The 222576-nt window shown below is 69.5% G+C and carries 234 protein-coding genes, 4 tRNA genes and 5 pseudogenes (1 of these 243 cut by a window edge); 171 read left to right on the top strand and 72 right to left on the bottom strand.

Annotation, left to right across the window (positions count from 1 at the left end):
- Nucleotides 1–121: 121 nt before the first annotated feature.
- Nucleotides 122–988, bottom strand: coding sequence for a spermidine synthase (locus tag AC1VNH_RS08600; RefSeq protein ID WP_344229135.1), 867 nt, complete (start codon nt 986–988; stop codon nt 122–124).
- A 33-nt stretch (nt 989–1021) separates the two neighbouring features.
- Between AC1VNH_RS08600 and pxpA the strand changes: the two genes are divergently transcribed.
- The 6 genes from pxpA to AC1VNH_RS08570 all read left to right on the top strand — a co-directional run bounded on the left by pxpA (nt 1022) and on the right by AC1VNH_RS08570 (nt 12625).
- Nucleotides 1022–1777: a 5-oxoprolinase subunit PxpA gene (gene pxpA / locus AC1VNH_RS08595; protein WP_483110873.1), complete on the top strand. Its 756-nt coding sequence runs from the start codon at nt 1022–1024 to the stop codon at nt 1775–1777.
- Nucleotides 1771–3387, top strand: coding sequence for a 5-oxoprolinase subunit B/C family protein (locus AC1VNH_RS08590; RefSeq protein WP_483110871.1), 1617 nt, complete (start codon nt 1771–1773; stop codon nt 3385–3387). The genes pxpA and AC1VNH_RS08590 overlap by 7 nt, the downstream gene beginning before the upstream one ends.
- A 167-nt stretch (nt 3388–3554) precedes the next feature.
- Nucleotides 3555–7058: a DNA-directed RNA polymerase subunit beta gene (rpoB, locus tag AC1VNH_RS08585; RefSeq protein WP_344229129.1), complete on the top strand. Its 3504-nt coding sequence runs from the start codon at nt 3555–3557 to the stop codon at nt 7056–7058.
- A gap of 44 nt (nt 7059–7102) precedes the next feature.
- Complete coding sequence (gene rpoC, locus AC1VNH_RS08580; protein WP_243233149.1) at nt 7103–10978, top strand: DNA-directed RNA polymerase subunit beta'; 3876 nt, start codon at nt 7103–7105, stop codon at nt 10976–10978.
- A gap of 238 nt (nt 10979–11216) precedes the next feature.
- Complete coding sequence (locus AC1VNH_RS08575; RefSeq protein WP_483110870.1) at nt 11217–11951, top strand: alpha/beta fold hydrolase; 735 nt, start codon at nt 11217–11219, stop codon at nt 11949–11951.
- A gap of 62 nt (nt 11952–12013) precedes the next feature.
- Nucleotides 12014–12625 (top strand): hypothetical protein, encoded by a 612-nt coding sequence (locus tag AC1VNH_RS08570; RefSeq protein WP_483110869.1) that lies wholly within the window; start codon nt 12014–12016, stop codon nt 12623–12625.
- Between the two features lie 6 nt (nt 12626–12631).
- Here AC1VNH_RS08570 and AC1VNH_RS08565 read toward each other — a convergent pair whose 3' ends face one another.
- Nucleotides 12632–13222 (bottom strand): hypothetical protein, encoded by a 591-nt coding sequence (locus tag AC1VNH_RS08565; RefSeq protein WP_483110868.1) that lies wholly within the window; start codon nt 13220–13222, stop codon nt 12632–12634.
- 106 nt (nt 13223–13328) lie between these two features.
- Here AC1VNH_RS08565 and AC1VNH_RS08560 point away from each other — a divergent pair, with 106 nt between their 5' ends.
- The 40 genes and pseudogenes from AC1VNH_RS08560 to rplQ all read left to right on the top strand — a co-directional run bounded on the left by AC1VNH_RS08560 (nt 13329) and on the right by rplQ (nt 39342).
- On the top strand, nt 13329–13907 hold the full coding sequence (locus AC1VNH_RS08560; protein WP_483110867.1) for a hypothetical protein: 579 nt from the start codon (nt 13329–13331) through the stop codon (nt 13905–13907).
- Nucleotides 13814–14290: a hypothetical protein gene (locus AC1VNH_RS08555; protein ID WP_483110866.1), complete on the top strand. Its 477-nt coding sequence runs from the start codon at nt 13814–13816 to the stop codon at nt 14288–14290. The genes AC1VNH_RS08560 and AC1VNH_RS08555 overlap by 94 nt, the downstream gene beginning before the upstream one ends.
- Before the next feature lie 32 nt (nt 14291–14322).
- Nucleotides 14323–14775, top strand: a complete 453-nt coding sequence (locus AC1VNH_RS08550) for a hypothetical protein (protein ID WP_483110865.1) — start codon at nt 14323–14325, stop codon at nt 14773–14775.
- A 69-nt stretch (nt 14776–14844) separates the two neighbouring features.
- On the top strand, nt 14845–15507 hold the full coding sequence (locus tag AC1VNH_RS08545; protein ID WP_483110863.1) for a spermidine/putrescine ABC transporter substrate-binding protein: 663 nt from the start codon (nt 14845–14847) through the stop codon (nt 15505–15507).
- 12 nt (nt 15508–15519) lie between these two features.
- Complete coding sequence (locus tag AC1VNH_RS08540) at nt 15520–17076, top strand: DUF5684 domain-containing protein (RefSeq protein WP_483110862.1); 1557 nt, start codon at nt 15520–15522, stop codon at nt 17074–17076.
- Nucleotides 17077–17365: 289 nt separating this feature from the next.
- Nucleotides 17366–17734, top strand: a complete 369-nt coding sequence (gene rpsL, locus AC1VNH_RS08535; protein ID WP_036318318.1) for a 30S ribosomal protein S12 — start codon at nt 17366–17368, stop codon at nt 17732–17734.
- Nucleotides 17735–17739: 5 nt separating this feature from the next.
- The gene (rpsG, locus tag AC1VNH_RS08530) at nt 17740–18210 is read left to right on the top strand and encodes a 30S ribosomal protein S7 (RefSeq protein ID WP_137418066.1); all 471 of its coding nucleotides are present in this window, start codon (nt 17740–17742) and stop codon (nt 18208–18210) included.
- Between the two features lie 69 nt (nt 18211–18279).
- Nucleotides 18280–20394 (top strand): elongation factor G, encoded by a 2115-nt coding sequence (gene fusA / locus AC1VNH_RS08525; RefSeq protein WP_243233171.1) that lies wholly within the window; start codon nt 18280–18282, stop codon nt 20392–20394.
- A 164-nt stretch (nt 20395–20558) separates the two neighbouring features.
- Nucleotides 20559–21752 carry an elongation factor Tu gene (gene tuf, locus AC1VNH_RS08520; RefSeq protein WP_137418064.1) on the top strand — a complete coding sequence of 398 codons (1194 nt, stop codon included), beginning with the start codon at nt 20559–20561 and terminating at the stop codon, nt 21750–21752.
- A gap of 254 nt (nt 21753–22006) precedes the next feature.
- Entirely contained in the window at nt 22007–22567 is a 561-nt protein-coding gene (locus tag AC1VNH_RS08515; RefSeq protein ID WP_483110861.1) for an LPXTG cell wall anchor domain-containing protein, read from the top strand.
- Nucleotides 22568–22980: 413 nt separating this feature from the next.
- Nucleotides 22981–23289, top strand: coding sequence for a 30S ribosomal protein S10 (rpsJ, locus tag AC1VNH_RS08510; RefSeq protein WP_045246810.1), 309 nt, complete (start codon nt 22981–22983; stop codon nt 23287–23289).
- A gap of 8 nt (nt 23290–23297) precedes the next feature.
- Nucleotides 23298–23957, top strand: coding sequence for a 50S ribosomal protein L3 (gene rplC / locus AC1VNH_RS08505; RefSeq protein WP_137418052.1), 660 nt, complete (start codon nt 23298–23300; stop codon nt 23955–23957).
- Nucleotides 23958–23961: 4 nt separating this feature from the next.
- Nucleotides 23962–24621: a 50S ribosomal protein L4 gene (rplD, locus tag AC1VNH_RS08500; RefSeq protein ID WP_234074508.1), complete on the top strand. Its 660-nt coding sequence runs from the start codon at nt 23962–23964 to the stop codon at nt 24619–24621.
- Nucleotides 24618–24917 (top strand): 50S ribosomal protein L23, encoded by a 300-nt coding sequence (gene rplW, locus AC1VNH_RS08495; RefSeq protein ID WP_137418050.1) that lies wholly within the window; start codon nt 24618–24620, stop codon nt 24915–24917. The genes rplD and rplW overlap by 4 nt, the downstream gene beginning before the upstream one ends.
- A 24-nt stretch (nt 24918–24941) precedes the next feature.
- On the top strand, nt 24942–25781 hold the full coding sequence (gene rplB, locus AC1VNH_RS08490; RefSeq protein WP_137418049.1) for a 50S ribosomal protein L2: 840 nt from the start codon (nt 24942–24944) through the stop codon (nt 25779–25781).
- 11 nt (nt 25782–25792) lie between these two features.
- A complete protein-coding gene (gene rpsS, locus AC1VNH_RS08485; RefSeq protein WP_053546372.1) occupies nt 25793–26074 on the top strand; it encodes a 30S ribosomal protein S19 in 282 nt (93 codons plus the stop codon).
- Between the two features lie 23 nt (nt 26075–26097).
- Nucleotides 26098–26493, top strand: a complete 396-nt coding sequence (gene rplV, locus AC1VNH_RS08480; RefSeq protein WP_137418048.1) for a 50S ribosomal protein L22 — start codon at nt 26098–26100, stop codon at nt 26491–26493.
- Nucleotides 26493–27251, top strand: coding sequence for a 30S ribosomal protein S3 (rpsC, locus tag AC1VNH_RS08475; protein ID WP_137418047.1), 759 nt, complete (start codon nt 26493–26495; stop codon nt 27249–27251). The genes rplV and rpsC overlap by 1 nt, the downstream gene beginning before the upstream one ends.
- On the top strand, nt 27251–27670 hold the full coding sequence (gene rplP / locus AC1VNH_RS08470; protein ID WP_137418046.1) for a 50S ribosomal protein L16: 420 nt from the start codon (nt 27251–27253) through the stop codon (nt 27668–27670). The genes rpsC and rplP overlap by 1 nt, the downstream gene beginning before the upstream one ends.
- Nucleotides 27670–27982, top strand: a pseudogene (rpmC, locus tag AC1VNH_RS08465) (50S ribosomal protein L29). The gene rplP and the pseudogene rpmC overlap by 1 nt, the downstream one beginning before the upstream one ends.
- Nucleotides 27982–28314, top strand: coding sequence for a 30S ribosomal protein S17 (rpsQ, locus tag AC1VNH_RS08460; protein WP_137418044.1), 333 nt, complete (start codon nt 27982–27984; stop codon nt 28312–28314). Before rpmC ends, rpsQ begins: the two are co-directional and overlap by 1 nt.
- 34 nt (nt 28315–28348) lie before the next feature.
- The gene (gene rplN / locus AC1VNH_RS08455) at nt 28349–28717 is read left to right on the top strand and encodes a 50S ribosomal protein L14 (protein WP_045246799.1); all 369 of its coding nucleotides are present in this window, start codon (nt 28349–28351) and stop codon (nt 28715–28717) included.
- Nucleotides 28718–28722: 5 nt separating this feature from the next.
- Nucleotides 28723–29082, top strand: coding sequence for a 50S ribosomal protein L24 (gene rplX, locus AC1VNH_RS08450; RefSeq protein ID WP_137418043.1), 360 nt, complete (start codon nt 28723–28725; stop codon nt 29080–29082).
- Nucleotides 29082–29672: a 50S ribosomal protein L5 gene (rplE, locus tag AC1VNH_RS08445; protein WP_483110858.1), complete on the top strand. Its 591-nt coding sequence runs from the start codon at nt 29082–29084 to the stop codon at nt 29670–29672. Before rplX ends, rplE begins: the two co-directional genes overlap by 1 nt.
- 87 nt (nt 29673–29759) lie before the next feature.
- Complete coding sequence (rpsH, locus tag AC1VNH_RS08440) at nt 29760–30158, top strand: 30S ribosomal protein S8 (protein WP_137418041.1); 399 nt, start codon at nt 29760–29762, stop codon at nt 30156–30158.
- Between the two features lie 6 nt (nt 30159–30164).
- A complete protein-coding gene (gene rplF / locus AC1VNH_RS08435; RefSeq protein ID WP_137418040.1) occupies nt 30165–30701 on the top strand; it encodes a 50S ribosomal protein L6 in 537 nt (178 codons plus the stop codon).
- 2 nt (nt 30702–30703) lie between these two features.
- Nucleotides 30704–31063 (top strand): 50S ribosomal protein L18, encoded by a 360-nt coding sequence (gene rplR, locus AC1VNH_RS08430; protein WP_137418039.1) that lies wholly within the window; start codon nt 30704–30706, stop codon nt 31061–31063.
- Nucleotides 31060–31752 (top strand): 30S ribosomal protein S5, encoded by a 693-nt coding sequence (rpsE, locus tag AC1VNH_RS08425; RefSeq protein ID WP_137418038.1) that lies wholly within the window; start codon nt 31060–31062, stop codon nt 31750–31752. The genes rplR and rpsE overlap by 4 nt, the downstream gene beginning before the upstream one ends.
- Nucleotides 31752–31937, top strand: a complete 186-nt coding sequence (gene rpmD, locus AC1VNH_RS08420) for a 50S ribosomal protein L30 (RefSeq protein ID WP_137418037.1) — start codon at nt 31752–31754, stop codon at nt 31935–31937. The genes rpsE and rpmD overlap by 1 nt, the downstream gene beginning before the upstream one ends.
- Entirely contained in the window at nt 31937–32497 is a 561-nt protein-coding gene (gene rplO / locus AC1VNH_RS08415; RefSeq protein WP_243233178.1) for a 50S ribosomal protein L15, read from the top strand. The genes rpmD and rplO overlap by 1 nt, the downstream gene beginning before the upstream one ends.
- A gap of 138 nt (nt 32498–32635) precedes the next feature.
- Entirely contained in the window at nt 32636–33961 is a 1326-nt protein-coding gene (gene secY, locus AC1VNH_RS08410) for a preprotein translocase subunit SecY (RefSeq protein WP_137418035.1), read from the top strand.
- Entirely contained in the window at nt 33958–34548 is a 591-nt protein-coding gene (locus tag AC1VNH_RS08405) for an adenylate kinase (protein ID WP_243233180.1), read from the top strand. The genes secY and AC1VNH_RS08405 overlap by 4 nt, the downstream gene beginning before the upstream one ends.
- 3 nt (nt 34549–34551) lie before the next feature.
- A complete protein-coding gene (gene map / locus AC1VNH_RS08400; protein ID WP_483110857.1) occupies nt 34552–35379 on the top strand; it encodes a type I methionyl aminopeptidase in 828 nt (275 codons plus the stop codon).
- Between the two features lie 11 nt (nt 35380–35390).
- Complete coding sequence (locus AC1VNH_RS08395; RefSeq protein WP_483110855.1) at nt 35391–36062, top strand: DsbA family protein; 672 nt, start codon at nt 35391–35393, stop codon at nt 36060–36062.
- A gap of 167 nt (nt 36063–36229) precedes the next feature.
- The gene (gene infA, locus AC1VNH_RS08390) at nt 36230–36451 is read left to right on the top strand and encodes a translation initiation factor IF-1 (RefSeq protein ID WP_017201569.1); all 222 of its coding nucleotides are present in this window, start codon (nt 36230–36232) and stop codon (nt 36449–36451) included.
- A 58-nt stretch (nt 36452–36509) separates the two neighbouring features.
- The gene (gene rpmJ / locus AC1VNH_RS08385) at nt 36510–36626 is read left to right on the top strand and encodes a 50S ribosomal protein L36 (protein WP_005050492.1); all 117 of its coding nucleotides are present in this window, start codon (nt 36510–36512) and stop codon (nt 36624–36626) included.
- Between the two features lie 207 nt (nt 36627–36833).
- Nucleotides 36834–37208 (top strand): 30S ribosomal protein S13, encoded by a 375-nt coding sequence (rpsM, locus tag AC1VNH_RS08380; protein WP_137418031.1) that lies wholly within the window; start codon nt 36834–36836, stop codon nt 37206–37208.
- Between the two features lie 33 nt (nt 37209–37241).
- The gene (gene rpsK, locus AC1VNH_RS08375; RefSeq protein WP_039395885.1) at nt 37242–37640 is read left to right on the top strand and encodes a 30S ribosomal protein S11; all 399 of its coding nucleotides are present in this window, start codon (nt 37242–37244) and stop codon (nt 37638–37640) included.
- A 125-nt stretch (nt 37641–37765) separates the two neighbouring features.
- Nucleotides 37766–38755 (top strand): DNA-directed RNA polymerase subunit alpha, encoded by a 990-nt coding sequence (locus tag AC1VNH_RS08370; protein ID WP_137418030.1) that lies wholly within the window; start codon nt 37766–37768, stop codon nt 38753–38755.
- Between the two features lie 35 nt (nt 38756–38790).
- Complete coding sequence (gene rplQ / locus AC1VNH_RS08365) at nt 38791–39342, top strand: 50S ribosomal protein L17 (RefSeq protein ID WP_483112711.1); 552 nt, start codon at nt 38791–38793, stop codon at nt 39340–39342.
- A 972-nt stretch (nt 39343–40314) separates the two neighbouring features.
- Here rplQ and AC1VNH_RS08360 read toward each other — a convergent pair.
- Nucleotides 40315–41394, bottom strand: a pseudogene (locus tag AC1VNH_RS08360) (acyltransferase family protein); the annotation flags it as partial.
- Between the two features lie 84 nt (nt 41395–41478).
- Between AC1VNH_RS08360 and truA the strand changes: the two are divergent.
- Entirely contained in the window at nt 41479–42318 is an 840-nt protein-coding gene (truA, locus tag AC1VNH_RS08355; RefSeq protein ID WP_483110854.1) for a tRNA pseudouridine(38-40) synthase TruA, read from the top strand.
- A gap of 64 nt (nt 42319–42382) precedes the next feature.
- Complete coding sequence (locus AC1VNH_RS08350; protein WP_344229078.1) at nt 42383–43078, top strand: endonuclease/exonuclease/phosphatase family protein; 696 nt, start codon at nt 42383–42385, stop codon at nt 43076–43078.
- 6 nt (nt 43079–43084) lie between these two features.
- Here the strand turns inward: AC1VNH_RS08350 and AC1VNH_RS08345 are convergent, their stop codons facing one another.
- Both AC1VNH_RS08345 and AC1VNH_RS08340 read right to left on the bottom strand, forming a co-directional pair.
- The gene (locus AC1VNH_RS08345; RefSeq protein ID WP_483110852.1) at nt 43085–44560 is read right to left on the bottom strand and encodes a DUF4012 domain-containing protein; all 1476 of its coding nucleotides are present in this window, start codon (nt 44558–44560) and stop codon (nt 43085–43087) included.
- The gene (locus AC1VNH_RS08340; protein WP_483110850.1) at nt 44488–44847 is read right to left on the bottom strand and encodes a hypothetical protein; all 360 of its coding nucleotides are present in this window, start codon (nt 44845–44847) and stop codon (nt 44488–44490) included. The genes AC1VNH_RS08345 and AC1VNH_RS08340 overlap by 73 nt, the downstream gene beginning before the upstream one ends.
- Before the next feature lie 66 nt (nt 44848–44913).
- Here AC1VNH_RS08340 and AC1VNH_RS08335 point away from each other — a divergent pair, with 66 nt between their 5' ends.
- The 3 genes from AC1VNH_RS08335 to AC1VNH_RS08325 all read left to right on the top strand — a co-directional run bounded on the left by AC1VNH_RS08335 (nt 44914) and on the right by AC1VNH_RS08325 (nt 48024).
- Complete coding sequence (locus tag AC1VNH_RS08335) at nt 44914–45531, top strand: hypothetical protein (RefSeq protein WP_344229074.1); 618 nt, start codon at nt 44914–44916, stop codon at nt 45529–45531.
- A gap of 135 nt (nt 45532–45666) precedes the next feature.
- Nucleotides 45667–46380, top strand: a complete 714-nt coding sequence (locus tag AC1VNH_RS08330) for a fructose 1,6-bisphosphatase (protein ID WP_483110849.1) — start codon at nt 45667–45669, stop codon at nt 46378–46380.
- Between the two features lie 225 nt (nt 46381–46605).
- Nucleotides 46606–48024 carry a glycosyltransferase family 2 protein gene (locus AC1VNH_RS08325; RefSeq protein WP_483112710.1) on the top strand — a complete coding sequence of 473 codons (1419 nt, stop codon included), beginning with the start codon at nt 46606–46608 and terminating at the stop codon, nt 48022–48024.
- Between the two features lie 67 nt (nt 48025–48091).
- On the opposite strand, the gene AC1VNH_RS08320 is transcribed toward AC1VNH_RS08325, so the two are convergent.
- Both AC1VNH_RS08320 and AC1VNH_RS08315 read right to left on the bottom strand, forming a co-directional pair.
- The gene (locus AC1VNH_RS08320; RefSeq protein WP_483110848.1) at nt 48092–49093 is read right to left on the bottom strand and encodes a response regulator transcription factor; all 1002 of its coding nucleotides are present in this window, start codon (nt 49091–49093) and stop codon (nt 48092–48094) included.
- Between the two features lie 118 nt (nt 49094–49211).
- Entirely contained in the window at nt 49212–50246 is a 1035-nt protein-coding gene (locus tag AC1VNH_RS08315) for a glycoside hydrolase family 6 protein (RefSeq protein WP_483110846.1), read from the bottom strand.
- Nucleotides 50247–50304: 58 nt separating this feature from the next.
- On the opposite strand from AC1VNH_RS08315, the gene AC1VNH_RS08310 reads away from it, so the two are divergent.
- The 7 genes from AC1VNH_RS08310 (at nt 50305) to AC1VNH_RS08280 (ending at nt 56785) form a co-directional block, all read left to right on the top strand.
- Entirely contained in the window at nt 50305–51135 is an 831-nt protein-coding gene (locus AC1VNH_RS08310; protein WP_483110845.1) for a universal stress protein, read from the top strand.
- Nucleotides 51136–51226: 91 nt separating this feature from the next.
- Nucleotides 51227–51433: a hypothetical protein gene (locus AC1VNH_RS08305; protein ID WP_243233204.1), complete on the top strand. Its 207-nt coding sequence runs from the start codon at nt 51227–51229 to the stop codon at nt 51431–51433.
- 256 nt (nt 51434–51689) lie between these two features.
- A complete protein-coding gene (locus AC1VNH_RS08300; RefSeq protein WP_243233206.1) occupies nt 51690–51827 on the top strand; it encodes a hypothetical protein in 138 nt (45 codons plus the stop codon).
- Nucleotides 51828–52014: 187 nt separating this feature from the next.
- A complete protein-coding gene (locus tag AC1VNH_RS08295; protein WP_483110844.1) occupies nt 52015–52737 on the top strand; it encodes an L-ribulose-5-phosphate 4-epimerase in 723 nt (240 codons plus the stop codon).
- Nucleotides 52734–54308, top strand: a complete 1575-nt coding sequence (locus tag AC1VNH_RS08290; protein ID WP_483110843.1) for a xylulokinase — start codon at nt 52734–52736, stop codon at nt 54306–54308. Before AC1VNH_RS08295 ends, AC1VNH_RS08290 begins: the two co-directional genes overlap by 4 nt.
- Nucleotides 54309–54329: 21 nt before the next feature.
- Entirely contained in the window at nt 54330–55841 is a 1512-nt protein-coding gene (gene araA, locus AC1VNH_RS08285; protein ID WP_483110842.1) for an L-arabinose isomerase, read from the top strand.
- Entirely contained in the window at nt 55841–56785 is a 945-nt protein-coding gene (locus tag AC1VNH_RS08280) for an aldose 1-epimerase family protein (RefSeq protein WP_483110840.1), read from the top strand. Before araA ends, AC1VNH_RS08280 begins: the two co-directional genes overlap by 1 nt.
- A 167-nt stretch (nt 56786–56952) precedes the next feature.
- Here AC1VNH_RS08280 and AC1VNH_RS08275 read toward each other — a convergent pair whose 3' ends face one another.
- Nucleotides 56953–57150 (bottom strand): hypothetical protein, encoded by a 198-nt coding sequence (locus tag AC1VNH_RS08275; protein ID WP_483110839.1) that lies wholly within the window; start codon nt 57148–57150, stop codon nt 56953–56955.
- A 116-nt stretch (nt 57151–57266) separates the two neighbouring features.
- Here AC1VNH_RS08275 and AC1VNH_RS08270 point away from each other — a divergent pair, with 116 nt between their 5' ends.
- The 4 genes from AC1VNH_RS08270 (at nt 57267) to AC1VNH_RS08255 (ending at nt 59688) form a co-directional block, all read left to right on the top strand.
- Nucleotides 57267–57695: a YdeI/OmpD-associated family protein gene (locus AC1VNH_RS08270; RefSeq protein WP_483110838.1), complete on the top strand. Its 429-nt coding sequence runs from the start codon at nt 57267–57269 to the stop codon at nt 57693–57695.
- Nucleotides 57696–57821: 126 nt separating this feature from the next.
- Nucleotides 57822–58463, top strand: coding sequence for an asparagine synthase (locus AC1VNH_RS08265; protein ID WP_483110837.1), 642 nt, complete (start codon nt 57822–57824; stop codon nt 58461–58463).
- Between the two features lie 78 nt (nt 58464–58541).
- Nucleotides 58542–58614 (top strand) — tRNA-Arg (locus tag AC1VNH_RS08260).
- A 246-nt stretch (nt 58615–58860) separates the two neighbouring features.
- Nucleotides 58861–59688: a hypothetical protein gene (locus AC1VNH_RS08255; protein ID WP_483110835.1), complete on the top strand. Its 828-nt coding sequence runs from the start codon at nt 58861–58863 to the stop codon at nt 59686–59688.
- A 171-nt stretch (nt 59689–59859) separates the two neighbouring features.
- Here the strand turns inward: AC1VNH_RS08255 and AC1VNH_RS08250 are convergent, their stop codons facing one another.
- Complete coding sequence (locus AC1VNH_RS08250; RefSeq protein ID WP_483110834.1) at nt 59860–60213, bottom strand: DUF2185 domain-containing protein; 354 nt, start codon at nt 60211–60213, stop codon at nt 59860–59862.
- 60 nt (nt 60214–60273) lie between these two features.
- Here AC1VNH_RS08250 and AC1VNH_RS08245 point away from each other — a divergent pair, with 60 nt between their 5' ends.
- Genes AC1VNH_RS08245 through AC1VNH_RS08230 form a run of 4 tightly spaced genes read left to right on the top strand, consistent with a single transcriptional unit; the run spans nt 60274 to nt 65626 of the window.
- Complete coding sequence (locus tag AC1VNH_RS08245; RefSeq protein ID WP_483110832.1) at nt 60274–60852, top strand: hypothetical protein; 579 nt, start codon at nt 60274–60276, stop codon at nt 60850–60852.
- 49 nt (nt 60853–60901) lie between these two features.
- Nucleotides 60902–63319: an FdhF/YdeP family oxidoreductase gene (locus AC1VNH_RS08240; protein ID WP_483110831.1), complete on the top strand. Its 2418-nt coding sequence runs from the start codon at nt 60902–60904 to the stop codon at nt 63317–63319.
- A gap of 7 nt (nt 63320–63326) precedes the next feature.
- Nucleotides 63327–64190 carry a formate dehydrogenase accessory sulfurtransferase FdhD gene (fdhD, locus tag AC1VNH_RS08235; protein WP_483110830.1) on the top strand — a complete coding sequence of 288 codons (864 nt, stop codon included), beginning with the start codon at nt 63327–63329 and terminating at the stop codon, nt 64188–64190.
- Nucleotides 64191–64228: 38 nt separating this feature from the next.
- Nucleotides 64229–65626: an L-serine ammonia-lyase gene (locus AC1VNH_RS08230; protein ID WP_483110828.1), complete on the top strand. Its 1398-nt coding sequence runs from the start codon at nt 64229–64231 to the stop codon at nt 65624–65626.
- A gap of 8 nt (nt 65627–65634) precedes the next feature.
- Here the strand turns inward: AC1VNH_RS08230 and AC1VNH_RS08225 are convergent, their stop codons facing one another.
- Nucleotides 65635–66069 (bottom strand): MarR family winged helix-turn-helix transcriptional regulator, encoded by a 435-nt coding sequence (locus tag AC1VNH_RS08225; protein WP_483110827.1) that lies wholly within the window; start codon nt 66067–66069, stop codon nt 65635–65637.
- A 39-nt stretch (nt 66070–66108) separates the two neighbouring features.
- On the opposite strand from AC1VNH_RS08225, the gene AC1VNH_RS08220 reads away from it, so the two are divergent.
- Together AC1VNH_RS08220 and AC1VNH_RS08215 are read left to right on the top strand one after the other, a co-directional pair.
- Complete coding sequence (locus tag AC1VNH_RS08220; RefSeq protein WP_483110825.1) at nt 66109–67929, top strand: DUF2207 family protein; 1821 nt, start codon at nt 66109–66111, stop codon at nt 67927–67929.
- 71 nt (nt 67930–68000) lie between these two features.
- Nucleotides 68001–69287, top strand: coding sequence for an MFS transporter (locus AC1VNH_RS08215; protein ID WP_483110824.1), 1287 nt, complete (start codon nt 68001–68003; stop codon nt 69285–69287).
- On the opposite strand, the gene AC1VNH_RS08210 is transcribed toward AC1VNH_RS08215, so the two are convergent.
- Nucleotides 69284–70321: an alpha/beta hydrolase gene (locus AC1VNH_RS08210; RefSeq protein ID WP_483110823.1), complete on the bottom strand. Its 1038-nt coding sequence runs from the start codon at nt 70319–70321 to the stop codon at nt 69284–69286. The genes AC1VNH_RS08215 and AC1VNH_RS08210 overlap by 4 nt on opposite strands.
- Before the next feature lie 169 nt (nt 70322–70490).
- On the opposite strand from AC1VNH_RS08210, the gene AC1VNH_RS08205 reads away from it, so the two are divergent.
- Nucleotides 70491–71552, top strand: a complete 1062-nt coding sequence (locus AC1VNH_RS08205) for an AraC family transcriptional regulator (RefSeq protein WP_483110822.1) — start codon at nt 70491–70493, stop codon at nt 71550–71552.
- Here AC1VNH_RS08205 and AC1VNH_RS08200 read toward each other — a convergent pair.
- Nucleotides 71436–72050: a GNAT family N-acetyltransferase gene (locus AC1VNH_RS08200; RefSeq protein ID WP_483110821.1), complete on the bottom strand. Its 615-nt coding sequence runs from the start codon at nt 72048–72050 to the stop codon at nt 71436–71438. The two genes, AC1VNH_RS08205 and AC1VNH_RS08200, sit on opposite strands and share 117 nt — an antisense overlap.
- A gap of 72 nt (nt 72051–72122) precedes the next feature.
- On the opposite strand from AC1VNH_RS08200, the gene AC1VNH_RS08195 reads away from it, so the two are divergent.
- From AC1VNH_RS08195 to AC1VNH_RS08185, 3 genes are all read left to right on the top strand, one after another.
- Nucleotides 72123–72737, top strand: coding sequence for a TetR/AcrR family transcriptional regulator (locus AC1VNH_RS08195; RefSeq protein WP_483110819.1), 615 nt, complete (start codon nt 72123–72125; stop codon nt 72735–72737).
- A gap of 403 nt (nt 72738–73140) precedes the next feature.
- On the top strand, nt 73141–73290 hold the full coding sequence (locus AC1VNH_RS08190) for a hypothetical protein (RefSeq protein WP_243233698.1): 150 nt from the start codon (nt 73141–73143) through the stop codon (nt 73288–73290).
- A 64-nt stretch (nt 73291–73354) separates the two neighbouring features.
- Entirely contained in the window at nt 73355–73987 is a 633-nt protein-coding gene (locus AC1VNH_RS08185) for a LysE family translocator (RefSeq protein ID WP_483110818.1), read from the top strand.
- Between the two features lie 7 nt (nt 73988–73994).
- Here the strand turns inward: AC1VNH_RS08185 and AC1VNH_RS08180 are convergent, their stop codons facing one another.
- Genes AC1VNH_RS08180 through AC1VNH_RS08170 form a run of 3 tightly spaced genes read right to left on the bottom strand, consistent with a single transcriptional unit; the run spans nt 73995 to nt 75859 of the window.
- Complete coding sequence (locus AC1VNH_RS08180; RefSeq protein ID WP_483110816.1) at nt 73995–74645, bottom strand: cation efflux transmembrane domain-containing protein; 651 nt, start codon at nt 74643–74645, stop codon at nt 73995–73997.
- A complete protein-coding gene (locus tag AC1VNH_RS08175) occupies nt 74642–74986 on the bottom strand; it encodes an ArsR/SmtB family transcription factor (RefSeq protein WP_483110814.1) in 345 nt (114 codons plus the stop codon). Before AC1VNH_RS08175 ends, AC1VNH_RS08180 begins: the two co-directional genes overlap by 4 nt.
- A 54-nt stretch (nt 74987–75040) precedes the next feature.
- Nucleotides 75041–75859 carry an alpha/beta fold hydrolase gene (locus AC1VNH_RS08170; protein WP_483110812.1) on the bottom strand — a complete coding sequence of 273 codons (819 nt, stop codon included), beginning with the start codon at nt 75857–75859 and terminating at the stop codon, nt 75041–75043.
- 273 nt (nt 75860–76132) lie between these two features.
- Between AC1VNH_RS08170 and pgl the strand changes: the two genes are divergently transcribed.
- Both pgl and AC1VNH_RS08160 read left to right on the top strand, forming a co-directional pair.
- Nucleotides 76133–76720, top strand: coding sequence for a 6-phosphogluconolactonase (pgl, locus tag AC1VNH_RS08165; protein WP_483110811.1), 588 nt, complete (start codon nt 76133–76135; stop codon nt 76718–76720).
- Nucleotides 76721–76751: 31 nt separating this feature from the next.
- Nucleotides 76752–78464 carry a long-chain-fatty-acid--CoA ligase gene (locus tag AC1VNH_RS08160; RefSeq protein WP_483110810.1) on the top strand — a complete coding sequence of 571 codons (1713 nt, stop codon included), beginning with the start codon at nt 76752–76754 and terminating at the stop codon, nt 78462–78464.
- A gap of 41 nt (nt 78465–78505) precedes the next feature.
- Here the strand turns inward: AC1VNH_RS08160 and AC1VNH_RS08155 are convergent, their stop codons facing one another.
- The 3 genes from AC1VNH_RS08155 to AC1VNH_RS08145 form a co-directional block, all read right to left on the bottom strand.
- Nucleotides 78506–79366: an alpha/beta fold hydrolase gene (locus AC1VNH_RS08155; RefSeq protein ID WP_483110809.1), complete on the bottom strand. Its 861-nt coding sequence runs from the start codon at nt 79364–79366 to the stop codon at nt 78506–78508.
- Nucleotides 79359–79718 (bottom strand): hypothetical protein, encoded by a 360-nt coding sequence (locus AC1VNH_RS08150; RefSeq protein ID WP_483110808.1) that lies wholly within the window; start codon nt 79716–79718, stop codon nt 79359–79361. The genes AC1VNH_RS08155 and AC1VNH_RS08150 overlap by 8 nt, the downstream gene beginning before the upstream one ends.
- Nucleotides 79719–79824: 106 nt before the next feature.
- Nucleotides 79825–80799, bottom strand: a complete 975-nt coding sequence (locus AC1VNH_RS08145) for a hypothetical protein (RefSeq protein ID WP_483110807.1) — start codon at nt 80797–80799, stop codon at nt 79825–79827.
- Between the two features lie 159 nt (nt 80800–80958).
- Here AC1VNH_RS08145 and AC1VNH_RS08140 point away from each other — a divergent pair, with 159 nt between their 5' ends.
- Nucleotides 80959–81396, top strand: coding sequence for an Hsp20/alpha crystallin family protein (locus AC1VNH_RS08140; protein ID WP_243233709.1), 438 nt, complete (start codon nt 80959–80961; stop codon nt 81394–81396).
- Nucleotides 81397–81615: 219 nt separating this feature from the next.
- Here AC1VNH_RS08140 and AC1VNH_RS08135 read toward each other — a convergent pair whose 3' ends face one another.
- Nucleotides 81616–81924, bottom strand: coding sequence for a hypothetical protein (locus AC1VNH_RS08135; protein WP_243233563.1), 309 nt, complete (start codon nt 81922–81924; stop codon nt 81616–81618).
- Between the two features lie 22 nt (nt 81925–81946).
- Nucleotides 81947–82807 carry a helix-turn-helix transcriptional regulator gene (locus tag AC1VNH_RS08130; RefSeq protein WP_483110804.1) on the bottom strand — a complete coding sequence of 287 codons (861 nt, stop codon included), beginning with the start codon at nt 82805–82807 and terminating at the stop codon, nt 81947–81949.
- Here AC1VNH_RS08130 and AC1VNH_RS08125 point away from each other — a divergent pair.
- From AC1VNH_RS08125 to AC1VNH_RS08115, 3 genes are read left to right on the top strand one after another with little or no spacing between them, the layout of a single operon-like run.
- On the top strand, nt 82806–83600 hold the full coding sequence (locus AC1VNH_RS08125; RefSeq protein ID WP_483110802.1) for a class I SAM-dependent methyltransferase: 795 nt from the start codon (nt 82806–82808) through the stop codon (nt 83598–83600). The genes AC1VNH_RS08130 and AC1VNH_RS08125 overlap by 2 nt on opposite strands.
- A gap of 55 nt (nt 83601–83655) precedes the next feature.
- Nucleotides 83656–83970 carry a hypothetical protein gene (locus AC1VNH_RS08120; protein WP_483110801.1) on the top strand — a complete coding sequence of 105 codons (315 nt, stop codon included), beginning with the start codon at nt 83656–83658 and terminating at the stop codon, nt 83968–83970.
- A 43-nt stretch (nt 83971–84013) separates the two neighbouring features.
- Complete coding sequence (locus tag AC1VNH_RS08115) at nt 84014–84841, top strand: SDR family NAD(P)-dependent oxidoreductase (protein ID WP_483110800.1); 828 nt, start codon at nt 84014–84016, stop codon at nt 84839–84841.
- Between the two features lie 14 nt (nt 84842–84855).
- Here AC1VNH_RS08115 and AC1VNH_RS08110 read toward each other — a convergent pair whose 3' ends face one another.
- The 5 genes from AC1VNH_RS08110 to AC1VNH_RS08090 all read right to left on the bottom strand — a co-directional run bounded on the left by AC1VNH_RS08110 (nt 84856) and on the right by AC1VNH_RS08090 (nt 89091).
- Nucleotides 84856–85599 carry a phosphotransferase gene (locus tag AC1VNH_RS08110; protein ID WP_483110799.1) on the bottom strand — a complete coding sequence of 248 codons (744 nt, stop codon included), beginning with the start codon at nt 85597–85599 and terminating at the stop codon, nt 84856–84858.
- Between the two features lie 9 nt (nt 85600–85608).
- Nucleotides 85609–86211: a pyridoxine/pyridoxamine 5'-phosphate oxidase gene (locus AC1VNH_RS08105; protein WP_483110798.1), complete on the bottom strand. Its 603-nt coding sequence runs from the start codon at nt 86209–86211 to the stop codon at nt 85609–85611.
- A gap of 96 nt (nt 86212–86307) precedes the next feature.
- Nucleotides 86308–87018 carry a DUF4097 family beta strand repeat-containing protein gene (locus tag AC1VNH_RS08100; RefSeq protein WP_483110797.1) on the bottom strand — a complete coding sequence of 237 codons (711 nt, stop codon included), beginning with the start codon at nt 87016–87018 and terminating at the stop codon, nt 86308–86310.
- 133 nt (nt 87019–87151) lie between these two features.
- Entirely contained in the window at nt 87152–87844 is a 693-nt protein-coding gene (locus tag AC1VNH_RS08095; RefSeq protein WP_483110796.1) for a response regulator transcription factor, read from the bottom strand.
- Nucleotides 87832–89091, bottom strand: a complete 1260-nt coding sequence (locus AC1VNH_RS08090) for a sensor histidine kinase (protein WP_483110795.1) — start codon at nt 89089–89091, stop codon at nt 87832–87834. Before AC1VNH_RS08090 ends, AC1VNH_RS08095 begins: the two co-directional genes overlap by 13 nt.
- A 136-nt stretch (nt 89092–89227) precedes the next feature.
- Here AC1VNH_RS08090 and AC1VNH_RS08085 point away from each other — a divergent pair, with 136 nt between their 5' ends.
- Together AC1VNH_RS08085 and AC1VNH_RS08080 are read left to right on the top strand one after the other, a co-directional pair.
- Nucleotides 89228–90604 (top strand): MFS transporter, encoded by a 1377-nt coding sequence (locus AC1VNH_RS08085; protein ID WP_483112709.1) that lies wholly within the window; start codon nt 89228–89230, stop codon nt 90602–90604.
- A 36-nt stretch (nt 90605–90640) separates the two neighbouring features.
- Nucleotides 90641–91447, top strand: a complete 807-nt coding sequence (locus AC1VNH_RS08080; RefSeq protein WP_483110794.1) for a Cof-type HAD-IIB family hydrolase — start codon at nt 90641–90643, stop codon at nt 91445–91447.
- 61 nt (nt 91448–91508) lie between these two features.
- On the opposite strand, the gene AC1VNH_RS08075 is transcribed toward AC1VNH_RS08080, so the two are convergent.
- The 3 genes from AC1VNH_RS08075 to AC1VNH_RS08065 are packed head-to-tail and all read right to left on the bottom strand — an operon-like array spanning nt 91509 to nt 94710.
- Nucleotides 91509–93107 carry a hypothetical protein gene (locus AC1VNH_RS08075; RefSeq protein WP_483110792.1) on the bottom strand — a complete coding sequence of 533 codons (1599 nt, stop codon included), beginning with the start codon at nt 93105–93107 and terminating at the stop codon, nt 91509–91511.
- A complete protein-coding gene (locus AC1VNH_RS08070) occupies nt 93089–93901 on the bottom strand; it encodes an ABC transporter ATP-binding protein (protein WP_137417963.1) in 813 nt (270 codons plus the stop codon). The genes AC1VNH_RS08075 and AC1VNH_RS08070 overlap by 19 nt, the downstream gene beginning before the upstream one ends.
- A gap of 56 nt (nt 93902–93957) precedes the next feature.
- The gene (locus AC1VNH_RS08065) at nt 93958–94710 is read right to left on the bottom strand and encodes an SDR family oxidoreductase (protein ID WP_483110791.1); all 753 of its coding nucleotides are present in this window, start codon (nt 94708–94710) and stop codon (nt 93958–93960) included.
- On the opposite strand from AC1VNH_RS08065, the pseudogene AC1VNH_RS08060 reads away from it, so the two are divergent.
- Nucleotides 94604–95236 (top strand): annotated as a pseudogene (locus tag AC1VNH_RS08060) (sigma factor); the annotation flags it as partial. The gene AC1VNH_RS08065 and the pseudogene AC1VNH_RS08060 sit on opposite strands and share 107 nt — an antisense overlap.
- Before the next feature lie 130 nt (nt 95237–95366).
- Nucleotides 95367–95708, top strand: a complete 342-nt coding sequence (locus AC1VNH_RS08055) for a hypothetical protein (RefSeq protein ID WP_483110790.1) — start codon at nt 95367–95369, stop codon at nt 95706–95708.
- Between the two features lie 3 nt (nt 95709–95711).
- Here AC1VNH_RS08055 and AC1VNH_RS08050 read toward each other — a convergent pair whose 3' ends face one another.
- From AC1VNH_RS08050 to AC1VNH_RS08040, 3 genes are read right to left on the bottom strand one after another with little or no spacing between them, the layout of a single operon-like run.
- Nucleotides 95712–95936, bottom strand: a complete 225-nt coding sequence (locus AC1VNH_RS08050) for a hypothetical protein (protein ID WP_483110789.1) — start codon at nt 95934–95936, stop codon at nt 95712–95714.
- 25 nt (nt 95937–95961) lie between these two features.
- Nucleotides 95962–96936, bottom strand: coding sequence for a DNA-3-methyladenine glycosylase family protein (locus AC1VNH_RS08045; RefSeq protein WP_483110788.1), 975 nt, complete (start codon nt 96934–96936; stop codon nt 95962–95964).
- Nucleotides 96937–96978: 42 nt separating this feature from the next.
- Nucleotides 96979–97695 carry a winged helix-turn-helix domain-containing protein gene (locus tag AC1VNH_RS08040; protein ID WP_483110786.1) on the bottom strand — a complete coding sequence of 239 codons (717 nt, stop codon included), beginning with the start codon at nt 97693–97695 and terminating at the stop codon, nt 96979–96981.
- A 423-nt stretch (nt 97696–98118) separates the two neighbouring features.
- Here AC1VNH_RS08040 and AC1VNH_RS08035 point away from each other — a divergent pair, with 423 nt between their 5' ends.
- From AC1VNH_RS08035 to AC1VNH_RS07995, 9 genes are all read left to right on the top strand, one after another.
- The gene (locus tag AC1VNH_RS08035) at nt 98119–99132 is read left to right on the top strand and encodes a LacI family DNA-binding transcriptional regulator (protein ID WP_483110784.1); all 1014 of its coding nucleotides are present in this window, start codon (nt 98119–98121) and stop codon (nt 99130–99132) included.
- Between the two features lie 110 nt (nt 99133–99242).
- Nucleotides 99243–100556, top strand: a complete 1314-nt coding sequence (locus tag AC1VNH_RS08030; protein WP_483110782.1) for an ABC transporter substrate-binding protein — start codon at nt 99243–99245, stop codon at nt 100554–100556.
- 68 nt (nt 100557–100624) lie between these two features.
- Nucleotides 100625–101605 carry a carbohydrate ABC transporter permease gene (locus tag AC1VNH_RS08025; protein ID WP_274286252.1) on the top strand — a complete coding sequence of 327 codons (981 nt, stop codon included), beginning with the start codon at nt 100625–100627 and terminating at the stop codon, nt 101603–101605.
- Nucleotides 101605–102513 carry a carbohydrate ABC transporter permease gene (locus tag AC1VNH_RS08020; RefSeq protein WP_483110781.1) on the top strand — a complete coding sequence of 303 codons (909 nt, stop codon included), beginning with the start codon at nt 101605–101607 and terminating at the stop codon, nt 102511–102513. Before AC1VNH_RS08025 ends, AC1VNH_RS08020 begins: the two co-directional genes overlap by 1 nt.
- Nucleotides 102513–104738, top strand: coding sequence for an alpha-xylosidase (gene yicI / locus AC1VNH_RS08015; RefSeq protein WP_483110780.1), 2226 nt, complete (start codon nt 102513–102515; stop codon nt 104736–104738). Before AC1VNH_RS08020 ends, yicI begins: the two co-directional genes overlap by 1 nt.
- Nucleotides 104735–106180, top strand: coding sequence for a glycoside hydrolase family 1 protein (locus AC1VNH_RS08010; protein WP_483110779.1), 1446 nt, complete (start codon nt 104735–104737; stop codon nt 106178–106180). The genes yicI and AC1VNH_RS08010 overlap by 4 nt, the downstream gene beginning before the upstream one ends.
- Nucleotides 106181–106220: 40 nt before the next feature.
- On the top strand, nt 106221–106514 hold the full coding sequence (locus AC1VNH_RS08005; protein WP_243233616.1) for a GNAT family N-acetyltransferase: 294 nt from the start codon (nt 106221–106223) through the stop codon (nt 106512–106514).
- 91 nt (nt 106515–106605) lie between these two features.
- Nucleotides 106606–106788, top strand: coding sequence for a hypothetical protein (locus tag AC1VNH_RS08000; RefSeq protein ID WP_243233617.1), 183 nt, complete (start codon nt 106606–106608; stop codon nt 106786–106788).
- Entirely contained in the window at nt 106785–107012 is a 228-nt protein-coding gene (locus AC1VNH_RS07995) for a hypothetical protein (RefSeq protein WP_483110778.1), read from the top strand. Before AC1VNH_RS08000 ends, AC1VNH_RS07995 begins: the two co-directional genes overlap by 4 nt.
- 3 nt (nt 107013–107015) lie before the next feature.
- On the opposite strand, the gene AC1VNH_RS07990 is transcribed toward AC1VNH_RS07995, so the two are convergent.
- Entirely contained in the window at nt 107016–107642 is a 627-nt protein-coding gene (locus tag AC1VNH_RS07990) for a TetR/AcrR family transcriptional regulator (protein WP_483110776.1), read from the bottom strand.
- A 27-nt stretch (nt 107643–107669) separates the two neighbouring features.
- On the bottom strand, nt 107670–108653 hold the full coding sequence (locus tag AC1VNH_RS07985) for a DNA-directed RNA polymerase subunit alpha (RefSeq protein ID WP_483110774.1): 984 nt from the start codon (nt 108651–108653) through the stop codon (nt 107670–107672).
- 112 nt (nt 108654–108765) lie between these two features.
- Here AC1VNH_RS07985 and AC1VNH_RS07980 point away from each other — a divergent pair, with 112 nt between their 5' ends.
- Entirely contained in the window at nt 108766–109599 is an 834-nt protein-coding gene (locus AC1VNH_RS07980; protein WP_483110773.1) for an oxidoreductase, read from the top strand.
- A gap of 18 nt (nt 109600–109617) precedes the next feature.
- Here AC1VNH_RS07980 and AC1VNH_RS07975 read toward each other — a convergent pair whose 3' ends face one another.
- Nucleotides 109618–110106: an 8-oxo-dGTP diphosphatase gene (locus AC1VNH_RS07975; RefSeq protein ID WP_483110772.1), complete on the bottom strand. Its 489-nt coding sequence runs from the start codon at nt 110104–110106 to the stop codon at nt 109618–109620.
- An 82-nt stretch (nt 110107–110188) separates the two neighbouring features.
- Here AC1VNH_RS07975 and AC1VNH_RS07970 point away from each other — a divergent pair, with 82 nt between their 5' ends.
- The 4 genes and pseudogenes from AC1VNH_RS07970 (at nt 110189) to AC1VNH_RS07955 (ending at nt 116062) form a co-directional block, all read left to right on the top strand.
- Nucleotides 110189–111349 (top strand): exonuclease SbcCD subunit D, encoded by a 1161-nt coding sequence (locus tag AC1VNH_RS07970; protein WP_483110771.1) that lies wholly within the window; start codon nt 110189–110191, stop codon nt 111347–111349.
- Nucleotides 111346–114303, top strand: a complete 2958-nt coding sequence (locus AC1VNH_RS07965) for an AAA family ATPase (RefSeq protein WP_483110770.1) — start codon at nt 111346–111348, stop codon at nt 114301–114303. Before AC1VNH_RS07970 ends, AC1VNH_RS07965 begins: the two co-directional genes overlap by 4 nt.
- Nucleotides 114304–114376: 73 nt before the next feature.
- Nucleotides 114377–114556: a hypothetical protein gene (locus tag AC1VNH_RS07960; protein ID WP_243233624.1), complete on the top strand. Its 180-nt coding sequence runs from the start codon at nt 114377–114379 to the stop codon at nt 114554–114556.
- Nucleotides 114557–114558: 2 nt separating this feature from the next.
- Nucleotides 114559–116062 (top strand): annotated as a pseudogene (locus tag AC1VNH_RS07955) (MFS transporter).
- A 7-nt stretch (nt 116063–116069) separates the two neighbouring features.
- Here AC1VNH_RS07955 and AC1VNH_RS07950 read toward each other — a convergent pair.
- From AC1VNH_RS07950 to AC1VNH_RS07940, 3 genes are read right to left on the bottom strand one after another with little or no spacing between them, the layout of a single operon-like run.
- Nucleotides 116070–116627, bottom strand: a complete 558-nt coding sequence (locus AC1VNH_RS07950) for a phosphorylase family protein (protein ID WP_483110769.1) — start codon at nt 116625–116627, stop codon at nt 116070–116072.
- Nucleotides 116627–116770 (bottom strand): hypothetical protein, encoded by a 144-nt coding sequence (locus AC1VNH_RS07945; protein ID WP_161594077.1) that lies wholly within the window; start codon nt 116768–116770, stop codon nt 116627–116629. The genes AC1VNH_RS07950 and AC1VNH_RS07945 overlap by 1 nt, the downstream gene beginning before the upstream one ends.
- 58 nt (nt 116771–116828) lie before the next feature.
- The gene (locus AC1VNH_RS07940) at nt 116829–117779 is read right to left on the bottom strand and encodes an aldo/keto reductase (RefSeq protein WP_483110768.1); all 951 of its coding nucleotides are present in this window, start codon (nt 117777–117779) and stop codon (nt 116829–116831) included.
- A gap of 177 nt (nt 117780–117956) precedes the next feature.
- Here AC1VNH_RS07940 and AC1VNH_RS07935 point away from each other — a divergent pair, with 177 nt between their 5' ends.
- Nucleotides 117957–118535 carry a hypothetical protein gene (locus tag AC1VNH_RS07935; RefSeq protein ID WP_243233630.1) on the top strand — a complete coding sequence of 193 codons (579 nt, stop codon included), beginning with the start codon at nt 117957–117959 and terminating at the stop codon, nt 118533–118535.
- A 6-nt stretch (nt 118536–118541) separates the two neighbouring features.
- Here AC1VNH_RS07935 and AC1VNH_RS07930 read toward each other — a convergent pair whose 3' ends face one another.
- On the bottom strand, nt 118542–120599 hold the full coding sequence (locus AC1VNH_RS07930) for an NAD(+) synthase (protein WP_483110766.1): 2058 nt from the start codon (nt 120597–120599) through the stop codon (nt 118542–118544).
- A 100-nt stretch (nt 120600–120699) separates the two neighbouring features.
- Here AC1VNH_RS07930 and AC1VNH_RS07925 point away from each other — a divergent pair, with 100 nt between their 5' ends.
- Together AC1VNH_RS07925 and AC1VNH_RS07920 are read left to right on the top strand one after the other, a co-directional pair.
- Entirely contained in the window at nt 120700–124254 is a 3555-nt protein-coding gene (locus AC1VNH_RS07925; protein ID WP_483110765.1) for a TM0106 family RecB-like putative nuclease, read from the top strand.
- A gap of 238 nt (nt 124255–124492) precedes the next feature.
- On the top strand, nt 124493–125494 hold the full coding sequence (locus AC1VNH_RS07920; protein WP_137417941.1) for a magnesium and cobalt transport protein CorA: 1002 nt from the start codon (nt 124493–124495) through the stop codon (nt 125492–125494).
- 7 nt (nt 125495–125501) lie between these two features.
- Here the strand turns inward: AC1VNH_RS07920 and upp are convergent, their stop codons facing one another.
- Entirely contained in the window at nt 125502–126134 is a 633-nt protein-coding gene (gene upp / locus AC1VNH_RS07915; protein WP_137417940.1) for a uracil phosphoribosyltransferase, read from the bottom strand.
- A 50-nt stretch (nt 126135–126184) separates the two neighbouring features.
- Here upp and tadA point away from each other — a divergent pair, with 50 nt between their 5' ends.
- On the top strand, nt 126185–126652 hold the full coding sequence (gene tadA, locus AC1VNH_RS07910; RefSeq protein WP_483110763.1) for a tRNA adenosine(34) deaminase TadA: 468 nt from the start codon (nt 126185–126187) through the stop codon (nt 126650–126652).
- 167 nt (nt 126653–126819) lie between these two features.
- Complete coding sequence (locus AC1VNH_RS07905; RefSeq protein ID WP_483110762.1) at nt 126820–127836, top strand: CE1 family esterase; 1017 nt, start codon at nt 126820–126822, stop codon at nt 127834–127836.
- A gap of 37 nt (nt 127837–127873) precedes the next feature.
- Here AC1VNH_RS07905 and AC1VNH_RS07900 read toward each other — a convergent pair whose 3' ends face one another.
- Nucleotides 127874–128794, bottom strand: coding sequence for an LLM class F420-dependent oxidoreductase (locus AC1VNH_RS07900; RefSeq protein WP_483110761.1), 921 nt, complete (start codon nt 128792–128794; stop codon nt 127874–127876).
- A gap of 26 nt (nt 128795–128820) precedes the next feature.
- Nucleotides 128821–129951, bottom strand: a complete 1131-nt coding sequence (locus AC1VNH_RS07895) for an alpha/beta hydrolase (protein ID WP_483110759.1) — start codon at nt 129949–129951, stop codon at nt 128821–128823.
- A gap of 82 nt (nt 129952–130033) precedes the next feature.
- Between AC1VNH_RS07895 and proC the strand changes: the two genes are divergently transcribed.
- Entirely contained in the window at nt 130034–130867 is an 834-nt protein-coding gene (gene proC / locus AC1VNH_RS07890; protein WP_483110757.1) for a pyrroline-5-carboxylate reductase, read from the top strand.
- Nucleotides 130868–130870: 3 nt separating this feature from the next.
- On the opposite strand, the gene AC1VNH_RS07885 is transcribed toward proC, so the two are convergent.
- The 3 genes from AC1VNH_RS07885 to AC1VNH_RS07875 all read right to left on the bottom strand — a co-directional run bounded on the left by AC1VNH_RS07885 (nt 130871) and on the right by AC1VNH_RS07875 (nt 133937).
- Complete coding sequence (locus tag AC1VNH_RS07885) at nt 130871–131542, bottom strand: potassium channel family protein (protein WP_137417935.1); 672 nt, start codon at nt 131540–131542, stop codon at nt 130871–130873.
- Nucleotides 131543–131592: 50 nt separating this feature from the next.
- Entirely contained in the window at nt 131593–132396 is an 804-nt protein-coding gene (locus AC1VNH_RS07880) for a helix-turn-helix transcriptional regulator (RefSeq protein WP_483110755.1), read from the bottom strand.
- Nucleotides 132397–132494: 98 nt separating this feature from the next.
- Nucleotides 132495–133937 (bottom strand): TrkH family potassium uptake protein, encoded by a 1443-nt coding sequence (locus tag AC1VNH_RS07875; protein ID WP_344228925.1) that lies wholly within the window; start codon nt 133935–133937, stop codon nt 132495–132497.
- Nucleotides 133938–134024: 87 nt separating this feature from the next.
- Between AC1VNH_RS07875 and AC1VNH_RS07870 the strand changes: the two genes are divergently transcribed.
- The 6 genes from AC1VNH_RS07870 to AC1VNH_RS07845 all read left to right on the top strand — a co-directional run bounded on the left by AC1VNH_RS07870 (nt 134025) and on the right by AC1VNH_RS07845 (nt 135857).
- Nucleotides 134025–134429: an ArsR/SmtB family transcription factor gene (locus AC1VNH_RS07870; protein WP_243233648.1), complete on the top strand. Its 405-nt coding sequence runs from the start codon at nt 134025–134027 to the stop codon at nt 134427–134429.
- Nucleotides 134430–134519: 90 nt separating this feature from the next.
- Nucleotides 134520–134711, top strand: coding sequence for a helix-turn-helix domain-containing protein (locus AC1VNH_RS07865; protein ID WP_137417931.1), 192 nt, complete (start codon nt 134520–134522; stop codon nt 134709–134711).
- 82 nt (nt 134712–134793) lie between these two features.
- Complete coding sequence (locus tag AC1VNH_RS07860; protein ID WP_003792170.1) at nt 134794–134892, top strand: 30S ribosomal protein bS22; 99 nt, start codon at nt 134794–134796, stop codon at nt 134890–134892.
- A 65-nt stretch (nt 134893–134957) separates the two neighbouring features.
- Complete coding sequence (locus AC1VNH_RS07855; RefSeq protein WP_243233133.1) at nt 134958–135251, top strand: rhodanese-like domain-containing protein; 294 nt, start codon at nt 134958–134960, stop codon at nt 135249–135251.
- A 28-nt stretch (nt 135252–135279) separates the two neighbouring features.
- Nucleotides 135280–135561, top strand: a complete 282-nt coding sequence (locus AC1VNH_RS07850) for a glutaredoxin family protein (protein ID WP_344228916.1) — start codon at nt 135280–135282, stop codon at nt 135559–135561.
- The gene (locus tag AC1VNH_RS07845; RefSeq protein WP_344228914.1) at nt 135558–135857 is read left to right on the top strand and encodes a Dabb family protein; all 300 of its coding nucleotides are present in this window, start codon (nt 135558–135560) and stop codon (nt 135855–135857) included. The genes AC1VNH_RS07850 and AC1VNH_RS07845 overlap by 4 nt, the downstream gene beginning before the upstream one ends.
- On the opposite strand, the gene AC1VNH_RS07840 is transcribed toward AC1VNH_RS07845, so the two are convergent.
- The 6 genes and pseudogenes from AC1VNH_RS07840 to aspS form a co-directional block, all read right to left on the bottom strand.
- Complete coding sequence (locus tag AC1VNH_RS07840) at nt 135806–137020, bottom strand: mechanosensitive ion channel family protein (RefSeq protein ID WP_483110753.1); 1215 nt, start codon at nt 137018–137020, stop codon at nt 135806–135808. The genes AC1VNH_RS07845 and AC1VNH_RS07840 overlap by 52 nt on opposite strands.
- Nucleotides 137021–137353: 333 nt before the next feature.
- A complete protein-coding gene (locus tag AC1VNH_RS07835; protein ID WP_483110752.1) occupies nt 137354–138460 on the bottom strand; it encodes an ABC transporter ATP-binding protein in 1107 nt (368 codons plus the stop codon).
- On the bottom strand, nt 138457–139260 hold the full coding sequence (locus AC1VNH_RS07830) for an ABC transporter permease (RefSeq protein ID WP_344228908.1): 804 nt from the start codon (nt 139258–139260) through the stop codon (nt 138457–138459). Before AC1VNH_RS07830 ends, AC1VNH_RS07835 begins: the two co-directional genes overlap by 4 nt.
- On the bottom strand, nt 139257–140189 hold the full coding sequence (locus AC1VNH_RS07825) for an ABC transporter permease (protein WP_483110751.1): 933 nt from the start codon (nt 140187–140189) through the stop codon (nt 139257–139259). Before AC1VNH_RS07825 ends, AC1VNH_RS07830 begins: the two co-directional genes overlap by 4 nt.
- On the bottom strand, nt 140186–141322 hold the full coding sequence (locus AC1VNH_RS07820) for an ABC transporter substrate-binding protein (protein ID WP_483110749.1): 1137 nt from the start codon (nt 141320–141322) through the stop codon (nt 140186–140188). The genes AC1VNH_RS07825 and AC1VNH_RS07820 overlap by 4 nt, the downstream gene beginning before the upstream one ends.
- A 304-nt stretch (nt 141323–141626) precedes the next feature.
- A pseudogene (gene aspS / locus AC1VNH_RS07815) lies at nt 141627–142969 on the bottom strand (aspartate--tRNA(Asn) ligase).
- 46 nt (nt 142970–143015) lie between these two features.
- On the opposite strand from aspS, the gene AC1VNH_RS07810 reads away from it, so the two are divergent.
- From AC1VNH_RS07810 to ccsB, 7 genes are all read left to right on the top strand, one after another.
- A complete protein-coding gene (locus AC1VNH_RS07810; RefSeq protein ID WP_483110747.1) occupies nt 143016–143510 on the top strand; it encodes a DUF6264 family protein in 495 nt (164 codons plus the stop codon).
- A gap of 112 nt (nt 143511–143622) precedes the next feature.
- Nucleotides 143623–144303, top strand: a complete 681-nt coding sequence (locus tag AC1VNH_RS07805) for a DedA family protein (RefSeq protein WP_483110745.1) — start codon at nt 143623–143625, stop codon at nt 144301–144303.
- Nucleotides 144304–144359: 56 nt separating this feature from the next.
- Complete coding sequence (locus AC1VNH_RS07800; protein WP_483110744.1) at nt 144360–144989, top strand: histidine phosphatase family protein; 630 nt, start codon at nt 144360–144362, stop codon at nt 144987–144989.
- Complete coding sequence (locus AC1VNH_RS07795; protein WP_483110742.1) at nt 144986–145594, top strand: TlpA family protein disulfide reductase; 609 nt, start codon at nt 144986–144988, stop codon at nt 145592–145594. The genes AC1VNH_RS07800 and AC1VNH_RS07795 overlap by 4 nt, the downstream gene beginning before the upstream one ends.
- On the top strand, nt 145591–146325 hold the full coding sequence (locus tag AC1VNH_RS07790) for a cytochrome c biogenesis CcdA family protein (RefSeq protein ID WP_243233108.1): 735 nt from the start codon (nt 145591–145593) through the stop codon (nt 146323–146325). Before AC1VNH_RS07795 ends, AC1VNH_RS07790 begins: the two co-directional genes overlap by 4 nt.
- On the top strand, nt 146306–148105 hold the full coding sequence (resB, locus tag AC1VNH_RS07785; protein WP_483110741.1) for a cytochrome c biogenesis protein ResB: 1800 nt from the start codon (nt 146306–146308) through the stop codon (nt 148103–148105). The genes AC1VNH_RS07790 and resB overlap by 20 nt, the downstream gene beginning before the upstream one ends.
- Nucleotides 148106–148109: 4 nt before the next feature.
- Nucleotides 148110–149120: a c-type cytochrome biogenesis protein CcsB gene (gene ccsB, locus AC1VNH_RS07780; protein ID WP_483110739.1), complete on the top strand. Its 1011-nt coding sequence runs from the start codon at nt 148110–148112 to the stop codon at nt 149118–149120.
- Nucleotides 149121–149359: 239 nt separating this feature from the next.
- On the opposite strand, the gene AC1VNH_RS07775 is transcribed toward ccsB, so the two are convergent.
- Entirely contained in the window at nt 149360–151324 is a 1965-nt protein-coding gene (locus AC1VNH_RS07775; protein ID WP_483110737.1) for a YhgE/Pip domain-containing protein, read from the bottom strand.
- Nucleotides 151321–154089, bottom strand: coding sequence for an MMPL family transporter (locus tag AC1VNH_RS07770; RefSeq protein WP_483110736.1), 2769 nt, complete (start codon nt 154087–154089; stop codon nt 151321–151323). The genes AC1VNH_RS07775 and AC1VNH_RS07770 overlap by 4 nt, the downstream gene beginning before the upstream one ends.
- Nucleotides 154090–154229: 140 nt before the next feature.
- On the opposite strand from AC1VNH_RS07770, the gene AC1VNH_RS07765 reads away from it, so the two are divergent.
- Nucleotides 154230–154853, top strand: coding sequence for a TetR/AcrR family transcriptional regulator (locus tag AC1VNH_RS07765; RefSeq protein ID WP_483110735.1), 624 nt, complete (start codon nt 154230–154232; stop codon nt 154851–154853).
- Here the strand turns inward: AC1VNH_RS07765 and AC1VNH_RS07760 are convergent.
- Nucleotides 154837–155838 (bottom strand): o-succinylbenzoate synthase, encoded by a 1002-nt coding sequence (locus AC1VNH_RS07760; protein WP_483110733.1) that lies wholly within the window; start codon nt 155836–155838, stop codon nt 154837–154839. The genes AC1VNH_RS07765 and AC1VNH_RS07760 overlap by 17 nt on opposite strands.
- A 34-nt stretch (nt 155839–155872) precedes the next feature.
- On the opposite strand from AC1VNH_RS07760, the gene AC1VNH_RS07755 reads away from it, so the two are divergent.
- From AC1VNH_RS07755 to AC1VNH_RS07735, 5 genes are read left to right on the top strand one after another with little or no spacing between them, the layout of a single operon-like run.
- The gene (locus AC1VNH_RS07755; RefSeq protein WP_483110731.1) at nt 155873–156670 is read left to right on the top strand and encodes an LLM class F420-dependent oxidoreductase; all 798 of its coding nucleotides are present in this window, start codon (nt 155873–155875) and stop codon (nt 156668–156670) included.
- Between the two features lie 2 nt (nt 156671–156672).
- Nucleotides 156673–157575, top strand: a complete 903-nt coding sequence (locus AC1VNH_RS07750; RefSeq protein ID WP_483110730.1) for a 1,4-dihydroxy-2-naphthoyl-CoA synthase — start codon at nt 156673–156675, stop codon at nt 157573–157575.
- A complete protein-coding gene (locus AC1VNH_RS07745; protein WP_483112708.1) occupies nt 157572–158702 on the top strand; it encodes an AMP-binding protein in 1131 nt (376 codons plus the stop codon). The genes AC1VNH_RS07750 and AC1VNH_RS07745 overlap by 4 nt, the downstream gene beginning before the upstream one ends.
- A 25-nt stretch (nt 158703–158727) precedes the next feature.
- Nucleotides 158728–159687, top strand: coding sequence for a 1,4-dihydroxy-2-naphthoate polyprenyltransferase (locus AC1VNH_RS07740; protein WP_483110728.1), 960 nt, complete (start codon nt 158728–158730; stop codon nt 159685–159687).
- A 13-nt stretch (nt 159688–159700) separates the two neighbouring features.
- The gene (locus AC1VNH_RS07735; protein WP_483110726.1) at nt 159701–160126 is read left to right on the top strand and encodes a GNAT family N-acetyltransferase; all 426 of its coding nucleotides are present in this window, start codon (nt 159701–159703) and stop codon (nt 160124–160126) included.
- 4 nt (nt 160127–160130) lie between these two features.
- Here AC1VNH_RS07735 and AC1VNH_RS07730 read toward each other — a convergent pair whose 3' ends face one another.
- A complete protein-coding gene (locus AC1VNH_RS07730; RefSeq protein ID WP_344228877.1) occupies nt 160131–160397 on the bottom strand; it encodes a DUF4229 domain-containing protein in 267 nt (88 codons plus the stop codon).
- Nucleotides 160398–160467: 70 nt separating this feature from the next.
- Here AC1VNH_RS07730 and AC1VNH_RS07725 point away from each other — a divergent pair, with 70 nt between their 5' ends.
- Both AC1VNH_RS07725 and menD read left to right on the top strand, forming a co-directional pair.
- Complete coding sequence (locus AC1VNH_RS07725) at nt 160468–160848, top strand: PLD nuclease N-terminal domain-containing protein (protein ID WP_483110724.1); 381 nt, start codon at nt 160468–160470, stop codon at nt 160846–160848.
- The gene (gene menD, locus AC1VNH_RS07720; RefSeq protein ID WP_483110722.1) at nt 160845–162623 is read left to right on the top strand and encodes a 2-succinyl-5-enolpyruvyl-6-hydroxy-3-cyclohexene-1-carboxylic-acid synthase; all 1779 of its coding nucleotides are present in this window, start codon (nt 160845–160847) and stop codon (nt 162621–162623) included. Before AC1VNH_RS07725 ends, menD begins: the two co-directional genes overlap by 4 nt.
- A 4-nt stretch (nt 162624–162627) precedes the next feature.
- Here menD and AC1VNH_RS07715 read toward each other — a convergent pair whose 3' ends face one another.
- A complete protein-coding gene (locus AC1VNH_RS07715) occupies nt 162628–163869 on the bottom strand; it encodes an isochorismate synthase (RefSeq protein ID WP_483112707.1) in 1242 nt (413 codons plus the stop codon).
- Between the two features lie 141 nt (nt 163870–164010).
- Here AC1VNH_RS07715 and AC1VNH_RS07710 point away from each other — a divergent pair, with 141 nt between their 5' ends.
- From AC1VNH_RS07710 to AC1VNH_RS07685, 6 genes are all read left to right on the top strand, one after another.
- Nucleotides 164011–164688, top strand: a complete 678-nt coding sequence (locus AC1VNH_RS07710) for a class I SAM-dependent methyltransferase (protein WP_243233141.1) — start codon at nt 164011–164013, stop codon at nt 164686–164688.
- Between the two features lie 48 nt (nt 164689–164736).
- Complete coding sequence (locus AC1VNH_RS07705; protein ID WP_483110720.1) at nt 164737–165798, top strand: polyprenyl synthetase family protein; 1062 nt, start codon at nt 164737–164739, stop codon at nt 165796–165798.
- Between the two features lie 71 nt (nt 165799–165869).
- Nucleotides 165870–167243: an FAD-dependent oxidoreductase gene (locus AC1VNH_RS07700; RefSeq protein ID WP_483110718.1), complete on the top strand. Its 1374-nt coding sequence runs from the start codon at nt 165870–165872 to the stop codon at nt 167241–167243.
- A gap of 50 nt (nt 167244–167293) precedes the next feature.
- Nucleotides 167294–168265 (top strand): alpha/beta hydrolase, encoded by a 972-nt coding sequence (locus AC1VNH_RS07695; RefSeq protein WP_483110716.1) that lies wholly within the window; start codon nt 167294–167296, stop codon nt 168263–168265.
- 121 nt (nt 168266–168386) lie between these two features.
- Nucleotides 168387–168953 carry a manganese efflux pump MntP gene (locus AC1VNH_RS07690; RefSeq protein ID WP_274286198.1) on the top strand — a complete coding sequence of 189 codons (567 nt, stop codon included), beginning with the start codon at nt 168387–168389 and terminating at the stop codon, nt 168951–168953.
- Nucleotides 168954–168993: 40 nt separating this feature from the next.
- Nucleotides 168994–169611, top strand: a complete 618-nt coding sequence (locus AC1VNH_RS07685) for a CueP family metal-binding protein (protein WP_483110714.1) — start codon at nt 168994–168996, stop codon at nt 169609–169611.
- Between the two features lie 216 nt (nt 169612–169827).
- Here the strand turns inward: AC1VNH_RS07685 and AC1VNH_RS07680 are convergent, their stop codons facing one another.
- From AC1VNH_RS07680 to AC1VNH_RS07670, 3 genes are all read right to left on the bottom strand, one after another.
- Complete coding sequence (locus AC1VNH_RS07680) at nt 169828–170364, bottom strand: RNA polymerase sigma factor (protein ID WP_483110712.1); 537 nt, start codon at nt 170362–170364, stop codon at nt 169828–169830.
- A 94-nt stretch (nt 170365–170458) separates the two neighbouring features.
- The gene (locus AC1VNH_RS07675; RefSeq protein ID WP_483110710.1) at nt 170459–170839 is read right to left on the bottom strand and encodes a YybH family protein; all 381 of its coding nucleotides are present in this window, start codon (nt 170837–170839) and stop codon (nt 170459–170461) included.
- Nucleotides 170840–170929: 90 nt separating this feature from the next.
- A complete protein-coding gene (locus tag AC1VNH_RS07670) occupies nt 170930–171418 on the bottom strand; it encodes a YajQ family cyclic di-GMP-binding protein (RefSeq protein WP_243233078.1) in 489 nt (162 codons plus the stop codon).
- A 137-nt stretch (nt 171419–171555) separates the two neighbouring features.
- On the opposite strand from AC1VNH_RS07670, the gene AC1VNH_RS07665 reads away from it, so the two are divergent.
- The 8 genes from AC1VNH_RS07665 (at nt 171556) to AC1VNH_RS07630 (ending at nt 177525) form a co-directional block, all read left to right on the top strand.
- Nucleotides 171556–171951 carry a DUF2510 domain-containing protein gene (locus AC1VNH_RS07665; RefSeq protein ID WP_483110708.1) on the top strand — a complete coding sequence of 132 codons (396 nt, stop codon included), beginning with the start codon at nt 171556–171558 and terminating at the stop codon, nt 171949–171951.
- Nucleotides 171948–172703, top strand: coding sequence for a hypothetical protein (locus AC1VNH_RS07660; protein WP_483110706.1), 756 nt, complete (start codon nt 171948–171950; stop codon nt 172701–172703). Before AC1VNH_RS07665 ends, AC1VNH_RS07660 begins: the two co-directional genes overlap by 4 nt.
- The gene (locus AC1VNH_RS07655; protein WP_483110704.1) at nt 172700–174118 is read left to right on the top strand and encodes a hypothetical protein; all 1419 of its coding nucleotides are present in this window, start codon (nt 172700–172702) and stop codon (nt 174116–174118) included. Before AC1VNH_RS07660 ends, AC1VNH_RS07655 begins: the two co-directional genes overlap by 4 nt.
- A gap of 40 nt (nt 174119–174158) precedes the next feature.
- Entirely contained in the window at nt 174159–174650 is a 492-nt protein-coding gene (locus tag AC1VNH_RS07650) for an FBP domain-containing protein (RefSeq protein WP_483110702.1), read from the top strand.
- Complete coding sequence (locus tag AC1VNH_RS07645) at nt 174647–175561, top strand: PfkB family carbohydrate kinase (RefSeq protein WP_483110700.1); 915 nt, start codon at nt 174647–174649, stop codon at nt 175559–175561. Before AC1VNH_RS07650 ends, AC1VNH_RS07645 begins: the two co-directional genes overlap by 4 nt.
- Before the next feature lie 105 nt (nt 175562–175666).
- A tRNA-Tyr gene (locus AC1VNH_RS07640) sits at nt 175667–175751 on the top strand.
- Between the two features lie 87 nt (nt 175752–175838).
- Nucleotides 175839–176429: a class I SAM-dependent methyltransferase gene (locus tag AC1VNH_RS07635; RefSeq protein WP_483110698.1), complete on the top strand. Its 591-nt coding sequence runs from the start codon at nt 175839–175841 to the stop codon at nt 176427–176429.
- Nucleotides 176430–176556: 127 nt separating this feature from the next.
- The gene (locus AC1VNH_RS07630) at nt 176557–177525 is read left to right on the top strand and encodes a hypothetical protein (protein WP_483110696.1); all 969 of its coding nucleotides are present in this window, start codon (nt 176557–176559) and stop codon (nt 177523–177525) included.
- A gap of 27 nt (nt 177526–177552) precedes the next feature.
- Here AC1VNH_RS07630 and AC1VNH_RS07625 read toward each other — a convergent pair whose 3' ends face one another.
- Nucleotides 177553–179142 (bottom strand): phytoene desaturase family protein, encoded by a 1590-nt coding sequence (locus tag AC1VNH_RS07625; protein ID WP_483110694.1) that lies wholly within the window; start codon nt 179140–179142, stop codon nt 177553–177555.
- A gap of 51 nt (nt 179143–179193) precedes the next feature.
- Here AC1VNH_RS07625 and AC1VNH_RS07620 point away from each other — a divergent pair, with 51 nt between their 5' ends.
- The 4 genes from AC1VNH_RS07620 (at nt 179194) to AC1VNH_RS07605 (ending at nt 181847) form a co-directional block, all read left to right on the top strand.
- Entirely contained in the window at nt 179194–180000 is an 807-nt protein-coding gene (locus AC1VNH_RS07620; protein WP_483110692.1) for an inositol monophosphatase family protein, read from the top strand.
- 137 nt (nt 180001–180137) lie between these two features.
- Nucleotides 180138–181598: a M23 family metallopeptidase gene (locus AC1VNH_RS07615; protein WP_483110690.1), complete on the top strand. Its 1461-nt coding sequence runs from the start codon at nt 180138–180140 to the stop codon at nt 181596–181598.
- A gap of 69 nt (nt 181599–181667) precedes the next feature.
- Nucleotides 181668–181739 (top strand) — tRNA-Thr (locus AC1VNH_RS07610).
- Nucleotides 181740–181773: 34 nt separating this feature from the next.
- Nucleotides 181774–181847: transfer RNA gene (locus tag AC1VNH_RS07605), tRNA-Met, on the top strand.
- Between the two features lie 56 nt (nt 181848–181903).
- Here the strand turns inward: AC1VNH_RS07605 and AC1VNH_RS07600 are convergent.
- Together AC1VNH_RS07600 and AC1VNH_RS07595 are read right to left on the bottom strand one after the other, a co-directional pair.
- Entirely contained in the window at nt 181904–182836 is a 933-nt protein-coding gene (locus AC1VNH_RS07600) for an alpha/beta hydrolase family protein (RefSeq protein WP_483110688.1), read from the bottom strand.
- A 140-nt stretch (nt 182837–182976) separates the two neighbouring features.
- Nucleotides 182977–183918, bottom strand: coding sequence for a LysR family transcriptional regulator (locus tag AC1VNH_RS07595; RefSeq protein WP_483110686.1), 942 nt, complete (start codon nt 183916–183918; stop codon nt 182977–182979).
- Nucleotides 183919–184034: 116 nt separating this feature from the next.
- Here AC1VNH_RS07595 and AC1VNH_RS07590 point away from each other — a divergent pair, with 116 nt between their 5' ends.
- The gene (locus tag AC1VNH_RS07590) at nt 184035–185027 is read left to right on the top strand and encodes a putative oxygenase MesX (protein ID WP_483110684.1); all 993 of its coding nucleotides are present in this window, start codon (nt 184035–184037) and stop codon (nt 185025–185027) included.
- Nucleotides 185024–186064, top strand: a complete 1041-nt coding sequence (locus tag AC1VNH_RS07585; protein ID WP_483110682.1) for a methionine synthase — start codon at nt 185024–185026, stop codon at nt 186062–186064. The genes AC1VNH_RS07590 and AC1VNH_RS07585 overlap by 4 nt, the downstream gene beginning before the upstream one ends.
- An 8-nt stretch (nt 186065–186072) precedes the next feature.
- Here AC1VNH_RS07585 and AC1VNH_RS07580 read toward each other — a convergent pair whose 3' ends face one another.
- A complete protein-coding gene (locus AC1VNH_RS07580; RefSeq protein WP_483110680.1) occupies nt 186073–187623 on the bottom strand; it encodes a PucR family transcriptional regulator in 1551 nt (516 codons plus the stop codon).
- A gap of 124 nt (nt 187624–187747) precedes the next feature.
- Between AC1VNH_RS07580 and AC1VNH_RS07575 the strand changes: the two genes are divergently transcribed.
- The 3 genes from AC1VNH_RS07575 to AC1VNH_RS07565 are packed head-to-tail and all read left to right on the top strand — an operon-like array spanning nt 187748 to nt 191219.
- A complete protein-coding gene (locus AC1VNH_RS07575; RefSeq protein ID WP_483110678.1) occupies nt 187748–189211 on the top strand; it encodes a purine-cytosine permease family protein in 1464 nt (487 codons plus the stop codon).
- Between the two features lie 44 nt (nt 189212–189255).
- The gene (locus AC1VNH_RS07570) at nt 189256–190776 is read left to right on the top strand and encodes an amidohydrolase family protein (protein ID WP_483110676.1); all 1521 of its coding nucleotides are present in this window, start codon (nt 189256–189258) and stop codon (nt 190774–190776) included.
- A gap of 38 nt (nt 190777–190814) precedes the next feature.
- A complete protein-coding gene (locus AC1VNH_RS07565; RefSeq protein WP_137417889.1) occupies nt 190815–191219 on the top strand; it encodes a VOC family protein in 405 nt (134 codons plus the stop codon).
- On the opposite strand, the gene AC1VNH_RS07560 is transcribed toward AC1VNH_RS07565, so the two are convergent.
- Nucleotides 191216–192247, bottom strand: a complete 1032-nt coding sequence (locus tag AC1VNH_RS07560; RefSeq protein ID WP_483110674.1) for a LacI family DNA-binding transcriptional regulator — start codon at nt 192245–192247, stop codon at nt 191216–191218. The genes AC1VNH_RS07565 and AC1VNH_RS07560 overlap by 4 nt on opposite strands.
- Nucleotides 192248–192421: 174 nt before the next feature.
- Between AC1VNH_RS07560 and AC1VNH_RS07555 the strand changes: the two genes are divergently transcribed.
- Genes AC1VNH_RS07555 through AC1VNH_RS07535 form a run of 5 tightly spaced genes read left to right on the top strand, consistent with a single transcriptional unit; the run spans nt 192422 to nt 197713 of the window.
- A complete protein-coding gene (locus AC1VNH_RS07555; protein WP_483110673.1) occupies nt 192422–193780 on the top strand; it encodes an ABC transporter substrate-binding protein in 1359 nt (452 codons plus the stop codon).
- On the top strand, nt 193777–194745 hold the full coding sequence (locus tag AC1VNH_RS07550; protein WP_483110672.1) for a carbohydrate ABC transporter permease: 969 nt from the start codon (nt 193777–193779) through the stop codon (nt 194743–194745). The genes AC1VNH_RS07555 and AC1VNH_RS07550 overlap by 4 nt, the downstream gene beginning before the upstream one ends.
- Complete coding sequence (locus AC1VNH_RS07545; RefSeq protein ID WP_137417886.1) at nt 194742–195566, top strand: carbohydrate ABC transporter permease; 825 nt, start codon at nt 194742–194744, stop codon at nt 195564–195566. The genes AC1VNH_RS07550 and AC1VNH_RS07545 overlap by 4 nt, the downstream gene beginning before the upstream one ends.
- 31 nt (nt 195567–195597) lie before the next feature.
- The gene (locus AC1VNH_RS07540; protein WP_483110671.1) at nt 195598–196554 is read left to right on the top strand and encodes a glycosyl hydrolase family 32; all 957 of its coding nucleotides are present in this window, start codon (nt 195598–195600) and stop codon (nt 196552–196554) included.
- Complete coding sequence (locus tag AC1VNH_RS07535; protein WP_483112706.1) at nt 196496–197713, top strand: serine hydrolase domain-containing protein; 1218 nt, start codon at nt 196496–196498, stop codon at nt 197711–197713. The genes AC1VNH_RS07540 and AC1VNH_RS07535 overlap by 59 nt, the downstream gene beginning before the upstream one ends.
- Here the strand turns inward: AC1VNH_RS07535 and AC1VNH_RS07530 are convergent.
- Together AC1VNH_RS07530 and AC1VNH_RS07525 are read right to left on the bottom strand one after the other, a co-directional pair.
- Nucleotides 197710–199059 carry a D-alanyl-D-alanine carboxypeptidase family protein gene (locus AC1VNH_RS07530; RefSeq protein ID WP_483110670.1) on the bottom strand — a complete coding sequence of 450 codons (1350 nt, stop codon included), beginning with the start codon at nt 199057–199059 and terminating at the stop codon, nt 197710–197712. The genes AC1VNH_RS07535 and AC1VNH_RS07530 overlap by 4 nt on opposite strands.
- Nucleotides 199060–199127: 68 nt before the next feature.
- A complete protein-coding gene (locus tag AC1VNH_RS07525) occupies nt 199128–200060 on the bottom strand; it encodes a DUF5996 family protein (protein WP_483110668.1) in 933 nt (310 codons plus the stop codon).
- Between the two features lie 182 nt (nt 200061–200242).
- On the opposite strand from AC1VNH_RS07525, the gene AC1VNH_RS07520 reads away from it, so the two are divergent.
- On the top strand, nt 200243–200761 hold the full coding sequence (locus tag AC1VNH_RS07520) for an NAD(P)-binding protein (protein WP_483110667.1): 519 nt from the start codon (nt 200243–200245) through the stop codon (nt 200759–200761).
- Nucleotides 200755–201312 carry an FAD binding domain-containing protein gene (locus AC1VNH_RS07515; protein WP_483110666.1) on the top strand — a complete coding sequence of 186 codons (558 nt, stop codon included), beginning with the start codon at nt 200755–200757 and terminating at the stop codon, nt 201310–201312. The genes AC1VNH_RS07520 and AC1VNH_RS07515 overlap by 7 nt, the downstream gene beginning before the upstream one ends.
- A gap of 29 nt (nt 201313–201341) precedes the next feature.
- Here the strand turns inward: AC1VNH_RS07515 and AC1VNH_RS07510 are convergent, their stop codons facing one another.
- Entirely contained in the window at nt 201342–202679 is a 1338-nt protein-coding gene (locus AC1VNH_RS07510) for an HNH endonuclease signature motif containing protein (protein ID WP_483110665.1), read from the bottom strand.
- A gap of 67 nt (nt 202680–202746) precedes the next feature.
- A complete protein-coding gene (locus AC1VNH_RS07505) occupies nt 202747–203325 on the bottom strand; it encodes an NUDIX hydrolase (protein ID WP_483110664.1) in 579 nt (192 codons plus the stop codon).
- Between the two features lie 40 nt (nt 203326–203365).
- Here AC1VNH_RS07505 and AC1VNH_RS07500 point away from each other — a divergent pair, with 40 nt between their 5' ends.
- Entirely contained in the window at nt 203366–203845 is a 480-nt protein-coding gene (locus AC1VNH_RS07500) for a GNAT family N-acetyltransferase (protein ID WP_483110663.1), read from the top strand.
- A gap of 3 nt (nt 203846–203848) precedes the next feature.
- Here the strand turns inward: AC1VNH_RS07500 and AC1VNH_RS07495 are convergent, their stop codons facing one another.
- Complete coding sequence (locus tag AC1VNH_RS07495) at nt 203849–204694, bottom strand: NAD-dependent epimerase/dehydratase family protein (RefSeq protein ID WP_483110662.1); 846 nt, start codon at nt 204692–204694, stop codon at nt 203849–203851.
- A gap of 123 nt (nt 204695–204817) precedes the next feature.
- On the opposite strand from AC1VNH_RS07495, the gene AC1VNH_RS07490 reads away from it, so the two are divergent.
- The 3 genes from AC1VNH_RS07490 to AC1VNH_RS07480 all read left to right on the top strand — a co-directional run bounded on the left by AC1VNH_RS07490 (nt 204818) and on the right by AC1VNH_RS07480 (nt 207791).
- On the top strand, nt 204818–205789 hold the full coding sequence (locus tag AC1VNH_RS07490) for an IS481 family transposase (protein WP_483110661.1): 972 nt from the start codon (nt 204818–204820) through the stop codon (nt 205787–205789).
- A 96-nt stretch (nt 205790–205885) separates the two neighbouring features.
- On the top strand, nt 205886–206332 hold the full coding sequence (locus AC1VNH_RS07485) for an SRPBCC family protein (RefSeq protein WP_483110660.1): 447 nt from the start codon (nt 205886–205888) through the stop codon (nt 206330–206332).
- A gap of 7 nt (nt 206333–206339) precedes the next feature.
- On the top strand, nt 206340–207791 hold the full coding sequence (locus AC1VNH_RS07480) for a phytoene desaturase family protein (protein WP_483110659.1): 1452 nt from the start codon (nt 206340–206342) through the stop codon (nt 207789–207791).
- On the opposite strand, the gene AC1VNH_RS07475 is transcribed toward AC1VNH_RS07480, so the two are convergent.
- Nucleotides 207780–208088, bottom strand: a complete 309-nt coding sequence (locus AC1VNH_RS07475; protein WP_483110658.1) for a hypothetical protein — start codon at nt 208086–208088, stop codon at nt 207780–207782. The two genes, AC1VNH_RS07480 and AC1VNH_RS07475, sit on opposite strands and share 12 nt — an antisense overlap.
- 118 nt (nt 208089–208206) lie before the next feature.
- On the opposite strand from AC1VNH_RS07475, the gene AC1VNH_RS07470 reads away from it, so the two are divergent.
- Genes AC1VNH_RS07470 through AC1VNH_RS07460 form a run of 3 tightly spaced genes read left to right on the top strand, consistent with a single transcriptional unit; the run spans nt 208207 to nt 211354 of the window.
- Nucleotides 208207–209496, top strand: coding sequence for an O-acetylhomoserine aminocarboxypropyltransferase/cysteine synthase family protein (locus AC1VNH_RS07470; protein ID WP_483110657.1), 1290 nt, complete (start codon nt 208207–208209; stop codon nt 209494–209496).
- Nucleotides 209496–210080, top strand: coding sequence for a CoA-binding protein (locus AC1VNH_RS07465; RefSeq protein WP_483110656.1), 585 nt, complete (start codon nt 209496–209498; stop codon nt 210078–210080). The genes AC1VNH_RS07470 and AC1VNH_RS07465 overlap by 1 nt, the downstream gene beginning before the upstream one ends.
- Complete coding sequence (locus AC1VNH_RS07460) at nt 210077–211354, top strand: chloride channel protein (RefSeq protein WP_483110654.1); 1278 nt, start codon at nt 210077–210079, stop codon at nt 211352–211354. The genes AC1VNH_RS07465 and AC1VNH_RS07460 overlap by 4 nt, the downstream gene beginning before the upstream one ends.
- A gap of 92 nt (nt 211355–211446) precedes the next feature.
- Here AC1VNH_RS07460 and AC1VNH_RS07455 read toward each other — a convergent pair whose 3' ends face one another.
- Nucleotides 211447–212181 (bottom strand): TetR/AcrR family transcriptional regulator, encoded by a 735-nt coding sequence (locus tag AC1VNH_RS07455; protein ID WP_483110653.1) that lies wholly within the window; start codon nt 212179–212181, stop codon nt 211447–211449.
- A gap of 70 nt (nt 212182–212251) precedes the next feature.
- Here AC1VNH_RS07455 and AC1VNH_RS07450 point away from each other — a divergent pair, with 70 nt between their 5' ends.
- Genes AC1VNH_RS07450 through AC1VNH_RS07430 form a run of 5 tightly spaced genes read left to right on the top strand, consistent with a single transcriptional unit; the run spans nt 212252 to nt 216130 of the window.
- On the top strand, nt 212252–213265 hold the full coding sequence (locus AC1VNH_RS07450; RefSeq protein ID WP_483110652.1) for an SDR family NAD(P)-dependent oxidoreductase: 1014 nt from the start codon (nt 212252–212254) through the stop codon (nt 213263–213265).
- Nucleotides 213266–213294: 29 nt separating this feature from the next.
- Nucleotides 213295–214098 carry a sulfite exporter TauE/SafE family protein gene (locus AC1VNH_RS07445; protein WP_483110650.1) on the top strand — a complete coding sequence of 268 codons (804 nt, stop codon included), beginning with the start codon at nt 213295–213297 and terminating at the stop codon, nt 214096–214098.
- A 48-nt stretch (nt 214099–214146) separates the two neighbouring features.
- Nucleotides 214147–214593, top strand: coding sequence for an FAS1-like dehydratase domain-containing protein (locus tag AC1VNH_RS07440; protein WP_483110649.1), 447 nt, complete (start codon nt 214147–214149; stop codon nt 214591–214593).
- The gene (locus tag AC1VNH_RS07435; RefSeq protein WP_137417869.1) at nt 214590–214997 is read left to right on the top strand and encodes a MaoC/PaaZ C-terminal domain-containing protein; all 408 of its coding nucleotides are present in this window, start codon (nt 214590–214592) and stop codon (nt 214995–214997) included. Before AC1VNH_RS07440 ends, AC1VNH_RS07435 begins: the two co-directional genes overlap by 4 nt.
- Complete coding sequence (locus tag AC1VNH_RS07430; RefSeq protein ID WP_483110647.1) at nt 214994–216130, top strand: UDP-N-acetylmuramate dehydrogenase; 1137 nt, start codon at nt 214994–214996, stop codon at nt 216128–216130. The genes AC1VNH_RS07435 and AC1VNH_RS07430 overlap by 4 nt, the downstream gene beginning before the upstream one ends.
- Here the strand turns inward: AC1VNH_RS07430 and AC1VNH_RS07425 are convergent.
- Nucleotides 216127–217407, bottom strand: coding sequence for an MFS transporter (locus tag AC1VNH_RS07425; protein WP_483110646.1), 1281 nt, complete (start codon nt 217405–217407; stop codon nt 216127–216129). The genes AC1VNH_RS07430 and AC1VNH_RS07425 overlap by 4 nt on opposite strands.
- Nucleotides 217408–217463: 56 nt before the next feature.
- Here AC1VNH_RS07425 and AC1VNH_RS07420 point away from each other — a divergent pair, with 56 nt between their 5' ends.
- The 4 genes from AC1VNH_RS07420 (at nt 217464) to AC1VNH_RS07405 (ending at nt 219659) form a co-directional block, all read left to right on the top strand.
- On the top strand, nt 217464–218429 hold the full coding sequence (locus AC1VNH_RS07420) for an ArsR/SmtB family transcription factor (RefSeq protein WP_483110645.1): 966 nt from the start codon (nt 217464–217466) through the stop codon (nt 218427–218429).
- Between the two features lie 199 nt (nt 218430–218628).
- Nucleotides 218629–219153 carry a YbhB/YbcL family Raf kinase inhibitor-like protein gene (locus tag AC1VNH_RS07415; protein WP_483110644.1) on the top strand — a complete coding sequence of 175 codons (525 nt, stop codon included), beginning with the start codon at nt 218629–218631 and terminating at the stop codon, nt 219151–219153.
- Nucleotides 219154–219162: 9 nt separating this feature from the next.
- Nucleotides 219163–219483, top strand: coding sequence for a hypothetical protein (locus tag AC1VNH_RS07410; protein ID WP_483110643.1), 321 nt, complete (start codon nt 219163–219165; stop codon nt 219481–219483).
- A complete protein-coding gene (locus AC1VNH_RS07405; RefSeq protein ID WP_483110642.1) occupies nt 219483–219659 on the top strand; it encodes a hypothetical protein in 177 nt (58 codons plus the stop codon). Before AC1VNH_RS07410 ends, AC1VNH_RS07405 begins: the two co-directional genes overlap by 1 nt.
- Nucleotides 219660–219751: 92 nt before the next feature.
- On the opposite strand, the gene AC1VNH_RS07400 is transcribed toward AC1VNH_RS07405, so the two are convergent.
- Entirely contained in the window at nt 219752–220951 is a 1200-nt protein-coding gene (locus AC1VNH_RS07400; protein WP_483110640.1) for a pyridoxal phosphate-dependent aminotransferase, read from the bottom strand.
- Nucleotides 220952–221023: 72 nt separating this feature from the next.
- Here AC1VNH_RS07400 and AC1VNH_RS07395 point away from each other — a divergent pair, with 72 nt between their 5' ends.
- On the top strand, nt 221024–221815 hold the full coding sequence (locus AC1VNH_RS07395) for a coenzyme F420-0:L-glutamate ligase (protein WP_483110639.1): 792 nt from the start codon (nt 221024–221026) through the stop codon (nt 221813–221815).
- Between the two features lie 129 nt (nt 221816–221944).
- A protein-coding gene (locus tag AC1VNH_RS07390) for a hypothetical protein (protein WP_483110638.1) crosses the window boundary here: on the top strand, nt 221945–222576 show its 5' portion. 376 nt of this gene lie beyond the right edge of the window; 632 of the gene's 1008 nt are visible here — the first part of the coding sequence; its start codon is at nt 221945–221947; its stop codon lies beyond the right edge, outside the window.

Here is a 222576-nt window from a genome sequence, read left to right as displayed (position 1 = left end):
CTTATCCCGCGAGACTGCATTTCCACGACGAGATCACGGGTGATGACAGTGATCTCGTGCTCGAAATGCAGTCTCGCGGCCGGAGAAGCCGCGGTCGGAGAAGCCGCGGTCGGAGCGAACCTCAGAGCTCGAAGAGGGAGGCGGCGGGTTTCGGCGAGGGGGTGGCGGTCGCATCCGTCGCGGGGACCGCGCCGCGCACGAACTCGTCGAGCTCCGCACCGATCGCGACCTTCGCCGGATGCGGTCCCGCCGCCATCAGGCGCGGCAGCCATGCCGTCGGCAGGGGCGCGGCGGATGCGGCGAGCACGAGGTTGCCGAAGCGTCGTCCCTTGAGCGTCTGCACCTCGGCGAGCAGCGCGATCTCCGGGAGCACCTCCCGCACGGTCGCCACCTGACGTCGAGCGAAGGCGAGGCCCGCGCCGTCGGCCACGTTGACGAGAAGCACGCCGTCCGCGGCGAGCAGGTGCGCGGCCTCGCGGTAGAACTCCACGGTGGTCAGGTGGGCGGGCGTCTGGGCCCCGGCGTAGACGTCGGACACGAGGAGGTCGACGTTGCCCGCCAGCGAGTCGGGCAGCCGTGCGAGCCCCGCCCTGGCGTCCCCGATGCGCACCCGGATCTGCGCGCCGCGCGGCAGCGGGAGGTTCGTGCGCACCAGGTCGACGAGCGCCTGCTCGAGCTCGATGACCTGTTGACGGGAACCGGGGCGCGTGTGGGCGATGTAGCGGGGGATCGTGAGGGCGCCCCCGCCGAGATGCACCGCGGTGAGCGGTTGACCGGGCAGCCGCAGCTGGTCGATGACGGCCGCCATCCGTCCGATGTACTCGAAGTGCAGGTGGGTCGGATCGTCGAGGTCGACGTGCGACTGGGGGGTGCCGGCGACATCGAGCTCGAATCCGCTCGTGAACGACGAGGGCGCGATGCGGGCGATCGAACCGTCCGACAGTCTCGCCTCCGGATGCGAGACGTGCTCGTAGCGCGCGCGGGCCATGACTCCACAGTACGGCGGCACTACCGTGTGCACATGCCCTCGATCGATCTGAACGCGGACCTCGGCGAGACCGTCGAGGGCGAGCCGACCGCGGACGACGCGGCGATGTTCGCGGTGGTCTCCAGCGCCAGCGTCGCGTGCGGCGGCCACGCGGGTGACCCTGACGCCATGCGCGCCGCGGTCGCGCTCGCCGCGGCGCGGGGCGTCGCCATCGGGGCGCACCCGTCGTATCCCGATCGTGCGGGATTCGGGCGACAGGCCCTGCAGATCGCGCCCGCCCGGCTCCGAGGCGAACTCGCCGCACAGCTGGGCGCGCTGCGCGCAGCCGGTGCCGACATCCGCTACGTGAAGCCGCACGGAGCGCTGTACCACGCGGCGGGTAGCGATCCGCAGACAGCGTCGGCGGTCGTCGCCGAAGTCGCCGCCCTCGCCGCCGAGCTCGGCCGGCTCGTGCCCGTGCTGGGACTCGGAGAACGCCTGCGCGACGCGGCGGCGGATGCGGGCGTCCCGTTCTTCGGCGAGGCGTTCCTCGACCGCGGGTACCTGCCGAACGGCACGCTCGTGCCCCGGGGCATGCCGGGGGCCCTGCTCCACGACCCACAGCAGGTCGCCCAGCGGGCGGTGCGCCTGGCGACCACGGGCGAGGTCGTCGCTGTCGACGGCTCCGTCGTGCGCACCGAGGCGGTCTCCCTGTGCCTGCACGGCGATACTCCTGAAGCGGTGGAGATGGCCGTGGCCGTGCGCACCGCACTGGCGGCGGCCGGGGTCGAGGTGCGGGCGCCGTGGTGACCGACGGGCGCCGCGTCCTGCCCTTCGGGGCGGGCGGCCTGCTCATCGAGCTCGACGACCTGGATGCGGTACTGGGCCTGCACGCGGCGCTTGCCGCATCCGCTCCGGACGGCGTCGAAGAGCTGATCCCCGCGGCGCGGACCGTGCTCGTCCGCTTCGACCCGTGCCGCGTTGCGGCGGCGACGCTGCGGGCGTGGATCACGGCGGCGGATGCGGTCGCACCCCGGACGGACGGCGACGCCCCGGAGGTGACGATTCCCACCGCCTACGACGGCATCGACCTGGTCGACGCGGAGCGCTGGGCGGGCATGTCGCCCACGGAGCTGGTCGAGCGGCATGTGCGCACGCCCTGGCGGGTCGCGTTCACGGGGTTCGCTCCCGGATTCGCCTATCTCGTGGGGAAAGGATGGAACCTCGACATCCCGCGCCTCGACGCCCCCCGCACGCGCGTGCCCGCCGGCGCCGTCGCGCTCGCCGCGGGATTCACGGGCACCTACCCGCGGGCGACGCCGGGGGGATGGCGGCTCATCGGCACGACGACAGCCCCGCTCTTCGATCCGGATGCGGCCGTCCCGGCCCTGCTGACCGCCGGGACGCGCGTGCGCTTCCGCCCCGAGCGGGCGCGCGTCGAGCTCCCCGTATCGCCGCCGGCGGCGGTCACGGGCGCGCCGGCGCTGCGTATCGAGGCTTCCGGTCCGCTCGCCACGATCCAGGACCTCGGGCGGCCCGGCGCCGGTGCGATGGGGATCGCCGTGTCCGGAGCGGCCGATCGGCGCGCGGCCGCCCTCGCCAATCGCCTCGTCGGCTCAGCGCACACGGCCGCGGTCGTCGAGATCCTGCTGGGGCCGTTCCGGGCGACGGCGCTCGCCGATCGGTGGATCGCGGTGACGGGCGGCCTGGGTGCGATACGCATTGACGGCAGGGATGCGGACCCGCACCGCGCGCTGTTCTGGCCCGCGGGCTCGGTGCTCGAGATCGGCCCCCTCGCCTCGGGCCTGCGCGCCTATCTCGCGGTGCGCGGCGGCATCGACGTGCCCCGCAGGGCGGGCTCCCGCGCGACCGACACCCTCGCCGGCCTCGGTCCCGCCCCGCTCCCGGCGGGCGACGAGCTGCCCGCCGGGGCGGAGGTCGCGGGCGAGGTGCCGCCGATCGACGCGGTCCCGTGGACGGCGCCCGCCCCCGGTGACGTGACCCTGGAGGTGGTGCCGGGGCCGCGTGTCGACTGGTTCGCGGCCGACGCCGGGCGGACGCTGTACGCCGGCCCGTGGCACGTGTCCGCGGCCGCCGATCGCATCGGCGTGCGCCTGGAAGGGCCCGGACTGACCCGCATCCGCGCGGGAGAGGCTGGCGAGCGAGGGCATGATTCCGGGCGCGCTGCAGGTGCCGCCGGACGGACGACCGGTCGTGCTCGGGGTGGACGGTCCGGTCACGGGCGGGTACCCGGTCATCGCCGTCGCCACGGCCGACTCCCTGGGCCGGCTCGCGCAGGCGAGGCCCGGTACCCGGGTGCGGATCAGGCCCGTCGGATGAGCGCTCACGGGTCGACGCGCGGTTATACCGCAGGTCGCGAAACTCGTCAAGAATTCCGCTGGACACGGCGCGTCATCTGACATATAGTTGGTCTTTGCGCTCCCTCCTCCCATGCCCTCATATGGTGGTCGGCCTGCGTACGTGCCCCCGCAGATAGCGGCGTGCGGTGCGAACGCGTCGGGAAGATCGAGCACTCCATCTGACATCAGAATCACGAGCCCCCGCCCGGGCCCATGGAGGTTATCCCTTGGCTGCCGCGCCCCACGCAAGCACCCCCACCACCAAGACCCCCAAGAACGGACGCGGCGCTTCGCGTCTGTCCTTCGCGAAGATCACCGACACGCTGACGGTCCCCGACCTTCTCGCGCTGCAGACGGAGTCCTTCGACTGGCTCGTCGGCAACGACGCCTGGAAGGCACGCGTCGCCGAGGCGCAGGCCGCCGGTCGCACCGATGTGCCGGCCACGAGCGGTCTCGAGGAGATCTTCGAGGAGATCTCCCCGATCGAAGACCTCAGCGAGACGATGCAGCTGAGCTTCACGAACCCCTACCTCGAGCCCGAGAAGTACTCCATCGAGGAGTGCAAGGAGCGCGGCAAGACGTACGCGGCCCCGCTCTACGTCGAGGCCGAGTTCATGAACCACCAGACCGGTGAGATCAAGACGCAGACGGTCTTCATGGGCGACTTCCCGCTCCAGACCGACAAGGGCACGTTCATCATCAACGGCACCGAGCGCGTCGTCGTGTCGCAGCTCGTGCGTTCGCCCGGTGTGTACTTCGACCGCGTCGCCGACAAGACGAGCGACAAGGACATCGTCTCGGCTCGCGTCATCCCCAGCCGCGGCGCCTGGCTCGAGTTCGAGATCGACAAGCGCGACCAGGTGGGCGTGCGCATCGACCGCAAGCGCAAGCAGTCGGTCACCGTCTTCCTGAAGGCGCTCGGCCTGTCCAGCGAAGACATCATGAACGAGTTCGCGGGCTTCAGCTCGATCGAGGAGACCCTCGAGAAGGACACGATCCTCACCAAGGAAGACGCGCTGCGCGACATCTACCGCAAGCTCCGTCCGGGTGAGCAGGTCGCCGCCGAGGCTGCGCGTGCGCTGCTGGACAACTTCTACTTCTCGTCCAAGCGCTACGACCTGGCCAAGGTGGGTCGCTACAAGATCAACCAGAAGCTGGGCCTCGACACCCCGCTGACCGACTCGGTGCTCACGGTCGACGACATCGTCGCGACCATCAAGTACCTCGTCCGCCTCCACCGCGGCGACACGACCTTCGAGGGCGTGCGCGCCGGCAAGAAGGCGGAGATCCGCATCGACGTCGACGACATCGACAACTTCGGCAACCGCCGCATCCGCGCGGTGGGCGAGCTCATCCAGAACCAGGTCCGCACGGGTCTGTCGCGCATGGAGCGCGTCGTCCGCGAGCGCATGACCACGCAGGACATCGAGGCGATCACGCCCCAGACCCTGATCAATGTGCGTCCTGTCGTCGCGGCGATCAAGGAGTTCTTCGGAACCTCGCAGCTGTCGCAGTTCATGGACCAGAACAACCCGCTCGCGGGTCTGACCCACAAGCGTCGCCTGTCCGCGCTGGGCCCCGGTGGTCTTTCGCGTGAGCGTGCCGGCGTCGAGGTCCGTGACGTCCACCCCTCGCACTACGGCCGCATGTGCCCGATCGAGACGCCGGAAGGCCCGAACATCGGTCTGATCGGTTCGCTCGCCTCCTTCGCGCGTATCAACGCGTTCGGGTTCATCGAGACCCCGTACCGCCGCGTCGTCAACGGTCGCGTCACCACCGACATCGACTACCTCACCGCCAGCGAGGAGAACGACTTCATCGTCGCCCAGGCCGGTGCCGAGCTCGACGCCGAAGGCTCCTTCACACAGGACCGCGTGCTGGCCCGTCGCGGTCAGGGTGGCGAGGTCGACCTGTTCCCGGTCGACGAGATCGGCTACATGGACGTCTCCCCGCGCCAGATGGTGTCGGTCGCGACCTCGCTGATCCCCTTCCTCGAGCACGACGACGCGAACCGCGCCCTCATGGGTGCGAACATGCAGCGCCAGGCCGTGCCGCTGGTTCGCAGCGAGTCCCCCGTGGTCGGAACCGGTATGGAGGGCTACGCCGCCGTCGACGCCGGTGACGTCGTCACCGCCAAGCGTTCCGGTGTGGTGGCCGAGGTCTCCGCCGACGTCGTCACCATCCAGACGGATGAGGGCGGCACCGACGACTACTTCCTGCGCAAGTTCGACCGCTCCAACCAGGGCACGTCGTACAACCAGCGCGTGGTCGTCTCCGCCGGTGAGCGCATCGAGGCCGGCGAGGTCATCGCCGACGGTCCCGCGACCGAGAACGGCGAGCTCGCCCTCGGCAAGAACCTGCTCGTCGGGTTCATGACGTGGGAGGGTCACAACTTCGAGGACGCGATCATCCTCAGCCAGGAGCTCGTGAAGGACGACACCCTCTCCTCGATCCACATCGAGGAGTACGAGGTCGACGCCCGCGACACGAAGCTCGGCAAGGAGGAGATCACGCGCGACCTGCCGAACGTGAGCCCCGACCTGCTGAAGGACCTCGACGAGCGCGGCATCATCCGCATCGGTGCCGAGGTCCGCCCCGGCGACATCCTCGTCGGCAAGGTCACGCCCAAGGGTGAGACCGAGCTTTCCGCCGAGGAGCGCCTGCTGCGCGCGATCTTCAACGAGAAGAGCCGCGAGGTCCGTGACACCTCCCTGAAGGTGCCCCACGGCGAGCAGGGCACGATCATCGCCGTCAAGGAGTTCAACGCCGAGGACGGCGACGACGAGCTCGGCTCGGGCGTCAACCGCCGCGTCGTGGTCTACATCGCCCAGAAGCGCAAGATCACCGAGGGCGACAAGCTCGCCGGCCGCCACGGCAACAAGGGTGTCATCGCGAAGATCCTCCCCGTCGAGGACATGCCCTTCCTCGCCGACGGCACGCCGCTCGACGTCATCCTCAACCCGCTCGGTATCCCCGGTCGAATGAACTTCGGCCAGGTCCTCGAGCTCCACCTCGGCTGGATCGCCCAGCAGGGTTGGAAGGTCGAGGGCAACCCGGAGTGGGCCGCGAACCTGCCGAAGGAGGCCTTCGAGGCCCCCGCCGGCACCAAGGTCGCCACCCCGGTGTTCGACGGTGCGTTCGAGTCGGAGATCGCGGGTCTGCTCGACTCGACGAACCCCACCCGTGACGGCGTGCGACTGATCGACTCCAGCGGTAAGACCACGCTGTTCGACGGTCGCAGCGGAGAGCCCTTCCCGGCACCGATCTCCGTCGGCTACATGTACATCCTGAAGCTGCACCACCTCGTGGACGACAAGATCCACGCGCGCTCGACCGGTCCGTACTCGATGATCACGCAGCAGCCGCTGGGTGGTAAGGCGCAGTTCGGCGGCCAGCGCTTCGGTGAGATGGAGGTGTGGGCCCTCGAGGCCTACGGCGCCGCCTACGCGCTGCAGGAGCTCCTCACGATCAAGTCCGACGACATCCTCGGCCGCGTCAAGGTGTACGAGGCGATCGTCAAGGGCGAGAACATCCAGGAGCCCGGTATCCCCGAGTCCTTCAAGGTGCTCATGAAGGAGATGCAGTCGCTCTGCCTGAACGTCGAGGTCCTCTCGGCCGACGGTACGGCTGTCAACCTGCGCGACACCGATGACGACGCCTTCCGCGCGGCGGAGGAGCTCGGCATCAACATCTCCAGCCGGTTCGAGTCCTCGTCCATCGACGAGATCTGACCCCGGCTCACTCACCGAGATTTATTAGGCACACAGGAGAACCAGTGCTCGAATCCACCACTTTCGACCAGATCCGCATCGGGCTGGCCACGGCCGACGACATCCGTCGTTGGTCCTTCGGCGAGGTCAAGAAGCCCGAGACGATCAACTACCGCACCCTGAAGCCCGAGAAGGACGGTCTGTTCGGCGAGCAGATCTTCGGACCCTCGCGCGACTGGGAGTGCGCCTGCGGCAAGTACAAGCGCGTCCGCTTCAAGGGCATCGTCTGCGAGCGCTGTGGCGTGGAGGTCACCAAGAGCTCCGTCCGTCGCGAGCGCATGGGCCACATCGAGCTCGCCGCGCCCGTCACCCACATCTGGTACTTCAAGGGCGTCCCCTCGCGCTTGGGCTACCTGCTGGACATGGCGCCGAAGGACCTCGAGAAGGTCATCTACTTCGCCGCGTACATGGTGATCTCCGTCGATGAGGAAGGCCGCCACCGCGACCTCCCCACCCACGAGAACAACCTGCGTCTCGAGATCAAGAACCTCGGCGACCGCCGCGACGCCCGTGTGGCCGCTCGTCTGGCCGCCCTCGAGGAGGAGCTCGCGACTCTCGAGGCCGAGGACGCCAAGGCCGACGCCAAGAAGAAGGCCAAGGATGCGGCCGAGAAGGAGATGGCTCTCATCCGCAAGCGCGGTGACGAGCAGATCGCCAAGCTCGAGCGCGTCTGGGAGGAGTTCCGCTCCCTCGAGGTCGGTGCCCTGAAGCCCGAGGACGAGATCTTCAACGAGCTCGTCGACCGCTTCGGCCAGTATTTCGAGGCCCACATGGGTGCGGAGTCGATCAAGCGCCGTCTGGAGAGCTTCGACCTGGCCGCCGAGGCCGAGAGCCTGCGTCTGCAGATCTCGGAGGGCAAGGGCCAGCGTAAGATCCGCGCGATCAAGCGCCTCAAGGTCGTCAACTCGTTCCTGTCGACCGGCATGTCGCCGGCGTCGATGGTCCTGGACGTCGTCCCGGTCATCCCGCCGGAGCTGCGCCCGATGGTCCAGCTCGACGGTGGCCGCTTCGCCACCAGCGACCTGAACGACCTCTACCGTCGCGTGATCAACCGCAACAACCGTCTTCGTCGTCTGATCGACCTCGGTGCTCCCGAGATCATCGTCAACAACGAGAAGCGGATGCTGCAGGAGGCCGTCGACGCGCTGTTCGACAACGGTCGTCGCGGTCGCCCCGTCACGGGTACCGGCAACCGCGCCCTCAAGTCCCTCAGCGACATGCTGAAGGGTAAGCAGGGTCGGTTCCGTCAGAACCTGCTCGGTAAGCGCGTCGACTACTCGGGCCGTTCGGTCATCATCGTCGGCCCGCAGCTGAAGCTGCACCAGTGTGGTCTGCCGAAGCAGATGGCGCTGGAGCTGTTCAAGCCGTTCGTGATCAAGCGCCTGATCGACCTCGGTCACTCGCAGAACATCAAGGCCGCCAAGCGCGCCGTCGAGCGCACGCGTCCCGAGGTCTGGGACGTGCTCGAGGAGATCATCCGCGAGCGTCCGGTGCTGCTCAACCGCGCCCCCACGCTGCACCGCTTGGGCATCCAGGCGTTCGAGCCGCAGCTCGTCGAGGGCAAGGCCATCCAGCTCCACCCGCTCGTGTGTGCCGCCTTCAACGCAGACTTCGACGGTGACCAGATGGCTGTGCACCTGCCGCTGTCGGTCGAGGCGCAGGCCGAGGCCCGCATCCTGATGCTCGCGTCGAACAACATCCTGAAGCCGTCGGACGGCCGTCCGGTCACCCTGCCCTCGCAGGACATGATCATCGGCCTGCACCACCTGACCACGGTCAAGGAGGGTGCCGTCGGTGAGGGCCGCGTGTTCGGTTCGGTCGGCGAGGCGATCCTGGCCAAGGACGAGGGCACCCTCGACCTGCAGGCCAAGGTCCGCATCCGCGTTCCCGGTCTGACCTTCCTCGAGGGCGAAGCCCCCGAGGGCTACGAGCGTCACGGTCTCGTCGACGCCTCGCTCGGTCAGGCGATCTTCAACGACACGCTCCCCAAGGGCTACCCGTTCGTCCGCGAGCAGGCCGACAAGGGCAAGCTGTCGCAGATCGTCAACAAGCTGGCCGAGGAGTACCCCAAGGTCGAGGTCGCTGCATCCCTGGACCGCATCAAGGACGCCGGTTTCTACTGGGCCACGCGTTCGGGTGTGACGGTCGCGCTCAGCGACGTGCTGACCCCGCCGAACAAGGCGGAGATCATCGCGGGCTACGAGAAGCAGGCCGCGAAGGTCCAGTCCCAGTACGAGAAGGGTCTCACCACCGACGCCGAGCGTCGCCAGGAGCTCATCAAGATCTGGACGGCTGCGACCGATGAGGTCCAGGCGGCCATGAAGAGCCACTTCCCGGCCGACAACACCATCAACCGGATGGTGAGCTCGGGTGCCCGTGGTAACTGGCTGCAGATCCGCAACATCGCGGGTATGCGTGGTCTGGTGAACAACCCGAAGGGTGAGATTATCGCCCGCCCGATCATCTCCTCGTACCGCGAGGGTCTGAGCGTGGCGGAGTACTTCATCGCGACCCACGGTGCCCGTAAGGGTCTCGCCGACACCGCTCTGCGTACTGCCGACTCGGGTTACCTCACGCGTCGACTCGTCGACGTGTCGCAGGACGTCATCATCCGCGAGGAGGACTGCGCCACGACCAAGGGTCTGGAGCTGCCCATCGCCGCCGCGGGTGCCGACGGGGTGCTCATCAAGGACGCCAACGTCGAGAACTCGGTGTTCGCCCGTACGCTCGCCGCGGACGTGGTCAGCCCGAGCGGCGAGGTGCTCGCCGAGGCCGGTTCGGATGTGGGCGACGTGCTCATCAACCGCCTGGTCGAGGGTGGCGTGACCTCCATCAAGGTGCGCTCGGTCCTGACCTGCGACTCCGCCGTCGGTGTGTGCGCGAAGTGCTACGGCCGTTCGCTCGCGACCGGCAAGGTCGTCGACATCGGCGAGGCCGTCGGCATCATCGCGGCCCAGTCGATCGGTGAGCCCGGTACCCAGCTGACGATGCGTACCTTCCACACCGGTGGCTCGGCCTCGGCCGAAGACATCACGCAGGGTCTGCCCCGCGTGCAGGAGCTCTTCGAGGCGCGTACCCCCAAGGGGTCCTCGCCCATCGCAGAGGCCGACGGACGCATCACGATCGAAGAGACCGAGAAGCAGAAGAAGGTCATCCTCACGCCCGACAACGGTGACGAGCCGCACGTCTACCCCGTGCTCAAGCGCGCCACCCTGCTCGTCGAGGACGGCCAGCGCGTCGAGGTCGGTCAGCCCCTTCAGGTCGGCACGCTCGACCCGAAGGAGATCATGCGCGTCATGGGCGCCCGTGAGGTGCAGAAGTACCTCGTCGGCGGTGTCCAGGGTGTGTACCGGTCGCAGGGTGTCCCGATCCACGACAAGCACATCGAGGTCATCGTCCGCCAGATGCTGCGCAAGGTCACCGTGGTCGACCACGGCGACACCACGCTGCTGCCCGGCGAGATGGTCGACTCGCGTCGCTTCATCGACATCAACCGCGCGTCCGTGGCCGAGGGCAAGCGCCCCGCTTCCGGCCGCCCGGAGCTGATGGGTATCACGAAGGCCTCGCTCGCGACCGAGTCGTGGCTGTCGGCCGCTTCCTTCCAGGAGACGACCCGCGTTCTGACGCAGGCCGCCATGGAGGGCAAGAGCGACCCGCTCGTGGGCCTGAAGGAGAACGTGATCATCGGAAAGCTGATCCCCGCGGGGACCGGCCTGTCGAAGTACCGCAACGTCACGGTCGAGGCGACCGAAGAGGCCAAGAGCGAGCGGTACCCCAACCGCATCTTCGCCTCGGACGGTGCGTACAGCGATTCCGACCTGAGCTACGTCGACTTCGACAGCTTCTCGACGGATGACTTCACCCCCGGGACCTACAACTGATTGAGGCGAGAGGGGAACGAGTGAGCTCGTTCCCCCGAGCCGATTGAGGTTGTCGAGCGGCACAGCCGCGAAGACGACTGATTGAGGTTGTCGAGCGGCACAGCCGCGAAGACGACTGATCGAGTCGGTCCCGACTGACGACGAAGGCCCCCGAGCTCCGGCTCGGGGGCCTTCGTCGTTCCCCGTCCGCATAGCGAGCGTTCGGCTCGCGCCAAGGCCGGCCGGTTACCGTGTCGGCATGCAGCTCGCCGTCCGCTCCTCAGGCTCCGGTGCGCGCACCGCGATCCTCATCCACGGCATCATGTCCGACTCGCGGGCGTGGCACCGTGTGAGCGACGACCTCGAGGATGCGGGCTTCCGCGTGCTGGCCGTAGACCTCGCCGGACACGGCCGGAGCCCCCGGGCTCGGAGCTACTCGCCCGCCGCCTGGGCCGAGGATGTCGTCGAGACGTTGGAACCCGTGCTCGCGCACGCGCCGGATCTGATCGTCGGGCACTCCCTCGGAGCGCTCGTCGCGAGCATCGTGGCCGAGCGCCTGGCACCCCGTGCCGCCGTCTACGTCGACCCCGCCTTCGCCTTCCCGAGCGGCGTGCGCGGGCTCGCGTACAAGCTGGCGTTCGCCATCGCACCCAAGCCGCGTCGGCGGATGCTGCGCCGGATGAACCCCGGCTGGAGCACGCAGGACATCGACCTCGAGCTGTCATCGCTGCAGGCCTGGGACAAGCGCACGATCCTCGGACTCGCCGACACCCGCGCGCTCGTCGCGCCGCGTCGACCCCGGCAGCCGAGTCTGGTCGTGCTGGCGGAGAAGAGCCTGCTGATCACCCGTACCGTCGCCGCGGCGATGCGCGGTGACGGGCTCACGGTCACGGTGCTGCCGGGGTCGGGCCACACCGTCTTCCGCGATGACCATGCGGGATTCATGGGACTCGTCCACGGCTGGATTGCCGATCACGTTCCCGCCCGCGCCTGACGCCGCGTGCCGCTGCCGCGCTTCGCCGGATGCGACGCGTAGCGTGGATCGGGGAGGTCGGGGTGGCACGGATCGGCGGGCGCAACAGCTTCATGGCATGGGTCGTGGGGCTCGGAAGTGCTGCCGTGGTGGCGGCGCTCGTGGTGCTTGCCGTTCCCGCGATCCCGGCGGGTGTCCAGATGGTCGGCGACACTCTGCGGTCCTCGACATCCGCCCCCATCGCCCAGGGGGAGGCGCCCGCCCCCGCCCCCACCTCGTCGACCCCGCTGTGCCAGGCCCTCTACACGGACGCGCTGTGGGCGCAACTGACCCAGCGCGCGGGCGGAGTGCCGGTACAGGACACGAGCGCGCCGCGCGTGTCCGCGACCACGCTGGTGGCCTCGCTGTCGCCTGAGGTGTCGGTCTCGTGCACGTTCACCGGCATCAACGCCGGCTCCATCGTGACGACGGTGTCCAAGGTGGATGCGGACGCCGCCCGCGTCGCGCGCGCGACCCTGGAGAGCGCAGGCTACGCGTGCAGTGACTTCGGCGACGGCGTGCGCTGTCGGTTGACGACCGCGGACAGCTCCGAGGACCAGGTCATCCGCGACGGCACCTGGCTGGCGAGCGTGTTCACCGGATGGCACCCCGATCGCTACACCGAACGGGTCGCGCTGCAGCTCTGGCCGAGCTGAGCGCGCTCAGCCGAAGACGCGCGAGATGACCGCATCCGTGTAGCCGGAAGGGGCGAGGCCGACGTATTGGGTGTCGATGAGCACATCGTCGCGCCAGAACAGCGTCCGTCCGTCGTTGACCGGGTACTGCGGGTCGACCCACACCTTCTCGCACCGTGTGCCGTTGTTCGGCGTGTAGCACGTGAAGCCCTCGCCGACGAGAGCGTTGAGCATGTCGAGGGCGGGTCCGCGCGACTTCTTGGAGATGGTGGTCGTGAGCCGGCCGGTGTCGGTCGCGGGGCTTCCCCAGATGCAGGTGAGGCTTCCGTCGGCCTGGGCGCCGGCCGTTCCGAACGCCGGATCGTTGAGCGGTACGTCGGCGAGCTGGGCGAGCACCGCGTCGGAGAGGATCTCGCGGCAGTCCGTCGGAATGGCGACAGGAGTCGTCGTGGGCGTCGCCGTCGCCGTGGGAGTGGGCGAGCTCGAAGGCGGTGCATCGAGCGTCGAACCTGTCGGTGCGGGTGCAGGATCCGGAGCGCAGGCTGCGAGGGCGAACAGCGCGAGAAGAGCCGACGAGGTCGTGAGCAGGGTGGTCTTCGTCCGCCGGCGCAGGGTCATGGGGTCAGGTTAGCCGCGGCGCGCGCCGCGCGCCTGACGCGGCCCGACGCGACCCGGCGTTACCCTCGGGAAGCGGATGTGCACCCCCGCTGAAGGAGCGACAGCGATGACCGAGCAGAAGACGCCCTCGGCCGGCGAACCCGTCGAGGAGCCGACTGTCGTCGTGGACGACGTCGTGGGCAACGCGAACGAGGCGCTGGCCGACGCGGAGGCCGCTCAGCGCACGGCGACCGGAGAGCAGGAAGTCGCCGCGGAGCGCGTCGTCGAGGAGGACGTGGTGGTCGTCGAGACCCCGACCTCCGACGGCGAGCGTGTCGTCGAGGAGGTCGTGGTCACCGAGGCCGCGGCCGACCAGACCCGCGCCGACGACGACGTGCCCTGGTACGACCGCCCGGAGACCGTCCCCATGGACCCCGAGCCGGCTGCCACGACCGCGATCCCGTCCGCTGCCGCGCCGGTCGCCGCACCCGAGCCGACCTACGCGGCCGCTGCGGCTCAGCCCATCTTCGTGCAGGCGCCCGAGGCGCCCCGCCCCGGGGCAACCGCGGTGCCGCGGGTGCGATCGGCCTGCTCGCGGCCCTCGCGTTCGCCGTGCTGTCGTTCGGTGTGCTCTTCGCCTACGGCTACTTCTACGGCGGCTTCGGCGGCGCAGACGCAGACGCCGCCGACTACGCGCTCGCTCTAATCCGCTCGTGGACGTTCTGGATGCCGGTGGTGGTCTTCTACCTCGGTTTCTGGATCCTCGGCGCCATCCTCAATCGTGCGCGCTGGGCGCACTGGGTCATCTGGGGTCTGCTCGTCGGCGTCGCCGCCTATGCGGGGTCGCTTCTCGGCATCCTGTTCCAGGCGCCGTTCTGGGATCTGACCGCGCGTCAGGGCGCTGATCTGCTGCAGGGTTCGTTGTTCTCCCCGCTGCCGATCCTCGCCTTCGTGCTGGGCCGTGAGCTGACGGTGTGGTTCGGCGCGTGGGTCGCCGCCCGCGGACGCCGTGTCACCGCGCTCAACGACGAGGCGCAGCGCGAGTACGAGCGCACCCTCGAGGCGGGCCCGCAGCTCCACCAGGTGTGATGTTGCCGCCGGACGCGCCTCGGACTCCGCCGGTGCGCCCGGCGGTCGCCATCGCTCTGACGCTCGCGGCGTTCTTCGCCCTGATCGTCGCCGCTTTCGGTGTGGTGAGCCTGCTCGCCGACGTCGAGGTCGTTCCGGTGGCGGGCGTCGGGCAGGCGCCCGGAATCGTCGGCGTCGTCGTCGCATGCGCGGTCTACGCCGCGGGCGCGGCTCTCGTGCTCCGACCGGGAAACCCCGCCTACACGGGCGCCCTGTTCATCGCGGTCGCCGTGTGGCTCTGCTACAGCCTTGGCGCGGGCATCGTCGGCGCCGTGACCTCGGAGGATGTGGCGGTGGGGCTCGCGCTCATGGCCCGTCTGCTGACGGGTTGGCAGGGGGCTGTGGTGGCTCTTGGCGCAGCGGTCGCCGCATGGTGCGCGATCGCGCTGGTTCGCACGCACGCGGGCCGTCCCCGATGGCCCTGGGAGGGCCCGGACGAGGTCTGATCGCGGACGCGACCGACCGGATGCGCGGATTTCCCGCGGAACGACGCGGGTGGCGGCTACCTTTAGAGCGTGGAGCGCTCGCTCGAGACGCAGGTGAGTCAGGCCGTCGACGCCTGGCTGCGTTGGCTGCCCCGTTGGGAGCCGGCCACGCACCGCGGACGTCTCGCGGTGTGCCGCCGCTGCCTCGGCTCGCCGATCCTCTCGGCCGCGGGCCTGGGCGGTGACGTCCCCCACGCGGTGCAGCACGGGCTCTCCACCCGCCTGAAGACCGTCGTGGACCACGCGGTCGCGGAGTACACGGCGCGCAACCTCCCTCTTCTGCAGTCCGAGCTCGACCAGCAGGCCACGCGCAACAGGGCACGCAGCTATCGGCCCACGGAGGACCTCGAGCCCGAGTACGACGGTCTGCCGCTGGATCCGGAGCCGATCCCGGGTGCGCCGTTCCTCTTCACCCTGGCGGGCATGGCCGCCGACGCGGATGCGGGCATCCCCGCACTGCCGCCGCTGTCCGATGAGGCCAAGGCAGCGCTGCGCCACGAAGTGGCGCTGGCCGACGACTACGCGAACCTGATCGGTCGCGAAGTATGCCAGGTTCTGCTGCACCACCGCATCCGTATCCAAGCAGCGGTCGCGAAGTATGTAGAACCGCAGATCACCGCCATGCTGGAAGAGTTGACGCGTTCGCTCGACGTTCCTTTCGACCCCCGAGACCTCGACGGTCCCACTCCCTGAGGCAGTTCATCCATGCTCAACGCACTTGTCGCCGCTTACTCCTCGCCGTTGGTCCCCGACGCGGGAACGGTCGTGGTCCTCGTTCTCGTGTCGCTCGTGCCCTCGCTCCTGGTCTACGTCTGGGGCGCACTCGCGCTGTCGCGGGTGTATGCGAAGCTCGGCATCGAGGGCTGGAAGGCGTGGGTCCCGGTCTACAACGTCGCGGTCCTGTTCATGCTGGGCGGCCTCAGCCCCTGGCTGCTCCTGCTCTACCTCATCCCGTTCTTCGGGCAGATCTTCGTCTACGTCGCCTTCATCACCGCCGCGCACCGCGTGAACGTCATGTTCGGGCAGGGGGTGGGGATGACGGTTCTGGCCGCGCTGCTCTTCCCCGTCTGGGCGAGCGTGCTGGGATTCGGCTCCGCCAGGCCGATCGAGCAGGCCCCTGCGCGTCAGGCCGCAGGGGGCGTCGACGACCTCCTGGGATTCGCGCCGCAGTATGCTCCTGCCGCCGACGAGTTCGGCGCCCGCCGCGACGTCCCGGCCCCGTCGGCATGGATCCCCCCGGCGCCCCCGGCGCCCGGTGCACCCGCCGCTCCGGCCACCGCGGCGATGCCGATCGCCGGAGCCTGGGGAGAACCGCCGCTGCCGCCCGCCCCTGCGGCGCCCGCCGTCGATCCCTACGCACCGGCGGATCCCTACGCCGCAGCGCCGGCGGATCCGTACGCCGCACCGGCGCCCGACGCGTACGCCGCACCGGCGTTCCCCGCGCCCGCGGTGGACTCCTATGCTCCGCCGTCTCCGGCAGCCCCCGCGTACGACGCGTACCCGGCGCCGACCGCGGATCCCTACGCGCCCCCCGCCTCCGGTGGGCTCCCCGCCCCCGTCGACGACCCCTACGTCGCGCCGGCAACGCCCGAGCCCGCCCCTGTGATGTCGTGGTGGCAGCCGGCCATCGTCGAGGAGGAGGCGCCACCCGCGGCCGCCACGCCTGCGTGGGTGGAGCCGGAGACGCCGCAGGCTCCCGCCGCGGCAGAACCCGCGCCGACCGACTCTTTCGTTCCTCCTGCGGCGCCTCCCGTGCTGCGGGAGTCCTTCGTCGCCGAGCCCGATGCGTTCCCCGAGGCCTCGGGTGAGGTGTCGGCCGTGGCCGGAGCGCCGATCGCGGGGATGCCGCGGTCGGCGGCTGCATCCGTCGCCGCCTCGCGCCCCGGCGTCGGCGACATCGTCGAGGACACCGTCATCGCCTCGCGTCGTCGGCCGAAGTGGGCGCTGCTGCTGCCCGACGGATCGCCCATGGAGCTCACCGGCGACGCCGTCGTGCTCGGGCGCCGGCCGGTCCCGGTGCATGCCGCCCCCGGTGCCCAGCTGGTGACCGTCGTCGACGACACGCGCACGGTCTCCAAGACCCATGCGCTGCTTCGCCGGCGTGCGGATGCCTGGATGGTGAGCGACCTGGACTCCACGAACGGCGTGGTCGTCTTCGTCGCCCAGGATGAGATCGACGTGGCCCCGGGTACCGAGCACGAGGTCACGGAGCGTTTCCTGCTGGGAGATGCGGAGCTGCGCATCGTCCGGGCCGACGGATGATCGCGATCGTTTGACCGCATCCCGATTCGGCGCGTATCATTGAGTGGGTGTGCGCTCTCGCGCGCCCTGCGTCGTGCCCGGCACGAACAGGGTGAACAGGAGCACACCATCTCAGGGAACGGCCTGCGAACAGGCCACCCCCACGGCATATCCACCAGCGAAACGGGCGTCAGTCATTCTGTCGCCCCGGTGGGTCCGCGTGAGCCCTCTCCGACATGAATCGAAAGAATCCCGTCGGAGCGGGGGAGACCACGACGCTGTCACCGTGCAGCACTGACAAGGAGAGAACGTGCCAACTATTCAGCAGTTGGTTCGCAAGGGGCGCACGCCGAAGGTCACCAAGACCAAGGCTCCCGCGCTGAAGTCGAACCCGCAGCAGGCCGGTGTCTGCACCCGTGTGTACACCACCACCCCGAAGAAGCCGAACTCGGCGATGCGCAAGGTCGCTCGTGTGAAGCTCCGCAACGGCACCGAGGTCACCGCCTACATCCCCGGCGAGGGCCACAACCTGCAGGAGCACTCGCTCGTGCTGGTGCGCGGCGGTCGTGTGAAGGACCTCCCCGGCGTGCGTTACAAGATCGTTCGTGGCGCCCTGGACACCCAGGCCGTCAAGAACCGCAAGCAGGCCCGTAGCCGCTACGGCGCGAAGAAGGGTTGAGTTAGATGCCTCGTAAGGGTCCCGCCCCGAAGCGTCCGGTCGTCAACGACCCGGTCTACGGCGCACCGATCGTCAGCCAGCTCGTCAACAAGATCCTCGTCGACGGCAAGAAGTCGCTCGCCGAGTCGATCGTCTACACGGCGCTCCGCGGCGTCGAGGCCAAGAACGGCCAGGACGCGGTCGCGACGCTGAAGAAGGCGCTCGACAACGTCCGTCCCACCCTCGAGGTCAAGAGCCGCCGCGTCGGCGGTTCGACCTACCAGGTGCCGGTCGAGGTCAAGCCGCACCGCGCCAACACCCTGGCGCTGCGCTGGCTCGTCAGCTACGCGAAGGGTCGTCGTGAGAAGACGATGACCGAGCGTCTGCAGAACGAGATCCTCGACGCATCGAACGGCCTCGGTGCCGCGGTCAAGCGCCGCGAAGACACCCACAAGATGGCCGAGTCGAACCGCGCCTTCGCGCACTACCGCTGGTAATCAGCAGCTCGGCGCCGGCCGGGGCCACCGCCCCGGCCGGCGCACCCGACAACACGTAAGGACATCCCCGTGGCACAAGAAGTGCTCACCGACCTCAACAAGGTCCGCAACATCGGCATCATGGCGCACATCGATGCCGGCAAGACGACGACGACCGAGCGCATCCTCTTCTACACGGGCGTCAACCACAAGATCGGTGAGACGCACGACGGCGCTGCGACCACCGACTGGATGGAGCAGGAGCAGGAGCGTGGCATCACGATCACCTCCGCCGCCGTCACCTGCTTCTGGAACAAGAACCAGATCAACATCATCGACACCCCCGGCCACGTGGACTTCACGGTCGAGGTCGAGCGTTCGCTGCGCGTGCTCGACGGTGCCGTCGCCGTCTTCGACGGCAAGGAGGGCGTCGAGCCCCAGTCCGAGACGGTGTGGCGTCAGGCCGACAAGTACGACGTGCCGCGCATCTGCTTCGTCAACAAGATGGACAAGCTGGGCGCCGACTTCTACTTCACCGTCGACACGATCGTGAACCGCCTGAAGGCCAAGCCGCTCGTCCTGCAGCTGCCCATCGGTGCCGAGAACGACTTCGTCGGCGTCATCGACCTCGTCGAGATGCGCGCTCTGGTGTGGCCCGGCGATGCCAAGGGTGACGTCACCATGGGCGCGAAGTACGAGATCCAGGAGATCCCGGCCGACCTCGCCGACCGTGCCGCCGAGTACCGCGAGAAGCTGCTCGAGACGGTCGCCGAGAGCGACGAGACGCTGCTCGAGAAGTACTTCGGTGGCGAGGAGCTCTCGCTGGCCGAGATCAAGGGCGCGATCCGCAAGCTCACGATCAACTCCGAGGTCTACCCGGTCCTGTGTGGATCGGCGTTCAAGAACCGCGGAGTGCAGCCGATGCTGGACGCTGTCGTCGACTACCTCCCCTCGCCCCTGGACGTGCCCGCCATCGAGGCGCACGACCCCAAGGACGAAGAGATCGTCATCGAGCGCCACGCCGACCGCGACGAGCCCTTCGCGGCCCTCGCGTTCAAGATCGTCACGCACCCCTTCTTCGGCCGTCTGACCTACATCCGCGTGTACTCGGGTCACCTCGACTCCGGCGCTCAGGTCGTCAACGCGACCAAGGGCAAGAAGGAGCGCATCGGAAAGATCTTCCAGATGCACGCCAACAAGGAGATGCCGGTCGACTCGGTCACCGCCGGTCACATCTACGCGGTCATCGGCCTGAAGGACACCACCACCGGTGACACCCTCTCCGACAGCACGAACCAGGTCGTCCTCGAGTCGATGACGTTCCCGGAGCCGGTCATCGAGGTGGCCATCGAGCCCAAGACCAAGGCCGACCAGGAGAAGCTGGGTCTCGCGATCCAGAAGCTCGCTGAAGAGGACCCGACGTTCCGCGTCGAGCAGAACGCCGAGACCGGCCAGACGGTCATCAAGGGCATGGGCGAGCTCCACCTCGACATCCTCGTCGACCGCATGAAGCGCGAGTTCAAGGTCGAGGCCAACGTCGGAAAGCCCCAGGTCGCGTATCGCGAGACGATCCGCAAGACCGTCGAGCGCCACGACTACACGCACAAGAAGCAGACCGGTGGTTCGGGTCAGTTCGCCAAGATCCAGTTCGCGCTGGAGCCCCTCGAGGTCACGGCGGACAAGACGTACGAGTTCGAGAACAAGGTCACCGGCGGCCGCATCCCGCGCGAGTACATCAGCCCGACCGACCAGGGCTTCCAGGACGCCATGAACGTCGGCGTGCTCGCCGGCTTCCCCATGGTGGGCGTGAAGGCGATCCTGCTCGACGGTGCCTCGCACGACGTCGACTCCTCGGAGATGGCGTTCAAGATCGCGGGCTCCATGGGCTTCAAGGAGGCCGTCCGCAAGGCGAACCCCGTCATCCTCGAGCCGATCATGGCCGTCGAGGTGCGTACTCCCGAGGAGTACATGGGTGACGTCATCGGCGACCTGAACTCCCGTCGCGGCCAGATCCAGTCGATGGAGGATGCGGCCGGCGTCAAGGTCGTCCGTGCCAACGTCCCGCTGTCCGAGATGTTCGGTTACATCGGTGACCTGCGTTCGAAGACCTCCGGTCGCGCTGTCTACTCCATGGAGTTCGACAGCTACGCCGAGGTCCCGCGCAACGTCATGGACGAGATCGTTCAGAAGACCAAGGGCGAGTAATCTCCTCGGAGGTCTCGTCTGCGGACGGGGCGGTTTCGTCCCGTCCGCACTTCTGGCTCACAACTTCACACGACCCCTCTCTATTACACTGAGAACAATCCCCGTAGCGAGCCGGTCGCAACCCAGCGACCGGAGTCTCTACACGACGTCCTGAGGAGGACCCAGTGGCTAAGGCCAAGTTCGAGCGGACCAAGCCGCACGTGAACATCGGAACGATCGGTCACGTCGACCACGGCAAGACCACGCTCACCGCCGCGATCTCGAAGGTGCTCGCCGACAAGTTCCCGTCGGCGACCAACGTGCAGCGCGACTTCGCGTCGATCGACTCCGCTCCCGAAGAGCGCCAGCGCGGCATCACGATCAACATCTCGCACGTCGAGTACGAGACGCCCAAGCGTCACTACGCTCACGTCGACGCTCCCGGTCACGCTGACTACATCAAGAACATGATCACCGGTGCCGCTCAGATGGACGGCGCGATCCTCGTGGTCGCCGCCACCGACGGTCCGATGGCTCAGACCCGCGAGCACGTGCTGCTGGCCAAGCAGGTCGGCGTGCCGTACCTGCTCGTCGCCCTGAACAAGAGCGACATGGTCGACGACGAGGAGATCCTGGAGCTCGTCGAGCTCGAGGTTCGCGAGCTGCTGTCGTCGCAGGACTTCGATGGCGACAACGCCCCCGTCGTCCGCGTCTCGGGCCTGAAGGCTCTCGAGGGTGACGAGAAGTGGGTCAACTCGATCGTCGAGCTCATGGAAGCCGTCGACGAGTCCATCCCGGACCCGGTGCGCGACAAGGACAAGCCGTTCCTGATGCCCATCGAGGACGTCTTCACGATCACCGGTCGTGGCACCGTCGTCACGGGCCGCGCCGAGCGTGGCACGCTGGCGATCAACTCCGAGGTCGAGATCGTCGGCATCCGCCCGACGCAGAAGACGATCGTCACCGGTATCGAGATGTTCCACAAGCAGCTCGACGAGGCGTGGGCCGGCGAGAACTGTGGTCTGCTCCTTCGCGGCACCAAGCGTGACGACGTCGAGCGCGGCCAGGTCGTCGTCAAGCCCGGTTCGGTCACCCCGCACACCAACTTCGAGGGCACGGCGTACATCCTGTCCAAGGAGGAGGGCGGCCGTCACAACCCGTTCTTCACGAACTACCGTCCGCAGTTCTACTTCCGCACCACGGACGTGACCGGCGTCATCACGCTGCCCGAGGGCACCGAGATGGTCATGCCCGGTGACACCACGGAGATGTCGGTCGAGCTCATCCAGCCGATCGCCATGGAAGAGGGCCTCGGCTTCGCGATCCGTGAGGGTGGCCGCACCGTCGGCGCCGGCACGGTGACCAAGATCCTCAAGTAAGTCCTTCGGACTTCGCCGACAGGGGTCGGGCCTTCGGGCCCGGCCCCTGTCGGCATTTCGGCTTGTGTCGTGCACTGACCGCGAGATTACGGAGACGTAAAGAAAGGCCGCATAACGCGCCCTCGACTTGTGAGCGGGCTGGGAGAAGAGCTAGCGTGGCCTGCGGGGGTAGGTTGGATGATTCACACCAACCCAACTCCCGGACCGTTCTGGTACCCATTGAGGCTGCGCCTCACACCCCCACGGAGTTGAAAATGAAGAGCCTTCGCACCAAGATCGCAGCGGTCATCCTGACCGCTGCCGCCCTCGTTGCCGCTCCCGCGGCAGCGCAGGCCTACGTCCCCACACCCGGAACGCCCGATGCGGGCACTTCGGGCGCCCCTGTTCCCGGCGGTACGCTGACGCTCGTCGCCACCGCGTTCGACGGCAACACCCCGATCAGCTTCGTCGTCACCGGTGAGAACGGTGCCGCCATCACGCAGGCCTCGGTCAAGCTGGTCGTCAGCTCGTCGCCGTCCTTCAACACCTCCACGAACGCTGCGGGAGACGCGTCGTTCAACGTCAAGCTGCCCTCCAATGCCTCCGGTTCCTACGAGGTCACGGCCTCCGGTCAGAAGGATGGTCAGCCCGCCCAGAAGACGACGAGCTTCTCCATCGGCACCGGAAGCGGCGGCACGGGCTCCGGCTCGGGTCTGCCGGCCACCGGTGTGGACAGCGGTTCGCTGATGGGCGTCTGGATCGGTGGCGGCGTGCTGCTGCTCGGCGGCCTCGCGGTCACCGTGTTCGCCGTCCGTCGTCAGCGTCAGGGCGCCTGACCCACGACAGTCAACGACAGAACCCCCGGGCCGTAGCCCGGGGGTTCTGTCGTTGTGCTCGACACGCCGCTGCGACACGCCCGAGTTTGCGACACGCCCGGGCGACACGTAGACTAGTCAGGTTCCACATTCCGGGTGCTTTGCTGCCCGGATCACTGCCAGGGCAGTGCATAGATCAGCGCTCCACGCGCGGGGTCTAGGCCGCGGGCAGCAGAACGACATCTCCCACACTTCTTCCCGGAAACGGGCGTGCATTGCGCGTGGAGTGCGGGGCCGGCCTCGGAAGGGGCCGGTTTGACACGAGAACAGTGGTGCAGCATCACCGCGAAAGCGGGAGAAGTGCCCGGCGCGCAAGCGTCACCGTGCGTCCGATGCCCTCAGAGGTATGACGCGAGAAAGAGAGTGAGCAGACTATGGCGGGACAGAAGATCCGCATTCGCCTGAAGTCGTACGATCACGCGGGGCTCGACAGCTCGGCGCGCAAGATCGTCGACACCGTGACCCGAGCCGGCGCCACCGTCGTCGGCCCCGTGCCGCTGCCGACCGAGAAGAACGTCGTGGTCGTCATCCGGTCGCCGCACAAGTACAAGGACAGCCGCGAGCACTTCGAGATGCGCACCCACAAGCGCCTCATCGACATCATCGACCCGACGCCCAAGGCCGTCGACTCGCTGATGCGTCTCGACCTTCCGGCCGACGTCAACATCGAGATCAAGCTCTGAGGTTCGACATGGCTGACATCAACTCCAAGATCTCCCAGGGCCTCCTGGGCACCAAGCTCGGTATGACCCAGGTCTGGAACGAGCAGGGCAAGCTCGTCCCCGTGACGGTCATCCAGATCACCCCGAACGTGGTCACGCAGATCCGCACCCCCGAGAAGGACGGCTACAACGCCGTTCAGATCGCCGCGGGTCAGATCGACCCCCGCAAGGTCACCAAGCCCCTCGAGGGCCACTTCGAGGCTGCCGGCGTCACGCCGCGCCGCCACGTCACCGAGATCCGCACCGCGAACGCCGCTGACTACTCACTCGGTCAGGAGCTCACGGTCGACGGTGTCTTCGAAGCGGGCAAGCTGGTCGACGTCGTCGGCACCAGCAAGGGCAAGGGCACCGCGGGTGTCATGAAGCGCCACAACTTCAAGGGTGTCTCCGCCTCGCACGGTGCGCACCGCAACCACCGCAAGCCCGGTTCCATCGGTGCCTCCTCGACGCCTAGCCGCGTCTTCAAGGGCATGCGCATGGCCGGCCGCATGGGTGGCGAGCGCGTGACCGTCCTCAACCTCACGGTGCACGCCGTCGACGCCGAGAAGGGTCTGCTGCTCGTCAAGGGCGCTGTGCCCGGCGCTCGTGGCCGCATCGTCTACGTCCGCAACGCAGTGAAGGGTGCCTGAGAACATGGCTGACTCGACTCTCGCGCTCGACGTCGTGAAGGCAGACGGCAAGAAGGCCGGCTCCGTGGAGCTGCCCGCCGCCCTGTTCGACGTCAAGACGAACATCCCCCTCATCCACCAGGTCGTCGTCGCGCAGCTCGCGGCGGCTCGCCAGGGCACGCACTCGACCAAGCGTCGCGGCGAGGTCTCCGGTGCCGGCCGCAAGCCCTTCAAGCAGAAGGGCACGGGTAACGCCCGTCAGGGCTCGATCCGCGCGCCGCACATGACCGGCGGTGGCATCGTCCACGGTCCGAAGCCGCGCAACTACTCGCAGCGCACGCCCAAGAAGATGATCGCGGCCGCCCTCCTGGGCGCGCTCAGCGATCGTGCTCGCGGCGAGCGTCTGCACATCGTCGACTCGTTCGGCGTCGAGGGCGCTCCCTCGACCAAGGCCGCTGCCGCGGTGCTGAACGCGCTGACTCCCGCGAAGAACGTCCTCGTCGTGATCGAGCGTGACGACGAGCTGAGCCTGCTGAGCGTGCGCAACCTCGCGTACGTCCACGTGCTCGCCTTCGACCAGCTGAACGCCTACGACGTGCTCGTCTCCGACGACATCGTCTTCACCAAGGCCGCCTACGACGCGTTCGTCGCGTCGCGGACCGCCACCGAGGAGGTCTCGGCATGACCGCCGTCAACAAGGACCCGCGCGACATCATCCTGAAGCCGGTCGTCTCCGAGAAGAGCTACGGACTGATCGACGAGGGCAAGTACACGTTCTACGTGGACACCCGCGCCAACAAGACCGAGATCAAGCTCGCCATCGAGAAGATCTTCGGCGTCAAGGTCGCTTCGGTCAACACGATCAACCGCGTCGGCAAGGCCCGTCGCACCCGCTTCGGCATCGGCAAGCGCAAGGACACCAAGCGCGCCATCGTCACCCTGAAGTCGGGCACCATCGACATCTTCACGGCAGTCGGCTGACGGTCGGGATAGAGGACACAGATTATGGCTATTCGCAAGTACAAGCCGACGACCCCCGGTCGTCGCGGCTCGTCGGTGGCGGACTTCGCCGAGATCACGCGATCGACGCCCGAGAAGTCCCTGCTGCGCCCGCTGAGCAAGACCGGTGGACGTAACAACCAGGGCCGCATCACGACGCGTCACATCGGTGGTGGCCACAAGCGCCAGTACCGCGTGATCGACTTCCGTCGCAACGACAAGGACGGAATCAACGCGAAGGTCGCTCACATCGAGTACGACCCCAACCGCACCGCGCGTATCGCGCTGCTGCACTACGTGGACGGCGAGAAGCGTTACATCCTCGCGCCCAACAAGCTGCAGCAGGGTGACATCGTGGAGTCGGGCGCCGGCGCCGACATCAAGCCCGGCAACAACCTGCCGCTGCGCAACATCCCCACGGGTACCGTCATCCACGCCATCGAGCTCCGCCCCGGCGGCGGCGCGAAGATGGCTCGCTCGGCCGGCGCCAGCGTGCGCCTGGTCGCGAAGGACGGTCCCTACGCGCAGCTGCGTCTGCCCTCCGGCGAGATCCGCAACGTCGACGCGCGCTGCCGCGCGACGATCGGCGAGGTCGGCAACGCCGAGCAGTCGAACATCAACTGGGGTAAGGCCGGCCGCAAGCGCTGGAAGGGCGTTCGCCCGACCGTCCGCGGTGTCGCGATGAACCCGGTCGACCACCCGCACGGTGGTGGCGAGGGCAAGACCAGCGGTGGACGCCACCCGGTCACGCCGTGGGGTAAGGCCGAGGGCCGCACCCGCCACGCCAACAAGGAAAGCGACAAGTACATCGTCCGCCGTCGCACCGCCGGCAAGAAGCGCAAGTAGGAGTCAAGAAGATGCCACGCAGTCTGAAGAAGGGCCCCTTCGTCGACGAGCACCTGCTTCGCAAGGTTGTCTCGCAGAACGAGGCGGGTTCCAAGAACGTCATCAAGACCTGGTCGCGCCGATCCATGATCGTGCCCGCGATGCTCGGTCACACGATCGCGGTCCACGACGGTCGCAAGCACATCCCTGTGTTCGTGAGCGAGACCATGGTCGGTCACAAGCTGGGCGAGTTCGCGCCCACCCGCACCTTCCGCGGCCACGTGAAGGACGACAAGAAGGGCCGTCGCCGCTGACGCGGTGACGCAGAGGAGAAGAAATGGTGGAGTCCATCGCACGCGTGCGACACATCCGCGTGACCCCTCAGAAGGCTCGTCGTGTCGTCGCTCTCATCAAGGGCAAGCAGGCTGAAGAAGCTCTCGCGATCCTCAAGTTCGCGCAGCAGAGCGCCAGCGAGCCCATCTATAAGCTGGTCGCCTCGGCGATCGCGAACGCCCGTGTGAAGGCGGATGCGGCAGGCGAGTTCTTCGACGAGCAGGACCTGTTCGTCAAGAACGCGTTCGTCGACGAGGGCACGACGCTCAAGCGTTTCCAGCCCCGCGCCCAGGGCCGCGCGTTCCAGATCAAGAAGCGCACCAGCCACATCACCGTCGTCCTGGCGACGCCCGAGGTGGCAGAGACCGCCCCGGCCCAGAGCAAGAAGGCGAGCAAGTAATGGGACAGAAAGTCAACCCGTACGGCTTCCGCCTCGGCATCACCACCGACCACGTGTCGCGGTGGTTCTCGGACTCGACGAAGCCCGGACAGCGCTACGCCGACTACGTGGCCGAGGACATCAAGATCCGTAAGCTCCTGCTGTCGAGCCTCGACCGTGCAGGCGTGAGCAACATCGAGATCGAGCGCACCCGCGACCGCGTGCGCGTCGACATCCACACCGCGCGTCCCGGCATCGTGATCGGCCGTCGTGGTGCGGAGGCCGAGCGCATCCGTGGCGACCTCGAGAAGCTCACCGGCAAGCAGATCCAGCTGAACATCCTCGAGGTCAAGAACCCTGAGGCCGACGCTCAGCTCGTCGCGCAGGGCATCGCCGAGCAGCTCTCCGCTCGCGTGGCGTTCCGCCGCGCGATGCGCAAGGGCCTGCAGGGCGCCCAGCGCGCCGGCGCCAAGGGCATCCGCATCCAGGTCTCCGGCCGCCTCGGCGGCGCCGAGATGAGCCGCTCGGAGTTCTACCGCGAAGGCCGTGTGCCCCTGCACACCCTGCGCGCGAACATCGACTACGGCTTCTACGAGGCCAAGACCACCTTCGGCCGCATCGGCGTGAAGGTCTGGATCTACAAGGGCGACCTCACCAACAAGGAACTCGCTCGCGAGCAGGCCAACGCGCCGAAGTCCCGCGGTCGTGACGACCGTGGTGGCGACCGCCGTCGTGGCCCCCGCAACGAGGCCCCCGTCGCAGAAGGAGCGTCTGCCTGATGCTTATTCCCCGCAAGGTCAAGTACCGCAAGCAGCACCACCCGAAGCGTGACGGCCAGGCCACCGGCGGCACCCAGGTGTCGTTCGGCGAGTTCGGCATCCAGGCGCTGACCCCCGCTTACGTGACCAACCGTCAGATCGAGTCCGCTCGTATCGCGATGACCCGTCACATCAAGCGTGGTGGAAAGGTGTGGATCAACATCTACCCCGACCGTCCGCTGACCAAGAAGCCCGCTGAAACCCGCATGGGTTCGGGTAAGGGCTCGCCCGAGTGGTGGGTCGCGAACGTCAAGCCGGGCCGCGTCCTCTTCGAGGTCGCGGGCGTCAACGAGCAGCTCGCTCGCGAGGCGCTGACCCGTGCCATCCACAAGCTGCCGCTGAAGGCACGCATCATCAAGCGCGAGGAGGGCGACGCGTAATGGCGATCGGCACCAAGCAAGCTCGCCCCGAGCGAGCTCGACACGTTCGAAGACCAGCGCCTCGTCGAGGAGCTGCGCAAGGCCAAGGAAGAGCTGTTCAACCTGCGCTTCCAGTCGGCCACCGGCCAGCTCGAGAGCCACGGCCGCATCCGTGCGGTCAAGCGCGACATCGCGCGGCTCTACACCGTGATCCGCGAGCGCGAGCTGGGCATCCGTGCCACGCCCGTCGCCGCTGAGCCGGCGAAGGCGAAGAAGACGAAGGCGAAGAAGACCGAGGACACCTCGGCCGCCGCCGAAGGAGAGGCTGAGTGATGGCCACCACGAAGAAGGCTGCAGAGGTCGAGCAGACCGCTGGGCACGAGAGCTCGGAGCACGACGTCCGTGACGCCGGTGCCCGTGGCTACCGCAAGGCGCGCCGCGGCTACGTCGTCAGCGACAAGATGGACAAGACCATCGTCGTCGAGGTCGAGGACCGCGTGAAGCACCCGCTCTACGGCAAGGTGATCCGCCGCACCTCCAAGGTCAAGGCGCACGACGAGGGCAACACCGCCGGCATCGGCGACCTGGTGCTCATCAACGAGACCCGCCCGCTGAGCGCCACCAAGCGCTGGCGCCTGGTCGAGATCCTCGAGAAGGCCAAGTAAGCCTCGGGCTTACTTGGAACCCAAGGAGTAACAAGTGATTCAGAACGAATCCCGCCTCAAGGTCGCCGACAACACCGGCGCCAAGGAGCTGCTCACGATCCGTGTGCTCGGCGGCTCCAACCGGCGCTACGCCGGCCTGGGCGACGTCATCGTCGCCACGGTCAAGGACGCGATCCCCGGCGGCAACGTCAAGAAGGGCGACGTGGTCAAGGCCGTCGTCGTCCGTACCGTCAAGCAGACCCGTCGTCCCGACGGTTCCTACATCAAGTTCGACGAGAACGCCGCCGTCATCCTGAAGAACGACGGGGAGCCCCGCGGCACCCGTATCTTCGGCCCGGTCGGTCGCGAGCTTCGTGACAAGAAGTTCATGAAGATCGTCTCGCTCGCTCCGGAGGTGATCTGACCCTCATGGCCAAGATCAAGGCAGGTGACCTGGTTCAGGTCATCACTGGTAAGAAGCAGGACAAGGGCGGCGACCGCGGCAAGCAGGGCAAGGTCCGCAAGGTCCTGACCGAGCAGAACCGCGTCATCGTCGAGGGCGTCAACTACGTCACCAAGCACACGCGGGTCGGTCAGACCCAGCGCGGCACCAAGACCGGTGGCATCGAGACGACCGAAGCCCCCATCCACATCTCCAACGTCGCCCTCGTCGACCCCTCGACCAAGAAGCCGACCCGTGTCGGCCGCCGTGTCGAGGAGCAGGTCAAGGACGGCGTCAAGCGCACCGTCCGCGTGCGCTACGCGAAGAAGTCAGGTAAGGACCTCTGATGAGCACCGCCACTGCCGTGGAGGCTGGCAAGACCCAGCCCCGCCTGAAGCAGAAGTACAACGCCGAGATCAAGAAGGCGATGCAGGACGAGTTCGGCTACGCGAACGTCATGCAGATCCCCGGCCTGGTCAAGGTCGTCGTGAACACCGGTGTCGGCGAGGCAACGCGCGACAGCAAGGTGATCGATGGTGCGGTCGACGACCTCACCAAGATCACCGGCCAGAAGCCGGTCGTCACCAAGGCACGCAAGTCCATCGCGCAGTTCAAGTTGCGTGAGGGCCAGGCCATCGGTGCGCACGTCACCCTGCGCGGCGACCGCGCCTGGGAGTTCATCGACCGTCTCGTGAACCTCGCGCTGCCCCGCATCCGCGACTTCCGTGGTCTGAACGACCGCCAGTTCGACGGCCACGGCAACTACACGTTCGGTCTGCAGGAGCAGTCGGTCTTCCACGAGATCGACCAGGACAAGATCGATCGCGTCCGCGGCTTCGACATCACGATCGTCACGACGGCGAACACGGACGACGAGGGTCGCGCTCTGCTGCGTCACCTCGGCTTCCCGTTCCGCCAGGCGGACGCTCAGGCGTAACACCCCGTGCCGACATCCGTCGGCATCCACCACAGGTCGGCCGTCGTGTAACGGCGGTCGAAACCTGGTGAACGAAGGAAAACCATCATGACGATGACAGACCCGGTCGCAGATCTGCTGACCCGTCTGCGCAACGCGAACTCGGCGCACCACGACTCCGTGTCGCTGCCGAGCTCCAAGCTCAAGACCCACATCGCCGAGATCCTCCAGCAGGAGGGCTACATCTCCGGCTGGGAGGTCACCGACGCGCGTGTCGGCCAGACGCTGACGCTCACGCTGAAGTACGGCCCCAACCGCGAGCGGTCGATCGCCGGCATCAAGCGCGTGTCGAAGCCCGGCCTTCGCGTGTACGCGAAGTCGACCGAGATCCCCAAGGTCCTCGGCGGCCTCGGCGTCGCGATCCTGTCCACCTCCTCTGGCCTCCTCACGGACCGTCAGGCCGAGTCGAAGGGCGTGGGTGGGGAAGTCCTCGCCTACGTGTGGTGACCTGATATGTCGCGTATCGGACGTCTTCCCATCGACATCCCCGCCGGCGTCACCGTCTCGGTGTCCGGTCAGGATGTCTCCGTCAAGGGCCCGAAGGGCGAGCTCACGCTCACCGCAGCCCACCCGATCGAGGTCAAGGTGGAGGAGAACCAGGTTCTCGTCACCCGCCCCGACGACGAGCGCGAGTCGCGGTCGCTTCACGGCCTGACCCGCACGCTCATCAACAACAACATCATCGGCGTCACCCAGGGCTACACCAAGGGCCTCGAGGTCGTCGGCACGGGTTACCGCGTCGCGCAGAAGGGCTCGTCCGTCGAGTTCGCGCTGGGCTTCTCGCACCCCGTCCTGGTCGACCCGCCTGCCGGCATCACGTTCACGGTCGAGGGCAACAACAAGCTCACCGTGAGCGGGATCGACAAGCAGGCCGTCGGTGAGGCCGCTGCCAACATCCGCAAGATCCGCAAGCCCGAGCCGTACAAGGGCAAGGGTGTGCGCTACGCCGGCGAGGTCGTCCGGCGCAAGGCCGGAAAGGCTGGTAAGTAACCATGGCCGTGACTTCCAAGTCCGAGGCCCGCGCTCGTCGCCACTCGCGTCTTCGCAAGAAGATCGTCGGCACCGCCGAGCGCCCCCGCCTCGTCGTGACCCGTTCGGCCCGCCACGTCTTCGTGCAGGTCGTCGACGACAGCAAGGGCCACACCGTGGCCAGTGCGTCCACCCTCGAGACCGACCTGCGCGGCTTCGACGGCGACAAGACCTCGAAGGCCCGCAAGGTCGGCGAGCTCGTCGCCGAGCGCGCGAAGGCAGCCGGCGTGGCCGACGTCGTCTTCGACCGTGGCGGCAACCGCTACGCCGGTCGTGTCGCCGCGATCGCCGAGGGCGCCCGTGAAGGAGGGCTGAACCTGTGAGCGATGCAACGAACACCAACCAGGAGACCGAAGTGACCGATGCCACTCAGGCGGCGGCGACGGAGACGGCGCCCGCCGAGCGTGAGCGGGAGCCGCGTCGCGGTGGCCGTGAGCGCAACGCCAACCAGCGTGACCGCGGGTCGCGCGACCGCTCGGAGAGCCAGTTCCTCGAGCGCGTCGTGACCATCAACCGTGTGTCGAAGGTCGTCAAGGGTGGCCGTCGCTTCAGCTTCACCGCTCTCGTTGTCGTCGGTGACGGCAACGGTGTGGTGGGTGTCGGCTACGGCAAGGCCCGCGAGGTCCCGCTCGCGATCTCGAAGGGTGTCGAGGAAGCCAAGCGCAACTTCTTCCGCGTCCCCCGCTCGGGATCGACCATTCCGCACCCGGTCCAGGGTGAGGCCGCCGCGGGCGTCGTCCTGCTGCGTCCCGCTGCTGCCGGTACCGGTGTTATCGCCGGTGGCCCCGTGCGTGCCGTGCTCGAGTGCGCCGGTATCCACGACGTCCTCTCGAAGTCCCTCGGCTCGTCGAACACGATCAACATCGTGCACGCGACCGTCGAGGCTCTGAAGCAGCTCGAGGAGCCGCGTCAGGTGGCCGCTCGTCGTGGCCTCGACTTCGACCAGGTCGCTCCGGCCCGTCTGGTTCGCGCCGAGGCTGAGGCCGCGGCCGCATCGAAGGTAGGTGCCTGATGGCTCAGCGTCTGAAGGTCACGCAGGTCAAGTCCAAGGTGAGCGAGAAGCAGAACCAGCGTGACACGCTGCGCAGCCTCGGCCTCAAGCGGATCGGCGACTCGGTCGTCCGCCCCGACGACGCGCAGACGCGCGGCTACGTCAAGGCCGTCGCTCACCTCGTGAAGGTTGAGGAGATCGACTAATGGCTGAGAACGAGAACGTCGAGCAGACGGCTGAGAAGCCCGCTGCCAAGACGACCCGTAAGCCCGCCGCCAAGAAGGCCGCAGCGCCGAAGGCGGAGAAGAAGGACGTCGCCGTGGCGCGTCCGGGCGTGCTGAAGGTGCACCACCTTCGTCCCGTCCCCGGATCCAACACCGCCAAGACCCGCGTCGGTCGTGGTGAGGGATCCAAGGGTAAGACCGCCGGCCGTGGCACCAAGGGTCAGAAGGCCCGCTACCAGGTCAAGGCCGGCTTCGAGGGTGGGCAGATGCCGCTGCACATGCGCACCCCGAAGCTGCGCGGGTTCAAGAACCCGTTCCGCGTCGAGTACCAGGTCGTGAACCTGGACAAGCTCGCGGAGCTGTACCCGTCCGGTGGCGACGTGACCGTCGTCGACCTGGTCGCCAAGGGTGCGGTTCGCAAGAACGAGAAGGTCAAGGTGCTCGGCACCGGCGAGATCTCGGTGAAGCTGAACGTCGAGGTCGACAAGGTCTCCGGCTCCGCTGAGCAGAAGATCGTCGCCGCGGGCGGCACCGTCAAGTAAGCCGCGTGCAGGGGCCGGAGGACATCTCCGGCCCCTGTCGCATACCCGGAGGATGCGGCCGCTCGGTCACGCGCGGGGTGGGATACCCTGGTGGTCTGTGCGCCTCCTGCGCCGGGAACCCTTTCTGGAGGAATCCACGTGTTCAGCGCCATCGCGCGCGTGTTCCGCACGCCTGACCTGCGTCGGAAGATCGCTTTCACCCTGGGCATCATCGTGCTGTACCGTCTCGGTGCGCACGTGCCGTCGCCGTTCGTCGACTTCCCGAACGTTCAGTCGTGTCTCGCCGACACGTCGAACACGCAGGGCGTGCTGTCGCTGGTCAACCTCTTCTCGGGCGGCGCGCTTCTGCAGCTGTCGATCTTCGCGCTGGGCGTCATGCCCTACATCACCGCGACGATCATCGTCCAGCTGCTGCGCGTGGTCATCCCGCACTTCGAGACCCTCTACAAGGAGGGCCAGTCGGGCCAGGCGCGTCTGACGCAGTACACGCGCTACCTGACCATCGCCCTCGCCCTGCTGCAGTCGACGACACTCGTGACGGTCGCGCGCAGCGGCCAGCTCTTCGGCAACACCGGTGTCGCCTCCTGCGAGCAGCTGCTGACCAACGACGCATGGTGGGCTCAGCTGCTCATGATCATCACCATGACCGCCGGCACCGGCCTCATCATGTGGTTCGCCGAGCTCGTCACCGAGCGCGGCATCGGCAACGGGATGTCGCTGCTGATCTTCACCTCGATCGCCGCGACCTTCCCGGCAGCGATGTGGTCGATCTGGCAGGCCCGCGGTTTCGAGGTGTTCCTGCTCGTGCTCGCGGTCGGCGTCGTGATCGTGGCGCTCGTGGTCTTCGTCGAACAGTCGCAACGTCGCATCCCGGTGCAGTACGCCAAGCGGATGGTGGGCCGTCGCACCTACGGCGGGACGAACACCTACATCCCCATCAAGGTCAACATGGCCGGTGTCGTGCCGGTCATCTTCGCCTCGTCGCTCCTGTACATCCCCGCGCTCATCTCGCAGTTCAACCAGACCCCGGATGCCGACGGCGCGCTGCCGGGCTGGGTCGTCTGGATCCAGAACTACCTCACGCGCGGCGATCACCCGCTGTACTGGCTGCTGTACTTCCTGCTGATCGTCGGGTTCACCTACTTCTACGTCGCGATTACCTTCAACCCGGTCGACGTCGCCGACAACATGAAGAAGTACGGCGGCTTCATCCCGGGCATCCGTGCCGGCCGTCCCACCGCGGAGTACCTCGACTACGTGCTCACCCGCATCACCCTGCCGGGCTCGATCTATCTGGGTCTGGTCGCACTCATCCCGCTGATCGCTCTGGCGACGGTCGGTGCCAACCAGAACTTCCCGTTCGGCGGCACCTCGATCCTCATCATGGTCGGCGTCGGACTCGAGACCGTGAAGCAGATCGACGCCCAGCTCCAGCAGCGTCACTACGAAGGGCTCCTGCGATGACCGCGCGCCTGTTGATCGTGGGGCCCCAGGGCTCCGGCAAGGGCACCCAGGGCGTGCGCATCGCCGAGGCGTTCGGTGTGCCGGCGGTGTCGACGGGCGACGTGTTCCGGGCGAACATCTCCGAGGGCACCGAGCTCGGCCAGCAGGTCCAGGCCATCATCGCGGCGGGAAACCTCGTTCCGGACGAGCTGACGAGCGCGGTCGTGCGCGACCGGCTGGCGCAGGACGACGCGGCTCCCGGCTTCCTCCTCGACGGATACCCCCGCAACCTCGGACAGGTGGGTGATCTCGATGCGTTCCTGGAAGAGCGCGGGGAGAGCCTCGACGCCGTGATCGAGCTGGACGTGCCCCGCGAGGAGAGCATCGCCCGCCTGACCAAGCGCGCCGAGGAACAGGGCCGCACGGACGACACGGCCGAGGTGATCGCGCACCGCCTGAGCATCTACGAGAACGAGACGGCGCCGATCCTCGATGTGTACCGCGAGCGCGGTCTCGTCGTCGCGATCGACGGCATCGGCTCCCTCGATGTCATCACCGAGCGCATCCTCACGGCCCTCATCGCCCGCGGGCTGACGCCGGCGTCCTGAGCCGTGCTGCGACGCTCCATCTACAAGACCCCGGCGCAGCTGCGCCAGATGATCGAGCCGGGGCTCATCACCGCCGCCGCCCTCCAGGCGGTGCGCGAGATGATCGCCCCCGGCGTGACGACGGCCGAGTTGGATGCGGCGGCCGCGGCCGTGATCACCGCGCGCGGCGCGGAATCGAACTTCCAGCTGGTGCGCGGCTACCGCCACACCACGTGCGTGTCGGTCAACGAGCAGGTCGTGCACGGGATCCCCGGTGACCGGGTGCTCGAGGCCGGCGACATCGTCTCGATCGACGCGGGGGCGCAGTTCCGGGGGTGGAACGGCGACTCGGCGATCACCATCGTCCTGCCCGACCCCGAGCGGCCGGAGCTCGTCGCAGCACGGCAGGAGCTGTCCCGGGTCACCGAAGGGTCCATGTGGGCCGGGATCGCCGCGATGGCGACCGGACGCCACATCGGTGAGATCGGCGCCGCGGTCGAGGACCACATCACGGCGGCGGGGGAGTACGGCATCCTGCGCGACTATGTCGGGCACGGCATCGGCCGCAAGATGCACGAGGCGCCCTCGGTGTTCAACTACCGCGTGCCGGATCCGGGCCCTCGCATCCAGCCCGGTCTGGTGCTCGCCATCGAGCCGATGGTGGTGGTGGGGTCCGAGGCGACCTTCGTCGAAGACGACGACTGGACCGTCTCCACGGTCGACGGCTCAGCCGGCTCCCACTGGGAACATAGCGTCGCCGTCCATGATGGAGGGATCTGGGTTCTCACGGCCCCCGACGGCGGAGCCGCGGGGCTGGCTCCGTATGGTGTGAAGCCGGTCGAAATCGAGTAGGAAAGAGCGTCATGGCAGCGGCAAAGGGCAAGACAAACTGGTTCGCGATCTGGATCAGCGTCATCGCTGTCGTCGCCATCGTGGTGGTCGGCGGTCTCGTGGTCGTCTTCAACAACGTGGCCTCCGACCCGGGCACGGCCCCCGAGGCATCCAACATCGACGCGTCCACCGGGGCGATCTCCTTCGGGACGGGCGAGCACACCGTCGACACGTACATCGACTTTATGTGCCCCTACTGCAACCAGTTCGAGCAGACGGAAGGCGAGACCATCCAGGGCCTCGTCGCGTCGGGCGACATCACTCTGAACGTGTACCCGGTCGCGATCCTGGACCGCCTGTCGCAGGGAACCGAATACTCGAGCCGCGCCGCGAGCGCGATGTACGCCGTGGCCGCCGCCGACCCCGACAACGCATACGCCTTCCTGCAGGCGCTGTACGCGAACCAGCCCGCCGAGAACTCGACCGGCTTGACCGACGAGCAGCTGGTGGATCTCGCCCGCAGTGCCGGTGTGAATGTCACCTCCGACCTGGAGAACGCGATCACCTCGAACGAGTACATCAAGTTCGCGAAGTCGCGGTCCCTGCCGGACGGGGCGACGGGCACGCCCACGCTCCGCGTCAACGGCGACCTCGTCCAGATCACGTACAACCCGCAGACCGACATCCTCAGCAGGATCTCCTGAGCGGGGTGCGCCCTTCGCGCCACTCGCCGAGTGGCGCGAAGCGGCTCTATCACCTATAGTTGATCTTTGGTGCTTTGCGCCTTCGTTGGCGTGTCGCCGTCGAGGCGTTTCCGGCACCGAATCCCATCCACCGCAGATCGACCGGTCTGCACGAGGGTAGCGAGGCTATGGCTAAAAAAGACGGTGTCATCGAGATCGAAGGCGTGATCTCCGAGGCTCTGCCCAACGCGATGTTCCGCGTCGAGCTGAGCAACGGGCACAAGGTGCTCGCCACGATCTCCGGCAAGATGCGGCAGAACTACATCCGCATCATCCCCGAGGACCGCGTCGTCGTGGAGCTCTCGCCCTACGACCTCACCCGCGGCCGCATCGTCTATCGCTACCGCTGATCCGGTCGAGAAGTAACGGCTCCGCCTCGGAGCACGAAGACAGCGAACAGGAAGCATCATGAAGGTCAACCCCAGCGTCAAGCCGATCTGCGATCACTGCAAGGTGATCCGTCGTCACGGACGCGTCATGGTCATCTGCAAGTCCAACCCGCGCCACAAGCAGCGCCAGGGTTGACGTGAGGCGTGTCAATGCCGCACAGCGGCATTGACACGCGAACGTCAAGGTTGAGCGAGGCCGCGCAGCGGCCGAGTCGAAACCTCGGCACGAAGACACAACTCAATACGCATACAGGCAGGATCAGAACCCGCAAGGGGGACACCTCGGGCGGAGGCCCGGGCACCGATCCTGCTCCACACCTCCACTCACTCCTAGGAGAGCCGCATGGCACGTCTTGCCGGCGTCGACATTCCGCGCGACAAGCGCGTGGTGATCGCACTCACGTACATCTACGGCATCGGCCGTACCCGCTCCGTCGAGATCCTGAAGGCGACTTCGATCGACGAGAGCATCCGCGTCAAGGACCTGACCGACGACCAGCTCGTCGCGCTCCGTGACTACATCGAAGGCACCTACAAGGTCGAAGGTGATCTTCGTCGCGAGGTCGCCGCCGACATCCGCCGCAAGGTCGAGATCGGCTCCTACGAGGGCCTGCGTCACCGCCGCGGCCTGCCTGTGCGCGGTCAGCGCACGAAGACCAACGCCCGCACGCGCAAGGGTCCCAAGCGCACCGTCGCCGGCAAGAAGAAGGCGCGCTAAGGCGCGGCCCCCAGGGTTTAGGAGAACACGCACATGGCACAGGCCAAGTCCGCGGCGCGCAAGCCCCGCCGCAAGGAGAAGAAGAACATCGCCGTGGGTCACGCCCACATCAAGTCGACGTTCAACAACACGATCGTCTCGATCACCGACCCGTCCGGCGCTGTCATCAGCTGGGCGTCCTCGGGTGGAGTGGGCTTCAAGGGCTCGCGCAAGTCGACCCCGTACGCGGCCGGCATGGCCGCCGAGTCGGCAGCCCGTCAGGCCGCCGAGCACGGTGTCAAGAAGGTCGACGTCTTCGTGAAGGGTCCGGGTTCGGGTCGCGAGACGGCGATCCGTTCGCTGACCGCTGCCGGCCTCGAGGTGGGGTCGATCCAGGACGTCACGCCGCAGGCGCACAACGGCTGCCGCCCGCCCAAGCGTCGCCGCGTCTGACGTCTCACAGCTTCTGGATGCCTGGGCGCGCCGCCTGACGGTGCGCCCCGGCATCCGCGAGAAAAACTCAACACCTCATCCACGCAAGTGTCATATAGCGGGCACTTAGCCGAAAGGAACACATCGTGCTCATCGCACAGCGTCCCACTCTGACCGAGGAGAAGATCGGGGAGTTCCGCAGCCGCTTCGTCATCGAGCCGCTCGAGCCCGGCTTCGGTTACACCATCGGCAACGCGCTGCGTCGCAGCCTCCTCTCGTCCATCCCCGGTGCTGCTGTCACCAGCATCCGCATCGACGGCGTGCTGCACGAGTTCAGCACCATCCCCGGTGTGAAGGAGGATGTCACCGAGATCATCCTGAACATCAAGCAGCTGGTCGTCTCGAGCGAGCGCGACGAGCCCATCACGGCGTACCTGCGCAAGACGGGTGCGGGCGAAGTGACCGCCGCCGACATCTCGGCTCCGGCCGGTGTCGAGGTGCACAACCCCGAGCTGGTCATCGCGACCCTGAACGACACCGCTCGTTTCGAGCTCGAGCTGACGATCGAGCGCGGTCGCGGCTACGTGTCGGCCACGCAGAACCGCAACGAGTACGCCGAGGCGGGTCAGATCCCGATCGACTCGATCTACTCCCCGGTGCTCAAGGTGAGCTACCGCGTCGAGGCCACCCGTGCCGGTGAGCGCACCGACTTCGACAAGCTCGTGCTGGATGTCGAGACCAAGCCCTCGATCGCCCCGCGCGACGCCGTCGCGTCGGCCGGTCGCACCCTGACCGAGCTGTTCGGCCTCGCCCGCGAGCTGAACGTCGAGGCCGAGGGTATCGAGATCGGCCCCGCGCCGGTCGAGACCGTCCTCTCCAACGAGCTGTCGATGCCCATCGAGGATCTCGACCTCTCGGTGCGCTCGTACAACTGCCTCAAGCGCGAGGGCATCAACACGGTGTCCGAGCTGGTCGCCCTCTCGGAGACCCAGCTCATGAACATCCGCAACTTCGGTCAGAAGTCGGTCGACGAGGTGCGCGACAAGCTCGTCTCGCTCGGTCTGTCGCTGAAGGACTCGGTGCCCGGTTTCGACGGCGCCCACTTCTACGGCGGATACGAAGAAGACAACGCCTGATCCGGCTCACCCGCGAAATCCTGGAGTAACTGAGAATGCCCAAGCCCACGAAGGGACCCCGCCTCGGAGGCGGCCCCGCACACGAGCGTCTTCTGCTGGCGAACCTTGCCGCGGCACTGTTCACCCACAAGTCGATCACCACGACCGAGACCAAGGCCAAGCGCCTTCGTCCGCTCGCCGAGCGCCTGATCACGTTCGGCAAGCGCGGCGACCTGCACGCTCGCCGTCGCGTGCTCTCGGTCATCGGTGACAAGGAAGTCGTGCACGTCCTGTTCACCGAGATCGCGCCCCTGGTCGCCGAGCGTGAGGGTGGTTACACCCGTATCACGAAGATCGGCAACCGTAAGGGCGACAACGCTCCCATGGCCGTGATCGAGCTCGTGCTCGAGCCCGTCACCAAGAAGAAGGCCGCTCCTGCCCAGAAGGCCGCCAAGGCCGACAAGGCTCCCGTCGAGGCCGCTCCCGCCGAGGAGACGGTTGTCGAAGAGGCTCCGGTCGAGGAGACTGTCGTCGAGGAGGCGCCCGAGGCGCCCGAGGCCACCGCTGACGAGGCTCCGGCCGAGTCGGAGGAGAAGAAGTCCGAGTAATCGGACCCGCCGGGACCCGTCCCGGCCCCTTTGCACCGCGAACCCCGCGTGATCTTCGGATCCCGCGGGGTTCGCGCCGTTGCGGTGACGTTCTCCGCCGTGCGTGGCGCGCGGACGCTCAGCCTGCGCTGGGCGAGCCGGGCGCCTGGAACAGCTGCGACTGGCGCAGGCCTGCTCGAAGGCGCGCTGCTCGGCGAACGCGGAGAATCGCGCCTTCGCACGCTGCGCTTCGGCGAGTGCCGCGACGACGACGTCGGCGTAGATCCGGCCGCCCGCATCCCCCGGGTGCACCTCGTCGCCGGCGAGCAGATCCAGATGCGGCGCGATCGCCGTCTGCCAGTCGGCGATCTGCACACCGCGATGCGTGCGGGCGAAAGCGGCGAGGTCGGCATTCACCCCCGGGATCCAGGAGCGCGGTGCGGACGCTGTGACGAGCACGAGCTGACGGTCGGGGCCGATGACCTCCAGCACCTGCTCGAGCGTGCGCTGCGAGATCGACCCGTTGGTGCCGAGACCCAGGACGACGAACTCGCGCAGGCGACCCGAGTCCGTGAGGGAGCGCAGGATGTCGGGTGCCGCGTACATCTGACGCGATACGGCGGCGTCGACATCCGCTCCCGGCAGCGCGGTGAGCAGACTCGGGGCGGACGCGAGCATGACGGAGTCGCCGACGGCGGTGACCTCGTCGCCTGTGACGACGTCGTCGTCGGGATCCCCGCCCGTGTTCGTCGGCGCGGGCTGACTCTGCAGCGCGTCCACGCCGGCGGCGACCACGGCCTCGCCGCTCGAGACCGCAGGAGCCGAGGCGACCGCGCCGGCGGTGCCGGCAACGAGCAGGACAGCTGCGGCCGTGACGCCCACGGCTCTCGCACGGCGACGCGCGCTGGTCGCGAACGCCTGTCGGAGCTCGCCGGCGACCTGAGCTCCGCCGCGCCGACGCACCGGCATCTCGAGGAACCGGTACGACAGTGCGGACACGACCACCGTCACGGCCATTGCGGCGGCGCCGATGGTCGCAGGGAAGGCGCGATCGACGCTCGTGCCCTGCGAGGCCGCCACCAGCAGCACCAGCACGGGCCAATGCCAGAGGTACAAGCCGTACGAGCGTTCGCCGATCCACCGCAGGGGGAGGACATCCAGTGCGCGCCCCAGCAGCGACCCGGGCCACGCACCCGCCACGATCACGATCGCGGAGAGCGCGCTCGCCGCGACGAGCGCGCCGGGGAAGGTCGCGGTGCTCTGACTCTGAGCGATCGTGGCCAGCAGGACGAGACCCGCGAGAGCGGCCGTCCCCAGCGCCGACGCGCCACCGCGAACGACACGAGCGTGCATCCAGCCGCGCTCGACCCGCACGGCCGCCCACCAGGCGAACGCGACTGCTACTCCGAGCAGGAGACCGAAGGAGTGGGTGTCGGTGCCGAAGTAGGCGCGGGTGACGCGGGCTCCCAGTGTCAGCGGATCGGCGGCTCCGGAGGCGACGACCACCGCCATCCATACCGCGGATGCGGCCGCCGCGACCAGTGCCGCCCCGGCACGCATCCAGGCGCGGGGAAGCAGCAGGAGCACGAGGAGTAGCAGCGGCCAGACGAGGTAGAACTGCTCCTCGACGGCGAGCGACCAGAGGTTGCGGAAGAGCTCACCGCTGCCGGAGCCGAAGTAGTCCGCGCCGTCGACGACGGCCGTCCAGTTGTACCCGAACACCAGCGCGCCGATGAGCTGTCGCCGAAGCCCCACGAGCACGTCGCCGCCGATCAGCCATGCCGCGCTCGAGCACGCCAGCAGGACGAGCACGAGCGCGGGCAGCAACCGTCGGGCGCGCCGGCGCCAGAAGGGCCCCAGTGCGACGCGGCCGGTGTCATCGTGCTCCCGGAGCAGGAGCGAGGTGATGAGGAACCCGCTGATCACGAAGAAGACGTCGACGCCGATGAAGCCGCCCTGCATCCACCAGCCGGGAAACAGGTGATAGATCACGACGAGGGTCACAGCGACCGCACGGAGGCCGTCGAGACCTGCGAAGCGGGCGCGCGGGGCAGGAGGAGTGTCAGCGATCATGGGGGAGGATCCGGGAGGGGGAGCCCGGCCATTCTACGATCCGGGCATGGGCGCCCCGGTGGGATGCACCCGTAGGCTTGTGCGGTGCGGATCCGACTCGACATCGCTTATGACGGCACGCACTTCCGCGGCTGGGCGAGGCAGCCGGGCCTCCGCACCGTCCAGGGCACGCTGGAGGAGGCCTTGGCTCGGATCGTCGCCGGCTCGCCGCAGCTGACGGTCGCCGGGCGCACGGATGCGGGCGTGCACGCGAGCGGCCAGGTCGCCCACCTCGATCTCGACGAGGCGCAGCAGGCGAGGCTGGCGGCGTCGCGGCGGTCGGAGCCTGACCCCGTCGAGGCCCTGGCGCGCCGCATCCGCGGCGTCTTGAGCTCGTACTCGGATGTGACGGTGCGCCGCACCACGCTCGCTCCCGACGGCTTCGATGCGCGCTTCTCGGCCGTCTGGCGCCGCTACGCGTACCGGATCGCCGACGACGTCACCGGCTACGACCCGCTGCGGCGGGAGTTCACCACCACCGTTCGCGCCGCGCTGGATGTGGCGGCGATGGATGAGGCGGCGCGCTCGCTCCGGGGGCTGCACGACTTCGCGGCGTACTGCAAGCCGCGTGAGGAGGCGACGACCATCCGCACGCTCCTCGAGTTCGATTGGCGACGCGACGTCGAGGGGGCGATCGTCGCGAACGTGAAAGCCGATGCGTTCTGCCACTCGATGGTGCGCGCGCTCGTGGGAGCGTGTGTGGCGGTCGGCCAGGGGCGTCTGGGAATCGAGGACGTCGTGCGACTGCGCGAGCAGGCGACGCGGACGAGCGAGTTCGCGGTCCTCGCCGCGCGCGGGCTGGTGCTGACGGAGGTCGGCTATCCGGAACCGGAGCTCATGGCGGCGCGGGCCGAGCAGACGCGCGCGCGTCGCGTTCAGGAGTGAATTCGCTGGGCGTTGCGCAACCGGCATCCGCCGTTCACGTGCCGGGCATAGTGTGGATGGCCTGATGAAGGTCATCTCCTACAACCTGCGCAAACATCGCGCTGCGGGCGAGATCGCGGATCTGGCCGAGCAGCACGGCGTCGATGTGCTCTGTCTCCAGGAGGCGGACACGACCGACATCCCGGAGGTGAGCGGTGGCCTGCGCCTCGCGGATGCGACGAGCCGCAACCGGTTGGGACTGGCGGTCTACTACCGGGAGAGCAGCTTCCGGCTGCAGGAGGTGCGCGCGCTCTCGCTCAAGAAGTCGCTGCACGACCGGGTGCTCAAGCCCGCAGAGGAGCGGATGCTGGGCGTGCGTCTGCACGACATCGACGCGGGCCGCGAGATCATCGTCGCGTCCTTCCACGCCGCACCCCTCACGGCGCTCAACTCACTGCGTCGCCACCAGATCCGCACGGCACTGGCCGAGCTGCAGGATCTCGGACCGCAGCTTCCCGCCCTGATGGTGGGCGACTACAACTATCCCGTCTTCAAGGAACGACTCGGCGAGCGGGTGAGGGACCAGGGGTACGAGCTCACGCTCAGCGACACCCGCACGTACACGCGCTATCGCTTCTTCCGCGGGCACTACGACTTCGCGACATCCACCGGGTTCGACATCGAGCACATCCGAACGCTGCCGCAGGGGCTCAGCGACCACCTGCCGATCCTTGTGACCGCGACGCTCTCGTCGTCGCGCGCCCGCGTCGAGGTGGGCTGACCGCGCTCAGCCGCAGGAGGCGGCGAGAGCGGAGTCCGTCCCCGGCAGCACCGGCGTGACCTGCGCGCTCAGTTCGGGGGTCCAGGGTGTGCGCACGCGGATGCTGGCGCTGGCCTGCTCGCCCGGAGCGAGCAACGACGACCAGATGAGAACCGGTCGACCCTGGTCGGTTCCGGACTGGAAGCCCGTGCCGTCCGAGTTCTCCGAGGAGAGCACGGAGGCGCCCTCGGGAAGATACAGATACCCCGTCGTGCGGGTCAGCCCCGCCTCGGTGCCGAAGCTGCCCCCTCCCGTGATGTAGGCGGGCAGGCTGGCCGCATCGGCAGGCGCATCGTTGGTGAGCGATACGTCGAGCACGGCTTCGCTCTCCCCGCCCTGCGCGGTGCACCACTGCACTCCGGTGCCGACCTTCATGTAGTAGTCCATCTTCGAGCCGGTCGCGTCATTGAGATACACGCCGAAGCTCGTCCGCTCGCTGTCGGTCGCCGGCAGTAGACCCTGCAGGCTCGTGCCGTCGAGGATCGCCTGTTCCTCGGGTGCATTGCTCCAGATGAGCAGACGCTCCTCCTCGCCGGCCTTCGACAAGGCGGAGACGAGGGCCGATGGAGCGACGTCGCCCGCCGCCAGTTTGGCGAAGACGGATGCGGCGGCCACCTGGAAGAACGCGTCCTGGGTCTTCGGGTCGTAACGGAGATACACCTCGTTCAGCAGCAGCGGGATCGCGTTCTCGCTCGTGAGCTTGTCACCCGTCGGCAGCGCCACCGGCCCGGTTGCGGCCAGCATGTAAGACAGGGTGACGGGATCGAGCGAGATCACGCCATCGACGCGGACGCCATACTGTCGCTCCCACATCGCCTGCGCGATCTGCGCCGCCAGGGGAAAGGACGCCACCTGCGTGGCGTTCTGCATGAAGCGCGCCGGCCGTGTGTCCATGAAGCCGGTGATATCGGGACCGAGATCGATCACGGGGTCGCGATACCGAGTGATGTCACCGGAGGCGGATGCCTGGGCCGCGAGAGAGATCTGACCGTTCTCCGTGTGCACGAGAGCCATGGCGCCGACGATGCCGCCGAGCGAACGCCACTCGGCGTTGTTCTGGAAGACGACGAGGTAGTTGCGCGGACCGTCTGCGCCGAGGATGGCCGGCATCAGCGCCGTCGCGCGGCTGACCGCATCCGAGCCCGTCTCGACGGACGCGAGCAGCCCGGATACGTCCTCGACGGCCTTCGCCACCGGGGGGAGCAGGGCGGCGCGGTCGATGTCGTCGACGGCATCCGATGCGAGAGCCACCTGCGCGGTGGTGCTCTGGGCCCCCTCGTGCATCTCGCCGAACCCGCTGACATCGATGCGTCCGTCGACCGGCTTCAGCGCACCGGCCGAGAAATCCGACGCGACGCGCACGAGGGGAGTCAGCGCCTTCCCGGCCACGTCGTCGACGGCCGCGGTGACGGTGGCGACGGCCGAGGCTGGTCCCCGACCCACGGCAGGACCTCGGCCGCCCGCCACACGGGGTCCGAGGTCAAGGAGCGCGCGGCCGCCGTGTCCGCGGCGATGTCGGCCAACCGTGCGATAGCCGCATCCGTGTCGTCGAGGTTGCGGGTGACCTCTCCCGCGGCGCGCTGCGCCGCGGACAGATGGCCGTAAGCGAGGTACCCCCGCACTCCCAGCCAGGCTGCTGCCGCGACGAGGAGGACGAGCAGGGCGAGCAGCACCCAGATGAGAATCCGTCCGGCCGTTCTGGCGGGCGCCGGCAGCAGGGGATTGGTCACGCCTTCACCTTAAGCGGTCATGCCGCGCCGCTAGAGTGGGAAGTCCACCTCACCCCGGGAGTCGCCATGCGCCGCAGACACTGGACACCCGTCGCGGTCGTCGCTCCGCTGCTGGCCACGGCCCTGGTGACCGGATGCGGTCCGGCGCCGTGGAACACCGGCGGCCAGACGCCGAGTCCGACGGCGGCGTCGCGTTCGAGCACCCCCGTTCCGACACCCGTCACCAACGATCTGTCCAGCGGTTCGACGCAGCGCGTCGTGCCCGCCGGCGCGGTCAGTGCGACGATCAACTACTGGTCGACGCTGTCCATGGACCGCTGGACGGCCACAGCTCTGAAGCCCGTCAGCATCTCGATGGTGACCACCGTCACCCCCAACGACGGCCAGAAGGTCTTCCTCCAGAAGGCGACCATGGTCGCCGTCCCCGGCAACGCTTCGCGCTCCTTCGACCCCCTCCAGCCCCAGACCGACCAGTCGTCGGTGAGTCCCGGCTACCTGGTTCTCGACCCCTACAGTTACTCGCAGACCTTCAACATCGGTGACGTACCGGCCGAAGCGACGTTCGTGCAGGTGCAGTTCACCTACGACTTCCTCGTGCAGACCACGCCCACCTCGGCCGAATACGCCAAACAGACCGCCAGCGACACGCTGACGATCGCCATCGCAGGGGCATCGCAGGACTGACCGGGATTCCGTGCATGGCGCACGGGGGTGGATCGCGTATACTTTCGGCGCTGACCCTGGGGTTTTCTAGAAACGGGCCGGCACCGACCCGAAATCCTGTGAGCCTCGTGAGGCCACGTCTCCGAGGAGCGCCCTGTGAGAATCCCCTTCGCCGATCGCGGTATGCGTCGGCTCTGCGTGGGGGCCGCTCTCGCCCTCGCGAGCACCCTGGCTCTGACCGGGTGTTCGCAGATCGTCGATGGTTTCAACTCCCTGCAGGGCACCAACACTGCCGTGCAGCCGACGACCGTCGTGCCCTCGCCCGCCCCCTCGGCGAGCATGGCGTTCAACTCGCAGTTCACGTACGACGGGTCGGTCGAGCTGCGCAGCGACGTGGCGCAGGATCTCGAGCTCGTCCTCAATGTGTGGGCGGTCGACCCCAAGCGCACCCAGGAGTGGACCGCGAACAACGAGAAGGTCTTCGGCTTCGCGGTCAACGTCTACGACCACCGCGTCGATGAGAAGGCGGTGCTGACGGACAAGCGCCGGGTCTACATCTCCTCGGTGCAGATCAACTCCACCACGACGCAGACCTCGAACCAGATGCAGTCGCCCTACCAGTTCAGCGCCGACCCGCGCACGCTGGTTCCCAGCGACACCCTGCGCTCCGACCGGGGACTGCTGCTCAACAGCTTCCAGGGTGGGCTCTACGTTCCCCAGCAGAGCATCCACCAGCTGCCGGCGGACACGTTCGGTCTCACTCTCGAGTTCGCACTGACGATCTCGGTCGAGGGCACCGCCAACACGGACACCTCGTTCCAGCAGCAGACGGTGTACCAGTACCTGCCGATCGCGATCTTCCCCGGCTGAGCCGACGACCACCGGCGCTGATCTTGCGCCAATCTTGCGCTGAGCTTCTCGCCGGACCCTCCGTGATCTTGCGGTTGAGCGTGCAGTCTGGACTCATCGCACGAACAGCGTGCTGATCCCCGCCGCATCGCGGCCCATGAACGTCAGGAAGTGATCACTGTGTCGGACCCCCGCATGGCGTATCAGCAGGTGCCCTCACAGGAGCTGGAGCCCGTGTACCCGGCGATGGCGCCCGGCGCCGATCTCGAGACGCACTTCGAGCAGGACTTCATGTCCGTGCTCGAGAACTCGACCACGCACCGCTCCACGATCGGATGCGTCATCCCCGCCTACAACGAGGAGGAGTCGATCGCGGATGTGATCGAGGCCCTGCTCGCCCAGACGCGGGTGCCCGATGTCATCCACGTCGTGATCAACAACACGTCCGACAACACGGCGAAGATCGCGTCGGAGTATGCCGGCCCGCACGAGATCATGACCGACCTCGGCGAGCAGTTCACCGAGGTCTTCGTGCACGACATCGGCAAGAACCCCGACAAGAAGGTCGGCGCACTCAACTACGGCTACTCGCTCGTCGAGGGATGCGACTATCTCCTCGGTGTGGACGGCGACACGATCGCCGAACCGCGCGCCGTCGAGTACCTCGAGACCGAGGCCGTCAGCGACTCTCGCATCGGAGGCATCTCGGCGATCTACACGATCGACGATCGCCCCATCAAGGGGCTCACGGCCAAGTGGCTCATCGCCGGCCAGCGCACCCAGTTCGCGGCCTTCAACCTGCAGAACCTCCTCCGCGGCCGCAACATGGCCGTGCTCGGTGGCCAGTTCTCGATCTTCTCGACCAACGCCCTGCGTGACGCGATGAAGCAGAACCACCAGAACACCCCGTGGGTGAAGGACAGCGAGGTGGAGGACTCGCTGCTCTCGCTGCAGATCAAGAGCGCCGGTTACCTCACCAAGATCAGCCCCTACGCGCGCGCCGCGGTGGGCGGTATGACGACCCTCAAGGGATACGACGCGCAGCAGGTCAAGTGGACGTTCGGCGCGATCGAGCTCATGTGGCCCGGGCAGCGCGGCGACACCAAGGGACAGCCGTTCCACCCGAACCTGCGCCTGCGCTGGTTCGAGAACTTCGGCATGCTCACCAACCTCTTCGTCCGTGTCGCCTTCCTCGTGCTGCTCGCCGGTTCGCTGTCGATCAACGCCTTCGTCTTCTCGCCCCTGTGGCTGATCCCCGTGCTGACGGCCGTGCTGCTGAACCTGCGCATCGCGCGCACGATGAAGTACTGCAATCAGCGCGACATCCTCTTCGCCCTGCTGGTCTTCCCCGCGGAGATCTTCATGTGGATCCGCCTCAGCCACTTCCTCCGCTCGTGGACCCGCTTCCTCTCGCGGAAGAAGGTCGACAACTGGGCGATGCAAGCGAAGGCGGAGCGCGGCGGCGGGTCGATCGGCCACTGGACGCCCTTCATCCTGCTGGCCGCAGCACTGGTCGCCATGGCGATCATCTGGAACATGCTGGGCCCGGTCGTGCAGTCCTCCATCCTCTGGATCGGATGGCCCATCGTCGGCGTCGTGACGGTTCTGCAGACGCTGCTCATGTTCTCGAAGCTGCTGCGTCGGTACCAGGGCTACAAGGTCTGACCCGCACCAGATGAACGAAGAGGGCTCACGGTTTCCCGTGAGCCCTCTTCGTTCGTCACCTGCCTGATCAGGGGGCGAGCAGCTCGGTGGTCAGTCGGTACCCGACGCCGCGCACGGTCTCGATGTAGCGCGGGTTGCTCGGGTTGTCGCCGAGCTTGCGGCGGAGATTCGTCATATGGGCTTCGACGGCGCGCTTGTCGGCCTCGCCCACGTAGTAGGACGTGACGTACGACTCGCCGCGCAGCACGAGGGTCAGATCGGCCTTGCTGCGCACGCGCCGCTTGGACTCGAGGAGCGTCGCCAGCAGATCGAACTCGGTACGCGTCAGCTCGATCTGCTGACCGTTGACGAGCACGATGCGCGTCTCCGGGTTTAGCTGGAGGTCGCGGTGCGTTACCCAGAACCCGCCGCCGGGGACGAGAGCGCCAGAGGCCTGAGGGGAGAGCTCGACTCCCGCTCCGGGCGCGGCGGACGCAGGCTGCTGAGGCTGGAGATTCGGCGGCGTGGCGTAGGTCATGCGGTCGGCCGGCATCGCGGCCTCCGGCGGGTAGGAGCTCTCCTCGATGTGCACCGGCGCGGGGGGCTGTCGGACCTCGGGCTGCACGGGGATCGACTGCGTCTGCGGCCGCGCTCCGGGGAACGACGGACCGACGCTCTCCTGTCGACGGGTCTGGCCCGCGGGCTCCGGGCGGGGCCTGCGCAGCAGTGCTTCGACGCGGGCGCGGAACTCCCGAGGACGGAACGGCTTCACGATGTACTCGTCGGCGCCGGCACCGAGCCCCAGGACGACGTCGGCCTCATCGGCGAGCCCGGTCAGCATGATGATGAAGGTGTTCGACTTCTCGCGGATGCGCCGGGCGGCCTCGAAGCCGTCGATGCCGGGCATGTTGACGTCGAGGGTCGTGATGAGCGGCTGGTAGGCGAGCACGGCCCGCACGCCGTCGATGCCGTTTCCGACCGAGACGGTGGAGAAACCCGCCGCCTCGAGCACCTCGGCCAGGAGGTGGCGCACATCGGGATCGTCTTCGACGATGACCGCGGTCTTCTGCCCGTCAGAAGCGTCGCTCATGAGTCCGGCATCCTCGATTCTCGGTTCAAGGCCGCGGCTCGTGGCACCGCACGCGTCGCCATTGTTCCATATCCGCCGGATTACCCGCGATTCACCGCGGATACCATGGCGTGCGCGGTCAGAGCACGTTGCGCGTGAGCTGTACGGAACCGTCCGGCCACCACGAACCGGCGCGCGGACCGCCGTTGCACACGCCGTCGCTCTCTCCGGGCGGTTTGATCCACAGGTTCGTGTCGACGACGTCGTCGCCGTATGTTCCGCCGGCCTCGCCTACGAGCGCCGTGGGGTCGTTGCACCACTCGCTCGTGGAGGTGCCGGCGCCGTTGCGAGACGTGTCGATGAGGGCGTGGCTGCCGCCGAGGAGCTGCGACACTTCGTGCGCGTAGGCGAACTCGTCGGTGGTGGGGTTGTAGTTCGACACGTTGGTGGCGAAGCCTCGCACCTTGTCGGTGACCCCGACTCGCTGGATGAGAGAGGCCATCTCCGAGGCGGGACGCCAGTTGGAGTGGCCGCCGTCGAGGTACACCCACGTGTCGACACCGACCAGTCGCAGCGCGGCATCGTGGAGTGCGCTCATCCGCTGGTCGATGTTGGCATCGCAGTCCGGTGCCTGGGCGAGGCTGTCCGGCTCGAGGACGACGATCTTCTGCACGTCTTTCACACTCGCCAATGCCTGGCCGATCTCCGCCGTCCACGTGGCGTAGGAGGCGTCGTCCAGCCCGCCCGCGGACTGGCTGCCGCAGTCGCGCTCGGGCAGACCGTAGACGACCACGGCGAGCGCGGCATCCTGATCGCGGGCCTCGGCCGCGAGGTTCAGGATGCGGGGACCCGCGTCGCCGATCGGGTCGATCTCGGGAGTGAGCCAGTACGCGGTCGGCTGGGCGGCGAGGTAGTCGGCCGCCGCTTGCGCGTCGGAGTCCAGCCCGCCCTCGGTCGCGGCCTTGCTGGCCTTGGACTCCTCGGGCACGACGATGCGTGTGCCCACGCCCGGTGCCTGCGCGCCGAGGAACTGGAGCCCGGAGGTGATCGCCCATCCCACGACTCCGATGGCCGTGATCACGATCACCAGGCTCGCCGCCAGCACGGTGATCAGCAGCCAGCGGGGGAAGGTGCGCCGACGCCCACGGGCGGGCCTTGCTGGCGTGGAACTCACGCAAGGACTGTACCGTGCGACCGCGCTACCCTGACTGCAACGACCGGAAGGACACAGGATGTCGGACTCGATCATCGTGGGCGTGACGGATGCGGACAGCTCGCAGCGTGCGGTCGACTGGGCGGCGGCCCGTGCGCGCCGCGGCGGGGAGTCTCTCGTGCTCTTCTCCGTCGTGGGCGGTGCCACCGGAGCCGTGGGTGAGGACGACGTGCTGACGGCGGCTGTCACCGCGACGCGTGAGCGCCTCGAACAGCAGGCGGGCCTCTTGCGGTCGGCGGGTGTCTCGTGCGAGGTGCGCGTTTCTCACGGCAATCCGGTTGCGGAGCTCGTGGAGGCGTCGAAGGACGCGCGGCTGCTGGTGATCGGCGGAGAGAAGCGCGCACAGGGCCGTCGTGGTCAGCACGGCTACCGCATCGCGGCCGGATCGCACTCGCCGGTCGTCGTGGTGCCGCTGGATGCGCCCGCTGACGGCGCGGGCGTCGTGGTCGGTGTCGACGGCTCCGAGGTCTCCGATGCGGCCGTGGCGTTCGCGGCGTCCGAAGCGGAGCGTTTTGGTGAGACCCTCACGATCGTCTCGGCGTGGATGCCGGTCGCTGTTCCCGGCGACTTCGGCGTGTACCCCGACCTCTATCTCACCGACCTCAACGCGATCACCCAGTCCGCCGTCGACCGCGTCGCGGAAACCGTGGGCGAGGCGTATCCGGATCTCGACGTGCAGACCCGCGTCGTCGAGGGCGATCCCGCGGCGGCGATCGCGGATGCGGCGGGTGCGGCCCGCCTCGTCGTCGTCGGCTCCCACGGGCGCGGAGCCTTCGCCCGCTTCCTTCTCGGCTCGGTCAGCGAGGAGGTCGTGTCGCAGGTGACGACCGCGACAGCCGTCGTCCGCTGAGCGGATCTCCACAGTTCCGGCGCGTATGCGTCGCAGGCGCCCGCGCGGGACTACCTTTGTGCCACCACGGTAGGCGGACGAAGGAGTCCTCATGGATCGTGCAACACAAGTAGCTGTCACCGCTCTCGGCCTGCTCGCTCTCATCGCGGTCGCCGTCGGCATCTTCGCCGCGGGGGCCCTTCCCGGGCTCGAGCTCCACGCTCAGCGCGCCGCGAGCCTCGTCCCCTTCGTCGTCGCCACGCTGGCCGTGCTGGGCGCGCTCGCGCTGACGGTGTCACGGCGTCGCCTCCACCGCTGACCGGCCTCGCCGCGAAAAGCGGAGAGGCCCTCTGCGGCCTGGGGGAACCGGAGAGGACCTCTCATCACACGGGCGGAACGCTCCGTGCCTTCACGCGCCGTCGGTGACCCGAACACGTCCGGCGTGCGGTGTTGCCCCACCAGTATGGGAAGTGAGCCGCTCCGGGCGGAGGGGCTTGACAACGGCCCCGCAGTCCGTGCGTCATCCGACGCGCCGCGTCACACGATCGTCATCCTTTCTCAGTAGCATGGCGCTCATGGCGCGCGAGGGGCAACGCAATCCGGAGCCGGGCGGGTCCCGATGGCTCATCTACATCGGGGTGGCGCTGCTGGCGCTCGGGGTGGGAGCCCTCGTGTACGCCTCGATCATCAGTTACCTCAACGCCATCCTCTAGCGGCGGCTGCGTCCGTCCGTGCGTGCAGCAGTTCGCGCGGCAACGACGCGTCCTCCCGCCGCGAGCGTGCGCGCACGCGGGTGCTCGTCGGCCGAGTGGCCGTTGCACACCCGCTGTGTGACCGGTAACATTTATTTCGGCCGGCCGGGTATGGGACCCCGCGGGCCACGAGACCAATGGAGCACCCGTGACAGGCAGCGCAGCCACGCCCTTCCCCTCTGACGTCCAGACGGCCATCGACGCCGTTCGCGAGGATGTCGCGACTCTGCACGGCGAACTGGTGCGTTACGGACTGGTGGTGTGGACAGGTGGCAACGTCTCCGGTCGCGTGCCGGGTGCCGACCTATTCGTGATCAAGCCGTCCGGTGTCTCCTACGACGACCTGACGGCGGCGAACATGATCCTCTGCGATCTCGACGGCAATGTGATCGCCGGCACGCCCGGGAGCGAGCGTTCGCCGTCCAGCGACACCGCCGCGCACGCCTACGTCTACCGCAACATGCCGGACGTCGGCGGGGTCGTGCACACGCACTCCGACTACGCGGTCGCCTGGGCCGCCCGCGGCGAGGAGATCCCCTGTGTCATCACCGCGATGGCCGACGAGTTCGGCGGCCCCATCCCGGTCGGACCGTTCGCGATCATCGGCGACGACTCGATCGGTCGCGGGATCGTCGAGACGCTGCGCGGGCACCGCTCCCGCGCGGTGCTGATGCGCAACCACGGCCCGTTCACGATCGGAGTGAGCGCGAAGGATGCGGTCAAGGCGGCCGTCATGGTCGAGGACGTCGCGCGTACGGTGCACATCGCACGTCAGGGCGGAGAGCTCGTGCCCATCCCGCAGGAGGCGATCGACAGCCTCTACGCGCGGTATCAGAACGTCTACGGACAGAGCGGGGACGATCGGCGATGACCGCTGCAGACGCCATCACGGCGGGGCGCACCTGGCTCGGCATCGAGCTCGGCTCCACCCGCATCAAGGCATGCCTGATCGACGACGCGGGCGCGGTGATCGCCGTGGGCGCTCACGCGTGGGAGAACAGCTACGTCGATCGCCTCTGGACCTACTCCCTGGACGAGGTCGTCGCCGGCCTCCAGACCGCGTACGCCGCGCTCGTGGCCGATGCGATCCAGCGGCACGGCGTTCGCCCGGAGACCCACGCCGCCATCGGCGTCTCCGCCATGATGCACGGCTATCTCGCGTTCGACGCATCCGGTGAGCTGCTCGTGCCCTTCCGCACGTGGCGCAACACCAACACGGGCCCCGCAGCCAGCGCGCTGAGCGAACTCTTCGGCGTTAACATCCCGTTGCGCTGGTCGATCGCGCACCTGCATCAGGCGGCCATCGACGCCGAGCCGCATGTGCCGCACATCGCCTCCATCACCACCCTCGCGGGCTATGTGCACCGCCGCCTCACCGGGCGGTCGGTGCTCGGTGTGGGCGACGCGTCAGGCATGTTCCCGATCGACGCGGTCACGCGCGACTACGACGCGGACCTGCTCGCCCGCTACGACGCGCTCGGCGCCATCGATCGTCCGCTCGTCGACATCCTTCCGGAGGTCCTTCCCGCCGGTCACGAGGCAGGCGCGCTCACCCCCGAAGGTGCGGCGCTGCTCGATCCCTCCGGAGTGCTCCGTGCCGGCATCCCGCTCTGCCCGCCCGAGGGCGACGCCGGGACCGGCATGGTCGCCACCAACGCGGTGGCACCGCGCACCGGCAACGTGAGCGCCGGAACCAGCATCTTCGCCATGGTCGTCCTGGAGCGCCCCCTCGAGCGCGTGCATCACGAGCTCGACCTCGTCACCACACCCGCGGGAGATCCCGTGGCGATGGTGCACTGCAACAACGGCGCGAGCGAGCTCGCGGCATGGGTCGAGATGTTCTCCCGTTTCTCGGCCGCATCCGGCCAGTCGCTCGATGCGGACGCCGTGTTCGAGACGCTCTTCCGCGAGGCTGTCGGCGGCGAAGCGGATGCGGGTGGTCTTCTCGCCTACAACCACCTCGCGGGCGAGCCCATCGCCGGACTCGAGGAGGGGCGTCCACTCGTCGTGCGCACGCCCGACAGCCGTCTGACTCTCGCGAACTTCATGCGGGCCCAGCTGTACGGCGTGTTCGGCACCCTGGCGTTGGGCATGCGGGTGCTCGCCGAGGAGGGCGTCGCGCTCGATCTGATGTTCGCCCACGGCGGCATGTTCCGCACGGCCGGTGTCGCTCAGCGCTTCCTCGCCGGGGCGCTCGCGGCCCCTGTCGCGGTGGGGGAGACCGCATCCGAAGGCGGCGCCTGGGGAATCGCGGTGCTCGCCGCGTATCTCGGCGAATCCGACGAACTCGATCTGTCCACCTACCTCGAGCGCCGCGTGTTCGCCGGCGCCGCGACCTCGACCGCGGAGCCCGACGCCGACGACGTCGCCGGCTTCGCCGCCTACCTCGAGCGTTACCGGTCCGGCCTCGCCATCGAAGCCGCCGCCGTCGCCGCGCTCTGAAAAACCGAAAGAGAGAAATCCATGCCTCGTACCCCCTTGTCCAGCTCCCTCGACGGCTACGAGGTCTGGTTCGTCACCGGCAGCCAGAACCTCTACGGCGAGGAGACCCTCAAGCAGGTCGCCGAGCAGTCGCAGGCCGTCGTCGCGGGCTTGGGTGAGCTTCCCGTGAAGGTCGTCTGGAAGCCCGTGCTGAAGGACGCGGACTCGATCCGTCGGATGGCGTTGGAGATCAACAGCCGCGACGACGTCATCGGCGTGATTGCCTGGATGCACACCTTCAGCCCCGCCAAGATGTGGATCTCGGGCCTCGACGCCCTCCAGAAGCCGCTGCTGCACCTGCACACGCAGGCCAACGTCGAGCTGCCGTGGGCCGACATCGACTTCGACTTCATGAACCTGAACCAGGCCGCGCACGGCGACCGCGAGTTCGGTTACATTCAGACGCGACTCGGCGTTGCCCGCAAGACCGTCGTGGGTCACGTCTCGAACCCGGTCGTCCGCCAGCAGATCGAGGACTGGGAGCGCGCCGCCGCCGGCTGGGCTGCGGTTCGCACGCTGAAGCTCGCCCGTTTCGGCGACAACATGCGCTACGTCGCCGTCACCGAGGGGGACAAGACCGAGGCCGAGCTGCGCTTCGGCGTCCAGGTGAACACCTGGGGCGTCAACGAGCTGGCGGATGCGGTCGCCGCCGCATCCGAGTCCGACATCGACGCTCTCGTGGCCGAGTACGAGGAGCTGTACGACGTCGTCGACGAGCTGCGCGCGGGCGGCGGGCGGCACCAGTCGCTGCGTGACGGGGCCGCGATCGAGCTCGGTCTGCGCTCGTTCCTCGAGGAGGGTGGCTTCGGCGCCTTCACGACGAGTTTCGAGGACCTCGGCGCCCTGAAGCAGCTTCCGGGGCTGGCCGTCCAGCGCCTCATGGCCGAGGGATACGGCTTCGGCGCCGAGGGCGACTGGAAGACGGCGATCCTCGTGCGTGTGGCCAATGTCATGGGTGCGGGCCTGCCCGGCGGCGCGAGCCTCATGGAGGACTACACCTACGACCTCGTGGCCGGCGACGAGAAGATCCTCGGCGCGCACATGCTGGAGGTCGCCCCGTCGCTGACCACCGCCAAGCCGCGGCTGGAGATCCACCCGCTCGGCATCGGCGGCAAGGACGACCCGGTGCGCCTCGTCTTCACGGCCGACCCGGGCTCCGCCGTCGTCGTCGCCATGAGCGACATGCGCGACCGGTTCCGTCTGGTGGCCAACGTGGTCGAGAACGTGTCCGCGCCGGAGCTGCCGAAGCTGCCCGTGGGTCGCGCGGTGTGGAAGCCTGCTCCCGACTTCGCGACCTCCGCCGCCTGCTGGCTCGCGGCGGGAGCCGCCCACCACACGGTGATGTCGACCGCCGTCGGCATCGAGGTGTTCCGGGACTTCGCCGAGATCGCGAAGACCGAACTCGTCGTCATCGACGAGTCGACGACGGTGCGTGACTTCCAGCGTGAGCTGCGGTGGAACCAGGCGTACTACCGTCTCGCGCAGGGCCTGTGATGACGGGGTCGGTGCCGTTGTCGGGCACGCAGCACCTGCTGCGCTCGGGTGACGTCGAGGCGAGCATCGCGAGCGTCGGCGCATCCCTTCGCACCCTCACCTACGCCGGACGCGACCTCGTCGTCCCCTTCGGGGCGGACGAGGTCCGCCCCGCCTACCGTGGTGCGACGCTCGCCCCGTGGCCCAACCGGGTCGTGGACGGTCGCTACACCTTCGGGGGTGAGGAGTACCGGCTCGCCCTGACCGAGCCCGCACGCGGGCATGCGCTGCACGGACTCGCGGCATGGCTCGACTACACCGCGATCGACAAGGGCTCCGACCACGTCACCCTGTCCGCCGTGGTCGAGGCGCAGGACGGCTATCCGTGGCGTGTGCGCGTGGAGACGCGTTTCGCGTTGGATGCGGATGGCCTCAGGCAGACGGTGACCGCGGTCAACGAGTCCGACACGGCCGCGCCGTACGGCACAGGGCCGCATCCGTATCTGGTGGCAGGCGACGGCCTCGTCGACGACTGGACGTTCGAGCTGCCCGCCGCCGAGGTGCTGCACGTCACGGAGGATCGACTGGCGCCGACCGAGCTGCGAGCGGTCGAGGCGGATGATCCGTCGCGGTTCGACTACCGCACCGCACGACGGATCGCCGCGGCCGAGATCGATCACGCCTACACCGGACTCATCCGCGATGCGGACGGCTTCGCGACGGTACGCCTGACGGATGCGAACGGCTACGGCGTGGCCATGACGTGGGATGCGGCGTGCCCCTGGGTCCAGGTGCACACGGCCGATCGCCCGGGTCTCTCGGGACACCGCGTGGGGCTCGCGATCGAGCCCATGACGTGCGCGCCGGACGCGTTCAACGCGGACCGGTACCCGTACGACGCGGGCCTCCAGGTGCTCGAGCCCGGCGGTTCGCTCTCGGCGAGCTGGTCGATCCGCGCCATCTGACCGGTCACGCCCCGCCACCACGACACGTTCGCCTGTCACAGATCGCGCCTGCGGCGTCGATCTGTGACAGGCGAACGTTGCTTGCGGGGACGCGGAAGGCCCCGGAGAAGGACGAATCCTTCTCCGGGGCCTTCGACGACAGGGATGCGCGATGACGCCTGTGGGCGTCAGCTGTCGCGCAGGTTCTCCTTGACTTCGTTGCGGCGCTCGACCGACTCCTTCTCGGCCTCGGCCTTCCTGACGTTCGCGTCGGCCTTGGCCTCGTCGATCTTGTCGCCGATGCGGTCCGTGGTGTCGTCCCACTTGTCCTTGAGCTTGCGACCGGCGGTCTCCGCCGTCTCCTTCGCATCATCGATGAAACCCATGATGTGCTCCCTTCGTCGAGGTGTGCCGACAGGCTAATCCGCCCATCCGGCGGGCTCGGTGGGGTTGCACCGAATGGGTCTGGTTGCTAGCGGCGCTCGGGGTGCATACTCGGCTCATGCGCTTCGAGACGACCATGTCGCAGTTCGGGAACAACACGGGTATCGAGGTTCCCGGGGAAGTGATCGAGGAGCTCGGCGGCGGCCGTCGTCCCGCGCTGGTGGTGACCGTCAACGGGTACACGTATCGCTCGACCGTCGGGGTGATGGCCGGCAAACACCTGATCCCGTTCAGCGCGGACAAGCGGCGTGAGACGGGCATCGGCGGTGGCGATGCCCTCACTGTCGACGTCGAACTCGACACCGCTCCGCGCACCGTCGACGTGCCGGAGGATCTCGCCGCGGCGCTGGCGTCCGCGGCGCTCCGCCCCGCCTTCGACGCTCTGTCACCGAGTGCGCAGAAGGCCCATGTCACCGCGGTGACGGGCGCCAAGGCGGCCGAGACGCGTCAGCGCCGTATCGACCGCGTGCTCGAGTCCTTGAGTTGAGCCGCCGCGGGCGCTTTTCCCCGTTCTCGCCCCGTGAGTCGCCGAGACCCCTCCGATAGAATCGAGGGAGGGGGTGCTGTGGCATCACGAGCGGACGAACCGACGGATCACAAGGGACTCGGAGCCTTGTGGGCCGCACGCGCGTCGCGCCCGAAACTCGCCGATGTCGTGGCCGAGGGTGTCTACATCGCTGCGGCCGCGACACGTCTGTCGTTGAAGAACCACATCCTCGTGGACATCCTCTCCGCCGGAGAAGGATTCGACGCCGATCGGTTCGTGCCCGACGCGAAGGACGCGCTGCTGAAGCTCGCCGAGGAGGCGGAGGCGGACGCCGAGCGCGCGGAGCGGGAGCGCAAGCTGGCCCGTGGCCGCTTCAGCGACTCCGGGGGCACGCACGACTATCGCAGCCGTGATGTGCGCAACCTCCGGCGCCGGCGCAAGCAGTCCCTGCGCATCGCCCAGGAGCTCCGCGAGCGCGCGGAGGACCTCGACGGGCTCCGTGAACTGGTGGAGGCCGCGCGCGAGGCGGCCTGGGCAGAGGTCGCGCGCAACATCGACAGCTCCCTACGGATCGAGGCCGCCCGGCCCGACCTCGAGCCGGGCTACGACAAGATGCGGCAGGCGCGGATGCAGAGCCTGCGGCTCGTCGACCTCCCCCGTCTCGCCGCGCACCGGCGCAGGCTGAACGCGAAGGACGAGGATGCGGCGCCCGCGGTCTCCGCTGGCACCGAGCGGCGGGGCGGGATCGACGTCAGCGAGCTGGAGTAGCCGGCTCGATTCGCGAGCAACCCCGGTTGTGTTGTAGTCTCTCCTAGTGCCCGCGCGCAGGAATGCGACGGGAAACATGCGCCCGTAGCTCAATGGATAGAGCATCTGACTACGGATCAGAAGGTTAGGGGTTCGAGTCCCTTCGGGCGCACACTGTGTTGAGACAGTAGCGGCCCGGCCAGGAAGAGATTCCGGCCGGGCCCTTTTTCTCGCCCGCGCGCGGACGCGCTTGGCGTGCGATCACACGTCAGATCGTCGTCATGGAAGCGGGCCGGATGCTCGCAGCATCCTGAATCGAAACCTGATCGTTGCGCTTTCGCCCGTAGGGCAGGCGGTGTCCAGGCTACCGAGGGGCGCGTGTGCTCCTGCCCGACACATTCCCGGTACCGTCGTGCGCGTGGACTTCTTCCGATGGGTCAGTGAGCTTAGCTGGTCGGGCTTCATCCCGGATCTGATTGTCGGTCTCGGCACGGGCGTTGCAGTCGGTCTGGTGCTCGTGGGCTTCGAGCGTCGCCTGATCGATCAGCGTAAGCAGTCTGAAGACGGCAGATGGGCCGCAAGACTCGAACGAGTGGAAGTGGCGCTGACCTCCCCGATTCCGTTCACATCCAAGTCGTTTCGACCTGATGGCGACATTGTGGAGCACATCGAGCGGCTGTGTGACGACATCGCGTCGATCCACCCGAAGGTCGCCGCTGGCCTCCCTGAGCTGATGTTTCTGAGCCCGCTCCTCGAAAAGCTCGACGCGCTTCGCCTCGTCGCGGACCGGCTGGAACGGGCGATGGAGGAGATGCTCACGCGCCCACTACCGTCCACCGATCACGAGGGCTTCCTATTGAGGTTCGCGTCCGATTTTGCGCCGCAGCTGCGGGATCGGGTCCGCGAGGTTGATCCGTACGCGCCACGGGTAGACCTCACTCCCTCCGAGCCCAGTTGGAACGTAGTCAGAATCCGGATGCAGAAAGACACAACGTTTCACGTCGAGGCCGACCACTACCGGTCACTGCTCCGCCAGATCGAAGCTTTCAGATCCGGATTCGTCGGTTACCGCACATGTCTGCGGTGGGAGGGGCATAAGCGAACTTTGGAGCGGATTAAGGCTCCGAACTACACTCATCCCACGCCTCGACAGATCGACAAAGAGAACGAAGCGCTGCGGAAGTTGACGGAGCCTGTTCTTCACGAGATGTTGCAGAGCGCTTATGCCACCGTTCCAGGCGACTAGAGTCGCGAGCGGTCGGAACCTTGCTGCTCGACGGGAGCCCCCGTCACCGTGAGCTGCGACAGGTCAACGTGAACCATGAATACGTCGGAACTATTTAAGCTGACTGCTCATCGACCAGTGTCTCCCGGGCCGTGCGTCCAGCTGGCGTCCACTTGAGTACATCGCCGTTATCTAGGGCGACACGCCGGGGATGTCGGCGGGCGCACCGGTCGCGTTGTCGATCAGCACGATGTGACCGGCGGTATCGCGCGCGATCGTGAGGTCTGTGCCGACCGGCATGTAAAGGACGGGCAGAATCGCCGGTTCGATGTACACGACCGTGTTGAAACTTGCCACCGTCAAGTTCGCCGGATCGTTGATGTAGTCGTCGTCGTCGATCGCTGAGAGGAAGCGCCAGCCGGTATCGACGGCGTCCACCGCCTCCGCGCGGAATGCCCAGCGCAGCGGGGCGCGCTGCTCCAAGACGTTCTTCGAAACGATGGACCCGCCGGCGTCCTTCACGAACTCGGGGATGTTGTGCGACATGGTCGCCATTGTGTCTGACGCAGGATGGCGTCGCAGAGCGGAGTGGCTAGCATGTGCACCATGGACGCCCTCCAGCAGTTCGTCGATGAGTGGGGCCGCCGCTGGGAGGCGGCGCTCGTCGACGCCATCGGGTCCCTTCCCGGTGAGGTGGCCGCCGGACGTATCTACGCCGCGGCGATCACGGTGGCGGACGGCAACACCGTGCCCGCCCTGTTCGTGCACACCGAGAGCCGACTCGCCGAGGTCGCGGATGCCGGCGGCGATCCCGAGGATGCCGCGTACTACCGCTGGTGGCCCGACGAGTCCGGCATCGAGGTCGAGAGCGACGAGCTCCCGGCGCTGGCTGCGGAGCTGGACGAGTGGGCCGATGCGCATCCGGAGTTCAGCGCCGACCCCGACGACGACCTCGCGTGGAGCGACCGGTGGATCGCGGAGACCGATCGGATCCTCATCCGTGCGCTCGGCTCGGATGCGGTACGCCGGGCCTTCGCGGCGATCGGCGCCGATCCCGTGCTGGTCGTCACCGAGGCCGACGGTGAACAGGCCCGCGCGAGCGCCGCCTTCGACGTGCTCAACGCGCACCGCGACGACGCCGCCGCCCGTGACGCGCGGGCGTTCTGGCAGGCCGTCGACGGCTGAGGCGGTCACCGCGCGACCCCGTCACGGCGTGGGGGCGTACTCTGGCGATATGCCGATGAAGCCGCCGACGGCCAATATCGATGAGACCCGCGTACACGTGTCGCGACCGAAGAAGGTCGCGGTGGGCGTGCCGGCCGTGCTGCATGCGCTCCAGATCGCGAACGAGCAGATGGGCCTCAAGCGATCCGCCGAGACCCTGCTCCGCGTCAACCAGAAGGACGGGTTCGACTGCCCCGGCTGCGCGTGGCCGGAGGAGGACAAGCGGCACGTCGCCGAGTTCTGCGAGAACGGCGCCAAGGCGGTCGCCGAGGAGGCGACCGTGCGTCGCGTCGGGCCGGAGTTCTTCGCCGCTCACTCGATCGCCGACCTGCGCGGGGGCGACGACTGGTGGCTCGGCCAGCAGGGGCGGTTGACGCATCCGATGGTGCTCGACGAAGGTGCCACGCATTACCGTCCGATCTCGTGGGATGCGGCGCTCGAGATGATCGCGGACGAGCTCAAGACGCTGTCGCACCCCGACGAGGCGGTGTTCTACACGTCGGGACGCACCTCGAACGAGGCGGCGTTCCTGTACCAGCTGCTCGTGCGCGGTCTCGGCACGAACAACCTCCCCGACTGCTCCAACATGTGCCACGAGTCCAGCGGCTCGGCGCTGACGGAGACGATCGGCATCGGCAAGGGCACCGTCTCGATCGAGGACATCCACGAGGCGGACCTGCTGATCGTCGCCGGCCAGAACCCCGGCACGAATCATCCCCGCATGCTGTCGGCGCTCGAGAAAGCGAAGCAGCGCGGCGCGCGCATCATCGCCGTGAACCCGCTGCCCGAGGCGGGGCTCATGCGGTTCGAGAACCCGCAGACGCCGCGTGGAGTGGCCTTCGGCGGCACGAAGCTCGCGGACCGCTTCGTGCAGATCCGCTCCGGCGGCGATCAGGCGCTCTTCCACGCGATCGGCAAGCATCTGCTCGAGGCGCAGGACCGTGACGGCGACGTGCTGGACACGGCCTTCATCAGCGCCCACACGAGCGGGTTCGAGTCGTACCGCCGGCAGATGGCGGATGCGCAGTGGTCGCAGCTGGAGGAGGCCGCCGGCCTCGGCGAGCAGGAGCTGCGCGCGATCGGCGACGAGGTGCGCGCCTCGAAAGCGACGATCGTGTGCTGGGCGATGGGACTCACCCAGCACAAGCACTCCGTACCCACCCTCCGCGATGTCGTGAACGTGCTGCTGCTGCAGGGCAACATCGGTCGCCCCGGGGCGGGCGTCTGCCCCGTGCGCGGCCACTCGAACGTGCAGGGCGACCGCACGGTCGGCATCTACGAGAAACCAGCGGATGCGTTCCTCGACGCTCTCGATCGGGAGTTCTCGTTCGCAGCGCCTCGCGCGCACGGCTTCGACACCGTCGCCGCCATCCGCGCGATGCGCGACGGCAAGGTGCGCTTCTTCATGGGCATGGGCGGCAACTTCGTGTCGGCCACTCCCGACACGGCGGTCGTCGAGGCGGGAATGGCGGGCGTGGGCCTCACCGTGCACGTGTCGACAAAGCTCAACCGCTCCCACGTCATCACCGGCAGCCGCGCGCTCATCCTTCCCACACTCGGACGCACCGACCGCGATCGTCGCGGCGGCCGCGAACAGCGTGTCACGGTGGAGGATTCGATGGGTGCCGTGCACGCCTCGCGCGGCCGGCTCGCCCCGCCCTCCGAAGACATGCTCAGCGAGGTCGCGATCATCGCGCGGCTGTGCGCGCTCCTCTTCGACGGCGGGTCCTCGCCCCAGGATGCGCCGGCAGCCCATCACGGCGACCATGAACGTACCCTTCCCGAGCACGGGACGGTGGAGTCCGAAGGCCCGGATGCGGCCGGTCTTCACGACCCGGCCAATGTGCCGCAGGCGGACTGGGCCGCCCTCGAGGCGGACTATGCGCTCATCCGCTCGCACATCGAACGGGTGATCCCGGGGTTCGAGGACTACGAGAGCCGCATCCAGAAGGGACGCACGTTCTTCCTGCCGAACGGCCCGCGCGACGAGCGTCGGTTCGCGACGATCGATGGCAAGGCGCGCTTCACGGTCAATCCGCTGGAGTACCCGCACATCCCCGCCGGGCGCCTGCTGCTGCAGACGCTGCGCTCTCACGATCAGTACAACACCACCGTCTACGGCAAGGACGACCGGTACCGAGGGATCCACGGGGGCCGTCGCGTCGTGCTCGTCAACGCCGACGACACCCGCGAGCTCGGCTTCGCGGAGGGGGAGATCGTCGACCTCGTCTCCGAATGGACGGATGCGGACGGCAGCCTCCAGGAGCGCCGCGCCGAGAGCTTCCGCATCGTCTCCTACGACACGCCCCGTCAGAACGCGGCTGCCTACTACCCCGAGACGAACGTGCTCGTGCCGCTCGAATCGGTCGCCGATGTCAGCGGCACGCCCACCTCGAAGGCGGTCATCGTGCGCCTCGAGCACCGCTGAGCGCGGCATGGGACGACTCACCGAGCGCACCCCGGTCACGCGCATCGCCTTCACGGACGACGGCGTCGCGACGCGGCGTCGCGCCGACACGGTCGTGGTGGAGGAGCCGCTGGAGGTGCGCGTGGGCGGGGAGCCGCTCGTCGTCACGATGCGCACGCCCGGTCACGATCTCGAGCTGGCCGCCGGTTTCCTCACGGGGGAGGGGGTCATCGCCACCGGCGCCGACGTCCGCAGCGCGATCCACTGCGGGGGCCCGGGGAGCACCCCCGTGGGTGCGCCGCAGAGCGAGAACACCTACAACGTGCTCGACATGGCGCTCGCGCCCGGGCGTGAGATCCCCGCCAGGGATGCGGCCCGCGCCTTCTATACGACGAGCTCCTGCGGCGTCTGCGGTGCCGCATCCATCGAGCAGATCACCAAGGTCTCGCGATTCGACCTGGCCGCCGACGAGAGCCGCGCGTCCGCGCGGTGGCTCGCCTCGCTGCCGGACGCGCTGCGCCGTGGGCAGGCGCTCTTCGAGAAGACGGGTGGCCTGCACGCCGCGGCGCTCTTCGACATCGCGACGGGGGAGCTGCTGGTGCTGCGCGAGGATGTGGGGCGCCACAACGCGGTCGACAAGGTGATCGGCTGGGCGCTGCTCGCCGACCGGCTGCCCCTGTCCGGCACGGTGCTGCAGGTGTCGGGTCGCGCGAGCTTCGAGCTCGTGCAGAAGGCGATCATGGCGGGCATTCCCGTGCTGGCCGCGGTCTCGGCGCCCTCCTCGCTCGCGGTGGAGCTGGCGTCGTCGATGCACCTCACACTCGTGGGGTTCTCACGCGGCACCTCGCTCAACGTCTACGCGCACCCCGAGCGGGTCACCGTCGAGGAGTGACGCCACCGCATCCAGGCGCCCGAGCGTAGGCTGGAAGGGTGAGCGCATACGTTTCGGCGTTCGAGTTGTTCTCCATCGGTGTCGGACCCTCGAGCTCCCATACCGTCGGACCGATGCGTGCCGCCGGTGTCTTCGCCCGGCGGCTCGCGGATGCGGGGCTGCTCGAGCGCGTGCATCGTGTGGGATGCGAGCTGTTCGGTTCCCTGGGTGCGACGGGCATCGGACATGGCACCCCCGACGCGATCGTCGCGGGGCTGGCGGGCCACCGCCCCGAAACGGTGGATCCGGAGCTGGTGCGAGGAGCCTGGTCCACGCTGGGGGACGACGGGTCGCTCGCGCTCGTCGGCATCCATCCGATCCGCTTCCAGCTCGCGGACATCGTGCTCTCGCCCCGTGTGCGTCGTCCCGAGCACCCCAACGCCCTCACGCTGACGGCATGGGATGCGGCGGGAGAGATCGTCGCGAGCGAGACCTACTTCTCGATCGGCGGCGGGTTCATCCGCCGCGACGGCGAGGCGGCGCAGGCGCCCGCAGCCGTGCCCTACGCCTACACCAGCGCCGCCCAGCTGCTCGCGCTCTGCGCCGAGACCGGCCTCTCCATCGCCGAGATCGCCCGCCGCAACGAGCAGGCCTGGCGCAGCGAGGACGACGTGCGCACCGGACTCGACGCGATCTGGGGCGCGATGAGCGCCTGCATCACGGCCGGGCTCGCCCACGAGGGCGTGCTTCCCGGGCAGCTCGGCGTGAAGCGTCGCGCCGGCTCGTTGCGGGCGCAGCTCGAGAGCGCCCAGGCGATCGGCCACCGGGAGCTTCCCGGTGAATGGCTCGGCGCCTTCGCACTCGCCGTCAACGAGGAGAACGCCGCGGGTGGGCGGGTGGTGACGGCTCCCACGAACGGTGCCGCCGGCATCCTTCCCGCCGTCGCGATGTACTGGTGGCGCTTCCTCGCGGACGCGGGCGTCGGTCTCGACCGGGCGATCGCCGACGACGAGAGACCCCGCGGCATCCGACGTTTTCTGCTGACGGCCACCGCGCTCGGGTCCTTGTTCAAGGCGAACGCCTCCATCTCCGGGGCCGAGGGCGGATGCCAGGCGGAGGTCGGCTCGGCCTGCGCGATGGCGGCGGGCGGTCTCACCGCTGTCATGGGCGGTACCCCCGCGCAGATCGAGAACGCGGCCGAGATCGCCATGGAGCACCATCTCGGTCTCACCTGCGACCCCGTCGGAGGGCTCGTACAGATTCCGTGCATCGAACGCAATGCGATCGCCGCAGCCACCGCGGTCACCGCGGCCCGACTCGCGCTGCGCGGCGATGGGTCGCACTACGTCTCGCTCGACACGGTCGTCGAGACGATGCGTCAGACCGGGATCGACATGTCGACGAAGTACAAGGAGACGAGCGAGGGCGGTCTCGCCGTCAACGTCATCGAGTGCTGACCCGGCGCTCAGTCCCGACGTGGACGGAGCTTCTGTGTCAGCTCCAGCAGGGTTCGCAGCTCGTCGTCGTCCAAGCTCGACATGTGCTCGGCGATCGAGCGGCTGTGCACGGCCGCGATGGAGCGGAACAGCCGCGCGCCCGTCTCGGTGGCCCGCACGATGGCGCCGCGGCCGTCGTCGGGGTCGGTGCACTTCGACAGCAGCCCGCGCGCGACCATCCGGTCGACCAGGCGCGAGACGCTGGGCTGGCTGATGAGCATGTTGCGCGTCACATCCCGCAACCGCGCCGACATGTCGGGCGCGCGCGTGACGGTCAGGAGCACGTCGTACTCCCCCTGCTGCAGGCCGCTCTGCTCGAAGTCGGCACCCACCTCGGCGAAGATCTCGTGCTGGGCCCGGAACAGGCTCTCCCAGGCATCGATGGCCAGACGGCGGTCACTCATGCCCGATAGCGTACGCTGTGCCCGGCATAGGCTGGTGCCATGATCGCCGGGGCAATCACGCGCGCCATCGCCGCCGCATCCGCTCTCGCTCTCGCTTTCACCGTCGCGGGTTTCGCCGCCGTCCCCGAGGCTGTCGCGCCTCCGAAACCCGCGACCGTCGTCCAGGCCGGCGTCGACGACTTCGCGTTCCGGAGCCTCGACGTCGACTACACGCTGACCCGTGCGGACGACGGCACCTCCCGGCTCCACGTCGTCGAGCGCTTCGTCGCGGAGTTCCCCGAGACCGATCAGAACCACGGCATGCGCCGTGCCATCCCCGACACGTACAACGGGCAGCCGCTGCGTCCCGAACTGGTCTCCGTCACCGACGAGACGGGCGCGCCGCGCGATGCCGAGGTCGATAGTGACGACGGCACGTGGAGCGTGACGTCGCGCGTGGACGGTTTCGTGCACGGCGCACAGACCTACGTCTTCACCTACGACCTGAGCAACGTCGCCTGGTACTTCCCGAACACGGGGACCGAGGAGTTCTACTGGGATGTGAACGGCGTCGGGTGGGCGCAGAGCTTCGGCTCCGTCTCCGCCACGCTTCACGTGGATCCTGCGCTCGCCGATTCCCTCACCGGCCGGGCCGCCTGCTACGTGGGCGCGCAGGGGGATACGACCACGTGCCCGATCACTCTCGACACGGATGCGGCGGCCGCATCCGTGTCGGTGGCGAACGTCGCGCCCCGCCAGACGGTCACGCTGTCGGTGGGGTTCGCGCCGGGGACCTTCGCGATGTTCGACAGCAGCTACTTCGCCTCCGGGTGGGGCTGGGCCCAGAGCGGATCGTTCCTGGCACTGCTCGGGGCGTTCGCGTGGGCGATCGTCGTCTGGCGCCGCATCCTGCGCGACTCTCCCGGGCGCGGCGTCGTCATCGCGGAGTATGAGCCGCCGGCGGACGTCACGCCGTTGACCGCGGCCGTGCTGCTGTCGAAGCCGTCGAAGGCGGCGCCCGCGGCGCTCCTGGAACTCGCCGTGCGGGGAGCGATCCGTATCGAGGAAGTGCCGGGCGGCTCTCGGGCGCGGCCGAAACTGCGGGCCGTGCTGGTTGATCGCTCCCTCGCCGGCGAGGACGGCGCGGAGTTCATCGAGGGGCTGTTCGGTGAGAGCGCTCAGCCCGGTGCCGAGTTCGCGTTCGGTGAACGCAACACAGCGCTCGCTCAGGCCGCGGACGACATGCGCAGCTGGGCCGGTGCGGAACTGGTCGAGCGCGGCATCTACCGGACGGTGCGACGCGGGGTTCGTCCTCCGGTCGTCTGGGCGTTGGCCGCCGCGGCGGTGGCGACCGTCGTCACGGGAGCGTTGGCCTTGTCCGCACAGGTGTATCCGGCCGTCCCCCTCACCGTGCTGATCGTCGCCGTGGTGGTCGGGCTCGTCGGGCTGCTGCTGCTCTTTCACCGTCCGCTGAGCCCCAAGGGCGCCGAGACCCGAGAACGGCTCGCCGGTCTCCGGCTTTTCATCGGCTGGGCGGAGGCCGACCGCATCCGCATGCTGCAGTCACCCGAGACGGCCGAGCGGCTCCCGGTCGACACGACGGATGCGGCGGCGGTCCTCGCGATCTACGAACCGCTGCTGCCCTACGCGGTGGTGTTCGGTCTCGAGAAGCAGTGGGCCGCTCAGCTGGCCGTCTACTACGAGAGCACCAGCGCGCCGGTCTGGTACGCCGGGGCGGCCGCGTTCAACGTGAGCGCCTTCACGAGCGGCGTCAGTTCACTCTCGGCCGCGGCCACCTCCAGCTCGAGCAGCTCCGGCGGCTCGACCGGGGGCGGCTCCGCGGGCGGGGGCGGTGGCGGCGGCGGCGGAGGCGGCGTCTGAGCGCTCGGTAGAATGGGGTCGATGTCTTTCACTCGCGGAGTGCGCCCCTTCCTGGCTGCCCCGCACCCGAAATGACCGACTACGGAGCCTCGACCGGCACGATTCGCGTCCCGGGCCCGGCTCGCGGGGCCCTGCCCTGGATCATCTGGGTCGCCGGCGCGTTCACGTACCTCGTCGCGATCGTGGGTCGCAGCTCGCTCGCGGGCCTCGGCACCGACATGGCGGTGCGTTTCGATGCCGGCTCCAGCACGCTCGCCCTGTTCACGACGCTCCAGCTGATGGTCTACGGAGCCATGCAGATCCCGGCGGGTCTGCTGCTGGATCGCTGGGGCGCCCGCGTCATCGGGACGGTCGGGATGCTGACGATGGCCGGCGGCTCGCTGTGGCTGGCGTTCGCCCCCGACGTGCCCTCGGCGATCCTGGCGCGCCTTCTGACCGGTGCCGGCGACGCGCTCATCTTCCCCAGCGTGTTGCGCCTCATCGCTCTGTGGCTGCCCGCCAAGCGGGTGCCGGTGCTGCAGCAGATCACCGCGCAGTTCGGTCAGCTCGGCCAAGTGCTCAGCGTCGTGCTGCTCACCTCCCTCGCCCACGGCGTCGGCTGGGAGAGCGCCTTCGCCGCTGTCGCGGGAGTCTTCGTCGTCTTCGCCGTTCTCGATGCGTTGATCATCCGCGAGCGGGGTCGGCCCGTGGCCGCCGACGGCAGGCCGCGCCCACGCCAGCTCGCGCTCGTGGTCGCGGCGCTGCGCGAGCCCGGCACGCGCCTCGGGTTCTGGATCCACTTCGTGACGCCTTTCGCCGGCACGGCGTTCGCGCTGCTGTGGGGCATTCCCTTCCTCATGGCGGGTGAGGGGCTCTCGCGTGATGCGGCCGCAGGTCTCGTGACCGTGTTCGTGCTGAGCGGAGCGGTGTTCGCCCCGCTCATGGGCATGCTCTCGGCCGCGCATCCCGGTCGGCGCCCACTCATCGCGCTGGGCTCGGTCGCGGCGCAGGCGGCGGCTCTGCTCGCCGTGCTCATCACCCCGGGCGAGGCGCCGCTGTGGCTGCTCGTCGTGTGGGTCGTGACCCTCTCCAGCGGCGGCGCCGCATCCATGATCGCGTTCGACGTCGTGCGCCGGGACAACCCACTCTCGCGGCTGTCGACCGCGACCGGGGTGGTCAACATGGGCGGTTTCATCGCGGCGCTCGTGCTGGTGTACGTCATCGGCGTCGTGCTGGATCTGCAGGGTGCCGACCCTGCCGCGTACACGCGCGACCAGTTGCGGCTGGCCATGAGCGCGACCTTCGCTCTGTGGATCGTGGGCACCGTGGGAGTCGTCGTCGAGTCCCGCGCGCGCCGGCGCGCCCACGGCGCGTACTAGCGCGTCAGACGGGCCGTGCGCATCCCGGCGACCAGCGCATCGACGGCCTCGGCCAGGGCGGCGCTGCTCGTGCGGCCGACGCCGGTGGCGTTGACGAACGCGTGGATGTGGCCGGGCACGACCTGCAGCGTGGTGGGCACTCCCGCCTCGCGCAGGCGCCTCGCATATGCGATGCCCTCGTCGCGCAGCACGTCGAACCCCGAGACGGCGACGTGCGCGGGTGGCTGCCCCGCGAGCTCGCCCCGCAGCGGCGATGCGCGGGGATCCGTGCGGTCGGCGGGCCGCGGCAGGTAGTGCTGGATGTACCAGTCCATCTGTCGTTCGGTGAGGAAGTAGCCCTCGCTGAAGAGGTCGTACGACGGGTGCTTCGTGCTCGTGTCGGTGACGGGGAAGAACAGCAGCTGGAAATCAGGTGGGGCATCGGCGGTCAGCTGGCAGACGACCGCACTCAGGTTGCCGCCGGCGCTGTCTCCCGCGACGGCGACCGTGGTGCCCCACTCCGGGTGATCGCGCACCCAGCGGTACGCGTCGACGGCGTCTTCGACGCCCGCCGGGAACGGATGCTCGGGGGCCAGCCGGTAGTCGACCGACACGACGCGCAGGTCGGTGTGCGCGGCGATGAAGCGGCACACGGAGTCGCACGAGGTGAGCCCGCCGACGACCCAGCCGCCGCCGTGGAAGTAGACGACCGTGCCGGTCGGTGCGCCTCGCGTCGAGCCCTGATAGAGCCGTGCGCCGACCTCGCCGGCACGCGTCGGGATGCGGATCTCCTCGACGAGTGCGACGGGATCGCTGCGCCCGAAGATCCGCGCCTCCGCATCCACCTGCGCGCGCGCCTGGGGGAGCGGCAGCTCCTCGAAGGCGGCGCCGGGAAGGGCGTTCAGCAGTCGGAGGGCCATCTGCACCTCGGTGAGCAGGCGTTGGCCGTCGACCTCGACCGGCCGGCCCGCGATCAGACGTTGGAGCGGCTCGGGCAGCGCTCCGAGGGTGCGGATGACGGCGCGCGTGACGCGCTCCTGTGCGGTGGAGCTCACGGGCGTCCTCCTTGTCGGTGGGGTGCGCAACACCCTAGGGGGCGCATCCCGCGCGGCTCGGGCCTCGACGGCCGTTCCCACGGACGCAGACGGCCAGACAGAATGACCGTATGAGCCTCCCCGCAGAGCGACCGTCGGTCCCCACCTGCTCCGACACCTCGTGCGGCTCGTGGACGAGCGTGGGGCGAGTGTCGACGACGCGCTGCGTCGGGCGGAGGTGGATCGCCGGTCGCTCGACGTGGACAGCACACGGGTGTCGCTGTCGCAGATGCGGCTGGTCGTGGCCGCGGCGGGCGCGGCCCTCGGCGATCCGGCGCTCGGCATCGAGCTCGGGCGGCGGCAACCGGTCACGGTCCTCGGCATGCTGGGTCTGGCGATGCTCTCCGCCGCCCGCATCCGCGGCGCGATCGAGGTCGCCGTACGGTTCCAGCTGCTGGCCGGGTCACCCGTGCGGTGGCGTCTCGAACGACATGAGCGCTCGCTGGCGGTCGTTGCGGAGACCTACACCGGAGACGCAGCCGTGGATCGGGTGCTGATCGACGCCGCCTTCGCGCACTTCACGCGCATGATCCACGACGTGTCGGCGGGCACTGCGCGACCGGAGCGGGTCGATCTCGCGCGGGCGCGTCCCACGGATACGGCGGTCTACGAACGCGGCCTGGGCGCGCCGGTGCGCTTCGCGGCTGCGCACGATGCCTGGTGGATCGGCCTGCGGGCCGCCGAGCTGGCGAATCCGTACGCGGACCGCTGGACGTTCGCCGCGACGTGCGCCGCGCTCGAGGTCGAGGCCGCATCTGCGGTGGACCGGCGTGAGCTGGTCGCCCGCATCTCGGCCCGGATCGCCGCCGAGCTGCCGGAGGTGCCTCCGCTCACGGCGCACGCCCGTGCGGCGGCGATGAGTGAACGCACGCTCCGGCGGCGCCTCGCCGAGGCCGGCACGTCGTACAACGCGCTCGTCGACGAGCAGCGTCGTCGGGTGACGGAGCGGCTGCTGGCCGCATCCGCTCCGTCGTTGGACGAGGTCGCCGCTGCGGCCGGGTTCGCGGATGCGCGGTCGCTCCGGCGCGCCACCCGGCGGTGGGTGGGGCTGTCGCCGACCGAGTGGCGTCGTGTCTCAGCCGGCCGGGCGGCGCAGCATCGCGACCGGCTGAGCTCCGGGCAGGCCGGTGATGGGAGTGAGCTCCTCGAAGCCGAGCCGGCGGTAGAGTCGCCGATTATCGGGAGTCGATGACTCGAGGTACGCGTTCTGGCGCATCGCGTCGAGCGCGCGCAGATGCGTCGAGAGCAGGGTCGCTCCCACGCCCCGTCCGCGGGCACGGGCGCTGACACCGATCTCGGCCAGATACCAGTGCGGCGCCTTCGGCCGGTACTGCTCCATCCGGTTCAGCAGTCCGAATGCGCGGGCGAGCCGCATCCAACCGATCGAGCGGACGAACAGGGGGAGTCGCTGTGTGAGACGGCCGAGCGCCCCTCGGCGTGCCTCGGGGCCCTCCCATGCGGCGACTCCCAGCAGCTCGCCGTCGCCGTCTCGCGCGAGGTCGACGGTGCCTGTCGCGTACGGACCGGCGCTCAGCGTGCCCTCGAACAGATCGGTCAGCCGTTCGCGACGGCGGTCGCGCTGCGGCACGATGACCCCGAGAACCGGGTCGTGTTCGAAGGCCTCGGCGAGGATCGCGGCCGCGGGGCGCAGTTCCTCGGCGCGAGCGGGAGCGACGGTGATGTTCGACATGGCGACTCCAATTGGTCCAAATGGATAAAACTAGTATGGAGGCAGGCGTAGACGATGGGCTCGGAGGATGCTGTGAACGATGAACCGCAGACGCGGCCATATCTGGCTGTGACCGAGCGCCGCCGACAGCTCCTCGATGCGGCCGTGGAGGTCATGCTCGAAGAGGGTGCCGGTGCGCTCTCGCTGCGCTCGGTTGCGCAGCGAGCGGGTGTGGCCCATCGCGTGGTGAACTATGCATTCGGGTCGAAGGCTGCTCTGGTCGCGGCGTTGCTCGAGCGGGAGTCGGAGCGACTCGCGTTTCGTGTGTGGGCGGAGCCGTTGCCCGTTGACACGCTCGAGGTGGCGGTGGCTGCGGCGCTCGGCTCCTTCCTGTCGGAGGTGCGCTCCGACCCGCGCAGATACGAGCGCCTGGCCGAACTGACCGCTCTCGCCCGTGCATCCGATGCCCTGGTGGATGCGGCGCGCACCGAGTCCGAGGCGTACCGGCGGATGATCGCGGAGCGCCTCGAGCTCTGGTGTGCGCAGCGAGGTGTCCGTCTGGCGTCGCCGCAGGTGGCGGTCTCGGCGATCCACGCGGCGGCGGACGGGCTCGCCGAGTGGTGGCTCACGACCAAGGATGACGCTCAGGTCGAAGCGGTGATCGCGGTGCTCGCGGGTGGTTTCGCCCGCGTGGCGGCGACGCAGTAAGGGCCGGTCGGAGAGGCTTCCGACCGGCCCTTGTCCCTTTGCACCAAGAGTGTCCTGCAATCACATGTCGGTAGCTGCCACAGCAAAACAACTACCGTGCGAGCACTCTATAACGGTGAGATAACGGAGGGGAAGAGGTTTCCGTTACCTTTTCGTGATTCTTTCCTCACGCATAGCTCGAGCCCAGGTTCGCGGGTCTTCCGGTCGGGTCCGGAGCGAATGACTCAGCCACTGACGACGTTCGCGGGACCGTCAGGCGCGCCGTCGAGCTGTTCTGGCTGACTTGTGCGGTGCGGGCTTGTGCACGCTGCGGCGTGCGCGCAACCCCCCTGTGTGAGCCGAGCGGGAGGAGTGGACTTGACGAGTCCCGAATCCGAAGGCATCGAACACGAGGGAGATCGTGATGAGCAACGCCGAGAACACCGGACGCGACGAGCACGACGAGAAAAAGCCCCACGACTCCGCCGCATCGGCCGGCTCCGAGTCGCACGAAGAGGGCGAGGCGGCGATGGATGCGGCCGAGGAGGCGGTCGTCGACCACGGTCGCGACTGACCGCACTCCGTATCGACGCGGCTGCAGCGCCGTCGCCGAAACAGCCGGCCGCTAGAGTTCGGCCATGATCCCGTTCGAGAACCTCATCGCCTTCGTCGTGACGTCGGTGGTGATCATCGTGATCCCGGGGCCGAGCGTGCTGTTCGTGATCGGGCGCTCGATCGCGCTCGGGCGTCGCGCGGGCGTTCTCAGCGTCGTCGGCAATGCCCTCGGCACGGTGCCCGCGGTCGTGGCGGTCGCCTTCGGCGTCGGAGCGATCGTCGCCTCATCCGTCGTGGCGTTCACGGTCATCAAGATCGCCGGCGCGGCGTACCTCGTGTGGCTCGGGATCCAGGCCATCCGTCACCGCCGCGCCCGCGTCGACGGCGTCGACCGCGCGCCGGTCTCGACCTTCACGCTGCTTCGCCAGGGCTTCGTCGTGGGGCTGACGAACCCCAAGACGATCGCGTTCTTCGTGGCGGTGCTGCCGCAGTTCGTCGACCCGGCGGCCGGGGCGGTGTGGCTGCAGCTGCTGCTCCTGGGGCTGATCTTCCAGACGCTCGCCCTGGTGTGCGACAGCGTGTGGGCGCTCGCCGCGGGGACGGCGCGCGCCTGGTTCGCCCGTTCGCCGCGCCGCATCTCCACTCTCTCCGGAGCCGGGGGCGTCATGATGATCGGCCTCGGCGGGGCGCTGGCGGTCAGCGGCTCGAAGAGCTGACCTTCGCTCAGCGCTCGCTCTCGAGCACCATGCCGACCGAGGTCGCGCAGGCGTCGCCACGCCACGCCTCGACACCCTCCCGCACCGCGAACGCGGCGATCACCAGGCCGGCGACCGCGTCCACCCACCACCATCCGAACGCGCTGTTGAGCACGAGTCCGACCAGCACGGCCGCCGAGAGATACGTGCACAGCAGGGTCTGGGCGGAGTCCGCGACAGCCGTGGCCGAGCTCACCTCGCGGCCCGCGCGTCGCTCGGCGAGGGAGAGGAACGGCATGATGACAACGCTCAACGCCGTGAGCACGATGCCGACCGGCGAGTGCTCCGCTTCGATGCGCGTCGTGAGCGCCCACACAGACGACGCGGTGACGTAGGCCGCGAGCGCGAAGAACGCGACGGCGATCACGCGGAGGGTCCCGCGCTCCCAGCGCTCAGGGTCCCGCCGGGTGAACTGCCAAGCGACCGCTGCCGCCGAGAGCACCTCGATCGTCGAGTCCAAACCGAACGCCACGAGCGCTGCGGAGGATGCGGCGGCGCCGGCCGCGAGAGCGACGGCTGCTTCGACGACGTTGTAGGCGATCGTCGCAGTCACGATCCAGCGGATCCGGCGCTGCAGCACACGGACGCGCTCTGCGCTCGGGGTGGCCGACGAGCTCATGCGCAGCGACAGGTCTCGCCGGCGCAGCAACCCGGTTCGACATAGAGGACGACCTTCAGCAGCTCGTCCAGGGCGGGAGCGAGGTGGCTGTCCGCGAGGCGGTACCAGGTGTGACGCCCTTCGGGGATGGCCTCCACCAGGCCGCATCCGCGAAGACACGCGAGCTGGTTCGACATCACCTGGCGCGATACCCCGAGGGCATCGGCGAGATCGGACGGGTATGCCGGGGCCTCGCGCAGGGCGAGGAGGACACCTGCGCGCGTCGGGTCGGAGAGGGCGTGTCCGAGTCGGGCCAGAGCAGCGGTGTGCGTCGCGGTGGCGCGGTTGAGCACGGTGGTCATGGATTGGATAGTACACGCAAGCGTGAACTATGACGAGGGTGTGCCTCGGCGTGATCAGCCGCGCGCAGCAAGCCAGGCGTCGAGCACGCGGCGGAACTCTGTGGGCTTCTCCACCCACGGGTAATGGCCGCAGTCCCTGATCATGGCGAGCTCCGCGCCGAGTACGGCGGCATACTCCTCGACAGGACGTCGGCCGGTGAGCAGGTCGACGTCCCCGCCGACGACGAGCGTGGGTGGCAGCGATGCAGCACGGATGAGCTCGACGGCGTCGGCCGGGATGTCGTGGAACCAGGCCTCGGCCGCGGCGAGACTCATGCGTCCGATGCCCGCGTGCGCCTGCTCGGTTGCCGTCCACCGGGCGTAGCTGGCGGGGGCCTGCCGGTGGAAGACCTCCTCGAAGGCCTCCTGCGTGTCGGGCTCGTCGTTCACGACGGATGTGTACCCGTCGATGCCCTCGGCGTCCTCTCGGAGCGCGACGAGGTCGTCACCGTCATGCGCGGTGCCGGTCAGCCAGGTCGCGGGCGGCGTCACGAGCGCCATGGAACGGACGCGGTCGGGAAAGCGGGTCGCGACCGCGAGCGAGAGGCGCGTGCCCGCCGAGTGGCCGATGATGTCGACCGCGTCGAGCTCGAGCGTGTCGATCGCTGCGACGACATCTTCGGCGTCGGTCCACCAGCCGCGGGAGAGGCCGCCGGATGCGGGAGTGCCGCGCGGGTGGAGGACGACGAGGGGGTGGATGTCGCCGATGCCGGCGAAGTCGGTGAGGTACTGGGGTGGGCGGCACGGTCCGCCGGGGATGACCAGGACGGGGCGACCCTCGGCCGATCCGAGCCGGGCGAGGACGACGGGCAGGGAGCCGGGGCGGAGTTCCACAGTGCCAGTTTCCCAGCTGCCATGCATCTGATCGCATACGACCTGGGGTTGAATCGAGGAGGGCGAGGCTGCTCGCCGCGACTGCCGGCGACACCCGCTCATCCGACCTCATCCGAGACGAGAGAAGCTCAGCGTGACCTACGGTTCGATCACCACCCTCCCGCAGGCCGCGGACGTCGCCGCCGAGGCGGCCCGTGACGCGGTCCGTACGCTCGGCGCCGCGATCGATGCGCATGGCAGCGCCGTGTGGGTGCTCGCCGGGGGCACTCGCCCATGGCGGCCTACGCGATCCTCGCGGCCCAGGATGCGGACGCGATCGACTGGTCGAAGGTCACGGTTCTCATCGGTGACGAGCGCTCGGTGCCGATCAGCGACCCGCAGTCGAACTGGGGCACGATCGCTCCCGCCCTGCTGGATCAGCCCGGCTTCGACAACATGGTGCAGCTGCGTCCGGACACCGACGTCGACGAGGCCGAGTCTGCGCGCCGGTACGCCGCGGCGATCGCGGCGCTGCCGAAGACGGATGCGGGCGCTCCGCGTTTGGACCTGGTCTGGCTCGGCGTCGGAGAAGACGGTCACACCCTGTCATTGTTCCCCGGCCACCCCGACTTCCGTCCGGTCGACGAGCTCGTGATCCCCGTCCACAACTCGCCCAAGCCGCCGCCCACCCGCATCACGCTCACGCTGAAGGCCCTTGACGGCGCGCAGCGCGTGGTCGTCTTCGCCACGGGCGCCGGCAAGAAGGATGCGCTGGCCGAGGCGCTCGCGGAGGGGAAGCTGCCGATCGCGGTCGTCGCGGCACACGTCACCGCGGCGGGCGGATCGGTGCAGTGGCTGTTCGACGAGGCTGCGGCCAGCTGAGCCGGTCGCTGCGCGCACGGGAGGAATAGACATGACCGCGGACACGATCTCCGGCTCTCCGCTGGAGGCACGCCCCTGGATCGCTTCCTACGCCGACGGCGTGCCGGCCGAGATCGAGCCCGTCGCCGAGACGCTCGTCGACCTTCTCGACGCATCCGTCGCGCGCTACGGCGAGCGGGTCGCGCTGGAGTTCTACGGCGCCGAGACGACCTACGACGAGTTGGGCGAGCAGGTCTCCCGCGCCGCCAACGCGCTGCGCAAGCTGGGTGTGCAGGCCGGGGACCGGGTCGCGCTCATCCTGCCGAACTGTCCGCAGCACGTCGTCGCGTTCTACGCGGCGCTGCGCATCGGGGCGATCGTCGTGGAGCACAACCCGCTCTACACCCCGCGTGAGCTGCGCCACCAGTTCGAGGTGCACGGCGCGGTCGTCGCCATCGTCTGGGACAAGGTCGCGGACACCGTCGCCGAGTTCCCCGAGGACGTCGCGCCCTCGGCCATCGTCTCCGTGCGGATGCCCGACGCGCTGCCGCTGGGCAAGCGCCTCGCGCTGCGCCTTCCGGTGGCCAAGGCTCGCGAGACGCGCGAGGCGATGACCACCCGCCCGCGCGCCCGCGGCCTGCTCGAATGGTCCGACTTCGTTCGTGTGCGCAAGCTCCCGCGCAAGTGGCCGAAGCCTCGTCTGGACGACACCGCACTGCTGCAGCTGACCAGCGGCACGACGGGCTCGCCCAAGGCGGCGATCCTCTCGCACCGCAACCTCCGCTCCAACGCCGCGCAGGGGCGCGCGTGGGTGCCGGGGCTCACCGAGGGCGGTGAGGTGTTCTACGCCGTGCTCCCGCTGTTCCACGCGTACGGACTCACCCTCTGCCTCACCTTCGCGATCTCTCTGGGGGCGCGTGTGGTGCTCTTCCCGAAGTTCGACGTGGATGCGGTCGTCGCCGCGACCGCGAAATCGAAACCCACGTTCCTGCCCGCCGTGCCGCCGATCTACGATGCGCTCTCGCGCGCCAGCACCCGCAAGGGCGTCGATCTGTCCAGCATCCGCTTCGCCATCTCCGGAGCGACGAGCCTGCCGGTGCCGACGGTGACGCGCTGGGAGGAGGCGACCGGCGGACTTCTCGTGGAGGGCTACGGCATGACCGAGACCTCGCCGGTCGCGCTCGGCAACCCGATCGGCCCCTCGCGGCGCCCCGGCACCGTGGGCGTTCCGTTCCCGAGCACCGAGATCCGGGTCGTCGATCCCGACGATCCGCGGGTCGATCGCCCGGCCGGAGAAGCGGGGAAGCTGCTCATCCGTGGCCCGCAGGTGTTCCAGGGCTACTGGCAGCAGCCGGACGAGACCGCGGCCGTGCTGCTTCCCGGAGGATGGCTGCGCACCGGCGACATCGTGACGGTGAGCGAGGACGGCTTCGTGACGGTCATCGACCGCGTCAAGGAGCTCATCATCACGGGCGGCTTCAATGTCAGCCCGACCGAGGTCGAGCAGGTGCTGCTGCTGCACCCGGATGTGGCCGAGGCGGCCGTCGTCGGCATCCCCCGTCCATCCGGCGGTGAGGATGTGGTGGCCGCGATCGTCACACGCGAGGGCGCCGTCTTCGACGCGTCCGCGTTGCGGGACTTCGCGCGCACGCACATCACCTCGTACAAGGTGCCCAAGCGGATCGTCGAGGTGCAGGATCTACCCCGCTCGCAGATCGGCAAGGTGCTGCGCCGCGTCGTCCGCGAGCGCCTCTCGGCCCGCTAGGGCGCGCATCGCCTGACCTACCGCATCGCCAGGCCGTCTGCTCAGTCGGTGAGCTGGCGGTAGGTCAGGTGGGGCTGATCGCTGAGAAGGTGCCCCTCGTGCGAGCGAAGCTCCACCTCGGCAGCGGGGATCGTCGCGCGGATGCGGCGGGCAGCCGCAACGGCGTCGAGCATCCGGTCCTTCGCGCCGAAGGTGGCGGTCACACGACCCCGGATGTTCCGCAACAACTCCGTCGGATGCTCGGGGAGCTTGTCGGTTCGAGGCGAGAAGTGTGCGAAGGTCTGCATCGCGTACCGGTCGAGCTGTCGCTGGAGTTCTGTTCGCGCTTCGTCGGTCCGGTGCGGCCCTGTGAGATAGGACAGAGCGCGCTTCCGGCCGGACTCCCCGAGCCCGGTGAGGAGGCCGGCCACAACGAGCGGGGCGATCTTGCGCGGACCGAAACCGCTGGACGAATGAAGGATCAGACGTTCCACCTGCTCGGGGCGGTGTGCCGCGAACGCCGTGGCGATCCACCCGCCGAGCGAGACTCCGACATAGGCGGCCGGAGCGCCGATGAGCTGTTGATGCGCTTCGAAGACCCAGCGGGCTTGATCCTCGGCGGCGAAGGGCACCCGGGTGGACGTGCTCCTACCGGGCTCGCCAGGCAGATCAAGCGCGTGGACGTGATGCGACTCGGCCAACTGCAGGATGGTCGGCGCCCAGGACAGCGCCGTCGAGCCCGAGCCGTGCAGAAGGACAACGGGCGGAGCTGTGGGAGATCCGGCGGTGATTGCGGTGATCTCGCCGATCGAGGTGAGGGCGACGCTCTGTCCGGCGTCGGGCAGGTAGCGGCGCAGAAGCCGCTCATATGTGTCGCGGATCTGGAGGGCACCAGTGCTGCTGCGATAGCGGAGGTCATTCATTCGTGATCTCCACGGCATTGTTGATGGTGACGAGGACGTCCAGAACGGCATCGAGCGGACCGGACGCGATGATCTGGAGCGCGAGATCATCTGGCATGCGCACGATCTGAAGTGCGACCCGGGGTGCCGCTCCATTCGCATTGAGCAGGTCTGAGACTCGCCGTTCCTGTTCCGCGCTCGCGGCGTCGACGCGAACGACGACGGAGGCTGCCGTCCGCGTCGACGCGCCTTCCTGGGTGGGCGCTGCCAGGGGCGCACCGCCTTCGATGAGCTTCAGATCCTTGATGTGAATGCGGTACTGCTTGCCTATGCGGGTCGCTTGCAGACGTCCACTGCGGATGTATTCGCGCACGGTACGGGGCCGAGCTGTAGACGGGCAGCGACGTCGTCGACACTCAGAAGTTCTTCCACGGCTACATACTGCCATAAACGTAGGTAAATGTATGTAAGGGAACTCTTCACTCGCGTGAGAGAGTGACCAAGCCGCGGCGCGAGGTGGTCTTCTCGAGGCCTTCGGTCTCGGCGAGACGCAGCGTTCGCGCCGGCAGCGGCGGGAGTTCGGGTGCCAGGCCGTCCGCCTGCTTCGCTATGCCGACCAGCAGGGCCAGGTCGACCCCCGGCGCCGTGACCTCGAGCCGCGCGTAGTCGCTGCCGGTGCCCCATCGCAGCCGCTCGATCTGGCTCAGGCGGAGCGCGTGCGTCGTCTCGCCGGCGGTGATCCAGACCCGGTCGCGCGAGACGCGTACGGTCGCATCGACAGAGCGCCTGCGCAGGAGCGCGGTGACGACGAGATAGGCCGGGAGGGCGAACAGCACCCCGAGCGCGAGGATCAGCAGGCGGGGGCCGAGCCGCTCGACGATGTCGCCGAAGATGATCAGTGCCGTCGCGACGATCGCTCCCGTCACGAGGATGGTGGCGACCATCCACGCGGTGAGTTCCCGCATCCGCATCGGGATCGCACGGAAGCGCACGATGACCGCATCGCCGTCGTTCTCCCATGCGAGTGGCACGCGGGGCCGCGCCCGGGCCTTTCCCGTGAGGAGCGAGGTGATGCGGCTGATGAGCGTGATCCAGACCCAGCCGGCCGCCGGCGGCAACGCGAAGAGGACGCCCGTGTAGACGGCGCGCGGTGTGCCCGGTGCCAGCAACTGCGGCACGAGTTCGATCGCGGCGAAGAGGGCCGGAGCGAGAGCGACCGCCATCACGAGATGCGCGATCGTGCCGGCGGGATGCGGCATGCGCACCGTGAGGTTCACGAACCAGATCCCGCACAGTGCGCCCGCCACGACCGACATCAGGTACGAGAAGAAGCCACCGTCGGTGAGGTACCCGGGGAGGGCCGCCAGCGCGCACGCGGCCGCCCAGATCAGCGGATTGAGGGCGATCCTCCGCAGCAGAGGCGGTCGTTTCGCCGCCTCGGCGGAGTCGTTCACGCGCCGATTCTATGAGGCCGCCGACGACGCTCCAGGAGTGGCTGTGAGAACTGGCACTCTCGGCATGAGAGTGCTAATCTGTGATTGTTGAGTCAAGAGGGCTCAACTTAGGGACTACGGGTCGGATCCGCATCCGATCCCGCTCGAGAGGAGACGACTATGGCTGCATACGACTCGCTCCGTGACCTGGAGCGCATGGCGAACACGTTCTTCGACACCGCACGGCGCGGCCCTCGGCAGATGCCGATGGACCTCTACCGCGACGGCGACCACTACGTCCTCACCGCCGACCTGCCCGGCATCGACCCCGGCTCGGTCGACGTCGACATCGACGGCCAGCTGCTCACCATCCGTGCTGAGCGCACGCTCTCGGCCGGCGACGGGGTCACCTGGATCACGCGCGAGCGGACGTCGGGCACCTTCCTGCGCCAGCTGAGCCTCGGGCAGGGACTCGACACCGAGAAGATCTCGGCGAGCTACCGCAACGGCGTGCTGAGCGTCACGATCCCCGTCAGCGAGAAGGCCAAGCCGCGCAAGGTCGAGATCACCACGGGTGACGACGCCCCGGCGCTGCAGGTCTCGGAGTCGCAGAGCTGACGCATCGCGGACAGCAGTAAGGGCCGGTCGGAGAGGCTTCCGACCGGCCCTTGTCCCTTTGCACCAAGAGTGTCCTGCAATCACATGTCGGTAGCTGCCACAGCAAAACAACTACCGTGCGAGCACTCTATAACGGTGAGATAACGGAGGGGAAGAGGTTTCCGTTACCTTTTCGTGATTCTTTGCTGACGCATCGATGACACCCAGGCGACGGCCGGGTCAGCGCTCGCGGACGGGGGTGATCAGCACCCCGCCGAAGCGCGCCTCGGAGTACTCCCACTCGCGTCCGTCGACCCACACCCGTGCCGAGGCGCACGGGAGGGACTCGTGTTCGCCGTCCGGCCAGTGCAAGACGAACCCGCCGCCGAAGGAGGCGTTCGATCCGGTGACGCGGGCGCCGTCCGCATCCACCGCGCGCGCTTCGCACTCGTCGCAGAGATACGCGGGATACCGGTCGGACTGCGCGACCTGGGCGCCGCAGTTGGGGCACGGTTGCGTGCCGCGGGAACCGGGGAGGAACGCACTCATGGCACGAGTGTAGGTCGGGTGCTCATGCCGCCGGTGGGAGCCAGATCGTGAGCCGCACGGCGTCGTCCGGCAGGTGGAGGATCTCGTAGCTCCGCTCGACGACGACACCGTCGAGTCCGCGGATGCGGGTGGTCGCCCCCCGACGCCGCTCCACGATGTGCCCGCTCCACCACGCCGCGAACTGCGCGCTCTGGGCCCCGAGCGCGCGTACGAGATCGCCCAGCCGAGGGTCGTCGAGGCGGTCGACGTTCGCCGCCCGCAGGTGGGCGACGGCGCCGCGGGCGAGCTCCTCCCAGTCGAGGAACGTCTCGCGGGCGCGCGGGTCGGTGAGCAGGTAACGGCAGGTGTTGCGCTGCTCCGGCGGAAGCTCGGCGAGTCCGGCGTACAGCGACATGCCCTCCTCGTTCGCTGCGACGATCGTGCTGAACCTGTCGAGCACGTACGCGGGCTGCGGGCCGACCGCTGCGACGAGAGCCGACATCCGCGGGACGAGATCCGCGTCGGAAGTCGGCTCCGCCGGAGCGGCGCCGGTATCGCGAAGCCGCACGAGGTGTCGCGCCGCATCCGGCGACAACGCGAGCGCGCGGGCGAGGGCGGTGATCACGGCGTCGCTCGGGTGGGACTCCCGTCCCTGCTCCAGACGGATGTAGTAGTCGACGCTGATCCCGGCGCGGGTCGCCACCTCTTCCCGGCGTAAGCCCGGAGTCCGCCGGGCGCCGGGGGCGTCGTGGCCGGGCGCGAGCTCCCTGTCCTGACGGCGAGCGCGGAGGAAGTCGCCGAGTTCGTTCGAGATGACCGGCTCCTCTCGGCTGGGTGGGTGGATCGCTCCTATGAACAGTACGGTCTTCCGCGGCAGCGCCTCGAAGCCGGAACGTGGAGGCATGTCCACGTACACGCACGGTCACCACGAATCCGTCCTGCGATCGCACCGCTGGCGCACCGCCGAGAACTCCGCCGCCTACCTCCTGCCGTTCCTCGGCCATGACGACCGGCTGCTGGATGTGGGGGCGGGGCCCGGCACGATCACGGTCGACCTCGCGGAGCGCGTGGCTCACGTCACTGCCACCGAGATCGGAGAAGACGAGGCGGCATTGACGCGCATGACCGTGGACGAACGCGGAGTGCCGAACGTCGACGTGCGGATCGCCGACGTGCACGCCCTGCCGTTCGACGACGACTCGTTCGACGTGACGCACGCACATCAGGTGTTGCAGCACATCGCTGATCCGGTGCAGGCCCTGCGGGAACTCGCGCGGGTGACCCGGCCCGGCGGGATCATCGCGGTGCGCGACGCCGACTTCGCCGGGTTCGCGTGGTGGCCGCAGTTGCCCGAGATGGACCGCTGGCTGGAGCTGTATCAGGCGGCGGCCCGCGCCAACGGCGGCGAGCCGAACGGCGGGAGACGGCTCCTGTCCTGGGCGCGAGAGGCGGGGCTCACCGACATCAGCGCGTCATCGAGCACATGGTGCTACGCGAGTGCCGACGAGCGGATGTGGTGGGGCAATCTGTGGGCGGACCGCATCCGTCAGTCCGCGCTCGCACGGCAGCTGGAGGCGAGGCCCGACACCGACGCCGAAGAGCTCGACCGGATCGCCGCGGCATGGCGGGAGTGGTCGCGCGCGGAGGACGGCTGGTTCTCCCTGCTCCACGGGGAGATCATCTGCCGCGTCCCCTGACCGCAACGAGGCCGGTACGGTGACAGTTCCGAGTCCACCGATGCCGAAAGACGACATGAGCTCCGAGTCGCGTCCCCGTCCCCGCCCGCCTCGTGCGCTGACTCTCGTTCTCGCATATCTCGGCCTCGTGCCGATGGCGCTCATCTGGGCGTCGTTCTCGTGGATCATGCTGACGACGACCGGTGCGAGCAGCATGGCGGCGTTGATGCCGATGGCCGCGTTCATGTTCACCTCATGGCTGTGGGCACTGCTGGCGATCTTCGCGCTGGCGCGCGCCGCGCGATACGGCCAGAACGCGCACGCCCTCGTGGTGTCCCTGGCAGCGCTTCTGCTCGTCGTGCTCGGGCTCTTCTTCATGCTGCCCCGCTAGGTGTGACGGCTAGGCTTTCGCGAGCTGCGGCGGAGGAGGCCACATGGCGGGCAAGACGATCGTGATCACCGGCGCGAGCGACGGCATCGGGCGGGAGGCGGCGCGGGTGCTGCACGCGCAGGGGCGCACCGTCATCCCCGTCGGGCGCAATCCGGAGCGCACGGCTCAGATCGCCCGGGAGATGGGTGCGCGAGTGCACCTCGCGGACTTCGCCGATCTCGCGAGCGTTCGGGAACTGGCCGACGACCTGCTCGCGCAGTACGACCGCATCGACGTGCTCGCCAACAACGCCGGTGGAATCTTCGGCAAGGTGCGCGAGAGCACGATCGACGGGCACGAGATGACGTTCCAGGTGAACTATCTCGCCCCGTTCCTCCTGACCCAACTGCTCATGGAGCGGCTGGTCGCCTCCACGGCCACGATCATCAACACCTCGAGCGTCGGCGCACGCCTGTTCGGCCAGCTGGACATCGACGACCTCGACAACGAACGCTCCTTCAGCGCGACGCGCGCCTACGGCACCGCCAAGCTCGAGCAGATCCTGCACGTGAAGGAGCTCGATCGCCGCTACCGCTCGCAGGGAATCGGGGCCGTCGCCTTCCACCCGGGAAACATCGCCACGAGCTTTTCGAACGCGCCGAGCTCGCCCATGCGCCTCATCTACCAGACGCCCCTCAAGAAGCTCTTCCTCACGAGCATCCCCAAGGGTGCCGACACCCTCGTGTACCTCGCGGAGGGTGCTCCGGGCCACGACTATGCGACGGGGGAGTACTACGTCAAGCGCAAGCCTGCGCGCACGAACCCGCAGGCGAACGATGCCGCTCTGGCCCGCGAGCTGTGGGAGCGCAGCGAGCGGATGCTGGAGCTCTGAGGCGGCGGGCTCGGCTACGCGTTCAGCGCCCCAGCCCAGGCACCCTCGTGCTCTCGCACGTAGCGGGATGCGGCGAGCCAGTGCTCGCCGTGACCCGACAGGAACATCGAGCCCCAGGGCTCACGGCCCTCGGCGTGCGACGACCGCAGAAGCTCGTGCATCGCGTCCGCCCGAGCGGCCATCGCCGCGGGCAGGGCCGCACGCAGCGCGGCGCCCGCCCCGTAGCCGTCGATGAATGCGGCCAGATCCGCCGCGGCGTCGGCGGGTGAGCGCGACGGATCGTTGAGCGTGAACGCCTGCGCGGCGTAGGCGAGATCCCAGAGCCGGGTGCTGGGAGCCGCCGCATCCCAGTCGATGAACATCCACCTCTCGCCCCTCACGAGGTTCCACGGGGCGAGGTCGTTGTGGCAGACGAGCTCGGCGCCGGGCGCCGGGATCGCAGAATCCCAGACCGCATCCGCCGGCACAGCGAATCCCACGCTCGCGTCGTGGATCGCCCGCACCATCGCGCCCACACGATGAAGCTCCGGCCGCGTCAGGCCCTCCGCCGCCAGCGTCCCGGGGATGAACTCCCATACCTGGCGGCCCTGCTCGTCGCGGCCGAGCGGGGCGGGCGCCTCGACTCCGGCCTCTCGTAGCGACGCGACGTAGGCGTGCACGTGCGGAGATGCCGGCGTCCACGGCTTGCGGACGGTGTCACCCGCGCGGAAGACGGCGCCCGCCGAGTTGCCTCCCGAAAGACCCTGCTCCTGCTGCATCCTTCGAGGCTATCGCCGGGATGCAGCTCCCCCGGTGGGGACGCTCGTCTCGCCGCCGCGCACCTCGCGGTGCCAGCTCTCGCCCTGCCGTTCGTACATGATGCGTGCGTGGCGTCGGTCGGGAGAGCCCTGCCAGAACTCCACGTGCGTGGGCGCGAGCCACCAGAGCATCCAGTCCGCTGACGTCAGTCCGACGCGTGCGGACTCCGGCTGTGCCTCGAAGTCCGCGGCGATCTCGTCCGCGGTGGCGGGCAGCATCCCGCCGCGCAGCCGCACCGCTCGGACGATCGGCTGCCACCAGAAGCTGAGGGCCGCCACCGGGTGCACGGCGAGTTGCTCGGCCTTCGCGGAGGACCGAGGACCGGCGACCGCCCATCCGCGGGGGCCGACATCCTTGAGGATCAGCGCGCGGGCGTCGGGGAGTCCGTCCGCATCGACGGTCGAGAGTGTCGCCACATGCGGCTCGGCGACGCCGGCGGCTTGTGCACCGCGCAGCCAGCGCTCGAACAGCGCGGGGGGTTCATCGGGAAGGTTCGCCGTGTCGAGAGCCGGTGCCGACCCGGCGAGCGACGGCTGCGCCCGCAGCCACGCAGAGAAGGAGGAGGACGTCACCCTCTCATCCTCCTCCTGCGCTCGCCGAGTGAGCATTGATTGAGCGAGCGAGCACCCGATCGGATGCTCGCTCGCTCGATGGATGCTCGTTCGCGCCTAGCCGTTGTCGCGGAGGGTCACGTCACCCGCGGAGACGCGGACCTCGACGGGGATCCGGGGGCCGCTGCCGGCGGAGAGGCGGTTGTCGACGCCGCCCGCCTCCACGTTGGAGCGGATGTCGTAGTTGCCGCGCGGCACGGTGACATCCGCGGATCCGGCGCTGACGCCGATGTCGATGCTGCGCGGCGCGCTGCCGGTCAACTCGGCGGTCAGGTCACCCGCCGAGAGCTCGAACTCGGCCTCGGTGACACCCGACAGGCGGATGTCGGAGCTTCCTGCGCTCATGGACGAGTCGATCGTGCGGGCCTCGCCGGAGACGATGAGACTGCCCGCGGAAAGGTGCGTCTCGAGCTCGCCGAAGGTGCCCGTGGCGCGAAGCTCTCCCGCGGAGAGCGTGAGCGACGCATCCACGCCCTCGAGCGACTGCGGGAGGGTCAACAGGACCCGCGGCTGCTGGCCGATCCAGCCGATGCCGAAGAATCCGTCGGGAGCGCTGATCCTCAGCTCGTCGCCGTCACGTTCCATCCGCCAGGCGGACCGGCCGGAGGTGACCTGGAGCGTGGCCTCGTCGACGTCGTCGAACCGCAGCTCGAACAGCGCCGCGCTCGCATCCACGTCGACCTCGGTGACGCCGGCGGTCGACGCGGTGAGCGTCTGCGAGGAGGTCGGCAGCGAGGAGGTGACGGCGTTGGCGGCGCCCGAGACCACGGTCCCGCCCAGGATGACGGCGCCGATGACGATCGCGGTGATCGCGACGGCCTTGCCGGCCGGATGCCGGGGCGGCGTCGCCGTGCTGGAGGGTGCGGCCTCGTCGGGGGTCGCGGGGGAGGGGTGAGCGTGCTCATCGTGTTGCTCCTGTCTGAGGTGTCTGAGGGCCGGCGTCGCCGGCGCCGTGCTCGACGTGCGCGAGGGCGGCGAGGACGCGGCGGTTGCCCGACTCGCCGGGCTCGAGCTCGAGCTTCTGGAAGATGGCGGTGATGTGCTTCTCGACCGAGGCCTCCGAGAGGAAGAGAGTGGCGGCGATCGACTGGTTCGACCGCCCCTCGGCGATGAGTGCCAGCACCGTCGACTCGCGCTCGGTGAGCCGCCGCATCCGCTCGTCGCGGGTGCGACGGTTCAGCAGCTGTGCGATGACCTCGGGATCGAGCACGGTCGCTCCGCCGCCGATGCGGCGCACCGTGTCGAGGAAGTCCGCCACATCCGCGACGCGATCCTTCAACAGGTAGCCCAGCGCCCCGCCGTTCGCGGCGATCAGCTCGCTCGCGTATCGCTCCTCGACGTACTGCGAGAGCACGAGCACGGGCAGCTGCGGGTGCGCCGCGCGCAGGCGCAGCGCCGCACGGATGCCCTCATCGGTGTAGGTCGGAGGAAGGCGCACATCGAGGATGCAGAGCTCCGGGTCGGTGGCGACGACGCTCTCATCGAGCTCGCTCGCGTCCGGGAGGGCGGCGACCACGTCGTGCCCGGCGTCCGCCAGGAGTCGGACGAGTCCTTCGCGCAGGAGGACCGAGTCCTCGCAGATCAGGATGCGCACGGCACACTCACCTCCAGAGCGGTCGGCCCGCCCTGCGGGCTGTCAAGGCGGACGTTGCCGCCGGCGGCGAGGATGCGGTTGGAGATCCCGTCGAGGCCGCCGCCGGGCAGCACCCGCGCTCCGCCGATGCCGTTGTCTTCGATGCGAGCCCAGAGTGTGCCGCCGTCGCGGACTCGCACGACCACGCGGCATTCGGCGGCGCGGGAGTGCTTGGCCGCGTTGGTGAGCGACTCGGCGATCGCGAAGTAGACCGCGGTCTCGGCTTCGCGGGAGCAGCGGCCATCCAGGCGCACGTCCAGCGCCACCGGCACGTGCGAGCGGGCTGCGAGGGCCGACAGCGCCGCATCCAGTCCACGGTCGTCGAGGACGGAGGCATGGATGCCGCGGGCCAGCTGACGCAGCTCAGTGATCGCCGCCTTCGTGGAGGTGTGCGCCTCCTCGAGCAGCGCCTTGGCCGTGGCCGGGTCGTCGTCGATCTTCTGCTGCGCGAGCCCCAGGGTCATGCCCACCGAGACGAGACGCGGTTGGACGCCGTCATGCAGATCCCGTTCGATGCGGGTGCGTTCGACGTCGGCGGCGCGGATGGCTCCGGCCCGCTGCGCGTCCGAGGTGCGGGCGGCCTGCGCCAGCATCGCAGCCCGGGAGCGCCCGAGGATGGCGCGGCTGATCACGCCGTGCAGCACGCCGAGGCCGATGGTGGCGGCCAGGGCGAGCAGCGCCGCCAGAATCCCCACCACCGGTGCCCAGCCGGCGGGGATCATGCCCACGCCGATCCACACCTCGTCGGCTCCCGAGAGGGGCGCGAAGGCGACACCGATCGCACCGGTGACGATCGAGACGAGACTGATGACCGTGATGCCCATGACGGTGGCGATCGCGGTGTTGGCCAGCGCACGCCACATCGAGGGGTCGATGAACTGGTGCCAGAGCGAGAGCAGGTAGCCGCCGAAGCCCGGGCGTGGGCGGGGGCTGAAGCGCGGTGCCGGGAGGCCGAGTCCGTAGAGCCCGTCGATGCGTGCGATTTCGAGCCAGCCGACCGCGTACATGACGTAGACGAGTCCGACGAGGACGACCAGGCCCACGCCGAGGGCGGGGACGAGCCCTAGTCCGGTGCCGAGGAGGCCGAGCAACGTGCTCAGGATGAAGGGGCCGATGAGGCCGAGCGCGGCGAGCTGGGCGATCGCCCCGGCGGTCTGCGCCGGAGCGAGGCGTCTCGCGCGTCGCACGGTGGGAGCTGCGGAAGTCATGTCTCCAAAGTAGGGGCGCACCGCGTGGGCCACATCGGAGCAATCCCGACGACCGGCTTCGGGAAAACCCGAACCCTCGCGGATGTCTGCGCCCGGCGTCATGATGGAGCCACCACCCAGCGAAGCGGAGCCCGTCATGCTCGAACGTCCCGCCACGGCCGAGCCCACCCCCGCCTCGCGCATGCGCAGCTTCTATCAGGTACTGGCGAACACGCTCGTGGCCAACGTGACCACCAGCTACCTCTGGTTCGCGCTCACGTTCTGGGCGTATCTCGAGACGCGGAACGTGCTCGCGACCTCCATCATCGGCGGCAGCTACATGCTGCTGGTGGCCGTCTTCGGCATCGTCTTCGGAGCGATCGTCGACCACATGAAGAAGAAGGCCGTGATGGTGCTCTCCAGCCTCATCACCCTGGCCACGTATCTGCTGGCGGGCGCCCTGTTCCTTGCGATCCCCTCATCCGCGCTCATCGACTGGGGCGGCCCCTGGTTCTGGCTGTTCGCGGGCGTGATCCTCGTCGGCGGCGTGGTGGAGAACCTCCGCAACATCGCCCTGTCGACGACGGTCACCCTCCTCGTACCCGCCGACCGCCGCGACCGCGCGAACGGACTGGTGGGCACCGTCCAAGGCGTCGCGTTCATGGTCACCAGCGTGTTCTCGGGGCTGTCGGTGGGCTTGCTCGGGATGGGGCCGACGGTCTTCATCGCCATCGCCGCGACGGCCGTCGCCTTCGTCCATCTGCTGTTCGTGCCGATCCCCGAACGAGGAGTCGCGCACGATCCGGACGCGCCGCCTCGCCGGCTCACCTTCCGCGGAGTGCTGCCCGCCATCGGGTCGGTGCCCGGGCTCATGCCGCTCCTGCTGTTCACGACGTTCAACAACCTCGTGGGCGGCGTCTTCATGGCGCTCATGGACCCGTACGGTCTGACGCTCTTCAGCGTCGAGGTGTGGGGCATCGTGCTCGGTGTCACCAGTATCGGTTTCATCATCGGCGGCGGTCTCGTCGCGAAGTTCGGCCTCGGCAAGAACCCTGTGCGGACGCTCCTGTGGGTGAACGTCGGCGTCTCAGTGCTGGGGCTCACCTTCGCCCTCCGCGAATGGTGGTGGCTGTATGCGGTGGGGATGCTGGTGTTCATGGCACTCATGCCGGTGGCAGAGGCCGCCGAGCAGACGATCATCCAGCGGGTGGTGCCCTACGAGACGCAGGGGCGCGTCTTCGGGTTCGCGGCGAGCATCGAGTCCGCGGCCGCTCCGATCTCCGCCTTCCTCATCGGCCCGCTCGCCGAGTTCTGGCTCATCCCGTACATGCGCACCGACGCGGGCCGCGACGGGTGGCGCTGGTTGCTGGGCGACGGTGAGGCGCGGGGGATCGCGCTCGTGTTCGTCGCGGCGAGCCTGGTGATGCTGCTGATCGTGGTCATCGCGTTCCTGTCGCCGCAGTACCGGCGTCTCTCGCGTAGTTACGCCGAGACGCCGGCCCCGCTCGCCGACCAGGCTGCGGCGACCGCCTGAGCGCGTGCGCCCCCACGGATCGGGGAGGATGGAGGGATGAGTGAGTCCGCATCCGACATCCGCCTGGTCGCCGTCGACATGGACGGGACGCTCCTCGACGGCCACGGCCGCGTCCCCGACGGGCTGTGGCCGATCCTGGAGCGGATGCGGCGTGTGGGAGCCCTCTTCGCGCCGGCCAGCGGCCGGCAGTATGCGACCCTGCGGCGGGAGTTCGAGGACCACGCCGAGGGGATGGTCTTCATCGCCGAGAACGGCACCTACGTCGTGCGCGACGGCGAGGAGCTGGCCTCCGATACCCTCGACCGCGATCTCGTGGCCGACGTCCTCCGACGTGCGCGGGGGATGAGCCAGGATGTCGGCGTCGTGCTGTGCGGCAAGCGCTCCGCCTACATTGAGCGCGACGACGATGCGTTCCGCACGGAGGCGGAGAAGTACTACGCCCTGCTCGAGCGCGTGCCCGACCTCGAGCAGGTCGACGACGACGTCCTCAAGATCGCCGTCTACGACTTCGGCGACGCCGAGACGGGCGCAGCCCCCGCGCTGGCGGACATCGCCCGCACCCACCAGGTCGTCGTCTCCGGGGCGCACTGGGTCGATGTCATGAACCGCGGTGTCAACAAGGGTGTCGCGCTGCGGCGGCTCCAAGAGGTGCTGGGCGTCTCGGCGGAGCAGACCGCGGTCTTCGGCGACTACCTGAACGACCTCGAGATGATGGATGCGGCGTACCACTCGTACGCGATGGCCAATGCGCACCCGGATGTGGCGGCCCGCGCACGCCTGCGTGCGCCCTCGCACCTGGAGCACGGCGTCATCCGGGTGCTGGAGGAGCTCTTCCCCGCCTGACGCCACCCCGCGATGAGGGCCCCGGGAGCGTGCGCTCCCGGGGCCCTCATGGTCGGCGCGGTCAGGCGCCCTTGAAGCTCTGCAGCTGCACGAGGAGCTCGGGTGCATTGCGATCGAAGACGCGCCCGCCCACGAGCACTCCGACGATCGAGAACACCGTGCCCAGAACGAGTCCCGCTGCCAGCGCCACGAATCCCCACATCGCATCGCCCGTCACCCCGGCGAGGATCGCCGGGATCAGCGAGGGCAGAGACAGTATCGCGACGCCGATCCAGATCAGGAACATCAGCAGCGCCGTCACGACGCTCGCTCCGGGTACCCGCTTGAACGGGCTGTCGCCCGGAGCCGGCACGGGCTGCACCACCGAGGCCGAGCTGATTGCGCACACCCCGTATCCGGTCAGCACCAGCCCGAGGCTCGCGCCGAGCACCGGAATCAGCAGCGACCACTGCGTCGACAGCCCCACGGTGACGATCGCGATCGCGATCGTGACCGGCACCCCGAGCGCGGCGGCGGCGAGCAGCCGTCCCGCGCGATCCTGTCGACCCCGCACGCCGGTGGCGAGCACCGTCGCGAACGCCGTGCCGTCGTACGACACGTCCGCGAACGAGACGATGCTCAGGATGAAGGCGACGAGCACGGCCGAGTAGGCGAACAACGGGCTGCGCACATCGCCACCCGAATAGAACAGCATGAGCACGGGGATGATCGGCACGACGAGGAGCTGGCGCAGGTAGCGAGGATCATGCAGCCAGTACGTCAGTGCCCGTGCCCAGGTCGCCCCGGTTCCGCCGGTCGGCATCCGGCCGAACCAGCCGATCTTGCCCGCCTTGACGGTCGCGGTGCGCGCCCGCGGCGGTGAGACGAGCGCTGCGGACAGCGATCTGCGCCACAGCCACCACAACACGACCAGGGTCGCAGCCCCGATCAACAGCTTCAGGATGCCCCCGAGGATGTCGCCCGAGGCGAGCGTCGCCGGCACCGCCCACGCGGCGGCGATCGGGGTCCACGAGGCCGCGGAGATGATGCCGCCGATGCGGTCGGCGGGATCGCCCGCGGCGCTGACTCCCGCATCCAGCAGGTTCATGATGCCGATCGTGATGGGGCCGGCGAGCATGATGAGAAGGAACGCGAGGCCGCCGAGGAGCTCTCGCGTGCGGCGGTTGCCGCCGGCGCTGCTGCTGAGCGCGGCGATGAGCCGCGACACGACGACGCACGTGAGAATGCCGAGCGGGATGCACACGAGCGCGGCGACGAGGGCGATCGGCCAGCGCCACAGGGCCAGAAAGAGGCCCAGTGCGCCCGCGATCGAGGCGATGCCAGGGATGCCGGTGAGCCCGGCCGCTGTGAGGGCGACCATCATCTTGTTGGTCGTCAGGGGGAACGGGGCGAGCTTGACGGGATCGAGCGTCGTGTCCACCCCGGCGATGAACAGCGGACCGAGCGCCCATCCGAGCACGAGGATGCCGCCGCCCGCCGTGACGACCATGGCGACCACGTCGAGGCCGGCGAAGCCCGCCGCGAACAGCCCGATCCACACGCCGATCAGGAGCCCGACGGCCCACAGTCCGCCGAGGATGAACCCGACGAGTTGCCAGGGGTTGGCGGCGAGGGTGTTGCCGAGGACGCGGAAGCGCAGCTTCAGGAGAGTCGCAACCACTGCGGTCCCTCCGAGTGATGGCGGCCGCCGACCAGATCGACGAAACGGTCCTGCAGGCTCTGACCGGCCCGCACCTCGTCGATCGTGCCCGCCGCGAGAACACGTCCGCTCGCGATGACCGCGACGTGGTCGCACATGCGCTGCACGAGGTCCATCGAGTGGCTCGAGACGATCACGGTGCCGCCGCTGCCCGCGTAGCTGCGCAACACGTCCTCGATGTTCGCGGCGGAAACGGGATCCACCGACTCGAACGGCTCGTCGAGTACGAGGATGCGGGGCGCATGCACCAGGGCGCAGGCGAGCGCGACCTTCTTGGTCATACCTGCGGAGTAGTCGACGACGGCGGTGCCGGCGGCTTCCGTGAGGTCCATGAGGGTCAGCAGATCAGCGGTGCGAGCGGCCACCTCGTCGCGCGCCAGGCCGAACATCATCCCCGTGTAGGTGATGAGCTGCTCACCGGTGAGTCGGTCGAACAGACGCACGCCGTCGGCGAGGTTGCCGATCATCGCCTTCGCGGCGACCGGGTCGCGCCACACGTCGACCCCGTGCAGGACGGCGGTTCCCGCATCCGGTCGCAGCAGACCCGTGGCCATCGACAGCGTGGTCGTCTTTCCCGCTCCATTGGGGCCGACGAGCCCGTAGAAGGAGCCGGTGGGCACATCGAGATCGATGCCCGCGACGGCCACCTTGTCACCGAAGCGCTTGGTCAGGCCGCGAAGCTGCAGAGCAGGTCCGGATGCGGCGGGCGGATCGATCGGTGGCAGGGCAGGATCTGTGGTGGTCACGCGCCCCATCCTAGGAGCGAGCTGTGCGCGCCCTCCAGGGGTGGCGCGCTATTCGGCCTGCGTCTTCATCGCAGCGATGCGATCCACTCGGAGAAGCTCTGTCGTCCGATCGTCGCGCCGGCGGCGGGCAGGAGGCGTCCGTCGCGCATCGCTCGTCCGAACGATCCCGGCAGCGACACCGCCGGGATCCACCCGCGATGGCCCGTGGCACGCGCATAGCGCCGGATCATGTCGACGAGGCTCTCTTCGTGCGGTCCCGCCAGATCCGGAACCCGCCCGAGCGCCGGAGCTTCGGCGAGATCGACCAGGCGCCGAGCGACCTCGTCAGCGGCGACGGGCTGGGTGCGCATCCGCGGGGCGAGGTGGATCGGGCCGCGAGCGGCGACCGTGAACATCTGCGCCGCGAACTCGTGGAACTGGGTCGCGCGGAGGATCGTCCACGGGATCGGGCCCTCCTGCACCGCGCGTTCCTGGGCCACCTTTCCTGCGTAGTACGCTGCCGGCGCCCGATCGACCCCGACGATGGAGAGGACGATGTGGTGACCCGCCCCCGCCTGCTCCTCTGCCGACAGCAGCGAGCGCGTCGTCGACTCGAAGAAGGCGATCGAAGCCGCCTCGTTCTGGGTGCCGATGCTGAGGACGTCGATGACGGCGTCGCAGCCCTCGACCCGAGCCGCGGTCTCGGCGATGCCGTCGGGTGCCGTGAGATCGATGCCGGTCGCGCGCGAGAGCAGCCGCACGTCGTGCCCGCGTCCCTTGGCCTCGTGCGCGAGCTTGCTGCCGAGCAGCCCGGTTCCTCCCGCGATCGCGATTCGCATGTGCGTCCTCTCCGCCCCGTCCGTCGGGTGCTTCTGTGTCTTCGACGACACAGCACCGCAGAACGTGAGGTCACAATCGGAGAGGCTGTGTCGTCGAACGGATGAGAGGGGTGCAGCCATGCGCGATGTCGAGGATGAGCGGGTGTCGTTGGTCGCTCTCGCCTACCGGATGCTCGGCGACGTGGGCGAGGCGGAGGACGCGGTGCAGGAGGCGTACCTGCGCTGGGTGGCGCTGACAGAGCAGGAGCGCGCCGCCATCGACAGGCCAGGTGCATGGCTCAATCGCGTCACCTCGCGCATCTGCCTCGACGTGCTCGGTTCGGCGAGAGCACGTCGCGAGCGCTATGTCGGGCCGTGGCTGCCCGAGCCGGTGCCCGCGGCCGGTTCCATAGGTGCGGTCCCCTCGGCCGCGGATCCGCTCGATGCGGTCACGCTGGATGACTCCGTGAGCCTCGCGCTGCAGATCGTCCTCGATGCGATGACGCCGGCCGAGCGAGTGGCTTTCGTGATGCACGACGTGTTCGGCGTTCCGTTCGCCGAGATCGCCGAGACGGTCGGGCGTTCGCCCGCAGCTGTGCGGCAAGCTCGCCGCATCCGCTCGGCGCAAAGTCGGCGAGGAACGCGGCCGACGCGCGTCGCGTGCTGTTCACGACCACGTGGTCGCGGCCTTCGCTGCCGCGTGCGCGAGCGGACGGCTCGAGGAGCTGGTGGTCGCGCTGGATCCGGCGGTCGTCCTGACCTCCGACGGCGGTGGTCTGGTGTCCGCTGCCCGTCGTCCCGTCATCGGCGCGGACAACGTCGCGAGGTTCGTGCTCGGGATCCTCGCCAAACAGCCGGATGCCAGCCTCGAGCCGGTCGAGACGGCGGACGGCCTCGGATACCTTCTTCGCCAGGGCAGCAGAGCGGTCGGGCTCGCCGCATTCGGCGTCGACGTCGCCGGGCGGATCGTGGACGTCTGGCTCGTGCGCAGCCCGGCGAAGCTCACGCAATGGGCATGAGCCTCAGAGCTGGGCGCCGTCGTCGTCCCGGTCGTAGATGCCGACGTTGCGACCCCGCCACGACTCGTAGGCGATGAGCCATCCGATCGAGACCACGAGGGCCAGCAGGAGTCCGATCCACACCGATCCGAGGGCGATGCCGACAATGACCCCCGCGGCGAACAGGGCCAGCGTGCCGAGGATCCACATGGTGCGACCGCGGGGCCAGCCCGTGCGCGAGTTCGTCATGGGCCCAGCGTAGGGGGCGGACGCTTCAGCGCGAGCGGTGATCCTCGGGCGCCAGACGCGCACCGCGGCGCTGCTCGTGGACGCCGCTGGCTGCCAGCAGCCGGATCACCCGCTGTCGCTGCCCCGCCCACGGGGCGAGCAACTCGAGCATGGCGTCGTCGTCGACACGGTGGCCGATGAGGGCATGCCCGACCTGGTGCGCGAGATGGTAGTCGCCGATGCTCACCGCGTCCGCATCGCCCCACGCGCGGATGCGCGTCTCGGCCGACGTCCAGGGGCCGATGCCCGCAAGGCTCGTCAGGATGCGGTCGCGCTCGGTGTTGTCGGAAGCCTCCGCCATGGCGCGCGCGATGCTGTCGCCATGGGACGCCGCCTTGACCACGGCGCGTGACTGCGGTGGTTCGAGTCCTGCGCGGTGCCACGCCCAAGAGGGGATGCGTCGCCATTCGTCGACGGTGGGAGGTGCGAACATCGGGCGCGGGGTGGGGCCGGGTGCGCGCTCGCCGAACCAGGTGACGATGCGTCGCCAGGCCCCGAATGCCTGCAGGCCCGTGACCTTCTGCTCGAAGATCGCGCTCGCGAGGGCGTCGAAGGCCAGGTCGGTGCGGCCCAGGCGCAGCCCCGGGTGGCGATGGTGCGTCGCGGCGATGAGCGGATGGTGGGATGCGTCGAAGTCGCCGCGGTCGTCATCCGCGCCGCAGAGGGCGGGTGCCTGGTCGAGTGCCCAGCCGGCGCCGGGGCCCCAAGCCGCTAGGCGGATCCCGACGCCGCTCGCGCGAAGAGCGAGGGTGGCGATCCCCTCGGGGGTCCTGCTCGCGCGCCAGACGACGTGGCCGTCCACGACGAGGGTGGGGTCGTGCGCCCCGCGCCGCTGGAAGACGACGGTTCGATGGAGATCCACCTCGTCGCGAGGGCGGTAGACGCTTTCGCGAGGTCGGGAATGCGTCGGCGCAGCGGACCGAGGCGGGCGTCGCCCGATCGTCGAGGCGCCCGCATCCATGTGCACACCCTACGTCGGCCCGCCGACAGCGGGCCGACCGACTCAGAACCGGTCGGGGGAGGGGGTGCCGTGGCCGTAGCGGATGGCGACGTCGGCGTGCCGGTCGAAGCGGTAGCCGACTCCGCGCACGGTGCGCACGATGTCCTCGAAGCGCCCCAGCTTGGCGCGCAGGCGACGCACGTGCACGTCGATCGTGCGCTCGCCCGGCGCGTCCGCGTCGCCCTGCTGCCAGAGGGAGCCGACCAGCTCGGCGCGCTCGATCGTGCGTCCCTCGCGCAGCACGAGGTACTGCAGCAGCTCGAACTCCTTGAACGTGAAGGCGGCGGACTCGCCGTCGATCAACACGCGCTTGCGGGAGATGTCGACGACGACGCCGGCCTCGGCGCGCTCCTCGACCTCGATCTCGGGCTTCGTGCGGGCCACAGCCGAGGGCTCGTGCAGTGCCAGGCGTACGACGTCGACGTCACGACCTCCGGCGCCGACGGGAGCGAGGGCGACGGTCGCGTAGGTCTCTGCGGCGGGAGCGAGATCGTGCAGTGTGCGGCGAAGGGCCTCGACGATCGTTCCGAGAGAGACGCCGGAGGCGGCCGCCTTCGCCTCGTCGAAGCCGACGTAGAGCGCGAAGCCGCGCGGCGCGGTGCCGGCGGGAAGACTGCGCTCGGCGGCGGGCGCCGGAGCGGGAGCTGCGGGAGCGTCGGTGACCAGACGCAGGGCGGGGCGGGCGGAGGTGCGGTTGTCGAGAGCAACGGGAGTGGACATGTGCGGATTCCTTGCCGGAAGAGGAACCGGGACTCGTGCCCGATTCAGGTGTTGTCAGTCGCGGCCCAGGGTCAGGGCCGGGTGCGCAGCATCACAGAGCGGATGCAGAGGACGCGCGGCGCTTCAGATGCGCGGCGGCGTCGGACGGGGTGACCGAGTCAGCGGCACATTCGACAACACATGACAATGCGGCCGGCCATCATGGAGCCAGCAGTCCCGTTCGCCTCCCAGGCGGACAGAGAACGTGCATTGTCAGTCATGTGGCCGATTATGACGTGCCGGGCGTGTCTGCGTCAAACGCACCGCAGGTCCCCGATTTGTTGTTTTCTCCGCGAAACATGTTGCGCTGGCATCCGATCGTGTTCTACAGTCCTGGACGAAGCAGCGTCGAAGCGCTTCGACCAACCCGGCGAAGAGGATGAGATGGTCACGATCAACGAGGTGGCGCAGGCCGCCGGCGTGTCGATCTCGACCGTGTCCTACGCGCTCAGCGGCAAGCGGCCCGTCGCCGTGGACACCCGTCGGCGTATCGAGAAGGCGGTCGCGGAGCTCGGCTACAGCCCGAACGCCGGCGCGCGGATGCTCGCCGGGAGGCGCACGCAGATCTTCGCGCTCACCGAGCCGTTGCGCATCGACACGCATGCGCCGACGCACATGGCGTTCGTGCTGGCCACGGCGGTCGCGGCCCGGCGCAACGACTACGACATCCTGCTCTTGACCGACGAGGACGCGCAGGCGGGGATGCGGCGGGTGGCCGCCAGTGGACTGGTCGACGCGATCCTGGTGCTCGACGTCGCCCCCGACGATGCCCGAGTGGCGCTGTCCCGGGAGATCGCCCTCCCGAGCATCTTCATCGGAGTGCCGAACGACCGGGACGGTCTCGTGTGCGTCGACCTCGACTTCGAGCGCGCGGCCGCCCTCGCCGCCGACCGGCTCATCGATCTGGGTCATCGTTCGATCGGCATGCTGGGCCATCCCGAGATCTCCTACGAGCGCTCGAACTTCCCGCCGCGCGTGCGTGCCGGCTTCGAGCGCGCGGCGGAACGCCGCGGTGTGCCCACCGCGTTCCGCTACGCCGGGCAGTCGCGGCCCACGACCGCGACGATCCGCGACGGGGTCCGGGGGCTGCTGGACGAGGGGGTGAGCGCGATCGTGTTGCACTGCGCGGAGGACGTCCACCAGGGCGTGCTCGACGCGCTCGCGGATGCGGGGCTCAGCGTTCCGGGGGACATCTCGATCGTCTCCGTCGGCTCCTCCTTCGACACCGCCGCCCTCAGCACGCCGCTCGATTCGATTCCTCTCGTTCCCGCCGAAAGCTGCGAGCTCGCCGTCGAGCTCGCCGTCGCCGCCCTGGCCGGATCCGCTCCCGAACCGGGCGTGCACCTCATCGCCCCCCACTACCTCGACGTCGGCTCCGTCGCCGCCCGGTCGAGATGACCCTCCTCCCCCGTCCCTCCTCCTGCGCGTTATCGAAGCGCTTCGATAAGCCGCTTCGCCCGTCCCGCAACACCCGACCACCGACGGTCACCATGAAAGGAGTGCCGAAGATGGCACGCATCACATCACGCACCACACACCGCTCCCTCATCCTGCTCGGCGGCGTCGCCGTGGCCGCCCTCGCCCTGAGCGCCTGCTCGGGCGGCGGCGGCAGCACGGAGGACTCCAACACCCTGACGCTCTGGCACTACGAGGGCGAAGACAGCGCCATGGGCAAGGCGTGGGACGAGGCGATCAAGGTCTTCGAGGAGGAGACCGGCGCGAAGGTGGACTTCGAGGCCAAGGGCTTCGAGCAGATCCGCTCCACCGCCAGCCAGGTCCTGAACTCCGACGAGGCGCCGGACATCATGGAGTACAACAAGGGCAACGCGACAGCGGGCCTGTTGGCCAGCCAGGGTCTGCTCACCGACATCACCTCGGCGGTCGAGGAGAACGGCTGGGCCGACAAGCTCGCCCCGTCGCTGCAGACGACCGCCCGCTACAGCGAGGACGGCGTCATGGGTGGAGACGCCTGGTACGGCATCCCCAACTACGGCGAGTTCGTCACGGTCTACTACAACAAGCAGGCCTTCGCGGATGCGGGCCTCGAAGTGCCGACGACCTACGACGAGTTCGTGAAGGTGCTCGACGCGTTCGTCGCCAAGGGCATCACACCGCTCGCCGAGGCGGGTGCGGAGTACCCGCTCGGCCAGCTCTGGTACCAGCTGGCACTGAGCAAGGCAGACCGCTCGTGGGTCGACGACTACCAGCTCTACAAGAACCCGGTGGACTGGAACGACGACCCCATCACCTACGCGACCGACACCCTCAAGGAGTACGTCGACGCCGGCTACATCTCCCCGGACGTGGCGGGCATGAAGGCGGAGGATGCGGGCACCGCGTTCATCGCCGGCAACTACCCGATCTTCGTGTCGGGCAGCTGGTGGTACGGCCGCTTCACCGAGGAGATCAGCGGGTACGACTGGGGCATCTTCAACTTCCCCGGCAGCAAGCTGAGCCTCGGCTCCTCGGGCAACCTGTGGGTCGTTCCGGAGAACGCGAAGAACAAGGATCTGGCCTACAAGTTCATCGACATCACGCTGCGCCCCGAGATCCAGGCGATCATCGGCAACAACGGCGGCGTTCCGGTGGCGGCGAACGAGTCCGACATCACGGATGAGAAGAGCAAGGAGCTCATCACCGCGTTCAACTCGATCCTCGACTCCGACGGCCTCTCGTTCTACCCGGACTGGCCCACGCCGACGTTCTACGACACCCTCGTCGCCCAGCTGCAGAACCTCGCCAACGGCAGCTCGACACCCGAGCAGGTGCAGACCGGACTCGGTGACGAGTACGAGTCGTACGTCTCGAGCCTGCGCGGCTGATCCCCGGTGGCGGAGAGGCGCCCGCCCCTCCGCCACCCCCATTCCTTCGACCAAGTGAGGAGACGGTCATGTCCGCCGTCCCGTTCGTGCGGCCGCCCAGAGCGCGGCGTGCCAAGCCCCTTCCCGAGGAGCCGCTGATCCCGCAGCGCGGGCGCGGATCCGCCGGCTACTGGCTCTACCTCATCCCCGGCCTGATCCTGCTGAGCGTCGTGATCCTGATCCCGCTCGTGTGGAACATCTATCTCTCCTTCACGAGCTGGCGCGGCATCAAGCCGCCGGAGTGGATCGGCGTCGAGAACTGGGTGCGCCTGTTCGGCGACACGAAGTTCTGGACGTCGTTCGGCAACAGCATCTGGATGATCGTCGCCATGGTGATCCTGCCCACGGTGCTGGGCCTCATCATCGCCGCGCTCCTCTTCGACGTCGTCGGCCGCAAGTACGGCGGGCGGCTCGCGAGCTTCCTGCGCGCGACCTACTACCTGCCGCAGATCCTTCCTGCGGCCATCGCCGGCATCGTCATCGGCTGGGTGCTGCGCCCCGATGACGGCGCCCTGAACACGATCCTCGAGAGCATCGGTCTCGGATCCCTCGCGCACAACTGGCTCGGCAGCCCCGATACGGCTCTCGGCGCGATCATGGTCGTCCTCGTCTGGGTGCAGCTCGGCTATCCGATCGTCGTCTTCATGGCGGCGCTGCAGCGCGTCGACCCCGAGCTCTACGAAGCCGCCGAACTCGACGGCGCGAACTGGTTCCAGCGCTTCCGCTCGATCACGATGAGCATCATCCGCCCGGAGATCTTCGTCGTCACCCTGACCTGCACGATCGCGGCCCTCAAGGTGTTCGGCCCCGTGTACGTGCTGACCCGCGGGGGCCCCGGGACGTCGACGATCGTGCCCGCCTACTACGCCTACAGCGAGTTCTTCCAGGCGCAGCAGGTCGGGTACGGAGCGACCATCGCCACCGCACTGACCATCGTCATCGCGATCGTCGCCGTGCTCTTCATCCGCGCGCAGAACGCAGCGGAGCGCAAGGAAAGGGAGGGCCGCTGATGGCCGCCACCATGGCTGTGACCACCACCAAGGACGGGCGGCGCCCGTCGCCGCGCGTGCCGCGGCGCGGTCGCGGGGGCATGACCCGCCCGCGCGGCATCGACTGGCTGATGCTCGCCTTCGTCATCGTCGGGGCGATCGTCGTGATCGCGCCCTTCTACCTGATCCTCGTGAACTCGTTCAAGTCGCCCGCCGACTACTCGAACGGGGGACCTCTCGCCCTGCCCAGCCAGATCGACTTCACGGGTCTCGCCGCGTTCTGGGAGCGTGTCAACTTCCCCGAGAAGGTGTGGAACTCGTTCTTCATCTCCGGAATGGTGGCGCTGCTGGCGGTGCTCATGTCGGTGCTGAACGCGTTCGCGATCGGCATCGGGCGGGTGCGAGGGCGCAGCTGGATCGTGCTGCTGTTCCTGCTGGCGAACCTCCTGCCGCAGGAGGCGCTGCTGTACCCGCTCTACTACCTCTCCAAGGCGGTCGGGCTCTACAACAACGTGTGGTCGGTGATCATCATCTTCACGGTGATCCAGGCCGCCTTCGGTACATATCTTCTCGCCTCGGTCTACGGCACCTTCCCGAAGGAGGTCCTGGAGGCCGCGGCGATGGACGGAGCCAGCCGCTGGCAGATCCTGTGGCGCGTCGTCTTCCCGATCAGCCGCCCGACGCTGTCGGTGCTCGTCATCTTCTTCTTCATCTGGACGTGGAACGAGTTCCTCATCCCGCTCACGTTCCTGGTGTCGAACGCCAACCAGACCGTGCCGGTCGCGATCAGCGTCCTGCAGGGCGACCGACTCATGGACGTCACCACCACCAGCGCCTCCGCCCTGCTGGGGCTCATCCCCACCCTTCTCTTCTTCCTCATCTTCCAGCGCACCCTCACGCGCGGCATCACCGCAGGAGCAGTCAAGTAATGAAGTTCACCGATGGTTTCTGGCAGCTGCGTCCCGGGGTCACCGCGCTGTACGCGCAGGAGGCGTACGACATCTGGGAGACCGACACGCTCGACGGTCCGGGGCTGGTGATCACCGCACCGACCAAGGTCATCGAGCGCCGGGGCGACACCCTGAACCGGGCGACGCTGACGGTGACGCTCTCCTCGCCCGCCGAGGGTGTGGTGCGCGTGCGCATCGTCCACCACGACGGCGGCACCGCGCCGCTCTCGTTCGGTGTCGCATCCGCGCCCGGCGCCACCGAGGTCGCGGCGGATGCGGCGGGCGCGCACCTGCGCACCGGATCGCTCACCGCGCGCATCGCCGCGGGGGCACCGTGGTCGCTGGAGTTCTTCTCCGGCGAGAGGCGGCTGACCGGCAGCGGACACAAGGCGCAGGGCTACATCACCCTCGCCCACGACGCCCAGGTCGACCCCGGCATCGTCGACAACGCCCGGGCGGGCGGCAGCGGCGTCCGCGCGCACACGTTCGTCCACGAGCAGCTCGACCTCGGTGTCGGAGAGCTGATCTACGGGCTCGGCGAGCGCTTCGGCCCCGTCATCAAGAACGGGCAGAGCGTCGAGATCTGGAACGCCGACGGCGGCACCTCCAGTGAGCAGGCCTACAAGAACGTCCCGTTCTACGTGTCGAGCCGCGGCTACGGCGTGCTGGTCAACGATCCCGGACACGTCTCCTACGAGATCGGCTCCGAGACCGTCGAGCGGGTGCAGTTCTCCGTGCCCGGCGAGGTGCTCGAGTACTTCGTGATCGACGGCCCGACCCCCAAGGACGTGCTGACCCGCTACACCGCGCTCACGGGCCGTCCGCCGATCGTGCCCGCCTGGTCGTACGGTCTGTGGCTGTCGACGAGCTTCACGACGGACTACGACGAGGCGACCGTCACCTCGTTCATCGACGAGATGGCCGCGCGCCAGCTGCCGGTGTCGGTCTTCCACTTCGACTGCTTCTGGATGCGCGAGTTCAACTGGTCCGACTTCGAGTGGGACCCGCGGGTGTTCCCCGATCCCGACGGGATGCTGCGGCGACTGCACGAGCGCGACCTCCGCGTGTGCGTGTGGATCAACCCCTACATCGCCCAACGCTCGCCGCTGTTCGCCGAGGCGGCGGCCCAGGGCTTCCTCGTGCGCCGCGCGGACGGTTCGGTCTGGCAGTGGGATCTCTGGCAGGCGGGCATGGGGCTCGTGGACTTCACGAACCCCGACGCGACCCGCTGGTACCAGGACAAGCTGCGCGCTCTCGTCGCCCAGGGCGTGGACTGCTTCAAGACCGACTTCGGCGAGCGCATCCCGCTCGAGGTCGTCTACGCCGACGGCAGCGCTCCCGACCGGATGCACAATCTCTACACGCACCTCTACAACAAGGCGGTGCACGAGGTGCTCGTCGAGGCGCGCGGAGCGGACGACGCGGTGCTGTTCGCGCGGTCGGCGACGGTCGGTGGGCAGAGCATGCCCGTGCACTGGGGCGGGGACAGCACGTCGACCTTCGTATCGATGGCGGAGACGCTCCGCGGCGGCCTCTCGCTCGCGTGGAGCGGATTCGCCCACTGGAGCCACGACATCGGCGGATTCGAGGGCACCCCCGATCCCGAGGTCTTCAAGCGCTGGACGGCCTTCGGTCTGCTGAGCTCCCACAGCCGCTTCCACGGCTCGGAGTCGTACCGCGTCCCGTGGAAGTTCGACGACGAGGCCGTCGAGGTCACCCGCATCTTCACCCGGCTGAAGATGCGGCTCATGCCGTACCTGTTCCAGCGCGGCGTGGAGGCCGCATCCGACGGTGTGCCGCTGCTTCGCCCGATGGCGATGGAGTTCCCCGACGACCCGACCTGCGCCCACCTCGATCGGCAGTACATGCTCGGCGGCGACCTGCTCGTCGCGCCGGTGTTCTCGGCGGACGGTGAGGTGGAGTTCTACCTGCCGGAGGGCGAATGGACCCACCTGTTGACCGGGGAGCGTGCGGTCGGCGGGTGGCACCGCGAGCGTCACGGCGTCGACTCGCTGCCGCTGTACGTGCGCCCCGGCGCCGTCCTGCCGTGGGGCGCCCGCGACGACCGGCCTGACTACGATTACCTGGAGGGGCTGACGCTGCGGGTGTTCCCCGGCGGAGAAGGCATCGCCGAGGTGATCGTGACCACGCCCGACGGACGCAGCGAAACGTTGCGCGCAGACCTTGCGGAGGTGACCCGATGAGCACGGGTAACGCGGATTTCCGAGACAGCGGGCTGGTGTTCCCTCCCGGATTCACGTTCGGGTCGGCGACGGCGTCGTATCAGGTGGAGGGGGCGGCCGCGGAAGACGGTCGCGGGCCGTCGATCTGGGACACCTTCAGCCACACGCCCGGACGGGTCTGGAACGGCGATACGGGCGACGTGGCGTGCGACCACTACCACCGTTGGGAGAGCGATCTCGACCTGATGGCCGAGCTGGGACTGGACGCCTACCGGTTCTCGATCGCGTGGCCGCGGATCATGCCCACCGGCACGGGCGAGGTCAACCGCGCCGGCATCGACTTCTACTCGCGTCTGGTCGACGGGCTGCTCGAGCGCGGCATCCGTCCCGTGGCGACCCTCTACCACTGGGATCTTCCGCAGCCGTTGGAGGATGCGGGCGGGTGGCCCGTGCGGGCGACCGCGGATGCCTTCGAGCGCTACGCCGAAGTCATGGGTGCAGCGCTCGGCGACCGGGTGCACACCTGGACGACGCTGAACGAGCCGTGGTGCTCGGCCTACCTCGGCTACGGCCAGGGCGGTCACGCCCCCGGCCGCCACGAGCCCGCGGCGGCGCTCGCGGCCGTGCACCATCTGAACCTCGCGCACGGCCGCGCCGTCCAGGCGCTGCGCGCCACCTCGACGGGCGATCCGCAGTACTCCGTCACCCTCAACTTCCATGTCCTGCGCGGCGTGGGAGACAACGCGGGTGAGGCGGTACGTCGCATCGACGCGCTCGCGAACCGTGCGTTCACGCATCCGATGCTGAAGGGCGAGTACCCCGCCGATCTGCTGGCGGACACCGCATCCGTCACGGACTGGTCGTTCGTCGAGGACGGCGACCTGGCTCAGATCAACCAGCCGATCGACGTGCTCGGCGTCAACTACTACTCGACGGCGACCGTTCGCCTCTGGGACGGCTCCTCGCCGCGCCAGCAGAACGACGGGCACAAGGCGAGCGCCGGAGGCACCGCCTGGCCCGGCAGCGACCAGCTCGTCGAGTTCGTCGAGCAGCCGGGGCCGTACACCGAGATGGGCTGGAACATCGCGCCGGAAGGACTCGAAGAGCTGCTGCTGGCGCTGCGCGACGAGTTCCCCGCACAGCCGCTCATGATCACGGAGAACGGCGCCGCCTTCGCGGACGATGTCGCGCCGGAGGGAGCGGTGCACGACGCCGAGCGCGTCGACTACCTGCAGCGCCACCTCACGGCCGCGCACCGTGCGCTGGAGCAGGGCGTGGACCTGCGCGGATACTTCGTGTGGTCGCTGCTGGACAATTTCGAGTGGGGCTACGGCTACGCCAAGCGTTTCGGCGTGGTGCGGGTCGACTTCGACACCCTCGAGCGCACCGTCAAGGACTCCGGACTCTGGTACCGGCGTCTCGCGCGCACCCGCGCGATCCCGGCCGCCGACGAGCTCGGTTGAGACGGCCTCGGTCGCCCCGCCGACGGCGTAGCCTGGCGGGGTGACCGAGTTCCGCTTCGAAGACCAGACGGATGCGTCCCGTTACGCCCTGTACCTCGGCGACGACCTCGTGAGCGTCCTGGACTACCGCGACGACGGACGAAGCGTCTCGATGACGCGCGCCTTCACCGTGCCCAGCTTCCGTGGCCACGGTTACGCGGGCGAGATCGTCGAGCGGGCGGTGAGCCTGCTCGAGAAGGCGGGCGATCGTCAGATCGTGCCGATGTGCTGGTACGTCGCCGACTGGTTCGCCGCTCATCCCGAGCGTGCGGGCATCCTCCAGCAGCGCGTCTGACCGCTCTACCGTCGCCGTTCACGGGCGTCAATCCCCTGAGCCTGCGCCTGCGCGTTCCGGGATGCTGGGACCCGAGGAAAGGGAGTGCGGCATGGACGATCGTGATCTGCCCGAGGGCGTGATCAACGCCGACCCGCCCGGCGGCTGGGAGGGCACCTCCGACGAGGAGGCCGCAGAGCAGAACGAGCGCGCCGAGGCATCGCCCGAACTCGTGGAGTCCGACGAGCCGTCGCAGGGCGCCGACCCCGACCTGACGAGCGGAGACAGCGAATGAGCACCGGATCGTTCCCCGAGGGCACGCAGGACGAGCCCGTGATGGACCAGCACATCGCCACGCGACAGGACAAGGTCGACGGGATCATCGCCCAGACGCGTGTCGATGTCAGGGGTCTGCCTCTCGAACGCGTCGCGGAGGTGCTGCGTCAGCGGTTCGCGGACGCAGCCATCGAGACCGATGACGACGAGCTCACGAGCCTCGCGGAGCAGGTCAACGCCTGACTCTCACGCGGCGGGCGTTCCCGGCGTCTCGGCCACGGGCTGCGCGACGAGAGAATCAGCGCAGTAGAGCGCGATCAGATCGAAGACCCCCTGGAGTCCCTGCTGCAGCAGGGCACTGGACAGCTCAGGGTCGTCGATGGCTCGAGAGAGCTGCAGCGTGCCGATCATGGATGCGAACAGCCCCGCGGCACGCACGCGGGCGTCCTCTGCGGGCAGGAATGCGGCGACGTCGTCGATCATCGCGAGCATGCCCGAGGTGTAGTGGTGCCGCGTCCGTGCGCTGCTGTGGACGACGTCCTCGAGCAGTGCTGCCGAGGGGCAGCCGCCTTCGTGGTCTGCGCGGTGCTCGGGCGACAGGTAGACGCGGGCGAACTGCTCGAAACGCTCCCGGGTGAAGGGCTCCCCGCCGTAGGACTCGCGCTGTCGCTGCAGCTGATCGCTGACCACCGCGCAGACGAGATCCTCCTTCGACTCGAAGTGGGCGTAGAACGCGCCGTTGGTCAGTGACGCGTCGGACATGAGTGCGGATATCCCCGCTCCGTCGACGCCTTCGCGTTTGAAGCGGCGGCCGGCGCGATCGATGATGCGCTGTCGCGTGGCTTCTTTGTGGGCGCTGTTGTACCGGGCCATCAGATCTCCAGGATCGCACGCTCGGTGTCAGAAGACGCTCGCGTCGAGCCCGCCGAAGGATGCGGAGCCGAAGCCGGGTGCGGGGTCCTTCAGCGTCAGGCCGAGTGCGGCGAGCTTGTCTGCGACCTCATCGGCGGACTTCTGTCCGAAGTTGCGGATGGTCATGAGCTGCGCTTCCGAGAGGGCGACGAGGTCGGCCACCGTGCGCACCCCGAACCGTCTGAGGCTGTTGTGCGAGCGGACCGACAGATTCAGATCATCGATGGGTATCGAGAGTTCGTCGGCGGGGCGTTCGATCGGTGGGGTGCCGAGCTCGATGCCTTCCGCCTCGACATTCAGGTCCCGAGCGAGGCCGAACAATTCGGTGAGCGTTCGTCCGGCGGATGCGACGGCGTCGCGGGGGAGGATGGATGGCTTGGTCTCGACGTCCAGGACGAGTTTGTCGAAGTCGGTGCGCGCGCCCGCGCGGGTCGCGTCGACGCGGTACGCGACCCTGAGGACCGGTGAGTAGATGGAGTCGATGGGGATGTGGCCGGCATCGGCGTACTCGTCGCGGTTCTGCGCGGCCGAGACATAGCCGCGACCGCGCTCGATCGTCAGCTCGAGTTCGAGTCTCGCGTTGTCACCCAGGGTCGCGATCACGAGTTCAGGGTTGTGTATCACGACCCCGGCGGGGGTGGAGATGTCGGCGGCGGTGACGTGGCCGACACCGATCTTGCGCAGGTGCGCGGTGACCGGTTCGTCGTGTTCGCTGGACAGCACCAATTGTTTGATGTTGTGGATGATCTCGGTGACATCCTCCTTCACTCCCGCGATGGTGCTGAACTCGTGGGGCACGCCGGGGATGCGGATGCCGGTCACCGCAGCACCCGGGATGGACGACAGGAGGCTGCGTCGCAGGGCGTTTCCAAGGGTGTAGCCGAAGCCGGGTTCGAGGGGATCGAGGAAGAACCGACTCCGGAAAGCCCCTCGGGCTTGCTCTGTCAGGGCCGGTCGCTGCGCGATGAGCACGATGGATTCCTTCCGGTGGGAGGTCCGCGGACGTCGTGCGGTCGCGGTGCCGCATGTGATTAAATTATGATCATAATTCAATTGGGTGGCAACGAGTGAGAGGCGCAAGCGGATGAGCGAGCGAATCGAGAAGGCGCGGCGTGTGGCAGTGGTCACCGGAGCGAGCGGAGGCATCGGGCAGGCGAGTGCACACGCCCTCCGCGAGGCCGGCTACACCGTCGTGGGCACCAGCCGCAATGGCGACTCGGATGCGGGCGCTGCCGGCAACGAGGGGCGCCTTGCCCGGCTGGACGTCGCCGACGACCGGTCGGTCGAGGCTCTCGTCGCCGACGTCTTCGCGACGTTCGGTCGAATCGACGTGCTGGTGAACAACGCCGGCGCGGGACTGGCGGGCGCTGCGGAGGAGGCGTCGATCGCCCAGGTTCAGCAGACGATCGACATCAACCTGACAGGGGTGATCCGGATGGCCAACGCAGTCCTGCCCCACATGCGTGACGCGGGCCGTGGACGCATCGTCAACATCTCCTCCGTGCTCGGCGTCATCCCCGCGCCGTTCATGGCTCTGTACGCAGCGACGAAGTTCGCCGTCGAGGGCTACTCGGAGTCTCTCGATCACGAGGTGCGCACGCACGGCATCCGGGTCTGCCTTGTCGAGCCCGGTTACACCAAGACCGGGTTCGAAGCGAACACGCGCTGGGGCGACACGCCGCTTCCCGCCTTCGCACAGCAGCGAGCATCCGTGCGCAAGGTTCTCGCAGAGGCGATGCGCACCGCCGACGCGCCGGAGGTGGTCGCCGACGTCGTCCTGACAGCGGCGACGGTCGCCAACCCCAAGGTGCGCTACACCGCCGGTCGGACCGCGAAAGCCGGCAGCCTCCTGCGACGCCTGGCGCCCGCATCCGTGTTCGACGCGCAGATCCGCAAGCTCAACGGGCTGACGGCGTAGGGCGAGGACGCCCGGCGCTCACGCGGCGGGCGTGCCCGGCGACTCGGCCACGACCGTCGCGAGGTCGTCACCGAACGTGTAGCCGCCGTACGCCGTGCCGCCGCGAAGCACCGCGGGCAGCCAGCGGCGAGCGTCGTCCCACATCCGCTCGTACGGCACCTCGTCGAGGCCGAACCAGGCCGGCACGATCTCGTCCGTCTCGACGGGCTCCGCCACCGGTGCTCGGTAGACGAAGACGTGCGAGCGCTGCGACCAGCTGTCGCGTGAGGGGAATCGGTAGACGAGTCGGCCCACCGGCTCCAGGAGCGCGGGGTCGATCTCGAGCCCCGTCTCCTCCCGGACCTCCCGCACGGCCGCGTCGACGACGCTCTCGCCCGGTTCGGTGTTGCCGCCGATGCCCACAACACGACCCAGTCCCATGCCCGTGCGCTTGTAGCCGAGCAGCACCTGCGCATCCTGCGCATGACCGCGCAGGATGTAGACGACGCAGACGTCGCGGATGGCCATGTCCGTCACCTTACGGCGGCAATGTTTCGGAACTGTGGCGAGCATCCGACGCCGTGTCCGAGGCCGACCGTACCGTGAACACATGCGGATCCTGCACACCTCCGACTGGCACATCGGGCGTACCTTCCACGGCTACACCACGATCGACGCCCTGCGCGGTGTGCTGGCCGAGATGGTGTCGATCGTGCGAGACGAATCGGTCGACCTCGTCATCGTGGCCGGCGATGTCTTCGACTCGGCAGCCCCTGCGCCCGAGTGCTACACGGTGCTGACAGACGCCCTCGTCGGGCTGCGCGAGGCCGGGGCGCAGGTGATCGTCACCAGCGGCAACCACGACTCGGCCGCACGCCTCGGGTTCCAGGCCCGGCTGCTGCGCGACGGCATCCACGTTCTCACCGATCCCACCCGCCTGGCCGCGCCCATCACGGTGCACGACGAGCACGGCCCGGTGCACGTCTACGGCATCCCCTACCTCGCCCCCGCGCAGGTACGTCATCTGTGGCCGGAGGCCGAGCTGCGCACCCAGGCGCAGACCCTTCAGCACGCGATGGATCTGGTGCGCGCCGACCGCGGTGAGCGCGGGGGCCGCTCCGTCGTCATCTCACACTGCTTCGCGGCGGGGATCGAGGCGACGCCGGGGCTCGAACGCGAGATCCGGCAGGGCTCCCTCGATGTGGTGCCGCCGTCGGTGTTCGACGGGCCCGACTACGTCGCGCTCGGCCACATCCACGGGCGTCAGCAGCTCAGCGACCGGGTGCGCTACGCCGGGGCGCCGCTGCACTACGGCTTCGGCGAGAAGGGGCGCCGCCGGGGCGTCTGGATCGTCGACCTCGACGAGACGGGGCTCGCGTCGGTCGCCTGGCGCGATGTGAGCATCCCGCGCCGTCTCGAGGTGCTGCGTGCGCCGCTCGACGACCTGCTGACCGATCCGCGCTTCGTCGACGCCGAGTCGTCATGGGTGAGCGCCGAGTACACCGACGCGCTGCCGCAGCGCGACGTCATGCGCCGGCTGCAGCAGCGGTTCCCGTTCTGCGCGAATGTGGCGCACGTCCCCGACCGCGCGGATGTCGGAGTTCTCGCCAGCTACGCGCAGCGCGTTCGTCAGGCACGCAACGACCGCGAGCTCATCGACGCGTTCCTCGGGCACGTCCGCGAGGGCGAAGCCGCATCGCCCGCCGAAGCGGAGCTGCTGCGCACCACGCTCGCCGAGAAGCAGGACGCCCTCGCCGAGGCCGGGGCGTGAGGCTCCACCGGCTCGAACTGGCGGGTTTCGGTCCGTTCCGCGATCGGCAGATCGTCGACTTCGACGCGTTCGCCGACGACGGCATCTTCCTCATCACCGGCCGTACGGGTGCCGGGAAGTCGAGCGTCCTCGACGGTGTCGCATTCGCGCTCTACGGCAACGTCCCGCGTTACGACGGTCCCGACAAACGTCTGCGCAGCGACCATGCGTCGCCCGACGACCCCACCGAGGTGAGCCTCGAGTTCACGGTGGGTGAGATGCGCTGGAAGGTCGTCCGCTCGCCCGAGTATGCGCGCCCGAAGCTGCGCGGCGGCGGGATGACGACAGAGCCCGCGCGCGCCGAACTGTTCGAGCTCGTCGACGAGGCCTGGATCGGTCGCGCCTCCCGACCGCGGGATGTCGCCGAGATCCTCGATCGGGTGCTGGGACTGAATCTGCAGCAGTTCCAACAGGTCATCCTGCTGGCGCAGAACAAGTTCTCCCGTTTCCTGCTGGCACGAAACGACGAGCGCCAGGCACTGCTGCGCACCCTGTTCGGCACTCGGCGCTACGAGGACTACGCCCGCGAGCTCGACGACCGGCGGCGCGAGACGCAGCAGAAGCTGAGTGAGCGGGGCGTGCACGCCGAGGCGCTGCTGACCGAAGCCGAGCTGCTGATCGACGACGAGGCCGAGGTTCCCGCATCCGATGATCTCGCCGCGCGGCGAGAGGCGGTGCGCACCGCGGCGGAGCGGGCGCGCTACCGGGTCGAGACAGCCGAGATCGCGCGGGCGAAGGCCGACGAGGTGTGGACCGCGGCCGCCGCCGACCTCGCGCTGCGCGAGCGCCAGCTTCAGGCGCAACGCGCCCGTGACGAAGCGGATGCCCGGCTCGCGGCGCTCGAGTCCGAGGCCGACAGCGTCGCGCAAGCACGCCTCGAACGTGATCGCGCGGTCGCCGCCGAGGCGCTGCGCGGTGCCATCGAACGCGCTGCCCGGACGGGTCTCGTCGCCCGGGCCGCCGAGACCGAGGCCGCAGCAGCCGATGAAGAGTGGCTCGCTGCCGGTGAGGACGCGGACGCGGATCTCGACGCGGCCGAGGAAGAGCTCACTGGCGAGCTCGCCCGGGTCGACGCCGCGGCCGAGAACGAGCGTCAGCTCGAGACGCTGGATGCGGAGCTCGTGCTCGCACACGGTGCCCTCGCCGATGCCGGGGAGGCGCTGCAAAGCCTGACAGCCGAGACGACCGAAGCGCCGGTCCGCCGTGAGGCCCTGCTCGCCGCCCGCGCCGAAGCCGCCGCGCAGGCGAGCCGGATCGTCGAGGGGGAGAGGGCCGTCGAGGCCGCTCGGCTCCGGCAGGAGGCGGGCAAGCGGGCGTCGGCTACGGACGCACGACTCACCGCCGCCGAGGCCGCCTACACCGCCGCGCTCGACGCGTCGGCTGCGGCATCCGCGGCGCTCGCGCGTCTGATGCGTCGACGCGTCGCGGAGCGCGCGGGCGAACTCGCGGCGGCACTGGTGCCCGGCGAGCCCTGTGCCGTCTGCGGTTCCACGGAGCACCCGCATCCCGCGCCGCGCGCCCACGACGCCGTGACCGACGAGACGATCGCCGAGACCGAAGCGACCGTCATGCGAGCGCGCGCAGAGGAGACACGTGCGGCGGAGGAGGCCCGTGGTCTGCGCGACGAGCTCACCGACGCCCGCTCCGTGGCGGGAGGCGCCGACGCCGAAGAGCTCGACCGGGCACTCGCCGACGCCCAGGAGGCGTTGCAGCGGGCACGTGACGCCGAGACGCGTCTCGATGGGATCGAACGCGACCTCGCACTGATCGACACGCAGCAGGTCGAACTCGCCGCGGCGGTCGAGAGCGCGACGGCCGAGGAACGGGAAGCGGCCACGCGTGTCACCGCGCTGGCGGCGCGCCGGGAGGAGATCGCGCAGACCGTCGAGCGTGCGCGCGAAGAGTTCGAGAGCGTGGCCGACCGCCGCGCGGCGCTCATCGCACGACGAGAGCGGGTACGTCGTCGGCGCAGCGCGCGGGCGGCGCTCGGCATCGCCCAGGAAGCGGCGGATGTCGCGGTGGCCGAGGTCACCGAGGGAGCCGAGCGGGCAGGATTCGCCGACCCGTTGGACGCTGCCGATGCCCTGCGCTCGCGCGCCGACACGGCGGCGCTCGTCGACCGGGTCCAGACGCACGAGCGCGATCTCGCGCTGGTACGAGCGCGCCTGCTCGACCTGCAGCTCGAGCTGGCAGGCGTGCCGGAGGGGCTCGTCGAGGTCGATCTGGCGCGGCAAAAGGCTGAGGAGGCGGACCGGGCGCGCGGGCACGCGATCGCGGAACTCAGCCGGGCCCAATCGACGGCGGATCGGCTGTCCGATCTCGTCGGGCGCATCGACGACGCCTACGCGTCGGTGGCCGAACTCGCCCACGAGACGGCGGTGGTCACGCGTCTGGCCGACACCCTGCTCGGGCGCGCACCGAACACGCGGCGGATGACCCTCGAAACGTTCGTGCTCGCGGCCGAGCTGGAGGAGATCGTCATCGCGGCCAACGTTCGCCTGGCCGAGATGTCGGCGGGCCGGTACACCCTCCACCACTCCGATGCGCTGGCCGCTCGCGGCGCCGCATCCGGACTCGGGATCGAGGTCATGGACGCGTTCACCGGCCAGCTGCGCCCGCCGCAGTCGCTCTCGGGCGGCGAGACGTTCCTCGCATCGCTGTCGCTCGCGCTGGGGTTGGCCGAGGTCGTCACCGCTCGTGCCGGCGGAATGCGGCTCGACACCCTCTTCATCGACGAGGGATTCGGGTCGCTCGACGCCGAGACGCTCGAACTCGCGATGAGCGTCCTCGACGAGCTTCGCGCAGGGGGTCGGACGGTGGGAGTGATCAGCCACGTCGAGGCGATGAAGGACCAGCTGCCCGCTCAGCTGACGATCGAGGCGACGCCACAGGGACCGAGCGTCATCCGGCAGTGATGACGACGATCGACGAACCGTCGTGCGACGCAAGCCGGGGCCCCGAGTCGCCAAGCGCGCCTAAGGTGGACGGGTGAGCAAGAACACCCTGTGGACGGTGCTGGCCGTCATCGCATCGATCGTGATCGGCTGGTTCCTCGTCAACCTGCTCTTCTCGGTGATCGCCTTCGTCTTCAAGCTCGTCATCGTCGCCGCCGTCGCGCTCGTCGTCTTCCTCGTGCTGCGCTCGGCCCTCAGCCGCAGCGGGGACTGAGCGTGGCGGCCGACGGCACATCCGAGGCGCACCCGGTCACGACCGACATCCCGCTGAGCTCCGCCGCGCGCTGGCGCGCCTTCTGGGTGTGCGTCGCGGTCGCCGGTCTCACGATCCTCGATCTGTCCAAGGTCAATGTGGCGTTGCCCTCGATCGAGACGGCCTTCTCCGCCGGCGCGACCGAGCTGGCAGCTCATCGTCTCCGGCTACGTGCTCACCTTCGGGCTGTTCCTCGTGCCGATGGGACGCATCGGCGACCAGCGCTCCCGCCGTGCCCTGTTCCTGATCGGGCTCACGCTGTTCACGGCCATGAGCGTGATCTGCGCGCTCGCGCCGAACTCCACGGTGCTCCTGGTCGCACGCCTCCTGCAGGGCGCGGCCGCCGGCATCCAGATGCCGCAGGTGCTCGGTCTCATCCAGCAGCTCTTCCAGGGCAAGGAGCGCGGCCGCGCGTTCGGGCTGTTCGGCGCCACGATCGGTGTGGCGACCGCGTTCGGGCCGACGCTCGGCGGTCTGCTCATCGCCGTGGGCGGCGCTCAGGACGGGTGGCGGTGGATCTTCTGGATGAACCTGCCCCTCGGGCTGATCGCCATTCTGCTGGCGGCGCTCCTCCTCCCGGCCACCCGCACCCGCTCGCACCGCAAGCTCGCCCTCGACCCGGTCGGCGTGCTCCTGTTCGCCCTCACGGTGATCTCGCTCATGTGGCCGTTCCTGTTCACCACGGGGGCGCCCGGGGACGACCCGCGACGGTGGTGGCTGCTCGTGCTGTTCGTGCTCTTCGCCGCCGCGTTCGTGGCGTGGGAGCAGCGCTACACCCGCATCGGCAAGCAGCCGCTCATCCCGCTGAAGCTCTTCCGGATCGGCTCGTACCGCAACGGCACGCTCCTGCAGACGACGTACTTCGCCGCCGTGCCGTCGATGTTCCTCATGACCACGCTCTATCTACAGAGCGGTCTGCACATCGAACCCGTCTTCGCGGGAATGGTCACGATCGGATTCGCGCTCGCGAGCGCCGTCTCCTCCTACATCGGAGGGTCGCTCGTCGTGCGGTTCGGCAGGCCCGTCGTCGTCGTGGGGCTCGGCGTGATGCTGGCCTGCGTCGCGGGCCTCGTCGCCACCGCACTCTATGTGCCCGACGCCGTCACGCCGTTCGTCATGGCGGGCGCGATGCTTCTCGGAGGTATCGGCGGCGGCCTCGTGGTCTCGCCAAACCAGACCCTCACCCTCGCCGATATCCCCGTGCGCGAGGGCGGGCTCGCGGGCTCGGTCGGCCAGCTCGGCCAGCGGATCGGCACGGCAGTGGGCACGGCGGTGGCGCTCGCGCTCTTCTACGCGACGGTCTATCGCGAAGACGGCCACGCCGCCGAGGATGCGGTCGTGTTCCACGACGCGTACGGATTCGGGATGGTGACCGTCGCGCTGTTCCTCGCGGTGGCGTTCGTCATCGCCGTGGCAGACCTCGGTGCCAGGCGTCGCTCCCAGAAGGTGGCCGACGCCGCATCCTGATCCGGGATCAGACCCCGTAGTCGGAGCGGATGCGCTCGCGCAGGATGTGGCTGCAGGCGGTCACGGCCGCGTCCCAGTCGGTCATCGCATCGTCCTGGGCATTGTCGGAGACCGCCTTGAGCACACGGATCGGCACACCGAACTCGGCGGCGACCCAGAAGTACGCGTACGTCTCCATGTCGACGAGGCCGGCGCCCAGCGACCGGATGAGCTTCACGGTCTCGGCGTCGTCGACGAACGAATCGCCCGTCGCGATGACGACACCCTCACGATCGTGACCGACCCTCTCGGGGAGCGAGAGGTGCTGACCGACGACGCCGTCGGGGTCTGTCACGTCGTGCTGGATCGCGCCGGCGATCTCGTGCAGGTCGCCCTGCAGCAGCGGATCGATGCAGCCGGCAGTGCCGACGACGACGATCTCCTCGTAGTCGGCGGCGCTGAGCGCGCGCGTGAGGTTGACTGCGGCCGGCAGCTTGCCGGGCCCGGTGATGAGCCGGTCGAAGCCCTCGAGCTCTGCGGGGAAGGCGACGACCTCGCTCTCGAGCGCCGCGACGAGCAGGCGCATCAGTTGCCGCCTCCGCTGACGATGCCGATGATCCCCGAGATGAGGAAGAAGAGGCCGACGCCGGCGACGGCGATCCAGATGCCGATGCGGGTGGCGGAGGGCTTGCCCTGGTCGTCGCTGGGACCGGAACCGAAAAGACTCACCCTGCGAGCGTAGACGAGCCCGCGACGATCGTGGTCGTCGCGGGCTCGTCCGGCGTGCTCAGGAGGAGGGTTGCCAGGCGGAGAGGCGGTCGAGCTCCGCGATCTGCTCGCTGGTCAGCACGACGCCGACGCTCGTGAGCAGGTCAGGGACCTGCGATGCGCGGGAGGCGCTCGCGATGGGGGCCACGACAGTGGGCCGCTGGCGGAGCCAGGCCAATGCCGTCGCTGCGATCGACGTGCCGTGCTCGGCGCCGATGCGCTCGAGGGCGTCGATGATCGCGAGTCCCTGCGGCGTCGCGTACTTGGCGGCGCCCTCGGCGCGCGGGGAACCCGTCCCCGCCGCATCCGCCGACCGGTACTTGCCCGTCAGGAACCCCGAGGCCAGTCCGTAGTAGGGCACGAGCGCGAGGTCGAACTCCTCGGCGACGGGGATGATGTGCTCCTCCACGTCGTTGCGGTGCACGAGGTTGTAGTGCGGCTGCACGGCGATCGGGAGCGGCCCGCCGGCCGCCTGCGCGAGCTCGATCCACTCGCGGATGCGGTCGCCCGAGTAGTTCGAGACGGCGGTGTAGCGGACGAGGCCGTCGTTGACCAGGTCGGTGAAGGCGGCGACGGTCTCCTCGAGAGGCGTCTCGGGGTCGTCGAAGTGGGCGTAGTAGAGGTCGATCGTGTCGACGCCGAGTCGCTTCAGCGACGCCTCCGCGGCCGCACGGATGTTCTTCGCGGACAAGCCGCGGAACTCCGGGTGCTGGCTCACCTTGGTGGCGATGACGATGTCGCGGGGCTTGCGCGCGGCCAACCACTCGCCGATGAGCGTCTCGCTCTCTCCTCCGCTGTTGCCCGGCACCCACGCGCTGTAGGCGTCGGCGGTGTCGATGAAGTTGCCGCCGCCGTCGTGGAACGTGTCGAGGATCTCGAAGGAGGCGTCACGGTCGGCCGTCCAGCCGAACACGTTGCCGCCGAGGGAGAGTCCGAAGACGTCGAGGTCGCTGCGTCCGATGCGGGTCATGATGTCCTTTCGTCGCTGCTGCGCACGTTCAGTGTGCGCGCACTCCCTATGGACAAGAGGGGGATACCGCCGTCCATTCCCATTACTTCCGGGATCGGCCGATCGCCGCGTGGCGGGCCCGGGCTAGGGTCGAAGACAGGGCGCAGACGGCTGTGCCCGCGAACTCGGGAGGCAGCGATGGAATCGGTCGTTCTCGACACCCCGGCGGGAATCGACGCTCGACTCGGGTGGGACCCCTCGGTCACCGCGCACGACCGCAAACGTCTGCTCGCCCGGGCGATCATCGGTGCGCGACTCGGCGTCGACCCGGCCTCCGTGCGCATCGAACGCGAAGCGCCCACGACGTTCGGTCACCACACGCGACTCATCGCCTCGCTCGACGGCGAGGAGCTCGATCTCGTCGTGACGGTCGCCGAGTACCGCGCGGCCAACGTCGTCGCGGTCAGTGAACCCGGCGTCCGCGTGGGCATCGACCTGCGCGACCTGCACCCCGACACGCACACCCGCGCCGTGATGCGGGCGCAGAGCCAGATGTGGGAGGGCGCGACCGATCTCGACCTGCTCACCCACTGGAGCCGCGCGCAGGCGGTGCTGGCCGCGGACGGGCGCGGGCCGCGCCTGTCGGCCACTGCCGTGAAGCTCGACCAGGGCGGCCACCGCGGGTGGGTGCGGGATCGGCCGACGAGCTACACGATCCAGGATCTGTCCCGGAACGCCTTCGTGATCACGCTCGCCTGGGCTCCCGAAGAGGACTGATCCGCTTCAGGCCTCGAGGGCCGCGTCGAGCTCGCTGAGCCACGCGGCGGCGTTCCCGTCGCTCGGTGCCCGCCAGTCCCCGCGCGGCGACAGCGATCCCGCAGGGGAGACTTTCGGGCCGTTGGGGATCGCGGTGCGCTTGAACTGCGCGAAGCCGAAGTAGCGCGTGAGGAAGACCCGCAGCCACTGCACGATCGTCTCGCGGTCGTAGGCGTAGCGCTCGTCGTCGGGGAAGCCCGCCGGCCAGAGCCCCGCCTCCGCGTCGGCGAAGGCGACTTCGGCGAGATACGCGATCTTGGACGGCCGCATCCCGAAGCGCAGGATGTGGAACAGCGTGAAGTCGTGGAGGGCGTACGGGCCGATGGTGTCCTCGGTCGACTGCACCTTGCCGTCCTCGCCGGCGGGGACGAGCTCGGGGCTGATCTCGGTGTCCAGCACCGCCTGCAGCACGGTGGCCGTGCGCTCGTCGATCCCGACGCCGTCGGCGATGACCCAGCGGATGAGGTGCTGAATGAGCGTCTTGGGGACGCCCGCGTTGACGGCGTAGTGGCTCATCTGATCGCCGACGCCGTACGTGGCCCAGCCGAGCGCCAGCTCGGACAGGTCCGAAGTTCCGATCACGATGCCGCCGTGGCGGTTCGCGAGCCGGAACAGCAGGTCGGTGCGGACCCCCGCCTGCACGTTCTCGTAGGTGACGTCGTAGAGGGGCTCGCCGTCCGCGGCCGGGTGGCCGATCCCGCGCAGGATCTCGGTGGCGGCGGGACGGATGTCGATCGTCTCGATCGTCGCGCCGATCGCCTCGGCGAGCTCGATCGCATTGGATCTGGTGTCGTCTCCGGTCGCGAAGCCCGGCATCGTGTAGGCGAGGATCTCGCTGCGCGGACGCCCCATCCGGTCCATCGCGCGGGCGACGACCAGGAGTGCGTGGGTGGAGTCGAGGCCCCCCGAGACGCCGATGACGGGGCGCGGGGAGCCGATCGCCCGCATCCGCTGCTCGAGTCCGGAGACCTGGATGCTGAAGGCCTCGTAGCAGTCCTGTGCGAGGCGCGCGGGGTCGGCCGGCACGAACGGGAACCGTGCGACGGGCCGACGCAGCTCCGTGACGTCGGCGGGCGGGTCCAGGCGGAAGTGGATCGTGCGGAATGCTCCCACGCGCTCGGCGAGGGAGCGCCGGTTGTCGTCGAAGGTGCCCTGACGCAGGCGGTCCTGGCGCAGGCGGTCCAGATCGACGTCGGCGACGCTGCGTCGCGCCGCGTCCGGGAACCGATCCGTCTCGACGAGCAGCTGGCCGCCCTCGTAGATCATGGTCTGGCCGTCCCAGGAGACATCGTTCGTCGACTCGCCCTGGCCCGCCGCCGCGTAGGCGTATGCGGCCACGCAGCGCAGCGACTGGGACTGCGAGAGCAGCTTGCGGTCGTCGGCGCGGGCGATCGTGATCGGGCTGCCGCTGAGGTTCAGCAGCACCGTGGCACCCGCGAGGGCGGCCTCGGACGAGGGCGGCACGGGAACCCACATGTCCTCGCAGACCTCGGCGTGCACGACGAGCCCGTCGACATCCAGCGCCTCGAACAGCAGGTCGGGCCCGAAGGGTGCGTACAGATCGCCGACGCGGATGTCGCCACCGCGCTGGTCGTCGCCCGGGGCGTACCAGCGGCGCTCGTAGAACTCGCGGTAGGTCGGCAGCATCGACTTCGGGGCGACGCCGAGGATCTCGCCGCGGTGGATGACGACCGCGCAGTTGTACAGCCGGTTGCCGTGGACGAGCGGCGCGCCGACGACCAGGACGGGGCGCAGATCCACGGATGCGGCGACGAGCCGCTCGATGGCCACCACCACAGCATCCAGCAGCGGGTCCTGCAGGACGAGATCCTCGATCGCGTAGCCGCTCAGGCTCAGCTCGGGAAAGAGTGCGACCGCGACGCCGTCGTCGTGGCAGACGCGCGCCTGGGCGAGCACGGCCTCCGCGTTCGTCGCGGGATCGGCCACGCTGACCGGGATCGTGACGGCGGCGACGCGGGCGAAGCCGTGGCGGTAGGGGTTCGTGAAGGGCAGGTGCGTGCTCACGCCTCCAGTCTGGCACCCGCACCGCGGCGCGGAACGGGGTTGCGTCGCCGGGAGGCGCTGTCGGGGGCCGCAACTAGGGTCGATGAAGGAAAGGGAGCGAATGCGATACATCGAGCCTGCGGGGTCCGACAGCGGGCGCGTGGTGTGGAGCGCGAGCGACCTCAAGGCCGCGGCGGAGTGCGAGTTCGCGTGGTTGCGCCAGCTCGATGCGCGGCTGGGCCGCATCCCCGCCGTCATCGAACCCGAAGACGTCATGCTCGAGCGGGCCGCGCGACTCGGCACGCGGCACGAGCTGGCCGTGCTGCAGCGCTATCGCGACGAGTTCGGCGATGCGGTCGTCGAGATCCCCGAGACGCGTTCGGGTGATGAGGCGGCGATGACGGATGTGGTCGGCCAGACCGTCGCCGCCCTCGCCGATCCGGGCGTCCACGTCGTCTACCAGGCGGCGTTCCGCACCGACGAGTTCGTCGGCTTCGCCGACTTCCTGGTGCGCGCAGACGAGGGCGCGTGGATCGTGCAGGACACCAAACTGGCCCGCCACGCGCGCGTGACGGCCTTGATGCAGCTGGCGGCATATGTCGACCAGCTGGACGCGGCGGGCGTGGCCCGTGCCGATCGCGTGGAGCTGCTGCTGGGCGACGGCTCGGTCAGCACCCACAGGGTGCGCGACCTCATGCCGGTGTACCGGCAGCGTCGTGCACGACTGCGTGCGCTGATCGCCGACCGCGACCTTGCCGCGGGTGCCGCCGGCGCGCCGCTGGCGTGGGGAGACACCCGCGGGGCGCTGCGTGTCGTGGCGTGCGGGCGCTGTGCGACGTGCGAGACGGAGGTGGCAGCGCACCGCGACCTGCTGCTCGTCGCCGGGATGCGCCCCGTGCAGCGTGAGCGTCTGCGCGCCGCCGGCATCACGACGATCGACGAGCTGGCGGCAGCGGCGGGGGCGCCGGAGCGCATGAGCGACGAGGTCTTCACGTCGCTGCGGACGCAGGCCCGCCTCCAGTTGGAGAGTCCGGCGGGCGTTCCCGGACCCGACGGCACGGTGCCGGTCGACGCCGTGCCCCGCTACGAGGTCGTGCTGCCGCAGGCGCTCGCCGCCCTGCCGCGACGCGACGCGGGCGACCTCTTCTTCGATTTCGAGGGCGACCCGCTGTACACCGAGGGCGCCGGCGACTGGGGGATCGACTACCTCTTCGGATGGATCGATCCCGAGCAGCAGTACTCGGCGCTGTGGGCGCATTCGTTCGCCGATGAGAAGGCGGCGCTCGAGACGTTCATCGACTTCGTCGATCTGCGCCGGCGCGCCCATCCGGGCATGCACATCTACCACTACGCGCCCTACGAGCCGACGCACCTGCTGGCGATGGCCGCGCGCCACGGCACCCGCGAAGCCGAGGTCGATCGTCTGTTGCGCGACGGCGTCTTCGTCGACCTGTATCCGATCGTCCGCCGGGCGCTGCGGGTCGGGTCCCGGTCGTACTCCATCAAGAAGCTCGAGCCGCTGTACATGGGGGCCCAGCGCCGTACGAGCGACGTGCAGCGCGGCGACGACTCGATCGTGCGATACGTCGAGGCGCGCACGCTGCTCGAGGCGGGGCAGGACGACCAGGCGCAGGCCGTGCTCGACGATCTGGCCGAGTACAACCGCGACGACTGCGTCTCGACGCTGCGCCTGCGCGACTGGCTCGTCGACCGTGCACGCGAGGCCCGGCTCTTCCCGTCGGCCGATCCCGTCGTGGGCGAGGCCGTCTACGAGCCGTCCTTCCGCTCCGTCGCTCTCCAGCGCCGTGCGGCCGTCACCGACGACGAAGCGGATGCGGCCGCCCTCCGCCTCGGCGCCGCGGCGATCGACTACTACCCGCGCGAGGCGAAGACCTTCTGGGCCTCGCACTTCCTCCGGCTCCGCGAGCCGGTGTCGCTGTGGGAGGACACCCGCGACGTCGTCGTGCTCGACGGTGCGCGCACGCGTGTCGTCGACGACTGGCAGCCGGGTCAGGGGCGTCAGCGTGCGCTGCGTCGCCGCCTCGAGCTCCGGGGCGATCCCGCGCCGGGCACTCGGCTGAGCGTCGGCACCCAGCCCTTCCTCGTGTACGCGACGCCGGCGCCCTTCGGCGAGGCTTCCCCGCGGTGGATCCATGCGGCGCGTGCGGTGCGCATCGTCGAGGCGCTCGATGACGGCGCCGTCGTGGAAGAGCTCGCCGCCGACGGCGAGACCTGGTCGGATCTGCCGATCGCCCTCGCGCCCGCGGCCCCCCCCGCAGCAGGCAATCAGCAGGCGGCGATCGACGCCTGGGCGGACGCGCTGATCGACGCCGATCCGCACTTCCCGCTGGACGCGGCCACCGACATCCTGCGTCGCGTCGCTCCGCGCACCACGACGGACGCGCTCGCGCCCTCGGCCGGCGACGACATCGCGGCCATCGTGCGCAGCGTCGTCGACCTCGATGACAGCTATCTGGCGGTGCAGGGCCCTCCCGGCACGGGCAAGACCTACGTCGGCTCACACGTCGTCGCACGCCTCGTGGCCGAGCGCGGCTTCCGCGTGGGTGTCGTCGCGCAGTCCCACGCCGTCGTGGAACACATGCTGGATCGGATCGTGGCCGCGGGGCTCCCCTCGAACCTCGTCGGCAAGGCGCTGAAAGACCCGAGCCAGGCGGATGCCGTGTCGTTCACGGTGTTCGAGAAGAATGCACTCGCGGCGTTCACCGAGGACCGGCCGGGCGGCTTCGTCGTCGGTGGAACCGCGTGGGACTTCAGCCACGCCGGCCGCGTTCCCCGCCGCAGTCTCGATCTGCTCGTCATCGACGAGGCCGGCCAGTTCTCCCTCGCCTCCACGATCGCCGTGTCGCGGGCAGCGCGCCGTCTGCTGCTGCTGGGCGACCCGCAGCAGCTGCCGCAGGTCAGCCAGGGCACGCATCCCGAGCCCGTCGACGAGTCGGCGCTGGGGTGGGTCATGAACGGGCAGGCGGTACTGCCCGCATCCCACGGCTACTTCCTCTCCCATACGTGGCGGATGCATCCGGCGCTCGCGAGTGCCGTGTCGGAGCTCTCCTACGACGGCGAGCTCGCCTCCGCCCCGGAGACGGCCACTCGCTCGCTCGACGGCGTCGAACCGGGCGTGCACCCGGTGCCGGTGGTGCACGCGGGCAATGCGGTCGCCTCTCCCGAGGAGGCTGCGGAGGTGGTGCGCATCGTCCGCGACACGATCGGCCGCACCTGGACGTGCCATGACGACGGTGGGGCCGCCGCTCGGCCGCTCACCGCCGCAGACATCATCGTCGTGACGCCCTACAACGGTCAGCAGGTCGAGGTGGAGAGCGCGCTGGAGGCGGCGGGGCTCACCGGCATCCGGGTGGGGACCGTGGACAAGTTCCAGGGGCAGGAGGCGGTCGTCGCGATCGTGTCGCTCGCCGCGTCCTCGGGCCGCGAGGCCCCGCGCGGGCTGGAGTTCCTGCTGCTGCAGAACCGGCTGAATGTCGCCGTGTCCCGGGCGCAGTTCGCCGCATACGTCGTCTTCTCGCCCGATCTGCTCGATGACCTGCCGCGTACCCCCGAGGGCGTGGCGCGGCTGAGCGCGTTCGCCCGTCTGGTCGGCGAGGACGAGGCGTCACCGGCCCCGGCGACAGGGATGCGAACCGGTCACCCGAGAGAGGTATGATCGCCCGGGCCCGCTGAGCGGGCGGAGCGCGGGCACGTCCCGCGCGGGAGAGATCTCATCCGCGAAGCCCACCCGGGATGACAGAGAGGCGGTGATGGCCATGGCCGGCGATAGTTCGTGCGCCACGGCGCACTCCGCCGCATCCCTCCGGTAGAGACGGGATGCGGTGGCCGCGCCCTGGCGAGAGCGGAAACCCATCCTCTGGCGCCTCGCAGCGCCCGCACCACCGGAGAATCCGATGACTCTGATCGACAACGCCATCTACGTCCAGGGGCACCGCGTGGAGACCCCGCGCAGCCTCGACGAGACCTACGAACTGCTCGACGCCCACGACGGCTTCGCCTGGATCGGGATGTATCGGCCCGGGCCGGCAGAACTCGCGAGCGTCGCCGGCGAATTCGGTCTGCACCCTCTGGCGGTCGAGGACGCCCTCCAGGGGCACCAGCGCTCCAAGGTGGAACGGTACGGCGACACCCTGTTCGTGGTGCTGCGTCCGGCCCACTACGACGACGAGCTCGAGCACGTCGACTTCGGCGAGCTTCACCTGTTCGTGGGCCCCCGCTTCGTGGTGACCATCCGTCACGCGGAGTCGCCAAACCTTGCGGCCGTCCGGCAGCGGCTCGAGCGCCAGCCGGAGCTGCTGGAGCTGGGTCCGGAGGCCGTGCTCTACGCGATCCTCGACCGCGTGGTCGACGAGTACGAGCCCGTCGTCGCCGGTATCGAGAACGACATCGACGAGATCGAGGATCAGCTCTTCGGCGATAGCGACGACGACGCGCTCTCACGCCGCATCTACGAGCTCTTCGGCGAGGTCATCAGCTTCGGGCGTGCCGTGCAGCCGATGGCCGGGATGCTGGAGTGGCTGCGTCGCGGCTACGAGAAGTACGACGTCGACCTCGAGGTGCAGCGCAACCTCCGTGACGTGCTCGACCACGTCATCCGCATCGCGGACCGCATCGACGGATTCCGTGCGCTGCTCGACAAGGCGCTGACGGTGCACTCCGCCCTCGTCGCCCGCCGGCAGACCGAGGCCAACCTCGCGCAGAACGACGAGATCAAGAAGATCTCGTCGTGGGCGGCGATCATCTTCGCTCCCGGCCTCATCGCGGGCATCTACGGCATGAACTTCGAGAACATGCCCGAGCTGCACTGGGAGTACGGCTACCCGCTCGCCGTCGGCGGAATGGGGGTGTTCGCGGTCGCCCTGTGGGTGATCTTCCGGAAGAAGAAGTGGCTCTGAGCGGGGGTCAGACCGTGCCGTACAGGCGGTCGCCGGCGTCGCCGAGACCGGGCACGATGTAGCCCTTCTCGTTCAGGCGTTCGTCGAGAGCGCCGAGCACGAGGGTGACGTCGCGATCGCCGACGAGCTCCTCGATCTTGGCGACGCCCTCCGGCGCGCCGAGGATGCAGATCGCGGTGACGTCCTGCGCGCCGCGGGCGAAGAGGAAGTCGATCGCTGCGCCCAGCGACCCGCCGGTGGCGAGCATCGGGTCGAGCACGAAGCACTGGCGGTCGCTGAGGTCGTCGGGCAGACGCTCCGCGTAGGTGTACGGCTGCAGGGTCTCCTCGTTGCGTGCCATGCCGAGGAAGCCGATCTCGGCCGTGGGCAGCAGCTTCACCATGCCGTCGAGCATGCCGAGACCGGCGCGCAGGATCGGGACGACCAGAGGGCGCGGTTCGGAGATCCGCACGCCCGTGGTCGAGGTGACCGGCGTCTCGATCTCGAGCTCTTCGACCCGCACGTTGCGCGTCGCCTCGTATGCGAGGAGGGTCAGCAGCTCTTCCGTGAGCTGACGGAACACCGGGGAGGGGGTGTTCTTGTCGCGCAGCACCGTGAGCTTGTGCGTGATGAGCGGGTGGTCGGCGACGTGCAGGCGCATGGGTCCAGATTACGTCACGCGGATGCGGGCCGCGGAGCTAGTCTGGCCGGGTGAATCTGCCCACCCGACCCGCGGACGAGGCCGCCATGGCGCGTGCGCTGGAGCTGGCGCAGCACGCCTCGGCCGAGGGCGACGTCCCCGTCGGCGCAGTGGTTCTCGACGCCGACGGGCGGACGATCGCCGAGGGGCGGAACGAGCGCGAGCTCACAGGGGATCCCACGGGCCACGCCGAGGTCGTCGCATTGCGGCGGGCGGCCGCATCCACGGGGTCCTGGAATCTCAGCGGCTGCACGCTCGTGGTGACTCTCGAGCCGTGCGTCATGTGCGCGGGCGCGATCCTGCAGGCACGCATCGACCGCGTCGTGTTCGCCGCGTGGGACGACAAAGCGGGAGCCGCGGGATCCATGTACGACCTGCTGCGCGATCGTCGACTGCCCTATCGCGTCGAGGTCATCGGCGGAGTGGCCGAGCAGGCCGCATCCGCGCAGTTGCAGGCGTTCTTCACAGCCCGCCGCTGAAGCGCCCTCACTTCCCGCTACGCTCGAAGAGCCTCGCAGCAGAGGCACGGGTACGGGGTTGTTACCGCAAGGGCAAGACCTGGAGACCGACGATACGCATCGTCGTGCTCCGGGTCTTTTTTGTTGTCACCCCGGCCTCCGTCATCAGTGAAGAAGAGGGAGACTCCATGACCGAGTACCGCACGACGCTGCGCCGCGGCGCTGCACTGGCCGCCGTCGCGGTGGCCGCGCTCGCCGCCGCCGGATGCGCCGCCGATGCCGAACCGCACGCCGCGCCGACACCCTCCGCATCCTGCGCGCCGGCATGGGAGCCGGGACGCACGGATCTGGATTACACGTTCGAGGGCGCGGAGCGCCACGTCTCGGTGTTCATGCCGGAGGGGGCCGCCCCCGCTGCGGCCGTGTTCGCGCTCCACGGCTCCAACAACAACGTCGATCTGATCCTCGGCGTCAGCGAACTGCAGCAGACTGCCGCCGAGGAGGGCTTCGTCCTCGTCGTACCGCAGGGGTCGGTGCCGGGCAACGCCGACGGTCTCTGGGCGTGGAACGTCCCCGGTGTCGTGACGACCGCCGAAGTGGGCGCCCCGACCGAGAGCGCCGACGATGTGAACTTCCTGGCCGACCTCGTCGACCGGGTCAAGACCGAGGGATGCGTGGACGACGTGTTCGCGACCGGGTACTCGGGCGGCGGACGCATGATCTCGGCGACCGCGTGCGAGCGGCCTGGACTGTTCGAGGCCATCGCCCCCGTCGACGGCCTGCGCGCCGGGGTGCCGACAGAGCAGAGCGACGGCAGCTGGGCGCCGGACCCGGCGACGTGCGACCCCTCGTCGGGAACCCCCGTGCTGAGCTTCGCGGGAACCGCTGATCCGATCAACCCCTACGACGGAGGCGGTGCGGGCTACTGGCAGTACGGGGTGCAGACCGCCGTTGAGCGCTGGGCTGCGATCGACGGATGCGGCGAGTCGAGCATCGAGGAGCCCACCGCGGGGGTGAGCGTCACGACCTACGTCGACTGCGCCGCGGGTCCGGTGGTGTCGTACGTCGTCGACGGCATGGGGCACACCTGGCCCGGGCGCGCCCTGGAGACACAGGCCGCCTACGCCTCCGTGCTCGGCGCCACCACCGACCTCGTCGACGCGAACGCGGTCATGTGGGACTTCTTCTCCACGCAGCTGAGCTGAGACACGGTGAGGGCGGCGGCTCATACGCCCGCCGCCCTCACCGCGGCAGCGCCTCGGAACCCAGAAGGTCGAGGTGCTCGAGGTCGCGCATGTCCATGAGCTGGAAGTAGACGCGATCGGCGCCGAGGGCCTGCAGCCGCTTGACCCGCTCGAGCACGGCGGCCGGCCCGCCGATGATGTTGGCTCCGTTGTCGAAGCTCGCCGCATCCGTCCCGATGGCGGCCGCGCGTCGTTCACGCTCGGCGGCGGTGCGCCCGACGATGGTCGGCAGTGCCACCGAGAGCTTGAGGCTCCCGGGATCGCGTCCGATGCTCTCGCAGGCGGCTCGCACCCTGCGGAACTTCTCCGCGATCACCTCATCGGTCGCGAACCCGATGTTGAACTCGCTCGCGTACCGCGCGGCGATGGCCGGCGTGCGCCGCGGTCCGCCGCCGCCCACGATCACCGGCACGCGCTCCTGCACCGGCTTCGGGAGCGCAGGGCTCTCGTCGAGCCGGTAGTGCTCGCCCTGGAAGGAGAACGTCTCGCCGACGGGGCTCTGCCACATCCCGGTGAGGATCTCGAGCTGCTCCTCGAGCAGCCCGAACCGCTTCTCGGGGAACGGGATGCCGTACGCGGCATGTTCCTCTGCGAACCAGCCGGTGCCGAGGCCGAGCTCGACCCGGCCGCCGCTCATGTCGTCGACCTGCGCGACCTGGACGGCCAGGATGCCGGGCACGCGGTAGGTCACGGATGAGACCAACGTGCCGAGGCGGATGCGGGAGGTCTCCCGCGCGAGGCCCGCGAGGGTCGTCCAGGCGTCCGTCGGCCCGGGCAGCGGATCGCCGGGAGCCATCCGCAGATAGTGGTCGGAGCGGAAGAACCCGTCGAAACCGAGCTCCTCCGCGCGCTGGGCGAAGGCCAGTTGATCCCGGTAGCCGAACCCCTCTTGCGGTTCCGTGAAGACGCAGTACTCCATGCAGTCAGTCTGCCCCGTCGCGGCGCTCAGTCCGAGGACTTGAGCACGATCGTCTCGGTGGGAGGCGCCGGGTTCGGGGCGTGTCCGATGTACCCGATGACCTCCAGCAGTGCCTGTCGCACGGCGGCGGGACGCTCGAGGTGCACGAGGTGGCCGGCCCCCTCGACGACGAGTTCTCGCACGTCAGCCCCGGTCGCGGCATCCGCGTCCAGCACGGCACGCGTCTGCGACACCATGGGCTGGCTGGGCGCCTCATCCGCGCCAGGCCAGTCCGGCAGGATGCCGAGCGCGCCGAGGTGGGCCGGGTCCAGGAAGGAGGCGTCCGAGACGATCGCATCGAGCTCGCCGTGGATCCACAGCACCGGCGTGCGCGCTCCGAGGTGCGCGAGCGCGGACTGGTCGAAGTGGGTGGGGGCGAGTGCGTTGAGCACGCCGAGATTCCCGGATGCCGCGCCCGGCCAGTTCGGGCTCGGCACCGTGTCTCCCGGGTAGTTGCCGCCGGCGGTGGAGGTGGAGAGCATCGCGTCGACCCACACGTCCTCGCGAGCCGTCCGGTACGACTCCGAGACGAACTCGGCGCGGAAGACGCTCCGAGGCGATGCGGGCGACTCGTCGCTCTTGTCGCGGGCCGTCAGTCGGCGCACGAACTCCGCGTTCGCCGTGGCGGCGCCGGTACCCGCGCCGTCATCGGTGAGGCGGGTGCCGTCGAGGCGGGTGCCGCCCAGACCGTAGGGGGAGATGGGTGCCTGCAGCGTCAGCGACAGGGCACCGTGCCCGTCGAGCGCGTACTGCGCCGCGACGGATGCGCCGAGGTCGGTCCCGACGAGGTGCGCGGCGCGGATCTCTAGGGCGTCGAGCACGGCGTGCAGGTCGTCCGCGAAGTCCCCGACCCCGCGGGTGGCGTCGACCGGCAGCGATTCCGTTCCCCCGAACCCGCGCAGGTCGATCGCGACGACGCGCAGGTCGCTCGGCAGATCCTCCATGAACTCCTGCCAGATCAGCGACGACGACAGCAGACCGTGCAGGAGCACCACGGTGCGCTCGGCGGGGGTGTCGCTGCGATCCCCGTCGCGCAGCAGGGCGCGCGCAGAGATACGTGCGGTGTCCACCTGTCGGGCGGTGATGCCGTCGAACAGGGGGCTGGTGGGTTCGATCATGGACGCCTCCAGGAGGGGGCACGTCACGGCCCCGGCCGTTCCGATGATAGCCGGGGCACCTGGAGCGCCCCCGGGTCGTAGGGTGGAAAAATCGAGCCAGCCCCCTCTCGCGATCCTCGGCGCCGGCTCCATGGGCGGCGCCATCGCCCAGGGCGTCGCAGCCTCCGGGCGCGCCGGCCAGGTCGTCGTCACCAACCGCAGCCGCGCCAAGGCCCAGCTCCTGACCGATCCCGGTATCCGCTCGCTCTCGCTGGACGATGATGCCGCCGCGAACGCCGACGCTGCCGCATCCGCCGAGGTCGTGCTGATCGGCGTCAAGCCCGGAATGGTCCCGGATCTGCTCGCCGAGATCGGTCCGCATCTGCGCCCCGGCACCATCGTGGTGAGCCTTGCCGCAGGCGTGACGATCGCCACGTTCGAGCGGATCCTGAGACCCGACGCGATCGTGGTCCGTTCCATGCCGAACACGCCGGCCGTGGTCGGCAAGGCCGTGACGGGGATCGCTGCGGGCTCGCTCGCCGACGAGCGCGCGATGGGCGTCGTGCGGGCGGTGTTCGAGACCGTGGGCGCCGTCGTCGAGGTGGCGGAGGAGCAGATCGACGCCCTGTCGACCATCTCGGGGTCCGGTCCCGCCTACGTCTTCCTGCTCATCGAGAAGCTCACCGAGGCAGCGGTCGGAAAGGGGTTCGACTCGGCCACCGCGCGGTTGATGGCGGAGCAGACCTTCATCGGCGCCGCGGCGCTGCTCGATGCCACGGGCGAGGACCCCGCCGAGCTGCGCCGACGCGTCACGAGCCCGAAGGGGACGACGGAGCGCGCCGTCGCCGTGCTGCAGGATGCGCACCTCGAGCGCGTGTTCGCCGAGGCGACGGACGCTGCCCTCGCCCGCGCGAAGGAACTCGCTGCCGGCGGCTGAGCCTCAGCGGTCGAGGGAGGCGAAGCGCTCGATGTCGCTGTTGGTCCCCGAGACGATGATGAGGTCGTGGTTGGTCACGACCGTGTTGGCCTCCGCGTAGCGGAACGGCTTGCCGGGGCTTTTCACTCCGACGACCGTCACCTTGTATTTGGTGCGAACGCCCGACTCGTTGAGGCCGACGCCGCGGATGAAGCGGGGCGGGTACATCTTCGCGAGCACGAAGTCGTCGTCGAAGCGGATGAAGTCCAGCATCCGACCGCTCACGAGGTGCGCGACGCGCTCGCCGGCCTCGCGCTCGGGGTAGATGACGTGGTTCGCGCCGACGCGGGCGAGGATCTTGCCGTGCGACTGCGAGACCGCCTTCGCCCAGATCTGCGGGACCTTCAGGTCGACGAGGTTCGCGGTGATGAGCACGGACGCCTCGATCGACGAGCCGACGGCGACGACCGCCACCTGGAAGTCCGCTGCGCCCACCTGCGTGAGCGCCTCGATGTTGCGTGCATCCGCCTGCACCGTGTGGGTGACCCGCTCTGACCACTTCTGCACCAGATCGAGGTTGTCGTCGATCGCCAGCACCTCGCGATCCAGGCGGTCGAGTTCGCCCGCACAGGCGGCGCCGAAGCGACCGAGGCCGATCACGAGCACGGGGGCGTCGTTGCGGAGCTTCTCAACCATGGGCAACAGATTACGGCGATCGCTCAGCTCCCATCGACCGCGATCTCGATTCAGATCGCCCCGGGCCGGATGACACCTCGCTCGTAGGCGTAGACGATCAGCTCGCTCCGCGATGTCAGCCCGAGCTTTGAGAGTGCGGCGCTGAGGTGCGACTTCACCGTGGCTTCGGAGACCACGAGCTGTGCGGCCACGGCACTGTTGGAGAGCCCGCGGGCGACCAGGCGGAACACCTCGCGCTCGCGCGACGAGAGACCTCCGAAGCCCTCGTCGCGAATGTCGTCAGCCGCGGGTTGCGGCACCGACGCGCGGCGGTCGCGACGGCTTCCCGCACGCCAGAGCGCCGCGGTCGCACCGAGGACCAGCGCGGACCACCAACCCATGTGCTGCGCCGCCTCGACCGAGGGCCAGGACTTGCCGTGGATCGTCCCTTCCACGCCCGAGAACGACAGCGCGGGCACGGTCAGGAGTGCGACCACGATGAGAGCCCCGGCGATCAGGGCGCCCAGGAGCAGGCGGCGTCGTTCGACGGCGCGTGACGCCACCATGTACGTGACGGGAAGCAGCAGCAGGTACGCCGTCCATCCCGTCTGGCTGAAGCGTGCCGGCCAGAAGAAGAGCTGGGCGGCGAGCACGAGGCTGATCAGCGTCAGGCTCCACGCCGGGCGCCACCGGGTCAGCGCGAGCGCGAGGGCGAGGCCGATCGCGCACAGCAGTGCGTACGGGCTCGTCGTGAACGTCTCATCGCGCATCGGAACGGCAGAGGTGAGAAGCCTGGGGCTCTCCGCTGCGAGCCACGCGCCGAACGCCACGGCGGCGACGATCGGCATGAGCAGGTGCGCAAGCAGCTTCGTCATGCCCTCACGGTAGGCGACGGCGCGCGCGTGAAGACGGCGATCGGGGCGGTTTCGACCCTTCGTCGGGGCGGTTCATCCGAAGGGATGAGCCGCGCCGTTCAGCCGACGATGGGGCGCTCGACCGGCAGTGAATAGAGCTGGGACCGGGAGGATGCGGCCACCGCGGCCGCCAGGGTCACGGTGCCGACGCGACCCATGAACATCGTGGCCGCCAGGACGTACACCGCCGGGTCCGGCAGGTCGCTGGTGAGTCCCGTCGACAGTCCGACCGTGGCAAAGCCCGACACGACATCGAACAGGACCTTGTCCACATCCGCCTTCGTGATCTGCGCGATGGTGATCGTGGAGATCGCGACGATCGTCGCGCCCCACGCCACGACCGAGAGAGCCACGCGCTGCACGTCACTCGGGATGCGGCGGCCGAACGCCTGCACCGACGGGCGTCCCTTGGCCTCCGACCAGACGCTCAGCGCGAGCACCGCGAGCGTCGTGACCTTGATGCCGCCCGCCGTCGACGCCGACCCGCCGCCCACGAACATGAGCATGGAGCCGACCAGCAGCGAGGAGCCGTGCAGATCGCCGATCTCGACCACGGAGAAGCCGCCCGAGCGTGTCATCGCCGACAGGAAGAAGGACTGGAACGTCGTGTCCCACGCATCCATCCCGCCGAAGGTCAGCGGGTTGTCGTACTCCAGACTCACGAAGACGACGGCGCCGGCGAAGAACAGGATGACGGTCGTGATGAGGGTGAGCTTCGTGTGCAGCGACCAGTGGCGCACGTGCCACTGGTGCCGCCACAGGGTGAAGATCACCGGGAAGCCGATGGACCCGAGGAACACGCCGATCATCAGCACCGTCATGAACAGGTAGTCGTGCGAGAACGGTGCGAGACCGTCGGCGTTGGGGGTGAAGCCGGTGTTCGTGAACGACATCGCGGCGAAGTAGGGTGCCTCCCACAGGGCCGTGATCGGGTCCACTCCGCCGGCGAGCAGCGACGGGTACAGCAGGACGGCGAGCCCCGCCTCGATGACGAGCGTCGAGAGGGCGACGGTGCGAAGAAGCGCACCGACCTCGCCGAGGCGCACGGTCTGTCCCTCGTTGACGGGGCCGCCGTGCACGCGCATGGGGTTGCTGTCGCCGGCGGCGATGAGCTTCGCGCGCAGCCCCAGCCTGCGCGAGATGATGAGCCCGAGGATCGAGGCGAGGGTCAGCACACCCAGCGCGCCGACGTTGACGCCGATGTAGATGACGACCTGCCCCAGCGGTGACCAGTGCGATCCCATGTTGACCGTCGACAGGCCCGTGACGCAGATCGTGGACACCGCGGTGAACAGGGCGTCCGCGAGCGGGGTGACCCGGCCGTTCGCCGCCATGGCGGGCAGCGACAGGAGCGCCGTGAACAGCAGGATGAGGGCGGAGAAGATCAGAACCGCGAAGCGCGCCGGCGACGAGGTCGTGAAGGTCTTCGCCGCGTCGCTGATGCGCTCCCACAGGGCGCTGAGCCGACGCCGCGTCGCAGAGCTCGCCGAGTCGGACGTCATCCGTGGGACCCTTCGGAGATGCGGAGCGGTCAGCGACCGGAACGCGTGTCATGGTACTCCGCTCGGAGCCCGACTAACCTAAGGCGCATGGCGGACATCTTCGGCGTGATCGCGGACGCGACCCGGCGCGACATCCTGCGTCTTCTGCTGGATCGTTCGGCATCCGGCGAAGACGGCACGAGCGTCTCGCACATCGTGAGCGAGCTGGGCGTGAGCCAGCCGACGGTGTCGAAGCACCTCAAGGTGCTCCGTGAGAGCGACCTCGTCTCGGTGCGCGAAGAGGGACAGCACCGCTACTACAGCTTGTCACGCGAGCCTCTCGACGAGATCGACGCATGGCTCATGCCCTTCCTCACGGAGGACGAGGATGCGACGGCCGCGTTCGTCTCGACGCTGCCGGAGCCGGCCGCGAACGCGGCTGCAGCCGTCGGTCGCGCGGCCGCATCCGTCAACCGCGCGGTCGCGGCGGCGTTCGGCAAGCGCGGTCGCTGACCCCCACCGTGTTCGTCACACGCGTCACCCCGGTTTACACGCGTCTCTGCATCGCCCTAGAGTGTGCTGAACCGCGGGGGAGGATGGGACATGGCTGAGCTGCCCGATGTGCGCTTTCTCACCGTCGCCGAAGTCGCGCAGATCATGCGCGTATCGAAGATGACGGTGTACCGTCTCGTGCACGCGGGCGAATTGCCCGCCGTGCGCTTCGGGCGCAGCTATCGGGTGCCCGAATCCGCCGTCACAGAGGCCGTGCAGCGGCCGATCGCCGACGTCGGCTAGACTTATCCGAGGCATTTTTTCGGTGCCTCGTTCCCGGGAGCAGGTCATCCTGCGCCCAGACCGCCAACCAGTGAGGTTTTCCGTGGGTTCTGTCATCAAGAAGCGCCGCAAGCGCATGGCGAAGAAGAAGCACCGCAAGCTGCTTCGTAAGACTCGCCACCAGCGCCGCAACAAGAAGTAAGCGGCATCGACACAAGCGCCTGTCCCCTGGACGGGCGCTTCGTGTCTGCGGTCTAGCCTGGTGACATGAATTCGATCACGGTGCAGCAGCTGCGCGAGCGCGAGGGCGTTCCTCTCATCGATGTGCGCGAGGTGGAGGAGTTCGCCTCGGGCCACGTCCCCGGTGCGGTCAACGTTCCCATGTCGACCATCGGCGACAACCTGGATCGCCTCCCCGAGGGACCCTTCGACGTCATCTGCCAGATGGGCGGTCGCTCGGCCCGCGTCGTGCAGGCGCTCGAGGCCCGCGGGTACGAGGTCACGAATGTCGACGGCGGCACGGGCGAGTGGATCGCCGCGGGCTACCCGGTCGAGTCCTGAGGTCGTATACCCGATTTAGGATGTGAGCGTGAGAACGATCACGCTCATCGGCAAAGAAGGCTGTCACCTCTGCGACGTCGCGCGCGGGGTGATCGAGCACGTCCTCGCTGAGCTCCCCGACGAGGCGGCTGACCGGATCCAGCTCGAGGAGAAGTCCATCCTCGAAGACGCGGCGCTGCACCAGCAGTGGGCCGAGAAGATCCCCGTCGTCATGATCGATGACGACCTGCACGCGTACTGGCGTGTGAACCCCGAGCGGTTGCGTGCCGCCGTCGAGGACGCCACCCGCCCCGAAGGAGCAACACTGTGACCATCCGCCACATCGTCGCCTGGAAGCTCGCCGCCACCGACGCCGATCAGCGCGTCGAAGACGCCGCCGGCATCACCACGCGGCTTCTCGCCCTCGACGGCGTCGTGCCCAGCATCCGCGCGATCTCCGTGGGGGCGGACGTGCTCGGCGGCGAGAACTGGGATGTGGCCATCGTCGCCGACTTCGACGACCTCGACGGTCTGCGCGAGTACATCGACCACCCCGCGCACCAGGAGGTCGTCACCTACGTGCGCTCGGTGGTCTCTTCGCGCGTCGCGGTGGACTTCGAACTCTGATCCTGCTCGTCCCCGCTTGAGACGACGGGGATCGCCTGCGTGAAGGTGTCTGCGCGAGCCTCGGCCTCGGCGCTGCCGGTGAACAGTCCCGCATCCTGTGGGGTCGGCTCGTGCGTCTGCACGGCCGGACCGCCCGGCTCCGTCATGAGCACCCGCTGGACGGGCAGGGCCGTGGGCATGGCGGCCTGGGTCCAGGTGACCATCGCCTCCCGCACCAGGCAGCGCAGGTCGAACAGGGTCGGTGCGTCCCGCGCCGTGACCAGGATGCGCACGCGCACGTATCCACCGGTGGCCTCGGTCACCTGCAGGACGCTGGCGCGGCCGTCCCACAGGTCGGTGTGCGCGAGCACCTCGTCGAGGTGTTCCCGCATCCGCGTGGGCGACACGCGCCAGTCCAGGTCGAGCTCGACGGCGCCGAGCAGCTCGGAGCCGCGACGGGTCCAGTTCTGGAACGGCGTGGTCGTGAAGTACGTGCACGGCAGCACGAGTCTGCGCTCGTCCCACAGATCCAGCACGACGTAGCTGAGGGTGATCTCACCCACCCGACCCCACTCGCCCTCGACCACGACGACGTCATCGACGCGGAGGGCGTCGCTGAACACGATCTGCAGGCCCGCGAAGATGTTGGCGAGCACGGACTGCGCCGCGAGTCCGGCGACGATCGAGGCGATTCCCGCAGACGCCAGCACGCTCGCGCCCACCGCCCGGACGGCCGGGAAAGTGAGCAGCGCCGCTCCGATGGCGAGCACGACGATGAGGACGATCGCGAGACGCTTGACGATGAGCGTCTGGGTGCGGATGCGGCGAGCGAGCCGGTTGTCGGGGACGTCGATGCGGTAGCGGCCCAGGGTGAGGTCGGTGGTGAAGGCGACGAGGGCGCCCAGCAGCCACGCGGTCGCGCCGATGACGAGGATCGTGAACGCCTGGTCGAGCACCGGACGCCACTCCCGCAGCGGAAACGCGGCCGCCACCGAGATCCAGGTCGCGACGAGGAACGCGAGGGCTCGGAAAGGGGCTCGCGCACGGCGGACGAGGCCGGCGGGCCACGATTTCCGCCGTCCGGTGAGTCGGGTCGAGACGGTGGCCGCGACGGTCACCAACGCGGCGGCGACCAGGGCGATGGCCAGGATCAGGGCGAACTGGGCCCAGGGGTTGTCGAGCATGGTCCTCCTTCGGGTCCGACCACGCTAGAGGGTGAGCCCGAACCCGCCGCTCGACTCGACAGCCGGTGCCGCCTCCGTGATACTTCGCGGCCTCGGTGGTGGCTCTTCGTGGCGTGACACCTCTCCGCATCCGCCCGCCGCCTCATCCGCCGGGAGCGTGGCGCCACACTTTTCCGCATCCGCGCCAGAATTTCACTGTCGCGGATGCGGAAAGGTGTGGCAGGTGCGCAACTGCGTCGCAACTCGGGCGGGGCAGGGGCAGGGGCAGTGGGCAGGCGCAGGGGGCAGGGGGAAGGGGCTGTTCGCTCGGGCCGTGCGGTCGGGCCGTTCCGATCAGCCGCGCGGACGTGTCGCGACCGGGGCGGGGTCGAGGGTGATCCGCACGGTGTCGCCGTACTGCACGCGCTCACCCGCGTCGTGCTGCACGTTCAGCATCGTGCCGTCGGCCGTGCGCACCACCGAGCGCCGGAAGCTGCCGAGGAACGTGCTCTCCTGCACGGTCGCGTCGACCCCCGGGGCATCGGATGCGGTGAAGCGCACGTTCTCGGGCCGCACGAAGACCTCGACCGGGCCCGCATCCGCCGGCGTCTGCAGCGGGAGGCGCTGTCCCCAGACGTCGACGAACTCGCCGACGACGGTACCCGGCACCACGCTGGAGACACCGACGAAGGCAGCCACCTGCGCCGTGGCCGGCCGCAGGTACAGCTCCTCCGGCGTGCCGATCTGGTCGACGCGGCCCGCGTTCATCACCGCGATGCGATCGGACACCGCGAGCGCCTCCTCCTGGTCGTGGGTCACGAACACGGTCGTGATCCCGAGGCGCAGCTGGATGCGGCGGATCTCGTCGCGCAGCTGCACACGCACCTTCGCGTCGAGCGCGGACAGCGGCTCGTCGAGCAGCAGCACCCGCGGCTCGGTCACGAGTGCGCGCGCGAGGGCCACACGCTGCTGTTGTCCGCCCGAGAGCTGGTGCGGGAACCGGTCGGCGAGGTGGCCGAGGCCGACGAGGTCGAGCGCGTCCCCCGCGCGCCGAGCAGCCTCGGCCTTGCCGACGCCGCGACGCCGCAGCCCGAACGCGGTGTTCTCGAGCACCCGCAGGTGCGGGAAGAGCGAGTACGACTGGAACACCATGCCGATGTCGCGTTTGTTCGTGGGCACGCCCGACACGTCGCGGCCCGCGAGGAGCACGGCGCCGTCGGTGGCGCGCTCGAGGCCGGCGAGCACGCGCAACGCGGTGGTCTTGCCGCATCCCGACGGGCCCAGCAGCGACACGAACTCGCCCGGGGCGATGTCGAGGTCGACGCCGTGCAGCACGCGCGTGGCGCCGTAGTCCTTGACGACGCCGCGGAACTGCACGCGGGTGCCCGAGCCGGCCTCCGCCAGCAGCATGTTGTCGGAGGTGGAGGGGAGTCCCCGCAACGGGGTGTCTGCCGTGGTCATGAGTTCTTCCTTCCGGCGCCCAGGCGTCCGGCCCGGCCGATGATGAGCAGCAGCACGAACGCGAAGGCGAGTGCCAGCAGGGTGAAGATGGCGGCGGCCCACGCATCCTGTCGGTTGATGAGAACGAGCGCCGTCTGCAGCACCTGGCGGTTCAGCAGGGACGCGATCGTGAACTCGCCGAGCACGACGGCGACCGAGATGAGGGATGCGGCGAGCAGCCCCTGTCGGAGGTTGGGGACGATGACACGCACGAGGACGGCGAACCACCCCGCGCCGAGGGTGCGTGCGGCCTCCGAGAGCGTCTTGATGTCGATCGCGTCGATCGACGCCTGGATCGAGCGGTACGTGAACGGCAGCACCAACACGCCATATGCGAAGGCGAGCGTCCACGCGCCGGTGCCGAGGGTTCGACCGATCTGCAGGTAGATCGGCGCGAGGCCGACGACGAGCACGATCGCGGGGATCGAGATCGGCAGCAGGGCGAGGAACTCGAAGCCGCGCCGCAGCTGCGGGAACTTCAGCGCGACGAGCACCATCGTCGGCGTGAACAGGAACAGCACGAGGGCGACGGTGACGGCCGCGAGCGAGAGCGAGTTGCCGAGACCCGTCCAGATCGGAGCGTACTTCGCCGCGTTCGCGGGATCGAAGACCGCCAGCCAGCGCGTCGGTGTGAGCGTATCGGTGCCGGGCAGCGGCGCGAGCGTGAACAGCACCGTCGCTGCGAACGGCACGGCGAAGACGACTCCGACGACGATGCCGATGACCCAGCGGGTGAGGGGTGAGGGGGCGAAGGTCTTCACGCCTGCCACCTCGCCGTCCGGCGCTGGATGAGGGCATACACACCCATCACGACGGCGACGACCACGATCATGCCGAACGCGAGGGCGCCGGCGAGGTTCTCGCGTCCGAGCAGCGTCTCGCTCGTGAGCGCCGTGCGGATCTGCAGCGGCACGATCTGCGAGCCCTGGCTGGCGAGCGCCGCCGCAGTGGCGTACGACGAGAACGCGTTCGCGAACAGGAGCAAGAGGCTCGCGAGGAACGACGGGGCGAGCACCGGGATGCCGATGTGCAGCCAGAAGCTGCGCGGCGTGCCGCCGAGGGTGAGGTGCGCCTCGGCCCACTGGGGCTTCAGAGCCGCGAGGGCGGGCATGAAGGTGATGATCATGAGCGGCACCTGAAACACGATGTACGCGGGGATGAGGCCGGGAACGGAGTAGATCCACGCGCCATCCGCGTACGGGTCGATGCCGAGCACGTTCTTCAGCAGCAGGGTGACGACACCCTGGGTGCCGATGGCCGCGACCATGACGAAGGCGAGCATCACACCGCCGAACTGCGCGAGCACGCCGGATGCCGCATCCACCGTGCTGCGTACGAAACCGGTCTCGGAAAGGCCCAGCATCGCGTAGCAGACCAGGGCGCCCACGACCGCGCCGAGCAGCGCCGTGAGCAGCGACACCCAGGTGGAGTTCCAGAAGGTCAAGAGGATGACCGGGTCGCCCAGCGCCGCGATGTTGTCGAGCGTGAAGGCGCCGGGCTCGTCGAAGAGCCCGGAGCCGACGGCGAGAACGGTCGGCAGGGCGAGGAAGAGGGCGATGTACGCCGCGAACGGGGCAAGGCCGATCCAGGACAGGTCACGCCCGGCACCCCGCCGCCCGGGAGCCTGGGGCTCCCGGGCGGCGGGGCGCGCGTCCTGCGTGTCGCGGTCGGCCACGACGGATGCGGTCACGAGACGGCCGCGGCCCACTTCTCGCCGAGCAGGGTTCCGGCGTCGGTGCTCTGCTGCTCGGTCGGGACGACCGTCTTGTCGGGCGTGGCCGGCAGGGAGGCGGCGAGCTTCTCGTCGAGGGTGCCCGCGGTCTGCATGGCGTCCATGCGCGCCGGGCGGGCGCCGCCGGCGAGCCACAGGTTCTGAACTTCGTCGCTGTAGAGGAACTCCTGCCACAGGCGAGCCGCCGCGGGGTGCGGGGCGCTCTTGTTGATCGCCTGGTTGTAGTAGCCGGCGTAGCCGGTGCCGTCGAAGACGACGACCTTCCAGTTGGGGTTGCTCTGGCTGTGGGCCGCGTTGAGGTAGTCCCAGTCGAAGACGACGGGCGTCTCGCCGCTGGCGACGGTCGCGCTCGTCACGTCGAGCTTGAGCATGTTGCCGGCCGCGTTCAGCTTGCTGAAGAAGTCGATGCCGGGCTGGTAGTCATCCAGCGTGCCGCCGGACTGCACCGTGGCCATGCCCACCGCGGCGAAGGCGGCACCGGCCTGCGTCGGGTCGCCGTTGATGGCGACCGCGCCGCGGTACTCGTCGCCGAGGAGGTCGTCGAGGCTCTTCGGGGCGGGGAAGCGCGACGAGTCGTAGCCGACCGACATGTACCCGCCGTAGTCGCCGACGAACAGACCCGTCGGCTCCTTGAGTGCGTCGGGGATGTCGTCCCAGGTCTGCACCTTGTAGGGCGCGAACGAGTCCGTGTTCTGCAGGGCGACGGTGAGTCCGAGGTCGAAGACGTCGGGGGCGGTGTCGAGGCCCTCGTTGGTCTTCGCCGCCTGGATCTCCTCGGCGCTCGAGATGTCGGGCGACTGCTCCTCGATGGAGATCTCCGGGTAGCGCTGGGCGAACAGGTCGAGGATCGCGCCGTAGTTGGCCCAGTCGCGCGGCAGCGCGATCACGTTGAGCTTGCCCTCGGCCTTCGCCGCGGCCTCGAGGTCGGCGAAGGTGCCGAAGTCGGCGACGCTCGTGGCGGACTGCGCCTTCGCGGAGTCGTCGGAGGCTGCGTCGGCCGTGCCTGCGCAGCCGGCCAGGGCGACGGCGGCGATCGCCGCCAGAGCAATCCCGGCGGCGGCGCGGCCGCGGCGGGTGGAGCGGATGGTCATGCGGATTCCTCTCGGGTAGTTCGATGCGGCCGCGCGCGAGGGGCGCGACAGATCGGGACGAGAGGAAGGTATGAGGGGGCGGTGACGGGTGCCGACAGCAGTGGTGAACGGGCCGTGTACGCAGCGTGGCCAGTGCGGTCGGCCCGGGCGCGGGCTCGCCGCATCCGCAGGCTCCGCTGCAACGCAGGAGCGCCACTTCTGCGCACCTGCCACAGGATCAACCTGTCGCGGCTGCGCAAAAGTGGCGCATCTGCTCACCTGCGTCGCAACTCGGGCACCCCGGAGAGGGGCCGAGAACGGCGGATCAGGGGGCGAGGCGTGTGGGCCCGCGGAAGAGGAAGGTCACCTCGCGGATCGAGTCCTGCCCGAGCATGAGCATCAGCACGCGAGCGAGACCCATGCCGAAGCCGCCGTGCGGCGGGATGCCGTAACGGAAGAAGTCGAGGTAGTGCTCGAGGCCCTCGAGTGACAGGCCCTTCTCCAGCGCCTGCGCCTCGAGCACCTCGATGCGGTGCTCGCGCTGCGCGCCCGTGGTGATCTCGGTGCCGTTGAACAGGAGGTCGTAGCTGTTCGTGAGCCCGGTCTCGGCGTCGCGCATGTGGTAGAACGGCCGGATCTCGGGGTGGTAGTCCGTGATGAAGACGAACTGGTGGCCGTAGGTCTCGCGCACGTGGGCGGAGATCTGACGCTCGCCCTCGGGGTCGAGGTCGCCGTCGGTGCGCGGGATGTCGTAGCCGCGCGCCTTCACGATCTCGCGCGCCTCGGCGAGCGGGATGCGGGGAAGGGGAGCGTCGGCACGACGACGTCGATGTCGAACAGCTCCTTGATCTCGTCGCCGTGCTTCTCCTTGACCGCCGTGAAGGCGGCCGCGAGCAGTTCCTCCTGCATCGCGGCGACATCCTCATAGGAGTCGATCCAGGACAGCTCGGCGTCGACCGAGGTGAACTCCGTCGCGTGGCGGCTGGTGAAGCTGGGGTCGGCGCGGAACACGTCGCCGATCTCGAAGACCTTGCCGAAGCCGGCGGCCTGCGCCATCTGCTTGAAGTGCTGCGGACTCTGCGCCAGGTACGCCGTCTGGTCGCCGAAGTACTCCAGCGCGAACAGCTCCGCGTTGCCCTCGGCGGGCGTGGACATGAGCTTGGGGGAGTGGATCTCGACGTAGTCGCGCTCCACCCAGTACGTGCGCATGGCGTGCTCGAGCGTCGTCTGGATACGGAAGATCAGGTTGTTGCGGCGCTGACGCAGGTCGATGAAACGCCAGTCCATGCGCTTGTCCAGACCGCTGTCGGCGGCGATGGGCGTCTCCGGCAGCGCCGCAGCCGCGATCTCCAGCGACGCGATCTTGATCTCGACGCCGCCGAGTTTGACGCGCTCGTCGTGCTTCAACTCACCGGTCACCGTCAGGAACGTGCCGGTGGCGAGGTTCGAGATCGTCTCGGTCAGCGCGAGCGCTGCCGCCTGCTCGGCCGTCGCGTCCTCGCCGAGCTCGCGGGTCGCGGGGTTCACCAGCTGCACCGCGCCGGTCTCATCGCGCAGGATGACGAACTGCACCTTCTTCTGGTCGCGGACGGTCTCGACCCATCCGGACACCGAGACACCTCCCGCGGGGAGGGACTTCAGCTGCTTGACCAGAACGCGTTCACTCACGAGAGAGCAGTCTACGGGCCGTGCCCCGCGCCCGTACGATGGCGGCGTGAGCAGTGAACGCCCCGGCGAGGAGCCCGCGATCTTCCGGTTGCCGCCCGAGTCGTTCCGCGTCGGCTCCGACGAGGCTCCGCCCGCCCGCCCGGAGCCTGCTCCGCATCGCGAACCCGCCGAGCCGAGGCCGCAGCGCGACGCTGAGCCGACCACTCCGCGTCGGCGGCGGAAGGCATGGGACATCGTCCTGACGATCGTTCTGCTGGTCTCCACTGCGGCGGTCTCGACCGTCGCATCGACGTTGGCGCTCCTGCTTGCCTCCTCCTCCACCGGATGCGGCGCCGACGGCCGCGTCTGCCGCACGGAACTGCTCCAGGGCGGAGTGTGGACCATGCTGACCGTGCCGTGGATCGTCTTCGTGCTGACCGCGTTCTTCGCGGTGCTCTTGCTGGTCGTCCGGCGCCGTGCCTTCTGGGTGCCGCTGGCGGGAAGCGCTCTCATTGCGCTGGGGTGGCTCGTGGGCGCCGTCCTGCTCTGGGCCGCCGTCTAGTTCTGCGGCCAGACCGCCGGGTCTTTTCCCAGCCGCGGTTCACCGGGGACGGATACCGTGTGCGCGACGCACGACATCCTCCGCCCGATCACCGAGAGTCTCGAGGACCCCGATGACCCAGGTCGCCCTGCCTGTCCGCGCCTCGTCGAGCGGATCCTGGCTGAGCCAGCTGATGGACGCGTTGGTCGGACTGATGGAGTGGATCGGCCCCATCGGTGCCGGAATCGCGATCGCCCTGGAGAGTGTCTTCCCGCCGCTGCCGAGCGAGGCGATCCTTCCGATGGCGGGCGTCACGGCCAGTCGTGGCGGCTTCACCCTCGCCGAGGCGCTCCTGTGGACGACTGCGGGCTCCGTGGTCGGTGCCCTCGCCCTTTACGGCATCGGCGCGTGGCTCGGCATCGACCGGTTGCGTCGGGTCGCGGCGAAGGTCCCGCTGCTGCATCCGGAAGACATCGACCGCACGGTCGCCTGGTTCCACAAGCACGGCGGCAAGGCCGTGTTCTTCGGACGGATGGTGCCGCTGTTCCGCAGTTTCATCTCGATCCCCGCGGGTGTCACCCGCATGCCGCTGTGGCGCTTCGTGCTGCTGACGGCTGCTGGCAGTCTGTTGTGGAACACGATCTTCGTGCTGGCCGGCTACTTCCTCGGCGAGTCGTGGCACATCGTCGAGCAATATGCCGAGGTGTTCCAGGTCATCGTGATCGTGGGCGTCGCCGTCGGCATCGCCTGGTTCGTCTACGCGCGCGTGCGGTCCCTGCTCGCCCATCGGCGCCGCGTGGACGCCCGCGACTGACCGCTACCAGCTGACGCTCAGTCTCTTCATATCCGCCATCCACGTAAAATCGGGGGGTGCCCGCCGAACGCCTCCACCTCGTGCGCCATGGCGAGGTCCACAATCCCGGCCGTGTCCTCTACGGTCGGCTGCCCGAGTTCCGGCTGAGCGCGGCGGGCCTTCGGATGGCGCGCCAGGCCGCGGAGCACGTGCACGACGCGGGGCGACCCGTCACCGCGCTGGTCTGTTCGCCGCTGCAGCGCACGCGCGAGTCCGCCGAGCCGTTCACCGAGCTCTTCGGTTTCGAGCCCGTCGTCGAGCCCGACGTGATCGAGCCGTGGAACGTGTTCGAGGGCAAGCGGATGCGGCGGGCCCTCGCGAATCCCCTGAACTGGCGTCATGTGACGCGGCCCTCCATCCCGAGCTGGGGCGAGCCCTACGCCGAGGTCGTCGCGCGGATGCAGCGGGCGATGGCGAAGGCCTGGAACGCGGTGCCCGCGGGCGACGTCGTGATCGTCAGTCATCAGTTGCCCATCTGGGTCACCCACCTCGCGATCGCAGGCCACCCCCTGCGGCACGACCCCCGCGCCCGGCGCTGCGCCCTGTCGAGCGTGACGAGCTTCGAGGGCGGCCCGGGAGCCTGGCGCGAGGTCGCCTACGCGGAGCCCGCCTCCGCCGAAGGCGCCGTCGATGTAGGAGCAGTATGAGATTCCGTCCCCGCCGCCTCGCCGCAGCTCTGGTCGCCGGCGCGCTGGCCGTCACCCTCGCCGCCTGTTCGGCCAACGATTCCCTGGCCGACCAGTATCGAGAGGGCTCGAACAAGGGCTACATCGGTGCCGACGGCGTGCCGATCGTCGAGACCCCGCCGGCGGAGCGTTCGGATCCCATCGTGTTCACGGGCGTCAGCGAGACGGGCAAGACGGTGACGAACGAGGACTACGCCGGTCAGGTACTCGTCGTGAACTTCTGGTACGCCGCGTGCGGCCCCTGCATCGTCGAGGCGCCGCGGCTCGAGAAGTCGTACGAAGACCTGAAGGGCGAGGACGTGTCGTTCCTCGGCATCAACACCTACGATCAGGCGCCCACGGCCGCATCCTTCGCCAAGGACAACGGCATCAGCTACCCCAGCCTGCTGGCGGTCGACGACAGCAAGCTGAAGCTGTCGTTCGCCGACGCCACCCCGCTCACTGCCACACCGACGACTCTCGTGCTCGACAAGCAGGGCCGCGTCGCGGCACGCATCGTCGGCGAGCTCGGCGACGCCTCGATCCTCACCACCCTCGTGCGCGACGCCCTCAAGGAGGGTTCGTGACCGGCATCGTCGCCGAAGGAGCGCTCTGGGTCGCGATCCCGCTGGCGCTCGCCGCGGGCCTCGTCTCGTTCCTCTCGCCGTGCGTGCTGCCGCTCGTTCCCGGTTACCTCGGCTTCCTCGGAGGCGCGGCGGGCACCGCATCCGGTCGCAAGGGCCGCGGGCGGCTGCTGCTGAGCGTGCTCCTGTTCATCGCCGGGTTCACGGTGGTCTTCATGGCGATGACCGTGCTGGGCGGCTCGCTCGGTCGGTTCTTCCTGGAGTACTCCGACATCATCACGCGCGTGCTCGGCGCGGTCGTGATCGTCATGGGGCTCATCTTCATCGGTCTGTTCGGCTTCGCTCAGCGCACGTTCAAGCCCAACGTTCGGGGGAACCTGGGGCTGGTGGGCGCGCCGCTGCTCGGCCTCGCGCTCGGCATCGGCTGGGCGCCGTGCATCGGCCCGACGCTGGCGACGATCCTCGCGCTGTCGTGGAACATGGGTGACCCCGGCCGCGCGGCAGTCCTCGGACTCGCCTACTCGCTCGGCCTCGGCATCCCCTTCCTCCTGCTGGCGGCAGGCTTCGGCTGGGCCAGCAAGTCGGTGTCGTTCCTGCGCCGCCACATCCGTGCCATCAACATCTTCGGCGGCGTCCTGCTCATCGTTCTCGGTGTGCTGATGGTCACCGGCGTCTGGAGCTCACTCATGTCGCAGTTGCAGGGGGTGCTGGTCAATGTCCCGCTCCCCATCTGATCGAGCCGACGTCTCGGAGCCGCTGCGGCCATCGGACCACGTCGACGGCCGCCCCGCTCCAGCGCGCGACGACGGTGTGACGTCGCCGCGTCTCGGACCGATCGAGTGGCTCCGGTGGGGATGGCGGCAGCTGACGAGCATGCGCACGGCCCTCGTGCTGCTGCTGCTGCTGGCGATCGCCGCGGTTCCGGGCTCGATCTTCCCGCAGCGCTCGGCCGACCCGAACGGCGTGACGCAGTTCCGGTCCGACAACCCGGACCTCTTCTCGGTGCTCGACTGGTTCAAGCTGTTCGACGTCTACAGCTCGCCCTGGTTCTCGGCGATCTACATCCTGCTGTTCATCTCGCTCATCGGCTGCGTCATCCCGCGCACGCGGCACCACTGGAAGGCGCTGCGCGCACGCCCGCCCCGCACGCCCGCGCGCCTGTCGCGCCTCGACGACCACCGCGAGACGGTGGTGCGCCTGCCCGAGGGCACGGATGTCGCTGCCGCCGCGGAGGACGCGATCGCCTCGGCCGCAGCGCAGCTGCGCACCGCCCGTTACCGCGTCGAGCGCTACGACGGTCGCGGCGCGTTGTCGGTGTCGGCCGAGCGCGGATACCTCCGCGAGACGGGCAACCTGCTCTTCCACATCGCCCTCGTGGGCGTGCTCATCGCGGTGGGCGTCGGCGGCGCGCTGACGTACACCGGCCAGCGGGCCATGGTGCAGGGGACGAGCTTCGTGAACGCCCTGACGGACTACTCGTCGTTCAACCCCGGACGCTTCGTCGACGCCGACCGGCTCTCGCCGTACTCGATCACCCTCGACAAGTTCGACGTGACGTATCAGCCCTCCGGAACCGCGGCCGCGGGACAGGCCGGCGACTTCGTCGCGCACGTGACCACCCAGCTGCCGGGTCAGGATCCGCAGGACGGCGAGGTGCGCGTGAACCACCCGCTCGACATCGCGGGCGACCGCGTCTACCTGATGGGCAACGGATACGCGCCCATCGTCACGGTGCGCGACGCCGACGGCGACGTCGTCTTCCGCGACGCTGTGCCCTTCCTGCCCCAGAACAACAACATGACCTCGCTCGGCGTGGTCAAGATCGCCGACGGGATGCCGCAGCAGCTCGGTCTCGTCGGGTTCTTCTACCCGACCGCGCAGCCGCTGGACACCGGTGCGTACACCTCGGTCTACCCCGACCTGATCTATCCGGTGCTGAGCCTCGACGTCTACGAGGGCGACCTCGGTATCGACGACGGCACGCCCCGGTCGGTTTACACGCTGGATCCCACCGGGATGACCAAGCTCACCGGCATCGACACCGACAAGTCCTCCATCCAGCTGCTGCCCGGCCAGACGACCGACCTGCCGAACGGCCTCGGCACGATCACGTTCGAGAACGCGGCCGACCCGAGCCAGAACGAGATCACCGACGGAACCCTGGACTCGGGTTCGCCGGGCGCCGACTACTCGCAGGCCGTGCCGCGGTTCGTCTCGCTCTCCATCCACCACGACGTCGGAGCGCCCTGGGTGCTGCTGTTCGCGGTGATCGCGCTCGCCGCGCTCCTGCTGGCCCTGTTCGTGCCCCGTCGCCGGATGTGGGTGAAGGTCACTCCGCGCGAGGGAGCGCTGCTCATCGAGTACGCGGGTCTCGCGCGGGGAGAGGACCCGCAGATCGCGGTCACCGTCGACCAGCTCGCGGATCGGCATGCACGCGCCTTCGCCGACGCGGCGGAGGGTGAGATCATCGACGCGAATCGGCCGACCCCCGCCGCAGACCCGAAAGTAGACTGACCCCATGCCCGAACAGCTCTCGCTCGACGCGGTCTCGCTGCTCACCGTCTGGACGGCGGTCGCGATCTACGCCCTCGCGTTCATGGCGTACACGATCGACCTCGCCCGCCGCTCCGCCGACGCCGTCGACCGGCAGGACGCCCGCGTGCGCGAGCGCGAGCTCGTCGCCGCCGGCGGCGAGACGATCTCACAGGTGCGGGCGAGCGAAGAGCGCGCCGCCGCATCCCTCTCGGCGCGCGGACGCGAGCGCTCGCGTCCGGTGTGGGCGCGCATCGGCACGTCGCTGACGTGGCTCGCGTTCCTCTTCCACCTCACCGGCGCGGTGCTGCGAGGCATCGCCGCCGAGCGGGTGCCGTGGTCGAACATGTACGAGTTCGCCCTCACGGGCACCGTGCTGATCGTGGCCGTGTACCTGGCCGTGCTGTTCCGTTACGACCTGCGCTTCCTGGGCGCCTTCATCACGGGTCTCGTCGCCGTGCTCATGGGCTGGGCGACGCTCCTCCACGTCGACGTCGTTCCGCTGGCCGACCCGCTCAAGAGCGTGTGGCTCGTGGTGCACGTGTTCGTGGCGTCGCTGGCGACGGCGTTCTTCGCGCTCGCCTTCGCATTGTCGGTGACGCAGCTGCTGCAGGCGCGACGCGAGCGCAAGGCGGCTGCCGCCGACGCGAAGACGGGGCCGCGGTTCCTGCGCATCCTCCCCGGAGCCGACACGCTCGAGTCGCTCGCCTACCGGTTCGCGATCGTCGGCTTCATCTTCTGGACCTTCACCCTCATCGCCGGCTCCATCTGGGCCAACGACGCGTGGGGCCGTTACTGGGGCTTCGACACCAAAGAGGTCTGGACGTTCGTCATCTGGGTGCTCTACGCCGGCTACATCCACGCCCGGGCCACGCGCGGGTGGCGCGGCACACGGTCGGCGTGGCTGTCGATCATCGGCTTCAGCGCCGTCATGTTCAACTTCACGATCGTGAACCTGTTCTTCAAGGGTCTGCACGTCTACAGTGGCATCAGCTGACCCGCATCCCTGCGACATGCCCCGGCGCCTTCGAGCGGCCGGGGCATGCTGCTGCGTGGGTGCGGCGGGCGTCGCATCCGAGCGTCGGAGAATCGGCCGAATGTCGGAGGATGCGGCGTGGATCCTCCGACCGGAGTGCGTTTCTCCGACCGGGGCGCCGGCCCGCCCCGCCCCCGGACGGGCGGGCGGCGCCCCGCCACGCACACACACGCACGCGCCGGCGCGGCCCGGCCCCGGGGTCAGGCCAGCGCGGCGCGGGCCGAGACGGTGCGGCGTCGGGAGACGACGACCGTCGTCGCCACGAGCGACAGCAGCAGCCACACGACGAGGGTCGTGACTCCGGCTGTGACCCCGCCGGCGCTCGTGAGAGCGCCGAGCATCGCGGCGTAGGCGGGCTGCACCGGCAGCACGGAGGCGATCGAGGTCAGCACGCCCGGAACGGTTGAGACGACCCCCGTGGCGACGACGAAGGCGCCGATGATGGCTCCGATCCACCGACCCGCGCCGCCGAAGACGGCCACGAGAGCCTGATTCACGGCGGCGAAGGCGACGCCTGCGAGCACGCAGATGGCCGCGAAGATCGACCAGTCCGCCCAGTCGTAGCTCGCCGCGAGCTGCACGACGCCGGCCACGAGCAGACCCTGTACGGCGCCGAGGATGGCGCCGGGGACGAAGGCGCGCAGTGCGAGTGTCACCGAGGATCGGCGGCTCGTGAGCGCCCGCGCGGACACCGCCTGGAAGGCGACGTAGGAGCCGAGCCCGCCGAACCACAGCACCAGGGCGGTGAGCAGCGGGATGGCCGCCGCGCCGAAGAGGTTCGAGCCGATGCCCTGCGCCGAGACCGGTTCGGCGACGACGGATGCGGTCTGCTGCGCCTGCTCGTCGGTGTACGTCGGGACCTGGTCGACGGCCGTGTCCAGCCCGCTCGCGAGCGAACCCGCGCCGCTCGAGAGCTGCGTCACGCCGTCGGCGAGCGAGGCGGCGCCGGTGGATGCCTGGTTCGCGCCGCTCGCGAGGGAGCTCGCGCCTCCCGCAAGCTGTGTGACGCCGCTCGAGAGCTGGGCAGCGCCCGCCGCGAGCTGATCGGCACCGGTGGCGAGACCGCCCGCGCCGGACTGGAGGTCGCGTGCGCCGGCGGCGGCGTCCGACACTCCCGCGACGACGCCGGCGCCGTAGCCCGCGGCGGTTCCGGCCGCCGTGCCGATCGCCGTGATCGTGTTCGGCGCGGGGTTCGCCTTGTCGCCGATCGTGGTGAGCAAGTCGGCGCAGAGCGTCGCCGTGGGGCCGTAGGTGTTGTAACACTGCTGGACGAGGCTACCCAGCTTCGCGCCCAGGGCCTGCGTCTGTGTCAGTGCGCTGTTCGCGGCCGTCTCCGCCGCCTCCGCCGCCTTCTTCAGGTCGAGCTCATCGTTCGTGCCGTTGTTGAGGCCAGCGGCGAGCTTGCCGGCGCCGTCGGAGAGCTGACGCGCGCCGGAGGCGAGCTGCTGCGCGCCGCCGGGCAGGGCCGCGGCGCCCGAGGCCGCCTGCGAGGCGCCCGAGGCGAGCTGGTCGGCGCCCGTGGCAAGCTGACCGACGCCGCTGGACAGCTCGGTCGCGCCCTGCGCGGCGGTCGCGGAGCCGTCGGCCAGCTGCTGTGCACCGTTCGCCGCGTCGCCCAGCTGGTCGTGCAGCGTCGTGAAGCCCAGCAGCACGTTCGTCAGGTACTGCTGGGAGACGGCGCTGCCGAACACGGATGCGGCCGTCTGCGTGATCTGCGCGGTGATCGCCTGGTCGACCACGCGTCCGTCCGGCGCGCTCTCGACCGAGATCGTCGCCTGCTCCGGGGTCGAGCCGGGGGCGGTCGAGGTGGCGGCGGCGGAGAAGTTCTCGGGGATCGTGATGACGGCGCTGTAGGTGCCGTCGGCGAGGCCCGCGGCCGCATCCTCGTCGTTGGAGATCGTCCAGCCGATGTTGCTGGGAACATCCGACGAACCCTCGACGAGTCCCGCGGTGAGCTGGCGCCCGAGCGGTGCGAGCTGTCCGTTGATCTCGACCGGCTTGTCGTCGTTCACGATCGCGGCCGACATGTTCTCGAGTCGTTCCACGGGGTTGTAGAGGGCCGCCACGAGGAGCCCGCCGATGATGACGGGCAGCAGCACGATCCCGAGCACTGTCAGCCAGGTGACGGGACGTCGGGCGTGGGAGCGTTCGATGGGGACGGTCATGCGAGCACCTCCGCGGGGGACGTGGGAAGGGTGACGGGCTCGCCGGCGCGGTAGCCGGCGTCGGTGAGCAGGGTCCGTGCGGCGGCGATGTCGGATGCGGACCCCACGGCGGTGGCGACGAGGGTGAGTCCGCGTGCGGCGGCATCTCGGAGGACGGTGAGCGCCTCGTCGCGCTCGATGCGAGGCAGCCGTTCGAGGCGGTCGATGCCGTCGACCACGACGACCGCGGGGGAGCCCTCCACCGCGTGTCGGAGGTCGTCGACGGGGTCGGATGCGGTGGCCAGAAGAGCCATCCCGGCGCGCGCACGCACCCACGCGCCGCGCTCCGGCAGTAGGTGGCCCGCGACCCGGAGGCGCCCGTCGCTCGGGCCCAGCCTGCCCGCCAGCACGAGTGTCAGCGCGTGCGTCGCTGCGGGATCCTCCGCGGCCACCACCAGCGCCTCGCCCGGTTCGACGGTCGCATCCACCGGCCCGAACACGGGCCTCGCCTCGGTGCGCAGCGCGAGTCTCTCAGCGACGACGACGGTGGAGCCTTCGCTCGCCCACTCGCGCAGCGACAGCTCGCGTTCGACAGCCTCACCCTCGATGTCGAAGTGCGGCAGGATGCGCTCCAGCCACTTCGGCATCCACCAGGCCTTGTCTCCGAGCAGCGTCATGACGGCGGGCACGAGCGTCATGCGCACGAGGAACGCATCGATGGCGATTCCCGTCGCGAGTCCGAGCGCGATCGGCTTGAGATTCGAATCGCCCTCGGGGACGAAGGCCGCGAAGACGGCGAACATGATGATGGCTGCGGCGGTCACCACGCGGGCGGATGCGGTGTAGCCGCTGCGCACGGCCTCGAGCGCGATCTCTCGCGCCCGGCGGTGCGGGTTGTCGCGGCGAGCGTGCACGAAGTCCTCCCGCATTCGGGAGACGAGGAACACCTCGTAGTCCATGGCGAGGCCGAACAGCACGCCCATCAGCACGATCGGCATGAAGCTGATGACCGGGCCGACGCGTGCCACGTGCAACAGGTCGGCGAACCAGCCCCATTCGAACACGGCCGCGACGACGCCGAACGAGGCGGCGACCGAGAGCAGGTAGCCGAGTGCGGCCTTGACCGGCACCCAGATGGAGCGGAAGACGATCATCAGAAGGATGAGGGAGAGTCCGACGACGAAGATGCCGAAGGGCAGCAGCGCCGCCGACAGCCGGTCGGAGATGTCGATGGCCACGGCCGTGAAGCCGGTGACCTGGAGATCGACGCCGTACTCGTCGAGCAGGCGGTCGTGCTGGGCGCGGAGCTCGCGCACGAGCTCGGCCGTGGCCGGGTCGTCGGGGGCGGTCTCCGGCACGATCTGCACGATGCCGGTGTCGGCCGCCTGGTTCGGGGTCGCGAGGGCGACCTCCTTCACACCCGGGATGCGGGAGATCTCGTCGCCGAGGTCTTTCATGAGGGTGAGCGGGTCGGTGGAGGTGACGATCGTCCCGGTCATGATGAGCGGGCCGTTGGCGCCGGGACCGAAGTGCTCGCTCGTGAGGTCGTACGCGACGCGGGCCGGGTCGCCGTTGGGCAGCTGGCCGGCGTTGGGCAGGGCGAGCGCAAGGCTCGTCGCCGGGATCGCGGCCACGCCGAGTGCCGCGACCACCGCCACGGTCGTCACGACGGGGTGGCGCGTCACCATGCCCACCCATCGCGCCGAGAAGCCGCGCCGGGCGGACGTGGCCGCATCCTGGGCCACGCGGCGGTCGCGCCTGCTCCAGCCGCGCACGCGCCCCTTGACGAAGCCGAGCATCGCCGGGGTGAGGGTGACCGCGACGAGCACGGCGATCGCGACGGCGACGGCAGCCGCGATACCCATCGTCGTCAGGAACGGGATGCCGGCGAAGCCGAGGCCGATGAGCGCGATGAGCACCGTCATGCCCGCGAAGAGCACGGCGGAGCCCGCGGTGCCGGTCGCCCGGGCGGCGGACTCCTCGGGGTCCGCTCCGTCTCGCACCTGGTCCTGATGTCGGGAGATGATGAACAGCGCATAGTCGATGCCCACGGCGAGCCCGAGCATGAGCGCGAGCAGCGGGGTCGTCGACGACACCGAGGCGAACGCGGTGGCCACGAAGATGAGCGCCATCGACAGTCCGACCCCCAGGATCGCCGTCATCAGCGGGAGTCCCGCGACGACGAACGAGCGGAAGGTCACGATCAGCACGATCAGCGCGATGATCAGGCCGACGAGTTCGGTGACGGTCACACCGGGAAGCGAGACGGCGAAGAGGTCGCCGCCGAGCGCGACCTGCGAGCCCGCGGGGAGGTCTGGCTCCAGCGCGTCGACGGTGGACTGCAGATCGGTGCGCGTGGACTCCGGCACGTCGGTGGCCTGACCGTCGAACTGCATCCGCACGATCGCCGCACTGTCGTCGTCGGAGATGCTGCCGGTGATGGACGCGTCGTAGGGGTCGGTGACCGCGAGCACGCCGTCGAGCTTCTCGATCGTCGCGATCGTGTCCTCGATGTGCGTCCGGTAGTCGTCGTCCGTGATCTGCGTGCCGTCGGCGGCGACCACGACGAACTGCGCGTTGGTGCCACTGACCTGGGGGAAGGTGCGCGAGAGCTGCTCCAGGCCCGCCTGCGACTCAGTGCCCGGGATCGAGAAGCTGTTGTCGGTTCCCTGCGAGAACACCGCGGCGCCGCCGCCGGCCAGGGCGAGCATCAGCAGCCAAGCGATCAGGACGCGCCACGGGCGACGGTACGACCAGCGGCCGAGCGAGTACAGGAGCGTGGACACCGGTGCCTCCGTGGGTCGAGGTGATCGGGTGGGGGTTCGATACGGGAGTGTATCCGATACAACTGTGTATCCTAGAGTCGCCTCCGTGGTGAACCTGGGCGATCGATGAGAGCCACATGGATGTGGTGGAAGGAGAGATCGTGACGCAACCGGCCGTGCCCCGAAGCCGCGAGAACACCCGTGCGCGGCTGCTCGCCGCCGCATCCGAGGTCTTCGCCGAACTGGGCCTGGAAGGCGCATCCGTCGAGGCGATCTGCGAGCGCGCCGGCTTCACGCGCGGTGCCTTCTACTCCAACTTCGCCTCGAAGGAGGAACTGCTGCTCGGGCTGATGCAGCAGGTCGCCGATCAGAAGCTGGAGCAGGTGACCGAGCGGGTGCGCGAGCTCGGCGAGGACACCTCGATCGACCGCAGCGTCGCCGAGCTCGTCACGAGCATCCTCGACGTCGGAACCGACGTGCCATCGGGTGTCGTGCTCATGAGCGAGATCCGAACGAACGCGATGCGCGACGAGCGGCTCGCCGCGGCATACCTCGCCTGGGAGACCGCCATGGCGGAGCGGGTCGCGGAGATCATCGGGGATATCGCGGCTGCGTACCGGCTGCGGCTGCGCATCCCCGCGATCGAGTTCGCGCGGCTGATCCTCGACGTGTGGGACGCCACCTGCGCTTTCGCGGTGATCTCGGGCCTCGCGCCCCTCGCCGCCAAGGACCTGCTCACTCAGCGCACGGCGGCGCTGGCGGCGGCGGTCACGGACACGGCGTGAGCCCGGACTCGCTCACGAGCCGATAACACCGCTCGAGCCGGTCCTCCCACCAGCTGCGGCGGGCGGGGTCAGCGGCATGCCTGTGCAACAGGTCGGCGTCCGGCACCGCACGTCGCACCTCGATCGCACCGTCGGCGGCACGCAGCGGCGCGACGGTGACGTCGGCCGCCAGCAGCGACGCGGTCCCCAACCCGCAGTCGTAGTCGAGTTCGGGGAGCGCCGCCGCGAGCGCGAGTCCCATGCCGAGTCCCACCGACGTGTCCAGGGCGCTGGAGACGACGGCGGGAAGCCCCGCATCCGCGACGATCCGCAGCGCCCGGCGCACACCTCCGAGCGGCGCCGCCTTCACCACCAGCAGATCGGCCGCCTGCTCGCGGGCGACGAGCAGCGGATCCGCGGCCTTGCGAACGCTTTCGTCGGCGGCGATGTCGATGCCGGAGCGGTGCACGCGCCAGCGAAGCTCGGCGAGCTCCGCCACGCTCGCGCACGGCTGTTCCGCGTACTCGAGGTCGTATTCGGCGAGCGCGCGCAACGCGTGCTCCGCCTCGTCGACGTTCCATCCGCCGTTCGCGTCGATGCGGATGCGGCCGGCCGGCCCCATCGTCTGGCGCACCGCGGCGACCCGCGCGACGTCGTCGGCCAGGGTCTGTCCGGCTTCGGCGACCTTGACTTTCGCGGTGCGGCAGCCGTCGAAGTGGCTGAGCACCTCCGCCACGTCGGATGCGGCGACCGCGGGCACGGTGGCGTTGACCGGGATGCGGGTGCGCACCGCATCCGGCTGCGGATTCCAGGCGAAGTCGATCGCCGCGGCCAGCCAGGTCGCCGCCTCGTCGTCGCCGTACTCGGTGAAGGGCGAGAACTCCGCCCACCCGGCGGGGCCCTCGAACAGGAGCGCCTCGCGCACGTCGATGCCCCGGAAGCGGGTGCGCAGCGGAAGCGCGACCACGTGGAGGTTCGAGCGGATGTCGGCGAGTGCGGGAGTCACCGCTCCATTGTGCTGGCGGTCGTAGGCTGACGGCATGCCTCTTCTCGACACTCCGGTCCGCCTCGGGCTCCAGCTCCAGCCGCAGCACGCCACCTACTCCGACATCCGCGACGCCGTCGTGCGGTTCGAGGACATGGGCGTGGACATCCTCTTCAACTGGGATCACTTCTATCCGCTGTACGGAGAGCCAGACGGTGCGCACTTCGAGTCCTGGACCATGCTCGCCGCGTGGGCCGAGCAGACCGAGCGCGTTGAGTTCGGCGCGCTCGTGAACTGCAACAGCTACCGCAACCCCGACCTGCAGGCCGACATGGCCCGCACGATCGACCACATCAGCGCCAAGGGCGGCGAGGGACGATTCATCTTCGGCACGGGATCGGGCTGGTTCCAGCGCGACTACGACGAGTACGGCTACGAGTTCGGCACCGCGGGTTCGCGTCTGAACGACCTCGCCGACGGCCTCGCGCGCGTGACGACGCGCTGGGGCAAGCTCAACCCGGCGCCGACTCGCCGCATCCCCATCCTGATCGGCGGCGCGGGCGAGCAGAAGACGCTGCGTCTGGTCGCACGTCACGCCGACATCTGGCACAGCTTCGTCGCGCCCGAGGACATCGCGCACAAGGTCGGCGTGATCGAGAAGTGGGCGGAGACCGAGGGGCGAGACGTCTCGAACCTCGTGATCTCGAACGAGCTCAAGGATCGCGACGAGGAGTACGCCGACGCGCTGTTCGCGGCAGGAGTGCGCACCTTCACGCTGGGACTCAACGGCCCCGACTACGACCCGGAGATCGCTCGCCGCTGGCTGCGCTGGCGCGACGCGAAGAACGGCTGAGTGTGAGCGTCTCCGAACTCTTCGACCCGACCGAGTGGGAACTCGCTCCCGGGGCTGATTCCTACACCGACATCACGGCGCACGTCTCGCGCGACGGCCGCATCGCGCGCATCGCGTTCGACCGCCCCGAGGTGCGAAACGCCTTCCGCCCGCACACGGTGGACGAGCTCTACCGCGCGCTGGATGCGGCTCGCCAGAACCCGCGCATCGGCGTCGTCCTGCTCACGGGCAACGGCCCGAGTCCGAAGGACGGCGGCTGGGCCTTCTGCTCCGGCGGCGACCAGCGCATCCGCGGCCGCGACGGCTACAAGTACTCCGACGACCAGGCGACGGTGGCGGATCCCGCTCGGGCGGGGCGCCTGCACATCCTCGAGGTGCAGCGCCTCATCCGCTTCATGCCGAAGGTCGTCATCGCGGTGATCCCCGGCTGGGCTGCCGGCGGCGGCCATTCGCTGCACATCGTCGCCGACCTGTCGATCGCCTCGGCCGAGCACGGCCGGTTCAAGCAGACGGATGCGGATGTGGGCTCCTTCGACGCGGGCTACGGCTCGGCGTACATGGCCCGTCAGGTCGGTCAGAAGATCGCGCGCGAGGTGTTCTTCCTGGCTGAGGAGTACTCGGCTCAGCGCGCGTACGAGATCGGCGCGGTCAACCGTGTCGTCCCGCACGCCGACCTCGAGCGCGAGGCGATCGCGATGGCGCGCACCATCCTCACCAAGTCGCCGACGGCGATCCGGATGCTGAAGTTCGCCTTCAACGCCGTCGACGACGGGCTCGTGGGACAGCAGGTCTTCGCCGGCGAGGCGACACGTCTGGCGTACGGCACCGATGAGGCGGTCGAGGGGCGGGATGCGTTCCTGGAGAAGCGCGAGCCGGACTGGTCGCCCTACCCGTGGCACTACTGACCGCAGGGCCTCCATCGACGCCCGGCGCCCGCGGGGTGCTGGCAGCGGTGCGCGCGGCCCTCGATGGCGCGGGTCCCGCCGTGCACCTCGGCGGCACGTCCCCCGTACCGGTGCCGGCGGGGGTGGCCGCGGTCGTGACGACCTCGGGGTCGACGGGCTATCCGAAGGACGTGCTGCTCAGCCGCAGCGCGCTCATCGCGAGCGCGAGCTCCACGGCCGCGCGGATCGGAGAGGGCGCCTGGCTGCTGGCGGTTCCCGCGACGTACGTCGCGGGCCTGCAGGTACTCGTGCGCTCGCTGCTGGCCGGCCACGAACCGGCGATCCTCGAGGGCCACTTCTCGGTGGAGGGCTTCGTCGCCGCCGCGCGGGGCATGGCCTCCGCCGCGCACGGCACGCGCACGCCCACCTACACCTCTCTCGTCCCGGCGCAGATGAACCAGCTGATCGCCGCGGCCGACGCTCCCGAGGTGCGCGCGGCCCTCGCCTCGTTCGAAGCGATCCTCGTCGGCGGGCAGGCGCTTGCGGATACCGTGCGCGAGCGGGCCGCATCCCTCGGAGCACGCATCGTGCGCACCTACGGGGCGAGTGAGACGAGCGGCGGATGCGTGTACGACGGCGTGCCGCTGGACGGGGTGCGCGTGCGGGTCGCCGACGGCGAGGTGCAGCTGTCGGGGCCGATGCTCGCCGAGGGCTACCGCGACGACCCCGCCCGCACGGCCGCCGTCTTCGTGCACGACGACGCGGGGCGGCGCTGGTATCGCACGGGCGACGCGGGATCGTTCGAGGACGGTCGCCTGCGGATCACCGGTCGCCTCGACAACGTGATCGTCTCGGGCGGCATCAACGTGTCGCTCGATCGTGTCGAGCGCGTCGTGCGTTCTCTGCCCGGATTCGAGGACGCGGTCGTGGTGGGCGCCGCGCACGAGCGGTGGGGGGAGTCGCCCGTGGTGGTCGTGCCGGAAACGGATGCGGCCGCATCCGCGCGCCTGGACGAGGTGCGGGCTACGGTCGGTGCCGACCTCGGAGCACCGGCGCGACCCGATCGTATCGAGGTCGTTGCGAGCATCCCGCTGCTGTCCAGCGGCAAGCCGGATCGTCGAGCGCTCCGCGCGCTCGTCGAGCGCTGAGGTCGCCGCAATAAGATGACTGCTCGTGGCCAGTAAGACCAAGAAGAAGCGACCCGGCGTCTCGGGTAACCCCCAGAAGGCACGCGCACAGGTCGGTCCGCGTCCTGTTCGGCGCGCAGGCGTGGGGGATTGGATCGAGGGTGCGAGGCTGCGCACGCTCCCGCTCGCCGTCTCCCCGGTGCTGCTGGGCACGGGTGCGGCGCTCGTGATCGACAACGCCCTGCACTGGCTGCTCGCGCTCGGCTGCCTGGCCGTCGCGGTGCTCCTGCAGATCGGTGTGAACTTCGCCAACGACTACAGCGACGGCGTCCGCGGCACGGACGACTTCCGCGTCGGGCCCGCTCGTCTGACGGGCGCCGGCAAAGCGAAGCCGCGCACGGTGCTGATCGTCGCCCTCACCTTCTTCGCATTGGCCGCGCTCGCGGGACTCGCCCTCACCGTCCGCACGCAGCAGTGGTGGTTCCTGGCGGTGGGTGCCGTCTGCATCGTCGGGGCGTGGTTCTACACCGGCGGCAAGCGCCCCTACGGCTACGCCGGCCTCGGTGAGGTCGTCGTCTTCGTGTTCTTCGGGCTGGTGGCGACACTCGGGACGACCTGGGTGCAGGTGCAGGTGCTGCCGCAGGAGGCCTGGTTCGGCGCGGTCGCCGCGGGCCTGTTCGCCTGCGCCGTGCTGCTGGCCAACAATCTGCGCGACATCGAACCCGACAAGAAGGCCGGCAAGAAGACGCTGAGCGTGCGGATCGGCAAGCGGGCGACGCAGGTGCTGTTCACCGTCATCGTGCTCGTGCCGTTCGCGATCTCGATCTTCCTGGCGTTGTTCTACCCGCCCGCGTGGCTCACCCTGCTCGTGCTGCTGCTGGTGCTTCCCGCCATCCTCATCGTGTGGACGTACCGCGAGCCGAAGGAGCTGGTGGTCGCGCTGAGCTTCACCTCGCTCGGCTCCCTCGCCTACGCGGCGCTCGTGTTCTGGGCGCTCCGCGGCTGAGCGGCGGGCGATCATGGTCTTCGTCGCGGACACCGATCCGGCTCGTCTCGACCGCGCCTGGATCTGGCGGATGCTCTCGAGCGAGGTGTACTGGCATCGGTGGCGCTCACGGGAGCAGATCGACCAGCAGATCGATGGGGCCTGGCGTGTGGTGGGCGTGTACGACGACGCCACCGGGGCGCAGGTGGGTTTCGCGCGCGCGGTGTCGGACGGCGTCAACGACGCCTATCTCGCCGACGTCGTGGTGGATCCCTCCGCACGCGGCGCCGGCGCCGGCAAGCTCCTCGTGCGCACCATGATCGACGAGGGCCCCGGTGCCGAGTTCCGCTGGACCCTCTTCACCGCAGACGCGCACGACCTGTACCGGCAGTTCGGCTTCGACGCCCCGGATAAGACCGCCATGGTCCGACCCGGCTCGCGTCAGGTGCGCGAGAGTTGAGGGCTCAGTCGCCGGATGCGGCGTCTTCGGCTTCCGCGTCGTCGGCGCCGAGCGGGCGGCGGGGCTCGCGCGGTTTGCCGAGATCGGCGGTCGCCTCGGCCAGGGGCCGGCGCAGGAAGAGGATGGACAGGCTCAGTCCGATGAGGGCGGCGAAGACGGCCGCGAGCCAGTACAGCTCCTGGAAGACGGGCAAGAGCATGAGGATCGCGAACGGCACGAGGAACGCGAGAACGCGCAGCACGGAATAGACGATCGCGGGACGGGCCTTCACCCCCTCATCCTACGCGTCGACCGACTGCGCTCTCGGGGCCCGTGCAGGCCACGCGGCCTAGGATGGGGGAATGGTCCGGCTCCTGCTCATTCTGGCGCTGGTTGCCGTCGTCTTCTGGGTCTACACGGTCGTGGACTGCGCGGTGCAACCGGCCTCGCGCCACCGCGGCGTGAGCAAGGGCACCTGGATCGTCATCGTCATCCTGTTGCCGGTGGTCGGCGGCATCCTGTGGTTCGTGACGGGGCGCGCGCGCAAGAACGCGGTCCCGGTGCGACGGGCGCCCGACGATGACCCGGACTTCCTCCGCACGATCGGCTCGATCAGCGATCAGGACGAGCGCATCCGCCGGCTGGAAGAAGCTGGCCCAGCTCGACTCCGACGACGAGACGCCCCGCTCGCCGGAGCGGCCGGCGCCGCATCGGCCCGACGAGGACGAGCCGCGCTGAGATGACGACGCCCGAAGACGCCGGCCGCGCACCGGCGACGGATGCGGCTGCGGCGATGGTCGCGCGGCTGATCGAGCGCGGCGTCGCGCACATCGTGGTGAGCCCGGGCTCCCGGTCGCAGGCGCTCGCGCTCGTCGCCGCGGCCGCCGAGACCTCGGGCCGTGTGCGCGTGCACGTCCGCATCGACGAACGGGTCGCGGGGTTCACCGCGCTCGGGATCGGGCGGGAGTCCGGTGTCCCGGCCGCCGTCGTGTGCACGTCGGGGACCGCCGTCGCGAACCTCATGCCGGCAGCCCTCGAGGCGCATCACGCCGGCGTTCCACTCCTGCTGCTCACCGCGGACCGGCCGCCCGAGTTGCGCGGCGTCGGTGCGAACCAGACGACGCGGCAGCCTGGCCTGTTCCAGCCGGCGACGCGTCTCGACATCGATGCCCCCGTGCCCGACGCGATCGACGCCGACGGTTCGTCCGAGCAGAGCCGCATGTTCCGCCGGCTCGCCGATGAGGCGTTCGACGCCGCTCTCGGCGCCGGTACCCGCCCCGCCGGGCCCGTGCACGTCAATCTGCCCTTCCGCGAGCCGCTGGCGGGTGCGCTTCCTCCGTGGTTCGCGGTCGCCGATGCTGGTTCTTCGTTCGCCTCCGAGGAGGAGGAACCGGCATCCGGAGCGCTCTATCAGGGAGGCGGCGGGATCGGCGAGTCCGACGTCCCGGAGGAGCCGGGTGCGGCTCCGCTGCTGCTGGCCCAGGGTCCGCGCACGGTCGTGGTCGCGGGGGCGGATGCGGGAGCCGACGCCGAACGCGTGTCACACGAGGGCGGCTGGCCGCTCATCGCCGAGATCGTCAGCGGAGCCCGTTTCGGGCGCCTGCTCGTGCACGGCTACCGGCAGACGCTGTCGGATCCCGAGCTCGGGGGACGCGTCGAGCGCGCCGTCGTGTGGGGCCATCCGACGCTCAGCCGCGAGGTCACCGCTCTCCTCGGTCGCGATGATGTCGAGGTCATCGCGATCCGCGGCCCCGGCGAGCCGTTGAACCTCAACGGTCGCACGACCGCCGTCGACGCGGTCGCCGTGGCGCCCGGCGACGCCGACCGCGCGTGGCTGGGTGAGTGGATGCGCGCCTCCCGCGCCGCATCGGTCGATCTCTCTCCGCCCGCGCCCGACGCGGACGGGCTCGCCTCCACCGTCCCGCGCGAGCGGCTGTCGGCGGTCTCGGCCGAACTCGACGTGCTGCGCGCCCCTCTCGATCGGGCGGCGCTCGTCGATGCCGTGTGGCGCGCGAGCTGGCCCCACGATCGACTGGTCTTCGGCTCCTCCCGGCTCGTCCGCGTCGCCGATCAGGTGCTGGGCGGCAAGAAGGTGCCGGTGCATGCGAACCGCGGGCTTGCCGGCATCGACGGCACGGTCGCGACCGCGACGGGCGTGGCGATCGCGAGCCAGGACGAAGGGCGCCCGGGTGTGACCCGCGTGCTGCTGGGGGATCTCGCCCTCCTGCACGACGTCGGTGCCCTGCTGCTGCCCGCCGCCGAGGCGGAGCCGCGCATCCAGGTGATCGTGGGCAACGACGGCGGCGGAACGATCTTCGACGGGCTCGAAGTCGCGAGCGTGGCGGATGCGGCGACGATCGACCGCGTGCAGTACACGCCGCAGTCGGTGCGACTGGAGCATCTCGCCCTCGCGTACGGGTGGGAGTACCGCCGGATCACGACGCGGGCCGCGCTCGACCAGGCGCTCACCTCCCCCGCCGGCGGCTGTCAGCTCATCGAGGTGCCGCTGGAACGCTGAGCGCTCAGGCCAGAGCTTCGACGATCGGGCGGAACTTCACGCGCGTCTCGAGCAGCTCGGATTCGGGATCGCTCGCGGCCACGATGCCCGCACCGGCGTACGCGGTGAGGGCGACGTCGCCCTCCGAGTCCGGGGTGTCGAACTGTGCGCAGCGCAGCGCGATGGCCCACTCGCCGTCGCCGGCCTGGTCGATCCATCCCACGGGGCCCGCGTAGCGGCCGCGATCGAAGGGCTCCAAGCGGCGGATGACATCGAGCGCCGCCTGCGTCGGGGTGCCGGCGACGGCGGCCGTCGGATGCAGCGCCGCGACGAGATCCAGGGCGGACGCCGTGTCGGAGAGGGCGCCCTCGACGTCGGTCGCCAGGTGCCAGACGTTCGGCAGCTTGAGAGTGAACGGCTGCTCGCTCGAGCGCAGCGCGCGGGTGTGCGGATCGAGCGCCGCCAGGACGCTCCGCACCGCGAACTGATGCTCGTCCTGATCCTTGGTGCTCGTGGCGAGGGCGAGGGCGGCCGCCGCATCCGCATCCGGATCCGCGCCGCGTGCCGTGGTACCCGCGAGCACGCGTGCCGTCACGGTGCCCTGCTCGACGGTGACGAGGGTCTCGGGGCTGGCGCCGATCAGCCCGTCGACGGCGAAGGCCCACGTGTCGGGGTAGCCGGATGCGAGGGCGCGCACGAGGCGGCGGAGGTCGGAGCCGGCGGGCACGGTGCCCGCGAGGTCTCGCGCGAGGACGACCTTGCTGACCTCGCCCGCCGTGATCGCCTCGACGGCCTCGCGCACCGAGGCGATGTAGCCGGCGGGATGCTGCCGGCCGGGTCCCAGGGTGGCGGACCAGTGTGCACCGTAGGGCGTCGCCACGGGGGTGATGGCCGCCTCGTCGCTCCAACGGATGCGGGTGAGCCAGGAACGTCCGTCGCGGCGTCCGATCACGACGGGAGGAACGAGCAGGGCCCCCGGCCTCTCGGAACGGCGATCGAAGGGCAGCGCGCCGAAGGCGATGAGACCCGTGCCCGGGATCTCCAGCGGGTCGTCCACGACCGCGGCGGCGGCGAGCTCTCGCCAGCGGTCCGCGCGCGCGTCGGCATCGGAAGCGAAGGGGAGTGCGAGCGGCTCGCCGAGACCTACCATGCCCTCGCCCCGGCGCTGCCACACGAGAGGGCGCGCGGGGTCGGTGAAGGCCAGCAGATCGTCGATCGGGTCGATCTCGCGGGTCTCGACGAGCAGCCGAGGACGCGAGGCACGAATCACCCTGCCAGCCTAGACGCGCGCCGCGGGAGCAAGGCTCAGCGAGAGGGGTGCGAGCTCACGGCTTAGGCTGGGGGCGTGAGTGAGAGCCCCGACCAGCATCGCGCCGACCTCGGCAAGGATCCGGGCCGTGTCAGCGGCATGTTCGACGAGGTCGCCGCCGGCTACGACCGCACCAACACGGTGCTCAGCCTCGGCAACGACCGACTCTGGCGCGTCGCGGCGACGCGCGCGATCGCACCGCGTGCCGGGCAGCGCATCCTCGACCTCGCCGCCGGCACCGGCGCGAGCGCGGTGGCCCTGGCCCGCAGCGGCGCCGAGGTCGTCGCCGCAGACTTCTCACCGGGGATGATCGCCGAGGGCGTCAGGCGTCACGGGCACATCATGAACCTCACCTTCCAGGAGGCGGACGCCACCGCGCTCCCGTTCGAGGACGCCTCGTTCGACACCGTCACGATCTCCTTCGGACTGCGCAATGTGAACGACCCGCACGCGGCGCTCGCCGAGATGCGCCGCGTGACCAAGCCCGGTGGACGGCTCGTGGTCTGCGAGTTCTCGCACCCGCCGCACCCCCTGTTCGCCGGCCTCTATCGCTTCTACAACGACCGCGTCCTGCCGATCGTCGCCCGCCGCGTCAGCTCGAACGCGGACGCCTACGACTACCTCAACGAGTCGATCAAGGACTGGCCCGACCAGCGCACGCTCAGCGCCTGGATCCGGGACGCGGGATGGGTGGACGTCGCGCACCGCGACCTCACGTTCGGCATCGTTGCGCTGCATCGCGCGCGTGCGCCGTTCGCCGATCCTGCAGCGAACTGACGGTTCACAGCGGGTCGAGCGCCTGCGGCCCGCGGGTAGGCTAGAGGAGTGACACGGAGCCCCTCTGCGCCTGGCGCGCACCTCGCGAACAGACTCGGCCTCGCCGATCGTGTCTTCGCCGGTCCCGTCTCCCGCCGACTGCAGAAGACCGTCGAAGACGGTCTGGCCAAGGTCGAGGCACACCTCGCCGACGAGCTGCACGTGGCCGATGCGCTCGCCGACGCCACCAGCCGCTACCTCTACGAGGCCGGCGGCAAGCGTGTGCGTCCGATGCTGACGGTGCTCACCGCGCAGTTGGGCGACGGCGTCAACGAGCAGGTCATCGACGCCGCATCCGCGCTCGAGCTGACCCATCTCGGTTCGCTCTACCACGACGACGTCATGGACGGTGCGGACGTGCGCCGGGGCGTGCCCGCCGCGCACTCCGTCTGGGGCAACAGCGTCGCCATCCTCACCGGAGACCTGCTCTTCTCCCGCGCGAGCCAGATCATGTCTCGTCTGGGCGACAAGGCCATGAAGCTGCAGGCCGACACCTTCGAGCGGCTCGTTCTCGGGCAGATGCACGAGACCGTCGGTCTCCAGGCCGGCGACGATCCCGTCGACTTCTACCTGCAGGTGCTGAGCGACAAGACGGGCTCGCTCATCGCGGCTTCCGCGCAGGCCGGCGTGCTCTTCTCACACGCGCCGCTCGACTACGAGCAGCCGCTGCTGACCTTCGGCGAGAAGGTCGGCGTCGCCTTCCAGCTGCTCGACGACGTCATCGACCTCTCCGCGGATGCGGCCGAGACCGGCAAGGTCCCCGGCACGGATCTGCGCGCGGGCGTGCCCACCATGCCGTATCTGTTGCTGGGGCGCCTCGACGATGCGGCATCCGTCGACCTGCTCGCCCGCATCGACGCCGGCGTGGCCCAGATCGCCGACGGTGCCGACCCGGCGCTGCTGGACGACCCGCTGACCGAGTTGCGCGAGCACGCCGCCACGGAGCAGACCCTGGCGCTCGCGCACGAATGGTCGGACGCGGCGGTCGCGGCCCTCGAGCCGCTCCCGCGCGGTGCGGTGCGCGAGGCGCTGACGCGTTTCGCGGACGCGGTCGCCGATCGCAGCAGCTGATCTCCGCGCCTGCGAACCAGAGCGCTCGAGGCGTCGCCCCCGACGCCGCTGTACCCATCGAAAGGACTCCCATGACCAAGCTCCGGCTGGCCATCGTCGGCGCAGGGCCCGCGGGTATCTACGCGGCCGACATCCTGCTGAAGGCCGAGCGGGCGTTCGATGTGTCGATCGACCTGTTCGAGCACCTGCCCGCTCCCTACGGACTCGTGCGCTACGGCGTCGCCCCGGACCACCCCCGCATCAAGGGCGTGATCACCGCCCTGCGCGACGTGCTCGACCGCGGCGACATCCGGCTGTTCGGCAACGTGCGCTTCGGTGAGGACATCACGCTCGACGATCTGAAGAAGCACTACAACGCGGTGATCTTCGCGACCGGCGCGATCCGCGATGCGGACCTCGACATCCCCGGCATCGACGCGGAGGGCTCCTACGGCGCCGCCGACTTCGTGAGCTGGTTCGACGGACACCCCGACGTGCCGCGCACCTGGCCGCTCGACGCCTCGTCGGTCGCTGTCATCGGCAACGGCAACGTCGCCCTCGACATCACCCGGATGCTCGCCAAGCACGCCGTCGATCTGCTGCCGACCGAGATCCCGGACAACGTGCACGCCGGGCTCGAGGCCTCGACGATCACCGACGTCCACGTGTTCGGGCGCCGCGGCCCCGCGCAGGTGAAGTTCACGCCGCTCGAACTGCGGGAGCTCGGCGAGCTGCGCGACGTCGACATGGTCGTCTACGACGAGGACTTCGACTACGACGAGGCGTCGCTCGCCGCGATCGCGAGCAACAAGCAGGTCAAGGTCATCGACCGCGTGCTGCAGGAGTGGCGCACCCGTCCGGGTGCCAACGGTGCCGGCGGCGAGGCGTCCCGCAGACTGCACCTGCACTTCTGGGCCAAGCCCGTCGAGGTCAAGAAGGATGCGGCGGGCCGCGTGGCGGCGTTGGTCTACGAGCGCACGCGTCCCGACGGCGAGGGCGGAGTGGCCGGTACGGGCGAGCTGCGCGAGGTTCCGATCCAGCAGCTGTACCGCGCCGTCGGTTACTTCGGCTCACCGCTTCCCGGCGTCCCGTTCGACGAGCGCCACGGTGTCATCCCGAACCACGAGGGCCAGGTGCTGCATCCCGATTCGAACGAGGTCGTCCCCGGCGTCTACGCGACGGGCTGGATCAAGCGCGGGCCGGTCGGCCTGATCGGACACACGAAGTCCGACGCGATGGAGACGGTGCGCCACCTCATCAACGGCCAGGCCTCGTGGTGGCAGCCCGAGGATGCGTCCCCGGAGGCGATCCCCGCCCTGCTCGCCGAGCGCGGTGTGCGCTGGACCGACCTCGAGGGATGGCACCGGCTCGATGAGCACGAGATCGCCCTCGGCGCCCCCGCCGAGCGGGCACGCATCAAGGTCGTGCCGCGCGACGAGATGGTGGCGATCTCGCGCGGCGAGTGAGCTCCCCGCGGATCGGTCGCCTTCCGCACGCGCGTCGCTAGGCTGACGGCATGAGCGCCTGGGTCCCCGACATCCTCGGGCCCGGGTTCGCGCAGCAGACCCTGCCGCTGGATCTTCCCGCGGACGACGGCCCGCTGGTGGCGACGCTCGTGCGGCACCTGCCGCATCCGTTCGCACGGCTGGTCGCACCGCTGCGCGATGTCGACGTGTTGTACGTCCACGGCTGGTCGGACTACTTCTTCCAGACCGAGCTGGCCCAGTTCTGGACCCGGCTCGGGGCGCGCTTCTACGCCCTCGACCTGCACCGGTACGGCCGGAGCCTGCGTGAGGGGCAGGTGCCCGGCTACGCCGACAGCCTCGACGAGTACGACGCCGACATCGCCGCAGCGCTCGCCGCTATGGGTCCGCGCGGCAAGAGGCGTCTCGTGCTGCTCGGACACTCCACGGGCGGGCTCACGCTGTCGCTGTGGTCCGCGCGTCACCCGGGGACCGCATCCGCGCTCGTGCTCAACAGCCCCTGGCTGGAGTTCCAGATCGGCTCGTTCGGGCGCCAGGCGATCGCGCCCCTCATCCAGGCTCGAGCCCGCGTGCAGCCCCGCGGTGCGCAGCCGGTCGTCGACCTCGGGTTCTACACGCGCGCGCAGACCGAGCTCGGCGTGCTGCCGACCCGGGGCTACCGCGAGCAATGGCGCCCCGCACAGGGGTTCGCGACCCACCCCGGCTGGCTGCACGCCGTTCTGGCGGGGCACGCGCGCATCGCCGCGGGGGTGGATGTGGGAGCGCCCGCGTTCGTCCTGCTCTCCGCGCGGTCGTCGTCGCCGATCCGCTGGAGCGAGCAGATGACCTCGACGGACTCCGTGCTGGTGGTCGACGACATCGCGCGCGCCGCGCTCAAGCTCGGCCCGCTCGTGACGATCGCGCGCATCCAGGGGGCCGTGCACGACGTCTTCCTCTCCGCGCCCGAGCCTCGCCGTCGGGCGTACGCGGCGCTCGAACAGTGGGCGCGCGCACGCTTCCACTGATGTTTGGGAAGCCGAAAAGCTGACAATCGTGCGCTGGAGTTGAGTTCGGTTTTCCGAAATCGGCAGGCTGGATGACGCGGGCGATCGCCCCGCGCCCTCCCTCCATCCCACCAGGAGCATCATGTCGTTCTGGGCACTGCCTCTGCTCGCCGTCGGTGTCTCCGCCGACGCCTTCGCGGTCGCCCTCGGCAAGGGCCTTCAGCTGCGCTCGCAGATCGTGCGAAACGCCCTCGTGCTGGCGCTCGCCTTCGGGCTGGCGCAGGCGCTCATGCCGCTGCTCGGCTACCTGCTCGGAAGCGCGTTCGCCGCGTTCATCGAGCCGTTCGATCACTGGGTGGCCTTCGCGCTGCTCGCCGCGGTCGGGGTGAAGATGCTCTGGGAGGCGCTGACGCCCGACAAGGACGGAGCAGAAGCCGGAACCTCGCGCCTCTCGACGCGCGAGACGATCCTGCTCGCCGTGGCGACGTCCATCGACGCGCTCGCCGTGGGGCTGAGCTTCGCGTTCCTCAACTTCCCGGTGTGGATCGCTGTCATCGCGATCGGCGTCGTGACCTTCGTGCTCTCCTTCGCCGCCGTTCTCATCGGGCATCGGATCGGCACCCGTTTCCGTCGTCCTGCCGAGATCGTGGGCGGCCTCGTGCTCATCGGGATCGGGACGCAGATCCTGATCTCGCACCTCACCGCCTGACGGCTTCGCGAACGTCCCGTCATAGAAACGGGGCGACACGGTGCGCGCCGTCATCGTCGGCGGTTGGCTGGAGCACATGCAGCGTCGAACCTCCCTTTCCCTCGGGCTTGCCGCCGTCCTCCTCTCCGCCGGGGCGGTGCTCAGTGCATGTAGTGCCCCCGCGGCGCCCGTCGACCCTTCCGCGGCACTCTCGTTCGCCCAGGTCGAGGCGATGAGTGCCGCCGAGGCGATAGACGCGTTGGAGGCGGTCCCTGTCGCCGATCGGGCGACCGATTACTCGGCGTCGGTGCGCCCGGACAGGCTGCTGCTCACCGCAGGGGACGGCCGCGAGGTCGATAAGCCGTTGCCCGAGGATTCGTTCCACCTGTCGGTGGCCCCCTACGAGAGCTCGACGCACGAGTGCTTCTTCCACAACCTGACGAGCTGTCGCGGCGAGCTCGCGGGACGCACGTTCGAGGTGACGGTGGTCGATGGCGCGGGCGCCACGATCTTCGATGAGACTCTCGTGGCGGCGGACAACGGATTCGTCGGCTTCTGGCTGCCTCGCGGCATCGAGGCGACGCTGACCGTGCGCGCCGGAGATGAGGTCGCCGTCTCGTCCATCGCGACCGGACCCGAGGACCCGACCTGTCTCACCGACCTGAAACTGCAGGCCTGAGCGCACCACGAAGAAAGCCCCTCCCGCGAAGGGGAGGGGCTACACGACACGACATCGCGCTTCACACGACGACGATGACCCGAACATCCCCGGCGCGCGGTGTTGCTGAGGAACAGGCTTCCACCCCATGACGTTCCTCGGCGGAATGTGAAACGACTCTCATGACGTTCTCACGCGGGATGTCCGGGTCCCCCTCCGGTCTTCAGCGGCGACGGCTCAGCCCGCTTCCTCCATGCCCGCCTTGCGGCAGGCGCCGAGTGCCTTGCGGGCGCGGGCCACGCGCTGACGTGCAGCGGCTGCGCTCAGTCCCAGCCGCTCGGCGATCTCCGCGCTGGACAGGCCATCGACGACGCTCATCAGAAGCGGGCGGCGCAGGTCGTCAGGGAGGTCGTTGATGGCTGCCAGCGCGCCCGCCAGGAGGAACCGCGTCTCGACGTCGAGGGCGACGTCGGCGTCATCGCTGCCGTCGTCGACGAGGGGGACGAGAGGATGCCTGCGCCGCTGTCGTGCGAGGTCGTAGGCCGCGTTCCGGGCGATCGCGTCGAGCCAAGAGCACATCTGGCCGGGCTCGGGCGAGTGGATGCGCTCGACGGCGCGCCACGCGCGCATCACCGCATCCTGCGCGACGTCGTCTGCATCGGACGGATCGATGCCCAGCGAGATCGAGCGCCGGCGCAGTCGCTGCGGGTCGGAGTGGATCATCGCCTCGAGGGCGGCGTGAGTGCCGGACGAGGCGGGCGGTGCTGAGGGCATGAGGAGTTTCATTCGTTCGGGAGGTTCGCAGAATCCTACCGATGTCGCCGGCGAGCGGGGACGGAGACCGGGCGCCGTCCCCGCTCCCGGCGGGTCAGACGGTACCGAACGGGTTGTCGATCGCGTAGCGCCAGCCGTGCTGCTCGTCGAAGACGGCGACGTCGGCCGTGCTGCCGCCGAGGGACACCTGGTTGCCGTCGGCGGCGGTTCCCTCGAGCTTCCAGTCGGCGATCGCGAGGCCGACGGAGCCGTTGACGAACACGTTGCGCACGGTCATCGAGATCGGCAGGCCGATCGCGAGGAACTGCTCCAGGGCGCCCGCGACCGCCTCATCTCCCGTGACGGGCTGTCCCGGGGCGGGCACGAAGACGGCGCCGGGGGCGTTCAGGGCGGTGAGGGCGTCGAGGTCGCGCGCGTTGAAGCGACGTGCGAATTCGGCGGGCAGCTGCTCGAGCGAGGTGACGGGGGTGGTCATGGTCTTCCTTTCGATGTGATCGCGAGGTGCGGTCACAGAGGAAGACGCCGCAGCCGGCGAGCTGTGACGAGAAAGCTCGTCAGCCCTCGCCTACCGGTAGTTGGTGAACTGCAGGTCGACGTCGAGGTCCGCGGCCTTCAGCAGCCGCTGCACCTCCTGGAGGTCGTCGCGGGACTTCGACTGCACGCGCAGTTCATCGCCCTGGATCTGCGACTTGACGCTCTTGGGGCCCTCGTCGCGGATGATCTTGTTGATCTTCTTCGCGATCTCCTGCGAGATGCCTTCTTTCAGCGTCGAGACGATGCGGTACTCCTTGCCGCTGGCGGTGGGCTCGCCTGAATCCAGGCTCTTCAGCGAGATGCCGCGCTTGATGAGCTTCGTCTGGAACACATCCAGCACGGCGTTCGCGCGATCTTCGCTGTTGGCCTTGATGAGGATCGACTCGCCGCTCCACTCGATGGAGGCGTCCGTGCCCTTGAAGTCGTAGCGCTGCTCCACTTCCTTGCGGGCCTGGTTCAGAGCGTTGTCGGCCTCCTGCCGATCGATCTTGGAAACGATGTCGAACGAGGAATCTGCCATGCCGCGAGTGTAGCCAACGGATGCTGCCGCACTCGCGCTACCCGGCGGGAGGGGTTTCTCACAAGGGCCGAACGGCGATACGTGGGGTCTCATACGATGAAAGTCGGCTTCCGTTGAGGACGGAGATGGGGGAGATCATGGCCGACGATGACGCACGCGCCTCCGCGGCACCGCAGGGATGGCATCCGGATCCGTCCGGGGCTCGTCAGCTGAGATGGTGGGACGGCGCCGCATGGACACCGCACGTGGCACCGTTCCCGGGTGACACGGCCCCGCCGAATGCGCACGCCGGGGCCTTCGCGCCCGCGCCCATGGGGGTGGCCCCGCAGCCGAGGCCGAAGGGCCCGAAGATCATGACGGGTCTGACGTGGGGTGTGCTCGCCGCGACGGTGCTCGTGGTCGGCGGCGGCATCGCCGCTCTCGTCTGGGGCGCCTCCTCCGCCAGCGCCGAGCTCGCATCCGACGCGCCGGCGGTGCTCGACGACTTCCTCGCCGCGACCACGACGGGCGACCCAGCTGGACCGAGTATGTGACGCCGGGACTCGCAGCGCTGTCGCGCGACCCGTTGCTCTACGGCGACGTCGAGGCCGCGGAACTGATCGAGCTGTCGGTCGACTACGACGCGGGCGCCCTGATGTACGGCACCAACGGATACGGCGACTTCACCGATCCCGCCGACTCCGATGCCGCCGTCTCGATCGTCGACTTCACCTATTCGTTCCGTGTCGACGACGAGGTGCACACCGCGACCTATACGAGCGCCGTCTGGCTGACTCGCGCGTACTACTACGGCGACGACACTCCGTCGGAGTACCGCGAAGGCGCGATCGCGAGCGCCGCCGGCCCCTGGCGGGTCGCGGGAGTGGTCTGGCCGCGCGAGACCGATCTGGAGGGGCGCACGCCCCTGCACGAGACGACGTACGTCGCCGCTGTCCCGCAGCAGGGCTGCTTCAGTGGGACCGGGGTACTCCTCGAGATGTCGGAGAGCTCCCGCGTCGACGGAGTGATCCAAACGGCGTGCCTCAGCGGGGGCGCCTCGACACGAAGCGACGGTGTGGACGCCGAGGTCCTCGGAAGAGACTTCCCGATCCTCAACGAGAGCGAGTCGCTCGATGACGTCATGGGGTTCGCCCCCAGCGGTCCGCCAGGACCCCTCACAGAGCACCGCTTGCGGATCGGTGACGCCGACTACGTCTTCGTCTTCGCGTCGGAGGCCGTCGACGGGAAGCTCGAGCACGAGAGCCGAGTCCGGTTGATCGCGGTGCAGAAGGAGAGTGCAGAATGAGCGGCGGGGCTGCACCTGTTGCGGTTGTGAACGAGCCCTCCCGCGACGGAAAGAACCGTCGTGCGCGTGCGGCGCAGCTGACGATCGCCTCGGCGGGCGTCGCGGTGCTCGCGATCGCCGGGGTGTACGCCTTCGTCACGTGGCCGCGCGTGCCGGCGCTCGGGCCCGTGGCCGACCTCCCCTCCGCGTACGGGCCGTGGATCGACGGCGAGTTCGTCAGCCCGGGCGACCAGATGTGGGTCGACATGAACACGGCGCTGCGAGAGAAGGACCGCGAGGGCTTCCTCTCCTGGGCCACCGGCGACGCCGTCGATCAGCTGGGTCAGTGGTGGGACAACACCTCCTCGATCGGCTGGGATCTCGCCGCGATCACTCCCATGGACCTGCCCAGCGAAGAGGACGACGACGAGAACACGCAGCTCGTGTTCCTCGGGACGCAGTTCGCCTTCGCCGCCCAGCCGGCGCGCGGAAGCGGCGACGGGGATGCGGGGCTGCAGCTGCTGCAGGGCTTCGTGTATACGGTCACCTTCGAGCCGCGCGAGGAGGTCTCGTCGTTCGACCTCTACAGCGACGACGGCGCCACGGTGGACGCGCCGCCGCCGGAGCCGAAGATCGTCTCGATCACGCCCACGTTCGAGCCCAACCCATGGGATGAGGGGCCGCTCTACGCTGCGAAGCGGGATCACGTCGTCCTGTTCGGGATGGCGGATGAGAAGGATCTCGTCGATCGAGAAGCCGACATCGCCGAGCAGGGGGCCGTGATCGCGCTAGAAACGATCGAGCAGATGGGCGGCGCCGTTCCCCAGGAGGGATTCGTCTCCGCCATCACCGCGGACCCAGAGAGATTCACGCGGTGGCGGTACGGCACCCAGACGCCGTGGGAGATGGACGTCGCGGGCTACGCGCGGCCGACCTGGCGTCCGCAGTTCTCGGAACGTTGGTTGGACCCGACGATCGCGACCGGCCTCGACACGTCCGGCACGCTCGTCGTCATGGGGCCCGAGAGCGCCGATCAGCGCGAGCAGACCTTCGTGCACGAGTTCGCGCACGCCCTGCACCACACGGCGGCGCCGGGGTCGTTCACCAACCCGCCCGCTGCGGTGATGGAGGGCTTCGCCCGTTATGTGGAGTGGACGGCCGGGGTCTCCGAACCCCAGTACACCTATCCGCAGGTGAAGCAGCTCATCGCCGAGCGGGGCGCCGATGCGTTCAGCGACGAGATGCTTCGCGGTCAGGACGCGGGTCTCGCCTACGCCGCCGCGGGCTCCTACTACGCCTTCGCAGCAGCCAAGGGCGAGCCCGTGTGGGACATGGCGATCTACGGGCGTTCTGGTTACGGCGGGCTGGTCGGATGGTCGGAGCTTCGGCAGGGAGTGAGCATCCCGGAGTGGCAGGCGTGGGTCGCGGCGCAGTAGGCCGCGTCCAGGCGCTCGCGCCGATTCGTAGACTTGTCTCATGCGGGCTCTGACCGAGGAACAGGTGCGCGAGTCGTTCGTGAACGCCGCGCCGGAGGAAGTCCGGGTGGCCGCCATGCCGCACGACTTCCTGCTCACCGACTGGGATCACCTCGACTTCTTGGCATGGCGAGACCCGCGCTCGCGCGGCCGGGGGTACCTGGTGACCGAGTCCGATGGTCGGCCGGCAGGCGTCGTGCTCCGGGCCGCGGAGGGCAATGGCCGTGCGCGGTCGGCGATGTGCAACCTGTGTCACACGATGCAGCCCGGCGATCAGGTCGCGCTGTTCACCGCGCGCCGGGCGGGCGAAGCGGGGGAGAGTGGTGACAGTGTGGGCACGTACATGTGCGCCGATCTGTCGTGCCACGAGACCGTGCGGTTGGCGGCCCCTCTTGCACCGAGCGAGATCCGGGCGAGCGTCGATCGCCGTATCGATGGCACACGCGCACGGGCTGAAGCGTTCGTCGGGCGCGTGAAGGGGGAACGGGTATGACCGCAGCGGGACGGGTCGCGGTGATCGGAGACGCACTGATCGACGAGTTGCGCGACGACACCGGAGTGCGCGAGTTCGTCGGGGGAGCGGCGCTCAACGTGGCCGTCGGGTTGGCTCGGCTGGGCCTGCCCACGACGCTCATCGCGATGGTCGGCGACGACGAGCCCGGCGACCGCATCCGCGCCTACCTCGACGACTTCGGCGTCGAACTCGTCGCGACACCGTCGCCGCACGGCTCGTCGCGCGCGGTGAGCACCCGCAACGCCGGCGGGGAGCCGGTCTACGTGTTCAACGAGGCGGCCTGGAACCGCCGCATCCGTTTCGGCGACGACGAGCGTCGCGTGATTGCGGATGCGGCGATCACGGTCGTCAGCTGCTTCCCGTTCGACGACGCGGCGCAGGCGGCCGAGCTCGTGGACGCGGTGCGCGACGCCGACGGGCTGCTCGCGGTCGACCCGAATCCGCGCGAGGGGATGATGCACGACCGCGCCTCCTTCGTCGCGGGCTTCGAGAAGCTCGCCGCGCTCGCCGACCTCGTGAAGGTCGGCGACGACGATGCGGAGCTGCTGTACGCGGCGCCGCTGGAGACCGTGCGCGACCGGATGCGTGAGCTCGGCGCCGTGGCCGTGCTGGCCACGCGCGGTGCGCAGGGTGCGGGCGTCGTCACCGATGCGGTCGCCATCGAACGTCCGATCGCTTCCGTCCCCGGCGCCATCATCGACACGATGGGAGCGGGCGACGCGGTGCTCTCGTCCGCCGTCGCGTCGCTGTTGTCCGAGCATCCGAGCGACGAAGCCGCCTGGACGATGCTCGTCGACACGGCGATGGAAGTCGCCGCCGCCACCTGTCGTTTCGAGGGCGCGCTGCTGCGGCTGCCCTCCGCGTTGTCGGGGCTCGATCAGGGCTCCTGAGCCGCCGCGCGCGGGCCCGTCGCGGATTTCTGAGTACGTCGGCGAGGGGGTAGTATCGGAGATCGCGCCTCTGGTCGACTGTACAAGCTGGGCAGGTGCGCACTTGGCGAGTTACCCAAGCGGCCAAAGGGATCTGACTGTAAATCAGCCGGCGTAGCCTTCGGGGGTTCGAATCCCTCACTCGCCACCATCTGTGAGAAACGCCCCCCTCGTGGGGGCGTTTCTCACAGGTCGTCAGCCCCTTTCACGCTTCTGCCATCCGCGTAGAGTCACCGGTATGTTTGTCTCCGCGGCGGCCGAGAGCGCGCCCGCCCTGCACAGGCGATGGCTCGCCACTGCGCTCCCGAAGCTCCGGGGACGTGTCTTGGATGTGGGCGCCGGAACAGGGTTGACTGCGCGCTACCTCGATGAGTCCGTGCGGTGGGAGGCTCTCGAACCATCCGCGCGTGCTCGGCGCACGCTCGGCCCGGTCGTTGCCAGTCGTGAGCATTCGGTGCTGCTGACGGAGCCCGTGGAACAGCTCACGCTTCAGGACCAGTCCGTCGACGCCGTGATCTGCTCGACCGTGCTCTGCTCGGTCGCCGATCCCGCGCGTGCGCTGTCGGAGATTCGTCGCGTCCTGCGCCCTGCGGGGAGTCTCGTCTTCTTCGAGCACGTTGCGGCTCAGGATCGCACGGCCGCCCGGGTGGTGCAGGGGCTTCTCAGACCACTCACTCATCGCTTCGGCGGCGGGTGTGATCCGACGCGCGACACGGCCGCAGTGATTCGCGCCGCCGGATGGGGTGACCTCCATCTGGAATGGACGCGGCCGGGCGGGGCGTTCGGGTGGCTTGCGCCCGTGATCATCGGAACGGCGACCAGGGGATAGGTCGGTTCGACTCCGGCGGCGGCCCTCCTCGGAAGATGCTCCGCGCCGCCCACAACCCTCCTCGGCGAATCGGCGCGGCGTGCCAGGATGAGGGTGCGGGCGAGGGGCGCCCGCGAAGGGAGCCGTGATGTCCGCGCCGCAACCGCCCGTCGCACCGTCCGCTGCGCCGACCACCGAGTCGTCGAGCCCGAACCGTCTCGTGCGGGCCGGCATCTGGGTCGCCATCGGCGCCCTGATCGCCGCGGCGCTCGTCAGCGTCGTCTGGGTGCTCATCGGTTCTCAGAACGGCATCGTCGGGCGCGCGTTCCTCACGATCTTCCTGCTCGCCGCCTTCGCCGGCGTCTCGATCCTCGACGCGCACCTCGCCCCCAGGCGCCCCGGATGGTTCGTGCTGACCAGCATGATCGCGTGGGTGCTGATCCTCATCGTCGGCGCCTTCCTCATCTGGATGCCGGAGCGGCCCTCGCTCGACGCGTACCGCTACGGCGACGGGCTCACGAGCTTCACGCGCTTCTTGTCGTTCCTGTTGATCGTGCTGATCGTCCAGCTCGCGGTGCTTCACGTGCGTCTGTACACCAAGGCCATCGTGCGCGTGCCCACCCTGTTCAACCGCATCGTCGGATACGTGACCGTCGGCCTCGTGGCAGCCCTCGTCGTGCTGCTGGTGCTGCCTCTGACGATCCAGGAGTGGGTCGACTTCTACGACGTGTACTGGCGCATCGTCGTGGCTGTGACCATCCTGGCCGCCGTCGGCACCGCCCTGGTCCCGCTCGTCAACCTGCTGTTCGGCCCCAAGACGCCCCGCGCCCAGGCAGCGCCCCAAGCCTGGCCGGTCGCGGCTCCACAGGCCTGGCCGACCTACGCCGACCGCGTCACCCCGCTGCCGGTCCTCCCGGACGGCTCGCCCGACTGGCAGGCCTACTACACCGGCTACCCGACGGGCTGGCAGCAGCAGGCGCCCGTGGTGTCGCCCACGGCGGAGGCGGCATACGGTGCCCAGCCGCCCGCATCCGCGTCGCCTGTCACCCCGTCGGAGCCTCCCGCGGCTCCCGGCTACGAGGGCTTCCCGCCCCCGCCGCCGCTGCCCCCGCGCTGAGCAGCCGTACCCCCGCACCCCCCCGCGTCAGCCGCGAGGCAGCAGCGCGAGCGCGGCCATCGCCGCGTTGTGGCCGCCCAGCCCGCTGACGGCGCCGCCCCGCGCAGCGCTCGAACCGCAGCGGAGGATGCGGGAGTGCGCCGTGTCGACGCCCCACGCCTCGGCGGGGGAGGTCGCATCCGTCTCGTCCTCGCGCCACGGCCACGACAGCGGACCGTGGAAGATGTCGCCGCCGGTCATGCCCAGCGACTCCTCGAGGTCCCCGGTCGTGCGCGCTTCGATGCAGGGCGCCCCGGTCGGGGTCTCCCAGATGCAGTCGGCGAGAGGCTCGGCGAGCACGGACTCGAGTGAGCGTTCTGCTGCCGCCAGCAGCGTGGCGCGCATCGCGTCGGGGTCCGCGCCGTTCATGAGCCGGTGCGGTACCTGAAGGCCGAACAGAGTGAGAGTCTGCGCGCCCGCCTGCTGCAGTTCCGGTCCCAGGATCGAGGGATCGGTGAGCGAGTGGCAGTAGATCTCGGCCGGCAGCGGGGTGGGGATGCGACCGGCGACCGCCTCCGTGTATGCGGCGTTGAGCTGCGTCATCGTCTCGTTCACGTGGAACGTCCCCGCGAACGCCGCCGCCGGTGCGACGTGGTGATCGTGCAGTCGGGGGAGCCGGCGCAGAAGCATGTTGACCTTGACCTGCGCGCCCTCCGGCTCCGGCCGTTGCGGGACGTCGGCCCCCGCTGCGGCGAGCAGGTGATCGAGCACGGCCGGTCCGACTGCGGAGAGCACGAGTCGGCCGGTGACGACCCCCGCATCCTTCCCGCCGAAGCGCACCTCGCCGTCGGGGCTCACGCTCGAGACCGGAGCGCCGGTGCGGATCTCGGCGCCCGCGCTCCGTGCGGCGCGCTCCAGCTCCGCGCTGACGTGTCCCATCCCGCCGACCGGGACGTCCCAGTCCCCGGTTCCGCCGCCGATCACGTGGTACAGGTAGCAGCGGTTCTGTCGCAGGGAGGGATCGTCGGCGTGCGAGAACGTGCCGATGAGCCCGTCGGTGAGCGCGATGCCGCGCGCGAGATCGCTCTCCAGGCTCTCTCGCAGCAGTGTTCCCAGCGGCCGCGCGGTGACCGCATCCCACAGCACGTCGTCGCCGAGCGCCGTGCGCAGAGCGGATGCGGTGGGCAGCGGCTCGGTCATGGACGGGAAGACCGTGCGCGCGAGGGGTGCGACCCGCGCATTCAGCCTCCGGTAGCGATCCGACTCCGCGGCGCTGCCCGTCGCGCGGCGGAAGCTCGCATCCGTCGCCTGCGCGTCGCCGGTGTCGACGAGCACGCCGCGCGCCGGGTCGGCCGGGTCGGGTGTGTACGACGAGTAGCGTCTGCGCCGCAGGGTCAGGCGCAGCCCGAGGTCGTCGACGATGCGGGCGGGCAGGAGGCTCACCAGGTAGGAGTATCGCGACAGTCGTGCCGAGACGCCGGCCCACGGCGACTCGGAGACGGCTGCGCCCCCGGTGTGGTCGAGTCGCTCCAGCACGACGACCGAGCGGCCCGCGCGGGCGAGGTAGGCGGCGGCGACGAGGGCGTTGTGGCCCCCGCCGACGATCACGACGTCATGGGTCGGTGCGATGACGGTCATGCCGCCACGCTAACGGCCGAGCCTCGCCCCGCGCGACGGTAGCGTGGGAGCATGCCTTCCGCTCTCGATCTGCAATCGCTCGCCATCGAGGTCGCGAAGGAGGCGGGGGCGCTCGCCGCCCGGCGGCGCCGCGAGGGTGTGCAGATCGCCGCGACGAAGTCCGCGCTGGCGGACATCGTGACCGACGCCGATCGCGAGGTCGAGCAGCTGGTGCGCGAGCGTCTCGCGGCGGCGCGTCCCGACGACGGATTCCTCGGCGAGGAGGGCGGCGTGGCCGCATCCGCCTCCGGCATCACGTGGGTCGTGGACCCGATCGACGGCACCGTCAACTACGCCTACGGCATCCCGGCGTACGCCGTGAGCATCGCGGCCGTGTCGGGGGAGCCCGACCCGCAGAAGTGGGAGGCGCTGGCTGGTGCCGTCTACAACCCCGCCGTCGATGAGCTCTTCACCGCGGCGCGGGATGAAGGAGCGCGTCTCGTCTCGTCGATCGAGGGCGAGCGGGCCCTGCGCGTCGCCGAGCCGTCGGATGCCGGAGCGCTGCTGGCCACGGGATTCGGATACGACCCCGCGACCCACGCGCCGGCGCTCGAGCGCCTCGCCGGTGTGATGCCGCTCGCGCGCGACCTGCGCAGAATGGGGGCGGCCTCGCTGGATCTGACGGGCGTCGCGGCCGGCCGTCTCGACGGCTACTACGAGAAGGGTCTGTGGCCGTGGGACCACGCGGCGGGGGGCCTCATCGTCACCGAGGCCGGCGGCGTCGTGGCGGGACTCGGCGGCAAGCGTGCGGACCGCGAGATGACGATCGCGGCGGCACCGGGTCTCTTCGCCGCTCTGCTCGCCCGCCTCGAAGACTGATGCGCGCGCATGGCATTCTCAGGCTCCGGGTTGTAGTGTTTACCTATTCGTTATCTTCGTTGCCCGAACGAGGATGAGCATCTCCTTCCGTTTTCCCTGTCGCTTCCCGTGCGACCGAGACCGAGGCTGACTACGTTTTGACCCCCCTAGATCCCCAGGCGGAGACCGCTCCCACGCGACGCTCCGGCCGGAACCGCGCTGCTGAGGCGGCTTCTTCGGGGACCTCGGATGCGGTCGCTCCGCTCACCCGCGCACAGCTTCGCGCGCGCCAGGCGGCTGCGTACCCCGCGCCGGTCTGGTCGGCGCAGCGCGCCGAGACGCCTGTCGCCGAGCCTGAGCTGGTGCTTGAGGTCGTGCCGGAGCCGGTCCCTGCCGCCGATGTCACGCTGTCGGCGCCCGCTGCGCCGGTCGCTGCCGCCGAGGTGACTCTGTCGGTATCGGAGCCCGAGGCGCCCGTCGCCGAGGCGCCGCTGACCCGCCGCCGTGCGCGTTCGCTCGCCCAGGCCTCCGCCGCTTCGGCGACGCCCATCGACGTCGCCCTGGACGCCATCGACGATGAACCGGTCGCTCTGCCCGTCGTCGACACCGTCTCGGTCGCTTCCGAGACGGAGGCGGGCCCTGCCGAGTTGCCCGGCGCGGATGTCGTGACGGAACTCGACGACGAGGCGCGCGCGTTCGCGGAGGCCGTTCTCGCCGACGAGGCCGAAGCGCACGCGATCGCCGACGAGTTCGAGGCCGCTGCCCGACTCTTCTCCTTCACGGGCGAGACCCCGATCCAGGTCGCCGCGGCCGCGATCGCCGACGAGCCGGTTGCGGCGCAGAATGCCGCTGAGGCCGCTCCCGCGAAGCGTCGCCGTTTCAGCGGCGCAGCGTTCAAGCGTGCGACCGCCGCATCCGCCACCGTCGGTGCCATGGGAATCGTTGGACTGCTGGCGATCGGTATGACGACGCCCGCCGAGGCCGTCTCGGGTGCAGGCAACTCCGCCGCCGCATCCGTCTCGATCGCGACCGGCTCGAAAGCCGGCACCTCGAGCGCGCTGTCGAGCGACGAGATCCAGGCGTATGTGGCTCCCGCCGATGCGCAGGTCACCGCCCTGGACCGCAGCGACTACTCCACAGCGTCGACCGCGGAGCTCGCCGCCGAGTCGGGCATCACGCACTACTCGAACTTCTTCACCAACAACGCGAACAGCCCGATCCAGTGGCCGTTCAAGGTCGGCGTCTCGATCAGCTACGGCTTCGGGATGCGCGACGGCACCATGCACGAGGGACTGGACTTCACTCCGGGCGAGGGTGCCGAGATCCAGGCCGTGGCCGACGGCGTCGTGCGCACCGCGACGGAGAGCGGCGGCGGATACGGCGTGATGATCATCATCGATCACGTCATCGACGGCAAGCTCGTTTCGACCCGCTACGGCCACATGCAGTACGGCTCGCTGCAGGTGAAGACAGGCGACACCGTGAAGGTGGGCCAGTTCATCGGACGTGTGGGCGACACCGGCCACTCGTTCGGTGCGCACCTGCACTTCGAGGTTCTCGACAACGGCACGACGGCGATCGACCCGCTGCCGTGGCTGCGCCAGCACGCCGGCGGCTGACCGGTCGTGTTTCGTCGGGGCCCTCGGCTCTGATATTCTTTTCTGGTTGCCCGGATTGCTCCGGGCAGCGCCCCGATAGCTCAGTGGCAGAGCACTTCCATGGTAAGGAAGGGGTCGTCAGTTCAATCCTGACTCGGGGCTCGCAGCATCCGGTGGTCCGCCGCCGGAACGTCGCGGCAGGGTAGCTCAGTTGGTGAGAGCGCACGACTCATAATCGTGAGGTCGCGGGTTCAAGCCCCGCTCCTGCTACAGACAAAGCCCCCGGTTCCGCCGGGGGTTTTCTGCGTTCCGGGCTCAGCCGTGTGTCAACCGTGCTGCCTCTCGAAGAGCGCAGCCGCCTCCGCTGCGACGCGATCGTGGATGCGCCGCCGTGAAACGCCCGGCCTGTCCGCCACGAAGCGCCGGGCGATGAGCCGCCCGGCGAGGGTGCCTTCGCTGAGGAAGGTGTAGTGGCCGGCGCCGTCGATGAGGGTGAGTTCACCGCTCGGCAACGAGCGGACGAGCGGTCGCACGTCTGCGTCGAGGGTGCTCTGGTCGTCATCGGATGCGGCGAACAGGCGGACCGGGACCGTGACCGTCGCCAGCGATGTCTCGTCGAGCAGAGGAACGGCGACGGGCGCGATCGCCGCGACCGCGCTCACGCGTGCGTCCCGGTAGTCGAGGTCGGCTCGGGTCGAGGATTCGATCGCGAGCGGGTCGTTGTCCAGGAAATCCCATACCTCGTCGATACCGAACCCGGCCTCCGGCGGGACCCGGCACAACGAGGAGTCTGCGCCGTGGGCAGAGCAATACGGTCGCCACCGATCGATCTGCAAGCGGGCGCCGGCGACAGCGAGTGCGGTGTACGCGCCGATCGAGAATCCCGCCACGGAGACTCGTGACGGGTCGATGCGGACACCGAACGTGGGGTCGGCGAGGACCCTGTCGAGCACGCGTGAGAGGTCCGTGGCGCGTTCCCACCAGAGCACCGCTCCGGGGACCGTGAGGCCTCCGTGCTCGGCGGCCGTACCGCCGTGGTGATTGACGGCGGCGACGACGAATCCGGCTTCGGCGAGCCGCCGACAGAGCCATGCGATGCTGGCCGCGGAGCCCCCGGTGCCGTGCGAGACCACGACGAGTGGATGCAGCCCGTCCGCCACGCGTGGAGCATCGTGATCCGCGGCATACCGCCCGGTACGGAAGATCGCGATGCGTTGCGCCCTGACGTGCGCGTGATCGTGGGTCGGGTACCAGATCATCGTCTGGAGGGGACGTGTGGGCCTACCGTTCCATGCCGGCCGGGTCGGATCCGACCATTCCCGCACGATCGCTCCGACGGGCGCGACCTTGCTGGGCATCAAAACTCCCCCGTTCTGCCAGGCTCCCACCCGAACTCTCCCTACCCCAACACTTCCACACCGAAGCCGGACACCACCGCGCGCACCTCGTCGAGGTAGCGCTGCGCCTGCTCGGTGAGTCCGAGGGCGGCCTGGCCGATCCAGCCGATCTCGATCCTCTCGTCGACCTCGAGGGGGACAGCGACGATCTCGGGATCGAGGTCGTCGCTGATGATGCCGGTGGAGATCGTGTAGCCGCCGAGTCCGATCATGAGGTTGAAGATGGTCGCACGGTCGGACACCCGGATCTCCTGCTTCGCGGAGAGGGTGGAGAGGATCTCCTCGGCGAGGTAGAACGAGTTGTTCGCGCCCTGGTCGAAGGTGAGTCGCGGCAGATCGGCGAGGTCGTCGAGTGTCGCGCGACCCCGTGCGGCGAGCGGGTTCTTGCGCGAGATGAAGATGTGCGGCTCGGCGAAGAACAGCGGATGGAAGGCGAGGCCTGCGTCGCGGAGAAGCTTGTTGATCACGTTCCGGTTGACGTCGTCGCGGTACAGGATGCCGATCTCGCTGCGCAGGGTACGGACGTCCTCGATGATGTCCCACGTGCGCGTCTCACGGAGCGAGAACTCGTACTCGGCCGCGCCGAAACTCCTCACCATCCGCACGAACGCGTCCACGGCGAACGAGTAGTGCTGCGCCGAGACCCCGAGCAGGCGCCGGGCCGGCGGCCGGCCGAGGTAGCGCTGTTCGAGGAGCGCGACCTGCTCGACGACCTGCCGGGCGTAGCCGAGGAACTCGGTGCCGTCGGCGGTGAGCGTCACGCCTCGCGCCGACCGGATCAGGAGGGCGCGTCCGACGCGCGCTTCGAGGTCTTTCATCGCCGCTGACATCGTGGGCTGTGACACGTAGAGCAGATCGGCCGCAGCGGAGATCGACCCTTCCGCCGCCACCTCCACGAAGTAATGGAGTTGCTGCAGCGAGATGCCTGCGGTGGTCTTTGCCATAGCCGAAGACTATAGGAGCACATAGTCACCCCGAATTACCCGATGGGCGCAGATTCTCGGCACGATGGCACGACACCCGCGACCCACCCGCCGCGCGAGACCCAGATTGGCTGCGCATGACGAACGAGCTCACGTTCCGTATCTCGACGACACCGTTCGACGAGGACTACTCGCCCTCCGCCGAGTCCCGTGCCACGACGAACTTCGCCAACCTCGCGCGCGGCGAGAACCGGCAGCAGAATCTCCGCAGCGTGCTCACGATGATCGATCGCCGGTGCAACGACCTCGCGCGGTGGGACAACCCGAACGGTGACCGCTACACCCTCGAGCTCGAGATCGTGTCGGTGGATGCGGCACTGACCGCCGACGGTGAACAGCGCCACTTCCCGCTGCTCGAGGTGCTCGACGTCCACATCCGCGACTCGCACACCGGCCTCCGCCATCACGGGATCGTCGGCAACAACTTCTCGTCTTACGTCCGCGACTTCGACTTCAGCGTGCGCTTGCCCGCCGTCACCGCGGATGCCGGCGCCTTCACCGTCCCCGACGACTTCGGCGCCCTGCACGGTGCGCTGTTCCAGGCGTTCCTGGACTCGGACGCCTACCGTGAGCGCTTCGAGGCGCCGCCGGTGATCTGCATCAGCGTCTCGACGAGCAAGACATACCGTCGCACCGACAACACGCATCCGGTGCTCGGTGTCGAGTACCTCCAGAGCGAGTACTCGCTGACCGACGAGTACTTCTCCCGGATGGGGCTGCGGGTGCGCTACTTCATGCCCGCGGGCAGCGCGGCGCCGCTGGCGTTCTACTTCCGTGGCGACCTTGCCAACGATTACACCAATCTGCAGCTCATCGGCACGATCTGCACGATGGAGAGCTTCCAGAAGATCTACCGCCCGGAGATCTACAACGCGAACGCGGCGGCGGGCAGCGTCTACCGCCCGAGCCTGGAGCACGGCGACTTCTCGCGCACGCAGGTCGACTACGACCGCGTCGAGCGCGCGCAGCTGGCGATCACCCAGGGCACATACGCCGCCGAGCACTTCCTGACGCCCTACGGCGATGTGCTCGCACGATGGGCCGGTCTCGAGCCGGCGCTCGCGCGATGACCCGCGCAGACGCGCCCGCACTGCTGCCGACCGCGATCGTCGGAAGCCTCCCGAAGCCCTCGTGGCTCGCGAAGCCCGAGGTCCTCTGGTCGCCGTGGGAACTGACGGGCGAGGCCCTCGTCGAAGGCAAGCAGGATGCCTTGCGCATCGCCGTGCAGGAGCAGCAGCGACGCGGCATCGATATCGTCAGCGACGGTGAGCAGACGCGCCAGCACTTCGTGACAACGTTCATCGAGCACCTCGACGGGGTCGACTTCGCGCGCCGCGAGACGGTGCGCATCCGCGACCGTTACGACGCCAGTGTGCCGACCGTCGTCGGTGCCGTCGGCCGCACGAAGCCGGTGTTCGTCGAGGACGCGCGCTTCCTGCGCCAGCAGACCGATCGCCCCCTGAAATGGGCGCTTCCCGGCCCCATGACGATGATCGACACGCTCGCCGACCGCCACTACAGAAGCCGAGAGAGGCTGGCGTGGGAGTTCGCGGTCATCCTCAACGAGGAGGCGAAGGAGCTCGAAGCGGCGGGCGTCGACGTCATCCAGTTCGATGAGCCGGCCTTCAACGTCTTCTTCGACGAGATGCGCGACTGGGGAGTGGCGACGCTGGAGCGCGCGGCCGAGGGGCTGCGGGCCGACACCGTCGTGCATATCTGTTACGGCTACGGCATCGAGGCCAACACCCGATGGAAGCAGACGCTGGGCTCCGAGTGGCGCCAGTACGAGGAGTCCTTTCCGCTGCTCCGGCGCTCAGCGATCGACATCGTGTCGCTCGAGAGCCACGGCTCCCGCGTGCCGATGGAGCTCATCGAACTGCTGCGCGGCAAGAAGGTCATGCTCGGCGCCATCGACGTCGCCACCGACGAGATCGAGACGCCCGAGGAGGTCGCCGACACCCTCCGCGACGCGCTTCGCTACGTCGACGCCGACAAGCTGATGCCCAGCACCAACTGCGGCATGGCGCCGCTGCCACGCGACGTGGCGCTCGCGAAGCTCAGCGCGCTGACCGCTGGTGCCGCCATCGTGCGCGAGGAACAGGACTGACCCCACCGTCACGCGTTCGGGCTGCGCGCAGCGTCCTGCTTCGCCACGGCCGCAGCGGCAGCCTGCCGCCGCGCCCGCTCGAGGAACACCGCGGTGAGCACCGCCCCGATCCGGGCCGACCCCGGCTCGAGCGGCCCGAGGACGGCGGTGATGCGTTGGAATCGCTGGTAGAAGGTCTGCCGATGGATGCCGAGGGATGCGGCCGCATCCGTCTTGCTGCCGAGATTCTCGGCCAGCGCGCGCAGGGTGTCGAACAGCTCGCCGTGCGAGACGGCGTCCCGATCGAGGAGCGCGCCGATCTGTTCGTCGATGAATTCGGAGACCGGCTCGATCTGCGACAGCAGCGGCCAGAGCCGGGTCACGGCGATGCTCGCCGCATCGACCACCGGCTCCGCATCCGAGGCATACGGCACGCTCTCCCGTGCGGATCGTACGGCTCGCACCGCGCGGTCCACGCTCGCGCTGGTGGGCCCGACCGCAGCGCGCACGCCGCCGCGCGAAGCGAGGCGCCGCAGGGCGTCCGTCACCGCGTCGCGCACGTTCTGCGCGTCCCACGACGGGGCGAACCCCACGATGCCGACGTACTGTCCGTCGGCGAATTGCCCGGTCGATCGTGGCGAGATCGCAGCGATGGCGTCCTGCACCGCCGCGACGGTCGAGGGATCGCCCAGTTCGACGACGAACGGGATGAACCGGTCGTCGGGCTCGAATCCCAGCCGCACGGCTAGCGTCGTCAGCTCACGCGCATGCTCGGCGGCGGAGGTGCGCGGGCCGCTCGACGCGAGCAGCGAGATGAAACGGCTGCGTCGCCGGTCGTGGGGAGAGAGCGGATGCGTGCGCAGCAGTGCGATGGCGAGGATCTCGGGCGCCCGTGACAGCGCACCCGAGATGAGGTGGATGTCGGCGTCCGCCGCCGGCCGCAGCGTGAGCGTCGCGACGACCGTGCCGCCGAACGACACCGGTGCGGTGTACTCGATGCCGAGCGACGGCGTATCGGTGTCGACGAGCGCGACTCCCAATGTCTGACCGGACAGCGACGTGAGCTGCGCGGACGAGTTCGCCTGATCACGGATGAGGGCGAGCAACTGGTCGATGCTCGCCAGGTTCTCGATCGCCTCGGAGAGTGCCAGGGAGATCTGATCGGCGATGCGCAGGCGCCGAAGGCTCACATCGGCGAGCTGGCTGTTGATGCTCTCGCAGATCTGCACGAACGGCACGCGGCGCCGCAGGTGGATGACAGGCAGGCCGCTCGCCTCCGCGTGCTCGACGAGCGCCTCGGGGATGCGGGGGAGTCGGGGTGTCGTCTCGACAGCGAGGGCGGCGATGTCACGCGCGACGAGGGTGTCGACATACGTGCGCAGCTGCGCCGCATCCGCCGTGACGAGGTTGACCCCCTCCATGAGGATGAGCTCCCCGCCGCGCAGGAGCGGCGCGATGTCGAGCTGTTCGCTCGCGTGCACCCAGCGCACATCGACCTCGGATGCGGTGCCGCAGACGAGTTCGGGTTCGGTCTTCTGGACGACGGCGTCCGTGAGGATCTGATCGAGCAGGAGGGGCATACATTCTGTCCATTCGCCGTGACCGCGAGTTTACAGAGCGCCGCGGGCGCGGAAACACCGTCGCCGCATGCTGGGTGGCGACCCGCTCCACTGATCGCTCCACCTCGCGAGAAGGACACCGCCCATGTCTTCTGCCAGTCCGCACGACATCGAAGAGACGCTCCAGCCCATCCCCGAGTCGGCACGCACGACCCGCGTGTCCGGCCAGTTCTGGATCTGGATGGGGGCGAACATCGCCCCTATCAACTGGGTGCTGGGGGCGCTCGGCATCAGCATGGGCCTCAGCCTCCTCGACACGATGCTCGTGCTCGTGATCGGCAACCTGATCGGCATGGGGCTGTTCGGCATGTTCGTGCTGTTCGGCCAGAAGACCGGCGTCACCGGCATGCTCCTCGGCCGCGCGGTGTTCGGCCGCCGTGGCAACTACCTGCCCTCGGTGATCCAGGCCGTGGTGGTCATCGGATGGTGTGCCGTCAACACGTGGATCGTCCTCGACCTCGTGACGGCTCTGCTGGGTCAGCTCGGCTGGCTCGATCCGACACAGGCGAACATCGGCTGGAAGATCGGTATCGCCGCCCTCATCATGGCCATCCAGGTGGGCGTGGCGCTCGCCGGATACAAGGCGATCGCGGCGTTCGAGCGGTGGACGGTGCCGCCGACCGTGCTCGTTCTCGTGATCATGTCGATCGTCGCGTGGTTCTTCCTCGACATCGACTGGGGCTACGCAGGCCCCGCCGGGGCGGAGCTCTCCGGCGGTGAGCGCATCGTCGCGATGTCGGCCGTGATGACCGCCATCGGCATCGGCTGGGGCATCACCTGGCTGACCTACGCGGCGGACTACTCGCGCTTCATCAGCACGAGCGTGCCGCGCCGCAAGCTGTACCTGGCGAGCGCCCTGGGGCAGTTCATCCCCGTCATCTGGCTCGGTCTGCTCGGTGCCTCCCTCGCCACGAAGAACGGCACGGTGGACCCCGGCCAGCTCATCGTCGAGAACTTCGGTGCCCTCGCCATCCCGGTCCTGCTGCTCGTGCTGCACGGGCCCATCGCGACCAACGTGCTCAACATCTACAGCTTCAGCGTCGCGGCCCAGGCGCTCGATCTCAAGGTCGGTCGCAAGGCTCTGAACATCCTCGTCGGCGTGCTCTCGCTCGCCGCCGCCGTCTTCTTCATCTTCCAGGAGGACGCCGCCCAGACCCTCGATGCGTGGCTGGTCGGGGTCGTCGGCTGGGTCGCCACCTGGGGTGCGATCATGCTCGTGCACTACGGCATCTTCGAGCGCCGGTCGCGCCGGTTCGACCACCTGTTCGACGCCGTCGGCTCGAAGCGTCTGCCCGACGTCAACCCCCGCGCGATCATCGCCTTCTTCGTCGGAATCGTCTTCACCTGGCTGTTCCTGAACGGCATGGTGCCGGCGCTGCAGGGTCTCGGCTCACAGGCGCTCGGCGGCCTCGACATCTCCTGGCTCACGGGCGGCGTCGCCGCCGGACTCACCTACTGGCTGCTGGCCCGCACCAGCCACAAGCGCTGGATCGAGGCGCAGCAGTTGACCGATGCGGCCGAGCCCCGCGAGACCGTATCCGCCCGCTGAGGATCCCCGCCCCGCCTCGCCCCACCCCTCGACGGAGAACCACCATGAGCACCTTCATCCGCGACGCTCACGTCATCACCATGGACCCGATCTCGGGCAGCACCCCGCTGGTGCGCAGCATCCGCATCGCCGACGGCGTCATCGTCGCGATCGGCGAGCACCTGGAGCCCGAGCCCGGCGACGAGATCGTCGAGGGTCGAGACCGCCTGGTCGCACCCGGTTTCGTGAACGCGCACACCCACTCGTGGGAGATGCTCTACAAGGGGCGCTACGACAACCTGCCGCTGGAGATGTGGATGGCGATGTCGTATCCGATCCTCGGCGACAGCCGCGTCGCGCCGGACCTCGTGCGTCTTCGCACGACCCTGTTCGGGATCGAGTCGCTCAAGGCGGGCGTCACGACGCTCGTCGACGATGTGCTCGAAACTCCGGGGCAGGATCACGCGCAGCTCGCCGCGGTCTTCGACGCCTACGAGCAGTTGGGCGTGCGGGCGAACGTCTCGGGACACGTCATCAACCGGCCCTTCCTCGACACGGTGCCCTTCGCCGAGGAGTACCTGCCCGACGACGTGGTGCGCGAGATCCGCTCCGCGCACGTGCCGTCCACCGAGGAGTATCTGAGGTTCGCCCGCGAGGCCTTCGCCGCCCACCACGGCCGGGCGAACGGCCGGCTGCGGTTCATGGTCGCGCCCTCCGCCCCGCAGCGGTGCGAGCCCGCGCTGCTGACCGGGGCGACCGAGATGGCGCTCGAGTTCGCGGCGGAGTGCCACATCCACGTGCTCGAGACCAAGACGCAGCTGGTCACCGGGGACGAGTCGTACGGCGGGAGCCTCGTCTCCTACATGGCGTCGATCGGTGCCCTCTCGCCCCACACGACGCTCGCCCACGGGATCTGGCTCACGGATGCCGACATGCAGACGGTCGCTGCGGCGGGAACCTCGATCTCCCACAACCCCATCTCCAACCTCAAGCTCGGCTCGGGGATCGCCGCGTGGCGCATGCTGCAGAACGCGGGCGTCAACCTGGGCCTCGGCACGGACGGCTGCTCGAGCAGCGATTCGCCGCGGATGCTCGATGTGGTCAAGACCGCGGCTCTGCTGCACAAGGTGACCGGGCCGGACATCGACCAGTGGCCGACAGTCGCCGAGGTGCTGGCCGCGGCCACGATCGGGGGAGCGCGCAGCGCCGTGCTCGACGATGTGGTGGGCTCGCTCGAAGTCGGCAAGCAGGCGGACCTCGTGATCTACGACCTCGAGACCATGGCCTTCACGCCCCGTCAGAAGCTGGACCTGCAACTCGTCTACTCCGAGAACGGCTCCTCGATCGACATCGTCATGGTGCAGGGGCGCGTGGTCGTCGCCGGCGGCGAGGTGATCACGGTCGACGAGCGTGCCGCGCGTGCCGAGCTCGCCGAGCGCCTCGACGAGATCATCGAGCGCCAGGACCGCCTCGACGAGCGCAACCAGGCGGTGATGCCCGGCCTCGCGCGCATGTACGAGCGGGCGACGTCCATGCCGGGCGCCGTCAATCGCTTCAGCGGCGACGAGCGTGCCTGGCTCGTCTGATCGCGCGGCGGGTCGGGAGTGAGCGGTAGCCTGCCGGAATGGCCGCCCCCGTCCCGTACCTGCAGTTCGCCGGCATCGCCGCGGACGCGCTGAAGACCTACCGCGACGTGTTCGGCGGTGAGCTGGAGCTCCACACCTTCGCCGAGTTCGGCCGCCAGGACGGCGCGCCGTCGTGGATCGCGCACGGCGAACTGCGCGGTCCCGTCGACCTGTTCGGTTCGGATGCAGCCGACGGCGCCGCATCCGTCCAGGTGCACGGCGTGCTCTTCGCGCTGCTGGGCGCCGGCGACGCAGCCACGTCCCGACGATGGTTCGACGCGCTCGCCGCAACCGGAACCGTCATCGAGGCCATGGGGGAGCGACCGTGGGGTGACGTCGACGGGCAGGTGCGCGACGCCTTCGGGGTGACCTGGCTGATCGGCTACTCGCCCGCCGGCGCTTAGCCGGGGGCCGCCGATCGGACGGAGGCGCGCACGACGACCGGCATCTCCACGAGGTGGATGCCGGGTGGCGGGCCGCCCGGCTCGAGCAGCAGTTCGACAGCACGACGGCCCATCTCCTCGTGCGGCAACCCGATGGTGGTGAGGCCCGGTCGCAGGTAGGCCGCGAGCTCGTCGTTGTCGAAGGAGACAAGTGACACGTCGTCCGGGATGCCGAGACCGGCCTCGGCCAGCGCTTGCGAGGCGCCGAAGGCGAGCCGGTCGTTGAGGCAGATGATCGCCTTCGGTCGCTCGCCCTCGGCCAGCAGCCGTGCGATCACCTCGTAGCCGCTCGCGGGCTCCCACAGCCAGATGGACTCCGAACGCGCCAGGGTCATCCCTCGCTCGCGCAGGGCATCGGACATGCCGCGGATGCGGGACGCGACCGTCTCGGAGCGGAACACGTCGCGCTCCGCCTCGGCGTCGTAGCCGAGCAGCACGATGCCCTCGGTGATGCCGGCGTCGGCGAGCAGTTCGACCGCCCGCCGCCCGCCGGTCTCCTCGTCGGGGAGCACGCTGCAGGTGTGCACGTCGTTCGTCGCGTTGAGCATCACGATGCGCGTGCGGGAGGGCAAGGGTGGGACGAAGGTCTCCCGCGCCCGCATGGAGGCGAAGATGATGCCGTCGACCTGGCGATCCAGCAGCGCCGAGACCGCTTCGACCTCGCGCTCCGGCTCACCGCCGGTCTCGGCGACGAGCACGACGTGCCCCGCCGCCTCCGCCGCTTCGAGGGACCCCTTGATGAGGCCGCTCGCGAAGCGGGTCGTGGCGACGTGATCGGAGACGAAGCCGATCGTGTGGGTGGTGTCGGTGCGCAGCGCCCTCGCGGCGACGTTCGGCCGGTATCCGAGCTCGGATGCGGCGGCGTGCACGCGCTCATGGGCATCGGCCGACAAACGGGTGTCGGGGCGGCCGTTGAGGATCATCGATGCGGCGGACGGTGACAGCCCGGCTCTGCGCGCGACATCCGCAAGGGTGACTCGCTTACCCACGCACACCTCCTTGAATGCTCCCCCAGCGTACGCGGAGCGGACATTGACACTGGGGACCCAGTATGCGCACAATGTGCGTGCTAAATCCATTCAGCACCTGGATCGGCGAGAACACGACCCGATGTTCCCGCCATCCGGAGCCGTGTTTTGCACCACAGACAAAGGAGTCGCCCCATGACTACGACACCGCACCGCCGCCTGCGTCGCTCAGGGCCGGTCGCCCTGCTGGCGATCACCGGCCTCGCCGCAGCCGCTCTGACGGCCTGCGCGCCGGGAGCCGCCGCACCGGCCGCCCAGAACGACGTCACCGTCTCGACCGAGCTCACCTCCGACCCGGTCGAGCTGACGATCGCCGACGAGACGGGCTTCCCGGTCACCGACAAGCTGACCGAGGAGTTCACCAAGCAGCACCCGAACGTGACCTTCACCATCACTCGTGACACGTTCCAGAACCTGACGGCCAACGCCCCGAAACTGCTCGCGAGCGCGACACCGCCCGACCTCATCCGCCTCCCCACCCTGGGCGACACGGTGCGCGACGGTCTCGTGGCCAATCTCGACCCCTACTTCGACGCCTACGGCTGGGATGCGTGGCCCGCCTCGCAGCTCGCACCGCTGCGGATGAGCGAGGACGGCATCCGCGGCTCGGGCTCGCTGTACCAGCTCGGGCTCGGCTACAGCATCACCGGCATCTACATGAACGACAAGCTGGCCGCCCAGCTCGGGATCGATGCGCCGCCGCAGACACTCGCCGAGCTCGAGGACGACATGGCCAAGGCCAAGGCCGCCGGCATCCTGCCGATCATGGCCGGCGACAAGGACGGCGTCGTCAACTTCGTCGTGCAGGCGGCGATGAACCAGTACGTGGACAAGGACCAGTTCCTGTCGTGGATGTTCAATGAGCCGGGCGCCCGCTACGACGAGGAGGGCAACGTGAAGGGTGCCGAGCTCGTGCGCAAGTGGGCGGATGCGGGCTACTTCCCGTCCGACATCAACGCGATCGACTACTTTACCTTCACGAGCCGGTTCGGTGAGGGCGAGGGTCTGTTCACCTTCAACGGCAACTGGGAGGCGGCGAATTACCAGAAGGCACTCGGCTCCGACGTGTCGTTCTTCCTCGTCCCGCCGGCCGAGGCCGGAGGAGACCACGTCGCCATGGGCGCGGCGAACTCCTTCTCGGTGGCGGCCAAGTCGGCCCACCTCAACGAGATCGTGTACTTCCTGAACTGGGTTCACACCGACCCGACCGCACGCCAGATCATCGTGGACGTGACGGGTGCCTCGCCCGGCGGCGACCCGTCGCTCGAGATGCCGAAGGTCGAGTCCGGCTCGCTCATCGAGGATGCGCTCGCGATGTCCGCGCAGATCGGCGCCGAGAACGGCCAGGTCGACTTCATGGCCAACACGACCGCCGGCATCTACGCCGGATCGATCATCCCCGAGTCGCAGCTGTTGGTGACGAGCCAGATCACGGGCAAGGAGTTCGTGGACCGCGTGCAGGCGTTCTACGAGAAGGAGGTCGGCGGCAAATGACCGACCGTGCGGTCGCCGCTGTGGCGGCACCCCGACCCGACGGCACCGCCGCGGCGACGACCGCACCCCCGCGTCGGGCCGCTGCCAAGGCGGCCGCCCGGCGCGGGACGCTCGCCGGTTGGCTCCTGCTCGTGCCGGCGCTCGCGGCCTATGTGTCGTTCGTCGTCTGGCCCCTCATCCAGGGGGCGCAGTATTCGTTCTACGACTGGAACGGCATCGGCGTCGCCCGCTGGGTGGGGGTGGACAACTACTTGACCGTCTTCACCGACCCCGACCTGCTCGGCGCCATCCGCAACGCCTTCGTGCTGATCGCGTTCTTCACGATCATCCCCGTGGGGGCGGGTCTCGTGCTCGCAACCCTGATCCGCGGGCTTCGCTCGAAAGCGTTCGCTGCGTCGGCGCAGACGGTGCTCTTCCTGCCGCAGATCATCCCGCTCGCGGCGGCCGGTATCGCCTGGTCGTGGATGTACGCGCAGACCGGTGCGGTCAACCAGATCCTGGGATGGCTGGGACTCGGCTGGATCACCCGCCCCTGGCTCGCCGACTACGGCACCGCTCTTCCCGCCGTCGGGCTGATCGGATCGTGGGTGCTGACGGGGCTGTGCACCGTGCTGCTGCTCACCGGCCTCGGCAAGATCGACGTCTCGCTCTACGAGGCGGTCCGGCTTGACGGTGCAGGGTGGTGGCGCGAGTTCTTTACGATCACTCTCCCGGGTCTTCGCCAGGAGATCGCCGTCCTCGTGACCGTCACCGTGATCGCGGCACTCTCCAGCTTCGACATCATCTACACCTCGACGCAGGGCGGCCCTGGCCGGGCCACCCTCGTCCCCGGTCTGTCCATCTTCCGCATCGGGTTCACCCAGAGCGATGTCGGCCTCGCGTCCGCCTTCGGCATCGTGCTGATGGTGCTGGTGCTCGTCGTCGTCCTGCCCATCCAACGACTCTCGAGAGCGAGCGACGCGTGATCGCCAGCCGCACCGAGCGTGTGCTCGGCTACCTCCTGCTCAGCGTGGCGGTGATCGTCACCGTGCTGCCGCTGGTCAGCATGTTCTCCGCCGCCCTGCAGCCCGCCGATCGCAACCCGACCGGCCTCACCTGGCCGACCGACCCGCAGTGGGGCAACTTCGCCACCGCGTTCGAGACCGGCCACGTCTGGCAGCTCATGGGCTCCAGCATGCTCATCGTGCTCGGCGTCGTGCCGGCGAGCCTCATCGCGGCCACCCTCGCCGGGTTCGCGCTCGGATCACTCCAGGTGCGTTTCGGTCGCGGAGTGCTCGTGTTCTTCATCCTGGGCCTGACGATCCCGTTCGAGGCCCTCATCATCCCGCTCTACTACCAGGCGCAGTCGCTCGGCACCGTGAACACCCCGTGGGCGGTGATCTTCCCACTCATCGGGCTGTACATGCCGTTCGGCGTGTTCTGGATGCGGGCGCACTTCATCAACGTGCCCCGGGAGCTCTCCGAGGCGGCCCGCGTGGACGGAGCGTCGCTCTGGCGAGAGTTCCGCAGCATCCAGCTCCCGCTCGCGATGCCCGCACTGTCCGCCCTGGCGATCCTGTTGTTCATCTGGACCTGGAACCAGTTCCTGCTGCCGGTCGTGCTCATCGCCGACCCGCTGCAGCGAACGGTCGCGGGTGCGCTGACCTTCTTCCAGGGGCAGTACTCGCTCAGCATCCCGCTGCTGAACGCGGGTGCGTTGATCATCATCACGCCCGCGGTCGTGCTCTTCCTCATCTTCCAGCGGCAGTTCATCCGCGCGCTGGTGCAAGGCGCCGTCAAGGGCTGAGCGGCCCTTCCCCATTCACGAGGAGAACTCTGTGACGTTCACGCTGCCCGACCACTGGGTCTGGGACTTCTGGTTCGCCCGCGACGGCGACACCCATCACATGTACTTCCTGCAGGCGCCGACCTCGCTCGGAGACCCCGGTCTGCGCCACCGCAATGCGACGGTCGGTCACGCCACCTCGACCGACTTGCGCACGTGGACTGTGCACGGCACGGTGCTGCGACCGTCCGGCGGGGACGCGCCGGACGCGACGGCCACCTGGACGGGAAGCGTCGTCCGCGAGGCGCAGACGTGGCGGATGTTCTACACGGGCTCACGGTTCCTCGACCCCGTGGCGCAGACGAACGTGGAGACGGTGCTGGCCGCATCCGCATCGGAGCCGGGCGACTGGACGAAGGATGCCTCGGTCGTCGTCGCCGCAGACCCGCGATGGTACGAGACGCTCGGCAACGGCACCTGGCATGAACAGGCGTGGCGCGACCCGTGGGTCTTCGCCGACCCCGCGGGGGACGGGTGGCACATGCTCGTCACCGCGCGCGCCCTGGGCGATGGCGAGCGCGACACCGGGGTCATCGGCCACGCCCGCTCGGACGACCTGTCACGCTGGGAGGTGGGCCCACCGCTCAGCGTCGCCGGTGCGGGCTTCGCGCACCTCGAAGTCCCGCAGCTCGTGCTGATCGACGGCCGATGGGCGCTCATCTTCTCCTGCGATTCCGCGCATCTGGCCGGCGCACGGACCGGTGAGCGCGGCGGGATCTGGGCGGTGGCCCTCGACGATCCGCTCGGGCCCTACCCGGTGGACCGGGCAGTGCTCGTCGCGAGCGAGAACCTCTACAGCGGTCGCATCACGCAGGATGAGGCGGGGCGCTACGTGATGCTCGCGTTCGAGAACATCGGCACGGACGGCGTCTTCGTGGGCGCTCTGTCGGATCCGCTTCCGGTGCGCTGGGAGAACGACCGGCTCATCGTCGAGGAGAGCACATCATGATCGAGATCAACGGCCACATCGCCCCCGGCTTCCAAGCGATCGGCGACGCCTTCGCGGCGGCGTTCGACGGGCTTCCGCGGATGGGGGAGCTCTGGCGATCCGCGTCGATGGTCGCAGCGTCGTCGACCTCTGGGCCGGTTCCGCGGATGCACGCATCGACCGCCCGTGGGAACGTGACACCCCGTCGGTGGTCTTCTCCTGTTCGAAGGGGTTGATGTCGATCCTCGTCGCGCGGCTCGTCGCATCCGGACGCGTCGATCTGGACAGCCCCCTGGCCATGCTGTGGCCGGAATTCGGCCAGCACGGCAAGGATGCGGTGACGGTCGGTGACGCGCTGGCCCACCGCGCGGGGGTGCCTGCGCTGAGCGTCGACCTCACGGCCCAGGATCTGCTCGACTTCGACCACGTCGCCGCGCTGCTCGCGGCGCAGGAACCACTCTGGACGCCGGGGGAGGCGTGGACCTACCACGCGCTCACGCACGGTTGGATCTCGGGCGAGATCGTGCGCCGCGCGAGCGGTCTCGCCCCCGCCGTGGCATTCCGCGAGATGGCAGACCTGCTCGGCGCGGATGCGTGGCTCGGAGTGCCGCCCGAGCGCGCTGGCTCGGCCGCGCACCTGTTCGTCGGTCCTACGCTCCAGGCTCTCGTGGCACAGCAGGCGGCTCAGCGCGCGCCGGGAGTCGTCGACTGGGGCGACCGCGCCATGACCCTCGGCGGTGCCCTGCCGTCCACGCTCGTCGGGGAAGCGGAGGGCTTCAACACGCCGGCCGTGCAAGCCGCCGTCATCCCGGGTGCCGGGGTCGTCGCGACGGCGCGCGCCGTTGCAGCGATGTGGTCGGCGACCGTCGCCGAGACCGACGGGGTGCGTCTGCTCGACGACGACACCGTCGTCGCGGCCACACGCGAGCGTACGGCGGGGGCGCCGTTCTTCGACGCGCCGGCGCCGTGGCCGCGCTGGGGCGCCGGATTCCAGCTCGACTCCGAGGCGCGGCGGTACGTCGGGCCGTCGAGCTTCGGCCACGACGGCGCGGGCGGGCAGGTGGCGTTCGCCGATCTCGACGGCAGGGTCGGCTTCTCGTTCGTCACAAACTGGATGGAGGCCGTCGACGATCACCGGGCGACGCGGATCGTCGATGCCCTCCGGAAGATCGTGGCTTAATCACCGCCGAGCTGTCCCGGGTGGGTGAGCCGCCACCACTCGGTCGGCGGCTCGATGTCGCCCGAGACGACGACGTCCGCGGTGGTCGTGTTCGGCCCCGCCGTCCAGGTGATCGTGCCCACGACCTCGCCGTCGGTGTACGTCGTGGGCGCCGAGACATCCATGGCGACGGTGATCGCGGTGTCCGACCACGTCAGGATGCCGGGTGCCGAGGCGACGACGAGGGCCGCTCGGGAACCCCAGATCGTCGAGAGGGAGCCGATCTGCTGTCCCTCCTCGGCGAGCTGCACCGTATGGAACCCGTCGCGGATGCTCTGCAGCTGTGCGCGCACGACGCTGTCCACGGTGTCGCGGGAGTAGACCCCGAGCACCACGCCGGTGACGTGCAGAGGCTCGCCGATCCCCACATCCAGCGTCGAGGTGTACAGCAGGTTGTAGTTGTCGGGCCCCAGGTTCCCCGTCTTGAGACCGGTGATCCCGTCGATGCCCAAGAGGTTGTTCGTGTTGCTCACGGTGCCGAGATCTCCCAGCGACGCGGAGGGCATCGCGGCGATCGCAGCGATGGTCGGCTCGGATGCGGCCAGCTTGCCGAGTGTGATGAGGTCGGTGGGCGTGCCGGTGTTGCGTGCGCTGATCCCCGTGGGCTCCACGATCGTCGTGCCGGTCATCCCGTGCGCGTCGAGCCAGCTGCGTGCGGCCGAGAGGAACCCGCTGCGTGAGCCGAACGCCCAGGTGGAGACAGCGTCGGCGTAGTTGCTGGCGGAGGGGAGCAGCATCGCGGTCAGCGCATCGCGCAGCGACATCGAGCTGCCGGTCGGCATGGCGAGGATCGTCGCGCCCTGCACGTAGTACTCGTCGTACAGGTCGTGGTCGGCCTTCGAGAACGTGATCGTCGGCCCGGGGTCGTCGGGGCCGCTGAGCGGCGATGCATCGAGCACGACGAGGGCGGTGATGAGCTTGCTGATGCTGGCCAGCGGGCGCGCGTCGTCGCCGCCGCTCGAGGTCCAGATGCCGCTGGCTCCCGCGCCGAGATAGGCATCGCCGCCCGACACGCTCAGCGCCGACGCCCCCTCCGTGGGCATCGCGATGCCGGCCGCGCCGGGTGTCGATACCGACGGCTTCTCCGCGGTCATCACCGGCTCGGGCAGCGGGGCGTTCAACGCCCAGACCGTATAGCCGCCGCCGGCCGCAAGGGGGAGCACGACGAGAACCAACAGGACGATCGCCACGATCCAGCGGCGTCGGCGGCGCACGCGACGATCGACCGGCGGTGGGTCGTCCTCGCCGTCGTTCAGCAGGTCGGCGAACGAGACCAGTTGATCGGTCGGGTCGTCGTGCGTCGTCATCTCGGGGCCCCCATCCCTCGCGCGCAGCACCATCCTGCCGCATCCGCTGCGGGAGCGGTGCCGCGCTCTCAGTCCCGGACGGGGGCAAGCAACGGGTCCGTGACCCCGTCGACGCAGAGGTAGCGCGCGATGTCCCATCCGGCCAGCTCGGCACCGGCGAGATAGGCGGCCTCGAAGAAGTCGAGCGCCGCCTTTCGCGGGTCACCCGTCGCCTGGGCGCGAGCCAGCGTATAGACGGCGAGGTGGGAGGCTCCGCGATCCAGCCACTGCGCTCCCTCCGGAAGCGGGCGCTGCGCGATGCCCGCCGGCTCCGGCGAGGTATACGAGTAGAACGCCGGCTCCGGCACGCTCTTGTCGCCGAACCAGAATCCGGACGACACGACCTCCCGCGAGTATGCCTCGCGCGTGACGCTGTCGGCCCGGTCGGTGTGCGAAACGACCGTGTCGGAGAAGCGCGTCGCGGCGATGTCGAACGTGTGCCAGAAGTGGTGCACGGGACTCGTCTTGCCGCTGAAGCGACCGCAGAACTCCTCGAGAACGAGACCCGCATCCGACAGCAGCCGCCAGTACGACGTGACGGATGCGGCATCGTACGCGTCGTGCTCGGTGTCGTCGCGGAACGGGCGGGCTGCGTCGGGCAGGTCGAACGGCGTCGCCTCGAGGACCGGAGCAGGGTCGACGCCGGCGCCCTCCAGCGAGCGGACGAAGTGCGCGTGGAATTCTGCGACGGACAGCTCCTGCAGCGAGAACGACGTGCGGGCGCCCTCGTTCGTGACCACGCTCAGGCGGTGATCGATGAAGTCGAAGTCCACAGCGAAGGTCGGGTCGGATCCCATCGGACGCGTCGTGATCCCGGTGCCGGTGAGGTGGAACGGCACGTTCCACCAGTGATTGCGCCGCACGCTACGCGCGAGCCGCAGCTTGCCGACCACCTGCACGAAGCGGTGCAGGGTCTCCTTCGTCGGCTGCCAGGCCTCGTAGGGCAGACGCGTCTCGAGCATGCGGACCTCTTCTCGGCACGGATGCGGCCGCCGTGGCCGCGTCTTGTGATTCGAGCATGCCAGCCGCGGTGCGCAACGCGCGTGGAGGAGGACTCGACACCTGTCGCAGCAGTGCGGCCCGACGCGTTTCTATCGTCGTCGCACAAGACCTCGTCCCACGGACCTCGGGAAGGACGGAGGAGATGCAAGAGCGACTGCGGATCGGCATCGCGGGCGGATCGCTCGGCGGGCTCGGCGCCGCGGCGCTGCTCACCCGGGCCGGTCACGACGTCACCGTCTTCGAGCGTTCGGCGAGCGGACTCTCGGGCCGGGGCGCGGGACTCGTCGCGCAGGACGAACTCTTCGCGCTCCTGCGAGCGGCAGGTCGCCCGGATGCGGTGCGCGGCACCGTGACCTCCGAACGCATCGTTCTCGACCCCGTGGGACGCATCGTCTCCCGGGACCCCACGCCGCAGACGCAGCTCTCGTGGGACGTGCTCCACGACGCGCTGCGCTCCACGCTGGCGGACGCGGCGTACGTCACGGGGATGCGCGTCGCGGGCGCGGGCGGATCGCCGGGCGGTGCATATCTCGATCTGGGCTCGAGGGGCCGACGCGAGTTCGACGTCGTGATCGGAGCTGACGGCCTGCATTCGGCTACGTCACCTGGCGCGGACTCCTTCCCGAGACGGCGCTGCCGTCGGAGGCCGCCGAGGTGTTGATCGGACGGTTCGCCTTCTTCACGGGGCACGGCGGACACGCGCTCGGGTACCTCGTGCCCGGGCCGCGCGGCGAGACGGAGCCGGGTCGGCGGCGCTACAACTGGGTCTGGTACCGCACGCTCACCGCCGGCGCGTTGAGCGACATCCTGGACGCATCGGGCCGGCGCCGGGATGCGGGCTCACTGGCCCCGGGCGAGCTCCCGGCCGGCTTACGCGAGGGCTTGGTGGATGACGCGGCACGGCTGCTCCCGCCACCGTTCGCCGACGCGGTGGCGGCTGAGTCGCATCCCTTCCTGCAGGCCATCTACGACTATGTCCCGCCGCGGATGACCGCCGGCCGTGTTGCCCTGCTGGGCGACGCTGCCGTCGTCGTGCGGCCTCACACCGCGATGGGCGCGGCGAAGGCGGCCGCCGATGCGCTGGCGCTGGCAGGTTTACTCGCCGAGCGGGCGCCCGCCGAGGCGCTGCGTGCCTACGACGCGGCGCGGCTCCCCGTGGGGCGGTGGATCGCCGACTACGGGCGCAGACTGGCGGCCGCCCTGCCGTTGTGAGCGAGACGGCAGGCTCGGGCAGGGGGCGGTCAGAACGGCGGGTCGCCCGGCGGCGAGGCATCCGCGACGAACGTGGGTGTTCGCCGCTCCGGGACGACCGTGTAGATGCGCCCCGTCGGACTCGTCCACTCGGTGGACGCATCCGCGAACTGCCGCACCTTCCATCCGCCGTGGTGTTTGACCGTGTGGTGGCCCTTGCAGAGCGGGGTGAGGTTGTCGGCGGCGGTCGAGCCGCCGTGCTCCCAGGCGATCGTGTGGTCGATCTCGCACCGATTCGCCGGAACCATGCAGCCGGGAGCGCTGCACCTGGCGCTGCGCCACCGCGCGAGCCGTCGCAGGCTCGCCGGCGGGCGGTACTGCGTGCGCCCGACCGACAGGACGAGCCCGGTCTCGGGGTGGGTGAGCACGCGCATCCATCCGTCGGCCCCGCCGCACAGCTCGCGAGCCTTCGCGAGGGGGATGGGGCCCACTCCGTCGACGACGGCCGGGGCCTCGCTCTTGCCGAGGAGGGTGAGTGCGGGCACCGTGACCGCGACCGTGGCACGGATGCCGCGCGCCTGCTCGCCGTGCTGCGGCACTTCGCCGTCGATCAGGAGGTCGGCCGCGACGTCCGCGCGTGCCTGATCGAGCGTGCGCTGCCGGTTCGCCTCGGCGCCCACGGAGCTCTCCGGGAACTCGGATGCGGTCGGCGCTGCGGCGATCAGGGCGGCGGCGGTGCGTGTGAGGCGGTCGAAGATCGCCCTCGCCTCGACGGCCGGCAGATACACGGTGAGCCACGCCATCCCGTCGCGGTCGTCGTCGACCGCGACCCGGCGCGTCTCGAGAGCCTCGCGCTGCCGCTCGGCCAGCGTGACGGCACGGGCATCGTCGACGAGACGGCGCACGGCGTGCCGGAAGACACCGATGGGCAGGCGCATGGCGAGCTCGAGCGCGAGCGGGGCCAGCTCTTCTCGCAGCCACGGCTCGGCGCGATCGACGGCGTCGACGAGAGTCTCGGCGTGCCTCTGGGTGATCTGCGCACGGCTCAGCGCGGTGAGGGTCTCGGGGTATCGCTCGACGAGCGCCACGGCGTGGGCGATCAGTCGGTCGGCTACAGCCTCGGTGGCTCCGATCGCCTGCGCGAGCTCGAGGCGCAGCGACCGCTCGACGATGCCGCGATCGTGACGGCCCGCGCGCTTTGCGTCCGCGTGCGCATCGGCGCGCATCTGGGCGATCGCCCACACCTGCTCCGCGGCGAAGACGGACAGCATCGCGGAGACCTCCACGACACGATCGACCGCGTCCTCGGGCTCGACCGGCGCCCTCTCGACAGCGCGCGCGAACGCCGCGTCGGGGTCCTCTTCGAAGAGGGGCGCATCGTTGGACATACCTTCACCGTAGGGAGGGCCTCCGACATCGCCGCCGTGCTCGACGGCTCGGCAACGCGCCGGTCTGTCACGGCGTTCCGGGCAGCCGCAGCGGGGGTAGACGACCCGTCGCCGCCGCGAGTGCTCGGGCCACGATCAGCGGCGGGTCGACGACGAGACCCTCGGAGATCAGCCCATCGAGCTCCACGAGCGGCATCCGCGCCAGCCTCACCTGCTCGGCGGGATCCGACGCGTGCGGGAGTCCCACGGTGAATCCCGCTGTGGAGATGAAGAGGTGGGTCGGCCACGCGGCGCGGCCGGGGTTCATGAAGAACGTGTGCAGATGCCGAAGATCGTCGGGCACGATGCCGAGCTCTTCTTTGAGCTCGCGCTGCGCTGCCGCGAGGGGGTCCTCCTCAGGGCGGCCGCCTCCGCCGGGAAGGTCGTAGATCCAGCAGTCGATGGCGTAGCGGTACTGGCGAGCGATCAGAACGTCGGCTCCGTCGATGACGAGGGTGGCGACGGAGAACGGCACGCTCTCATCGACCTCGAAGGAGGTCTGGGAACCGTCCGGCAGGAGGACGGTGTGGTCGACCAGCATCACGCGCCCGTTGTAGGCGACGGAACGACCGATCCTCGCCCAGTGGGGTTCGGAGTGATCGTCCATCTGCCCACCCTACGAAGACCAGAGCGGCGATGATGGTGGCATGGACGACGTCACCTTCCGCCGCTTCTCGGACGACGAGTTCCCCGCGTGGATCGCCGTCCAGCATCGCGCGTACGCCGAGGAGCGCGTGCGCGCCGGCGATGACCGTGCCACCGCCGAGCGCATCGCTGCCGAGTCGTACACCGAGCTCTTCCCCGGTGGGCTTCCCGCGGCGGGACATGACGTGCTCCACATCGACGCGGCGGGACGCGCCGTCGGGGTGATGTGGCTGGGGGCGCATCCGCGCGGCAACGAGGGTGTGTGGTGGGTCTGGGACGTCGAGATCGACGAACCGTATCGAGGCCGCGGCTACGGGCGTGCTGCGATGCTCCTCGCCGAGCGTTATGTCGCCGAACGCGGCGCACGAGAACTCGCGCTCAACGTCTTCGGTTTCAACGAGCGCGCTCGACGGCTGTACGAATCGCTCGGCTTCGGCGTGACCGCGGTGCAGATGAGTAAGCCGGTGCAGCCGGAGTCCTGAGCCTCAGGCGTGATCGCGCCAGGAGTGCTGCGGCGCATATCCGAGCAGGCGCTGTGCCTTCGCCGTCGAGAACAGGCTGTCGTTGACGCCGAGCTCTCCTCGCACCTCCACCCCGGGGAACACCTCGGCGACGAGCTCGGCGTTGGGCCGCGTCATGACCGTGTCGGCCGCGGCGATGAGGAAGTGGTCGAAGCCGTTCGGCGCCGTCTCGAGCGCACGGAGCACGGCCTGCGCGCCGTCGCGGGCGTCGATGTAGCTCCACAGGTTCCACTTGCGCACTCGCGCGTCACCGTCGAAGGAGGGGAACTCGGCGTAGTCCTCGGGCACCATGACGTTCGAGAAGCGCAGCGCCGTGATCGACAGCTCCGGATGCCAGCGCACCAGCTCGATCGCCATCCGCTCCTCGAGGTGCTTGACGAGCGAGTACACCGACTCGGGGCGCGCAGGGTAGTCCTCGTCGACGGGGATGTAGGGCGGAGGCACGTCGAAGGGGAGCCCCTGAACGGTCTCGCTCGACGCCGTCACGACCCGCCGGATGCCGAGCCGCGTCGCCGCGTGCAGCACGTTGAACGACACCGTCATGTTGTTGTGGAAGACGGCCACATCCGCGCGCAGGCCCGGAGCCGGGACCGCGGCCAGGTGCACGAGCGCGTCGACGCCGTCGTGCTGGTCGTTCACCGATCCGAGCGCGTCGACGACCTGGCCGTAATCGGTGAGATCCACCTGCACGAAACCGGGCCCACGCTCACCGACGACGTCGAGGCCGATGACCTCGTGCCCCGCCGCGGCCAGTTCGCGAACGACCACGCGTCCGAGCTTTCCCGATGATCCCGTCACTGCGATCCGCATATCTCCAGCGTGCCACAGGCGTGGACGGCTAGCTGTACTCGGTCTGATCGTTGGTGACGCGGAGATAGGGAGAAGGCCTTCATCCTGAGTGGTGTCTAACGTCACTCGAAGGAAGGCCTTCTCTTGGTTCACCGTAACGCGCGATTGGCGGAAGCTGGTCGCCTGATCCTGGTTCAGCGGGTGTTGGCGGGGCGCCCGGTCTCGCATGTCGCCAAGGAACTCGGGGTGTCACGGCAGTGCGCGCATCGCTGGGTTACCCGGTTCCGTCTTCTCGGACGGGCGGGCTTGCGAGATCGCTCGTCCCGACACCGCACGCACCCCGCCACCACATCGCCGGCGGTGATCGCGCGGTTGCTCGAGCTGCGTCAGGCCGAACGGCTGGGCCGTGATGAATTGGCGCGCCTGGTTGGTGTCAGCCCCTCGACCGCATCTCGACTCATCGTCAGAGCGGGGCTACCCGCCCTGCACGAACTCGATCCGGTCACCGGGATCCGGATCCGCGCCTCGCGTCGCACACAGCTGCGTTACGAACGTGAGCAGCCAGGCGACCTGGTGCATATCGACGTGAAGAAGCTGGGCCGCATCCCCGCTGGCGGTGGCTGGCGACTCGATGGCCCGGACGTCATCGATCACCACAGCTCCCGACCACGACGGGTCGGGTTCGACTATGTCCATGTCGCCGTCGATGACCACTCGCGGCTCGCGTTCGCTCGGATCCTGCCCGACGAGAAGGGGCCCACCTGCGCCGCCTTCCTCGCTGAGGCAGCCGCGTTCTTCCTCGATCACGGCATCACCGTCCGCAGCGTGATGACCGACAACGCACTGAACTACCGACGCTCCCACGCCTTCCAGACCACACTGAACACCCTTGGCGCCACGCACATCCTCACCCGTCCGCACTCGCCTTGGCAGAACGGTAAGGCCGAACGCTTCAATCGGACCCTGCAGGAGAACTGGGCCTACCGGCATCCGTTCACCTCCAACGAAGATCGAGCCAGCGCGCTCGCGCCCTGGCTCGAGCACTACAACTACGCTCGACCCCACACCGCTTGCGCAGGCCAGGCACCCATCAGCCGAACGTCACCAACGAAGTGACCGAGTACAGCTAGCGGCCGCAGCGGCGGAGGGCAACCCCGTCGGGGCCCGCGGTCGGCGTGCTTAGCGTGACGCCACGACGATCGGAGGCCGCCCATGTCACGCAATGTCCGTCGCATGTCCTGCACGCCCGAAGAGGTCTTCGCCGTGATGGCGGACGGCTGGCTGTACCCCTCGTGGGTGGTCGGAGCCTCCCGGATGCGGTCGGTCGACAATGGCTGGCCGGCCGAAGAGGCGCAGCTGCACCACTCGTTCGGCGTCTGGCCCGTGCTGATCGACGACACCACCGAGGTGCGCGAGTACGACGCGCCGCGGCGGATCGTGCTCCGTGCGCGCGGCTGGCCCATGGGCGAGGCGCGCGTGCTGATCGAGGTGCGACCGAGCGAGGACGGATGCCTGGTTCGCATCACGGAGGACGCCGTCGCCGGCCCCGGAGCATGGATCCCGCGGTGGATCCTGAACCCCCCGCTGCACCTGCGTAACGCCGAGACCCTGCAACGATTGGCGTTCCTGGCGGAGGGTCGGGCCGCGAGAGGGGGATGATCGAAGAGTGAGCGATCTCGACGTCATCGTGGTCGGGTCGGGTCCGAACGGACTCGCCGCCGCCGTGACCCTCGCCAGAGCCGGACTCTCGGTCCGCGTCTACGAGCGCGCCGCGACCCTCGGCGGCGGCGCGTCCTCGGCGGGGCTGACGCTGCCGGGGTTCCTCCACGATGTGTGCTCGGCCGTGCATCCGCTCGCGTTCGAGTCCGCCTTCTTCCGGTCCTTCGGCCTCACCGAACGCGTCGACTTCGTCGTCCCCGAGCTCTCATTCGCGCATCCCCTCGACGGCGGGCGTGCGGCGCTCGCATACCGGGACCTCGACCGCACGGCTGAGGAGCTGGGGCGCGACGGCGCCGCCTACGCGCGGCTCATGCGCCCGCTCGCCGAGAACACCCGCCAGCTGGCCGAGCTGACCGGCGGACCGCTGCTGCGCGTCCCCGCCGACCCCGCGTTCGCCGCGCGATTCGGCGTGCGCGTGCTCGACCAGGGGTCACGGCTGTGGGGGTGGCGGTTCCGCGAGGACGCGGCGCCCGCGCTCGTCACCGGCGTGGCCTCGCACTCGATCCTGCCCCAGCCGAGCCTCGCCGCATCCGGGGCCGGGCTGGCACTGGGCGCCTACGCTCACGCACGCGGGTGGCCGATCCCGATCGGCGGCAGCCAGGCGATCGTCGACGCGATGGTGGCGGATCTGCGCGATCACGGCGTCGAGGTCGTGCGCGACCATGAGGTGCGCTCGCTGTCCGAACTGCCTGCGGCTCGTGCGGTCCTGCTGGATGTCACGCCCGCGGCTCTCCTGCGCATCGCCGGCGACGACCTGCCGCCCTCGTACCGGGCCGCGCTCGGCCGGTTCCGTTACGGCGCCGCCGTCGCGAAGGTCGACTTCGCGCTCTCCGCGCCCGTCCCGTGGGCGGATCCCGCGGTGGCGCAGGCGGGCACGGTGCACCTGGGCGGAACCCGTGCGGAGATCGCCGCCGCCGAGAACGACGTCGTGCACGGGCGGATGCCGGAGCGTCCGTATGTGCTCATCTCCCAGCCCTCGCTGTTCGACCGCACGCGCGCTCCCGACGGCGCACACACCCTGTGGGCCTACACCCACGTCCCCGCCGGCAGCGACGTCGACCGGGAGGAGGCGGTCGTCGCTCAGATCGAACGCTTCGCGCCCGGCTTCCGCGACACGATCCTCGCCGCGCGCTCACGCACCGCGGTGGACCTCGCCCGCCACAATCCGAACTATCCCGGCGGCGATATCGCCGCGGGCACTCCCGACGTCGCCCAGTTGCTCAAGCGCCCCGTGCTGCGCAGCGACCCCTGGCGCACACCGCTTCCGGGGGTCTACCTGTGCTCGGCGTCGACCTCGCCCGGCCCGGGAGTCCACGGCCTCGGCGGATGGTGGGCGGCGCGCAGCGCGCTCACGCACGTGTTCGGTATCCGAGAGGCGCCGTCGCTGTCACCGCGCTGAGCGCAGCCGTTCCCAGTCCACGTCGAGCGTGCGCGGAAGCGTGCGGGAGAAGCGCGCAGGCAGAACCGTGCCGGGCTCCGGCCAGTATCGGGTGTCGATCACGACCTCGGCCGACGCGGTCGCACCCTCGAAGCCCTCCGCCGCGAGGGCCAACTCGACCGTGCAGCTCTGGTAGCGCCGCCGAGACGACGGCGGCGTCGCCGACAGGATGCGGGCGGTGCCGGTCCACGGTGTGCCGAGCCCCGACTCGGTCAGCCGGTCCAGCGCCTCGGCTGCGCCCTCGGTCCAGTCGTCCATGCCACCGACGATAGCGACCGGCGCGGGTGCGCCGACGCATGCCGACACACGACTCGGGGCCGCGCCGAGCGGCCGGTAGGCTGCGGGAAACCCGCATCCCCCTTCGAAAGGGCCCTTCATGGCCGACCGCGAATACGGCTTCCGCACGCGCGCCATCCACGCCGGCAACATCCCCGACGCCGTCACCGGCGCCCGCGCGCTGCCGATCTACCAGTCCACGGCGTTCGTCTTCGACGACACGGAGGATGCGGCCGCGCGCTTCGCGCTGCAGAAGTACGGCAATATCTACAGCCGCCTGGCGAACCCCACGACCGCCTCTTTCGAGGAGCGCATCGCCTCGCTCGAGCAGGGCCTCGGAGCCGTGGCCACCTCGAGCGGGCTGTCGGCGCAGTTCATCACCTTCGCCTCGCTCGCGGGTGCGGGCGATCACATCGTGGCCAGCGCCAACCTCTACGGCGGCTCGATCACGCAGCTCGATGTGACGCTGCGCCGCTTCGGGGTGGAGACGACGTTCGTCGCCTCGGCGGATCCCGCCGACTACGCCGCCGCCATCACCGACCGCACCAAGGCGGTGTTCGCCGAGACCGTGGCGAACCCCTCGGGCGAGATCGCCGACATCGAAGGGCTCGCGGCGGTCGCTCACGCTGACGGCGTGCCGCTCGTGATCGACTCGACGGTCGCGACGCCGTATCTCTGCCGTCCGATCGAGTGGGGCGCCGACATCGTCGTGCACTCGGCCACCAAGTTCCTCGGCGGCCACGGCACCTCTCTCGGCGGCGTCGTCGTCGAGTCGGGTCGCTTCGACTGGTCGAGCGAGCGCTTCCCCCTGTTCACCGAGCCGGTGTCGAGCTACGGCGGGCTCGAGTGGTCGGGCAACTTCGGAGAGTACGCCTTCCTCACGCGCCTGCGCGCCGAACAACTGCGCGACATCGGCCCGGCGCTCGCCCCGCACTCGGCCTTTCTGCTCGCCCAGGGCGTCGAGACGCTGCCGTACCGCATGAAGGCGCACGTCGACAACGCGCGCGCCGTGGCCGAATGGCTCGACGCCGACCCGCGCGTGGAGTACGTCACCTGGGCGGGGCTTCCGGGCCACATCCACCACGACCGCGCCAAGAAGTACCTCCCGGAGGGCCCCGGCGCCGTCTTCAGCTTCGGGGTCAAGGGTGGCCGCGCGGCGGGTCGCACCTTCATCGAGTCGGTCGATCTCGCCAGTCATCTCGCCAACATCGGCGACGCGAAGACGCTCGTCATCCACCCCGCGTCCACGACCCACGCGCAGCTGACCGAGCAGCAGCTCATCGACGGCGGCGTGCTGCCGGGGCTCGTGCGCATCAGCGTCGGCATCGAGGACGTCGACGACATCATCTACGACCTCGACCAAGCCCTCGCCGCCGCGCAGGAGGCATGATGAACGACGTGACCGCCGCCGAGGAGACCGTCGAGACCCGCCTGCCGAACGGGCTGACGTGCGCCCTGCCCGCCAGCTCGCCCCTCGCCAAGCTGCTGCGCTCGCAGCGCACGTGGGAGGGGCCGGGCGCGAAGGAACGCCTCGCGATCCTCCGCGCCGCCAAGAGCATCGCGATCGTCGGCGCCTCCGCGAATCCGGCCCGATCGAGCTACTTCGTCGGCACGTACCTCCTGCAGTCCGGCGCCTACCGGGTGTACTTCGTGAACCCGAACGCCACCGAGATCCTCGGTCAGCCGGCCTACCCCGATCTCGCCTCGCTCCCGGAGGTGCCCGACATCGTCGACGTCTTCCGCCGGGCCGACGACATCCCCTCCGTCATCGACGACGCGATCGCGATCGGCGCGCCCACCGTCTGGGTGCAGCTCGGAATCTGGAACGAGGATGCGGCGCGGTACGGCGAGAGCAAGGGTCTGACCGTGGTCATGGACCGCTGCATCAAGATCGAGCACGCGCGCTTCCACGGCGGTCTGCACTTGATGGGCTTCGACACCGGTCAGGTCAGCTCCCGGCGTACGCTGCGGTGAACGCGACCCGGCTCCGCCCGGCCGTCGGCCACCTCACACGGATCGGTGCGGCGACCCTCCTCGCCGGAGTCGGCACGGGGCTCGCGGTGCTGCTGCTGGTCTGGGTCGTCCATTCGATCGAGCACCTCGTCTGGGGCGAGGGTCCGGGCCCCTTCCTCGATGGTCTCGCCGCGCCATCCGAGTTCTGGCTGCCGCTGGTCACGGTCAGTGCCGCCGGCGTCATCGCGGCCGTCGGCTGGTATCTCATCCGCCGCTTCGGCAGGCCCGTCGCGAGCGTCGAGCAGGGTGTCGACGGGCGACGGATGCCGGTACTGGAGACCCTCGTCGACACCGTGCTGCAGGTCGTCTCCGTGGCGCTGGGCGCATCGATCGGCAAAGAGGTCGCCCCGCGCGAGCTCGCCGCGATGGCGTCGTCGAAGGTCGTCGGCTGGTTCCGCCTGACGCCGCGCTGGCGCCGCATCCTGATCGCCTCGGCCGCGGGCGCGGGTCTTGCGGCCGTCTACAACGTGCCGCTGGGTGGCGCGGTGTTCGCGGTGGAGATCCTCCTCGGCGAGTTCTCGATCGCCGCCGCCGTGACCGCCCTCGCGGTCAGCGCGATCGCGACCCTGGTCGCGCGGCCGCTCGTGGGCGACCAGTCGCTCTACGACCTGGGATCGATCGAGGTCAATGCGTCCCTGCTCGTCGCGGCACTCGTCGTCGGACCGCTGATGGGAGTCGTCGCGACCAGTTTCGTCGCCGCCACCAAACGTCTGAGCGCCTTCCGGCCGACCGGCTGGAAGCTGCTCGTCGTGCTCCCGCTCGTGTTCGCCGCCGTCGGCGCCGTGGGGATGTTCTTCCCGCTCATCCTCGGCAACGGACGCGCGCTGGCGACCGCCGGCTTCGAGCTGAGCGAGCCGGTCGTGTTCCTGCTCATCCTCGCGGTGCTCAAGTACGTCGCGACCACGCTCTCCCTCGGGGCGGGTGCCATCGGCGGCACGCTGCAGCCCTCCGTCGCGATCGGCGCGGCACTGGGAGCGGCAGCCGCGGCGGGGTGGGCGCTGCTCTGGCCGGGAGCGAGCGGCACGGGACTCGCGGTCGTCGCCGCGGCCGCCTTCCTCGCCGCGAACATGCGCGCCCCGTTCACCGCGATCGCCCTGATCATCGAGTTTACCAACACCGGCTTCTCGCTGCTGCTGCCGATCTTCCTCGCCGTGGCCGGCTCGCTCGCGGTCGTGGGCCTGCTGAAGCGCGGCGGCCTCGCGAGCTTCACACCCCTCGATCCCGCCCGCGAGTAGGGCGCGTCTCGCGCTGAGGCTCCGCGCGTCGCGGCGAGCGCGCATCCGTTTGTCGAGCGCGCATCCAATTGTGTCGCTCGGCAAACGGGTGCTCAGTCGGCGAGGCGGTTCTCGACCTCGGCCAGGCGGGTCTCGACGGCGGCGATGACGGCATCGACGTCGAAGGCGAACTGCGCGTCGCCGTAGGCGTCGAAGCCGCTTCCGTCGAGCCGGCGCAGCACGCTGAGCTCCGTGGCGCCCGTCTCGCGAAGCATCCCGCGGAACTGCGCGACCTGCGGGTGCCCGCCCGCTCCCGCGGCCGCGACCTCCTCTCGGGCGAAGCCCGTGGCGATGGTCGTCAGCAGGAGGAGAGTGCGCCCGGCGGTGACGTCGTCGACGCCGCCGGCGAGCAGACGTTCCAGCACCACCTCGGCCGGCCGGACCGCGCCGAGAGTCGCCCGAGACAGGGTGCGGAAGTGCTCGACGAGGGCGCCCGACGCCACGAGCGATTGGCGCATCCCCTCGGCGAAGGCGCGACAGGCATCCGGCCACGGCGCGTCGAAGGGGATCTCGAGCGCGGCGATGCGGGTCAGGAACACGTCTTCGGCGAGCAGCTCCATCAAGCCCTCCCGCCCGTGGACGTAGTGATGGAGCGCCTTGCGATCGACCCCGAGGGCGTCGGCGACGCCCTGCATCGTGAGCTCCTGCGCGGGCAGGCGCCGCGCGGCATCCAGGATGGCGGCGCGGTCGAGGCCCGCGCGTTCGCCGCGCCCCCGTCGCGCGGGGGGAGTGCCTGGAGTCACGTTCACTCCCTGTTCGTACTTCTCGACGGGCGGATCGTTCGACACGAGCGTAGTATTTCCCGTGCGGGATTTATCCGTCGAACGGCGACGGCCCGCTCGAGAGAAGGGCTCTGCAATGTCGGAGAGTGTGGTGTTGACCGCGAACAGCACGATCGCGCAATGGCTGGATCACCCTGTCGGAGGCGACCTCATCCGCGGACTGCTCGCATCCTCGGGGACGACGGAGGACGCGCTGGGCCCCGTCCGGTCGCAGCCGCTTCAGCAGCTCGTGGCGCTGAGTCAGGGTCAGCTGCCGCAGTCGGTCGTCGACGACCTCGTGCGTCAGGCCAACGGCGGCACGATGCCCGAGCAGACGGGCCCTGCGCCGTGGGTCGAGCGGGTGGTCGCGGGCCGCTTCGCCGGTCGCACCGTGATCGTCACGGGCGCCGCATCCGGGATCGGGCGCGCCGTGGCGTCGCGTGTGCTCCGGGAGGACGGCCGCGTCGTCGCCGTCGACATCTCCGCCGATCGTCTGGACGAGCTGGTGGCGGCGCACGGCGGGGAGAAGCTCGTGGCGGTCGCGGGCGACATCACCGACCAGGCGGCCGTCGACCGGATCGTCGCGGCCGCCGGCGAGCGGATCGACGCGCTCGCGAACGTCGCCGGCATCATGGACGACTTCTCGCCGCTGGGGGAGACGACGGATGCGGTGTGGGAGCGCGTCATGTCCGTCAACGTCACGGGCACGTTCAAGCTGTCGCGCGCGGTGATCCCCGCGATGACCGCGGCCGGAGGCGGCGCCATCGTGAACGTCGCCTCCGAAGCGGGCCTGCGCGGCAACGCCGCGGGGAACGCGTACACGGTCTCGAAGCACGCGGTGGTCGGGCTCACCAAGTCGGCCGCATTCATGTACGGCCCCGCCGGGATCCGGGTGAACGCGGTCGCCCCCGGAGCCGTCGCGACCGGCATCGCCCTTCCGCCGCACCTCTCCGAGCGCGGGCGCGCCCGGGTGGCGCCCTTCGAGCAGCTCATCCCGACCGTGGCCACGGCGGAGCAGCTCGCCGCATCCATCACGTTCCTGCTCTCGGATGACGCGGCCAACATCAACGGCGTGATCCTCGCGTCCGACGGAGGATGGTCGGTGCAGTGACGCCTCGGGGGCGGCGGTAGGCTCTCCCGGTGACCGACGCCCCCGCACGCGTGCTTGCGCCACGCACTCCCGCCTTCATCCTCACCTGCATCGCGACCGGGCTGCTGGCGGGCCTCCTGTCGGGACTGTTCGGCGTGGGCGGCGGCACCGTGATCGTTCCGCTGCTGGTCCTGTTCCTGAAGTTCGACCAGCGTCTCGCCGCAGGAACCTCCCTCGCGGCCATCGTGCCGACGGCCGCCGTCGGCGTGATCTCCTACGCCGTGCACGGGTCGGTCGCGTGGGTGCCGGCGATCCTGCTCGCAGTGGGTGCCGTCGTGGGCGCGCAGATCGGCACGTGGCTGCTCCCGCGGATCTCGCAGACCGCGCTGCGCTGGGGCTTCGTCGCCTTCATCGTCGTCGTGATCGCGAGCCTGTTCTTCGTCATCCCTTCCCGCGACGCGCACATCGAGGTGACGGTCGTCACCGGCATCGCCCTCGTCGTGGTGGGTGTGTTCACGGGCATCATGGCGGGCCTGATCGGTGTCGGCGGCGGCGTGATCGTCGTCCCGATCCTCGTGCTCATCTTCGGCGCGAGCGACCTGGAGGCGAAGGGCACGTCGCTGCTCTTCATGATCCCCACCGCCCTGTCGGGAACGATCGGCAACCTGCGGCGCAAGAACGTCGACCTCCTCGCGGCTGCCCTCGTCGGCGTCGCCGCGTGCACGACCACGGCGCTGGGAGCGTGGATCGCGACACTACTCGATCCCTTCGTCGCCAACATCCTGTTCGCCGCCTTCCTCGTCTTCATCGGCACGCAGATGGCGATGAAGGCCGTCCGCGGGCGCAAGCGCTGAGCGATTTCTGACGGCGGGCGCCGCCGGGCCGCTCGGTAGGATGGGGCTGTGCCCGTGAATCCCACCCTCGTCGAGCGCGCCTTCGAGCCGACACCGCCCTACCTCGTCGGTCGTGAGAAGGTGCGCGAGTTCGCCCGCGCGGTCTTCGCCACCGACCCGCAGCACACCGATCCGGCTGCAGCGCAGGCGCTCGGCTACGCCGACGTCGTGGCGCCGCCGACCTTCGCGATGGTGATCCAGGACCTCACGCTGCAGCAGCTGCTGGCCGAGCCCGACTCGGGGATCGCGCTCGAGCGCACGATCCACGCCGAACAGCGCTTCCGCTACTCGCGGCCCATCGTCGCCGGCGACGAGCTCACCGCGCAGTTGCGCGTGACGGGCGTGCGTGCCGTGGGCAAGGGCGCCATGGTCACGAGCGAGGCCGAGGTGACGGATGCGGCCGGCGCGCACGTCGTGACTGCCACATCCATCCTGCTGATCGGAGGCGAGGAATGACCGCGTACGAGATCGGCCAGGTCGTCGCCGAGCGCGACGTGCACCTGACCCGTGAGTCGCTCGTGCGGTATGCGGGCGCATCGGGCGACTTCAACCCCATCCACTTCCGCGATGACGTCGCCGCCCGCGTCGGCCTGCCCGGCGTCCTCGCCCATGGCATGCTCACCATGGGTCTGTCGGTCGAGACGATCGTGCCCTGGCTCGGGGACGCGGGCCGCATCCGCGAGTACGGCGTGCGCTTCACGCGGCCCGTGGTCGTCGATGCCGAGACGGGAGCCGATGTGCGCGTCGTCGCCACCGTGGGCCAGATCGACGACGAGACGCTGCGCATCGACCTGACGGTCACCCACGCCGACACGACCGTGCTGGGCAAGGCGCAGGTGCGGGTGGCCCGCGAGGCATGACCGCCGTAGAGCCGCTGCCGCTCGCGCAGCTGACCACGCTGGCCACGGGCGCCGCTCCCGCGCGGATGCGCGAGGCGCGGTCGCGGGACGAGCTGATCGGCGCGCTGCGCGAGGTCTGGGCCGACGGCGACGACTGGTTCGTGCTCGGCGGCGGGTCGAACCTCCTGGTGGGCGACGAGCCCTTCGACGGCACCGTGGTGCGGGTGCTGACCCGGGGCATCGAACGGCTGCCCTCGCCCCGCGAGGGCTTCGTGCGACTGCGCGTGCAGGCGGGACACGACTGGGACGCCCTGGTCGCCGACACCGTGACGGCGGGGCTCGCCGGCGTCGAGGCGATGAGCGGCATCCCCGGCACCGTGGGTGCGGCGCCCGTGCAGAACGTCGGGGCGTACGGGCAGGACATCTCGCAGACCCTCGTCGAGGTCGAGCTCATCGACGAATCCACCGGCGAGGTCTCCACGGTCGCCGCCACCGAACTCAACCTCGGTTTCCGCACCTCGGTGCTCAAGCACCACTACGGATCGGTGGCCGCTCGTCGTGCCGTCATCCTCTCGGTGACCCTCGAACTGCAGCAGGTCGGCCACGGCGCGGCTCCGGTGCGCGGCGAGCAGCTGCGCCGGGCTCTCGGACTCGCACCCGATGCGGTCGTCTCGCTCGCCGAGGTTCGCGATACCGTGCTCGCCACTCGCCGCAGCAAGGGCATGGTCCTCGACCCCGATGACGCCGACACGCGCTCCGCGGGTTCGTTCTTTCAGAACGCGGTGGTGTCGCAGGAGTTCGCGCGCACCCTTCCGGCGGAGTGTCCGAGGTGGCCGCTCGAACCCGAGATCGAGCCGGTGCGCGTCATCCCGCTCGACCAGTTCGACGGGTACGTCCCCCCGGCGCCGGTGCGCTCGATCGACGTGAAGGTCAGCGCCGCGTGGCTCATCGAGCATGCCGGGATCGGCAAGGGCTTCCGCATCGGCCGCTCCCGCGCTGCGGTGTCGAGCAAGCATGCCCTTGCATTGACGAACCGCGGCGGGGCGACGGCGGCGGAGATCGCCGAGCTCGCGCGCTTCATCCAGCAGCGGGTGCAGCAGGAGTTCGGGCTGATCCTCCAGCCCGAGCCCGTGCTCGTCGGCGTCGAGCTCTAGCCGATCGTCACCGCATCCCGCGCGGCGCGGCGGGCGATGACCACCACTCCCGCGGCCGCCGCGCCGAACATCACCGCGAGAATCGCCCATCCGGCCGTGCCGAGATTGATGGCCGTCATCGTCACGACGGCGGGCGCGATCATCGCCCCGAGGGCGTAGCCGGTGCCGTAGACGCCCTGGTAGCTGCCCATCCGCTCCTGCGACGCCAGGTCGAAGCTCAGGCTCCAGCCGGCGGCGCTCGAGGTGATCTCGGCGAGCGAGTGCACGAGAGCTGCCGCCAGCAGAATGACGGCGGCCAGGGCGATCGGCCCCCACCCGTCGCCGCCGATCCACTCGGCTCCCGCCCACAGCGCGCAGGCGAGCACCATCAGCACGCCCGCGTTGCGCATGGCGTGCCCGGCCCCCGCAAAAGTGCCGGTGCCGCGGCTCATGCGCACCTGCAGCAGCACCACGACGACCGTGTTCACGAGCAGCAGCGGGCTCACGAGGACGTCGGGGGCGACGGTGTGCGCGACCACCCAGAGCGGCACGCCGACCTCGAAGAGCCCGAACTGGATGCCGAACACGCCCATGAACGCGGTGAGCGACAGGAAGCGCGCGTCGCGGTAGGGGCTCGGGCCCTTCTCCGGTGCGGCGTCCGCATCCGTCTCGACCGGCGACGCGCGCCGCACGTCGACGCGCTCGGCGGACAGGCCCGTGACCAGCAGCGCGGATACGAGGAACAGGGCGCCCGAGACCGACATCGTGATCTGGAAGGCGAAGGCCGTGCCGAGGGCGAGCGGGATCGCGGCGACCGCGGTCCCCACGCCGATGCCGACGTTGGTGACGGTGCGCATCGTCGCGCGGATGCGGACGCGGTCCTCGCCAAGGAACGCGCGCCCGACGACGGCCGAGCGCACGCTGGCGTTGCCCTGCTGCGCGAGGGTCACCAGCGATGCGGCGATCACGAGGGTCAGCAGGTCGTGCACGAAGACGTATCCGATGAGGGCCGCCCCCTGCAGCAGGTGCAGCCAGAGGAGCATCCGGCGGGCGCTGAAGCGGTCTGCCAGGTGTCCGAAGGTGAGGGAGCTCGCGACGCCGACGGCGCCCGCGATCGTAAGCCCGATACCCACGGACAGCGGGGGCACTCCGACGATGAGCGTCAGATACAGCGTCGTCAGCGTGAAGAACGCGCCGCGGCCGAGGGTGTCGACCAGCGTGATCGTCAGCAGACGTCGGAGAGTCTGATCGTCGGAGATGAGGATGCGCAGGGGAACGGTGGGGGTGGTGCTCGTCACCGTTCCATTCCCGCAGGGGCGTCGCAGCGGGTGCAATCGATGTAGATTATGGCTTCATGATTCGATACGAGATGGAGGCGGCGGACGTGTCCGCCATCCGTTTCGGCGTCTCGCCGCTGTCCGAGCTGGGGCTCGCCCTGCGCGCCCTCTACGAGCCGGACTGGTTCCCGCTGCAGCGTCCCTGGCTCCAGCGCATCGCCGGTGTGCGGTCGCTGCTCGACGAGGAGATGCTGCTGGCGCTCGTGAACGACAAGCGGTGGGTCGCGGACTTCGTGAACCCCCGCCCCTCGTCGCCGTTGACGTCCCTGGAGGACGAGCTCGCCGATCTCGGCCGGATCAGCCGGGCGCACCTGTACGCGGATCTGGAGAAGGTGCACGGAAGCGTCCCGCACGTGTTCCAGGGGCGCCACGATGTCGTCGTCTCCCGGCTGCAGCGCGCGCTCGCGACGGCGTGGGATCTCTGCTTCGCCCCGCACTGGGCGCGCATGCACGCCGTCATGCAGGCCGACATCGCCTATCGCGGACGCATCGCCGCCCAGGCGGGGATCGGCGCCGTACTCAACGGCCTCTCGGATGCGGTGCGCTACGACGGCCGGCATCTGGATGTGCGGCTGTGGAACCCGCAGGTGCGTCATCGTCCCGTCCTCGGCGACGGCCTGACGCTCGTGCCGTCGATCTTCACCGCGCGCGTGTCCACGCCCATCGACGACCACCTGCCGCCGACCGTGATGTACCCCGCGCGCGGCCAGGGGGCGATGTGGTCCACCGCGATCGGACCGGATGCGGCGGCGGTCACCGACCTGCTCGGCCGCACGCGCGCGCTCCTGCTGACCGAGCTCGGCGAACCCGCATCGTCGACCGATCTCGCGCTGCGGCTCGGGGTGTCGACCTCCGCCGTCAACCAGCACCTGCGGGTGATGGCGCGGGCCGGGCTGCTCAACCGCGCCCGCTACGGTCGCGCCGTGCTCTACTACCGCAGCGCCGCCGGCGACGCCCTTTGTGCGGAGCCCTCCCGCCCGTAGCCGCCCCCGTCTGTGCCCGAGCCGGCAGGTGCCCGAGTTGCGTCGCTGTTGCGCGGATGCGACAGGTTTCCGCATCCGCGACAGCTCTTGTCTGTGGCGGGTGCGCATTTCTGTAGCCGTTCCGAGTGGGAGGGCCACGGGGGATGCGGATGCCGCAACTCCCTGTGCAGTCATACGCCCCGTGCGTAGGCTCGATGTCATGACCGATCTCACCCGCCCCCAGACGCCGGACCCGTATCCGCTTCTCCCCGCGGTGGCCTCGTTCACCGTTACCAGTGACGATGTCGCCGACGGCGCACCGCTGAAGGACGACCAGGTCGCCGCCCTCGGCAACACCTCGCCGCAGCTGTCGTGGTCAGGTGCGCCCGAGGGGACGCAGTCCTACGTCATCACCTGCTTCGACCCCGATGCCCCCACCCCGAGCGGCTTCTGGCACTGGGTGCTCGTGGACGTGCCCGCATCCGTCACCTCCCTCGACACCGGAGCCGCGTCGGCCGCTCTTCCCGCAGGAGCCTTCCACGTGCGCAACGACGGCGGGCAGCCCGGCTTCATGGGCGCCGCGCCGCCGGAGGGCGACCAGGTGCATCGGTACTACTTCGTCGTGCACGCCGTGTCCGAGCCGACGCTCGGAGTGGATGCGGACGCCTCACCCGCCGTGGTCTCGTTCAACCTCGCGTTCAAGACCCTCGGCCGAGCCATCATCCACGGCACCTACCAGCACTGACGCATCGACATGAGCGACGTGCTGGGGTGGGGGACCATCGTCCTCGTGCTGAGCGTCCCCGTGCTCTTCGTACTCGTGAGCGTCTCCACCCATCGCCGCCAGCGATCGGACGGTGCGGATGCGGGCTCGTCGGGCGGGCTGCTCGGATTCGACGAGCTCTTCCACCCGTCCGCGCACGAGGCGCGGCTCGTGTGGGAGGCGGAGCAGGAGATCCCGATCCCCGCGCCCACGCCCGACAAGGGGCACGGCGTGATCGAGGGTGGCTCACGCATCACGATCGAGGTACCGACGGACTCCTCGCCCGACGCCGCCCGGGTCAGCCGCGACTGATGCCTCAGGACCTCTGGGCGAAGCTGGGTTCGTTCGCCGGACGGCTGCGGACCGAGGGACTGCTCGGCTGGGCTGATGAGCTCGAGGACGTCACGCGCTACGCGAGCACCGGCTCGGAGGCTCTGATGGGCGCCCGATGGGTGCTCACGCGATCGATGCCCCCGAGGCCGAGATGACCGCATCCACCCGAGAGACCGCTCGCGGTCTGATCGCTGAGTTGACGGAAGCCCTCGGACGCAGCTGAGAACGCTCCGTCTGGGGCTCTGCGTCAGGCGAACAGGCGCTGCAGGCGCTGCACGCCCTCGAGCAGGGCGTCGTCGCCGAGCGCGTACGAGAGGCGCAGGTAGCCGGACGGGCCGAACGCTTCTCCGGGAACCACGGCGACCTCGGCCTTCTCGAGGATGAGGTCGGCGAGCTCCAACGTCGTGGTCGGGGTGACGCCGCCCCATTCGCGGTCCAGCAGGCCGCGCACGTCGGGGTAGACGTAGAACGCGCCGAGCGGGTTGGGAACCGTGACGCCGTCGATCTTCGACAGCTCGTCGACGATGAGGCGGCGGCGACGGTCGAACGCGACCCGCATCGCCTCGGCCTCGTCCTGCGGGCCCGTGAGGGCGGCGAGGGCGGCGCGCTGCGCGATGTTGTTCACGTTGCTCGTCAGGTGCGACTGCAGGTTCGCGGCGACCTTGATCGCGTCGGCCGGGCCCACCATCCAGCCCACACGCCAACCGGTCATCGCGTACGTCTTCGCGACGCCGTTGACGAGGATCGTCTGGCCGGCCAGCTCCGGCACGGCCTCGACGATGGACACCGCGCGGGCGCCTTCGTAGACGAGGTTCTGGTAGATCTCGTCGGTGATGACCCAGATGCCGTGCGCGAGGGCCCACTCGCCGATCGCGCGCGTCTCTTCCGGCGTGTAGACGCTGCCGGTGGGGTTGGACGGCGAGACGAACACGAGCACGGTGGTGCGTTCGGTACGGGCGGCCTCGAGCTGGTCGACCGTGACCTTGTAGTCCTGGTCGGCGCCGGCGAACACCTCGACGGGCACGCCGTCGGCGAGGCGGATGGTCTCGGGGTAGGTCGTCCAATACGGCGCCGGCAGCAGGACCTCGTCGCCCGGGTTCACGACGGCCTGGAACGCCTGATAGACCGACTGCTTGCCGCCGTTGGTCACGATGATCTGCGACGGCGAGACCTCGAGGCCGGAGTCGCGCAGCGTCTTCGCGGCGATCGCCTCGCGCAGCGCGGGAAGACCCACGGCGGGCGTGTAGCGGAAGTTCGCCGGGTCCTTCAGCGCCTCCGCGGCCGCATCCACGATGAACTGCGGCGTCGGGAAGTCGGGCTCGCCCGCGGCATAGGAGATGACGGGGCGTCCGGCGGCCTGCAGGGCCTTCGCCTTCGCATCGACCTTGAGGGTCGCGGATTCGGCGATGGCGGAGAGCTTGCGGGAGACGGGAGCGCGTTCGGTCACCCTCCGAGCCTAGCGGGGGAGCGCCTGCCGCAGCAGGGCCGAAGGCCCGGGCGGGTGTGGAAACATGATCGGGTGAGCGCACCCCGCATGCAGGTCTGGGCCCTCGACGGTATCGCTGAGGTGGTCGCAGGCGACGACCTCGCCACGATCATCGGAGACGCGCTCGCGGCGGATGCGGACGGCATCGCCGACGGTGACATCCTCGTCGTGACCTCCAAGATCGTCTCGAAGGCGGAGGGGCGCCAGCTGGCCGCATCCGATCGTGAGGACGCGATCACGGCGGAGACCGTGCGGGTCGTCGCGGTTCGCGGCACCACCCGGATCGTGGAGAACCGGCTCGGCGTCGTGGGAGCCGCGGCCGGCGTCGACGCCTCGAACACTCCCGAGGGCACGATCCTGCTGCTGCCGGTCGATCCGGACGCGTCGGCTCGCGCGCTCTGTGCCGCGCTGCGGGAGCGCTTCGGGGTGCGACTGGGCATCGTCGTGAGCGACACTCTGGGCCGCGCATGGCGCATCGGACAGACCGACATCGCGATCGGTGCGGCGGGGATGCGGGTCGTCGACGATCTGCGCGGCGGGACCGACGCGCAGGGGCGGCCGCTCGTGGTGACGGTGCCCGTCGTCGCCGATGAGATCGCGTCGGCGGGGGATCTCGTCAAGGGCAAGGCGACGGGACGTCCCGTGGCGGTGGTTCGCGGGCTGTCGCGCTACGTCACAGACGAGGTCGGCACTCCCGGCGCGCGGACCCTGCCCCGCACGGGCGAGCACGACATGTTCCGTCTCGGCACCGACGAGGCGATCGCGATGGGGCGCCAGGTCGGCTACGCCGACGGGTTCGCCGCCGGGCGCGCGTCACGCGACTGAGCCCGAACTCCTGCAGAACGGGCGTTCGCCGCGGGGCGGCCGGCTGATCGGGCGATGTGCAGGAGTTCAGGCGCCGATCGTTAGCGCTTCGTTGCGCGAGGCCGCGTGCCGCATCCGTAGCGTGGAGGGATGCGGAAGACGGGGGCCTTCATCGCGGTGCTGCTGGCGGCGGTGCTCACCGGGTGCGCGGGCGCGCTGCCGTTCGTGCCGGGCGAGCCGCGTGGCGACGCGGTGCCGATTGATGAGCTGCGCTGCGGCGACGGGTTCGGCGGAGTGGATCCGGATGTGGTCGCAGGCGCCGTACCCGACGGCTTCGAGCCCGTGGCGCTCCACCGCTGCGACGGGTTCACGACCCAGACGGATGCCGAGGGCACATGGTCGGGGTCGCGCGTCGAACGGTTCGAGGGTGATCTGAGCGAGCTGCTCGCGGCCCTCGCCGAGCCGAATGCGGCACCCGGCTTAGACTGCCCGGCGTCGATGTGGATCGGTCCGGAGCTGTGGCTGGAGGGTGCCGACGGCCGATTCATCCGCGTGCCGTATCCGTCGGACGGCTGCGCGCAGCCGCGACTGGACGTCCTGGAGCGCATCGAGGCCGCCGTGTCGCGGCTCAGCCTCGTCGAGGAGCGGTTCCAGCGCAGCAGCCTCATCGAGTCCGCCGAGGCGACGGCCGCCGGCTGCGCATCGACGGCGAGTCTCCTGGTGGTAGCCCAGACGCTTCCGCGCGCGGACATCGACCACGATCGGGTCCTTCCCGAGGCCGG

It is taken from the genome of Microbacterium sp. KU4F (assembly GCF_056868075.1).
The sequence above is the reverse complement of the archived record's forward strand: the minus strand, read 5'-3'. Positions and strand labels throughout refer to the sequence as shown.

Coding starts and splice junctions, on each gene's coding strand:
- AC1VNH_RS07865 (WP_137417931.1), top strand. CDS start 134,520: ATGGCTGAGCTGCCCGATGTGCGCTTTCTCACCGTCGCCGAAGTCGCG.
- AC1VNH_RS07595 (WP_483110686.1), bottom strand. CDS start 183,918: ATGGCAAAGACCACCGCAGGCATCTCGCTGCAGCAACTCCATTACTTC.
- AC1VNH_RS08325 (WP_483112710.1), top strand. CDS start 46,606: ATGGCGCCCGGCGCCGATCTCGAGACGCACTTCGAGCAGGACTTCATG.
- AC1VNH_RS07755 (WP_483110731.1), top strand. CDS start 155,873: ATGCCTCTTCTCGACACTCCGGTCCGCCTCGGGCTCCAGCTCCAGCCG.
- AC1VNH_RS08290 (WP_483110843.1), top strand. CDS start 52,734: ATGACCGCTGCAGACGCCATCACGGCGGGGCGCACCTGGCTCGGCATC.
- rpsC (WP_137418047.1), top strand. CDS start 26,493: ATGGGACAGAAAGTCAACCCGTACGGCTTCCGCCTCGGCATCACCACC.
- AC1VNH_RS07990 (WP_483110776.1), bottom strand. CDS start 107,642: ATGGCCCGGTACAACAGCGCCCACAAAGAAGCCACGCGACAGCGCATC.
- araA (WP_483110842.1), top strand. CDS start 54,330: ATGCCTCGTACCCCCTTGTCCAGCTCCCTCGACGGCTACGAGGTCTGG.
- AC1VNH_RS07520 (WP_483110667.1), top strand. CDS start 200,243: ATGCAAGAGCGACTGCGGATCGGCATCGCGGGCGGATCGCTCGGCGGG.
- AC1VNH_RS07645 (WP_483110700.1), top strand. CDS start 174,647: ATGACCGCAGCGGGACGGGTCGCGGTGATCGGAGACGCACTGATCGAC.
- AC1VNH_RS08515 (WP_483110861.1), top strand. CDS start 22,007: ATGAAGAGCCTTCGCACCAAGATCGCAGCGGTCATCCTGACCGCTGCC.
- AC1VNH_RS07415 (WP_483110644.1), top strand. CDS start 218,629: ATGACCGATCTCACCCGCCCCCAGACGCCGGACCCGTATCCGCTTCTC.
- infA (WP_017201569.1), top strand. CDS start 36,230: ATGGCTAAAAAAGACGGTGTCATCGAGATCGAAGGCGTGATCTCCGAG.
- AC1VNH_RS07435 (WP_137417869.1), top strand. CDS start 214,590: ATGACCGCGTACGAGATCGGCCAGGTCGTCGCCGAGCGCGACGTGCAC.
- AC1VNH_RS08225 (WP_483110827.1), bottom strand. CDS start 66,069: ATGAGTGACCGCCGTCTGGCCATCGATGCCTGGGAGAGCCTGTTCCGG.
- AC1VNH_RS07950 (WP_483110769.1), bottom strand. CDS start 116,627: ATGCGCCTGCTCGTCGCGGCGCTCGAGAGCGAGGTCGTCGCCTTCCCC.
- menD (WP_483110722.1), top strand. CDS start 160,845: ATGACGACGCCCGAAGACGCCGGCCGCGCACCGGCGACGGATGCGGCT.
- AC1VNH_RS07625 (WP_483110694.1), bottom strand. CDS start 179,142: ATGACCGTCATCGCACCGACCCATGACGTCGTGATCGTCGGCGGGGGC.
- rplQ (WP_483112711.1), top strand. CDS start 38,791: ATGCCCAAGCCCACGAAGGGACCCCGCCTCGGAGGCGGCCCCGCACAC.
- AC1VNH_RS07895 (WP_483110759.1), bottom strand. CDS start 129,951: ATGATCGAACCCACCAGCCCCCTGTTCGACGGCATCACCGCCCGACAG.
- AC1VNH_RS07935 (WP_243233630.1), top strand. CDS start 117,957: ATGGAATCGGTCGTTCTCGACACCCCGGCGGGAATCGACGCTCGACTC.
- AC1VNH_RS08020 (WP_483110781.1), top strand. CDS start 101,605: ATGGCCGCCACCATGGCTGTGACCACCACCAAGGACGGGCGGCGCCCG.
- AC1VNH_RS08030 (WP_483110782.1), top strand. CDS start 99,243: ATGGCACGCATCACATCACGCACCACACACCGCTCCCTCATCCTGCTC.
- AC1VNH_RS07855 (WP_243233133.1), top strand. CDS start 134,958: ATGAATTCGATCACGGTGCAGCAGCTGCGCGAGCGCGAGGGCGTTCCT.
- AC1VNH_RS07710 (WP_243233141.1), top strand. CDS start 164,011: ATGTTCGACGAGGTCGCCGCCGGCTACGACCGCACCAACACGGTGCTC.
- AC1VNH_RS08045 (WP_483110788.1), bottom strand. CDS start 96,936: ATGGATGCGGGCGCCTCGACGATCGGGCGACGCCCGCCTCGGTCCGCT.
- rplO (WP_243233178.1), top strand. CDS start 31,937: ATGGCTGAGAACGAGAACGTCGAGCAGACGGCTGAGAAGCCCGCTGCC.
- AC1VNH_RS07775 (WP_483110737.1), bottom strand. CDS start 151,324: ATGACCGTCCCCATCGAACGCTCCCACGCCCGACGTCCCGTCACCTGG.
- AC1VNH_RS07680 (WP_483110712.1), bottom strand. CDS start 170,364: ATGCCCTCAGCACCGCCCGCCTCGTCCGGCACTCACGCCGCCCTCGAG.
- AC1VNH_RS08180 (WP_483110816.1), bottom strand. CDS start 74,645: ATGAGCTCGTCGGCCACCCCGAGCGCAGAGCGCGTCCGTGTGCTGCAG.
- AC1VNH_RS08280 (WP_483110840.1), top strand. CDS start 55,841: ATGACGGGGTCGGTGCCGTTGTCGGGCACGCAGCACCTGCTGCGCTCG.
- AC1VNH_RS08140 (WP_243233709.1), top strand. CDS start 80,959: ATGGCTGCATACGACTCGCTCCGTGACCTGGAGCGCATGGCGAACACG.
- AC1VNH_RS07505 (WP_483110664.1), bottom strand. CDS start 203,325: ATGGACGATCACTCCGAACCCCACTGGGCGAGGATCGGTCGTTCCGTC.
- yicI (WP_483110780.1), top strand. CDS start 102,513: ATGAAGTTCACCGATGGTTTCTGGCAGCTGCGTCCCGGGGTCACCGCG.
- AC1VNH_RS08120 (WP_483110801.1), top strand. CDS start 83,656: ATGAGCTCCGAGTCGCGTCCCCGTCCCCGCCCGCCTCGTGCGCTGACT.
- AC1VNH_RS08335 (WP_344229074.1), top strand. CDS start 44,914: ATGCGCCGCAGACACTGGACACCCGTCGCGGTCGTCGCTCCGCTGCTG.
- AC1VNH_RS07575 (WP_483110678.1), top strand. CDS start 187,748: ATGTCTTCTGCCAGTCCGCACGACATCGAAGAGACGCTCCAGCCCATC.
- AC1VNH_RS07795 (WP_483110742.1), top strand. CDS start 144,986: ATGAGATTCCGTCCCCGCCGCCTCGCCGCAGCTCTGGTCGCCGGCGCG.
- AC1VNH_RS07565 (WP_137417889.1), top strand. CDS start 190,815: ATGGCCGCCCCCGTCCCGTACCTGCAGTTCGCCGGCATCGCCGCGGAC.
- rplE (WP_483110858.1), top strand. CDS start 29,082: ATGAGCACCGCCACTGCCGTGGAGGCTGGCAAGACCCAGCCCCGCCTG.
- AC1VNH_RS07485 (WP_483110660.1), top strand. CDS start 205,886: ATGTCACGCAATGTCCGTCGCATGTCCTGCACGCCCGAAGAGGTCTTC.
- rpsM (WP_137418031.1), top strand. CDS start 36,834: ATGGCACGTCTTGCCGGCGTCGACATTCCGCGCGACAAGCGCGTGGTG.
- AC1VNH_RS07925 (WP_483110765.1), top strand. CDS start 120,700: ATGCGATACATCGAGCCTGCGGGGTCCGACAGCGGGCGCGTGGTGTGG.
- rpsJ (WP_045246810.1), top strand. CDS start 22,981: ATGGCGGGACAGAAGATCCGCATTCGCCTGAAGTCGTACGATCACGCG.
- AC1VNH_RS08270 (WP_483110838.1), top strand. CDS start 57,267: ATGCGCTTCGAGACGACCATGTCGCAGTTCGGGAACAACACGGGTATC.
- AC1VNH_RS07475 (WP_483110658.1), bottom strand. CDS start 208,088: ATGGACGACTGGACCGAGGGCGCAGCCGAGGCGCTGGACCGGCTGACC.
- AC1VNH_RS08310 (WP_483110845.1), top strand. CDS start 50,305: ATGTCGGACTCGATCATCGTGGGCGTGACGGATGCGGACAGCTCGCAG.
- AC1VNH_RS08275 (WP_483110839.1), bottom strand. CDS start 57,150: ATGGGTTTCATCGATGATGCGAAGGAGACGGCGGAGACCGCCGGTCGC.
- AC1VNH_RS08085 (WP_483112709.1), top strand. CDS start 89,228: ATGCTCGAACGTCCCGCCACGGCCGAGCCCACCCCCGCCTCGCGCATG.
- AC1VNH_RS07690 (WP_274286198.1), top strand. CDS start 168,387: ATGTCGTTCTGGGCACTGCCTCTGCTCGCCGTCGGTGTCTCCGCCGAC.
- AC1VNH_RS07920 (WP_137417941.1), top strand. CDS start 124,493: ATGACTCTGATCGACAACGCCATCTACGTCCAGGGGCACCGCGTGGAG.
- AC1VNH_RS07725 (WP_483110724.1), top strand. CDS start 160,468: ATGGTCCGGCTCCTGCTCATTCTGGCGCTGGTTGCCGTCGTCTTCTGG.
- fdhD (WP_483110830.1), top strand. CDS start 63,327: ATGGGACGACTCACCGAGCGCACCCCGGTCACGCGCATCGCCTTCACG.
- AC1VNH_RS08160 (WP_483110810.1), top strand. CDS start 76,752: ATGACCGCGGACACGATCTCCGGCTCTCCGCTGGAGGCACGCCCCTGG.
- AC1VNH_RS07585 (WP_483110682.1), top strand. CDS start 185,024: ATGACCCGCGCAGACGCGCCCGCACTGCTGCCGACCGCGATCGTCGGA.
- AC1VNH_RS08110 (WP_483110799.1), bottom strand. CDS start 85,599: ATGCAGCAGGAGCAGGGTCTTTCGGGAGGCAACTCGGCGGGCGCCGTC.
- rplC (WP_137418052.1), top strand. CDS start 23,298: ATGGCTGACATCAACTCCAAGATCTCCCAGGGCCTCCTGGGCACCAAG.
- AC1VNH_RS08010 (WP_483110779.1), top strand. CDS start 104,735: ATGAGCACGGGTAACGCGGATTTCCGAGACAGCGGGCTGGTGTTCCCT.
- AC1VNH_RS07970 (WP_483110771.1), top strand. CDS start 110,189: ATGCGGATCCTGCACACCTCCGACTGGCACATCGGGCGTACCTTCCAC.
- AC1VNH_RS08540 (WP_483110862.1), top strand. CDS start 15,520: ATGCTCAACGCACTTGTCGCCGCTTACTCCTCGCCGTTGGTCCCCGAC.
- AC1VNH_RS07665 (WP_483110708.1), top strand. CDS start 171,556: ATGGCCGACGATGACGCACGCGCCTCCGCGGCACCGCAGGGATGGCAT.
- AC1VNH_RS08240 (WP_483110831.1), top strand. CDS start 60,902: ATGCCGATGAAGCCGCCGACGGCCAATATCGATGAGACCCGCGTACAC.
- AC1VNH_RS08115 (WP_483110800.1), top strand. CDS start 84,014: ATGGCGGGCAAGACGATCGTGATCACCGGCGCGAGCGACGGCATCGGG.
- rplR (WP_137418039.1), top strand. CDS start 30,704: ATGGCCGTGACTTCCAAGTCCGAGGCCCGCGCTCGTCGCCACTCGCGT.
- AC1VNH_RS08185 (WP_483110818.1), top strand. CDS start 73,355: ATGATCCCGTTCGAGAACCTCATCGCCTTCGTCGTGACGTCGGTGGTG.
- AC1VNH_RS08025 (WP_274286252.1), top strand. CDS start 100,625: ATGTCCGCCGTCCCGTTCGTGCGGCCGCCCAGAGCGCGGCGTGCCAAG.
- AC1VNH_RS08250 (WP_483110834.1), bottom strand. CDS start 60,213: ATGTCGCACAACATCCCCGAGTTCGTGAAGGACGCCGGCGGGTCCATC.
- AC1VNH_RS07410 (WP_483110643.1), top strand. CDS start 219,163: ATGAGCGACGTGCTGGGGTGGGGGACCATCGTCCTCGTGCTGAGCGTC.
- AC1VNH_RS08050 (WP_483110789.1), bottom strand. CDS start 95,936: ATGACGAACTCGCGCACGGGCTGGCCCCGCGGTCGCACCATGTGGATC.
- AC1VNH_RS08175 (WP_483110814.1), bottom strand. CDS start 74,986: ATGACCACCGTGCTCAACCGCGCCACCGCGACGCACACCGCTGCTCTG.
- AC1VNH_RS08200 (WP_483110821.1), bottom strand. CDS start 72,050: ATGTCGAACATCACCGTCGCTCCCGCTCGCGCCGAGGAACTGCGCCCC.
- AC1VNH_RS07735 (WP_483110726.1), top strand. CDS start 159,701: ATGGTCTTCGTCGCGGACACCGATCCGGCTCGTCTCGACCGCGCCTGG.
- AC1VNH_RS07510 (WP_483110665.1), bottom strand. CDS start 202,679: ATGTCCAACGATGCGCCCCTCTTCGAAGAGGACCCCGACGCGGCGTTC.
- pxpA (WP_483110873.1), top strand. CDS start 1,022: ATGCCCTCGATCGATCTGAACGCGGACCTCGGCGAGACCGTCGAGGGC.
- AC1VNH_RS08300 (WP_243233206.1), top strand. CDS start 51,690: ATGGCGCGCGAGGGGCAACGCAATCCGGAGCCGGGCGGGTCCCGATGG.
- AC1VNH_RS08070 (WP_137417963.1), bottom strand. CDS start 93,901: ATGGGGCGCGTGACCACCACAGATCCTGCCCTGCCACCGATCGATCCG.
- AC1VNH_RS07695 (WP_483110716.1), top strand. CDS start 167,294: ATGAGCGCCTGGGTCCCCGACATCCTCGGGCCCGGGTTCGCGCAGCAG.
- AC1VNH_RS07650 (WP_483110702.1), top strand. CDS start 174,159: ATGCGGGCTCTGACCGAGGAACAGGTGCGCGAGTCGTTCGTGAACGCC.
- AC1VNH_RS07840 (WP_483110753.1), bottom strand. CDS start 137,020: ATGCTCGACAACCCCTGGGCCCAGTTCGCCCTGATCCTGGCCATCGCC.
- rplF (WP_137418040.1), top strand. CDS start 30,165: ATGTCGCGTATCGGACGTCTTCCCATCGACATCCCCGCCGGCGTCACC.
- AC1VNH_RS07580 (WP_483110680.1), bottom strand. CDS start 187,623: ATGCCCCTCCTGCTCGATCAGATCCTCACGGACGCCGTCGTCCAGAAG.
- AC1VNH_RS08125 (WP_483110802.1), top strand. CDS start 82,806: ATGTCCACGTACACGCACGGTCACCACGAATCCGTCCTGCGATCGCAC.
- AC1VNH_RS07590 (WP_483110684.1), top strand. CDS start 184,035: ATGACGAACGAGCTCACGTTCCGTATCTCGACGACACCGTTCGACGAG.
- AC1VNH_RS07940 (WP_483110768.1), bottom strand. CDS start 117,779: ATGACCCGCATCGGACGCAGCGACCTCGACGTCTTCGGACTCTCCCTC.
- AC1VNH_RS07975 (WP_483110772.1), bottom strand. CDS start 110,106: ATGGCCATCCGCGACGTCTGCGTCGTCTACATCCTGCGCGGTCATGCG.
- AC1VNH_RS08155 (WP_483110809.1), bottom strand. CDS start 79,366: ATGAATGACCTCCGCTATCGCAGCAGCACTGGTGCCCTCCAGATCCGC.
- AC1VNH_RS08320 (WP_483110848.1), bottom strand. CDS start 49,093: ATGAGCGACGCTTCTGACGGGCAGAAGACCGCGGTCATCGTCGAAGAC.
- AC1VNH_RS07835 (WP_483110752.1), bottom strand. CDS start 138,460: ATGACCACGGCAGACACCCCGTTGCGGGGACTCCCCTCCACCTCCGAC.
- AC1VNH_RS08305 (WP_243233204.1), top strand. CDS start 51,227: ATGGATCGTGCAACACAAGTAGCTGTCACCGCTCTCGGCCTGCTCGCT.
- AC1VNH_RS07980 (WP_483110773.1), top strand. CDS start 108,766: ATGAGCGAGCGAATCGAGAAGGCGCGGCGTGTGGCAGTGGTCACCGGA.
- AC1VNH_RS07630 (WP_483110696.1), top strand. CDS start 176,557: ATGTCCGCGCCGCAACCGCCCGTCGCACCGTCCGCTGCGCCGACCACC.
- rplX (WP_137418043.1), top strand. CDS start 28,723: ATGGCCAAGATCAAGGCAGGTGACCTGGTTCAGGTCATCACTGGTAAG.
- rpmD (WP_137418037.1), top strand. CDS start 31,752: ATGGCTCAGCGTCTGAAGGTCACGCAGGTCAAGTCCAAGGTGAGCGAG.
- upp (WP_137417940.1), bottom strand. CDS start 126,134: ATGCGCCTGCACGTCGCCGACCACCCGCTCATCACGCACAAGCTCACG.
- AC1VNH_RS08000 (WP_243233617.1), top strand. CDS start 106,606: ATGGACGATCGTGATCTGCCCGAGGGCGTGATCAACGCCGACCCGCCC.
- AC1VNH_RS07530 (WP_483110670.1), bottom strand. CDS start 199,059: ATGACGACGCACGACGACCCGACCGATCAACTGGTCTCGTTCGCCGAC.
- AC1VNH_RS08215 (WP_483110824.1), top strand. CDS start 68,001: ATGACCGACTACGGAGCCTCGACCGGCACGATTCGCGTCCCGGGCCCG.
- AC1VNH_RS08245 (WP_483110832.1), top strand. CDS start 60,274: ATGGACGCCCTCCAGCAGTTCGTCGATGAGTGGGGCCGCCGCTGGGAG.
- AC1VNH_RS08600 (WP_344229135.1), bottom strand. CDS start 988: ATGGCCCGCGCGCGCTACGAGCACGTCTCGCATCCGGAGGCGAGACTG.
- AC1VNH_RS07465 (WP_483110656.1), top strand. CDS start 209,496: ATGAACGACGTGACCGCCGCCGAGGAGACCGTCGAGACCCGCCTGCCG.
- AC1VNH_RS07635 (WP_483110698.1), top strand. CDS start 175,839: ATGTTTGTCTCCGCGGCGGCCGAGAGCGCGCCCGCCCTGCACAGGCGA.
- AC1VNH_RS07420 (WP_483110645.1), top strand. CDS start 217,464: ATGATTCGATACGAGATGGAGGCGGCGGACGTGTCCGCCATCCGTTTC.
- rpsK (WP_039395885.1), top strand. CDS start 37,242: ATGGCACAGGCCAAGTCCGCGGCGCGCAAGCCCCGCCGCAAGGAGAAG.
- AC1VNH_RS07670 (WP_243233078.1), bottom strand. CDS start 171,418: ATGGCAGATTCCTCGTTCGACATCGTTTCCAAGATCGATCGGCAGGAG.
- pgl (WP_483110811.1), top strand. CDS start 76,133: ATGGCGGCCTACGCGATCCTCGCGGCCCAGGATGCGGACGCGATCGAC.
- AC1VNH_RS08565 (WP_483110868.1), bottom strand. CDS start 13,222: ATGACCCTGCGCCGGCGGACGAAGACCACCCTGCTCACGACCTCGTCG.
- rplW (WP_137418050.1), top strand. CDS start 24,618: ATGACCGCCGTCAACAAGGACCCGCGCGACATCATCCTGAAGCCGGTC.
- rpmJ (WP_005050492.1), top strand. CDS start 36,510: ATGAAGGTCAACCCCAGCGTCAAGCCGATCTGCGATCACTGCAAGGTG.
- AC1VNH_RS07450 (WP_483110652.1), top strand. CDS start 212,252: ATGTCGGAGAGTGTGGTGTTGACCGCGAACAGCACGATCGCGCAATGG.
- AC1VNH_RS08080 (WP_483110794.1), top strand. CDS start 90,641: ATGAGTGAGTCCGCATCCGACATCCGCCTGGTCGCCGTCGACATGGAC.
- AC1VNH_RS08090 (WP_483110795.1), bottom strand. CDS start 89,091: ATGACTTCCGCAGCTCCCACCGTGCGACGCGCGAGACGCCTCGCTCCG.
- AC1VNH_RS08350 (WP_344229078.1), top strand. CDS start 42,383: ATGAAGGTCATCTCCTACAACCTGCGCAAACATCGCGCTGCGGGCGAG.
- AC1VNH_RS08135 (WP_243233563.1), bottom strand. CDS start 81,924: ATGAGTGCGTTCCTCCCCGGTTCCCGCGGCACGCAACCGTGCCCCAAC.
- AC1VNH_RS07880 (WP_483110755.1), bottom strand. CDS start 132,396: ATGACGAAGCTGCTTGCGCACCTGCTCATGCCGATCGTCGCCGCCGTG.
- rpsG (WP_137418066.1), top strand. CDS start 17,740: ATGCCTCGTAAGGGTCCCGCCCCGAAGCGTCCGGTCGTCAACGACCCG.
- AC1VNH_RS08035 (WP_483110784.1), top strand. CDS start 98,119: ATGGTCACGATCAACGAGGTGGCGCAGGCCGCCGGCGTGTCGATCTCG.
- AC1VNH_RS07875 (WP_344228925.1), bottom strand. CDS start 133,937: ATGACGTCCGACTCGGCGAGCTCTGCGACGCGGCGTCGGCTCAGCGCC.
- AC1VNH_RS07600 (WP_483110688.1), bottom strand. CDS start 182,836: ATGATCTGGTACCCGACCCACGATCACGCGCACGTCAGGGCGCAACGC.
- AC1VNH_RS07675 (WP_483110710.1), bottom strand. CDS start 170,839: ATGACCACCCCCGTCACCTCGCTCGAGCAGCTGCCCGCCGAATTCGCA.
- ccsB (WP_483110739.1), top strand. CDS start 148,110: ATGCCCGAACAGCTCTCGCTCGACGCGGTCTCGCTGCTCACCGTCTGG.
- AC1VNH_RS07525 (WP_483110668.1), bottom strand. CDS start 200,060: ATGCTCGAGACGCGTCTGCCCTACGAGGCCTGGCAGCCGACGAAGGAG.
- AC1VNH_RS07495 (WP_483110662.1), bottom strand. CDS start 204,694: ATGCGGATCGCAGTGACGGGATCATCGGGAAAGCTCGGACGCGTGGTC.
- AC1VNH_RS07655 (WP_483110704.1), top strand. CDS start 172,700: ATGAGCGGCGGGGCTGCACCTGTTGCGGTTGTGAACGAGCCCTCCCGC.
- AC1VNH_RS07500 (WP_483110663.1), top strand. CDS start 203,366: ATGGACGACGTCACCTTCCGCCGCTTCTCGGACGACGAGTTCCCCGCG.
- AC1VNH_RS08040 (WP_483110786.1), bottom strand. CDS start 97,695: ATGTCCACTCCCGTTGCTCTCGACAACCGCACCTCCGCCCGCCCCGCC.
- AC1VNH_RS08405 (WP_243233180.1), top strand. CDS start 33,958: ATGACCGCGCGCCTGTTGATCGTGGGGCCCCAGGGCTCCGGCAAGGGC.
- AC1VNH_RS08220 (WP_483110825.1), top strand. CDS start 66,109: ATGATCGCCGGGGCAATCACGCGCGCCATCGCCGCCGCATCCGCTCTC.
- AC1VNH_RS07905 (WP_483110762.1), top strand. CDS start 126,820: ATGACCGAGTACCGCACGACGCTGCGCCGCGGCGCTGCACTGGCCGCC.
- AC1VNH_RS07820 (WP_483110749.1), bottom strand. CDS start 141,322: ATGACCATCCGCTCCACCCGCCGCGGCCGCGCCGCCGCCGGGATTGCT.
- rpsH (WP_137418041.1), top strand. CDS start 29,760: ATGACGATGACAGACCCGGTCGCAGATCTGCTGACCCGTCTGCGCAAC.
- AC1VNH_RS08190 (WP_243233698.1), top strand. CDS start 73,141: ATGAGCAACGCCGAGAACACCGGACGCGACGAGCACGACGAGAAAAAG.
- AC1VNH_RS07805 (WP_483110745.1), top strand. CDS start 143,623: ATGACCCAGGTCGCCCTGCCTGTCCGCGCCTCGTCGAGCGGATCCTGG.
- AC1VNH_RS07885 (WP_137417935.1), bottom strand. CDS start 131,542: ATGGTTGAGAAGCTCCGCAACGACGCCCCCGTGCTCGTGATCGGCCTC.
- AC1VNH_RS08395 (WP_483110855.1), top strand. CDS start 35,391: ATGGCAGCGGCAAAGGGCAAGACAAACTGGTTCGCGATCTGGATCAGC.
- rpsQ (WP_137418044.1), top strand. CDS start 27,982: ATGGCCACCACGAAGAAGGCTGCAGAGGTCGAGCAGACCGCTGGGCAC.
- AC1VNH_RS08065 (WP_483110791.1), bottom strand. CDS start 94,710: ATGCGAATCGCGATCGCGGGAGGAACCGGGCTGCTCGGCAGCAAGCTC.
- AC1VNH_RS08560 (WP_483110867.1), top strand. CDS start 13,329: ATGACCGAGCAGAAGACGCCCTCGGCCGGCGAACCCGTCGAGGAGCCG.
- rpsS (WP_053546372.1), top strand. CDS start 25,793: ATGCCACGCAGTCTGAAGAAGGGCCCCTTCGTCGACGAGCACCTGCTT.
- AC1VNH_RS07995 (WP_483110778.1), top strand. CDS start 106,785: ATGAGCACCGGATCGTTCCCCGAGGGCACGCAGGACGAGCCCGTGATG.
- AC1VNH_RS08575 (WP_483110870.1), top strand. CDS start 11,217: ATGCAGCTCGCCGTCCGCTCCTCAGGCTCCGGTGCGCGCACCGCGATC.
- AC1VNH_RS07620 (WP_483110692.1), top strand. CDS start 179,194: ATGCCTTCCGCTCTCGATCTGCAATCGCTCGCCATCGAGGTCGCGAAG.
- resB (WP_483110741.1), top strand. CDS start 146,306: ATGTCCCGCTCCCCATCTGATCGAGCCGACGTCTCGGAGCCGCTGCGG.
- AC1VNH_RS07900 (WP_483110761.1), bottom strand. CDS start 128,794: ATGGAGTACTGCGTCTTCACGGAACCGCAAGAGGGGTTCGGCTACCGG.
- AC1VNH_RS07555 (WP_483110673.1), top strand. CDS start 192,422: ATGACTACGACACCGCACCGCCGCCTGCGTCGCTCAGGGCCGGTCGCC.
- AC1VNH_RS08130 (WP_483110804.1), bottom strand. CDS start 82,807: ATGCCTCCACGTTCCGGCTTCGAGGCGCTGCCGCGGAAGACCGTACTG.
- AC1VNH_RS07700 (WP_483110718.1), top strand. CDS start 165,870: ATGACCAAGCTCCGGCTGGCCATCGTCGGCGCAGGGCCCGCGGGTATC.
- rplV (WP_137418048.1), top strand. CDS start 26,098: ATGGTGGAGTCCATCGCACGCGTGCGACACATCCGCGTGACCCCTCAG.
- AC1VNH_RS07570 (WP_483110676.1), top strand. CDS start 189,256: ATGAGCACCTTCATCCGCGACGCTCACGTCATCACCATGGACCCGATC.
- AC1VNH_RS07870 (WP_243233648.1), top strand. CDS start 134,025: ATGGCGGACATCTTCGGCGTGATCGCGGACGCGACCCGGCGCGACATC.
- AC1VNH_RS07405 (WP_483110642.1), top strand. CDS start 219,483: ATGCCTCAGGACCTCTGGGCGAAGCTGGGTTCGTTCGCCGGACGGCTG.
- AC1VNH_RS07430 (WP_483110647.1), top strand. CDS start 214,994: ATGACCGCCGTAGAGCCGCTGCCGCTCGCGCAGCTGACCACGCTGGCC.
- rplP (WP_137418046.1), top strand. CDS start 27,251: ATGCTTATTCCCCGCAAGGTCAAGTACCGCAAGCAGCACCACCCGAAG.
- rplB (WP_137418049.1), top strand. CDS start 24,942: ATGGCTATTCGCAAGTACAAGCCGACGACCCCCGGTCGTCGCGGCTCG.
- rplD (WP_234074508.1), top strand. CDS start 23,962: ATGGCTGACTCGACTCTCGCGCTCGACGTCGTGAAGGCAGACGGCAAG.
- AC1VNH_RS07550 (WP_483110672.1), top strand. CDS start 193,777: ATGACCGACCGTGCGGTCGCCGCTGTGGCGGCACCCCGACCCGACGGC.
- AC1VNH_RS07470 (WP_483110657.1), top strand. CDS start 208,207: ATGGCCGACCGCGAATACGGCTTCCGCACGCGCGCCATCCACGCCGGC.